At 70.9% G+C, this 226,258-nt stretch carries 217 protein-coding genes (1 of these 217 cut by a window edge); 56 read left to right on the plus strand and 161 right to left on the minus strand.

Annotated features, from left to right (window positions below; genetic code table 11):
* Positions 1–111: 111 nt before the first annotated feature.
* The 8 genes from ACIPJY_RS10015 to sucC all read right to left on the minus strand — a co-directional run bounded on the left by ACIPJY_RS10015 (position 112) and on the right by sucC (position 11,332).
* Positions 112–537 (minus strand): DUF805 domain-containing protein, encoded by a 426-nt coding sequence (locus ACIPJY_RS10015; protein WP_400465156.1) that lies wholly within the window; start codon positions 535–537, stop codon positions 112–114.
* 35 nt (positions 538–572) lie between these two features.
* Positions 573–2,492 (minus strand): ABC transporter ATP-binding protein, encoded by a 1,920-nt coding sequence (locus ACIPJY_RS10020; protein WP_400465153.1) that lies wholly within the window; start codon positions 2,490–2,492, stop codon positions 573–575.
* The gene (locus ACIPJY_RS10025) at positions 2,489–4,297 is read right to left on the minus strand and encodes an ABC transporter ATP-binding protein (RefSeq protein ID WP_400465150.1); all 1,809 of its coding nucleotides are present in this window, start codon (positions 4,295–4,297) and stop codon (positions 2,489–2,491) included. Before ACIPJY_RS10025 ends, ACIPJY_RS10020 begins: the two co-directional genes overlap by 4 nt.
* 505 nt (positions 4,298–4,802) lie before the next feature.
* On the minus strand, positions 4,803–6,437 hold the full coding sequence (gene purH, locus ACIPJY_RS10030; RefSeq protein ID WP_400465147.1) for a bifunctional phosphoribosylaminoimidazolecarboxamide formyltransferase/IMP cyclohydrolase: 1,635 nt from the start codon (positions 6,435–6,437) through the stop codon (positions 4,803–4,805).
* On the minus strand, positions 6,434–7,027 hold the full coding sequence (gene purN, locus ACIPJY_RS10035; RefSeq protein WP_400465144.1) for a phosphoribosylglycinamide formyltransferase: 594 nt from the start codon (positions 7,025–7,027) through the stop codon (positions 6,434–6,436). Before purN ends, purH begins: the two co-directional genes overlap by 4 nt.
* 38 nt (positions 7,028–7,065) lie before the next feature.
* On the minus strand, positions 7,066–9,093 hold the full coding sequence (locus ACIPJY_RS10040; RefSeq protein ID WP_400465141.1) for a DUF6350 family protein: 2,028 nt from the start codon (positions 9,091–9,093) through the stop codon (positions 7,066–7,068).
* 170 nt (positions 9,094–9,263) lie between these two features.
* Positions 9,264–10,151: a succinate--CoA ligase subunit alpha gene (sucD, locus tag ACIPJY_RS10045; RefSeq protein WP_400465138.1), complete on the minus strand. Its 888-nt coding sequence runs from the start codon at positions 10,149–10,151 to the stop codon at positions 9,264–9,266.
* 11 nt (positions 10,152–10,162) lie between these two features.
* Complete coding sequence (sucC, locus tag ACIPJY_RS10050; RefSeq protein ID WP_400465136.1) at positions 10,163–11,332, minus strand: ADP-forming succinate--CoA ligase subunit beta; 1,170 nt, start codon at positions 11,330–11,332, stop codon at positions 10,163–10,165.
* A gap of 237 nt (positions 11,333–11,569) precedes the next feature.
* Here sucC and ACIPJY_RS10055 point away from each other — a divergent pair, with 237 nt between their 5' ends.
* The 5 genes from ACIPJY_RS10055 (at position 11,570) to ACIPJY_RS10075 (ending at position 15,523) form a co-directional block, all read left to right on the plus strand.
* Positions 11,570–13,195 carry a RecQ family ATP-dependent DNA helicase gene (locus ACIPJY_RS10055; RefSeq protein ID WP_400465133.1) on the plus strand — a complete coding sequence of 542 codons (1,626 nt, stop codon included), beginning with the start codon at positions 11,570–11,572 and terminating at the stop codon, positions 13,193–13,195.
* Positions 13,196–13,265: 70 nt separating this feature from the next.
* On the plus strand, positions 13,266–13,700 hold the full coding sequence (locus tag ACIPJY_RS10060; protein WP_400465130.1) for an ester cyclase: 435 nt from the start codon (positions 13,266–13,268) through the stop codon (positions 13,698–13,700).
* A gap of 39 nt (positions 13,701–13,739) precedes the next feature.
* Positions 13,740–14,033: a hypothetical protein gene (locus tag ACIPJY_RS10065; protein ID WP_400465127.1), complete on the plus strand. Its 294-nt coding sequence runs from the start codon at positions 13,740–13,742 to the stop codon at positions 14,031–14,033.
* 29 nt (positions 14,034–14,062) lie between these two features.
* Positions 14,063–14,878 (plus strand): oxygenase MpaB family protein, encoded by an 816-nt coding sequence (locus ACIPJY_RS10070; protein WP_400465125.1) that lies wholly within the window; start codon positions 14,063–14,065, stop codon positions 14,876–14,878.
* A 15-nt stretch (positions 14,879–14,893) separates the two neighbouring features.
* Positions 14,894–15,523, plus strand: a complete 630-nt coding sequence (locus ACIPJY_RS10075; protein ID WP_400465122.1) for a pyridoxal 5'-phosphate synthase — start codon at positions 14,894–14,896, stop codon at positions 15,521–15,523.
* A gap of 19 nt (positions 15,524–15,542) precedes the next feature.
* On the opposite strand, the gene ACIPJY_RS10080 is transcribed toward ACIPJY_RS10075, so the two are convergent.
* The 3 genes from ACIPJY_RS10080 to ACIPJY_RS10090 are packed head-to-tail and all read right to left on the minus strand — an operon-like array spanning position 15,543 to position 20,682.
* Entirely contained in the window at positions 15,543–17,891 is a 2,349-nt protein-coding gene (locus tag ACIPJY_RS10080; protein WP_400465119.1) for a GNAT family N-acetyltransferase, read from the minus strand.
* Positions 17,888–19,270, minus strand: coding sequence for a lysine N(6)-hydroxylase/L-ornithine N(5)-oxygenase family protein (locus tag ACIPJY_RS10085; RefSeq protein WP_400465117.1), 1,383 nt, complete (start codon positions 19,268–19,270; stop codon positions 17,888–17,890). The genes ACIPJY_RS10080 and ACIPJY_RS10085 overlap by 4 nt, the downstream gene beginning before the upstream one ends.
* On the minus strand, positions 19,267–20,682 hold the full coding sequence (locus ACIPJY_RS10090) for a pyridoxal phosphate-dependent decarboxylase family protein (protein WP_400465114.1): 1,416 nt from the start codon (positions 20,680–20,682) through the stop codon (positions 19,267–19,269). The genes ACIPJY_RS10085 and ACIPJY_RS10090 overlap by 4 nt, the downstream gene beginning before the upstream one ends.
* 149 nt (positions 20,683–20,831) lie before the next feature.
* Between ACIPJY_RS10090 and ACIPJY_RS10095 the strand changes: the two genes are divergently transcribed.
* The gene (locus tag ACIPJY_RS10095; RefSeq protein ID WP_400465111.1) at positions 20,832–21,326 is read left to right on the plus strand and encodes a GNAT family N-acetyltransferase; all 495 of its coding nucleotides are present in this window, start codon (positions 20,832–20,834) and stop codon (positions 21,324–21,326) included.
* Between the two features lie 9 nt (positions 21,327–21,335).
* On the opposite strand, the gene ACIPJY_RS10100 is transcribed toward ACIPJY_RS10095, so the two are convergent.
* The 4 genes from ACIPJY_RS10100 to ACIPJY_RS10115 are packed head-to-tail and all read right to left on the minus strand — an operon-like array spanning position 21,336 to position 27,394.
* Entirely contained in the window at positions 21,336–23,789 is a 2,454-nt protein-coding gene (locus ACIPJY_RS10100; protein ID WP_400465108.1) for an ATP-dependent helicase, read from the minus strand.
* Positions 23,790–23,801: 12 nt separating this feature from the next.
* Complete coding sequence (locus tag ACIPJY_RS10105; protein ID WP_400465105.1) at positions 23,802–24,881, minus strand: glycerophosphodiester phosphodiesterase family protein; 1,080 nt, start codon at positions 24,879–24,881, stop codon at positions 23,802–23,804.
* Positions 24,882–24,891: 10 nt separating this feature from the next.
* Positions 24,892–26,142, minus strand: coding sequence for a LacI family DNA-binding transcriptional regulator (locus ACIPJY_RS10110; protein WP_400465102.1), 1,251 nt, complete (start codon positions 26,140–26,142; stop codon positions 24,892–24,894).
* Between the two features lie 7 nt (positions 26,143–26,149).
* Positions 26,150–27,394 (minus strand): Gfo/Idh/MocA family protein, encoded by a 1,245-nt coding sequence (locus tag ACIPJY_RS10115; RefSeq protein ID WP_400465100.1) that lies wholly within the window; start codon positions 27,392–27,394, stop codon positions 26,150–26,152.
* 160 nt (positions 27,395–27,554) lie between these two features.
* On the opposite strand from ACIPJY_RS10115, the gene ACIPJY_RS10120 reads away from it, so the two are divergent.
* Complete coding sequence (locus ACIPJY_RS10120) at positions 27,555–28,550, plus strand: DUF817 domain-containing protein (protein WP_400465097.1); 996 nt, start codon at positions 27,555–27,557, stop codon at positions 28,548–28,550.
* Positions 28,551–28,617: 67 nt separating this feature from the next.
* Positions 28,618–29,478, plus strand: a complete 861-nt coding sequence (locus ACIPJY_RS10125; protein ID WP_400465094.1) for a Bax inhibitor-1/YccA family protein — start codon at positions 28,618–28,620, stop codon at positions 29,476–29,478.
* 267 nt (positions 29,479–29,745) lie between these two features.
* On the opposite strand, the gene guaA is transcribed toward ACIPJY_RS10125, so the two are convergent.
* From guaA to ACIPJY_RS10185, 12 genes are all read right to left on the minus strand, one after another.
* Complete coding sequence (gene guaA / locus ACIPJY_RS10130; RefSeq protein WP_400465091.1) at positions 29,746–31,329, minus strand: glutamine-hydrolyzing GMP synthase; 1,584 nt, start codon at positions 31,327–31,329, stop codon at positions 29,746–29,748.
* Positions 31,326–31,772: a DUF3817 domain-containing protein gene (locus ACIPJY_RS10135; protein WP_400465088.1), complete on the minus strand. Its 447-nt coding sequence runs from the start codon at positions 31,770–31,772 to the stop codon at positions 31,326–31,328. Before ACIPJY_RS10135 ends, guaA begins: the two co-directional genes overlap by 4 nt.
* Before the next feature lie 10 nt (positions 31,773–31,782).
* Positions 31,783–32,538, minus strand: a complete 756-nt coding sequence (locus tag ACIPJY_RS10140) for an SURF1 family cytochrome oxidase biogenesis protein (protein WP_400468176.1) — start codon at positions 32,536–32,538, stop codon at positions 31,783–31,785.
* A 5-nt stretch (positions 32,539–32,543) separates the two neighbouring features.
* Positions 32,544–33,959, minus strand: a complete 1,416-nt coding sequence (locus ACIPJY_RS10145) for a cation:proton antiporter (RefSeq protein WP_400465082.1) — start codon at positions 33,957–33,959, stop codon at positions 32,544–32,546.
* A 5-nt stretch (positions 33,960–33,964) separates the two neighbouring features.
* Complete coding sequence (locus ACIPJY_RS10150; RefSeq protein WP_400465080.1) at positions 33,965–34,498, minus strand: cation:proton antiporter regulatory subunit; 534 nt, start codon at positions 34,496–34,498, stop codon at positions 33,965–33,967.
* Positions 34,499–34,557: 59 nt separating this feature from the next.
* A complete protein-coding gene (locus tag ACIPJY_RS10155; RefSeq protein WP_400465077.1) occupies positions 34,558–36,429 on the minus strand; it encodes a glycerol-3-phosphate dehydrogenase/oxidase in 1,872 nt (623 codons plus the stop codon).
* An 82-nt stretch (positions 36,430–36,511) separates the two neighbouring features.
* On the minus strand, positions 36,512–37,633 hold the full coding sequence (locus tag ACIPJY_RS10160) for a GuaB3 family IMP dehydrogenase-related protein (protein WP_123654776.1): 1,122 nt from the start codon (positions 37,631–37,633) through the stop codon (positions 36,512–36,514).
* Between the two features lie 58 nt (positions 37,634–37,691).
* Complete coding sequence (locus tag ACIPJY_RS10165) at positions 37,692–37,868, minus strand: hypothetical protein (protein ID WP_400465074.1); 177 nt, start codon at positions 37,866–37,868, stop codon at positions 37,692–37,694.
* 211 nt (positions 37,869–38,079) lie between these two features.
* Positions 38,080–38,901: an ABC transporter ATP-binding protein gene (locus ACIPJY_RS10170; protein WP_400465072.1), complete on the minus strand. Its 822-nt coding sequence runs from the start codon at positions 38,899–38,901 to the stop codon at positions 38,080–38,082.
* Positions 38,898–39,851 carry an ABC transporter ATP-binding protein gene (locus ACIPJY_RS10175; RefSeq protein WP_400465069.1) on the minus strand — a complete coding sequence of 318 codons (954 nt, stop codon included), beginning with the start codon at positions 39,849–39,851 and terminating at the stop codon, positions 38,898–38,900. Before ACIPJY_RS10175 ends, ACIPJY_RS10170 begins: the two co-directional genes overlap by 4 nt.
* Positions 39,844–40,830 carry a branched-chain amino acid ABC transporter permease gene (locus ACIPJY_RS10180; protein WP_400465066.1) on the minus strand — a complete coding sequence of 329 codons (987 nt, stop codon included), beginning with the start codon at positions 40,828–40,830 and terminating at the stop codon, positions 39,844–39,846. The genes ACIPJY_RS10175 and ACIPJY_RS10180 overlap by 8 nt, the downstream gene beginning before the upstream one ends.
* Before the next feature lie 9 nt (positions 40,831–40,839).
* Positions 40,840–42,273, minus strand: a complete 1,434-nt coding sequence (locus ACIPJY_RS10185) for a branched-chain amino acid ABC transporter permease (protein WP_400465064.1) — start codon at positions 42,271–42,273, stop codon at positions 40,840–40,842.
* Between the two features lie 276 nt (positions 42,274–42,549).
* On the opposite strand from ACIPJY_RS10185, the gene guaB reads away from it, so the two are divergent.
* From guaB to ACIPJY_RS10205, 4 genes are all read left to right on the plus strand, one after another.
* On the plus strand, positions 42,550–44,052 hold the full coding sequence (guaB, locus tag ACIPJY_RS10190; protein ID WP_400465061.1) for an IMP dehydrogenase: 1,503 nt from the start codon (positions 42,550–42,552) through the stop codon (positions 44,050–44,052).
* A 250-nt stretch (positions 44,053–44,302) separates the two neighbouring features.
* Positions 44,303–45,187, plus strand: a complete 885-nt coding sequence (locus ACIPJY_RS10195) for a hypothetical protein (RefSeq protein WP_400465058.1) — start codon at positions 44,303–44,305, stop codon at positions 45,185–45,187.
* A 36-nt stretch (positions 45,188–45,223) separates the two neighbouring features.
* Positions 45,224–45,616, plus strand: coding sequence for a VOC family protein (locus tag ACIPJY_RS10200; RefSeq protein ID WP_400465055.1), 393 nt, complete (start codon positions 45,224–45,226; stop codon positions 45,614–45,616).
* Between the two features lie 636 nt (positions 45,617–46,252).
* Positions 46,253–47,581 carry an ABC transporter substrate-binding protein gene (locus tag ACIPJY_RS10205; protein WP_400465052.1) on the plus strand — a complete coding sequence of 443 codons (1,329 nt, stop codon included), beginning with the start codon at positions 46,253–46,255 and terminating at the stop codon, positions 47,579–47,581.
* 107 nt (positions 47,582–47,688) lie between these two features.
* Here ACIPJY_RS10205 and rarD read toward each other — a convergent pair whose 3' ends face one another.
* The gene (rarD, locus tag ACIPJY_RS10210; RefSeq protein ID WP_400465049.1) at positions 47,689–48,630 is read right to left on the minus strand and encodes an EamA family transporter RarD; all 942 of its coding nucleotides are present in this window, start codon (positions 48,628–48,630) and stop codon (positions 47,689–47,691) included.
* 74 nt (positions 48,631–48,704) lie between these two features.
* Positions 48,705–49,001 (minus strand): co-chaperone GroES, encoded by a 297-nt coding sequence (gene groES / locus ACIPJY_RS10215; protein WP_056121496.1) that lies wholly within the window; start codon positions 48,999–49,001, stop codon positions 48,705–48,707.
* Between the two features lie 147 nt (positions 49,002–49,148).
* Here groES and ACIPJY_RS10220 point away from each other — a divergent pair, with 147 nt between their 5' ends.
* A complete protein-coding gene (locus ACIPJY_RS10220) occupies positions 49,149–50,342 on the plus strand; it encodes a methyltransferase domain-containing protein (protein ID WP_400465046.1) in 1,194 nt (397 codons plus the stop codon).
* Here ACIPJY_RS10220 and ACIPJY_RS10225 read toward each other — a convergent pair.
* From ACIPJY_RS10225 to tsaB, 4 genes are all read right to left on the minus strand, one after another.
* Positions 50,335–50,964, minus strand: a complete 630-nt coding sequence (locus ACIPJY_RS10225; protein WP_400465044.1) for a DUF4190 domain-containing protein — start codon at positions 50,962–50,964, stop codon at positions 50,335–50,337. The two genes, ACIPJY_RS10220 and ACIPJY_RS10225, sit on opposite strands and share 8 nt — an antisense overlap.
* 121 nt (positions 50,965–51,085) lie before the next feature.
* A complete protein-coding gene (tsaD, locus tag ACIPJY_RS10230; RefSeq protein ID WP_400465041.1) occupies positions 51,086–52,135 on the minus strand; it encodes a tRNA (adenosine(37)-N6)-threonylcarbamoyltransferase complex transferase subunit TsaD in 1,050 nt (349 codons plus the stop codon).
* Positions 52,128–52,655 carry a ribosomal protein S18-alanine N-acetyltransferase gene (rimI, locus tag ACIPJY_RS10235; RefSeq protein WP_400465039.1) on the minus strand — a complete coding sequence of 176 codons (528 nt, stop codon included), beginning with the start codon at positions 52,653–52,655 and terminating at the stop codon, positions 52,128–52,130. The genes tsaD and rimI overlap by 8 nt, the downstream gene beginning before the upstream one ends.
* Complete coding sequence (gene tsaB / locus ACIPJY_RS10240; RefSeq protein ID WP_400465036.1) at positions 52,652–53,260, minus strand: tRNA (adenosine(37)-N6)-threonylcarbamoyltransferase complex dimerization subunit type 1 TsaB; 609 nt, start codon at positions 53,258–53,260, stop codon at positions 52,652–52,654. Before tsaB ends, rimI begins: the two co-directional genes overlap by 4 nt.
* 139 nt (positions 53,261–53,399) lie before the next feature.
* Here tsaB and ACIPJY_RS10245 point away from each other — a divergent pair, with 139 nt between their 5' ends.
* From ACIPJY_RS10245 to arr, 3 genes are all read left to right on the plus strand, one after another.
* Positions 53,400–54,152: a glycoside hydrolase family 16 protein gene (locus ACIPJY_RS10245; RefSeq protein ID WP_400465033.1), complete on the plus strand. Its 753-nt coding sequence runs from the start codon at positions 53,400–53,402 to the stop codon at positions 54,150–54,152.
* Between the two features lie 147 nt (positions 54,153–54,299).
* On the plus strand, positions 54,300–55,049 hold the full coding sequence (locus tag ACIPJY_RS10250; protein ID WP_400465030.1) for a glycoside hydrolase family 16 protein: 750 nt from the start codon (positions 54,300–54,302) through the stop codon (positions 55,047–55,049).
* A gap of 4 nt (positions 55,050–55,053) precedes the next feature.
* Complete coding sequence (gene arr / locus ACIPJY_RS10255; protein WP_400465028.1) at positions 55,054–55,470, plus strand: NAD(+)--rifampin ADP-ribosyltransferase; 417 nt, start codon at positions 55,054–55,056, stop codon at positions 55,468–55,470.
* Positions 55,471–55,494: 24 nt separating this feature from the next.
* Here arr and tsaE read toward each other — a convergent pair whose 3' ends face one another.
* The 5 genes from tsaE to glmS form a co-directional block, all read right to left on the minus strand.
* On the minus strand, positions 55,495–55,953 hold the full coding sequence (tsaE, locus tag ACIPJY_RS10260) for a tRNA (adenosine(37)-N6)-threonylcarbamoyltransferase complex ATPase subunit type 1 TsaE (RefSeq protein WP_400465179.1): 459 nt from the start codon (positions 55,951–55,953) through the stop codon (positions 55,495–55,497).
* Positions 55,954–55,991: 38 nt separating this feature from the next.
* Positions 55,992–57,155: an alanine racemase gene (gene alr, locus ACIPJY_RS10265; RefSeq protein WP_400465025.1), complete on the minus strand. Its 1,164-nt coding sequence runs from the start codon at positions 57,153–57,155 to the stop codon at positions 55,992–55,994.
* Positions 57,152–58,255 carry an alanine racemase gene (gene alr / locus ACIPJY_RS10270; protein WP_400465022.1) on the minus strand — a complete coding sequence of 368 codons (1,104 nt, stop codon included), beginning with the start codon at positions 58,253–58,255 and terminating at the stop codon, positions 57,152–57,154. The genes alr (ACIPJY_RS10265) and alr (ACIPJY_RS10270) overlap by 4 nt, the downstream gene beginning before the upstream one ends.
* A gap of 61 nt (positions 58,256–58,316) precedes the next feature.
* Positions 58,317–58,691 (minus strand): holo-ACP synthase, encoded by a 375-nt coding sequence (locus tag ACIPJY_RS10275; RefSeq protein ID WP_400465019.1) that lies wholly within the window; start codon positions 58,689–58,691, stop codon positions 58,317–58,319.
* A gap of 6 nt (positions 58,692–58,697) precedes the next feature.
* Positions 58,698–60,545 carry a glutamine--fructose-6-phosphate transaminase (isomerizing) gene (gene glmS, locus ACIPJY_RS10280; RefSeq protein ID WP_400465017.1) on the minus strand — a complete coding sequence of 616 codons (1,848 nt, stop codon included), beginning with the start codon at positions 60,543–60,545 and terminating at the stop codon, positions 58,698–58,700.
* A 66-nt stretch (positions 60,546–60,611) separates the two neighbouring features.
* Between glmS and ACIPJY_RS10285 the strand changes: the two genes are divergently transcribed.
* Together ACIPJY_RS10285 and coaA are read left to right on the plus strand one after the other, a co-directional pair.
* A complete protein-coding gene (locus ACIPJY_RS10285; RefSeq protein WP_400465015.1) occupies positions 60,612–61,103 on the plus strand; it encodes a glutathione peroxidase in 492 nt (163 codons plus the stop codon).
* A 130-nt stretch (positions 61,104–61,233) separates the two neighbouring features.
* Positions 61,234–62,178, plus strand: coding sequence for a type I pantothenate kinase (coaA, locus tag ACIPJY_RS10290; RefSeq protein WP_400465012.1), 945 nt, complete (start codon positions 61,234–61,236; stop codon positions 62,176–62,178).
* 185 nt (positions 62,179–62,363) lie between these two features.
* Here coaA and glmM read toward each other — a convergent pair whose 3' ends face one another.
* The 7 genes from glmM to truA form a co-directional block, all read right to left on the minus strand.
* The gene (gene glmM / locus ACIPJY_RS10295) at positions 62,364–63,737 is read right to left on the minus strand and encodes a phosphoglucosamine mutase (RefSeq protein ID WP_400465009.1); all 1,374 of its coding nucleotides are present in this window, start codon (positions 63,735–63,737) and stop codon (positions 62,364–62,366) included.
* A gap of 22 nt (positions 63,738–63,759) precedes the next feature.
* Positions 63,760–64,245 (minus strand): 30S ribosomal protein S9, encoded by a 486-nt coding sequence (gene rpsI / locus ACIPJY_RS10300; protein WP_400465006.1) that lies wholly within the window; start codon positions 64,243–64,245, stop codon positions 63,760–63,762.
* 38 nt (positions 64,246–64,283) lie between these two features.
* On the minus strand, positions 64,284–64,730 hold the full coding sequence (gene rplM / locus ACIPJY_RS10305) for a 50S ribosomal protein L13 (RefSeq protein ID WP_071292521.1): 447 nt from the start codon (positions 64,728–64,730) through the stop codon (positions 64,284–64,286).
* Between the two features lie 354 nt (positions 64,731–65,084).
* Positions 65,085–68,123 carry an ExeM/NucH family extracellular endonuclease gene (locus tag ACIPJY_RS10310; protein ID WP_400465003.1) on the minus strand — a complete coding sequence of 1,013 codons (3,039 nt, stop codon included), beginning with the start codon at positions 68,121–68,123 and terminating at the stop codon, positions 65,085–65,087.
* 94 nt (positions 68,124–68,217) lie between these two features.
* Positions 68,218–68,406 carry a hypothetical protein gene (locus ACIPJY_RS10315; protein ID WP_400465000.1) on the minus strand — a complete coding sequence of 63 codons (189 nt, stop codon included), beginning with the start codon at positions 68,404–68,406 and terminating at the stop codon, positions 68,218–68,220.
* Between the two features lie 137 nt (positions 68,407–68,543).
* Positions 68,544–69,290, minus strand: a complete 747-nt coding sequence (locus ACIPJY_RS10320; RefSeq protein WP_400464997.1) for an MBL fold metallo-hydrolase — start codon at positions 69,288–69,290, stop codon at positions 68,544–68,546.
* Positions 69,287–70,189 carry a tRNA pseudouridine(38-40) synthase TruA gene (truA, locus tag ACIPJY_RS10325; protein WP_400464994.1) on the minus strand — a complete coding sequence of 301 codons (903 nt, stop codon included), beginning with the start codon at positions 70,187–70,189 and terminating at the stop codon, positions 69,287–69,289. The genes ACIPJY_RS10320 and truA overlap by 4 nt, the downstream gene beginning before the upstream one ends.
* A gap of 91 nt (positions 70,190–70,280) precedes the next feature.
* Between truA and ACIPJY_RS10330 the strand changes: the two genes are divergently transcribed.
* Together ACIPJY_RS10330 and ACIPJY_RS10335 are read left to right on the plus strand one after the other, a co-directional pair.
* A complete protein-coding gene (locus tag ACIPJY_RS10330) occupies positions 70,281–71,270 on the plus strand; it encodes an ATP-binding cassette domain-containing protein (protein ID WP_400464991.1) in 990 nt (329 codons plus the stop codon).
* Positions 71,267–72,097 (plus strand): ABC transporter permease, encoded by an 831-nt coding sequence (locus ACIPJY_RS10335; protein ID WP_400464988.1) that lies wholly within the window; start codon positions 71,267–71,269, stop codon positions 72,095–72,097. The genes ACIPJY_RS10330 and ACIPJY_RS10335 overlap by 4 nt, the downstream gene beginning before the upstream one ends.
* A gap of 6 nt (positions 72,098–72,103) precedes the next feature.
* Here the strand turns inward: ACIPJY_RS10335 and ACIPJY_RS10340 are convergent, their stop codons facing one another.
* Positions 72,104–74,881 carry an ATP-binding protein gene (locus ACIPJY_RS10340; protein WP_400464985.1) on the minus strand — a complete coding sequence of 926 codons (2,778 nt, stop codon included), beginning with the start codon at positions 74,879–74,881 and terminating at the stop codon, positions 72,104–72,106.
* 521 nt (positions 74,882–75,402) lie between these two features.
* On the opposite strand from ACIPJY_RS10340, the gene ACIPJY_RS10345 reads away from it, so the two are divergent.
* The gene (locus tag ACIPJY_RS10345) at positions 75,403–76,557 is read left to right on the plus strand and encodes a hypothetical protein (RefSeq protein WP_400464982.1); all 1,155 of its coding nucleotides are present in this window, start codon (positions 75,403–75,405) and stop codon (positions 76,555–76,557) included.
* On the opposite strand, the gene ACIPJY_RS10350 is transcribed toward ACIPJY_RS10345, so the two are convergent.
* From ACIPJY_RS10350 to infA, 7 genes are all read right to left on the minus strand, one after another.
* Positions 76,538–77,656, minus strand: a complete 1,119-nt coding sequence (locus ACIPJY_RS10350) for an aromatic acid exporter family protein (protein ID WP_400464979.1) — start codon at positions 77,654–77,656, stop codon at positions 76,538–76,540. The two genes, ACIPJY_RS10345 and ACIPJY_RS10350, sit on opposite strands and share 20 nt — an antisense overlap.
* A gap of 147 nt (positions 77,657–77,803) precedes the next feature.
* Complete coding sequence (gene rplQ, locus ACIPJY_RS10355; protein WP_400464976.1) at positions 77,804–78,370, minus strand: 50S ribosomal protein L17; 567 nt, start codon at positions 78,368–78,370, stop codon at positions 77,804–77,806.
* Positions 78,371–78,435: 65 nt separating this feature from the next.
* Positions 78,436–79,431 carry a DNA-directed RNA polymerase subunit alpha gene (locus ACIPJY_RS10360; protein WP_056121453.1) on the minus strand — a complete coding sequence of 332 codons (996 nt, stop codon included), beginning with the start codon at positions 79,429–79,431 and terminating at the stop codon, positions 78,436–78,438.
* A 207-nt stretch (positions 79,432–79,638) separates the two neighbouring features.
* Positions 79,639–80,037, minus strand: coding sequence for a 30S ribosomal protein S11 (rpsK, locus tag ACIPJY_RS10365; RefSeq protein WP_017885507.1), 399 nt, complete (start codon positions 80,035–80,037; stop codon positions 79,639–79,641).
* A gap of 9 nt (positions 80,038–80,046) precedes the next feature.
* Positions 80,047–80,421 carry a 30S ribosomal protein S13 gene (rpsM, locus tag ACIPJY_RS10370; RefSeq protein ID WP_071299484.1) on the minus strand — a complete coding sequence of 125 codons (375 nt, stop codon included), beginning with the start codon at positions 80,419–80,421 and terminating at the stop codon, positions 80,047–80,049.
* Between the two features lie 169 nt (positions 80,422–80,590).
* Positions 80,591–80,707, minus strand: a complete 117-nt coding sequence (gene rpmJ / locus ACIPJY_RS10375; RefSeq protein ID WP_022903266.1) for a 50S ribosomal protein L36 — start codon at positions 80,705–80,707, stop codon at positions 80,591–80,593.
* 70 nt (positions 80,708–80,777) lie between these two features.
* Positions 80,778–80,999 (minus strand): translation initiation factor IF-1, encoded by a 222-nt coding sequence (gene infA / locus ACIPJY_RS10380; protein WP_017885509.1) that lies wholly within the window; start codon positions 80,997–80,999, stop codon positions 80,778–80,780.
* A gap of 264 nt (positions 81,000–81,263) precedes the next feature.
* On the opposite strand from infA, the gene ACIPJY_RS10385 reads away from it, so the two are divergent.
* Positions 81,264–82,520 carry an LCP family protein gene (locus ACIPJY_RS10385; RefSeq protein WP_400464971.1) on the plus strand — a complete coding sequence of 419 codons (1,257 nt, stop codon included), beginning with the start codon at positions 81,264–81,266 and terminating at the stop codon, positions 82,518–82,520.
* A 104-nt stretch (positions 82,521–82,624) separates the two neighbouring features.
* Here the strand turns inward: ACIPJY_RS10385 and map are convergent, their stop codons facing one another.
* The 45 genes from map to ACIPJY_RS10610 all read right to left on the minus strand — a co-directional run bounded on the left by map (position 82,625) and on the right by ACIPJY_RS10610 (position 126,935).
* Positions 82,625–83,458 carry a type I methionyl aminopeptidase gene (map, locus tag ACIPJY_RS10390; protein ID WP_400464968.1) on the minus strand — a complete coding sequence of 278 codons (834 nt, stop codon included), beginning with the start codon at positions 83,456–83,458 and terminating at the stop codon, positions 82,625–82,627.
* Between the two features lie 5 nt (positions 83,459–83,463).
* Positions 83,464–84,054, minus strand: a complete 591-nt coding sequence (locus tag ACIPJY_RS10395) for an adenylate kinase (protein ID WP_400464965.1) — start codon at positions 84,052–84,054, stop codon at positions 83,464–83,466.
* Positions 84,051–85,373 (minus strand): preprotein translocase subunit SecY, encoded by a 1,323-nt coding sequence (gene secY / locus ACIPJY_RS10400; protein WP_123654814.1) that lies wholly within the window; start codon positions 85,371–85,373, stop codon positions 84,051–84,053. The genes ACIPJY_RS10395 and secY overlap by 4 nt, the downstream gene beginning before the upstream one ends.
* A gap of 176 nt (positions 85,374–85,549) precedes the next feature.
* Positions 85,550–86,014, minus strand: a complete 465-nt coding sequence (rplO, locus tag ACIPJY_RS10405) for a 50S ribosomal protein L15 (protein WP_071299488.1) — start codon at positions 86,012–86,014, stop codon at positions 85,550–85,552.
* The gene (rpmD, locus tag ACIPJY_RS10410) at positions 86,011–86,196 is read right to left on the minus strand and encodes a 50S ribosomal protein L30 (protein WP_082517835.1); all 186 of its coding nucleotides are present in this window, start codon (positions 86,194–86,196) and stop codon (positions 86,011–86,013) included. Before rpmD ends, rplO begins: the two co-directional genes overlap by 4 nt.
* Positions 86,196–86,990 carry a 30S ribosomal protein S5 gene (gene rpsE / locus ACIPJY_RS10415; RefSeq protein ID WP_400465177.1) on the minus strand — a complete coding sequence of 265 codons (795 nt, stop codon included), beginning with the start codon at positions 86,988–86,990 and terminating at the stop codon, positions 86,196–86,198. Before rpsE ends, rpmD begins: the two co-directional genes overlap by 1 nt.
* A 5-nt stretch (positions 86,991–86,995) precedes the next feature.
* Positions 86,996–87,367 (minus strand): 50S ribosomal protein L18, encoded by a 372-nt coding sequence (rplR, locus tag ACIPJY_RS10420; protein WP_123654816.1) that lies wholly within the window; start codon positions 87,365–87,367, stop codon positions 86,996–86,998.
* A 2-nt stretch (positions 87,368–87,369) separates the two neighbouring features.
* Positions 87,370–87,906, minus strand: coding sequence for a 50S ribosomal protein L6 (rplF, locus tag ACIPJY_RS10425; RefSeq protein WP_400464960.1), 537 nt, complete (start codon positions 87,904–87,906; stop codon positions 87,370–87,372).
* Positions 87,907–87,912: 6 nt separating this feature from the next.
* Entirely contained in the window at positions 87,913–88,311 is a 399-nt protein-coding gene (gene rpsH / locus ACIPJY_RS10430; protein ID WP_071276748.1) for a 30S ribosomal protein S8, read from the minus strand.
* A 153-nt stretch (positions 88,312–88,464) separates the two neighbouring features.
* On the minus strand, positions 88,465–89,055 hold the full coding sequence (rplE, locus tag ACIPJY_RS10435; protein ID WP_400464956.1) for a 50S ribosomal protein L5: 591 nt from the start codon (positions 89,053–89,055) through the stop codon (positions 88,465–88,467).
* Positions 89,055–89,414, minus strand: a complete 360-nt coding sequence (gene rplX / locus ACIPJY_RS10440) for a 50S ribosomal protein L24 (RefSeq protein ID WP_123654819.1) — start codon at positions 89,412–89,414, stop codon at positions 89,055–89,057. Before rplX ends, rplE begins: the two co-directional genes overlap by 1 nt.
* Before the next feature lie 3 nt (positions 89,415–89,417).
* Positions 89,418–89,786, minus strand: coding sequence for a 50S ribosomal protein L14 (gene rplN, locus ACIPJY_RS10445; protein ID WP_017885523.1), 369 nt, complete (start codon positions 89,784–89,786; stop codon positions 89,418–89,420).
* Positions 89,787–89,821: 35 nt separating this feature from the next.
* On the minus strand, positions 89,822–90,106 hold the full coding sequence (rpsQ, locus tag ACIPJY_RS10450; protein ID WP_071276754.1) for a 30S ribosomal protein S17: 285 nt from the start codon (positions 90,104–90,106) through the stop codon (positions 89,822–89,824).
* Entirely contained in the window at positions 90,106–90,426 is a 321-nt protein-coding gene (gene rpmC / locus ACIPJY_RS10455) for a 50S ribosomal protein L29 (protein WP_123654820.1), read from the minus strand. Before rpmC ends, rpsQ begins: the two co-directional genes overlap by 1 nt.
* Positions 90,426–90,845 (minus strand): 50S ribosomal protein L16, encoded by a 420-nt coding sequence (rplP, locus tag ACIPJY_RS10460; RefSeq protein ID WP_123654821.1) that lies wholly within the window; start codon positions 90,843–90,845, stop codon positions 90,426–90,428. Before rplP ends, rpmC begins: the two co-directional genes overlap by 1 nt.
* A 2-nt stretch (positions 90,846–90,847) precedes the next feature.
* Positions 90,848–91,654 carry a 30S ribosomal protein S3 gene (rpsC, locus tag ACIPJY_RS10465; RefSeq protein WP_400464951.1) on the minus strand — a complete coding sequence of 269 codons (807 nt, stop codon included), beginning with the start codon at positions 91,652–91,654 and terminating at the stop codon, positions 90,848–90,850.
* Entirely contained in the window at positions 91,654–92,049 is a 396-nt protein-coding gene (gene rplV / locus ACIPJY_RS10470; RefSeq protein WP_123654823.1) for a 50S ribosomal protein L22, read from the minus strand. The genes rpsC and rplV overlap by 1 nt, the downstream gene beginning before the upstream one ends.
* A gap of 25 nt (positions 92,050–92,074) precedes the next feature.
* Positions 92,075–92,356, minus strand: coding sequence for a 30S ribosomal protein S19 (gene rpsS / locus ACIPJY_RS10475; RefSeq protein WP_071276761.1), 282 nt, complete (start codon positions 92,354–92,356; stop codon positions 92,075–92,077).
* A gap of 11 nt (positions 92,357–92,367) precedes the next feature.
* Entirely contained in the window at positions 92,368–93,207 is an 840-nt protein-coding gene (gene rplB / locus ACIPJY_RS10480; RefSeq protein ID WP_144760612.1) for a 50S ribosomal protein L2, read from the minus strand.
* Between the two features lie 18 nt (positions 93,208–93,225).
* Positions 93,226–93,525, minus strand: a complete 300-nt coding sequence (rplW, locus tag ACIPJY_RS10485; RefSeq protein ID WP_056121415.1) for a 50S ribosomal protein L23 — start codon at positions 93,523–93,525, stop codon at positions 93,226–93,228.
* Positions 93,522–94,181 (minus strand): 50S ribosomal protein L4, encoded by a 660-nt coding sequence (gene rplD, locus ACIPJY_RS10490; RefSeq protein ID WP_400464946.1) that lies wholly within the window; start codon positions 94,179–94,181, stop codon positions 93,522–93,524. Before rplD ends, rplW begins: the two co-directional genes overlap by 4 nt.
* Positions 94,182–94,183: 2 nt before the next feature.
* On the minus strand, positions 94,184–94,840 hold the full coding sequence (gene rplC / locus ACIPJY_RS10495) for a 50S ribosomal protein L3 (RefSeq protein ID WP_123654826.1): 657 nt from the start codon (positions 94,838–94,840) through the stop codon (positions 94,184–94,186).
* A gap of 12 nt (positions 94,841–94,852) precedes the next feature.
* On the minus strand, positions 94,853–95,161 hold the full coding sequence (gene rpsJ, locus ACIPJY_RS10500) for a 30S ribosomal protein S10 (protein ID WP_017885534.1): 309 nt from the start codon (positions 95,159–95,161) through the stop codon (positions 94,853–94,855).
* 515 nt (positions 95,162–95,676) lie between these two features.
* On the minus strand, positions 95,677–96,504 hold the full coding sequence (locus ACIPJY_RS10505; protein WP_400468179.1) for a DarT ssDNA thymidine ADP-ribosyltransferase family protein: 828 nt from the start codon (positions 96,502–96,504) through the stop codon (positions 95,677–95,679).
* 91 nt (positions 96,505–96,595) lie between these two features.
* Positions 96,596–97,573 (minus strand): DNA topoisomerase IB, encoded by a 978-nt coding sequence (locus ACIPJY_RS10510; protein ID WP_400464940.1) that lies wholly within the window; start codon positions 97,571–97,573, stop codon positions 96,596–96,598.
* Between the two features lie 100 nt (positions 97,574–97,673).
* Complete coding sequence (locus ACIPJY_RS10515) at positions 97,674–106,193, minus strand: isopeptide-forming domain-containing fimbrial protein (protein ID WP_400464937.1); 8,520 nt, start codon at positions 106,191–106,193, stop codon at positions 97,674–97,676.
* A 209-nt stretch (positions 106,194–106,402) separates the two neighbouring features.
* Positions 106,403–106,654 carry an Rv0909 family putative TA system antitoxin gene (locus tag ACIPJY_RS10520; protein WP_400464934.1) on the minus strand — a complete coding sequence of 84 codons (252 nt, stop codon included), beginning with the start codon at positions 106,652–106,654 and terminating at the stop codon, positions 106,403–106,405.
* A 145-nt stretch (positions 106,655–106,799) separates the two neighbouring features.
* Positions 106,800–107,987 (minus strand): elongation factor Tu, encoded by a 1,188-nt coding sequence (gene tuf / locus ACIPJY_RS10525; protein ID WP_123700880.1) that lies wholly within the window; start codon positions 107,985–107,987, stop codon positions 106,800–106,802.
* Positions 107,988–108,143: 156 nt separating this feature from the next.
* Positions 108,144–110,261 (minus strand): elongation factor G, encoded by a 2,118-nt coding sequence (gene fusA / locus ACIPJY_RS10530; RefSeq protein ID WP_400464931.1) that lies wholly within the window; start codon positions 110,259–110,261, stop codon positions 108,144–108,146.
* Positions 110,262–110,348: 87 nt separating this feature from the next.
* Positions 110,349–110,819, minus strand: coding sequence for a 30S ribosomal protein S7 (gene rpsG / locus ACIPJY_RS10535; protein WP_144760634.1), 471 nt, complete (start codon positions 110,817–110,819; stop codon positions 110,349–110,351).
* 5 nt (positions 110,820–110,824) lie between these two features.
* Complete coding sequence (gene rpsL, locus ACIPJY_RS10540; protein ID WP_058728453.1) at positions 110,825–111,193, minus strand: 30S ribosomal protein S12; 369 nt, start codon at positions 111,191–111,193, stop codon at positions 110,825–110,827.
* 326 nt (positions 111,194–111,519) lie between these two features.
* Positions 111,520–112,764 carry a hypothetical protein gene (locus ACIPJY_RS10545; RefSeq protein ID WP_400464928.1) on the minus strand — a complete coding sequence of 415 codons (1,245 nt, stop codon included), beginning with the start codon at positions 112,762–112,764 and terminating at the stop codon, positions 111,520–111,522.
* A 265-nt stretch (positions 112,765–113,029) separates the two neighbouring features.
* Positions 113,030–113,452, minus strand: a complete 423-nt coding sequence (locus tag ACIPJY_RS10550) for a DUF6121 family protein (protein WP_400464925.1) — start codon at positions 113,450–113,452, stop codon at positions 113,030–113,032.
* Positions 113,453–113,489: 37 nt separating this feature from the next.
* Positions 113,490–114,104 carry a hypothetical protein gene (locus tag ACIPJY_RS10555; RefSeq protein ID WP_400464922.1) on the minus strand — a complete coding sequence of 205 codons (615 nt, stop codon included), beginning with the start codon at positions 114,102–114,104 and terminating at the stop codon, positions 113,490–113,492.
* Between the two features lie 174 nt (positions 114,105–114,278).
* Positions 114,279–114,998, minus strand: coding sequence for a hypothetical protein (locus ACIPJY_RS10560; RefSeq protein WP_400464920.1), 720 nt, complete (start codon positions 114,996–114,998; stop codon positions 114,279–114,281).
* Position 114,999: 1 nt separating this feature from the next.
* A complete protein-coding gene (locus ACIPJY_RS10565; RefSeq protein WP_400464917.1) occupies positions 115,000–115,773 on the minus strand; it encodes a hypothetical protein in 774 nt (257 codons plus the stop codon).
* Positions 115,770–116,822, minus strand: coding sequence for a type IV pilus assembly protein PilM (gene pilM, locus ACIPJY_RS10570; protein ID WP_400464914.1), 1,053 nt, complete (start codon positions 116,820–116,822; stop codon positions 115,770–115,772). The genes ACIPJY_RS10565 and pilM overlap by 4 nt, the downstream gene beginning before the upstream one ends.
* A gap of 97 nt (positions 116,823–116,919) precedes the next feature.
* Positions 116,920–117,777, minus strand: a complete 858-nt coding sequence (locus ACIPJY_RS10575; RefSeq protein WP_400464911.1) for a prepilin peptidase — start codon at positions 117,775–117,777, stop codon at positions 116,920–116,922.
* Positions 117,774–119,591 carry a hypothetical protein gene (locus tag ACIPJY_RS10580; RefSeq protein ID WP_400464908.1) on the minus strand — a complete coding sequence of 606 codons (1,818 nt, stop codon included), beginning with the start codon at positions 119,589–119,591 and terminating at the stop codon, positions 117,774–117,776. Before ACIPJY_RS10580 ends, ACIPJY_RS10575 begins: the two co-directional genes overlap by 4 nt.
* Before the next feature lie 17 nt (positions 119,592–119,608).
* A complete protein-coding gene (locus ACIPJY_RS10585; RefSeq protein ID WP_400464907.1) occupies positions 119,609–120,316 on the minus strand; it encodes a type II secretion system protein J in 708 nt (235 codons plus the stop codon).
* Entirely contained in the window at positions 120,313–121,683 is a 1,371-nt protein-coding gene (locus ACIPJY_RS10590) for a prepilin-type N-terminal cleavage/methylation domain-containing protein (RefSeq protein ID WP_400464904.1), read from the minus strand. The genes ACIPJY_RS10585 and ACIPJY_RS10590 overlap by 4 nt, the downstream gene beginning before the upstream one ends.
* A gap of 75 nt (positions 121,684–121,758) precedes the next feature.
* Positions 121,759–122,190, minus strand: coding sequence for a type II secretion system protein (locus ACIPJY_RS10595; protein WP_400464901.1), 432 nt, complete (start codon positions 122,188–122,190; stop codon positions 121,759–121,761).
* A 193-nt stretch (positions 122,191–122,383) separates the two neighbouring features.
* Positions 122,384–123,607, minus strand: a complete 1,224-nt coding sequence (locus tag ACIPJY_RS10600; RefSeq protein ID WP_400464898.1) for a type II secretion system F family protein — start codon at positions 123,605–123,607, stop codon at positions 122,384–122,386.
* Positions 123,607–125,247 carry a type IV pilus twitching motility protein PilT gene (locus tag ACIPJY_RS10605; RefSeq protein ID WP_400464895.1) on the minus strand — a complete coding sequence of 547 codons (1,641 nt, stop codon included), beginning with the start codon at positions 125,245–125,247 and terminating at the stop codon, positions 123,607–123,609. Before ACIPJY_RS10605 ends, ACIPJY_RS10600 begins: the two co-directional genes overlap by 1 nt.
* Before the next feature lie 17 nt (positions 125,248–125,264).
* Entirely contained in the window at positions 125,265–126,935 is a 1,671-nt protein-coding gene (locus tag ACIPJY_RS10610) for a GspE/PulE family protein (RefSeq protein ID WP_400464892.1), read from the minus strand.
* Positions 126,936–127,168: 233 nt separating this feature from the next.
* On the opposite strand from ACIPJY_RS10610, the gene ACIPJY_RS10615 reads away from it, so the two are divergent.
* Together ACIPJY_RS10615 and ACIPJY_RS10620 are read left to right on the plus strand one after the other, a co-directional pair.
* A complete protein-coding gene (locus tag ACIPJY_RS10615; RefSeq protein WP_400464889.1) occupies positions 127,169–127,567 on the plus strand; it encodes a VOC family protein in 399 nt (132 codons plus the stop codon).
* Positions 127,568–127,701: 134 nt separating this feature from the next.
* A complete protein-coding gene (locus ACIPJY_RS10620) occupies positions 127,702–128,853 on the plus strand; it encodes a hypothetical protein (RefSeq protein ID WP_400464886.1) in 1,152 nt (383 codons plus the stop codon).
* Positions 128,854–128,911: 58 nt separating this feature from the next.
* On the opposite strand, the gene ACIPJY_RS10625 is transcribed toward ACIPJY_RS10620, so the two are convergent.
* From ACIPJY_RS10625 to ACIPJY_RS10650, 6 genes are all read right to left on the minus strand, one after another.
* Complete coding sequence (locus tag ACIPJY_RS10625; protein ID WP_400464883.1) at positions 128,912–132,793, minus strand: DNA-directed RNA polymerase subunit beta'; 3,882 nt, start codon at positions 132,791–132,793, stop codon at positions 128,912–128,914.
* Between the two features lie 47 nt (positions 132,794–132,840).
* Entirely contained in the window at positions 132,841–136,329 is a 3,489-nt protein-coding gene (gene rpoB / locus ACIPJY_RS10630) for a DNA-directed RNA polymerase subunit beta (RefSeq protein ID WP_400464880.1), read from the minus strand.
* Between the two features lie 363 nt (positions 136,330–136,692).
* Complete coding sequence (locus tag ACIPJY_RS10635) at positions 136,693–137,274, minus strand: hypothetical protein (RefSeq protein ID WP_400464877.1); 582 nt, start codon at positions 137,272–137,274, stop codon at positions 136,693–136,695.
* Between the two features lie 423 nt (positions 137,275–137,697).
* The gene (locus ACIPJY_RS10640; RefSeq protein WP_400464875.1) at positions 137,698–138,327 is read right to left on the minus strand and encodes a response regulator; all 630 of its coding nucleotides are present in this window, start codon (positions 138,325–138,327) and stop codon (positions 137,698–137,700) included.
* A complete protein-coding gene (locus ACIPJY_RS10645; protein ID WP_400464872.1) occupies positions 138,324–139,550 on the minus strand; it encodes a sensor histidine kinase in 1,227 nt (408 codons plus the stop codon). The genes ACIPJY_RS10640 and ACIPJY_RS10645 overlap by 4 nt, the downstream gene beginning before the upstream one ends.
* Positions 139,547–140,047 (minus strand): hypothetical protein, encoded by a 501-nt coding sequence (locus ACIPJY_RS10650; protein WP_400464869.1) that lies wholly within the window; start codon positions 140,045–140,047, stop codon positions 139,547–139,549. Before ACIPJY_RS10650 ends, ACIPJY_RS10645 begins: the two co-directional genes overlap by 4 nt.
* Before the next feature lie 133 nt (positions 140,048–140,180).
* Here ACIPJY_RS10650 and ACIPJY_RS10655 point away from each other — a divergent pair, with 133 nt between their 5' ends.
* The 5 genes from ACIPJY_RS10655 (at position 140,181) to ACIPJY_RS10675 (ending at position 144,093) form a co-directional block, all read left to right on the plus strand.
* Positions 140,181–141,023, plus strand: coding sequence for a spermidine synthase (locus ACIPJY_RS10655; RefSeq protein ID WP_400464866.1), 843 nt, complete (start codon positions 140,181–140,183; stop codon positions 141,021–141,023).
* Positions 141,024–141,173: 150 nt separating this feature from the next.
* Complete coding sequence (locus tag ACIPJY_RS10660; protein WP_400464863.1) at positions 141,174–141,866, plus strand: DUF4064 domain-containing protein; 693 nt, start codon at positions 141,174–141,176, stop codon at positions 141,864–141,866.
* Between the two features lie 99 nt (positions 141,867–141,965).
* Positions 141,966–142,835, plus strand: a complete 870-nt coding sequence (locus ACIPJY_RS10665; RefSeq protein WP_400464860.1) for a hypothetical protein — start codon at positions 141,966–141,968, stop codon at positions 142,833–142,835.
* Positions 142,832–143,323: a SprT-like domain-containing protein gene (locus ACIPJY_RS10670; protein WP_400464857.1), complete on the plus strand. Its 492-nt coding sequence runs from the start codon at positions 142,832–142,834 to the stop codon at positions 143,321–143,323. Before ACIPJY_RS10665 ends, ACIPJY_RS10670 begins: the two co-directional genes overlap by 4 nt.
* 74 nt (positions 143,324–143,397) lie before the next feature.
* The gene (locus ACIPJY_RS10675) at positions 143,398–144,093 is read left to right on the plus strand and encodes a CGNR zinc finger domain-containing protein (RefSeq protein ID WP_400464854.1); all 696 of its coding nucleotides are present in this window, start codon (positions 143,398–143,400) and stop codon (positions 144,091–144,093) included.
* Here ACIPJY_RS10675 and ACIPJY_RS10680 read toward each other — a convergent pair.
* Positions 144,090–144,653 carry a hypothetical protein gene (locus ACIPJY_RS10680; protein ID WP_400464851.1) on the minus strand — a complete coding sequence of 188 codons (564 nt, stop codon included), beginning with the start codon at positions 144,651–144,653 and terminating at the stop codon, positions 144,090–144,092. The genes ACIPJY_RS10675 and ACIPJY_RS10680 overlap by 4 nt on opposite strands.
* Before the next feature lie 125 nt (positions 144,654–144,778).
* Between ACIPJY_RS10680 and ACIPJY_RS10685 the strand changes: the two genes are divergently transcribed.
* Positions 144,779–146,035: an Nramp family divalent metal transporter gene (locus ACIPJY_RS10685; RefSeq protein WP_400464848.1), complete on the plus strand. Its 1,257-nt coding sequence runs from the start codon at positions 144,779–144,781 to the stop codon at positions 146,033–146,035.
* A gap of 189 nt (positions 146,036–146,224) precedes the next feature.
* On the opposite strand, the gene ACIPJY_RS10690 is transcribed toward ACIPJY_RS10685, so the two are convergent.
* Together ACIPJY_RS10690 and ACIPJY_RS10695 are read right to left on the minus strand one after the other, a co-directional pair.
* Complete coding sequence (locus tag ACIPJY_RS10690) at positions 146,225–146,527, minus strand: DUF427 domain-containing protein (RefSeq protein ID WP_400464845.1); 303 nt, start codon at positions 146,525–146,527, stop codon at positions 146,225–146,227.
* Positions 146,528–146,573: 46 nt separating this feature from the next.
* Positions 146,574–147,182, minus strand: coding sequence for a hypothetical protein (locus ACIPJY_RS10695; protein WP_400464842.1), 609 nt, complete (start codon positions 147,180–147,182; stop codon positions 146,574–146,576).
* A 95-nt stretch (positions 147,183–147,277) separates the two neighbouring features.
* Here ACIPJY_RS10695 and ACIPJY_RS10700 point away from each other — a divergent pair, with 95 nt between their 5' ends.
* Positions 147,278–147,910, plus strand: a complete 633-nt coding sequence (locus tag ACIPJY_RS10700; RefSeq protein ID WP_400464840.1) for a GNAT family N-acetyltransferase — start codon at positions 147,278–147,280, stop codon at positions 147,908–147,910.
* Between the two features lies 1 nt (position 147,911).
* Here the strand turns inward: ACIPJY_RS10700 and ACIPJY_RS10705 are convergent, their stop codons facing one another.
* Together ACIPJY_RS10705 and ACIPJY_RS10710 are read right to left on the minus strand one after the other, a co-directional pair.
* On the minus strand, positions 147,912–148,718 hold the full coding sequence (locus ACIPJY_RS10705; RefSeq protein ID WP_400464837.1) for a carbonic anhydrase: 807 nt from the start codon (positions 148,716–148,718) through the stop codon (positions 147,912–147,914).
* Positions 148,719–148,784: 66 nt separating this feature from the next.
* Positions 148,785–149,564, minus strand: coding sequence for a carbonic anhydrase (locus ACIPJY_RS10710; RefSeq protein WP_400464834.1), 780 nt, complete (start codon positions 149,562–149,564; stop codon positions 148,785–148,787).
* A 64-nt stretch (positions 149,565–149,628) separates the two neighbouring features.
* On the opposite strand from ACIPJY_RS10710, the gene ACIPJY_RS10715 reads away from it, so the two are divergent.
* The 3 genes from ACIPJY_RS10715 (at position 149,629) to ACIPJY_RS10725 (ending at position 151,263) form a co-directional block, all read left to right on the plus strand.
* Complete coding sequence (locus ACIPJY_RS10715; protein ID WP_400464831.1) at positions 149,629–150,105, plus strand: hypothetical protein; 477 nt, start codon at positions 149,629–149,631, stop codon at positions 150,103–150,105.
* Positions 150,106–150,245: 140 nt separating this feature from the next.
* On the plus strand, positions 150,246–150,866 hold the full coding sequence (locus tag ACIPJY_RS10720) for a DUF1684 domain-containing protein (protein WP_400465174.1): 621 nt from the start codon (positions 150,246–150,248) through the stop codon (positions 150,864–150,866).
* 10 nt (positions 150,867–150,876) lie between these two features.
* Positions 150,877–151,263 carry a GntR family transcriptional regulator gene (locus tag ACIPJY_RS10725; protein WP_400464828.1) on the plus strand — a complete coding sequence of 129 codons (387 nt, stop codon included), beginning with the start codon at positions 150,877–150,879 and terminating at the stop codon, positions 151,261–151,263.
* Between the two features lie 19 nt (positions 151,264–151,282).
* On the opposite strand, the gene ACIPJY_RS10730 is transcribed toward ACIPJY_RS10725, so the two are convergent.
* A complete protein-coding gene (locus ACIPJY_RS10730; protein ID WP_400464825.1) occupies positions 151,283–152,116 on the minus strand; it encodes an endo alpha-1,4 polygalactosaminidase in 834 nt (277 codons plus the stop codon).
* A 342-nt stretch (positions 152,117–152,458) separates the two neighbouring features.
* On the opposite strand from ACIPJY_RS10730, the gene ACIPJY_RS10735 reads away from it, so the two are divergent.
* Positions 152,459–154,042, plus strand: coding sequence for a DEAD/DEAH box helicase (locus tag ACIPJY_RS10735; RefSeq protein WP_400464823.1), 1,584 nt, complete (start codon positions 152,459–152,461; stop codon positions 154,040–154,042).
* A 126-nt stretch (positions 154,043–154,168) separates the two neighbouring features.
* Positions 154,169–154,369, plus strand: a complete 201-nt coding sequence (locus ACIPJY_RS10740; RefSeq protein WP_111105972.1) for a CsbD family protein — start codon at positions 154,169–154,171, stop codon at positions 154,367–154,369.
* Between the two features lie 281 nt (positions 154,370–154,650).
* Here the strand turns inward: ACIPJY_RS10740 and ACIPJY_RS10745 are convergent, their stop codons facing one another.
* Positions 154,651–155,193: an NUDIX hydrolase family protein gene (locus tag ACIPJY_RS10745; RefSeq protein WP_123700908.1), complete on the minus strand. Its 543-nt coding sequence runs from the start codon at positions 155,191–155,193 to the stop codon at positions 154,651–154,653.
* 85 nt (positions 155,194–155,278) lie between these two features.
* Between ACIPJY_RS10745 and ACIPJY_RS10750 the strand changes: the two genes are divergently transcribed.
* Positions 155,279–155,896: an alpha/beta hydrolase gene (locus tag ACIPJY_RS10750; protein ID WP_400464818.1), complete on the plus strand. Its 618-nt coding sequence runs from the start codon at positions 155,279–155,281 to the stop codon at positions 155,894–155,896.
* Between the two features lie 92 nt (positions 155,897–155,988).
* On the opposite strand, the gene ACIPJY_RS10755 is transcribed toward ACIPJY_RS10750, so the two are convergent.
* Complete coding sequence (locus ACIPJY_RS10755) at positions 155,989–156,678, minus strand: PadR family transcriptional regulator (RefSeq protein ID WP_400464816.1); 690 nt, start codon at positions 156,676–156,678, stop codon at positions 155,989–155,991.
* A gap of 156 nt (positions 156,679–156,834) precedes the next feature.
* Here ACIPJY_RS10755 and ACIPJY_RS10760 point away from each other — a divergent pair, with 156 nt between their 5' ends.
* Together ACIPJY_RS10760 and ACIPJY_RS10765 are read left to right on the plus strand one after the other, a co-directional pair.
* Positions 156,835–161,514, plus strand: a complete 4,680-nt coding sequence (locus tag ACIPJY_RS10760) for an ATP-dependent helicase (RefSeq protein WP_400464814.1) — start codon at positions 156,835–156,837, stop codon at positions 161,512–161,514.
* Positions 161,507–162,286: a DNA-formamidopyrimidine glycosylase family protein gene (locus ACIPJY_RS10765; protein WP_400464811.1), complete on the plus strand. Its 780-nt coding sequence runs from the start codon at positions 161,507–161,509 to the stop codon at positions 162,284–162,286. Before ACIPJY_RS10760 ends, ACIPJY_RS10765 begins: the two co-directional genes overlap by 8 nt.
* 30 nt (positions 162,287–162,316) lie before the next feature.
* Here the strand turns inward: ACIPJY_RS10765 and ACIPJY_RS10770 are convergent, their stop codons facing one another.
* Positions 162,317–163,351, minus strand: coding sequence for an aldo/keto reductase (locus ACIPJY_RS10770; RefSeq protein WP_400464809.1), 1,035 nt, complete (start codon positions 163,349–163,351; stop codon positions 162,317–162,319).
* Positions 163,352–163,483: 132 nt separating this feature from the next.
* Here ACIPJY_RS10770 and ACIPJY_RS10775 point away from each other — a divergent pair, with 132 nt between their 5' ends.
* Positions 163,484–164,029, plus strand: a complete 546-nt coding sequence (locus ACIPJY_RS10775) for a TetR/AcrR family transcriptional regulator (RefSeq protein ID WP_400464806.1) — start codon at positions 163,484–163,486, stop codon at positions 164,027–164,029.
* Here ACIPJY_RS10775 and ACIPJY_RS10780 read toward each other — a convergent pair.
* A complete protein-coding gene (locus tag ACIPJY_RS10780; protein WP_400464803.1) occupies positions 164,011–164,955 on the minus strand; it encodes a LysR family transcriptional regulator ArgP in 945 nt (314 codons plus the stop codon). The two genes, ACIPJY_RS10775 and ACIPJY_RS10780, sit on opposite strands and share 19 nt — an antisense overlap.
* A gap of 69 nt (positions 164,956–165,024) precedes the next feature.
* Between ACIPJY_RS10780 and ACIPJY_RS10785 the strand changes: the two genes are divergently transcribed.
* Complete coding sequence (locus ACIPJY_RS10785; protein ID WP_400464800.1) at positions 165,025–165,858, plus strand: LysE/ArgO family amino acid transporter; 834 nt, start codon at positions 165,025–165,027, stop codon at positions 165,856–165,858.
* A gap of 136 nt (positions 165,859–165,994) precedes the next feature.
* Here ACIPJY_RS10785 and ACIPJY_RS10790 read toward each other — a convergent pair whose 3' ends face one another.
* The 5 genes from ACIPJY_RS10790 to ACIPJY_RS10810 all read right to left on the minus strand — a co-directional run bounded on the left by ACIPJY_RS10790 (position 165,995) and on the right by ACIPJY_RS10810 (position 171,555).
* The gene (locus ACIPJY_RS10790) at positions 165,995–167,470 is read right to left on the minus strand and encodes an APC family permease (RefSeq protein ID WP_400464798.1); all 1,476 of its coding nucleotides are present in this window, start codon (positions 167,468–167,470) and stop codon (positions 165,995–165,997) included.
* Between the two features lie 130 nt (positions 167,471–167,600).
* Complete coding sequence (locus ACIPJY_RS10795; RefSeq protein ID WP_400464795.1) at positions 167,601–168,476, minus strand: hypothetical protein; 876 nt, start codon at positions 168,474–168,476, stop codon at positions 167,601–167,603.
* Between the two features lie 12 nt (positions 168,477–168,488).
* Positions 168,489–169,298 carry an alpha/beta fold hydrolase gene (locus ACIPJY_RS10800; protein WP_400464792.1) on the minus strand — a complete coding sequence of 270 codons (810 nt, stop codon included), beginning with the start codon at positions 169,296–169,298 and terminating at the stop codon, positions 168,489–168,491.
* Between the two features lie 197 nt (positions 169,299–169,495).
* Complete coding sequence (locus ACIPJY_RS10805) at positions 169,496–170,008, minus strand: methylated-DNA--[protein]-cysteine S-methyltransferase (RefSeq protein WP_400464790.1); 513 nt, start codon at positions 170,006–170,008, stop codon at positions 169,496–169,498.
* Positions 170,005–171,555 (minus strand): AlkA N-terminal domain-containing protein, encoded by a 1,551-nt coding sequence (locus ACIPJY_RS10810; RefSeq protein ID WP_400464788.1) that lies wholly within the window; start codon positions 171,553–171,555, stop codon positions 170,005–170,007. Before ACIPJY_RS10810 ends, ACIPJY_RS10805 begins: the two co-directional genes overlap by 4 nt.
* Positions 171,556–171,769: 214 nt before the next feature.
* Between ACIPJY_RS10810 and ACIPJY_RS10815 the strand changes: the two genes are divergently transcribed.
* On the plus strand, positions 171,770–172,333 hold the full coding sequence (locus ACIPJY_RS10815; RefSeq protein ID WP_400464786.1) for a molybdenum cofactor biosysynthesis protein: 564 nt from the start codon (positions 171,770–171,772) through the stop codon (positions 172,331–172,333).
* A 101-nt stretch (positions 172,334–172,434) separates the two neighbouring features.
* Here the strand turns inward: ACIPJY_RS10815 and ACIPJY_RS10820 are convergent, their stop codons facing one another.
* From ACIPJY_RS10820 to folE, 6 genes are all read right to left on the minus strand, one after another.
* The gene (locus tag ACIPJY_RS10820; protein ID WP_400464783.1) at positions 172,435–172,995 is read right to left on the minus strand and encodes a type 1 glutamine amidotransferase domain-containing protein; all 561 of its coding nucleotides are present in this window, start codon (positions 172,993–172,995) and stop codon (positions 172,435–172,437) included.
* A 70-nt stretch (positions 172,996–173,065) separates the two neighbouring features.
* Positions 173,066–173,719 carry an HAD-IA family hydrolase gene (locus ACIPJY_RS10825; protein WP_400464780.1) on the minus strand — a complete coding sequence of 218 codons (654 nt, stop codon included), beginning with the start codon at positions 173,717–173,719 and terminating at the stop codon, positions 173,066–173,068.
* Positions 173,720–173,729: 10 nt separating this feature from the next.
* Positions 173,730–173,927 carry a hypothetical protein gene (locus ACIPJY_RS10830; protein WP_400464777.1) on the minus strand — a complete coding sequence of 66 codons (198 nt, stop codon included), beginning with the start codon at positions 173,925–173,927 and terminating at the stop codon, positions 173,730–173,732.
* Positions 173,928–173,967: 40 nt separating this feature from the next.
* Complete coding sequence (locus ACIPJY_RS10835; RefSeq protein ID WP_400464774.1) at positions 173,968–174,759, minus strand: pyrimidine reductase family protein; 792 nt, start codon at positions 174,757–174,759, stop codon at positions 173,968–173,970.
* Complete coding sequence (folP, locus tag ACIPJY_RS10840) at positions 174,756–175,667, minus strand: dihydropteroate synthase (protein WP_400464771.1); 912 nt, start codon at positions 175,665–175,667, stop codon at positions 174,756–174,758. Before folP ends, ACIPJY_RS10835 begins: the two co-directional genes overlap by 4 nt.
* On the minus strand, positions 175,664–176,245 hold the full coding sequence (folE, locus tag ACIPJY_RS10845; RefSeq protein ID WP_400464768.1) for a GTP cyclohydrolase I: 582 nt from the start codon (positions 176,243–176,245) through the stop codon (positions 175,664–175,666). Before folE ends, folP begins: the two co-directional genes overlap by 4 nt.
* A gap of 55 nt (positions 176,246–176,300) precedes the next feature.
* Between folE and ACIPJY_RS10850 the strand changes: the two genes are divergently transcribed.
* Positions 176,301–177,773, plus strand: a complete 1,473-nt coding sequence (locus ACIPJY_RS10850; RefSeq protein WP_123654891.1) for an NCS2 family permease — start codon at positions 176,301–176,303, stop codon at positions 177,771–177,773.
* A 201-nt stretch (positions 177,774–177,974) separates the two neighbouring features.
* Here ACIPJY_RS10850 and ACIPJY_RS10855 read toward each other — a convergent pair whose 3' ends face one another.
* A complete protein-coding gene (locus ACIPJY_RS10855; protein ID WP_400464766.1) occupies positions 177,975–178,451 on the minus strand; it encodes a hypothetical protein in 477 nt (158 codons plus the stop codon).
* 111 nt (positions 178,452–178,562) lie between these two features.
* Between ACIPJY_RS10855 and ACIPJY_RS10860 the strand changes: the two genes are divergently transcribed.
* Complete coding sequence (locus ACIPJY_RS10860) at positions 178,563–178,826, plus strand: hypothetical protein (protein ID WP_400464763.1); 264 nt, start codon at positions 178,563–178,565, stop codon at positions 178,824–178,826.
* Positions 178,827–178,838: 12 nt separating this feature from the next.
* Here the strand turns inward: ACIPJY_RS10860 and ACIPJY_RS10865 are convergent, their stop codons facing one another.
* Together ACIPJY_RS10865 and ACIPJY_RS10870 are read right to left on the minus strand one after the other, a co-directional pair.
* Complete coding sequence (locus ACIPJY_RS10865; RefSeq protein WP_400464761.1) at positions 178,839–180,104, minus strand: MFS transporter; 1,266 nt, start codon at positions 180,102–180,104, stop codon at positions 178,839–178,841.
* Positions 180,089–180,661 carry an ArsR/SmtB family transcription factor gene (locus ACIPJY_RS10870; RefSeq protein WP_400464758.1) on the minus strand — a complete coding sequence of 191 codons (573 nt, stop codon included), beginning with the start codon at positions 180,659–180,661 and terminating at the stop codon, positions 180,089–180,091. The genes ACIPJY_RS10865 and ACIPJY_RS10870 overlap by 16 nt, the downstream gene beginning before the upstream one ends.
* A 73-nt stretch (positions 180,662–180,734) precedes the next feature.
* Here ACIPJY_RS10870 and ACIPJY_RS10875 point away from each other — a divergent pair, with 73 nt between their 5' ends.
* Positions 180,735–181,250 (plus strand): DUF1697 domain-containing protein, encoded by a 516-nt coding sequence (locus tag ACIPJY_RS10875; RefSeq protein WP_400464755.1) that lies wholly within the window; start codon positions 180,735–180,737, stop codon positions 181,248–181,250.
* A gap of 193 nt (positions 181,251–181,443) precedes the next feature.
* Here ACIPJY_RS10875 and ACIPJY_RS10880 read toward each other — a convergent pair whose 3' ends face one another.
* Positions 181,444–183,954 carry a glycoside hydrolase family 65 protein gene (locus ACIPJY_RS10880; protein WP_400464752.1) on the minus strand — a complete coding sequence of 837 codons (2,511 nt, stop codon included), beginning with the start codon at positions 183,952–183,954 and terminating at the stop codon, positions 181,444–181,446.
* Positions 183,955–184,021: 67 nt separating this feature from the next.
* Positions 184,022–184,789 carry an HAD family hydrolase gene (locus ACIPJY_RS10885; protein WP_400464749.1) on the minus strand — a complete coding sequence of 256 codons (768 nt, stop codon included), beginning with the start codon at positions 184,787–184,789 and terminating at the stop codon, positions 184,022–184,024.
* A gap of 146 nt (positions 184,790–184,935) precedes the next feature.
* Here ACIPJY_RS10885 and ACIPJY_RS10890 point away from each other — a divergent pair, with 146 nt between their 5' ends.
* On the plus strand, positions 184,936–185,409 hold the full coding sequence (locus tag ACIPJY_RS10890; RefSeq protein WP_400464747.1) for an NUDIX domain-containing protein: 474 nt from the start codon (positions 184,936–184,938) through the stop codon (positions 185,407–185,409).
* Here the strand turns inward: ACIPJY_RS10890 and ACIPJY_RS10895 are convergent.
* From ACIPJY_RS10895 to hxlB, 4 genes are all read right to left on the minus strand, one after another.
* The gene (locus tag ACIPJY_RS10895; RefSeq protein ID WP_400464744.1) at positions 185,402–186,145 is read right to left on the minus strand and encodes an alpha/beta hydrolase; all 744 of its coding nucleotides are present in this window, start codon (positions 186,143–186,145) and stop codon (positions 185,402–185,404) included. The genes ACIPJY_RS10890 and ACIPJY_RS10895 overlap by 8 nt on opposite strands.
* Positions 186,142–187,218: a GNAT family N-acetyltransferase gene (locus tag ACIPJY_RS10900; RefSeq protein WP_400464741.1), complete on the minus strand. Its 1,077-nt coding sequence runs from the start codon at positions 187,216–187,218 to the stop codon at positions 186,142–186,144. Before ACIPJY_RS10900 ends, ACIPJY_RS10895 begins: the two co-directional genes overlap by 4 nt.
* Positions 187,219–187,348: 130 nt before the next feature.
* On the minus strand, positions 187,349–187,987 hold the full coding sequence (gene hxlA / locus ACIPJY_RS10905) for a 3-hexulose-6-phosphate synthase (protein WP_400464739.1): 639 nt from the start codon (positions 187,985–187,987) through the stop codon (positions 187,349–187,351).
* 11 nt (positions 187,988–187,998) lie between these two features.
* Positions 187,999–188,562 carry a 6-phospho-3-hexuloisomerase gene (hxlB, locus tag ACIPJY_RS10910; RefSeq protein ID WP_400464736.1) on the minus strand — a complete coding sequence of 188 codons (564 nt, stop codon included), beginning with the start codon at positions 188,560–188,562 and terminating at the stop codon, positions 187,999–188,001.
* A 111-nt stretch (positions 188,563–188,673) separates the two neighbouring features.
* Here hxlB and ACIPJY_RS10915 point away from each other — a divergent pair, with 111 nt between their 5' ends.
* Positions 188,674–189,531 carry a LuxR C-terminal-related transcriptional regulator gene (locus ACIPJY_RS10915; RefSeq protein WP_400464733.1) on the plus strand — a complete coding sequence of 286 codons (858 nt, stop codon included), beginning with the start codon at positions 188,674–188,676 and terminating at the stop codon, positions 189,529–189,531.
* On the opposite strand, the gene ACIPJY_RS10920 is transcribed toward ACIPJY_RS10915, so the two are convergent.
* From ACIPJY_RS10920 to kdpF, 6 genes are all read right to left on the minus strand, one after another.
* Positions 189,521–190,207, minus strand: a complete 687-nt coding sequence (locus ACIPJY_RS10920; RefSeq protein WP_400464730.1) for a response regulator — start codon at positions 190,205–190,207, stop codon at positions 189,521–189,523. The genes ACIPJY_RS10915 and ACIPJY_RS10920 overlap by 11 nt on opposite strands.
* On the minus strand, positions 190,204–192,696 hold the full coding sequence (locus tag ACIPJY_RS10925; RefSeq protein ID WP_400464727.1) for an ATP-binding protein: 2,493 nt from the start codon (positions 192,694–192,696) through the stop codon (positions 190,204–190,206). Before ACIPJY_RS10925 ends, ACIPJY_RS10920 begins: the two co-directional genes overlap by 4 nt.
* A 216-nt stretch (positions 192,697–192,912) precedes the next feature.
* Entirely contained in the window at positions 192,913–193,515 is a 603-nt protein-coding gene (gene kdpC / locus ACIPJY_RS10930; RefSeq protein WP_400464724.1) for a potassium-transporting ATPase subunit KdpC, read from the minus strand.
* A 3-nt stretch (positions 193,516–193,518) separates the two neighbouring features.
* Positions 193,519–195,615 carry a potassium-transporting ATPase subunit KdpB gene (gene kdpB, locus ACIPJY_RS10935; RefSeq protein WP_400464721.1) on the minus strand — a complete coding sequence of 699 codons (2,097 nt, stop codon included), beginning with the start codon at positions 195,613–195,615 and terminating at the stop codon, positions 193,519–193,521.
* Positions 195,612–197,294, minus strand: a complete 1,683-nt coding sequence (kdpA, locus tag ACIPJY_RS10940) for a potassium-transporting ATPase subunit KdpA (protein ID WP_400464718.1) — start codon at positions 197,292–197,294, stop codon at positions 195,612–195,614. The genes kdpB and kdpA overlap by 4 nt, the downstream gene beginning before the upstream one ends.
* Entirely contained in the window at positions 197,294–197,383 is a 90-nt protein-coding gene (gene kdpF, locus ACIPJY_RS10945; protein WP_123654910.1) for a K(+)-transporting ATPase subunit F, read from the minus strand. The genes kdpA and kdpF overlap by 1 nt, the downstream gene beginning before the upstream one ends.
* 271 nt (positions 197,384–197,654) lie before the next feature.
* Here kdpF and ACIPJY_RS10950 point away from each other — a divergent pair, with 271 nt between their 5' ends.
* The gene (locus ACIPJY_RS10950; RefSeq protein WP_400468186.1) at positions 197,655–198,500 is read left to right on the plus strand and encodes an Abi family protein; all 846 of its coding nucleotides are present in this window, start codon (positions 197,655–197,657) and stop codon (positions 198,498–198,500) included.
* On the opposite strand, the gene ACIPJY_RS10955 is transcribed toward ACIPJY_RS10950, so the two are convergent.
* Entirely contained in the window at positions 198,487–199,458 is a 972-nt protein-coding gene (locus ACIPJY_RS10955) for a helix-turn-helix transcriptional regulator (RefSeq protein ID WP_400464711.1), read from the minus strand. The two genes, ACIPJY_RS10950 and ACIPJY_RS10955, sit on opposite strands and share 14 nt — an antisense overlap.
* 62 nt (positions 199,459–199,520) lie before the next feature.
* Between ACIPJY_RS10955 and ACIPJY_RS10960 the strand changes: the two genes are divergently transcribed.
* Positions 199,521–199,946: a VOC family protein gene (locus ACIPJY_RS10960; protein WP_400464709.1), complete on the plus strand. Its 426-nt coding sequence runs from the start codon at positions 199,521–199,523 to the stop codon at positions 199,944–199,946.
* Positions 199,947–199,962: 16 nt separating this feature from the next.
* On the opposite strand, the gene ACIPJY_RS10965 is transcribed toward ACIPJY_RS10960, so the two are convergent.
* Positions 199,963–200,808: a putative RNA methyltransferase gene (locus tag ACIPJY_RS10965; protein ID WP_400464706.1), complete on the minus strand. Its 846-nt coding sequence runs from the start codon at positions 200,806–200,808 to the stop codon at positions 199,963–199,965.
* Between the two features lie 35 nt (positions 200,809–200,843).
* On the opposite strand from ACIPJY_RS10965, the gene ACIPJY_RS10970 reads away from it, so the two are divergent.
* From ACIPJY_RS10970 to ACIPJY_RS10980, 3 genes are all read left to right on the plus strand, one after another.
* Entirely contained in the window at positions 200,844–201,599 is a 756-nt protein-coding gene (locus tag ACIPJY_RS10970) for an SDR family NAD(P)-dependent oxidoreductase (RefSeq protein WP_400464704.1), read from the plus strand.
* A gap of 37 nt (positions 201,600–201,636) precedes the next feature.
* Positions 201,637–202,239, plus strand: a complete 603-nt coding sequence (locus ACIPJY_RS10975; RefSeq protein ID WP_400464701.1) for a hypothetical protein — start codon at positions 201,637–201,639, stop codon at positions 202,237–202,239.
* A 104-nt stretch (positions 202,240–202,343) separates the two neighbouring features.
* Positions 202,344–203,270, plus strand: a complete 927-nt coding sequence (locus tag ACIPJY_RS10980; RefSeq protein ID WP_400464698.1) for an aldo/keto reductase family oxidoreductase — start codon at positions 202,344–202,346, stop codon at positions 203,268–203,270.
* A 196-nt stretch (positions 203,271–203,466) separates the two neighbouring features.
* Here the strand turns inward: ACIPJY_RS10980 and ACIPJY_RS10985 are convergent, their stop codons facing one another.
* The 4 genes from ACIPJY_RS10985 to ACIPJY_RS11000 form a co-directional block, all read right to left on the minus strand.
* Entirely contained in the window at positions 203,467–204,030 is a 564-nt protein-coding gene (locus ACIPJY_RS10985) for a hypothetical protein (protein WP_400464696.1), read from the minus strand.
* Between the two features lie 46 nt (positions 204,031–204,076).
* Positions 204,077–204,931 carry a LamG domain-containing protein gene (locus ACIPJY_RS10990; protein ID WP_400464693.1) on the minus strand — a complete coding sequence of 285 codons (855 nt, stop codon included), beginning with the start codon at positions 204,929–204,931 and terminating at the stop codon, positions 204,077–204,079.
* Entirely contained in the window at positions 204,928–205,812 is an 885-nt protein-coding gene (locus ACIPJY_RS10995) for a S26 family signal peptidase (protein WP_400464691.1), read from the minus strand. The genes ACIPJY_RS10990 and ACIPJY_RS10995 overlap by 4 nt, the downstream gene beginning before the upstream one ends.
* Positions 205,813–205,925: 113 nt before the next feature.
* A complete protein-coding gene (locus ACIPJY_RS11000; RefSeq protein ID WP_400464688.1) occupies positions 205,926–206,579 on the minus strand; it encodes a hypothetical protein in 654 nt (217 codons plus the stop codon).
* 189 nt (positions 206,580–206,768) lie between these two features.
* Here ACIPJY_RS11000 and ACIPJY_RS11005 point away from each other — a divergent pair, with 189 nt between their 5' ends.
* Positions 206,769–207,239: a MarR family winged helix-turn-helix transcriptional regulator gene (locus ACIPJY_RS11005; protein ID WP_400464685.1), complete on the plus strand. Its 471-nt coding sequence runs from the start codon at positions 206,769–206,771 to the stop codon at positions 207,237–207,239.
* A gap of 3 nt (positions 207,240–207,242) precedes the next feature.
* Here ACIPJY_RS11005 and ACIPJY_RS11010 read toward each other — a convergent pair whose 3' ends face one another.
* From ACIPJY_RS11010 to ACIPJY_RS11025, 4 genes are all read right to left on the minus strand, one after another.
* A complete protein-coding gene (locus ACIPJY_RS11010; RefSeq protein ID WP_400464683.1) occupies positions 207,243–207,449 on the minus strand; it encodes a hypothetical protein in 207 nt (68 codons plus the stop codon).
* 33 nt (positions 207,450–207,482) lie between these two features.
* Positions 207,483–207,716 carry a hypothetical protein gene (locus ACIPJY_RS11015; RefSeq protein WP_400464681.1) on the minus strand — a complete coding sequence of 78 codons (234 nt, stop codon included), beginning with the start codon at positions 207,714–207,716 and terminating at the stop codon, positions 207,483–207,485.
* 34 nt (positions 207,717–207,750) lie between these two features.
* Positions 207,751–210,873: a GH92 family glycosyl hydrolase gene (locus tag ACIPJY_RS11020; protein ID WP_400464679.1), complete on the minus strand. Its 3,123-nt coding sequence runs from the start codon at positions 210,871–210,873 to the stop codon at positions 207,751–207,753.
* A 73-nt stretch (positions 210,874–210,946) separates the two neighbouring features.
* Positions 210,947–211,642, minus strand: coding sequence for a TetR/AcrR family transcriptional regulator (locus tag ACIPJY_RS11025; RefSeq protein ID WP_400464676.1), 696 nt, complete (start codon positions 211,640–211,642; stop codon positions 210,947–210,949).
* Positions 211,643–211,728: 86 nt separating this feature from the next.
* On the opposite strand from ACIPJY_RS11025, the gene ACIPJY_RS11030 reads away from it, so the two are divergent.
* The gene (locus tag ACIPJY_RS11030) at positions 211,729–212,598 is read left to right on the plus strand and encodes an NmrA family NAD(P)-binding protein (RefSeq protein ID WP_400464673.1); all 870 of its coding nucleotides are present in this window, start codon (positions 211,729–211,731) and stop codon (positions 212,596–212,598) included.
* On the opposite strand, the gene ACIPJY_RS11035 is transcribed toward ACIPJY_RS11030, so the two are convergent.
* The 11 genes from ACIPJY_RS11035 to ACIPJY_RS11085 form a co-directional block, all read right to left on the minus strand.
* A complete protein-coding gene (locus tag ACIPJY_RS11035; protein WP_400464671.1) occupies positions 212,583–214,106 on the minus strand; it encodes a protein kinase in 1,524 nt (507 codons plus the stop codon). The genes ACIPJY_RS11030 and ACIPJY_RS11035 overlap by 16 nt on opposite strands.
* 49 nt (positions 214,107–214,155) lie before the next feature.
* Positions 214,156–214,935, minus strand: a complete 780-nt coding sequence (locus ACIPJY_RS11040; RefSeq protein WP_400464668.1) for a phosphatase PAP2 family protein — start codon at positions 214,933–214,935, stop codon at positions 214,156–214,158.
* A 48-nt stretch (positions 214,936–214,983) separates the two neighbouring features.
* Positions 214,984–216,180, minus strand: a complete 1,197-nt coding sequence (locus tag ACIPJY_RS11045; protein WP_400464665.1) for a Fic family protein — start codon at positions 216,178–216,180, stop codon at positions 214,984–214,986.
* A 99-nt stretch (positions 216,181–216,279) separates the two neighbouring features.
* The gene (locus tag ACIPJY_RS11050; RefSeq protein ID WP_400464662.1) at positions 216,280–217,965 is read right to left on the minus strand and encodes a bifunctional 3'-5' exonuclease/DNA polymerase; all 1,686 of its coding nucleotides are present in this window, start codon (positions 217,963–217,965) and stop codon (positions 216,280–216,282) included.
* A gap of 40 nt (positions 217,966–218,005) precedes the next feature.
* Positions 218,006–218,245, minus strand: coding sequence for a hypothetical protein (locus ACIPJY_RS11055; protein WP_400464660.1), 240 nt, complete (start codon positions 218,243–218,245; stop codon positions 218,006–218,008).
* Between the two features lie 34 nt (positions 218,246–218,279).
* Positions 218,280–219,038 (minus strand): hypothetical protein, encoded by a 759-nt coding sequence (locus ACIPJY_RS11060; RefSeq protein WP_400464658.1) that lies wholly within the window; start codon positions 219,036–219,038, stop codon positions 218,280–218,282.
* Entirely contained in the window at positions 219,035–219,898 is an 864-nt protein-coding gene (locus ACIPJY_RS11065; RefSeq protein ID WP_400464656.1) for a carbohydrate ABC transporter permease, read from the minus strand. The genes ACIPJY_RS11060 and ACIPJY_RS11065 overlap by 4 nt, the downstream gene beginning before the upstream one ends.
* A complete protein-coding gene (locus ACIPJY_RS11070) occupies positions 219,895–220,893 on the minus strand; it encodes a carbohydrate ABC transporter permease (protein ID WP_400464654.1) in 999 nt (332 codons plus the stop codon). The genes ACIPJY_RS11065 and ACIPJY_RS11070 overlap by 4 nt, the downstream gene beginning before the upstream one ends.
* A gap of 25 nt (positions 220,894–220,918) precedes the next feature.
* Positions 220,919–222,238, minus strand: coding sequence for an ABC transporter substrate-binding protein (locus ACIPJY_RS11075; protein ID WP_400464653.1), 1,320 nt, complete (start codon positions 222,236–222,238; stop codon positions 220,919–220,921).
* A 23-nt stretch (positions 222,239–222,261) separates the two neighbouring features.
* Positions 222,262–223,467: a Gfo/Idh/MocA family protein gene (locus ACIPJY_RS11080; protein WP_400464651.1), complete on the minus strand. Its 1,206-nt coding sequence runs from the start codon at positions 223,465–223,467 to the stop codon at positions 222,262–222,264.
* Positions 223,468–223,672: 205 nt separating this feature from the next.
* On the minus strand, positions 223,673–224,461 hold the full coding sequence (locus tag ACIPJY_RS11085; protein ID WP_400464649.1) for a DeoR/GlpR family DNA-binding transcription regulator: 789 nt from the start codon (positions 224,459–224,461) through the stop codon (positions 223,673–223,675).
* Positions 224,462–224,594: 133 nt separating this feature from the next.
* On the opposite strand from ACIPJY_RS11085, the gene ACIPJY_RS11090 reads away from it, so the two are divergent.
* Both ACIPJY_RS11090 and ACIPJY_RS11095 read left to right on the plus strand, forming a co-directional pair.
* Positions 224,595–225,473: an SIS domain-containing protein gene (locus tag ACIPJY_RS11090; protein ID WP_400464648.1), complete on the plus strand. Its 879-nt coding sequence runs from the start codon at positions 224,595–224,597 to the stop codon at positions 225,471–225,473.
* Positions 225,473–226,258: the 5' portion of an ROK family protein gene (locus ACIPJY_RS11095; protein WP_400464645.1), read on the plus strand. The gene runs 138 nt beyond the window's last position; 786 of the gene's 924 nt are visible here — the first part of the coding sequence; its start codon is at positions 225,473–225,475; the stop codon falls past the right edge of the window. The genes ACIPJY_RS11090 and ACIPJY_RS11095 overlap by 1 nt, the downstream gene beginning before the upstream one ends.

Genomic DNA, 226,258 nt, shown 5'->3' on the forward strand with positions numbered 1-226,258 from the left:
CGGGACCGCCACCATCACCGCCCAGATCAAGTAACACCCCCGCACCACAGCACCACACACGAGAACGCCGCCCCCGACACGGGGGCGGCGTTCTCGTCGTTGCCGGGCGCCTCAGGCGTCGAAGCGCGTGCCCTTCGGGGTCGACGGCAGCAGGAACATCACGAACAGCACGAGCGACCCGATGCCGGCGAGCACGTGCAGGAACTGCCAGAAGCCGGACAGGTTCGCGTCGTGCAGCCGCCGGGCGCCGAGGGCGAGCGAACCGATCAGGGTCGCGAGTGCCCACAGCACGAACAGGTACGAGCCGACGGGGTTCTCGAGCATCGGGGTGTCCGGCGTGAAGACCTGCGGGACCAGCTGCAGCACGAGGCCGATCGCCAGCGACGTGATCCACCACCACCAGAACTCCGAGCGTGAGGCCCGGCCGGTGAACACCGTGTACTTCCGCCAGAACCGGCGGAGCGCCTCGGTGAAGGGGGCTCCGTAGAAGGGGTCCCGGAGGGCCACACCGCCAGGCTGGGGGCTGTCGTCTGTCATGCCGACAAGCCAACCACGCCCCAGCCCGGCGGTGCCTACACGAGCGAGTCGCGCCAGGCCGCGTGCAGCTGGGCGAACCGCCCGGTGCCCGCGATCAGGTCGTCCGGGGTGCCGTCCTCGACGATCTTGCCGTACTCCATCACGAGCACCCGGTGGGCGATCGCGACGGTGGACAGCCGGTGCGCGATGATCACGGCCGTGCGGTCGGCCAGCAGGGTCTCCAGGCCCTCCTGCACGAGTCGCTCGGACGGGATGTCCAGCGATGCCGTCGCCTCGTCGAGGATGAGCACCTTCGGGTCCGCGATGAACGCCCGCGCGAACGAGAGCAGCTGTCGCTGCCCGGCCGAGACACGGCCACCGCGCTTGTTCACGTCGGTGTCGTACCCGTCCGGCAGCGCCATGATGAACTCGTGCGCGCCGACCGCCTTCGCGGACGCCTCGATCTCGGCACGGGACGCCCCGGGCTTCCCGAGCGCGATGTTGTCCGCGACGGTGCCGGAGAACAGGTACGCCTCTTGCGTGACCATGACGATCGCGCGGCGCATGTCCTTCGTGTCGAGGTCCCGCAGGTCCACGCCGTCGAGCTTGACCGAACCGCGCGACGGGTCGTAGAAGCGCGCCATCAGCTTGGCGAGCGTCGACTTCCCCGCACCGGTCGACCCCACCAGGGCGATGGTCTGCCCCGCCGGGATGTGCAGGTCGAACGCCGGCAGCACGACCTTGCCCGCGTTGTACGCGAACTCGACGTCGTCGAAGTCCATCTTCCCGTGGGCGTCGGCGAGCTTGGTCGGCTTCACCGGGTCCGGCACGCTCGGCCGTTCCTCGAGGACGCCGGAGATCTTCTCCATCGCCGCCGAGGCCGACTGGTACCCGTTGTAGAACATCGCGAGCTCCTGCGCCGGGTCGAAGAAGCGCTTGGCGTACAGCGCGACCGCGAGCAGCGCGCCGACCTCGAGCGTCCCGCCGACGACCCGGAAGCCGCCCACGATCACGACCGCAGCGAGCGTCGCGTTGCCGATGAGCACGAGCACCGGGTCGAAGGTCCCGAACAGGTTGAACACCTTCGTGTTCGCCAGTCGGTAGTCCTCGACGTAGCCGCCGTACTCGTCCCGGTTGCGCGACTCCTTGCGGAACGCCTGCACCGCCCGGATGCCGGTCATGGTCTCCACGAAGTGCACGATCACGCGCGCCGAGGTGACACGGGTCGCCCGGAACAGGGTCTGCGAGTTCGTCTGGAACCAGCGGATCAGGAACCACAGCGGCACGAGCGACACCGCGAGCACCAGGCCCGACGTGGGGTCGAGCGACACGAGCGCCACCGCGGTGAAGCCCATGTACAGCACGCCCTGGATGAGCTGGTTCAGCCCGGAGTCGAGCAGCTCGCGGATCGAGTCGAGGTCACTCGTCTGGCGGGAGATGATCCGGCCGGACGTGTACGTCTCGTGGAACTCGAGCGACAGCCGCTGCGTGTGCAGGAACACGCGCTTGCGCAGGTCGAACAGGATCGCCTGGCTGATCCGCGCGGCGAGCACGGTGTACCAGGCGGTCAGGACGGCACCGAGCACCGCGACGACGATGTACGTCGCGACGACGCCGAACGCCGGCACCCAGTCGTTCTGGTCGAGCACCGCGGGCAGGGCGTTGTCGATGCCCCACGCGATCAGTGCCGGACCGGCGACCTGGCCGCCGGTCGAGACCACGACGACGATGCCGAGCAGGACGAGCCGGAGCTTCAGCGGGGCCGCGAGGGACCCGAGCAGGGCGAGCGAGCGGCGCCGCAGGCGCTTGCTCTCCGCCTTGGTGAAGTCCTCGCGTTCCTCCCCGCGCACGCCCAGCGTGGTGATCGAAGCGGTGACGGGCGCGGCAGACTGCGTGTCCGGAGCGTCGTCGTCCAGGCGATCCGGGCCTCCAGGCCGGTCGGTCGTCCCGACGGGACGGTTGTCCTGCTGGCTCATGCCATCGCCTCCTCTCGTGCAGTCGCGTCGTCGTCGTCGAGCGACGAGATGACGTAGCGGTAGTGGTCGTTCGTGGCCATCAGCTCCGAGTGGGTGCCGACGGCGGTGACGACGCCGTTCTCCATGAGCGCGACGCGGTCCGCGAGCGTCACCGTCGAGGGACGGTGCGCCACGATGAGCGACGTGGTCTCGGCGAGGACACGGCGGAGGCCCGCCTCGACCCGCGCCTCGGTGTCGACGTCGAGGGCCGACAGCGGGTCGTCGAGCACCAGCACCGACGGCCGTGCGGCGATCGCACGTGCCAGGGCCAGACGCTGCCGCTGCCCACCGGACAGCGAGAGCCCCTCTTCACCGACGCGGGTGTCGACGCCGTCGGGCAGGTCGTCCACGAAGGACGCCTGCGCGATGTCGAGCGCCTCGCGCATCAGCGCGTCCGCCTCGGCACCCGTGACGTCCGGGCGGCCGAGCAGCACGTTCTGCCGCACGGTCGTCGAGAACAGCGTGGCGTCCTCGAAGGCGACTCCGACGTGACGGCGGAGCTCCTCCCGGGTCAGCGAGCGGATGTCGACGCCGTCGATCGTCACCGAACCACCGGTGACGTCGTAGAGCCGCGGCACCAGGGACAGCAGCGTGGTCTTGCCGCAGCCGGTGAGCCCGACGAGTGCCATGGTCTCGCCCGGCTGGAGCTGCAGGTCGACCCCGTTGATCAGGTCCGGGAACTGCGGGGGCGAGTCCTGGTACCGGAAGTGCACGCCGTTGAAGGACAGCGCACCGTGCGGCTCCGCGATCGTCTCCGGGTGCTCGGGGTCCGTGATCGTGTTCTCCGAGTCCATCACCTCGAAGAAGCGGTCGACCGCCGTCCGGGTGTCGAAGGTCATCGAGAGCAGGAAGCCGATCGACTCGATCGGGAACCGCAGCACCGTCGCCGTGGCGAAGAACGCGAACAGCTGCCCGACGCTGAGCTGCCCCTGGCTCGCCAGGTAGATCCCGGCCAGCAGGCACAGCGCGAACGCGACGTCCGGCACGAGCAGCAGCCACAGCCAGATGCTCGCGATGGCCTTCGCCTTCTTGATCTCGGTGCCGCGGAGCGCTTCGGCCTGCTCGCTGAACTCCTCGAGCTTGTAGCCGCCGCGACCGAACGCCTTGAGCACGCGGATGCCGTGCACGGACTGCTCGACACTGGTCGCGAGGTCGCCGACCTGGTCCTGGCTGCGGCGCGCGACGACGGAGTACCGGCGTTCGAACAGCAGGCCGTTGATCCAGAGCGGGATCGACGCGATCAGGAAGATCAGCCCGAGCAGCCACCCGAAGGTGAACAGCACGACGAAGCCGACGACGATCGTGACGATGTTGACGACGAGCAGCACGACGCCGAATGCCAGCCACCGGCGGATCAACGACAGGTCGGAGACCGAACGGGACAGCAGCTGCCCCGACTCCCACCGGTCGTGGAACGCGACGGGCAGGTCCTGCAGCTTCGCGTAGAGCGAGTTGCGCATGCTCGCCTCGATCCGGGTCGACGGACGCATCACCATCCGGCGACGCGAGGCGATGAAGAACGCCTCGAGCACACCGAGGGCGAGCACGCCGAGGCCGGCCGGCCAGATCTGCGCATCGTCCTTGGACGACAGCGGGCCGTCGACGAGCCACTGCAGGACGTAGGGGATTGCGAGCGCCACCAGGGAGGCACCCATCGCCGCGGCCATGCCGGCGATGAGGCGGCCCTGGAAGGGCTTCACGTAGGGGTAGATCCGCGCGATCGCGCGGAAGGTGGACGGGCGCGCCGTTGTGGGCGACTTGGACATGCGTTGCGTCCTCATGCGTCTGCCGTGTCCCCGGGTCGCGTCACGCGGCGTGTGTCGCGCGTCGACGGCCTGGAGGCTCGGTGTTGCGTTGCGTGGTCATCATCAGCCGGGCGCGTGGTCGCGCGCCACCGCCGTCACTTCCGTGACGTCGGTCGGGCCGGTGGGCACCGAGGGACAGTGGTCCCCCGGGTTCTCAGCGGGTGGTTCGCGGTCGCCGTGGTGGTGCGACGCCGCGAGGCCGTGGGAGACGGCCTGGCTAGGCGGCGGCCGCGGCCCGGCGGGGTCGCGGAGCGGGAGCGGTCCCCACGAGGGACACGAGACCTGCACGGGCAGCCGTCGCCACGGTTCCGGTCATGTCGTCCATCGTCACTCCAGTCGTCGTCTTCGTCACCGTTGTGTCCGCGGTGCCGCCGGCTCCTGAGAGTCGTCGGCTGCCTGTCGCGGAGCCTTACAGACTATTCACAGCACACCGGAGGGCGCAACAGGTTTCCGGCAATTGCTCGAATCAGTGGAAGAAGTGCCGCTCGCCGGTGAAGTACATCGTGACGCCGGCGGCCTTCGCGGCGGCGATCACCTCGTCGTCGCGGACACTGCCACCGGGCTGCGCCACCGCGCGGACCCCGGCGTCGAGCAGGACCTGCAGGCCGTCGGCGAACGGGAAGAACGCGTCGGAGGCCGCGACCGAACCCGCAGCGCGGTCACCGGCGCGGTTCACGGCGAGGTGGCACGAGTCGACGCGGTTGACCTGCCCCATGCCGACACCGACGCTCGCACCGCCGTTCGCCAGCAGGATCGCGTTGGACTTCACGGCGCGGGACGCCTTCCACGCGAAGGCCAGGTCGGCGAGCGTGGCGTCGTCCGCGGGCTCGCCGGAGACCAGGCTCCACGTGGACTGGTCGAAGCCCGTGAAGCGGTCGGCGTCCTGCACGAGGAACCCGCCGGAGATCTGCTTGACCTCACGCGGGGCGAGCGCGAAGTCCGCGGGGAGCGTGAGCAGGCGGATGTTCTTCTTGCGGGAGAGGATCTCGAGCGCCTCGGGGTCGAAGCCGGGAGCGACGACGACCTCGGTGAAGATGTCCTTCACGGTCTCGGCCATCGCGACCGTGACCGGGCGGTTGGCGGCGATGACCCCACCGAACGCCGACAGCGGGTCGCAGGCGTGCGCGGCGGCGTGGGCGCTGGCGATCGGGTCGGCGGCGTCCGCTGCCCCGACGGCGATCCCGCACGGGTTGGCGTGCTTGATGATCGCGACGGCGGGCTCGGCGAAGTCGAACGCGGCACGGACGGCTGCGTCGGCGTCGACGTAGTTGTTGTAGGACATCTCCTTGCCGTGCAGCTGCGTCGCCTGCGCGATGCCGGTCCCGCCGGCGGTCGTGTACAGCGCCGCGGCCTGGTGCGCGTTCTCGCCGTACCGCAGGGTCGCGGCCAGGTCGGCGCCGAACGACAGGTGCTCGTCGAACGCGCCGGGGGTCTCGATGTCACCCGATGTGGTCGGTGCCGCGGCTGCCGCGACCACGTCGCTCGCGAAGTACGACGCCACCGCGGTGTCGTACGCGGCGGTGTGCGCGAAGGCCTGGGCGGCGAGACGCTTCCGGAGGTCGAGCGTGGTGCCGCCGGCACGGACGGCCTCGACGACCTCGGCGTAGGACGCCGGGGAGACGACGATCGCGACGTTCGGGTGGTTCTTCGCCGAGGCGCGGACCATCGCCGGCCCGCCGATGTCGACGTTCTCCACGACGGTCGCGGTGTCGGCACCAGAGGCCACGGTCTCGACGAACGGGTAGAGGTTCACGACGACGAGCTCGAACGGCTCGATCCCGAGGCCCGCGAGCTGCTGCTCGTGCGACTCGAGGCGGAGGTCGGCGAGCAGCCCCGCGTGCACGGACGGGTGCAGCGTCTTCACGCGGCCGTCGAGCGACTCCGGGAAGCCCGTGACGCTGGACACGTCGGTCACCGCGTACCCGGCGTCGCGGATGGTCTGGGCCGTGGAGCCGGTCGACACGATCTCGACACCGGCGTCGGCGAGGGCGCCGGCGAGCTCGAGCAGGCCGGACTTGTCGCTCACCGAGATGAGGGCGCGGCGCACGGGCACGACGTCCCGGTCGCGGTAGAGGCTGGGGTCGGCGGCGTGGACGCTCATGCGCTCGTGGTGCCCTTCAGGTCGATGTGTCCGTTGGCGATGTCGAGGATGGTCTGGATGAGCAGGCGTCGCTCGACCGGCTTGATGCGGTCGTGCAGCGTCGACTCGGAGTCACCGGGCAGGACCGGCACGCGCTCCTGCGCGAGGATCGGGCCGCTGTCGACGCCGTCGTCGACCTTGATGACGCTCGCGCCGGTCTGCTCGACCCCGGCGGCGATGGCGTCCCGGACACCGTGCGCCCCGGGGAACTCGGGCAGGTACGCGGGGTGGGTGTTGATGATCGTCGGGCCGAACTCGGACACCACGGCCGGCGGCAGCAGGCGCATCAGGCCGGAGAGCACCAGCAGGTCGGGCGACCAGGGCCGGATCTGTTCGGCGAGCGCCTGACCCCACTCAGCGCGGGAGTCGAAGCGCGAGAACGGGACCGTGAAGGTCGGGATCGAGTACTCCTCGCCGAGGCCGAGGCCCTCGGCGTCGCGGTCGGCCCCGATGGCGACGACGCGGGCGGGGTACTCGGCGTCACGGGTCGCTTCGAGCAGGGCCCGGAGGTTCGAGCCGGTACCGGAGATCAGGACGACCAGTTCGAGCACGGGACAAGCCTACCGGCGGTCGAGCCGTGCGACGCCCGTCACCGGTCGTCCTTGGGTCGGCGCCACCAGGGCAGCTCGTCGTCCGGGATCTGGTCGGTGGCGTCCCATCGCTTCCCGGCGGGCGCTGCCGGCGGTGCTGCGACCGGTTCGTCGTCCACGTCGTCGCGACCCGCCACGAACTCCTCGGTGCTCCAGGGGAAGGCCGGCTGCTCGTCGATCCGCGCTCCGGCGACTTCGGGGCGTTCCGGGCGGTGTCGGTCCGGGCGGTCGTCCGGCGCCGTGTCCGGCCGTTCGGCGTCCGACCCGGTGACCCGCTCACGGAGGCTCTCCGCGCGGCCCTTCAGCCCGTCGGCGCGGCTCTTCAGCCCGTCCGCCCGGTCACGCACGCCGTCGCGGACACCGTCGGCAGCGCCACGGAGACGGTCGCGGATGCTCCCGGCGCGGCCGACCCGCGCGGGGGTGCCAGGGGCGAGCCGCGTCGGGGTGGCGGGGGTGTCCGCCATCGCCGACGACACGGGAGCGCCGGTGCGCGCCCAGTCCGGCAGCGGCACGTCGTCGTCGGTCTCGACCGCGTCCGGCACGTGGTCGGTCTCGACCGCGTCCGGCCGGTGGTCGCTGTGGTCAGCGTCCGGCCGGTGGTCGGTGTCGGCAGCGTCCGACTCGTGGTCGTCGGCGCGCGTCACGGGGTGGTGCGCCTCGGTCACGACGAAACGGTGCACGTCGGTGGTGCGCCCGGCACCGGCACGGTCGAGCGCGTCGAGGAGGGACCCCTCGGGCTCGGCGGACGACACCGTCCCGGTCTCGGACTCCGACTCGTGCCAGCGCTCGCGGGTCCAGGACCGCTCCGGCATCCGCACGAGGTCCTGCCCGATCGCGAGGGCCACGACGGCGGGCACGCCGACCTCGAGCGCGGCGAGTGACCCGACGACCAGGGCGTGCGGTCCGACGTCCGCGAGCCGGCCGGGCCCGAACGACCCCGACGACAGCCACGCGATGCCGCCGGTGACCACACCGGCGACGACACCCGTGGCCAGTCCACCGGACGCCCGGAGCAGCGCACTGTCGGCGGCGCCGAGCGCTCGGACGAGCCGGGGGCGCATGAGCCCGCCGGCCGCGAAGCCCGCGAGCACCGGCACGAGGACCCAGAGCAGCCCGAAGCTGTGGCCCGATGACGGCAGCGCGCCGAACACCGGGATGCCGGGGATCGGGCCGAGCGTCGTGCCGATCGGCGAGACGCTCGAGCCCGTGCCGATCGCGAAGCCCGGACCGACGAGCCACGACGTCGCCCAGCCGACGAAGTCCGGCAGGAACGCCAGCTGCCCGATCGTCAGCGAGATCCCGCCGACGACCCCGGCGTGCGAGCGCTCGTAGAGGGTGATCACCTCGGCGAAGGACCCGAGCAGCAGGAACCCGACGACGATCCCTGCGACGGCGACGACCATCGCGGTGGCGGCCGTCCCGGCGCGGAGCCCGAAGCCGGCGACCGCGCGCCAGACCTCGGGGATGCGGTGTACCTGGTCGAGCACCCGACCGGTGACCGGGTCGGCGGGCATCGAGCGACGGCGTCGGCACACCTCCGCGGCGACGAGCGCGGGGATCCCGAACCAGAGCGCCGGGAACACGATCGCCTGCCACAGCGTGGGGTGCGACGCGGCGGACGTGGCGGACAGCCCGAGGCCGAGCCCGAGCAGTGCGACGACCGCCGTGCCGACCAGGATGCCGGTGACGCGGTGCTCCGTCTCGGCGAAGCGGCGTCCGGCTCGTGCGCCGAGCCAGGCGGTGACCACGGCGAACCCGAGGGCCGCGAGCGTGATCGAGATCGGGTCGGCGGCACCGCTGACGCCGGAGGCCTTCGCCGCGGCGGCGCTCAGCACGAACGTGACGTCGACGCCGTGGCCGACGAGCCAGACGCTGCCGGCGGCCTTCCAGAACACGTCCCAGTCGACCTGCAGGCCGTACTCGAAGCCCCAGAGGAGCGTCAGCGGGACCAGCACGAGGCCGACACCGACGCCGACCGTCACGACCGCTTCGATCGCGGCGAGCAGAGCGGTTCCCAGGCGGTTCATCGCAGCGAGGATACGTGCCGATCGCCCGGGACCGGCGTTGCCGCGCGGCTCCGGTGGAGAGTCACCGCCGTGAGTGCTCGCACAGACGACAACTGCGCACGCGGGCGCGTGCGCAGTTGTCGTCGAGCCGTGCAGGTACGGCGGAGCAGCTCAGCGAGCGGCGGAACCGCTCAGCGAGCGGCGACCACCTCGCGCAGCAGCGCGGCCGTCTCGGACGGCGTCTTGCCGACCTTGACGCCGGCGGCCTCGAGCGCCTGCTTCTTCGCCTCGGCGGTGCCGGCCGACCCGGACACGATCGCGCCGGCGTGCCCCATCGTCTTGCCCTCGGGCGCGGTGAACCCGGCGACGTACCCGACGACCGGCTTCGTGACGTGCGCCTTGATGTAGTCGGCGGCACGCTCCTCGGCGTCGCCACCGATCTCGCCGATCATCACGATCGCCTCGGTCTCGGGGTCGGCCTCGAACGCGGCGAGCGCGTCGATGTGCGTCGTGCCGATGACCGGGTCGCCGCCGATGCCGATGGCGGTCGAGAAGCCCAGGTCACGCAGCTCGTACATCATCTGGTAGGTCAGGGTGCCGGACTTCGACACGAGCCCGATCGGGCCCTTGCCGGTGATCGTCGCCGGGGTGATGCCGACGAGCGACTCCCCCGGGGTGATGATGCCGGGGCAGTTCGGCCCGATGATCCGGGTCTTCTCCCCGAGGGCCTTGGCGTGCGCCCAGAACTCCGCGGAGTCCTGCACCGGGATGCCCTCGGTGATGACGACGACGAGGGGGATCTCGGCGTCGATGGCCTCCATCACGGCGTCCTTCGCGAACGCCGGCGGGACGAAGACGATCGAGACGTCGGCACCGGTGGTGTCGATGGCCTCGCGGACGGAGCCGAACACCGGGAGCGACACGTCGCCGTGGGTGACGGTCGTGCCGGCCTTGCGGGCGTTCACGCCGCCGACGACCTGCGTGCCGGCCTTGAGCATGAGCGCGGTGTGCTTGGTGCCCTCGCCGCCGGTGATGCCCTGGACGATGACCTTGGAGTCCTTGTTGAGGAAGATCGACATGGTCAGTCCCTTCAGGCCGCTGCAGCGGCGAGTTCGGCGGCCTGCTCGGCCGCGTCGTCCATGGTCGCGGCGATCGTCACGAGCGGGTGTGCCGCCTCGCGCAGGATCCGGCGGCCTTCTTCCACGTTGTTGCCGTCCAGGCGCACGACGAGCGGCTTGGTGGCCGCGTCGCCGAGGATGCCGAGCGCGGCGACGATGCCGTTCGCGACGGCGTCGCAGGCGGTGATGCCGCCGAAGACGTTCACGAAGACGCTCTTGACCTGCGGGTCGCCCAGGATGACGTCGAGCCCGTTGGCCATGACCTCGGCCGACGCACCGCCGCCGATGTCCAGGAAGTTGGCGGGCTTGACGCCGCCGTGGCGCTCACCGGCGTAGGCGACGACGTCGAGCGTCGACATGACGAGCCCCGCGCCGTTGCCGATGACGCCGACCTGGCCGTCGAGCTTGACGTAGTTGAGGCCGTGGGCCTTCGCCTTCGCCTCGAGCGGGTCCTCGCTCGCGGTGTCCTCGAGCTGCTTGTGCTCCTCGTGGCGGAAGTCGGCGTTCTCGTCCAGGGAGACCTTGCCGTCGAGCGCCAGGATCTGGCCGTCGCCCGTGCGGACGAGGGGGTTGACCTCGACCAGGGTGGCGTCCTCGCCGGCGAAGACGTCGTAGAGCTTCACGAAGACGTCGGCGACCTGGTCCTGCAGCTCGGCGGGGAAGTCCGCCTGGCGGGCGATGTCGAGCGCGGCTTCCTTGTTGATCCCGGTCAGCGGGTTCACCTCGACGCGGGCGAGCGCCTCGGGCTTCTCCACCGCGAGCTGCTCGATCTCCATGCCGCCCTCGACGCTGACGAGCGACAGGTACGAGCGGTTGGCGCGGTCGAGCAGCACGGAGAAGTAGAACTCCTCGGCGATGTCGGCGCCCTGGGCGACCATCACGCGCTGGACGGTGTGGCCCTTGATGTCGAGGCCGAGGATCGCCTGCGCGTGCTCGAACGCCTCGTCCGGGGTCTTCGCGACCTTCACGCCGCCGGCCTTGCCGCGACCGCCGACCTTCACCTGCGCCTTGACGACGACCACTCCGCCGATCTTCTCGGCAGCGGCCTTCGCCTCCTCGGGGGTGTCGGCGATGATCCCCTGGAGGACGGGGACGCCGTAGGACTCGAAGAGGTCCCTGGCCTGATACTCGAAAAGATCCACGCTGTTCTTCTTCCCGCACGGTGTCGTGCGTCGGCATCGGTTTCGCAGGTCGCAGCACTCGACGTCGAGGGTCGCTCGATGTCGAGACAACGGCCGCGGACCACCCTAGCGCCGACACATGGACGGTTGATCCGCCGGGAGGCCCGGCTCACGCCCGGCGCGCAGCCGGCGGTCTCCGGGACGGCGGGGGACACGGCCCGGTGCGAGCCGCCAGGATCGGCTCGGCACTGTGGAGCGATGCGTGCCGCACTCCGCTCCCGAGCCGCCGAGGTCTTCGGCTGGCAGCTCCGCCCCGACCAGGAGACCGTGATCGACGCGGTCCTCGACGGGCGCGACGCCCTCGCCCTGATGCCGACGGGTTCCGGCAAGTCCGCGATCTACCAGGTGGCCGGCCTCGCGCTGGACGGCCTCGTCGTGGTCGTCTCACCGCTCGTCGCCCTGCAGGAGGACCAGGTCGTCGGACTCGAGCAGCACCCCGACGCGCCCCGCGCCGTGGCCGTGAACGCGACGAAGCGCTCCCGCGACCTGACCGAGGCGTGGGACGAGGTCGCCGCCGGCGAAGTCCGGTACGTGTTCCTCGCGCCGGAGCAGCTCGCCAAGGACGACGTCCAGGAGCGCCTGCAGCAGGTCGGCGTCGCGCTCGTCACCGTCGACGAGGCGCACTGCGTGTCGTCGTGGGGCCACGACTTCCGCCCGGACTACCTGGCACTCGGCGAGGTGATCGAGCGCCTGGGGCACCCGCCCGTGCTGGCGCTGACCGCCACGGGGTCCGCCCCGGTGCAGGAGGACGTGGTCGCACGCCTCGGGATGCGTGACCCGCTCGTGCTCGCAGCCGGGTTCGACCGTCCGGAGCTCCGGCTCGAGGTCCGCCGGCACGAGGACGACGATGGCAAGCGGGAGGCCGTCGTCGCGCAGGTCGCCGGACTCGACGGGACCGGGATCGTGTACGTCGCCACCCGTGCGGAGACCCTGGTGTACGCGGACGAGCTCGTCGAGCACGGGCGGCGGGCGCGGCCGTACCACGCGGGACTCCGGGTGCGGGACCGCGAGCAGGTCCTGGCGGGGTTCCACGACGGGTCCGTCGAGGTGGTCGTCGCCACGAGCGCCTTCGGCATGGGCATCGACAAGCCGGACGTGCGCTTCGTCGTACACGCGGACGTCCCCGAGTCCGTCGATGCCTACTACCAGGAGATCGGTCGGGCCGGACGGGACCGGGCGCCGGCCCTCGCGACGCTGCACTACCGGTCCGAGGACCTCGGGCTCCGGCGCTTCTTCGCGTCGGGCAGCCCGGCGCCGAAGTCCCTGCGGGCCGTGTTCGACGCCGTGCCGCCGCGTCGTGCGATCGGCCGCGCCGACCTCACGCAGGCCTCCGGTCTCGCCGAGCGCACCGCCGGCCGTGCCGTGAACGCGCTCATCGAGGCCACGGTCCTGACCGACGGCCGGGACGGGGTGCGTCGTGCGCGCGGCGGCCCGCGCTCGGCGTCCGACGCCGCCGCGGCCGCCCGGGTCCGCGCCGAACAGCGCGAACAGGTCGAGGAGTCCCGGATCGCGATGATGCGCCGGTTCGCGGAGACCCCGGGCTGCCGTCGGCAGTTCCTGCTCGGCTACTTCGGCGACGAGCTCCCCAAGCCGTGCGGGAACTGCGACACGTGCACGTCCGGGACCGCGTTCGAGACGCATGCCGACGACGGCACGCACGACGACGAGTGGCCGCCGGACACCGAGGTGGAGCACCCCGAGTGGGGTCACGGCACGGTGATGAGCACCGGCGCCGACCGGCTCACGGTGTTCTTCGCGTCGGCGGGGTACCGCACCCTGGCGCTCGCGGACGTCGAGCGGCACCACCTGCTGCGGCGGGCCTGACCCCGCGAGAGGCTGGGCGGCCACCCGCCGCCGCGGCGTACACAGGAACCACCCCACGGAAGGAGCGCACATGACGGCGTCAGAGAACCAGCAGGCACAGGAACGACTCGGGGAGATCCTCGAGCAGCGGGCGTTCGACCGCTTCGGCGAGGTGTGGGCCGAGGACGTGGTGGACCACGACCCGGCTCCGGACCAGGCTCCCGGCCTCCCCGGGATCGTCGACTTCTGGACGCAGTTCACCACCGCGTTCCCGGACCTCACGCTCGAGCCGGACCCGCTCGTCGTGACGGACGACTACGTCACCGCGGTCTTCACGATCAGCGGCACGCACACCGGCCCGTTCCAGGGGCACGAGCCGACCGGCCGGACGTTCACCGTCCGCGGCATCCAGGTCTCGAAGTTCCGCGACGGCAAGATCGCCGAGCGATGGGGCTCCACCGACGAGAAGGGCCTGGCCGAGCAACTCCGACTCGGTGAGTCCGACGTGCACTTCGTCAGCGCCTGAGCACTCCCGTCCCACACCACGACCAGCAGGAGGAACACCATGAGCGATCCCGGCATCAGCCCCGTCGACGACTTCGACTCCCAGGAGCGCCGCGACGACGACATCGACCGCGAGCACGTCGGACCCTACGAGGTCGACGAGTCCGAGGAGTCCCTCGAGACCGTCACGAACGACGCCGTCGCGGGTGAGACCGTCGAGCCGCAGGCCGGCGACGGCACGGACGACGGCCCCACCGGCGGCGCCCCGCGTGAGGGCAGCGCCGACCTCTGGGAGCACGACGACGACACCGAACGCCCCGACCTCGGCGGCGACCTCGGGACCAAGCCGCTCTGAGCGGCGGTCCGGTCCGGCACACTGGTGCCGTGACCAACGGACGGACTGGAGGCTCGGCGCCGGACGTGCGCCGAGCCTCCGGACCGTCACACGGCCGGGACCTGGCGCGCTTCCTGGCGGACAGCACACCGGTCGTCGCCGGTGGGCGCGCGATCCTGCTGCAGATCGCTGACCCGGTGGTCGCCGCCGGCGTCCGCCGGCACTCCGACTTCGCACGGCGGCCGCAGCAGCGGCTCGCGCACACGCTGATGTACGTGTACGCCGTCGTGGTCGGGACACCGTCGGACGCGGCGATCGCGACCTCGTTCGTGAACCGGGCGCACGCCGCCGTCGCCGGCGCCGACGACCAGGACCGACAGCTCTGGGTGGCGGCGACCCTGTACGACTCGGCCCTGTGCGCCCACGAGGCGTTCGGTGACCCCGTCCCGCCCGAGCTGGCCCAGCGGGTGCTCGACGCCTACGAGCCGCTCGGCGTCGCGCTGCGAGTCCCGGCGTCCCGGTGGCCGACGTCCGTCGCGGCGTTCCGGGCCTACTGGGACGGTGCGCTCGGATCACTCCGGGTCTCCGACGACGCCCGCGGGGTCGTCCGGGACCTGCTCCACCCCCGGTTCGCCCCGCTGTGGGTCCGGGCCGCGATGCCGCTCGTGCGGATCGTCACGGTCGGGATGCTGCCGGACGTCGTGCGCGCGCAGTACGGGTTCGCATGGGGGCCGCGCGAGCAGGCGCGGTACGCCCGCACCGTCCGGTTCGTGCGTCGGGTCCGGTCCGTCGTGCCGGGCGCGCTGCTCCGGCTGCCCGGTCCGCTGCTGCTCCGCGCGATGCGTCGGTACGCCACCAGGCGCTAGGGGTTGGCTGGGGGCATGGCTTCCGCTCCGCTCTCCGGCGATTCCTCGTTCGCGTTCCCCGAGCTCGACGACCCGCCCGCCTCGCCGTTCGACGTCGCCCGCACCTGGGTCGCCGACGCGCGGGACGGCGACGTGTCCGAGCCGCTGTCCATGACGCTCGCGACCGCGGCGGACGGTGTCGTGAGCGCCCGCACGGTCGACGTGAAGACCATCGACGACCGTGGGCTCGTGTTCGGGTCCTCGACGCACAGCCCGAAGGGCCGGCAGCTCGTCGCGAACCCGGCCGCCGCCCTGCAGGTGTACTGGCGCGAGACGATGCAGCAACTCCGGTTCGAGGGCCACGTCGTCCAGCTGTCCGAGCAGGAGTCCGACGACCTGTTCGCCGCCCGGTCGCCGAAGTCCCGCGCGGCGACGGCTGCCGCCGACCAGTCCGCGCCGCTCGAGGGGTCGTTGCAGGACCTCATCGACGACGCGAACGCGCTGCTCGAGACCTCGGAGGACGTCCCGCGACCGCCGTCGTGGGTGGCGTGGCGGCTGGAGCCGACCTCGGTGGAGTTCTGGCACGGGAGTCGCGATCGGATGCACCGACGGCTGCAGTACCGCCTGGGCCCGGACGGGTGGACCTCGGCGGTGCTGCAGCCGTAGCGGGTGCGTCCCGACGCGGTCAGGTGCGGGGCGAGCTCCGCGCGATCGGGTTCGGCATCGCGCCGGCCCGGATGAGCGAGGACGACTGGTCGGCCAGGTCGACCATCGACAGGGTGTTCCGCAGCTGCAGCCGGTTCAGGCAGGAGTGCTCGAACGTCGCCGCCCGCAGGTCGAGTGGGCGGCGACGGTCCGGATGGGCGTCGGCGTGCCGGTCGACGCACTCGCCGACGAGCTGCCAGAACCGGGCGGCCGGCAGGACCCCGTCGTCGTCGAGGATCGCCGCGACGAACCGCAGCACCCCGTCGAACACGTCCGTGAACACGGCGAGCGCCGCCTCGTCGTCGCCGACCGGGTGCACGATCCGCTCGATGCCCTCCGGCACGTCGGTGGGCGCGAGCACCGCGACCTCTTCCCCGATGTCCTTCATGATCGCCCGCACCACGGCGCCGTCCCGGAGCACCAGCACGAGGTTCTCCCCGTGCGGCATGAAGACCAGGTCGTGCACGGTCAGGCAGTGCACCACGGGCAGCAGGTAGGCGTCGAGGTACCGTCGGACCCACTCGTCCGCCGGCACCCCCGACGCCGCGATCAGCGCCGACACCACCGCACCGCCCGCGGCGTCACGGTGCAGCAGCGCTGCCATCGTCATCAGCTGCTCGCCCTCGGCCAGCCCCGGGACCGGGCTCTCCCGCCACAGCGCCGCGAGCATCTTCCGCTGCGGCGAGGCCACGTCGACCCGGTGGTACGCGTCACCGGTGTACCCGATCGCGGCGTGTTCCCGGAGCACGGAGAACCCGGCGTCCCGCAGCGTGGGGTCGGCCGCCACCAGCCCGGCGACCCAGTCGTTCACGGCGGGGGTGTTCCGCATGTACGCCGGCGACATCCCGCGCAGGAAGCCCATGTTCTGCACGGCCAGCGCGGTCTTCACGTACGAGCGCGTCGGGTCCGTCCGGTCGAACGCGGTGCGGATCGACTGCTGCGGCTGGAACTCGTCCGGCCCCTCGCCGAGGTCGACGAGGTCCTGCCGGCCCAGGTCCGGTGCGAACGTCACGGCGATGCGGTGCTGCCACTGCCAGGGGTGCACGGGCAGCCAGACGAAGTCGTCGGGGTCGAGCCCGCGGCGGCGCAGCCGGTCCTCGAAGTCGGCGACCGTGGCCGCGGGGAGCTCGGCGGCCCAGTGGTCGGCCTCGGTGCGGTCCGCCGCGAGCGCCAGGTGCGTGTGCGCGCGACGCGCGGCGAGCCAGCGGTACCGGAACGTCCGGCCGGACTCCGGCGCGAACGCCCGGTACTCGTCCAGCCCGAACCCGATCCGCCCGTTCGCCGCGACGAAGGCCGGGTGCCCCTCGGTCATCGCGGACTCGACCGCCTGGAACCCCGCAACGACGTCGGAGCGGCCGCGCGCGAGCTGTGCGGCGGCCGGTCCGCCGCGACGGTGCTTGGCGGCGGCGCTCGCGAGCGTCGACGCGATCTCCTCGAGGTACGTGCCGAGCAGCTCGTCCGGGATGCCGAGCACGTCGCGGAGCTCGAGCACCAGGTCCTGCGCCGACAGCGGCACCGCGGCACCGGCACGGGTCCTGGTCAGCGACGCCTCGTCGATCGACCAGTGCTCGAGCTCGTGGCGGCGGGCGCGGAAGCGGTAGGTCGAGTCGCCCGCGTCCACCTGCCACCCCTCGCCGTCACCGACGGGCGTGATGAGCCGCTCGTGCGTGAACTCCGCGATCGCCTTCGCGACCAGGTGCCGTTCGGCCACGTCGAGGTGCTCGGGCCGCAGGTGTGCCGCGGGACCGTCGTCGTCGGGCTCGCCGATCCGGTCGGTGTCGAGCACGGACAGCAGTGCGCGCTTGCCGTCGACGTCGACCTCGCGGAGCACCCGGAACCCGACCTCGGCGTTCTTCGCGTGCACGGCCGTGTTCCGCGCGTCCGGCTCGACGACCACCCGGCGCGCGCCGAGGGCGTCCCGGCAGTGCTCCACGACGACCCGCATCACGGCGCTCGTCAGTCCGTGCACCCGGCCGGCCGTGGGCGCCGGGGCGACGAGGAGGTGCATCCCGACGTCGCCCGGTTCCGCGGGCCACACGTCGGTCAGCAACACTGCAGCCGGGTCGTACGTCTCGGCGAGGAAGCACGGCTCGCCGTCGCGGCGGCCGAGCCAGGCGGCCTGCGCCGGGTCCGCCTGCACGCCGGCCAGGTACTCGCGGACGGCGTCGACGTCGAGGTGTCCCATCTCCCACCACGAGGACGCCGGGTCGGCGAGCCACGCCTGCACGACGGCGGCATCCCGATCCGGGTCCACGGGTTCGACGGACAGGAGGCCCGGGACCGCGTCAGGACCCGTCGCGTCCCGCAGGACGGTCACCTTCTCGGTCATGCGCGCACCCCCGTCGGCTCGGTCGCCCGCCGGGACGGCGCGCTCCTGGCGGAGCCGCCAGGTGTGGTGGCCGGCCCCGAGGCGGGCAGGCCGAACTCCTGGAAGGCGATCCGGTCCTCCAGTCCGTACGCTGCGCGACCCGTGACGGACCGGATGATCGACGCGTTCCGCCACGCGCCCATGCCGAGGTCGGGCGCGGTCAGCCCGTGCGTGTGCTCCTCGGCGTTCTGCACCCAGATCCGGCCGCCCAGGCGGTCGACGTGGTGGTCGCGGGCGACCGCGAACCGGCCACGCGCGTCCCGCTCAACCAGGTGCTCGACGGGGTCGAGGAACCGCGTCGGGCGCGGGGTGTAGCCGGTCGCCAGGACCAGCCGCTCCACCTCGTGCTCGTACGTCGCACCGAGCTGCTCGTGCCGGAGCGTCAGCCGGTACGTCCCGCGGTCCGCGAGCCACGTCGCGTCGACGACGCTCGTCTCGGTCCGCAGCGTCGTCGGGACCGGGCCGCGCGCGCTGATCCGGTAGAGGGTGTCGTACAGGTCGTCGACCAGGTCGGCGCTGATGCCCTTGTACAGCCCCCGCTGCTCGCGGCCGAGGCGGTCGCGGACGTCCTCCGGCAGCGCGTGGAAGTGGTCGGTGTACTCCGGGCTCGTCATCTCGAGCGTCAGCTTCGTGTCCTCCATCGGGAAGAACCGCGGCGACCGCGTGATCCAGTCGAGCCGGTACTCGTGCTGCCGGACGTCCTGGAGCAGGTCGCGGTAGACCTCGGCGGCGGACTGCCCGCTGCCGACCACCGCGATGCTGCCGGCCGTACGGAGGGCGTCACGGTTCGGCAGGTACTCGGCCGAGTGGATCACCGGACCGGGCAGGTTCCGGAGCGGCTCCGGGACGGACGGCTCGGTGCCGATGCCGATCACCACGTGGCGCGCGCGGTAGGTCTCCGGGCCGTGGTCGGTGTCGGCGTGCACGGTGAACAGGTCGGATGCCTCGTCGTACTCGACCACTGTGACCGTGCGTCCCCAGCGCAGGGTGTCGAGCCGGTCGGCTGCCCATCGGCAGTAGGCGTCGTACTCGCTCCGGAGCGGGTGGAAGTCCTCGCGGATGTAGAACGGGTAGAGCCGGTTCGTCTCCTTGAGCCAGGCCAGGAACGAGAACGGCGACGTCGGGTCGGCCATCGTGACGAGGTCCGCCATGAACGGCACCTGGATCGTGGCGTCGTCGAGCATCATGCCGTGGTGCCAGGCGAAGCCGTCGGCGGCGTCGAGGAACACCGCGTCGAGGTCGTCGATCGGGTCGGTCAGACACGCGAGCCCGAGGTTGAACGGGCCGATGCCGATGGCGACGAGGTCGTGGACGGTGCTGGTGCTGGTGCTCTCGCTCATCGTGTCGCTCCTGCCGTGGTGCGGGCTGCTGTCCGTGCTGCGGTCCGGGTGATGTGGTCGAGCGACGCGCGCATCTGGTCGGTCGTCGTCTCGGGGTTGAGCAGGGTGAGCTTGTTGCACGGCCGGCCGTCGATCACGGTCTTCGCGATGAGCACCCGTCCCTCGGCGAGGAGCGCAGCGCGGATCGGGGCCACGAGCGCATCGGCCTCGGCGTCGGTCACCCCCGCCGGCTGCCACCGGAACAGCACCGTGCTGAGCTGCGTCGGCGCCACGAGCTGCAGGTCGGGGTGCTCCCGGACGAGCGTGTGCGTCGCCTCCGCCAGGTCGATGAGCGCGTCGAACGCCTCGCCGATCGCGTCCGCGCCGCTCGCCCGCAGCGTCGCCCAGAGCTTCAGCGCGTCGAAGCGCCTGGTCGTCTGGAGCGACTTGTCGACCTGGTTGGGCTCGGCCGCGTCCTCGGGGTTCAGGTAGTCGGCGTGCCAGGCGATCCGGCGCAGGTCGTCGGGGTCGCGGACCAGCAGCGCGCTCGACGAGACCGGCTGGAAGAAGGACTTGTGCAGGTCAACGGTCACGCTCCGCGCGCGCTCGATGCCCGCGAGCAGGTGTCGGCGGGTGGGCGAGACGAGCAGGCCGCAGCCGTACGCCGCGTCGACGTGCAGCCAGACGTCCTCGAGGTCGCACACGTCGGCGACGGCTTCCAGCGGGTCGATCACGCCGCGGTCGGTCGTGCCGGCGGTCGCGACGACCGCCAGCGGGGTGTGGCCGGCGGCGCGGGCATCGGCGATCGCCGTGGCCAGGGCGGACGGGAGCATGCGGCCGGCGGGGTCGGTGGGGACCGTCACGACGGCGTCGAGGCCGAGGAGCCGGGCGGACTTGGCGATGCTGAAGTGGGTCTCCGCGGTGGTGAACACGGTTCCCGGTCCTCGTCGCTCCCGCGCGACGAGGAGCGCCTGGAGGTTGGACTGCGATCCACCCGAGGTGAAGATCCCGTCCCCGGCGGCGAACCCGGCGCGGCGCGCCAGCCAGTCGACCACGTGGCGCTCGATCTCGGTCCCGATGCGCGACTGATCCCACGTGTCGACCGAGGGGTTCACCGCGGCGAGCACCGACTCGGCGGCGACGGCGGGCAACGCCACCGGGCAGTTCAGGTGCGCGAGCGAACCGGGATGGTGGAACCACACGGCCTCCCGGACGAACAGGTCGTCGATCTCCTCGAGCGCGCGCTCGGTGCCGAGGGGCGCGCCGTCGAGGTCGATCGCCCGCACCCGCTCGCGGAGCGACGCGGCGTCCGTGTCGGTCGTCGGTGCGTCCACCTCGGCGACCCGGGTGGCGAGTCGGTCGACGGTCACTCCGACGAGTGCGCGGTAGCGCTCGGCGGTGGCGTTGGTCAGCGTTTCGATTGGAGCAGTCACGTTAGGTAAGGCTAACCTCACATGAATTTCGATGCCACCCGAACAGGGCGTCGGCGTGGCGCGGGTGGCGCGGGTGGTGCTTCCGGCGTCGACGTCGACGAAGGTGTCGGTGTCGGTGTCGGACCAACGAGACGCGAGAGGATGAGCGTGTGAACCGAGGGAACGGACCCGCAGTGCGTCGGGCGACCAGTGCCGATGCCGCGGCGATCGCCCACGTGCACGTCACCGCGTGGCGGGAGGCATACGCCCACTTGCTGCCCGCGTCGTTCCTGGCGGCCCTGGACGTCGACGCCCGGGCCGAACGGTGGCGGGGGATCATCGCGGACCCGCAGACCGACGTGCTCGTCGCCACGGTCGGCGACGCCGTCGTCGGGTGGGCATCCGCCGGCAACGGGCGCGACACGGCTGCACCCCGCGACCGCGAGCTCGAGGGCATCTACGTCCTGGCAGCGGCGTACGGCTCGGGCGCCGGCCAGGCACTGCTCGACGCGGCGGTCGGCGACGCTCCCGCGTACCTCTGGATGGCGGACGACAACCCCCGCGCCGAGGCGTTCTACCGACGCAACGGGTTCCGTCGCGACGGCGCGGCCAAGCGTGAGCAGCTCGGGCCGCACCCGCTCGAGGCGGTGCGGCTGGTGCGCTGAGCCGTCCGGCTAGAGCTTCTCGATCGGGGCGATCTTGATCAGGAGCTTCTTGCGGCCGGCGGAGTCGAACGCGATCTCCGCGATGCGCTTCGCGCCCTGCCCGGTCACCGCCGAGACCGTGCCCTCACCGAAGTCCACGTGCTTGATCCGGTCTCCCGACGCGAGTTCCATGTCGCCGTTGTCCCGGACCTGCCCGGACACCCGGTTCGCCCACTCGGTCTTCGGGCGGGTCTTCGCCGCAGCGGCCGCGCGGTCGTACGAGCCGCCGCCCCAGCCGCCACCTCCGCGGTAGCCACCGCCCCCGCCGCCGAACCCACCGGGACCGGCACCGTCGCGCTTGGCGTTGAGCGCCCGGGGCTGCGTGCCGCCGCGGCTGTTCGCCATGCCCGGGGACTGCTTCCACTCGATGAGCCCCTCGGGGATCTCCTGCAGGAAGCGTGAGGGCATCGCCACGTTGACGTCGCCGAACTGCGCGCGGGTCATCGCGAGCGACAGGAAGAGTGACTTCTTCGCACGGGTGATGCCGACGTAGAACAGCCGGCGTTCCTCTGCGGGGCCGCCCGGCTCGTTCGCGGACATCCGGTGCGGGAGCAGGTCTTCCTCGACGCCGGTGAGGAACACCGCGTCGTACTCCAGGCCCTTCGCCGTGTGCAGCGTCATGAGCGACACCGTGCCGGAGGAGTCGTCGAGCTCGTCCGCCGCGGCGACCAACGAGACCTCGGTCAGGAAGTCGCTGAGGGTGCCGTCCGGGTTGTTCTTCTGGAACTCGCGCGTCACCGCGACGAGCTCGTCGATGTTGTCCGCACGCGCGGCGTCCTGCGCGTCGGGCGACTTCCGGAGCTGCTCGAGGAGCCCGGAGCCGTCGAGCAGCTGCGTGAGGGTGTCCACGACCGGCTGGTCCGATGCCTTCGCGGCGACCTCGTCGAGGAGCGCCGCGAACGACGTGATCGCGTTCCGCACCTTCGGGCCGAAGCCGAGCTCGTCGGCGTGCCGCAGCGACTCGCGCATGGTGACGTCGTGGTCGTCCGCGTACCGCTGCAGCGTCGTCTCGGTGACGGCACCGATCCCCCGCTTCGGCACGTTCAGCACGCGACGGAGCGCCATCGGGTCAGCGGGGTTGGCGACGGTGATCAGGTACGCCATCGCGTCCTTGATCTCCGCACGCTCGTAGAACTTCGTGCCGCCGAGCACCCGGTACGGGATGGCCGCGCGGATGAAGATCTCCTCCAGCGCACGGGTCTGCGAGTTGGTCCGGTAGAACACCGCCATGTCGCGGTAGTCCATGCCGTCCTCGTGCAGGCGCTGGATCTCGTCCGCGACGAACTGGGCCTCGTCGTGGCCGGTGTAGCCCGTGAACCCGACGATCTTGTCGCCGGCGCCGACCTCGGTGAAGAGGTTCTTCACCTGCCGGTCGAAGTTGTTCGCGATGACGGCGTTCGCGGCGTCGAGGATGTTCTGCGTCGAGCGGTAGTTCTGTTCGAGCAGGACCACCTTCGAGTTCGGGAAGTCCCGCTCGAACTCGACGATGTTCCGGATGTCCGCACCGCGGAAGGCGTAGATCGACTGGTCCGAGTCACCGACGACGGTCAGCGAGGCACCGGCGATCGACCCGTCGGCCTCGCGCATGCGGGCGACGTGCTGTCCCTCGTCCTCGAGGCGGTCCACCTGCTCCACCGGCACCGGACGGGTGAGCTCGCGGATCAGGGAGTACTGCGCGTGGTTGGTGTCCTGGTACTCGTCCACCAGGATGAACCGGAACCGCCGCTGGTACAGCGCAGCGACCTCCGGGAAGGCACGGAAGAGGAACACCGTCTGACCGATGAGGTCGTCGAAGTCGAACGCGTTGGCCCGGCGGAGCTCGTTCGTGTAGCGCCGGAACACCTCGGTGAACATGACCTCCTGCGGGTCGTTCGCGTTGATGTTCCGCGCGTAGGAGTCGATGTCCTGCAGCTCGTTCTTGAGCTTCGAGATCTTCGACGCCGCAGCCCCGACGGTCAGCCCGAGGGTGTCTGCCTCGAGGTCCTTGATGATCCGCTTGAGGAGCGCTCGCGAGTCTGCGGAGTCGTAGATGGTGAACGACTGCGGGAACCCGAAGCGTTCGGCTTCGCGCCGGAGGATCCGCACGCACGCCGAGTGGAACGTGGAGATCCACATGCCCTCTGACGCCTGTCCGACCAGGGCGCGGACACGCTCGCGCATCTCCGCTGCGGCCTTGTTGGTGAACGTGATCGCGAGGATCTGCGACGGCCAGGCTTCGCGGTTCGCCAGCAGCAGGGCGATGCGGCGCGTGAGCACGCTCGTCTTGCCGGAACCGGCGCCGGCGACGATCAGCAGGGATTCGCCGCGGTACTCGACGGCTTCCTTCTGCTGGGGGTTCAGACCGGCGGTGAACGGGTCCTCGTAGGGGCGGTCCCCGGCACCCGGCTCGGGCGTCGAGTCGAATGGGTCGAGCACGATCGTCATGTCCGGAACAGTCTAGGCCGGGCCCCCGACACCGGCGATCCCGTCCTCGGCCCCGTCCCCGGCCTCGCGCTCGACCCCGTCCGCCGCGCCGTGCTCGACCAGTGAACGCGCGCGGACGGCGAGGTCGGTGTGATCGGCGAACACCCCGTCCACCCCCGTCCGGACGACCGACGTGAACCACCGCTCCCAGTCCCCGTGCCCGGCGACCTCGCCGCCCCGGCGGAGCGGTGCCGGCAGGAACCGGTTCTCGGGGCGGAGCGTCCACGTGAAGACGTCGAGCCCGGCCGCGTGCGCGCGGTCGACCACGTCCGACCGGACGGGCCGCGGATCGTCCACCCGGACCGGATCGGTCGCCGCCATCACGGTGCTCACGGCCAGGCTGATCCCGTCGAACTCCTCGGCGAGCGCCGCGAGCGCCGCGTCGGTGCGCTCGGTGGCGTAGCTCGGGGCGGCGGACCCGTGTGCGGCGACCTCGTCCGCGGCGCTGCCCCGGGCCTCCTGGAGGTAGACGAGCCGACCACCGGCACCCCGCTCGCGGAGGTCGCGGAGCACGCCCTTCTCGAAGCACTCGAACGTGAGCCGCTCGTCGCCGCGCCAGCCGGCGTTCGCCACGGCGGCGTCGACGAGCGCCCCCATCGGGTACCCGGAGCTGTCGAAGTAGGTCGCGTGCTTGACCTCGGCGACCAGGCCGACCGGGCGGGGAGCGGCGTCGAGGATCGCGAGCAGGTCCTCGAGCCGCAGGATCGGGTCCTCGCCGTCGTGGGCCGCGGATCGTGGACGGAGCTCCGGCAGTCGCTCGCGGGTGCGGAGCGTGCGGAGCTCGTCCCACGTGAAGTCCTCGGTGAACCAGCCCGTCAGCTGCTGGCCGTCGATGCGCTTGGTGGTGCGTCGGTCCTGGAACTCGGTGTGCTGGGCGACGTCGGTCGTGCCGGAGATCTCGTTCTCGTGCCGGAGCACGAGGACGCCGTCCTTCGTCGGGACCAGGTCCGGTTCGATCGCGTCGGCACCCAGGTCGATCGCGAGTTCGTACGCACTGCGCGAGTGCTCGGGGCGGTACCCGGAGGCACCTCGGTGGGCGATCACCAGGGTCATGCGGCCGACCCTACTGGGGTGCGGTGTCGTGCCGGCCGCACGAGGCCCGGACGACCAGCTCCGGAGGGAACTCGTCGTGGGTCGGTGCGGTGCCGTCGAGCACACGGCGGACCGCCGCTTCCGCCATGGACTCGATCGGCTGCCGGACGGTCGTCAGCGGTGGCCAGGTGTACTCGGCTTCCCACGAGCCGTCGAAGGCCGCCACGGCGACGTCCTCGGGGACGCGGACGCCGCGCTCGTGGAACGCCCGGAGCAGGCCGACCGCGGTGCGGTCGGAAGCGGCGAACACCGCGTCCGGCAGGCTCCGCGGGGCGATGCCGTCGCGCGCGTCGCGTTCGTCGCGCTCGTCGCGCTCGACGCGCGCGACGTGTTCGTCGCGCTCGTCGGCGATCTGCAGGCCCGCCACGTAGCCGCCTTCCCGGGTGTAGCCGCCGTCGTACACCCGGCCTGGAGGCACGTCCCGGCCTTCGCACGCATCTCGCCATCCACGGTGGCGTGGTTCTGTCACATCGGGCTGGCCGACGAAGGCGACCCTGGTCCGGCCGTGGTCGAGCAGGTGCCGCGTCGCCCGTTCCGCCCCGGCGCGGAGGTCGGTGCCGACGCTCGCGACGCCCGGCCGTGCTGCCGAGACGTTGAGGTCCACCCACGGCAGGCCGACCGGGTCGATCGCTGCCCCGTCGACCCCGCCGCTCGAGAGCACGAGCACCCCGTCCACCATCCGCGCGGCGAACTCCTCGAACCGGGCGCGGATCCGCTCGGGCTCGAAGCTCGTCGCCGTCGAGTAGAGGGCGTAGCCGCGCCGCCGCGCCGCCGACTCGATCTCCGCTGCGTACTCCGCGAAGAACGGGTTGGCGAACACCGGGTCCTCCCGGTCGGGAACGGCGAGCACGAGGGTGCGTGCCGACCCCGACCGGAGTGCCCGTGCGGCCTGGTTCGGGCGGTAGCCGAGTTCGGCAACGGCTGCCAGGACCCGCCGCCTGGTCTCCGGGGCGACGGGGGCGCCGCCGTTCAGTGCGTAGCTGACGACCGCGTCGGACACCCCGGCGAGCCGAGCGACGTCGCGCCGTGTGGGCTTGCGTGCTCGCTCGCCCGTCGGTCCGTCGTGCGCCGCCCCGTTCGGACGCTCTCCCGTCGGGCCGTCGTGCGCCCCCTCGTTCGGACGCTCTCCCGTCGGGCCATCGTCCGGCCCCTCGTTCGGACGCCCTCCCGTCGGGCCGTCGTCCGGACCCTCGTTCGGACGTGCGCTTGCTCGGTCGGTCACCGGTCGATCATGACACCCGGTCGGCGACGGGCAGGCGTTCGCCGACGGCCACGGGCGCGTCGCCCTGGTCGGGGATCGACAGGCGCTCCCCGTCGCGACGCGCGGATTCGAACGCGACGAGGCCCGGCAGCGTGTACCGGGCGGCCTGCCAGGCGTTGACCGGGGGCAGCACGCCGTCGTTCACCGCGGTGACGAAGTCGTCGACGAGCAGGTGGTGCGACCCCTCGTGCCCGTTCGGCGCGAAGTCGAACTCGGCCGGGAGCCGGTCCGTCAAGGAGTCGTGCACCGGCGCGTGCCCGGACACGAAGGAGCTGCGGAGCGCCGGCGAGACGTCGGCGAGGCGCGGGTCGTCCTCGTCCATGGTCGGCCGCGTGGCGATCTGGTCGGAGACGTCCGTGACACCGTCCCGGTCCTGCCAGACGGACGTGGTGACGAGCTGCTCGAAGCTGCCGTCGGTGCCGAACCAGCGGAAGCGACTCTCGCGGATGTAGGACGGGAACCCGACGCGACGGAACTCGTTGATGCGCATGGAACCGCCGCCGTCGAGCTCGAACAGCGCCGTCATGTTCGAGTAGTCGTTGTCGAACATGCTGACGTCGGTGTCGAACACCCCGTCACCGCGGTCGTCGTGGACGCCGATGCAGCTGACGCTCGTCGCGTGCCGCGGGACAGCACCGAGGACGCCACCGATCGCGTGCGTCGGGTACCACATCGGCGGGTAGCTCGCGGTGGCCTTCCAGTCGTCACCGCCGCTGTACTTGTACGCGTCGTAGAAGCCGAGGTCCATGTCGTGGACGTAGTCGCCCTCGGCGTAGAAGACCCGACCGAAGGCACCCTGCTCGGCCTTCTGCCGCGCGAAGACCGTCGCCGGGTTGTACTGGCTGGTCTCGCCCATCATGTAGGTGAGGCCCGTCTCCTGCACCGCCGCGATGATCGCCTCGATCTCGGTGAGGGCGACGGCCATCGGGACCGCCGAGTACACGTGCTTGCCCGCGCGCAGTGCCTGCAGCACGAGCGGCCCGTGGGTCCAGCGCTGGGTGAAGATCGCGACGGCGTCGACGTCCGGGCTGGCGAGCATGGCGTCGAAGCTCGGGAACGTCCCGGCGAGGGACAGTTCCTGCACGAGCTGGTCCGCGCGCTCGGGGATGACGTCCGTGGCGTACACGGCGGAGATGCCGGGGTGCTTGTCGAACAGGGTCGCGAAGTGGCTGGCGAACTGGCCGGCTCCGACCATGCCGAGGATGAACGTCATGCTGGCTCCTTCTGCCGTGGTGCGTCGTTGCTGTCCCATTGTGGTGACGCGGGTTTACTCGTGTCAACCCTGCGCCTGGGATGTGGACGCGTGTGTGTCCGGCGGCACATGTGGAGGACCGGGCGGCCCGTGTCCCAGGTCTCCCGGCGACGATCCCGTCATGGCCGACCGATCCCTGTCCACCGCCGTCGAGTACCGCATCGAGCGCACTGCTCGCCGGGTCCTCGACGCCGGTCGACAGCCACGCAGTCCGGTGCGTGTGTTCCTGACCGAGTTCCTCGTGTTCGGGGCGAAGCAGGCGTGGGCGTGCACGTTCGGCGCCGCACTCCTCGTCGTCATCGCCACCGCGCGCATCGCGTGGCCCGACGACGCACCGTTCGCGCGGAACGACGCCCTGACGATCGCGGCCGTCCTGATCCAGCTCGGGATGCTGGCATTCGGGCTCGAGACCGTCCGGGAGCTCCGCGTCGTGCTCCTCTTCCACGTGGTCGGCACCGTGATGGAGGTCTTCAAGACCGATGTCGGGTCGTGGTCCTACGACGGCGGCGGGGTGCTCCACATCGCCGGGGTGCCGCTCTTCTCCGGGTTCATGTACGGCGCCGTCGGCTCGTACATGGTCCGCGTGTACCGCCTGTTCGACCTGCGTTTCGAGCGGTACCCGCGGCAGTGGTGGACGGTCGTCGTCGCCTGCGGGATCTACCTGAACTTCTTCACGCACCACTTCGTGTGGGACGCGAGGTACCTGCTGCTCGGCGCCGTCGCGCTCCTCTTCGCCCGGACGACACTGCACGCCCGGGTGCACCGTGCCACGCTGCGCATGCCGATGCTGGTGGCGATGGCCCTCGTCGCGGTCTTCATCTGGATCGCCGAGAACGTCGCGACGTGGGCGGGTGCCTGGACCTACCCGGCCCAGCAGGCGGCATGGCACCCGGTCGCTCCGACGAAGATCGTGGCCTGGCTGCTCCTGATGACGATCTCGGTCGCACTCGTCACGTGGCTCCATCCTCCCCTGGCCCCCGGCGCGCCCTCGGCGAACTCCCGACGCCCGTCGATCCGCCGCGCAGCGGGTGCCCGTAGAGTGCAGAGACCGGTGGCGACACCGGCGTCCGCTCGCCGCGAATCCTCAGCCTTTCGGCGCGACGCACACCTAGGCTGAGAGGACGCGAAGGAACGGTCCACGTTCCCGCTCGACGACCCGAATCCAGAGGAATCACGAGGACACCATGGCTTTCAAGCCCGGTTTCGACCAGTCCCCCGCCTTCAACGACGCGGGCCGGAACGCTTGGGGCGCCGGCGCCAACTCGCAGCAGCGGTCCGGATGGGGCCAGACCCCGCAGCAGTCAGCGGGCATGACGCCCGAGCAGCTGCAGCACATGTACGACCGTCCGTCGGCGAACACCGTCGACACGGACCGCATGTCGTACGAAGACACCATCATCAAGACGCTCATGGCGTTCGGCGTGCTGGTCGTCGGTGCCGTGGCCGGCTGGAACCTCCCCCCGATCGTCTGGATCGCCGGCGCGCTCATCGGTTTCGTGCTGGCGCTCGTGAACACCTTCAAGAAGAAGCCGTCCGCAGGTCTCGTGCTGGCGTACGCCTTCTTCGAAGGGCTCTTCGTCGGCGGGATCTCCGGGTACTACAACAGCGCGTTCGAAGGCATCGTCACGCAGGCGGTGTTCGGCACCCTCGGCGTCTTCTTCGTGACGCTCCTGCTGTTCACCTCGGGCAAGGTCCGCGCGACCCCGAAGGCGACCAAGTTCTTCCTCGTCGCGATCGTCGGGTACATGGCGTTCTCGCTCGTGAACCTCATCCTGATGTGGACCGGCGTCACGAACACCGCGTTCGGGCTCCTCGGCTACGAGGTCTTCGGCATCCCGCTCGGCGTCGTGATCGGCATCTTCGTGGTCATCATGGCCGCGTACTCACTCATCCTCGACTTCGACCAGATCAAGACGGGTGTCCAGCGCGGCGCCCCGCGCATCTACGGGTGGACGGCGGCGTTCGGGCTCATCGTGACGCTCGTCTGGCTCTACCTGGAGATCCTGCGCATCCTCGCCATCATCGCGAGCAGCCAGCGCAACTAGCACGCGCAGCACCCGCACGAACGCGAAGGGCCCCGGCGAGTACGCCGGGGCCCTTCGTCATGCCCGGGCCCCGGAGGCGCCCGGAGCGCCACTCCACGTCTTCCCGAGGTTCCGCGACTCGCCGCTTCCGGGCGCCGCGGTTCCACGAGTCGCGCGTGTGGCGCGTCGAGATGCCGCAATTACGGCACCCCGAGCCGCCCGCCGCCCCCCCACACGCGAGAGGGCCCGCCGAGCGATGCTCGACGGGCCCCCGGGAGCGTCAGACGCTCACTCCCACTCGATCGTCCCCGGCGGCTTCGACGTGACGTCGAGCACGACGCGGTTGACGTCCGCGACCTCGTTCGTGATGCGGTTCGAGATCTTCGCGAGCACGTCGTACGGCAGACGCGTCCAGTCCGCGGTCATGGCGTCCTCGGACGAGACCGGACGGAGCACGATGGGGTGCCCGTAGGTGCGGCCGTCGCCCTGGACGCCCACGGAACGGACATCGGCGAGCAGGACGACCGGGCACTGCCAGATCTCCTGGTCGAGGCCCGCGGCGGTGAGTTCCTCACGGACGATCTTGTCGGCCTCACGCAGGAGTGACAGCCGCTCGGCAGTGACCTCACCCACGATGCGGATCCCGAGGCCCGGGCCGGGGAACGGCTGGCGTCCGACGATGACCTCGGGCAGCCCGAGCTCGCGGCCGACCGCGCGGACCTCGTCCTTGAACAGGGTGCGGAGCGGCTCGACGAGCTCGAACGTCATGTCCTCGGGGAGGCCGCCGACGTTGTGGTGCGACTTGATGTTCGCCGTGCCGGCACCACCGCCGGACTCGACGACGTCGGGGTAGAGCGTGCCCTGCACGAGGAACTTGACCTCGGAGTCGGAGTCGTCGGACGCGCGGGCCTCGAGGACGAGTGCCTCGGCCGCGGCTTCGAACGTGCGGATGAACTCGCGCCCGATGATCTTGCGCTTCTGCTCGGGGTCGCTCACGCCGGCGAGGGCGTCGAGGAACTGCTGCTCGGCGTCGACCGTGACGAGGCGCACACCGGTCGAGGCGACGTAGTCCTCTTCGACCTGCTTGCGCTCGTCAGCGCGGAGGAGCCCGTGGTCCACGAAGACACACGTGAGCTGGTCACCGACGGCCTTGTGCACGATCGCCGCGGCGACGGCGGAGTCGACACCGCCCGAGAGCCCGGCGATCACGCGGGAGGAACCGACCTGGGCCTGGATCCGGGCGACCTGCTCCTCGATCACGTTCGCCGAGTTCCAGTCGCCGGGGAGTCCGGCGGCACGGTGCAGGAAGTTCTCGAGCACGGCCTGGCCGAACGCGGAGTGCTTGACCTCGGGGTGCCACTGCACGCCGTAGAGCTTGCGCTCGTCGGAGGCGAAGGCGGCGACGGGGGTCGACGAGCTGGACGCCAGGACCTCGAAGCCCGCCGGGGCTTCCGACACGGAGTCGCCGTGCGACATCCACGTGGTCTGGGACGCCGGCTGTCCGCCGAGCAGGACACTGTCGGTCCCCGTGACGGAGACGTCGGTCGCGCCGTACTCGCGGAGCCCGGTGTTCGCGACGGTGCCGCCGAGTGCGGTGGCCATGGCCTGGAAGCCGTAGCAGATGCCGAGCACGGGCACGCCGAGCTCGAGGATCTCGCCGTCGAGGGACGGGGCGCCCTGCTCGTAGACCGACGACGGACCACCGGACAGCACGATGGCTGCCGGGTCCTTCGCGCGGATCTCCTCGGCGGAGATCGAGTGCGGGACGATCTCGCTGTAGACGTTCGCCTCACGCACGCGGCGAGCGATGAGCTGCGCGTACTGTGCTCCGAAGTCGACGACCAGGACGGGGCGCTGTTCGGTCTCGCTCACCGAGCGGCCTCCTTCTCACGCGCCTGTTGCGCGGTCAGCTCGTGGTAGGTGTCCATGGCGATCTTCTGCATGCGGTGCTCGACCACGAACGACATGAACGGGATGATGCCGCCGAGGGCGATGAGCAGGAAGCGGATGGGCTTCCAGCGCATGATGCTCCACAGGCGGAAGTCGGTGAACAGGTACAGCACGTACAGCCAGCCGTGGGCGATGAGGATGCCGATCGACAGGTTGAACGTGCCCGGGTCCTTGCCCGCCGTGCCCTCGGGCACGAAGAACGCGCCCGCGCCGAGCTGCATCTCGAGGTGCAGCGGCGTGTACTTGATGACCATCTCGATCACCAGGGCGAGCAGCAGCACACCGGTGATGTACGCCGAGACGCGGTACCACTTCACCGCCCCCGGGATCTTCGGGATGTCGCGGGTTCGGACGGTCAGAGCCATATCGGCCATCCTACCGTCGTGTGAGGAGGACCTCTTCGTCCTCGTTCTCGCGCTCCCAGGCGTCCTTCACGAAGCGCCACCACAGGAACACGGCGAACCCGGCGAAGACGACCCACTCGACCGCGTAGAAGAGGTTGAGCCAGTCGAACTGGACGTCCCTGGTGGGGGCGCGGTCGGCCACGGTGCCGAGGTCGGCGGCCGACGCGGTGGTGCCGTCGGCGACGACGTACCCGCCGTACATCCGGTCGTCGAAGGCCTTCCACGTGTTCACGAAACGGGCGGGCGCGACGGCCGAGTACTCGCTCTTCTGGAAGGCGTCCTGGTCCGGTGACTCCGACGGGTAGTACCGGCCCTGCACCGTGACGGTCGCGCCGTCCGCCAGTCGGTCACCGCCGGCGACGGCGGCCGAGCGCTGGTCGGACCACCCGATGACGACCGGGAGGCTCGCTCCGGTGACCGTGTCGACCATGTGTCCCACGGTCTGGTAGCGGCCGCCGCCGCTGCGGCCGGTCAGGACGGTCGTGTCACCTGCCACGAAGCGGCCGGTGACACTCACCTTCTGGCCGGCGAGGCTGTCGCCGACGCCCCGCTCGGGCTTCGAGACGTCCGACAGCACGTGTCGGGTCTCGGTGGTGGCCGGCAGTGGCTTGCCGTTCTCGATGCTCCGCTCGAGCTGCCACTTGCCGAGGAAGGCGAACACCGCAGCGAGGACCAGCGCCAGCAACAGCAGCGCGATCCACCTCGGTCGTCGGGCAACGGCCCACATGCGTTTCAGTACTCCGGATCGCGTTGGCGTGCCGGGCGTTCGGGGCGCTCGGCGGGGATCTCGACCGACGACGTCCCCGTGCTCACCGTCTCCGGCTCGGGCGTGGGAGTCGTCTCCGGTTCCTCATTCTCCCGCTCGTCCCTGCCAGCAGCCTCCACGAGGGCGATCTCCTCGGCGAACCGGGCGTCCCGTTCGGCCTTCCGCGCTGCCGCCGCCTCGGCGGCGGCGCGCTCCCGGCCGCGCAGCTTGCGCACCCGTGCCGGGCGCAGCACGAGGCGGCCGATCCGGTCCGAGTTCGACGCGAGCACGGGGCCGAGAACCGCCATGATCAGGACGTAGAGGCCCGCGAACGCGGTGATCCGAGCCTCCAGGCCGGCGGCAGCCGAGAGCGTCGCGAGGATCAGCGCGAACTCGCCACGGTTCACCAGGATGACGGCGGTGTTGATGCCCTGCTGGGCGTTGAAGCCGTTCATCCGGGCGACCAGCTGACCTGCGACGGCGTTCAGCACCACGGTCATGCCGATGGCCGCGAGGACGGGCCAGACGACCTCACCGAAGGTGGAGATGTCGAGCCCGAGGCCGAAGTTGACGAAGAAGAACGCCGCGAAGACGTCACGCATCGGGAGCGCGAGCTGCTCGATCCGGTCGCGGTACCGCGTGGCGCCGCAGAGGAGGCCGATGACGAAGGCGCCGATCGCGTCGGTCACGCCGAGCAGGTCGCCGATGCCACCGAACATCACCGCGAGGCCGAAGAACAGGATGGTGAAGAGCTCGTCGTCCCGGGTCGCGAAGATCCGCGAGACCTGTTTCCCGCCCCACCGCGCCAGGCTGAACATCACGATGAGGAAGCCGAACGCGAGCGCGAGCTTGCCGATCACGCCCCAGATGTTCGTGTCGCCGGACAGCACGACGGAGACGATCGCCAGGTAGATGGCGATGAAGACGTCCTCGATCACGGTGACGCCGAGGATCATCGGGGTCTCGTCGTTGGCGAGCCGGCGGAGCTCGATGAGGAGCTTCGTCACGATCGCACTCGACGACGTCGCGGTCATGCCCGCGATCACGAGCGCTTCGCGGGTGCCCCAGCCGAGTGAGAAGCCGAACGCGAACCCGGCGGCCATGTTGATCGCGACGTACGTGCCCCCGGAGACCAGGAGCTTGCCGGCGTTGCCGTAGAACTCCTCTTGGTCGAACTCCAGTCCGAGGTTGAAGAGCAGCAGGATCAACCCGAAGGTCGCGATCAGCTCGATCGTGTGGGACTCGACGCTCAGCCCGATCCAGGGCGTGTGCGGGCTCGCGATGAGCCCCACGATCATGTAGATCGGGATGGCGGGCAGGCCGATGAGCTTGCCGAGTCGTCCGAGGACGTAGGCGATGAGGAACAGGCCGCCGATGGTCAGCAGCTCACCACCGAGGTCCAAGCGCGTTACCTTCCGGGCGGGGCCGAGGCCTCAGCCGCCGCCGCGAGCTCACCGCTGCGGTAGAACGAGAAGGCCTTCGCGACCTTCTCGGGGGAGCCGGCCACGACGATGGTGTCGCCGGGGAAGACGACGAAGTCCGGTGAGGGCGCCGGGTTGGCACTGTCACCGCGGACGACGGCCACGACGGTCAGGCCGATGAAGCCGGAGTCGTGCAGGTCGCCGAGGGGCTTGCCCGCGATGGCGTCGTCGTAGTCGACGGAGAACCAGTCGATGGAGAGGCCGGGGATCTCGTCGAGCTTGTCGAGGCCCTCGGTGATGCGGGTGCCGCCGAGCAGCTCTGCGAGGGTGTGCGCTTCGTCCTCACTGAGGCGCAGCGACACCTTCTCGGACTTGTCCGCGCCGTCCGAGACGTCGGCGAACGAGATGAGGTCGGAGTGCCCCGACCGGTGCGTGATGACACCACACTTGCCACCGTCGTCGGTGTAGAAGCTGTGCAACACGCCGACTCCGGGGAGTTTGACGCGATGAACGTCGACCATGATGGCTCCCTTTTCGAGTACGCCAATGGTAACCACTGGCGGACCCGCTCCATTCCGGTCTACTCGGGTTCGGTGGTCTTCTCGCCGATGACCTGTTCATCGGATGCCTTGGCGCCGTCGGTGGTGCCCGATCCGGCGCCGGGGACCTTGACGTCGTCCTCCTCGAAGCCGAACGCGATGTCGGGTGCCTCCAGGCGAACGCGGTCCGCGGACTCGTCGTCGGGCTCCAGCTGCGACGCACGCTCGGCCGCGACGCGCTTGAGGTAGTTCGACACCTCGGCCTCGGTCTGCTCCTGGTCCCACCCGAGGACGTCGGCCATGAGCTTCGCTGCGACGGGGGCCGCCGACTCGCCGCGGTCCCAGGCCTCGATCGAGATGCGCGTGCGGCGGGCGAGGACGTCCTCCAGGTGCAGGGCACCCTCGTGCGATGCCGCGTACACGACCTCGGCGCCGATGTAGTCGTCCGCGCCGGGCAGGGCCTCGGCCAGCGCCGGGTCCTCCTTCACGAGCTGGAGCACCTCGGTCGTCAGCGTGCCGTACCGGTTCAGGAGGTGCTCGATCCGCACCTTGTGCACGCCGAAGGCCCGCGCGGTGCGGCCGCGCTTGTTCCAGGCGGCCGGGTAGCCCTCGGCGCCGAGCAGCGGGATGTCCTCGGTGGTCGAGCCCGGGATCTTGCCGTCCATCGCGGCGACGGCCTCGTCGATGGCGTCCTTGCCCATCACGCGGTACGTCGTCCACTTGCCGCCCGCGACGACGACCAGCCCGGGGGCGGTGTGCGCGACGACGTGTTCGCGGCTGAGCTTCGACGTCTGGTCGGACTCGCCGGCCAGCAGCGGCCGGAGTCCGGCGTAGACGCCCTCGACGTCCTCGCGGGTGAGCGGGACGCGGAGCACCTTGTTGACGTGCTCGAGGATGTAGTCGATGTCGGCAGCGGTCGCCGCCGGGTGCGCCTTGTCGAGGTACCAGTCGGTGTCGGTCGTGCCGACGAGCCAGTGCCGTCCCCACGGGATGACGAACAGCACGCTCTTCTCGGTGCGGAGGATCATGCCCATGTTCGACTGGAAGCGGTCGCGCGGGATGACCAGGTGCACGCCCTTGGACGCGCGGACCTTGAACTGCCCCCGGGTGCCGACCATCGCCTGGGTGTCGTCGGTCCACACACCGGTCGCGTTGACGACCTGCTTGGCGCGGATGTCGAACTTCTCGCCCGTCTGGATGTCGTGGGCGTGGGCCCCGACGACCCGCTCCCCGACCTTGATGAAGCCCTCGATGCGGACGCGCGCGGCAGCGTGTGCGCCGTACGACGCCGCCGTGCGGACCAGCGAGGACACGTAGCGCGCGTCGTCGACCTGCGCGTCGTAGTAGGTCATGCCGCCGACGAAGGCGTCCTTCTTGAGGGACGGCATCGAGCGGAGGACCTGCGTGCGACTGAGGTGCCGGTGGTGCGGCACTCCGGGCGGGCGGCCACCTGACCAGCTGAAGGCGTCGTACATCGCCATGCCGATCCCGATGTAGAACCGCTCCCACACGCGGTGGTTGAGCGGGTAGAGGAACCGGACGGGCTTCACCAGGTGCGGGGCGATGCGCTGCAGGAGCAGGCCGCGCTCGATGAGGGCCTCGCGGACGAGGGCGAAGTTGAGCTGCTCGAGGTACCGGATGCCGCCGTGCACGAGCTTCGACGACCGGCTCGAGGTCCCGGATCCCCAGTCCCGCGCCTCGACGATGCCGACGCTGAGGCCACGGGTCACCGCGTCGAGGGCACTGCCGCCGCCGACGATCCCGCCGCCGACGACCAGGACGTCGAGCTCCTTGGTCTTCAGCGCCTCGATCGCCGCCGCGCGTTCGTCGGGGCCGAGCTTCGCTCCGGGGTCGAACCCCGCCGTTCCGAACGCTCCGGTGGGTGCCTTCTTGCCCGAGACCGTCGCTGCCATGGTCGCCTCCGCGCTGCCGAGCACGTCATGCGTGCTTGTCGTCGAGCGCCGTGGCGTCACCCGCGCTGTACGGGTGCCACCGTCACTGCTGGTGGTACGGCGCCACGACCACTTCTACTCGCTGGAACTCCTTGGCGTCGGAGTATCCGGTGGTGGCCATCGACCGGCGGAGCGCGCCGACGATGTTCGCGCGGCCGTCCCACGTGGGGGTCGGGCCGTTCAGGACGTTCTCGAGCGGAGCGATCGTGCCGACCTCGACCCGACGGCCACGGGGCAGCTCCGGGTGGTGCGCCTCGGCACCCCAGTGGAAGCCGCCGCCGGGCGCTTCGGTCGCACGGGCGAGGGCGGTGCCGAGCATGACCGCGTCGGCGCCCATCGCGATCGCCTTGACGACGTCGCCGGCGGTGTCGAGACCGCCGTCCGCGATGACGTGCACGTACCGGCCGCCGGACTCGTCCATGTAGTCGCGGCGGGCACCGGCGATGTCGGCCACCGCGGTCGCCATCGGGGCGTGGATGCCGAGTGCGGCACGCGTGGTCGAAGCAGCGCCGCCACCGAACCCGACGAGGACACCGGCCGCACCGGTGCGCATCAGGTGCAGCGCCGCGGTGTAGGTCGAGGCGCCGCCGACGATCACCGGGACGTCGAGCTCGTAGATGAACTTCTTGAGGTTGAGCGGCTCGGTGCTCTGCGAGACGTGCTCGGCGGAGACCGTGGTGCCGCGGATGACGAAGAGGTCGACACCGGCGTCGACGACGGTCTGGGAGAACTCCTGCGTGCGCTGCGGGCTGAGGGACCCGGCGACGGGGACCCCGGCGGCACGGATCTCGGCGAGGCGCGCGGTGATCAGCTCGGCCTTGACGGGCTCGGCGTAGATCTCCTGCATGCGCTTCGTGACGTTGCCGTCAGTGAGCGCGCGGATCTCGGCGTAGTAGGGCTCCGGGTCCTCGTAGCGGGTCCAGAGGCCCTCGAGGTCGAGCACGCCGAGGATGCCGAGCCGGCCCATCTGGATGACCGTGGCGGGCGAGGACACCGAGTCCATCGGCGCCGCGAGGATCGGTGCCTCGAACGTGAAGGCGTCGATCGACCACTGGACGTTCACGTCACGCGGGTCACGGGTGCGCCGCGAGGGAACCACCGCGATGTCGTCGAACGCGTACGCCCGTCGTCCGCGCTTGCCTGCACCGATCTCGACTTCACTCACCCGGCAAGCCTACCGGGCGGGGTTCTCGCGCCGCACGGTCCAGCCGGACTGGTGACGGTCAGCGGGCGCGGCGTCGACGCAGCACGCGGAGCGTCAGCCCGAGGCCGAGCGCCAGGACGACGAGCACGACGAGCAGCGCGGCAGCGACCTTGACCAGGAGCGCGGCGCCGACGAAGAGCACAGCGAACACGATCCAGACCAGGACGTCCATCGCGATGTCCGACACTCTGTGCACGGCGGGAACCTACCAGTGCGACGCCGCTCAGCGCGCGAGACACCGCTCGGCTCCCGAGACGCCGCCGGATTCCGCGGCGCCTCGGGTGGACAGGGGCGCCTCGCGCACGTGGCGGCGCGTGGGAGAGGGGCCGTGCGGCGCTGACGCGTCTTCGCACGACCCCTCTCGGTGCCGGTACCACCCCCACAGTGGCACCGGCGGTCGACCCCGCTCAGCGAGCGGCGTCGACGTCCTTGGCGAGCGTCCCGAGGTAGAGCTCGATGACCTTGGGGTCGTCGGCGAGCTCGCGTCCGGTGCCCGAGTAGGCGTTCCTGCCCTGGTCCAGCACGTACCCACGATCGCAGATCTGCAGACAGCGTCGCGCGTTCTGCTCGACCATGATGATCGACACACCGGCCTTGTTGATCCGGCGTGTGCGGATGAAGGTCTCGTCCTGGCGCACCGGGGACAGCCCCGCGCTCGGCTCGTCGAGCAGCAGCACCTTCGGGTCCATCATCAGTGCGCGCGCCATCGCCACCGACTGCCGTTCACCACCGGAGAGCGAACCGGCACGCTGCCCCTTGCGCTGTCCGAGCACCGGGAAGAGGTCGTAGATGACCTCGAGGCGCTCGGCGAACTTCCCGGGCCGCAGGTACAGCCCCATCTGCAGGTTCTCCTCGATGGAGAGCGAGGGGAACACGTTGTTCGTCTGCGGCACGAAGCCGACGCCCGCCTGCACGAGCTTGTTCGCCTTCATGTTGGTGATGTCCTCGCCCTGCAGGGTGACCGAGCCCTCACGCACGGAGACCAGGCCGAACAGTGCCTTGAGGAGCGTGGACTTGCCGGCGCCGTTCGGGCCGATGATGCCGATCAGCTCGCCGGGGTAGCACTCCAGGTCGCAGCCGTTGAGGATGTTCACCCCGGGCAGGTACCCAGCGACCAGACCACTGGCGCGCATCACCGGTTCCAGCGTGGCCGTGGCGGTCCCGCCGGTGGGCGCTCCGACCGGCTTGGAGGCTGGGCTCGGCTCGAGCGGGTTCGTTGCGTCGGTCATCGGGTCGCCTTCCCGTCGTCGGCGGCGGTGTCCGCCGCGCTGTCTTCCGCCTGGTCTTCCTCAGCGACCTCTTCGGCGAGTTCCTCGTAGGTCTCCTCGGTGAGGAGCGAGTCGTCACCGAGGTCGGTGTCGTGGTGTGCACCGAGGTACGCGTCGATGACCGCCTGGTCGTCCATCACGGTGCCGGCCGGGCCCTCCGCGACGACGCGCCCTTCCGCCATGACGACGACCCAGTCCGAGATGTGCCGGACCATGTGCATGTCGTGCTCCACGAAGAGCACGGTCATGCCGTCGTCGCGCAGGGACTGGATGTGGCCGAGGAGCGACTGGGTCAGCGCGGGGTTCACGCCGGCCATCGGCTCGTCGAGCATGATCATCGTCGGGTCGGACATCAGCGCCCGTGCCATCTCGAGGAGCTTCCGCTGGCCGCCCGAGAGCGAACCGGCGTAGTCGTCCTTCTTCTCGAGCAGCTTGAAGCGGGCGAGCAGGTCCTCGGCCTTGGCGGTGATCTCCCGCTCGCGCTTCGACCACACCGGCTTGATCAGCGCGGCGAAGAAGTTCTCGCCGGGCTGGTCCTTCGCGCCGAGCAGCATGTTCTGCATCACGGTGAGGCGGGACAGCGCCTTGGTGAGCTGGAACGTGCGCACCATGCCGGCGCGGGCGACCTTCGCCGCTCCGGTGTTGCCGAGCGTCTTCCCGTTGAAGACCCAGCGGGCTTCCTTGCCGCTCGACGGCTTGTCGAAGCCGGTGAGCAGGTTGAAGAACGTGGTCTTGCCGGCACCGTTCGGGCCGATCAGGGCGGTGATCGAGCCCCGCTGGACCTCGAGGTGGTCCACGTCCACCGCCGTCATGCCGCCGAAGCGACGGGTGATTGCGTCGACCGTGAGGATCGGGTCCGGCTTCGCGGAGCCCGGGGTGTGCGCGACCGTGGTCGTCGATGGTTCAGACACTGAACGTCAGCTCCTTCTTGTTCCCGAGGAGACCCTGTGGGCGGAAGACGATGAGCAGCATGAGCGCGACGCCGACGAGCACGTAGGAGAACTGCTCGGCCTGCTGCGAGTTCATGATGGAGTCGGGGATGAAGTCCCCGGCGAGGGTGCGGATGAAGAGCCGCAGGACGAAGAACAGGATCGATCCGAGCACCGGCCCGAACACGGTCGCAGCGCCGCCGAGGATGAGCGCCGTCCAGATGAAGAACGTCATCGAGCGGCCCATCGCGTCCGGTTGCACCGAACTCGGCAGGACGTAGATGATGCCGGCCAGGGCTCCGAGCGCACCGCCGAACACGAGCGCCTGCATCTTGTACGAGTACACGCTCTTGCCGAGGGAGCGGACCGCGTCCTCGTCCTCGCGGATGGCCTTCACGACGCGGCCCCACGGGCTGCGCATCAGCAGGAACAGCACGAAGGTGAACAGGGCCACGAGCCCCCAACCGACGATGCGGATCCACCAGCCGTTGACGCCGTTGTTCGAGTACGTGAACCACAGGATGGTCGTCGTGCCGTCCGGCAGGAAGCTCAGCGCGTTGAAGGAGTCGCGGTAGCTCGACCCGGTGATGCCGTTCGATCCGCCGGTGGTCGTGGTCAGGAGACTCGACCTGCCGACCATGCGGATGATCTCCGCGCCGGAGATCGTCACGATCGCCAGGTAGTCACCGCGGAGCCGCAGCGTCGGGATGCCGAGGATGATCGCGAACACGATCGCGACGAGCAGCGCGACCAGGACGGCCATCCCGAGGGGCAGCCCGTTCGTGATCGAGATCGCGAAGCCGTAGGCGCCGAGCAGCAGGAACGCCGCCTGGCCCATGTTCACCAGTCCGGTGAGCCCGAAGTGCACGTTCAGCCCGATCGCGGCGAGCGCGAACGCCGCCGTGGTGGGCGCGAGGGCCTCCTGCGTCAGCGCGCTGAGGAGGTTGACGATGTAGTCCATGACTGCCCCTTAGCCGATCCGCTCGGCACGGCCGAAGATGCCCTGCGGCCGGAACAGCAGGATGAGGATGAGGATGACGAGTGCGGTGGCGTACTTGAAGTCGCCCGGCAGCACCAGGTTCGTGAGCTCGACGACGACGCCGATGATCATCGATCCGACCAGTGCGCCGTACGCGGTGCCGAGACCACCGAGGGTCACGGCCGCGAACATGAGCAGGAGCAGCTGCAGACCGGTCTGCCAGTTCACGCCGTTGAGCACGAGCCCGAGCATCACGCCCGAGAGCCCGGCCAGGCCGGCGGCGAGCGTCCACACGAACCGGATCACCCGGTCGACGTCGATGCCGGACGCCGACGCGAGTGCCGGGTTGTCCGAGACCGCTCGGGTCGCCCGGCCGAACCGGGTCTTGGCGAGGAAGAGCCCGGTGGCGATCAGGACGACGAGCGCGATGCCCATCGCCACGTAGGACTGCACCGTCAGCGTGACCCCGGCGAACGTGACCGTCGACGGGTTGCTCTGCTGGATGCGGACCGTCGACGCACCGAAGAAGTACTGGAACGCGTACTGCGCCGCGATCGACAGGCCGATGGTCACGATCATGAGCTGCGTGAGACTGATCCGACGGCGCCGCAGCGGTTTCCAGATGACCATGTCCTGGAAGTAGCCGCTCGCCGCACAGAGGACCACCACGACCACGCCCGCGAGCCAGATGTTCCAGCCGAGCTGGTTCGCGAAGACGTACGCGAGGAGGCCGCCGAGCGTGACCTGCTCACCGTGGGAGAAGCTCGACAGGCCCGTGGTGCCGTAGATCAACGACAGCCCGATCGACGCGAGGGCGATGAGCAGGCCGAGCCGGATCCCGGACACGAACTGCTGCCAGGCCCGTGCGGCGGTGACGCTCGTCGTGGCGTCGCTCGTCGTCGCGCCCTGCTGGTCGGACAGCTGGAAGATCTGGCCGGCGTTGGCGTTGAGGTTCGCCTGCACCGTGCGCTTCGCGTCGGCCGCGTTCGTCAGGTACTGGCCCTTCGGCAGGGTGTCCTGGTCCACGGTCACCGTGTACTGACCGGAGGCCGGGACGCTCACCGACCACCGGCCGGTGTCGGTCGTGGTCGACGTCGCCGTGAAGCCCGACGGGCCCGCGACGTCGACGTCGACGCCCGGAGCCGGCTTGCGCTCCGAGTCGAGGATCGTGCCCTGGATGCAGCCGTTCGTCGTGCTGACGGTGCAGGGCTGGGTGCTGGACGGCGCGGTGCTCGCGCTCGCGCTGGCGGTCGCCGTCGCGCTGGTGGTCGCTCCCTGGGCCGGGAGCGTCACCGCCCAGTCGATCAGGAAGGTCGCCAGGAACGCCGCGACGAGCACGACGACGAGCACCAGTCGGCGACGGCCTGGCGCACCGGGGCGGAATCGGCGCAGCAGCGCCGACCCCGCAGGAGTGATGGATCCCACGGAAGAGCCTCTCGTTCGGATGACGAGGAACCTATGGTGATTTTGTGTCACCCGTGTTTCCAAAAGATTCCCTGTGGAATTCGTGGCGTAACTGTGACGCTGTGGAGGAACCGTGCGTTGCGGAGGCGACCCCGGCCTCCCGGCCGGATCCGGAGCCCGTCCCCACCGGGCGCAGGCCGGAATGCGCGACCCGCCGCGCGCGTTAGCATGGTCTATCCGGAACCCGACGCTGCGTCCGGTGTCTCGACCGCTTCACCTCGCCCACGAAGGGGACCCATGGACCAGCCGGATCCGTTCGGATTCATCGGACTCACGTACGACGACGTCATGCTCCTGCCGGGGTACACCGACGTCATCCCGAGCGAGGCGTCGACGACGTCCCGGCTCACCAAGCGGATCACGGTCAACGTCCCGCTGCTCTCCGCGGCGATGGACACCGTCACCGAAGCCCGCATGGCGATCGCGATGGCGCGCCAGGGCGGCATCGGCATCCTGCACCGCAACATGTCCATCGCGGACCAGGCCGCAGCGGTCGACAAGGTCAAGCGCTCCGAGTCGGGCATGATCACGAACCCGGTGACCACCAACCCGGACGCCACCGTGGCCGAGGTCGACGCGCTCTGCGGACAGTTCCGCGTCTCCGGCCTGCCCGTGGTCGAGGGTGACGGCACGCTCGTCGGCATCATCACCAACCGCGACATGCGGTTCGTGGCGCCGTTCGAGCAGCAGACCACGTTCGTCCGCGACGTCATGACGAAGGCGCCGCTGATCACCGCGCCCGTCGGCATCGACCCGGACGACGCCGTCGCGATCTTCGCCGAGCACAAGATCGAGAAGCTGCCCCTCGTCGACGCGGACGGCAAGCTCCGCGGGCTCATCACCGTCAAGGACTTCGACAAGAGCGAGAAGTACCCGGACGCCACCAAGGACGACGCCGGACGCCTGCGCGTCGGTGCGGCGATCGGGTTCTTCGGTGACGCGTGGCAGCGTGCGACGGCCCTGCTCGAAGCGGGCGTCGACGTGCTCGTCGTGGACACCGCGAACGGCCACAGCGCCGGCGTGCTCGACATGGTCCGCCGTCTGAAGGCCGACCCGGCGTTCGACGGTGTCGACGTCATCGGCGGCCAGGCAGCCACCCGCGAAGGCGCCCAGGCGCTCATCGACGCCGGCGTGGACGCGGTCAAGGTCGGGGTCGGCCCCGGTTCGATCTGCACCACCCGCGTCGTCGCCGGTGTCGGCGTGCCGCAGGTCACCGCTGTCTACGAGGCCTCGCTCGCGGCGCGCGAAGCCGGCGTGCCGGTCATCGCCGACGGCGGCCTGCAGTACTCGGGCGACATCGCGAAGGCCCTCGTGGCCGGTGCCGACACCGTGATGCTCGGCTCGCTGCTCGCCGGCACCGACGAGTCCCCGGGTGACCTGGTCTTCGTCAACGGCAAGCAGTTCAAGGCGTACCGCGGGATGGGCTCCCTCGGCGCGCTGCAGACCCGTGGCAAGAAGACCTCGTACTCGAAGGACCGCTACTTCCAGGCGGACGTCCCCTCGGACGACAAGCTCGTCCCGGAGGGCATCGAGGGCCAGGTCCCGTACCGCGGCTCCGTCGCGAACGTCGTGTACCAGCTCGTCGGTGGGCTGCGGCAGTCGATGTTCTACGTCGGCGGTCGGACGATCCCGGAGCTCAAGGCGCGCGGCAAGTTCGTCCGGATCACCCCGGCGGGGTTGAAGGAGTCGCACCCGCACGACGTGCAGATGGTCGTCGAGGCGCCGAACTACAGCCGGTAGTCGGGCTGGCTGCTTGGCTGGCTGGCGGCCTGATCCGGCTGACTGACGGCTTGTTGGCGGCCTGATCCGGTCGAGACGCCCCTGTCCCCTCGAGACACCGCCGAATTCGGCGGCGTCTCGGGCGGACGGGGGCGTTTCGCGTTCCCAGGGGCGCCAGCCGGGTCCTCCACAGGGAGGCAGCGCGGCGGCGTTCTCCACGGACTCCAGCGCACCTGCCGTCCGGGATGTCGGGCACGGCCAGGCTGCGGGTATGGAAGCTCCTCCGCACGCGCTGCTCATCCGCACCCCGACCACGCTCGTGGACCCCGTCCGGCTGTTCCACGGCGCCGCCGTCGAACGGGGCCAGTGGGAGACGCTCGGGCATCTCGAGCGTCGGCGACTCCTAGTCCGCGGCCGGTACGCCGCGCTGCGGTCACCCGGTGTGGTCTCCCACCGCTCCGCCGCGGCGCTCTGGGGGCTGCCGGACGTCGACCGTCCAGATGCCCGCCTGCACCTGATCGACGCGCGGGTGCAACGGACGCACAGCGGCCGCGGCGTGGTCCGGCACGTCGCCCCGCTCGCTCCTGCCGAGACGACGACCGTGGACGGCGTGCCGGTGACGTCCCTCGTGCGCACGGCAGTCGACGTCGCACGGACGGGGTCCTCCGCGCAGGGCGTCGCGGTGTTCGACCACCTCCTGCACCGGCAACTCGTCACGCGGGACGAGCTGGAACAGGTCCTCGGCAGGCTCGGCGGACGTCGCGGCGTCGGCAGGGCCCGGGATGCGCTGGCGTTCGCCGATCCCCTGGCCGAGTCCCCCGGCGAGTCCATCAGCCGGGTGACCGCTCGGGAGCTCCGGGTGCGCGCGCCCGTCCTGCAGCAGGAGTTCGACACCGACGTCGGCCGGTTCCGCGTCGACTTCTGGTGGCCAGAGCACGGTGTCGTCGGGGAGTTCGACGGGCGTGTGAAGTACGCCGACCACGACGCGCTGTGGGACGAGAAGCTCCGGGAGGACGCGCTGCGCCGGCACCCGGAGGTCCGGGCGGTGGCACGGTGGACGATGCGCGAGGCCGTATCGCCCGCCGCACTCGCCCACGTGCTGCTGCGAGCCGGGGTCCCGGTACTCCGAGCGGCAGGGGGAACACCGCGGCGCTGAGGCGCTGAGCGCGGGCGCGCGGACTACGCTCCGGGCATGGTCAGCGCCGTCTCTCACACCTCGATCGACTGCCGCGACGCGTACACGCTCTCGGAGTGGTGGCGTCAGGTCCTCGGGTACCGCGACGACCCGGACGACCCGAACCAGCCAGGGCACGAGGAGTGCATGATCCTGGCAGCGGACGGCTCCCACCGCATCCTGTTCATCGAGGTACCCGAACCGAAGTCCGTGAAGAACCGGATCCACTTCGACCTGCGCCCGACCGATCGGACGCGTGACGCCGAGGTGGAGCGGCTCCGCGGGATCGGCGCGGTCGAGCTCGCGGACCGGAGGACCCCGGCCGGCGGCTGGGTCATCCTGGCCGACCCCGAGGGCAATGAGTTCTGCGTGCTCCGGTCCCAGGCCGAACTCGACGCCACCGACCGCTGACGCAGCCTCCCGCGCGCCGGCCACACTCGCCTGGCCGGCCGCCCCGCGCGCCGGCCACACTCGCCGCGCCCCCGCACCACCCGGCCGCGCCCGGCAGCCCCGCTCGCTGGCCCCGCGAACCCCAGCCCACCGCCGAGCTACACCGCCCAGCCACACCCCGCCGGCACCGCCTTCGTCCCGAGACACCGGGGACTCCTCGAAACGCCCCCGAACACCGCGGCGTCTCGAGAAGACCGCGGCGCCCCAAGGGCACCGCGGCGCCACCCGAACACCGCGGCGCCACCCAAACACCACGGCGCCCCAAGGGCACCGCGGCGCCACCCGAACACCGCAGCACCACCCGAACGCCGCGGCGCCCCAAGGACCCGACGGCACTCAGGAAACAGGCCCCCAGGAACCCGCCGCGCCAGCCAACCCACACACAACGCAACACGCACGCACAGCCGGACGACCTCCCCGCCGCTGATCCCGAACATCCGCACAGCTTTCGTCACGGCTCGGTAACGAAACACTTTCCGTACCGCCCCGTCACACGGGCGAAACACCCGGACCCTACTTTTGCTCGCATCCCCACACGGAGGCGTCGCACTCGACCCGATGCGACAACAGCCCCCGTGCCGAGAAAGGGTTCCACGGATGATCAGAACCACCCGCGCCACCACGGCGCTGGCACTGGCGGGAGTCGCGGCGGTGCTGCTCGCGGCATGCTCGACCTCCGGCAGCGCCGACCCGTCGTCGTCCGCCTCCGCGTCCAAGAAAGACCCGGCGGCCAGCTGCGAGGCCCCGTCGTCGCCCGGCACCGACGCACTGAAGATCGGCACGATCCTGCCCCTCACGGGCTCGCTCGCCTACCTGAACCCGCCGGCCGAGGCCGGTGTGGGCCTGGCGGTCGACGACATCAACGCGGCCGGCGGTGTGCTCGACAAGGACGTCACCATCGACCCGCAGACGGACTCCGGCGACAGCACGGACATGACGGTGTCGAGCTCGGCGGCGTCGAAGCTCGTGAACGCCAAGGTCCCGGTCGCGATCGGCGCCGAGTCCTCGTCCGTGACGCTCAACGTCATCGACCAGCTCACCAGCAACTGCATCGTGGAGATCTCCCCCGCGAACACCGCGTCCGACCTCTCGGGCTACTCGTCGTACTACTACCGGACCGCTCCGCCGGACTCGGTGCAGGGTTCGGCGCTCGGCCAGCTCGTCACGGGTGACGGCAACGCCAAGGTCGCGTTCCTCGTGTTCAACGACACGTACGGCACGGGTCTCCGCAACTCCGTCCAGGAGGCCGTCGAGTCCTCCGGTGGCCAGGTCGTCTACGGCGCCAAGGGCAAGGGCCAGGAGTTCCCGCCAGGGCAGACCACCTTCTCGTCCGAGGTGACCGCGGCCCTCGCCGCCAAGCCCGACGCGATCGTCGTGCTGGCGTTCGACGAGACCAAGTCGATCATCCCGGAGCTCGTCTCGCAGGGCTGGGACATGTCGAAGGTCTACATGTCGGACGGCAACACGGCCGACTACTCGAAGGACTTCGACAAGGGCACGCTGACCGGTGCGCAGGGCACGATCCCCGGCGCCTCGCCGAAGGACGACCTGAAGCAGCGCCTGGCCGCGTACTACAAGAAGTCGTCGGGCAAGGAGCTCGCGGACTACTCGTACGCTGCTGAGTCCTACGACGCCACCACCCTCGCCGCGCTGGCCGCGGTGAAGGGCAAGGGCACCGACTCCGGCACGATCCAGGCGAACATGGACAAGGTCTCCGGGGTCGACGGCGGCACCGAGTGCTCGACGTTCAAGGACTGCAAGGCCCTGCTGGACGACGGCAAGGACATCCACTACACGGGCCCGTCCGGCATCGGTCCGTTCGACTCGAACAACGACCCGTCGAGCGCCTACATCGGCATCTACAAGTTCGACGGTGACAACAAGCCGGTCTACCAGAGCGCCATCCAGGGCTCGGTCAAGAAGTAGCCGCACCGCACCACCACGAAGCGACAGTTCTCCGCGGACGATCCGCGGAGAACTGTCGTTTCCGCGTGGGGGCGCGAACGCCGGACGGGAGGCCCGGCTCGGCTCCGTCAGGCCGGCACCGCTGGTGCCGTGGTGCGGCGGGCACGGCGCGCGGCCAAGAACGAGTCCGTGGAGAGGATCACCAGGGCGACCCACACGATGCCGAAGCCGATCCACCGCGACGTCGACATCGCCTCGTGCTGGATCGTCACCCCCACGATCAGCTGCATCACCGGCGTCAGGTACTGGGTCAGCCCGAGCGTCGACAGCGACAGCCGCCGGGCCGACGATGCGAAGAGCAGCAGCGGGACGGCCGTCGCCGGACCCGCCCCGATCATGATGAGCGCGTGCACCCAGCCCGCGCCGCCGAACGTGACGCCGCCGCCGATGCCGGTCACGCCGAGCACCACGAGCGTCACCACCGCGACCGGTGTCAGCCACATCGTCTCGATCGTCAGCCCGGACAGGGCGTCGACGGTCCCGCCGACGCGCTTCTTCACCAGGCCGTAGAGCCCGAAGGAGAACGCCAGCACGAGCGAGATCCACGGCATCTGCCCGTAGCCGACCGCGATCACGACGACCGCCAGGATGCTGATGCCGACCGCGGTCCACTGCGCCGGACGGAGGCGTTCGCGCAGCAGCACGACCCCGAGGGCGATCGTGACGAGCGGGTTGATGAAGTACCCGAGCGCCGCCTCGACCGTGTGACCCGTCGTCGTCGCGATCACGTACACGGTCCAGTTCACGACGATGAGCACCGCGGCGATCGCCATCACGCCCATCACCCGACGCTGGACGATCAGGGAACGCGTGCGCAGCCACGAGCGCGTGACGAGGATCGCGATCGCGCAGAAGCCCAGCCCGAAGACGATCCGCCACGCGACGATCTCGAACGCGCCGCCGGGCGCCATCGCCGCGAACAGCAGCGGCATCAGCCCCCAGAGCCCGTAGGCGACCACGGCCTGCACGACGCCGACCGATGCTTCGCTCCTGGGCACGCGCTCCGTCACGGACCAATGCTACGGACACGGCGAACGCCCCGGCAGCACGAGGCTGCCGGGGCGTCCGACGGGTGGAACTGGTGTCAGTGCTCGATGACCGCGAGGACGTCGCGAGCCGAGAGGACCAGCAGGTCCTCGCCCGAGTACTTGACCTCGGTGCCGCCGTACTTCGAGTAGATGACCTTGTCGCCGACGGCGACGTCGAGCGGGACGCGGTTGCCGTTGTCGTCGATGCGACCCGGACCCACGGCCACGACCTCGCCCTCCTGCGGCTTCTCCTTCGCGGTGTCCGGGATGACGAGACCGGAAGCGGTGGTCTGCTCCGCCTCGACCTGACGGATGACGATGCGATCTTCGAGCGGCTTGATGGTGACGGCCACGGTGACCTCTTCTTTCTCGGTACTGACTCGGTACAGATGAAAACCGGTTGGCACTACGCACACGAGAGTGCCAGGTCCAACTGTAGGGGGCCTCTGGCACTCGGTCAATCCGAGTGCCAGTCCTCCTGGTGATGACAGGATCGTCTCATGGACGCCACCGAACTCGCTCAGCTCCTGACCCCGGACGGGATGGCGCTCCTCGACCGGACGCCCGCCGTGTCCGACGACGGCGAGATCGTCCGCGTGGTGTCCCGCCTCCGGGCCGAGGGACACGACCCCCGCCTGGTCGCCGCGGTGCTCACGCAGGCGAAGCTCCGGCTCAAGGCCCGTGGCAAGTTCGGGGACTTCGCGAGCCGGATGCTGTTCACCGAGGCCGGCCTCGAGCAGGCGACCCGGCTCTCCGTCGCCGCCCAGCACGCCGGGCGGTTCGCCGCGGCCGGTCTGCACCGGGTGGCGGACCTCGGCTGCGGGATCGGCGGTGACGCACTCGCGATGGCTGCCCTCGACCTCGACGTCACGGCGGTCGACCGGGACGAGGTGACGGCGGCGGTCGCGACGCACAACCTCGCACCGTGGCCGGACGCCCGCGTGGTGCTCGGCGACGCGGCGACCTTCGACGTGTCGAGCGTCGACGGCGTCTGGATGGACCCGGCTCGCCGCACGTCCGGACACACGAACACCCGCCGGCTCGCGGACCCGGACGACTGGTCGCCGTCGCTCGACACCGTGTTCGCGGCCGCGACGACCACCCCGACCGGCGTGAAGCTCGGTCCGGGCATCGACCGCGACCTGATCCCGGACACGGCAGAGGCACAGTGGACCTCCGTCGACCGGGAGGTCGTCGAGCTCGCGCTCTGGTTCGGCCCGCTCGCACGCCCGGGTGTCCGCCGCGCCGCGACCGTCATCGGCGCGCACGGCATCGCCGAGCTGACCGGGGCCACGGACGCCGAGGACGTCGAAGTCGGCGCGATCGGCGCGTACCTGTACGAGCCCGACGGTGCGGTCATCCGGGCGCGGCTGATCGGCGACCTGGCGCGCTCGATCGACGGCCGGATGCTGTCGGAGGGGATCGCCTACGTCACGTCCGAGCAGGCCGTGACGACGCCCTTCGCGCAGGGGTTCCGGGTGCTCGACACGATGCCGCTCGACGTCAAGCAGCTCGCTGCTCGCCTGGCCGCGGAGGGCGTCGGCACGGTCGAGATCAAGAAGCGCGGCGTCGACGTCGACCCCGCCCAGTTCCGGAAGCGCCTGCGACTGCGCGGTGGCACACGGCGGATGACCCTCGTCCTCACGCGGCTAGAGGGCCGGCACACCGCGGTGCTGTGCGAGCGACTCAGCTGACGAACGCGCCGGAGTCCGAGCCGTAGTCGGTGCCGTAGTCCGAGTACCCGCCGGAGTGGCCGATCGCGAACACCACGACGGCGATCCAGAGGATCCAGATGCCGGTCATCACCCAGCCGGCGATGATGCCGGTCAGCGCGAGGCCACGGCCCTGCTCACCGGTCTGACGGATCTTGCCGAGCGCCACGTGGCCGAGGATCGCGCCGGCGGGGCCGAGCAGGATCGCGATGAAGAAGAACGGCACGGCACCGAGGCCGAACACGATCGACAGGATGGCCAGGATGCTCGTCTTCGGACGCTGTCCGTACGGCTGGTACCCGGTGTTCGCGTAGTCGGCGGGACCGGCGTACGGGTTCTGCTGCGCGTAGGGGTTCTGCTGCTGCGCGTACGGGTTCGGCTGCGGCGCGCCGTAGGGGTTCGGTTGCTGCGGCGCGGCGTACGGGTTCTGCTGCTGCGGCCCGCCGTACGGGTTCTGCTGCTGCGGCCCGCCGTACGGGTTCTGCTGCTGCGGCGCGCCGTACCGGGGCGCCTGCGGCGCGCTGTACGGGTTCTGCTGCTGCGAGGCGTCCGGCCCGTTCGGCTGCTGCTCGTCCGGCTTCGGCCACTGGTTCTGATCGGACACGTTGCACCCCTCCCGACGGCCCGTGCGGTCGTCCGTTCGATCCTGCCACACGAGCGCACGAGCAGGACGCGAGCGCGCAGCAGGACGGGAGCACGCAGCAGGGCGCAAGCGCGCAGCAGCCTCAGACCTGGACGGTGGTGACCGGCAGCGTCGAGTCCGCCGCGATCCCGAGGTCGCTCGGCGCGTGTCCTCCGGCGACGAGCCGGGCTCCGACCGCCGCGATCATCGCACCGTTGTCCGTGCAGAGGTCGAGGGGCGGGATGCGGAGCTCGACCCCGGCCTCCTGGCAGCGGGCCTCGGCCACGGCGCGGAGCCGGGCGTTCGCGACGACCCCACCCCCGAGGAGCAGCCGGGGCACCCCGGTGTCGCGGCAGGCGTTCAGCGCCTTGGTGATCAGCACGTCGACCACGGCTTCCCGGAACGACGCGGCGACGTCGGCCACGGGGACCTCCCGGCCCTCGTCGCGGCAGCGTTCGACCCACCGCGCGACGGCGGTCTTCAGCCCGGAGAACGAGAAGTCGTAGCGGTGCGCCGCCATGTCCTTCGGCAGCGTCAGCCCGCGGGGGAAGCGGATCGCCGTCGGGTCGCCCTCAGCGGCGGCCCGGTCGATCTGCGGTCCGCCCGGGTACGGCAGCCCGAGCAGCCGCGCGACCTTGTCGAAGGCCTCTCCGGCGGCGTCGTCGATGGTCTCGCCGAGGAGCTCGACGTCGTCGACGAGATCACGGACGAGCAGCAGCGACGTGTGCCCACCCGACACCAGGAGCGCCACGGTCGGCAGCTCCAACGCGCTGCCGTCGGCACGGAGGACGTCCGCCCCGACGTGTCCGACCAGGTGGTTCACCCCGTAGAGCGGCTTGCCGGTGGCCACGGCGAGCGCCTTCGCCGCACCCACGCCCACCATGAGCGCCCCGGCGAGGCCCGGCCCGGCGGTGACGGCGACCGCGTCGAGCTCGTCGAGCGTCACGCCGGCCTGCTGCAGCGCCTGGGTCAGGGTCGGGGTCATCGCCTCGAGGTGTGCGCGCGCGGCGACCTCGGGCACGACACCGCCGTAGCGTGCGTGCTCCTCCATGCTGGACGCGATGACGTTCGCCAACAGGGTGTTCCCGCGCACGATGCCGACGCCGGTCTCGTCGCACGAGGTCTCGATGCCGAGCACGAGGGGTTCAGTCATCGAGGATCTCCTGTCCGATCGGACCGGTCCGGCGGGTGGCTGCGGGTGCGAGCGCTGCCCGCATCACCCATGCGTCCACGCCGTCCGGCTGGTAGTAGCGCGGCCGGGTGGCGATGTGCTCGAACCCGAACGCCGTGTACATGGCCTGGGCGACGGGGTTGTCGGCGCGGACCTCGAGGAAGACCTCGGCCACGCCGCGGCGACGGGCCTCGTCGAGCAGCTCGGTGAACAGCACCCGGCCGATGCCCTGCCCCCGGTGCTCCGCCGACACCGCGATGGTCTGCACGTCGGCGACGGGGTTCCCCGCGAGCGAGGACAGTCCCGCGTACCCGACGATCGTCGGCGCGCCGTCCTCGGTCGTCTCGACGACGACGTAGTACCCGTGCGGCGAGTACAGCTCGCCGGACATCTGGGACGCGGACCAGGCGTCGGTGGGGAACGAGGCGTGCTCGAGCCACATCACGTCGTCGAGGTCCTGCGGGTGGGCGCGCCGCAGGCGCAGCCCGTCGGGCAGGGTCACTGCTTCACCCGCTTGGGCGCACCCGGCACCGTGACGTCGGGGTCGCGGAGGTAGAGCGGCAGGTCCTCGGCGAAGGGACCACCGGAGGCGAGCCGGTCCGCGGCGAGCGACCCGAGCCTCCCGGCCGGGATCGTGGCGGCGGTGACCCGCCGTTCCGGACCGGAGGCTCCGAGCACGTCGTCGAGATCCGCCGGCTTCGCGAGTCCGGGACCCCCGACGCGTGTGCCGGTCTGGTCGTAGACGCTCCAGTAGACCTCGCGACGGCGGGCGTCCGTCAGGACGACCAGCGGTCCGGCTTCGTCGGCGGCGACGGCGTCGTGGCTGACGAGCGGCAGGAACGGGACGCCGCGTGCCGCGGCGAAGGTGCGTGCGGCGGCGATGCCGACGCGGAGTCCGGTGAACGGCCCCGGGCCCATGCCCGCGACGACTCCCGTGACGTCGGCCGGGGTGATGCCGGCGTCTTCGAGGACGCCCTGCAGGAACGGGCCGATGACCTCGGCGTGCCGTCGGGTGTCGTCCGTCGAGCGTTCGGCGAGCACCTGACGGGTCTCGGGGTCGACGACGGCGACGGAGGTCCCGGCGGAGGTGTCGATCGCGAGCAGCACCTGTCCATCGTAGGCGGACAGAACCGCTGGTTCGCCCTCGCTCTGGGGGCAGCACGGCGCTGTCGAGCGCGCCGATCCGGCCGACAGGGGGCTGTGCGAGCCGTTCGGGTCGGCTCGCACCTCCAGGGAGTGACAGCTCATGCAGAAGCGCTTCACCAGGGCGGCCGTCGCCGCCGTGATCCTCACCGCAGCCCTCGTCGCCGCGCCGATCGGGGACGGCGGGGCCGCGCAGGCCGCCGTGCCGGTCGGCAACATCGGGAAGTTCAAGCAGACCTTCCGCGAGGACTTCACCACCACCGCGGCCGCCAAGGGCAAGTTCGCCAAGACGTACGCGAAGTCGTGGCAGCCGTACCCGGACGGGATGGGCAACGGCATGTACTGGTCCGGCTCGCAGATCAGCGCGCACGGCGGGGTGATGGACGTCACGCTCGACGGCAAGCACGGCGCCGCCGGCACCTTCGGCACGCCCACCGGCGCATGGGGGCACGTCGGCGGGAAGTTCTCCGTCCGCGCCCGGGCGATCGGCGGCAAGGCGAACGGCGCGGCGTTCATGCTGTGGCCGACCTCGAACGTGTGGTCCGAGGGCGAGATCGACTACCCCGAGAGCAACTTCGAGGACAGCCCGATGCTCCACCACCACTCGATGGTGAGGGGCAAGGAGGTCAACGCCGTCAGCACCTCGACGCGCGTCAAGTGGACAGACTGGCACGTCTACTCCGTCGAGTGGATCCCCGGGAAGTCCGTGAAGTACATCGTCGACCGCAAGGTGGTCAACACCGTCACGAAGGACGTGCCGAAGACCGCGCACCGGTACATGTTCCAGGTCGGGAACTGGGGCGCGGCCGGCCACCTGTACATCGACTGGGTCACGACGTACGACTACAAGCCCTGACCGCGTGTCCCCTGGTCGGGGGACTTCCGAGCTGGCGAATCCTTGTGATACGTCATCGAATCTGCTTAGAGTGCACGCCGGGTCGAGATCCGACCGTGCGGCGCTCGTGGGGACGTCTGCCGCAGTCACGTCAGGGAAATGACATCCATGCAGACACGTACCAAGCGTGCGGCCCTCGTCGCCGCCGTCCTCGGCGCAACACTCGTCGCCGTCCCGTTCGGCGGGGCATCGACCGCGGTCGCCGCGACCACCTCCGTGACCGGAGCCCGGTTCGAACAGACGTACGGCGAGGACTTCGCGACCGACGCCGCGGCGGGTGGACAGTTCGCCCGGCAGTACGCGGACTCCTGGCAGCCGTACCCGGACGGGACCGGCGGGATGTGGTTCTCCGGCTCGCAGATCAGCGCGCACGACGGGTTCATGGACGTCGCGCTCGACGGCCGCCACGGTGCCGCCGGGACCTTCGGGACACCGGCCGGTGCCTGGGGCCACCAGGGCGGCAAGTTCACCGTGCGGGCGATGGCCACGGGCGGTGACCGCAACGGTGCCGCGTTCATCCTGTACCCGACCTCGAACCGCTGGGCCGACGGCGAGATCGACTTCCCGGAGAGCAACTTCGAGTCGACGCCGATGGCGTACCAGCACCTCATGATCCCGGGACTCGAGGGGCTGTCGTACAGCGCCAGCACCGGCGTCTCCTGGCGCGACTGGCACACCTACTCGGTCGAGTGGATCCCGGGGCAGTCCGTGACCTACCTCGTCGACGACCGGGTCGTCCAGCGGGTGACCTCGGACGTCCCGACCACGCCGCACCGCTACATGTTCCAGGTCGGCAACTGGGGCGCCTCCGGGCACCTCTACATCAACTGGGTCAGCATGGCCGAGTACGTGGGCTGATCTGGTGTCCGGGGAGCAGACGCTGGACGACGGCCCGTTCTTCCACGGGACGAAGGCCGACCTGCGGGTCGGCGACCTGCTGACGGCCGGGTTCCGGTCGAACTACCGGCCGGAGGTCGTCATGAACCACGTCTACTTCACGGCGGTCAGTGCCGGTGCCGGGCTCGCGGCGGAACTCGCCGCGGGCCCCGGCGAGCCCCGCGTCTACCAGGTCGAGCCGACCGGGCCGTTCGAGGACGACCCCAACGTGACCGACCGGAAGTTCCCGGGCAACCCGACCCGGTCCTACCGCAGCACGGCGCCGATCCGCATCGTCGGTGAGGTGACGGACTGGACGCGGCTGACGCCGGAGGCCCTGCAGACGTGGCGGGACCGGCTCGCGGTGCTCCGGACCGAGGAACGCGGCGCCATCATCAACTGACGTGACACCGGCCGACGGCGCCCGTCAGAGTGCGACGCCGGTCCAGCGTGGGCCGGTGGCCGTGACGATGACGCGGCGGGGTTCGTCGGGGACGTCGTCCGGATCGAGGTCACCGACGTCGGCGGCCGTCTCGGCACCGGTCGCGCGGACGATCTCGACGTCGAGCACGCTGTCGGTGATGCCGTCGACGAAACCGCGCCCCCACTCGACGACGACGATCGACGCGTCCCAGTCGAGGTCGAGGTCGTCGAGCTCCACCGGGTCGGACAGCCGGTAGGCGTCCACGTGCACGAGGTCCGGGCCGGACGTCGTGGGGTGGGTCCTGGCGAGCACGAACGTCGGGCTCGACACCTGACCCCTGGCCCCGAGCGCGGCCCCGAGCCCCCGGGTCAGGGTCGTCTTGCCGGCGCCGAGCGGCCCGGTCAGGACGACCAGGTCACCGGCTCGGAGCACCGCGGCGAGCCGGGCGCCGAGCGCGCCCATATCGTCGGTGCTCCCGACGGTGGTGTCGAGCAGGACGGTCACGGGTGGTCGCCCCGCAGGTACTCGCCCACCCGGCCCTCGACGGAGTGGCCTTCGTAGACGCGCGGGACCCTCGAACCGATGCGGCAGACGATCTCCTCGCCGATGGTGCCGAGGGCGTCGCCCCACTCCAGCACGGTCATCTCGTCGCGCTCCCCCGTGCCGAACAGCACCACGGTGTCGCCGACCCGGACGTCGTCGTCGCCGACGTCGACCAGGAACTGGTCCATCGCGACCCGGCCGGCGATCGGGTACCGCTTGCCGCCGATCGTCACCGCGAGCCGGCCCTGTGCGGCACGCGGGACGCCGTCCGCGTAGCCGACCGGCACGAGCGCCAGGGTGCTCTCGCGGTCGGTGCGGTACGTGTAGTCGTAGGAGACCCCGGTGTCGACGGGGACACGCTTGGTCTTCGCGACGGAGGCCGTCAGGGTCATCACGGGTTCCAGGCCGAGGTCCGCGGCCGAGACGCCGTCCGCACCGGGGATGCCGAACAAGTTCGCCCCCATCCGGACCATGTCCTTGCGGAACTCCTTGCGCTCGAGACCCGCGAGCGACGCCGCCACGTGCTCGATCGGGATGTCGAGCCCGAGGTCCTCCGCACGCTCGATCGCGTCCTCGAACAGCGACACGGCGGCACGGTCGTCGTCGTCCGAGGACTCCGCCAGGTGCGTGTACGCGGCGACGACCTCGATCCGCCCGGCGCGCTGGGCGTCCCGCGCGGCCTCGACCAGGGCGGGCCAGTCGTCGACGGCGGAACCGTCGCGGTGCAGGCCGGTGTCGATGCCGAGGTGCACCCGTGCCGGACGCTGGTCCACCGCGTCCACGACCCGCTGCAGCTCGGCGACGTTGGAGACGCCGAGGTCCACGGCGGAGTCGATCGCGTCGCGGAAGTCGAGGGCCGGGTCGTGCTGCCACGTGAAGAGGTGGACGTCCTCGCCGACGCCGATCGACCGGAGGCGGAGGGCGGCCGGGACCGTCAGGACCCCGATCCACCGGATGCCGGCGTCGACGGCCGCGAGGGCGATCGGCTCGAGGCCGTGCCCGTACGCGTCCGCCTTCATCACGGCCATCACCTCGACCGGGTCCATCCACTCCCGGACCCGCTCGACGTTGGCGCGGTAGGCGTCCAGGTCGATCTCGGCCTGGCGCAGGGGCGCGCTCACGTCGTCCTCCGTTCGATGCTCCGGCCGAGCCGGGCCACCACCTCGTAGTTGATCGTGCCGACGGCCGACGCCCAGTCCTCGACCGCGGGGTCGCCGTTCGCCGGGTCGCCCCAGAGGACCACCTCGTCACCGACCGCCACCTCGGCGTCGCCGATGTCGACGTGCATGGCGTTCATCGCGACCCGGCCGACGACCGGGAAGCGCCGGTCGCCGATGCGGACCGAGACGTGGTTGCCGAACGCGCGGTCGAAGCCGTCCGCGTAGCCGAGCCCGATCACCGCGAGCCGGGTGTCCGACTCCGCGCGCCACGTGTAGCCGTAACTGACGCCGTCACCCGCCGGCACGACGACCGTGCGGAGCACCGCGGCCGTCACGCGCATCGCCGGGCGCAGGCCGAGGTCGGCGGACGTGCGGCCCGCGAACGGGCTGAGCCCGTACAGCGCGATGCCGACCCGGGCCAGGTCGCGGCGGGTCTCCGGCACGGCGATGCTCGCGGCGCTGGCGGCGAGGTGCACCACGTCCGGCACGATCCCGCGCGCCGACAGCCCGTCGAGCGCCCGCTGCAGTGCGGCGTCCTGGTCGAGGTCGTCCGTGCGGGAGGCGTTCGCGAGGTGCGACATCAGCCCCTCGACCCGGGTCCTGCCACCGTTCCGCGCGAGGCGGCCGGCGGTCTCGAAGAGCTCGGGCCACTCGGACTCGACGGCGCCGTTCCGGCTGAGTCCGGTGTCGACGCAGATGTGCACCGCGGGCACCTCGGAGTCGGAGGCGGCGGCCAGCTGGGACACGCTCGACACCGCCGGGGTGATGCCGTACTGGGCGGCGCGGCGGAAGTCCTCGTCGGGGGCGTGCAACCACGCGAGGATGCGGACGCCCTCGTCGATGCCGGCCTGCCGGAGCGCGATGCCCTCGTCGATGTCGGCGACGCCGAGCCACTCCGCGCCGGCGTCCACGAACGCCTGGGCGGCATCGGCTGCGCCGTGGCCGTACGCGTTCGCCTTGACGACCGCGATGACGCCGGACGGGGCCACCTGTTCGGCGACCGTCGCGTAGTTGGCGATCAGGGCCTCCCGGTCGACCGTGATCCCGGTGAACGCACTCAACGCGACCTCCTGTCAGCGATCAGGGGCTGCGCAGTCCACCCCTGGTCGACGGTGAACGCACTCAACGAACTGTTCCTTCCAGCACCACGAAGGCCGTGGCGATCCCCCCATCATGGGAGAGCGACAGGTGCACCGCCGTGACGCCACGCGCGTCGGCCACCCGCCGGGCACCCTCGTGGAGCGTCAGCGACGGGTTCCGCTGGTCGTCGGAGACGACCTCGAGCTCCTGCCAGCTGAGCCCGGCACTCGACCCGAACGCCTTGATCAGGGCCTCTTTCGCGGCGAACCGCGCCGCGAGGGACGCGATCGGCCGCGGCTCGCCGTCACGGACGAGCTCCGACGTCGTGAACAGACGCGTCCGCATCGCGGGCGTCCGCGTCAGGACCCGCTCGAACCGCTCCAGGTCGACGACGTCGACCCCGATCCCGATGATCACGACCGACTACTCGACGGTGACCGACTTCGCGAGGTTGCGCGGCTGGTCCACGTCGAGGCCCTTGGCCGCGGCGAGCTCCATGCCGAACATGTGCAGCGGCGCGACGGCGAGCAGCGGCTCGAACAGCGGCGTCGCGAGCGGGATCCGCAGGACCTCGTCGGCGAACGGCAGGACCGCGGCGTCGCCCTCTTCGGCGATCGCGATCACCCGGGCGCCGCGGGCGCGGATCTCCTGGATGTTCGACACCACCTTCGGGTGCAGCGAGCGGGCATCACGCGGCGACGGGACGATGACGAAGACGATCTGCCCCGGCTCGATCAGGGCGATCGGACCGTGCTTCAGCTCACCGGCGGCGAAGCCCTCCGCGTGGATGTAGGCGAGCTCCTTGAGCTTGAGCGCACCCTCGAGCGCGATCGGGTACCCGACGTGGCGACCGAGGAACAGCACGCTGCGGGTGTCGGCCATCCACTTCGCCAGCTCGGCGACACCGGAGGCGTCCTCGATGGTCTGCTGCAGCTTCGCCGACAGCCCCTCGAGCTCGGCGACCTGCTCGGCGATCTGCTCGGCCGTCATCGTGCCGCGGAGCGTGGCGAGGTGCAGCCCGAGCAGGTACAGCGCGACGCCCTGCGCCAGGAAGGCCTTGGTCGACGCGACCGCGACCTCGGGGCCGGCGTGCGTGTAGATCACGGCGTCGGACTCGCGCGGGATCGTCGCGCCCTGGGTGTTGCAGATCGACAGGACCTGCGCGCCCTGCTCGCGGGCGTACTTGACCGCCATGAGCGTGTCCATGGTCTCGCCGGACTGGCTGATCGAGACCACGAGCGTGCGGTCGTTCAGCACCGGGTCGCGGTACCGGAACTCGTGGGCGAGCTCGACCTCGACCGGGACGCGGGCCCACTGCTCGATGGCGTACTTGCCGAGGATGCCGGCGTACGCGGCGGTCCCGCAGGCGATGACGATGACGCGGTCGACCTGCTGCAGGCGCTCCGCGATCGGGTCGAGGTCGTGCAGGGTGACTGCGCCGTCGTGCACGCGACCGAGGATCGTCTTCGCGACGGCCTCGGGCTCCTCGCTGATCTCCTTCGCCATGAACGAGGACCAGCCGCCCTTGTCCGCGGCCGACGCGTCCCAGTTCACCTCGAACTCGGTGGCCTCGGCGGGGGTGCCGTCGAAGTGGATGACGTCGACGCCGTCCGGGCGGATCGTGACGATCTCGTCCTGCCCGATCGACAGCGCGCGCTGCGTGTACGCGACGAACGCGGCGACGTCCGAGCCCATGAAGTTCTCGCCGTCGCCGAGCCCCACCACGAGCGGCGAGTTCCGGCGGGCACCGACCACGACACCCGGCTGGTCGGCGTGCACGACGAGGAGCGTGAAGGCGCCCTCGAGCCGCTGCACGGTCTGCTGCATCGCGCTCGTCAGGTCACCGGTGGCGCGGAACGCCCGGGCGACGAGGTGCGCCGCGACCTCGGAGTCGGTCTCGCTGAGGAACTCGACGCCCTCCGCGACGAGTTCCGCGCGCAGCTCGGAGAAGTTCTCGATGATGCCGTTGTGGATGAGCGCGAGCTTGCCACCGTCGGCGAGGTGCGGGTGCGCGTTCTCGTCGGTCGGGCCGCCGTGGGTCGCCCACCGGGTGTGACCGATGCCGGTGCCGCCGTCCGCGATCGGGTGCGTCTCGAGCTCGTCGACGAGGGCCTGGAGCTTGCCGGCCTTCTTCGCTGAGGTCAGGTCGCCGGACGGGTCGATGACCGCGATCCCGGCCGAGTCGTACCCGCGGTACTCGAGCCGACGGAGACCACCGAGGAGCACGTCCGTGCTGTTGTTGCTGCCGACGTAGCCGACGATTCCACACATGGGTCCGATCCTACGATGCGCCCGCGACCGCTCCCTGCGAGGTCGCGGATCGTGCGGGATACCGTGATGATCATGGGACGTTTCGACGAGATCGACATCACGACGCTGCACGGTGAACACACCACCTTCGGCGCCTTCGCGGACAAGGCGGTGCTCGTGGTGAACGTGGCGTCGCGCTGCGGCCTCGCGCCGCAGTACGAGCAGCTCGAGGAGCTGCAGAAAACCTACGGCCCGCGGGGCTTCACGGTCCTCGGGTTCCCGAGCAACCAGTTCCTGCAGGAGCTCGGCTCGTCCGAGGCGATCGACGAGTACTGCTCCACCACGTGGGGCGTGACCTTCCCGATGTCCGAAAAGGTCAAGGTGAACGGTGGTGGCGCGCACCCGCTCTACAAGGAGCTGAAGCAGACCCCGGACGCGGCCGGCAAGGCGGGCCGGGTGATCTGGAACTTCGAGAAGTTCCTCGTGGCGCCGGACGGCACCGTCTCGCGCTTCCGTCCGACGACGAAGCCGGACGCCCCCGAGGTCATCGCCGCCATCGAGGCGGCCCTGCCCGCCTGAGCCGTCGAGGCGGCCATGCCCGCCCGGGCCGTCGCGCCCGGCGCGACCACGGCTGCGGACGGGAGGCCCGGCTGACGTCCGCAGCGCGCGTCACGCGCCCACGGCCTCCCGGCTGGCTACGCTCGATCCCATGCCGATCCCGGAGACCGCCGTCGCGCACCCCACCCCCTTCGTGGAGATCCCGCGCGCGGAGTGGTCGCAGCTCGCACCCAAGGAGCACCTGTCCCTCACCGAGACGGAGATCGTCCAGCTCCGTGGGCTGGGTGACCGCCTCGACATGCAGGAGGTGCAGGAGGTCTACCTGCCGCTCTCCCGGCTGCTGACCCTGTACGCGGCGGGCGCGCGGAACCTGCACGCCGAGACCAGTCGCTTCCTCGGGGACCGTGCCGGGCGGACGCCGTTCGTGATCGGCGTCGCGGGCTCGGTCGCCGTGGGCAAGAGCACCGTCGCGCGCCTGCTCCGCGAGCTCACGAAGCGGTGGCCGGACACCCCCCGCGTGGAACTCGTCACGACCGACGGGTTCCTGTACCCGAACGCCGAGCTCGAGCGTCGCGGGATCATGGACCGCAAGGGCTTCCCGGAGTCCTACGACCGCCGATCCCTGCTGCGTTTCGTCAGCCAGGTGAAGAGCGGCGCGACCGAGGTCCGTGCGCCGTACTACTCGCACCTGGTCTACGACATCGTGCCGGACGCCGAGATCGTCGTGCGCCAGCCGGACATCCTCATCGTCGAGGGGCTCAACGTGCTCGCCCCGCCGATGCACGGACGCCTGGCGCTCTCCGACCTGTTCGACTTCACGATCTACGTCGACGCGAAGACCCGGGACATCGAGTCCTGGTACGTCGACCGCTTCCTGGCCCTGCAGGAAGAGGCGTTCTCCAGCCCCGACTCGTTCTTCCACCGGTTCGCGTCGTTGTCGCGCGAGGACGCGGTGGCGACGGCGACCCAGGTGTGGCGGGCGATCAACGAGCCGAACCTCGTCGAGAACGTGCTGCCGACGCGCTCCCGGGCGACCCTCGTGCTCAAGAAGGCCGCCGACCACAAGGTGAGCTCGGTGTTGCTCCGCAAGATCTGACGCGGAGCGCGCGCGCACGCTCCGCGGTGTGGACCGGCGGCGCGCAACGAAAACCCGTTCGAACCACGGACGGCCGTGGTTCGAACGGGTTTCGGTTGCGCAGAAACAGCCGGCACCGCGGGCAGGCGGGCGGCAGCGCCGCGGGCCGCAGCGCCGCGGGCGCCGCCGCGGGCGGCCGCCGCGCGCTACGCCGCGTCGAGCGCCAGGCGCTCCTCGACGACCGCCGCGAGCTCCTCCGCGATGCGCTGGGCGTCCTCCTGCGAGGCGGCCTCGACCATCACGCGCACGACGGGCTCGGTGCCCGACGGACGCAGCAGCACGCGGCCGGTGTCACCGAGCGCGGCCGATGCGGCAGCGACGGCGTCCTGCACGCCCTGGTCGGCCAGCCCGTGCCGGTCGACACCCCGGACGTTCAGCAGAACCTGCGGGAACACCGTCATGCACGAGGCCAGCTCGCCCAGGCTCTTGCCCGTGCGTGCCATCTCGGCGACGAGGTGCAGCCCCGTCAGGATGCCGTCGCCCGTGGTCGCGTACTCCTGGAAGATGATGTGGCCGGACTGCTCGCCGCCGAGCGAGTAGCCGCCCTCGTTCATCTTCTCGAGCACGTAGCGGTCGCCGACGCCGGCCTCGATCACGCTGATGCCCGCTTCGGCCATCGCGCGCTTGAGCCCGAGGTTCGACATCACCGTCGCGACGAGGGTGTCGGCCGCGAGGTGCCCGCGCTCCTGGAGCGACAGCGCGAGGATCGCCATGATCTGGTCGCCGTCGATCGCGTTGCCCGCGGCGTCGACCGCCAGGCACCGGTCGGCGTCACCGTCGTGGGCGATCCCGACGTCCGCGCCGGCCTCGAGCACGGCGCGCGCCAGGTTGTCGATGTGGGTGGACCCGACACCGTCGTTGATGTTCCAGCCATCCGGGTCCGCACCGATCAGGGTCACCCGGGCCCCGGCGTTCACGAACACCTCGGGCGAGACGCCGGCAGCGGCACCGTTCGCGCAGTCGAGCACGACGTGGATGCCGTCGAGCCGGTGCGGCAGCGTGCCGAGCAGGTGCACCACGTAGCGGTCCTCGGCATCGGCGAACCGGGTGATCCGACCGACGCCGATGCCCGTCGGGGTGGGAGCCGACTGGTCGTGCATGGCGGCCTCGATGCGGTCCTCGACCTCGTCGGGGAGCTTCTTGCCGCCGGTGGCGAAGAACTTGATCCCGTTGTCCGGGGCCGGGTTGTGCGAGGCGGAGATCATCACGCCGAAGTCGGCGTCGACGTCCGCCACCAGGAACGCGGCAGCGGGGGTCGGGATGACCCCGGCGTCGAGCACGTCGACGCCGGCGGAGGCGAGCCCGGCCGCGACCGCGGCACCCAGGAACTCACCGGAGACGCGCGGGTCGCGCGCCAGGACCGCGCGGGGGCGCGGTCGGCCGGACGCCCGACGGGCGTCCGCATGGTGTCCGTGCGTGAGCACGGCCGCGCTCGCCTGGGCAAGACCCAGTGCGAGCGCGGCCGTCAACTCGCCGTTGGCGAGGCCACGAACGCCGTCGGTACCGAACAGACGCGGCATTGCATCCTCCGCCGTCGGGCGATCAGCGCTTCGAGAACTGCGAAGCCTTGCGGGCCTTCTTGAGACCGGCCTTCTTGCGCTCGATGACGCGGGCGTCACGGGTGAGGAAGCCGGCCTTCTTCAGGATCGCGCGGTTGTTCTCGCGGTCGATCTCGTTCAGCGTGCGCGCGATGGCGAGGCGGAGTGCGCCGGCCTGGCCGGAGGGGCCACCACCCGTGATGCGGGCGGTCACGTCGTAGGAGCCGAGGAGCTCGAGCACCTTGAACGGGTCGTTGATGAGCTGCTGGTGCAGCTTGTTCGGGAAGTAGTCCTCGAGCGAACGGCCGTTCACCACGAACGAGCCGGAGCCCGGGACGAGGCGCACGCGCGCGATGGCCTCCTTGCGGCGCCCGACGGCACCGCCGGAGACGTTGAGGATCTGACGGGGAGCGGCCTCGGTAGCGGCGGGTGCGCTCTCCGTGGTGAAGCTCTCCGGGGTCTGGTCGAGGGAGTCAGCGATCTGAGCCATGAGTTTTCTCTAGTCCTTGGAAGTCGTCGTGGCCGCTGTTACTGCGAGACCTGGTCGAAGGTGTACGTCTTGGGCTGCTGCGCGGCGTGGGGGTGCTCGGCACCCGCGTACACCTTGAGCTTCTTGAGCTGCTCGCGGCCCAGCGTGTTCTTCGGGAGCATGCCGCGGATCGCCTTCTCGACGGCGCGGGTGGGGTGCTTCTCGAGCATCTCCGGGTAGGAGGTCGCCGTGAGGCCGCCCGGGTAGCCCGAGTGGCGGTAGTAGACCTTCTTCGCGAGCTTGGAGCCGGTCAGGGCGACCTTGTCCGCGTTCACGATGATGACGTAGTCACCCATGTCCATGTGCTGGGCGAAGGTGGCCTTGTGCTTACCGCGGAGGAGCGCGGCGACGTGCGAGGCGAGACGGCCGAGGACGACGTCGGTGGCGTCGATGACGATCCAGTCGTGCTGGACGTCTGCCGGCTTCGGTGAGAACGTGCGAGTCACAGGAGTGCTGCTTTCGTGTCGAGGTGAGGAGTCCGTGAATCCCACTCCGGTTCGGGTTCCGCACGGCGAGGCCGGTGGAACTCCGGGTTGGAGGGCTCATCTGACTGTCCGGCGCACGGGGCGCGCAGACCAAGGTGAGAGCCTACCGGACCGGACTCTCCCCGGTCAAACGCGGGCGTGGCCCGCGCGCCGCCCGCACCCGCAGGGACCCGCGCCGGAAAGTCGTTTCGCGCGTGGGAAGTGGGAACTTCCCACCCTCCACGCGCGATCGCACTTCCCAGCGCGGTCGCGATGGGAAGGAACAGACGGGAGGCCCGGTGCCAGCTGGCACCGAGCCTTCCGTCCGTCGTCTGCCTATGCGGCGCGACGACGGCGCACGACGAGCACACCGGCTCCGGCTGCGAGCAGCAGCAGGGCGGCGGCGATGCCGCCACCGAGGTCCGCACCCGTGAACGCGAGCGCGCCGACCGAGGCCGCACCCGTCGCCGGGTCGATCGTGACCCGCAGGGTCACGGTTCCGGTGGTCGGACCGGTCACGACGATCGTGTGCGTCCCGGCGGACACCGACGCCGGGATCGTCAGCCGGCCGGACAGGTCGCCGTCGGCGTCCGCGGCGATCGTGCCGAGGAGCACCGGGTCGGAGTGCAGCTCGACGCGGGTCCGCTCGTCGGCGGCGAAGCCCGAGCCGGTCAGCGTGAACGTGCCACCGACGCGGAGGTCACCCGAGACGGACAGGGTCGCCGGCGACGCACCGGGCTCCGACGGGTCGGTCGGGTCGGTGCCCGGCTCGGTCGGGTCGGTACCCGGCTCGGTCGGGTCGGTACCCGGCTCGGTCGGGTCGGTCCCCGGGTCCGTCGGCGCGTCGGCGACGTCGAAGCCGACCAGGATCGGGTCGTGGTCGCTCGCGCGGTAGACGTCGTCCGTGTAGAGGATCGACGCGTTGTAGTTGTAGCGGCTGTACTCCAGCGCCACCGACTCGGTCGAGTTGATGTTCCAGATGTCCACGCCCGTCACGGTCGCCAGTGCGGCCGGGGAGGCGAGCACGTGGTCGAGCGAACCGCTCAGACCGCTGAAGACGTACGACCACTCGGACGCGTCCAGGGCGGGGCCGAGGTCCGTGTAGCCGGCGTCGTGCAGGACGACCATCGGGTCCTCCTGGCTGTACGCGTTGAAGTCGCCGAGCATGAACACCTTGTCGGTGCCGTACTGCGTCTGCATCCTCGTCGAGAAGGCGGCGAGCGCCGTGGCCTGCCGCACGCGGTCCGCGTTCGACGCACCCTGACCGTCGCCCTGGTCGGCGTTCTCGCCGGTGCCGGAGCCCTTCGACTTGAAGTGGTTCGCGATCACCAGGAACTCGTCGTCCGCGCTGCCGCCGACCGGGCGGAAGGCGTCCGCGACCGGCTGCCGGGCGTTCGTGAACGCGTCGTCGAGCAGGATCGTCGACTCGCCGGTCGGCGCGACGCGGTCCTTCTTGTAGATGAGCGCGAGGCGGATGACGTCCTCGCTCGCCGGGACGACGGCGGGGGACTTCACGTACGCCCAGGTGTCGGCGCCCGTCGCGGCGTTCAGGGCACCCACCAGGGTGGCGACCGCGGCGTCACGGTCCTGGCCGAACCGGGCCGAGTTCTCGATCTCCTCGAGGGAGACGACGTCGGCGCCGAGGCCGTTGATCGCCTTCACGATCTTCGTCTGCTGGCGCTGGAAGTCCTCCTCCTCCGCGGCACCGCGGGCGTCGCAGCCGGACTCCACCGTGACGGGGTCGCCCGCACGGTCGGTGTAGTAGGTGCAGCCGGTGAGCTGGTCGCCGGTGGTCGGGAAGTAGTTCAGCACGTTGAACCCGGCGAGCTTCAGGTCGCCGCCGACGTCCGCGGGCTTCGCGGTGCGCACGTTCGAGAACGTGGCCGGCAGGTCGGCCTTCGCCGTGGCGCCGGTGATCGGGGCCGTGGGCTGGAAGCTCCACCCGCCGTTCCGGTAGTCCAGGACGACCGGCTTCGTGAAGGTGGTGGCGGCGCCGACCGTGACGGGGGCGTCGTTCGTCAGCCACGGCAGCGGGATGCTCCGCGCCGACTGGTCCGAGCCCGGGTACGGCAGGAAGTTCGTGCTCGCGCCGTCGTCGAGCGTCACCGTGCGGGCGGCGTTGTCGGCCTCGACGGCCTTCGCCGCGGCGCTGCCGGGGCGGGCGACCTCGGTCGGCTGCAGGAGCCGCTTCGTCCCCGAGGCCAGGACGACCTCGCCGTACTGGTTCGTCGTGTAGTTGTCCGCGACGGTGTAGTCGCCCTGCGGTGCCACGAGCATGCTCTCGAGGGACTCGCGCTGGACGTCGGTCGACGGGAACGCGACGACGGCGGGCTGCGGCGCCGGCACGGTGTCGGTGCGCTTCGTCACGTCGGCCGCGCTCGTGACGGTGAGCTCGGTGAGGCCCTTGTACTCGGAGACGGCGCCGGTGAGCTCGAGGTGGTCGCCCTCGTGCACGGAGGCCACGGTCGCCGGGGAGTACACGAAGACCGCGTCGGACGCGGTGTGCGCAGCGAGGTCGATCGCCCCGCCGGTACCGGGCGTCTGCACCGTGTAGCCGTTGAACCCGCCCGTGGCGTACACCGCGGTGACGACGCCGCTCGTGACGACGTTCTTCCCGGCGTACGGCGAGGTGTCCGTCGTGCCCTGCAGCTGCGCGATGGTGACGGGTTCGGCGGGGCCCGCGGGCTCGGTCGGCTCCGTCGGGGTGGTCTCGATCGGCGTCGCGGTCTCGCCAGCGGCGTTCGTCGGGGTGAGGTCCTGCGTCTTGGTGAAGTCCGCCTGGTTGTCGTCCGTGTCGGTCGAGCCCGCCCGGACGAAGGCGTCCGGCACCGAGTTCGCGGTGCCCGCGACGGCGACGTTCGACTCGAACGTGGTCGCGGTCCCCCAGCCGAGCAGGTCGACGACGCCCGCGGTGGTGTCCGTGACCGACCCGGCTGGGAGCGCGACCGCGGCCGTCTGGTCGGCGAGCACCAGGACACCCCCGCCACCGCCCGGGTTCAGGCCGAGCGTCGCGTCGGGTGTCGGCAGGTCGTAGCGCGCGTTCGTGCCGTTGCTGCCGAGCTGCACCAGGTACGTGCCGTGCGCCGGGACGGTCCCGGTCAGCGGCGCTGCCGAGACGTTCGAGCCGGTCGCCGGCGGGCGGTACTGCAGGGACCAGGAGCCGAGGTCGACCGGGGCGTCGGTGGGGTTGCCGATCTCGACGAACTTCTGCGCGGAGAAGGCGCCGGCGCTGCCGCCCTTGACGTAGGCCTCCTGGATGACGAGGCCGGTGCCGGTGGTGTTCGCGCTTGCGGCGGTGACGGAGACGAGTGGTGCTGCGAGGAACGTCGCGGCGACCGTGGCGCACAGCAGAGTGCGTCCGACGTGCTGGGGCATGCTGACCTTCGGTTCGAGAGCGGAAACCCTCAGACCGTACAGACCTGCAGAGTCGCTCAGGTTGCGGTCAGGTAAACCATTGCAGTCGGCACCGTCACGACCCCGACATCAACCGCAGCACCATCACACCCGCAGTGATCGCGTACCAGCCCACGAGATTTCCACGCTTCTTCGCGAACACGAGCGAGAGCGTCCCGGTGACCGCAGCGATCACGGCCCCGACCACGCGGATCGGCCCCGTTTGGTCGGCGACGCCGACCAAGAACAGCGCAAGGGTCGCCACGACGACGAGAGTCGCGACGGCGAACCGACGAGATCGTGGGTCTCGGGTCCGAGGGGGTGTGTTCGTCACGTTGCCATCATGCCAGACATGAAGTTTCAGACACCACGAGTCGGAGTCAGGCGGTGTCCTGTCCATCATCACGACCCGACGGGCAGCCACTCCCGCCCCACCCGGTGCACCGCTGGCCCGTGCCCGGGCAACACGATCTCGGGGATCGGCAGCGCACGGGCGGACTCGAGCGCCACCGCTGGGTCCGCCGTGAAGAACGGTGTGATCATCCGCGGACGCGGCGTCCACGACCCGGGCTGCGTGTCGTGGTGGGACACGACCGCGTCCCCGGTGACGATCGCGTCGGCCGCCGGCAGCAGGTACGCGGTGGATCCGGCGGTGTGCCCCGCGGCCGGGAACGGCGTGATCGCCCGCCCCTCGAAGTCCCGCGCGGTGAACGCCCGGACCGTGGGGACGGTGGTCGGCCGGAGCGCGTCGGAGCGGATCGCCCGCGCGAGCCAGCGCAGCACGCGCGGGGCGGCCAGCCGGCCTCCGATCTCGGCCGGGGTGACCTGCTCGCGGTCCGGCCCGCGGACGTTCCCCACCTCGGCGGCGTGCGCCAGCACCTCGACGTGCGGGTACTGCGCGAGGATCCCGGGGATGCCCCCGATGTGGTCGACGTGTCCGTGCGTCACGTACACCCGACGGAGGTCCCCGAGGTCGTGCCCGGCGTACCGGACGGTGTCGAGCACCAGGTCGCTGTCGGCCGGGTAGCCGGCGTCGATGAGCGCGACGCCGTCCTCCTCGGCGAGGACGACCCAGTTCGAGACGGGCCCCTCGACGAAGACCACCCCGGGAGCGACGGAGACGACGGACCGGGGTTCGCGGGAAGTCATCCCCCGACGGTAGCGGAGCCGCCGTCCGAGGAGCGTCGGGCGCGCGTCTGCACCGCCCGCGCGGCGAGCTCGTCGTCCGCCGGGTACCCGACCTCGGTCAGGGTGAGTCCCGTCGCCGGCGCGACCTTGAACGCGCTGGTCCGCTCCCCCGCCCGGCGCAGCTCCTCGAGACGGTCGGCGCCGAAGCGCCCCTCGCCGACCGCGATGGTCGCCCCCACCATCGCGCGCACCATGGAGTGGCAGAACGCATCGGCCTGGAGGCTCGCCACCAGCACGCCGTCCGGCTCACGGTCCCAGCGGAACTCCTGGAGCGTCCGGATGGTGGTCGCCCCCTCGCGCGGCTTGCAGAACGCCGCGAAGTCGTGCAGCCCGAGCAGCGTCAGCGCACCGCGTTCCATCGCTGCCGGGTCGAGACGCCCCGGGTACCAGAGCGTGTGCCCACGACGACGTGGGTCGCGGGGTGCGTCGCGGTCGGCGACCCGGTACTGGTAGCGCCGCCAGAGCGGGGAGAACCGGGCGTCGAAGCCGTCCGGTGCCACCGACGCCCGGGTGACGACGACGTCTCCCTCCGGCCCGGCGAGCCCGTTCAGCCGCTTCACGAGTCCGTCCAGCGGGTCTCGCCGCGACCCGTCCGCCGACGCCCGACGCGGCCGCGCCAGTGCGCCCCACTGCGCGTCGTCCAGGTCCAGGTGCGCGACCTGCCCGGTGGCGTGCACCCCGGCGTCGGTCCGCCCGGCCACGGTGAGCAGCGGCGGTGCGCCCCAGCGGGTGAAGACCGTGGCGAGCGCGGACTCGAGCGCACCCTGGACGGTCCGCAACCCGGGCTGCCTGGCCCACCCGGAGAACGCGGCCCCGTCGTACGCGACGTCCAGCCGGATCCGCACGGTTCCTTCGCTCACGCCCCAACGGTACCGATGTCAGCGCCACGTCAGCGCCGCGTGAGCGCTCGGCGGCACGATCGCCATCAGACATCGACGAAAGGACACGACGATGACCACGACACCACTCGCGGTGGAGGCCACCGGCCTCGTGAAGACCTTCGGGCAGAACCGCGCTGTGGACGGTGTCGACCTCCGCGTCGAGGCCGGCACCGTGTACGGCGTGCTCGGCCCGAACGGCGCCGGCAAGACCACCACGATCAGCATGCTCGCGACGCTCATGAAGCCGGACGCCGGCGAGGCCCGCGTCTTCGGCCACGACGTCCGCCGCGAGGCGCAGGAGGTCCGCCGGCTCATCGGCGTGACGGGCCAGTACGCCAGCGTCGACGAGACGCTCAGCGCGACCGAGAACCTGGTGGTCTTCTCCCGGCTGCTCGGGCTCTCCCGGGCCGAGTCGAAGCGGAAGTCCACGGAGCTCCTGGAGCGCTTCGGCCTGACCGAGGCGGCGACCCGCCCGCTCAAGAACTTCTCCGGCGGCATGCGCCGGCGCCTGGACCTGGCGGCGAGCCTCATCGCGCAGCCGCCGCTGATCTTCCTCGACGAGCCGACGACGGGCCTCGACCCGCGGACCCGCGCGCAGATGTGGGACACCATCCGGGAGCTCGTCGCGACCGGCTCGACGGTGCTCCTCACGACGCAGTACCTCGACGAGGCCGACCAGCTGGCCGACCGGATCGCCGTCATCGACCACGGCCGGGTCGTCGCGGAGGGCACCGGCGACGAGCTGAAGGCGTCGATCGGCACGGCGTCGTTGCAGCTGCGGCTGCAGGACGGCCTCCGGCTCGACGCCGCACGCACGCTCGTCCGGCAGACGCTCGGCGTCGACGCGGTCGCGAGCCCGGAGGGCACCCGCCTGACGGCCCCGATGGCGGACCCGAACCGCGTCACCGACCTCCTCGTGTCGTTCCGCGACGCGGGCATCTCCCTCGCCGAGATGAGCGTGCAGAAGCCCACGCTCGACGAGGTCTTCCTCACCATCACCGGCACGCCGACCGACGCGGCCGACGACGCCGACCGCGAGCTCGAACGGAGCAACGCATGACCACGATCGCCCCCACCCCGACCGCTGCACCCCGCATCACCCCGCGCCCCGGCGTCGGCAACACCGGCCTCGGTGCCACGATCCGGCAGTCCCTGACGATGGCCTACCGCGGCCTGATCAAGGTCCGGCGCACCCCGGAGCAGCTGTTCGACGTCACCCTGATGCCGATCATCTTCACCGTGATGTTCACGTACATCTTCGGTGGCGCGATCTCCGGGAACGTGGCGTCCTACCTGCCGATCATCATCCCGGGCATCCTCGTCCAGACGAACATCACGTCGTCGATCGTCACCGGCGTCCAGCTCCGCGAGGACATGGACAAGGGCGTGTTCGACCGCTTCAAGTCCCTGCCGATCGCCCGGATCGCTCCGCTCGCGGGTGCGCTCCTCGCCGACACGGTCCGGTACGCCATCGCGACGACGATCACCTTCATCACGGGCTTCGCGATGGGGCTCCGTCCCGACGGCGGCTTCGGTGCGGTGGTCCTCGCCGGTCTGCTCGTCATCGTCGTCGCGTGGGCGATCAGCTGGATCTTCGCCTACTTCGGCGTGATCGCCCGCACGGCGTCGAGCGTCTCCGGCATCTCGAACATGGTGCTGTTCCCGCTGACGTTCCTGTCGAACGCGTTCGTCCCGGCCGACACCCTGCCGGACTGGCTGCGCTGGTTCTCCGAGGTCAACCCGATCTCGCACCTGATCACCGCGGTCCGCGAGCTCGTGAACCACGGCCAGGTGGGCGGTGACCTGTGGATCTCCCTGGTCGGCGCGGCCGTCGTCGTCGCGGTGTTCGCACCGCTCACGGTCCGCGCGTACATGCGGAAGGCCTGATCCCGCTCAGCGTCCGACGCGCAGCTCCTCGAGCAGCAGGCGTGCCTCCGAGACGGCCTCGGCCCGGTCCCATCCGGCCGAGGCCGTCTCCGCGCCCACGACGTCCGGTTCGCCGAGCACGTCGACCAGGAGCGGTCGGATCCGGGCATGTGCGAGCACCGCGAAGTCCTGCCGTGACCCGAACCGGCTCGCCAGCCCCCAGCAGCGTGCCGCTCCGACGTGGTCGCCGAGGCGGGCCGCGGCGAGCGCCAGACCGAGCAGGGCGGTCCCGATGACGGGCAGGTCCAGCCACCAGGGGTGCAGGCGCAGCATCACGAGCGCCCCGACCCGCAGGCGGCGCGCGATGGCGATCGTGGTGGCCTCGGCCGGGAGGCCCGGCTCGCGTCCGTCGGGCCGGCCCGCCGCCGCCTCGTCCAGCGCTGCGAGCCGCGCGGCGCCCGCCATCATCGTCCAGTGCGGCGTCTGCTTCCGGCGCGGCAGCACGAAGTCCCAGGCGTCCCCGTAGCGGGCGGCCGCGGTGACGAGGTCGCCGAGGCTCCGGCTGCACTCGGCGTCGATCGCGATGGCGAGGACGCCGATCTGCGCGGCGTCGCCGTCGAACCCACCACGGTTCGCGACCGGCTGGTTCCCGAGGTCGGCGGCGATCGAGCGGGCGAGCGCGACGTCGCCGGTCGCCGCGGAGCAGAGCCCGACGGTCCAGCCGATCTCGTACAGGTCGTCCTCGGCCCCGAACACCTCGAGCCGTTCCCGCGCCGTGGCGGCCGCGGCGAGCGCGTCGGTGTACCGGCCGGTCTGCGCGAGGAGCTGTGTCATCGTCACCGCGCCGGACCCCATCGCCCACGCGTCGTCGACACCGATCGCGAGCGTCTCCCCGCGTTCGGCGTACCGCAGGGCCAGGGCGAACTCGCCGTCGTTCTCGGCGAGCGGTGCGCTGAGCATGTGCGCGAGGCAGGCGACGCCGTCATCCGGGTCCTCGCGGTAGGCGGCGAGCAGGGCCGTGCCCTCCGCCGGCCGGCCGACGGTGAGGAGCAGGGCGGCCTGGGCGTCGAGCACCGGGAAGCCGCTCCAGCCCGCACGCGTCACGTGCCGGAGCGTCGAGATCGCGCGGACCGCGGTCCGCCGGTCGGAGAACGCCGCCGATCCCCCGGTGAGCACGAGTCCGAGGACGGTGGCGGCACGGTCTTCGTCCTCCGGCGGCGCCTGCCGGAGGACCGCGACGACGTCCGCCGCGATGGCGACGACCTCGCCGTGTGCGCCACGCAGCGTCCAGTAGCCGCCGAGTGCCGAGAAGACCTGCGCGACCGCGGACCGGTCCTGGGCCTGCAGGCTCCACCGAAGCAGGGTGACCAGGTTGTCGGCCTCACGACCGATCTCGCGGAATGACCGTCGCTGCGGCTCGCCGGTGGCCGCGAACACGTTCCGGGCCGCGGAGAAGTCCCGGCCCCACCGGACCATGGCGGCGCGGACCTCGTCCGTCCGGCCACGCTCGTCCAGGCGGGCGGCGCCGAACTCCCGCACGGTCTCGAGCAGGCGGTACCGCACGGGGTCGCCCTCGCGCTCGACGAGCTGCACCAGGGACTGCTCGACGAGTTCGGCGAGGTCGTCGAGCGCGTCGTCCCGACGGCCGTCAGCGGCGACGGCCTCCACCGCGTCCACCGCGAGGCCGTCCGGGAACAGCGCCAGCCGGGTCAGCAGGTCCTGCGCGCCGTCGTCGAGGAGCCGCCAGCTCCACTCGATCACGGCCAGGAGCGTGCGGTGCCGCTCGGGGGCACTCCGGTCCCCGCCGCGGAGCAGGGCGAACCGGTCGTCGAGCCGGCGTTCGATCTCCTCGGCGCTCATGCCGCGGATCCGGGCGGCGGCGAGCTCGATCGCGAGCGGTGTGCCGTCCAGCCTGGTGCAGATCCGCCGGACGGTGTCCACGGGGAGCACGGCGCCGGGCCGTGCGGCACGCGCCCGCTCCGTGAACAGGCGCACGGCTGCACCCTCGGCCTCGACCGGCAGCGGTGCCAGCGGTGCCACGACCTCGCCGGCGATGGCGAGTGGTGCGCGCGAGGTCGTCAGGACCCGGAGCGCCGGCAGCACCGCGAGCAGCTCCGCGGTGAACGCGGCGACGTCCGTCACGAGGTGCTCGCAGTTGTCCAGCACGAGGACGGTCGGTTCGTCGCCGAGTGCGCGGACCACGCGCCCGCGCAGGTCCGCGACGACCGCGTCGCGGAGCGCCCGGGCGGAGCGGACCTCGGCGATGCCGAGCAAGGCGCCGAGGGCCGGGACGATGTCGTCGCCCGCAGCGAGCGGAGCGAGCTCGAGCACGACGACCCCGCGGTCCGCCGGGACGGACGCGGCGACCGCCTGCGCGAGCCGGGTCTTGCCGAGTCCGCCGGCACCGAGGATCGTGACCAGCCGTTCCCGGGACAGCAGGTCCGTGACCGAGGCGAGGTCGGCCTCCCGTCCGACCAGCGCGTTCGGCGATGCCCGCAGGCCGATCCGGCGGACCGCTCCCGAGGCGGACGCGGATCGCCGCAGCAGCTCCGCGTTGAGGCGGACGAGGTCCGCGGAGGGGTCGGCGCCGAGCCCGTCGGCCAGGCGTTCCCGGTGCGCCGCGAACGCGGCGAGCGCCTCGGAGGTCCGGCCGGCCGCGGCCAGGGCGCGCATCGACCCGGCGACCGCCACCTCGTCGAAGGGGTCCGCGTCGGCCTGCTCGCGCCACAGCTCGACCGCGGCGTCCGCGTCGCCGGAAGCAAGGAGTGCGGAGCCGAGCGCGCGGCGGAGACCGCGTCGTGCCACCGCTGCACGCTCACCGAGCGCGGCGCCGAGGTCGCCGTCGACGTCCGCACCGGGGCGCCGCGCCAGAGCTCGAGCACCGCCCGGACCTCGTCGTCGGCCACACCGGGTGTAGCCCCGGCGGTGCGCTCCGCACGCGTCAGGTCGACGTCGTCCGGCCCGACGGCGAGCGCGTAGCCGGTGCTGGTCGACACGACGAGGCCGTCCTCGGTGCTCCGTCGGAGGCGCGAGACCAGGGTCTGCAGCGCCGCGCGGGAGCCCTTCGACTGCGCCTCGCCCCAGAGCTCGTCGATGATGGCGTCGGCGGTCATCGCGTGCCCTCGTGCCAGGACGAGGGCCGTCACGAACGCCCGCGCCAGGGCTCCGGGGACGGGGGTCGGCGAACCCGTCGGGTCCGCCACGAGCACGGGTCCGAGGACGGCGATGCGGAGGTGTCCTGGCACGGTGCGAGTCTACGGTCGAGTGTTGCGCGATCGTGATGATGCCGCGGATCGAAGGGGATCCATCCTCTTTATCCTGAGCACATGCACAAGATCACGAGGGGGGTCGTGAGCGTCACGCTCCTGACCGCGGCGACCGTCCTGCTCGCCGGCTGCGCCACCACCGACGGCGGCGTCCGCGCCGACCCCGCTGCCACGTCCGGGCCGACGGCCACGTCCACCCCGTCGGCGACCGCGGCAGAGACCGCCACCGTCGACTTCGGGAAGGCTCCTGCCGGCTCCGGCGTGCCCTCGTGCGCGGCACTCCTGCCAGCGGACCTGGTGGACGCGCTCGTCCCGGGCACGACCACGACCGACCTGCTCACGACCGCGTCCCACGTCGTCGGGTCGTGGTCCGCACTCGGGGTCGCCGGCGGCGCGGACTGCTGGTCCACGAACGGGGTCTCCCCCGTGGACGACGTCGAGCCGGGGACACGCGACGACCCGAAGTACGAGGGCGTGCGCGTGTCGGTGCTCCCGCACGCCGCGAGCGCGTTCGACACCGCCACCAGCGTCGCGACGTCGCCCGCCGAGAGCACCACCGCCGTCGACTGCGCGGCCAGCGACTCCGCCCGCGTCTTCTGTCACGGCGGGGTCCTCGCCGGCTCCGCGTGGGTGTCGGTCCAGGTCACCCGGCTCCAGACCACCGCGGACGCGACACCCCAGGCCATGCTCCCGGTCTACCGCGACCTGCTCGACCAGGTGCGCGCGGCCGTCGCGGGCTCGCCCGCCGGTGCCGCATCGGGCGCCGACTCGGCCGACTGGGCCTTCACGCCGTGCAGCCCGGACCGCGTGAACGCCGTCACCTCGGTCACCCTCCGCGACGCCGTCTACGCGACGGACACCCCGCCGGCGATCGACGAGTTCGTGAACCAGCGCATCGGGTCCGCGACCTGCAGCTTCGTCGAGGGCGAGCGGTACAACGTGTCCGACGCCCTGTACAGCGCGACCCCGGACGCGGCGTGGGTCGTCGAGCAGCGACTCGCGGCCGGGCTGATCGACCGCGCGCACCGGATCGACCTGCCGGGCCTCGGCGACCGGGACGGCGCCTGGCGCACCTGCGACGAGACCGCGTGCTCCGTCGACATCGTCCACGACGGCACCTGGCTGCAGTACTTCCTGACCACCAGGGTCGCGCCGAACACGAGCTCGGCGGTCGAGCGCTGGGCGGAGGCCTCGTTCAGCGCCGTTGACGACTGAACGCCGACGGCCCCGTCGAGGTGTCGAGGTTCTCGGTTGCCCGTCGCTCCGACTCCACGATGCCCCGGAGCGAGACGAGTGCCGCGGCGGTGACCGCCACGTGCGAGGGGTTCTCCCGGCTGGCGTCGAGCGCTCGTTCGACCTCCTCGATCGCCTCCTCGCCGGCGGTCTCCGGGCACTCGCCGCGGATCATGCACGCGAGCTGGGTCATCGCCTTCGCCAAGGGTTCGGCGAAGGCGGGATCGGGACGACCGACGCCCTCCGAGATCGGGCCGGACCGCGCCACGAGCTCGGTGAGGTCGGTCGTGTACCAGGCGACCCGCTCCAGCGCGCGGAACCGGGCACCGTCCTGCTGCAGCCGCGCGCGTGATCCGCGGAGTGCCCCACGGGGGTTGATCTTCCGGCTCTCGTGCGCGATCGAGACCCGCGACCGGACGTCCGCGATGGCACGGTCCAGGCGGTCCTGCTGCCGGTCCCACGCCGGCTCGTCGCGCTTGCCCTCACGGAGCACCGCCGCGAGCCCTTCGAGGTGGTCGGCGAGGACGTCGTTCACCGCGTCGATCCGGTGCTCGGCGTCCCAGAAGTGCAGCGGCGGGAACACCAGGAAGTTCACGAGCAGCCCGACCACGACGCCGACAGCCATCTGCACGAGGTACCCGAGCGAGTAGCCCTCGGCGTGCGCTCCGCCGACGAGCAGCACGAACAGGGCCGCGGTGGACACCCACGAGCTGCCCTCCCCGAGGACCCGGAACCCGCCGACGAGCACCCCGATCCCGACGGCGAGCGCGATGGCGATGAACCCCGGGTCGCCGATCCACATCGTGAAGCCGGCGATGACGATGCCGAGGCCGATGCCCACGAGCGTCTGGATCCCGCTCCGGAGGCCGGCGAACACCGTCGTCTGCATCGCCACGACGGCCCCGAGCGGTGCGTAGTACGGGTAGTCGGACGCGACGCCCGGCACGTGGCGCGCGATGAACCACGCCAGGCAGGCGGCGAACGCGGCCTTCCCGGCGTGCAGCAGGCGTGGTTGTGTCCCCGAGGTCCGGCTCCATCGCCAGACCCTGGTCCCCACCCCCGCGACGTGTTCGAATCCCATGGTTCCTCCTGGTGCCGGCCCTCACCCGATGGGCCGACGCGTCACCCTACGGTGCGCCCGCTGTGCATCGCTCCCGTCGGGGCCGCGGAACGCCGAACGGCCCCCGCTGCATGCGCTGCGGGGGCCGTTCGTGGTGGTGCGTGCGAGCTACTTGTCGTCCGACTTCTCGGCGGCGTCTTCCTCGACCTCGGCGGCAGCCTCGGTCTCGGTCTCCGACTCGACCGGAGCCGACTCCTCGGTGGTCTCGGTCTCCTCGACCGGGGCCTCCTCGGTGGTCTCCTCCGCGGCGGGCTCCGACGCCGGCGCGGCAGCGGCCGGAGCCGAGTTGCGCGTGACGGGGGCCGGGGTGCCGGAAACGGGCTCGAGGACGAGCTCGATCGAGGCGAGCGGCGCGTTGTCACCCTTGCGGAAGCCGAGCTTCGTGATGCGGGTGTAGCCGCCCTGGCGGTCGGCCACCTGCGGCGCGATCTCCGTGAACAGCGTGTGCACGACGGTCTTGTCGCGGAGGGCCGCGATGACCCGACGACGAGCGTGCAGGTCGCCGCGCTTCGCGAACGTGATGAGACGCTCGGCCACCGGGCGGAGGCGCTTGGCCTTCGTCTCGGTGGTCGTGATGCGACCGTGCGTGAAGAGGGCGTTGGCGAGGTTGCTCAGGAGCAGGCGCTCGTGGGCGGGGCCGCCACCGAGGCGGGGGCCCTTGGTGGGCTTCGGCATGTCAGTTCTCCAGTGGTGAAAGAGTGGTGCGCGCCGTGACGACGCGCGTGCGCATCAGCGCGAGGTCAGTTGCTGGACTCGTCCTCGTCGTACCCGCTGTAGAAGTGGGCGCCGTCGAATCCGGGGACGGTGTCCTTGAGGGACAGGCCGAGCTCGGTGAGCTTGTCCTTGACCTCGTCCACCGACTTCTGACCGAAGTTGCGGATGTTCATGAGCTGCGTCTCCGACAGGGCGACGAGCTCGGACACCGTGTTGATGCCCTCCCGCTTGAGGCAGTTGTAGCTGCGGACCGAGAGATCGAGGTCCTCGATCGGGGTCTGCAGCTCGTTCGAGAGCACGGCGTCGACCGGCGCGGGGCCGATCTCGATGCCCTCGGCCGCCGTGTTGAGCTCACGGGCGAGCCCGAACAGCTCGACGAGCGTCCGACCAGCCGACGCGATGGCGTCGCGCGGCGTGATGGCCGGCTTCGACTCGACGTCGACGACCAGGCGGTCGAAGTCCGTGCGCTCACCGGCACGCGTCGCCTCGACGCGGTAGGTGACCTTGAGGACCGGGGAGTAGATCGAGTCGATCGGGATCTGACCGGCCTCGCTGAACTCCGAGCGGTTCTGCGTCGCCGAGACGTAGCCGCGGCCACGCTCGATGGTGAGCTCGAGCTCGAAGCGCGCGGTGTCGTTCAGGGTCGCGATGACGAGGTCCGGGTTGTGGATCTCGACGCCGGCCGGCGCGGAGATGTCCGCGGCGGTGACCTGACCGGCACCCTGCTTGCGCAGGTACGCCGTGATGGGCTCGTCGTGCTCGCTGGAGACGACCAGGCTCTTGATGTTGAGGATGATCTCCGTGACGTCTTCCTTGACACCGGGCACGGTGCTGAACTCGTGGAGGACGCCGTCGATGCGGATGCTGGTGACAGCCGCGCCGGGGATCGAGGAGAGGAGCGTGCGGCGCAGCGAGTTGCCGAGGGTGTAGCCGAAGCCAGGCTCGAGCGGCTCGATGACGAAGCGCGAGCGGTGCTCGGAGATCGACTCCTCGGTCAGGGTGGGGCGCTGTGCAATGAGCACTGTGGGATTCCTTTCGGCGAAGTGTCCGCTATATGACACTTGGCGGTACGACGGGGCCGACCGGGCCCCGACGGGTCTGTTGAGTTGTGATCACGCGCACCGTGGTGCGCGATCGAACGACCAGGAATGGCCGCCCCTGCTCGCTCCGATCAGGAAGCGGATCGCCCCGTCAGGGAACGAGCGGGGAACGGCCGGTTGCTCCTCGCGTCAGACGCGACGGCGCTTGGGCGGGCGGCACCCGTTGTGCGCCTGCGGCGTGACGTCGTTGATCGAACCGACCTCGAGGCCGGCGGCCTGGAGGGAACGGATCGCGGTCTCACGACCCGAACCCGGGCCCTTCACGAACACGTCGACCTTCTTGACGCCGTGCTCCTGCGCCTGACGCGCAGCGGACTCGGCGGCGAGCTGCGCCGCGAACGGGGTCGACTTGCGCGAGCCCTTGAAGCCGACGGCACCGGAGGACGCCCAGCTGAGGACGGCACCCGACGGGTCGGTGATGCTGACGATCGTGTTGTTGAACGTGCTCTTGATGTGGGCCTGGCCCACGGCGACGTTCTTCTTCTCCTTGCGGCGCGGCTTGCGCGCGGCAGTCTTGGGGGTAGCCATGATGATCTCCTATCGGGCCTTCTTCTTGCCTGCCACGGTGCGCTTCGGGCCCTTGCGGGTACGCGCGTTGGTCTTGGTGCGCTGACCGCGCACCGGGAGACCACGACGGTGACGAAGACCCTCGTAGCTGCCGATCTCGACCTTGCGGCGGATGTCGGCTGCGACCTCGCGGCGGAGATCACCCTCGACCTTGTAGTTGCCCTCGATGTAGTCGCGGAGGGCGACGAGCTGGTCGTCGGTGAGGTCCTTGACGCGGATGTCACCGGAGATCCCGGTGTCCGCGAGCGTCTTGACCGCGCGAGTGCGGCCGACGCCGTAGATGTACGTGAGTGCGATCTCCACGCGCTTCTCGCGCGGGATGTCGACGCCTGCTAGACGTGCCATGTGCTGGCTGCTCCTGTTGTCGATGGAGGTGTGGCGCAGTACCGGTGCTCGGGCCTCCGACCCGGGGTGTCCCCCGCTCGCGGACGAGCGGGATCTGGTACTGCGTTGTCGATGTTGAGTTGTGGGTCGTGCTCGAGCCGCCGTGCGCGGCCCCGGTCACGCGCTGGGACTAGCCCTGGCGCTGCTTGTGACGCGGGTTGCTCTTGCAGATCACCATGACGCGGCCCTTGCGGCGGATGACACGGCAGTGCTCGCAGATGGGCTTGACGCTGGGGTTGACCTTCATTGCTGATTCCTCGTGCTCGCTGGCTTCGTGCTCGGCGGGTTCGCCGAGTCGTTCCTTTCCAGCTCGCGGATCACTTGTAGCGGTAGACGATCCGGCCGCGGGTCAGGTCGTACGGGCTCAGCTCCACGATCACGCGGTCCTCTGGGAGGATGCGGATGTAGTGCTGGCGCATCTTCCCGGAGATGTGCGCGAGGACCTTGTGCCCATTGGTCAGCTCAACGCGGAACATCGCGTTGGGCAGAGCTTCGAGCACCGAGCCTTCGATCTCGATGACGCCGTCTTTCTTGGCCATAGCCTCACTGTCGCTTGGTTGGATTACCGGTGTGATCCCCGAGCCGGTCTGCGGGTCGGGCGCCACGCCCAGAAGGCATGGCACACCAAAGATCGATCTTATGGGATCAGTGGCCGATTGCCAAGTGCACGCGCCGTGCCCCCTCCTCTGGGGTGTTCCTGAACGGAGGGCCAGCGTCCCACAGTGGTTGCACGGCGCGCTCCTGGGGCCGGGCAGGACTCCGGCCCTACGGTGACAGTTGCAGCCCCCCGAACGGAGACCCCTGTGCCCGCCACCCGCAACCAGCGGACGATCGCCCGTCACGGCCGCCTCGCGCGCCGTCGGGGCTGGACCACACTCGTGTCCGTCGTCGCCTCCACGCTCGCCGTCGTTCTCGTCAGCGGGACCAGTGTCGCCGCCATCGCCGGCGCCCAGCTCGCGACCGCACCGACGAGCGTGCAGCTCAGCACGGACGACCAGAGCACGGCGAAGACCGCGGACATCACCGCGATCAAGGGCGGCGCGAACATCCTGCTCATCGGCAGCGACACCCGCGTCGGGCAGTTCGACTCCGCCGACGACGTCGACGGCGCGCGCAACGACGTCACGATGCTCGTCCACATCTCCGCTGACCACCAGCAGCTGACCGCGGTGAGCTTCCCCCGCGACCTGATGGTGCCGATCCCGGCGTGCACGAACCCGGAGACCGGTACCACCTACCCCGCAGCCGCGTCGGCGCAGTTCAACACGGCGCTCGGCAACGGCGGTGTCTCGTGCGTCGTGGACACGGTCGAGAACCTCACCGGCCTGAGCATCCCGTACGCCAGCCTCATCACGTTCGACGGCGTCATCGAGATGTCGAACGCGCTCGGCGGTGTCGACGTCTGCGTCGCGAAGGCCATCGACGACACGTACACCGGGCTGCACCTCACCGCCGGCGAGCACACGCTCGAGGGCTCGGACGCCCTCGCCTTCCTGCGCACCCGGCACGGCGTCGGCGACGGCAGTGACCTCGCCCGGATCAGCTCCCAGCAGGTGTTCCTCTCGGCGCTCCTCCGCAAGGTCACGTCGGACGGCACCCTGTCCAACCCGATCACGCTCTACAAACTCGCGGGCGCAGCGCTGAGCAACATGGTGCTCTCCGACGGTCTCGGCCAGACGAAGACGCTCGTCGGCCTCGCCGGGATGCTCCGCGGGATGAGCACGTCGAACATGCTGTTCGTCCAGTACCCCGCCGCGGACGACCCGGAGGACAGCGCCAGGGTGATCGTCGACCAGGACCCCGCCCACGCGCTCAACGTCGCACTGCAGACGGACGAGAAGACCACGCTCAGCGACTCCACGACGGGGCGTGCGTCCGAGGAGAGCACCGACGGCAGCTCGTCGAGCGCATCCCCGTCGGCGTCGGCGACGCCGTCGAGTGCCGCGTCCTCACCCGCGTCGAGCACGAGCACGAGCACCCCGAGCGCCTCGGCGACGCCGCTCCCCTCGTCCATCACCGGACAGAGCGCCGCAGAGGAGACCTGCACCGTCGGCAACTGATGCCGTCGGTCACCGACCACGTCGGTGACCGACGCCGACGGGGCGGGCCCGCACCGGGCCTCCAGGCGTGACGTTCCGCACCACGTGCGGACGGGAGGCCCGACCTACGGGATCGGGACGGGTGTCACACCCAGCGGGGTCAGGTCGGCAGCCCCGCCGTCGGCGGCGGTCAGCACCCAGATCCCGTCGGCGTGCACGGCCACGCTGTGCTCCCAGTGCGCGGCGTCCGAGCCGTCCAGGGTGCGGACGGTCCAGTCGTCGTCGTCGGTCGAGCTGTCGATCGTGCCGGCGGTGACCATCGGTTCGATCGCGACCACGAGCCCGGGACGCACCGCGGGCCCCGCGCCGCGGACGCGGTAGTTGAAGACGGGCGGTTCCTCGTGCATGGACCGACCGATGCCGTGACCGGTGAAGTCCTCGACGATGCCCCACGTGCCGGTCTCGTCGATGGCGTCCTCGACCGCGTCGCCGACCTCGTTCAGGTTCTTCGCCTGTGCGAGCGCGGCGATCCCGTGCCAGAGCGACCGCTCGGTCGTGTCGCAGAGCTGCTGCCGTGCCGACGTGATGGTCGCGTCCCCACCGGGGACCACCGTCGTGAACGCGCTGTCGCCGTTCCAGCCGTCGACCTCGGCGCCGGCGTCCACCGACACGATGTCACCCGGCTGCAGGACCCGGTCACCCGGGATCCCGTGCACGATCTCGTCGTTCACCGAGACGCACAGCGTGTGGCGGTAGCCCGGCACCAGCTGGAAGTTCGGGATCCCGCCACCGTCGCGGATGGTGCGCTCGGCGATCGCGTCGAGCTCACCGGTCGTGATGCCCGGCCGGACGGCCCCGCGGACCGCGTCGAGGGCAGCCGCCGTGAGCAGCCCCGGGCGCACCATGGCGCGGAGCTCCTCCGGCGACTTGTAGATCGAGGGCTTGCGGAACCGAGCCACGCGGGTCAGACGCCGGCGGTGAGCCCGCGCGACGCGAGCGCTGCCTGGATGCGGTCACCGACGGCGTCGATGGCGCCGAGGCCGTCGACCTCGACCACGAGACCGCGCTGCTCGTACGCCGCGACGATCGGGGCGGTCTGCTCGACGTAGACCTGCTGCCGACGACGGATCGTGTCCTCGTTGTCGTCGCTGCGGCCCTGCTGCTCGGCGCGCTTCAGGAGTCGCTCGACGAGCGCGTCCTGGTCGGCGACGAGCTGGATGACGGCGTCGATCCCGGCACCCTGCTCGGCGAGCAGACCGTCGAGGTACTCGACCTGGCCGACCGTGCGCGGGTAGCCGTCGAGCAGGAAGCCGCTCTCGGCGTCGGGCTCGGACAAGCGGGACTTCACGAGCTCGTTCGTCAGCGAGTCCGGGACGTAGTCGCCCGCGTCCATGATCGCCTTCGCCTGGACCCCGAGCGGCGTGCCCTCGGACACGTTCTTCCGGAAGATGTCCCCGGTCGAGACGGCCGGGATGCCGAAGGACTCGGCGATGCGGCCGGCCTGCGTGCCCTTCCCGGCTCCGGGAGGTCCGACGATGATGAGACGTGCGCTCAACGGAGAAGCCCTTCGTAGTGACGTTGCTGCAGCTGCGAGTCGATCTGCTTCACGGTCTCGAGACCGACACCCACGATGATGAGGATGCTCGCGCCACCGAACGGGAAGTTCTGGTTCGCACCGAACAGCGCCAGTGCTGCCAGTGGGATGAGCGCGATGAGACCGAGGTAGAGCGAGCCGGGCAGCGTCACCCGGGTCAGGACGTAGTCGAGGTACTCGGCGGTGGGACGACCGGCACGGATGCCGGGGATGAACCCGCCGTACTTCTTCATGTTGTCGGCGACCTCTTCGGGGTTGAAGGTGATCGCGACGTAGAAGTAGGTGAACCCGACGATGAGCAGGAAGTACAGGACCATGTAGAACCAGTTGTCACCCGAGGTCAGGTTGTTCTGGATCCAGGTCACCCACGCGGCCGGCTCGGAGCCGTCGGAGGGCTGGTTGAACTGCGCGACCAGGGCCGGCAGGTACAGCAGCGACGAGGCGAAGATGACGGGCACGACGCCGGCCATGTTCACCTTGATCGGGATGTAGGTGTTGTTGCCGCCGTAGGTCCGACGGCCGACCATGCGCTTGGCGTACTGCACGGGGATGCGCCGCTGCGACTGCTCGACGAACACGACGGCCATCATGATGACCAGGCCGACCAGGATGACGAACAGGAAGAGCTCGAAGGACTGCGACTGCTCGATCGCCCAGAGCGCGGAGGGGAACTGCGCTGCGATGGACGTGAAGATGAGGAGCGACATGCCGTTGCCGATGCCGCGCTCGGTGACGAGCTCGCCCATCCACATGATGAGGCCGGTGCCGGCGGTCAGGGTGACGACCATGAGCATGATCGCGTACCAACTGTCGTTCGAGATGATCGACGAGCAGGAGGAGCTGGCGTTCGTGCCGAAGAGCTGGCCGGAACGGGCGACCGTGATCAGCGTGGTGGACTGCAGCACACCGAGCGCGATCGTGAGGTAGCGCGTGTACTGGGTCAGCTTCGCCTGACCGGTCTGGCCCTCCTTGTAGAGGGCGTCGAAGTGCGGGATCACGACGCGCAGCAGCTGCACGATGATCGACGACGTGATGTACGGCATGATGCCGAGCGCGAAGACCGAGAGCTTCAGCAGCGCGCCACCGGAGAACAGGTTGATCAGGTCGTAGAGACCGCCGGAGGACGATGCGCTCGCCAGGCACGTCTGCACCGCGGCGTAGTCGACGTACGGTGCCGGGATGTACGACCCGAGGCGGAACAGCGCGATGATCGCGAGGGTGAAGCCGATCTTCTTCCGAAGATCGGGGGTGCGCATGATGCGCGCGACCGCTCTGAACACGAGAACTCCGAACTTCTGGGGACCGGCCTGGCCGATCGTGCCGGGCGGATCCGCCCGTGGCCGGAAGCGCCGACCGCGTGGCCCGGCGTCCGTCGTCGAACCGACGGGGGGATCCGGGCCTCCATCAAGGAAACCGTAACGGCGGCCCGTGCGCAATGCACGGGCCGCCGACGGGACTACTCGGTGACGGTGCCGCCCGCAGCCACGATCTTGTCCTGGGCGGAGCCCGAGACCTTGTCGACCGTGACGGTGAGCTTCACGCTGATGTCACCCTGACCGAGAACCTTGACCTTCTCGTTCTTGCGGACGGCGCCCTTGGCGACCAGGTCCGCAACGGTGACGTCGCCACCGTTCGGGTACAGCTCCGCGAGCTTGTCCAGGTTCACGACCTGGTACTCGACGCGGAACGGGTTCTTGAACCCGCGGAGCTTCGGGGTGCGCATGTGCAGCGGCATCTGCCCACCCTCGAAGCCGACGCGGACCTGGTAACGGGCCTTCGTGCCCTTGGTACCGCGGCCCGCGGTCTTGCCCTTCGAGCCCTCACCGCGACCCACACGGGTGCGGTCCTTCTTCGAGCCAGCGGCCGGACGAAGGTGGTGCACCTTCAGGATCTGGACGCGCTCGTTCTTCTCGTCGCTCATGCGTCGACCTCCTCGACCTTCACGAGGTGCGCCACCGTCGCGATGTAGCCGCGGTTCTGGGAGTTGTCCTCACGCAGGACCGTACGGCCGATGCGCTTGAGACCCAGGCTGCGGAGCGTGTCGCGCTGGTACTGCTTCTCGCTGATGACTGACTTCGTCTGCGTGATCTTCAGCATGGCCATCAGGCACCTGCCTTCTCGGTCGCTGCGGCACGCGCGGCCGCCTCGGCACGGAGCAGGCGGGCCGGCACGACGTGGTCGATGTCGAGGCCACGACGTGCTGCGACGGCGCGGGGCTCCTCGAGCTGCTTGAGGGCCTCGACCGTGGCGTGCACGATGTTGATGGTGTTCGACGAACCGAGCGACTTGCTCAGGACGTCGTGGATGCCGGCGCACTCGAGCACGGCGCGGACGGGACCACCGGCGATGACACCGGTACCCGGGCCGGCCGGACGCAGGAGGACGACACCGGCTGCGGCCTCACCCTGCACGGGGTGCGGGATGGTGTTGCCGACGCGCGGGACGCGGAAGAAGTTCTTCTTCGCCTCTTCGACACCCTTGGAGATCGCCGTGGGGACCTCCTTGGCCTTGCCGTAGCCGACGCCCACGAGGCCGTTGCCGTCACCCACGACGACGAGCGCCGTGAAGCTGAAGCGACGACCACCCTTGACGACCTTCGAGACGCGGTTGATGGTCACCACGCGCTCGAGGAACTGGCTGTCGCCACCGCGGTTGTTGCGGTCGCGGCCCTGCTGACGGTCACGACCGCCACCACGACGGCCACGGTTGTCGGCCGAGTCGCGGTTGTTCGACGCGGAGCCAGCGGCGGTCTCGACCGGGCGCTCGGCGACGGGGGCAGCTGCCTCCGCCTCCTTGCCCTTCGGGGTCTCCTCGGCGCTGGTGGCCTCGGTGGTCTCTTCGACGCTGGTCGTCTCCTCGACGGCCGGGGTCTCTTCGGCGTTGCTGTTGTTCGCGATGTCGCTCACAGGTTCAGCCCTCCTTCACGGGCACCATCGGCGATCGCGGCGACGCGACCGGCGTACTTGCTACCACCGCGGTCGAACACGACGGCTTCGACACCGGCGGTCTTCGCACGCTCGGCGAGGAGCTCGCCGACGCGGCGCGCCTTGGCGGTCTTGTCGCCGTCGAACGAACGGAGGTCGGCCTCCATCGTCGATGCGCTGGCGAGGGTGTGACCCTTCGAGTCGTCGATGACCTGCACGAACACGTGACGTGACGAGCGGGTGACGGCGAGACGGGGACGTGCCTCGGTGCCGGTGATCTTCTTGCGGAGACGGTTGTGGCGGCGGGCCTTGGCGGCCGCCTTGCTCTTGCCTCGAGTTCCGATAGCCATGATCACTTACCTGACTTTCCGGCCTTGCGGCGCACGTTCTCGCCGGCGTAGCGGACACCCTTGCCCTTGTAGGGCTCCGGCTTCCGCAGCTTCCGGATGTTGGCCGCGACCTCGCCGACGGCCTGCTTGTCGATGCCGTTGACGGTGACCTTGTTGTTGCCCTCGACGGCGAAGCTGATGCCCGCCGGCGGCTCGACCGTGATCGAGTGGGAGTAGCCGAGCGCGAACTCGAGGTTCGAGCCCTTCGCCTGGACGCGGTAACCGGTACCGACGACCTCGAGGCCCTTGGAGTAGCCCTGGGTGACGCCGATGATCTGGTTCGCGATGAGGGTCCGGGTCAGCCCGTGGAGCGAACGCGACGTGCGCTCGTCGTCCGGACGGGTGACGAGGACCTGGTTCTCCTCGACGTTGGCCTGGATGGGCTCCGCGACGACGAGCGAGAGCTCGCCCTTCGGGCCCTTGACCGCGACGTTCTGACCGTCGATGGAGACGGTCACGCCCGCGGGGATGTCAATGGGAAGACGTCCGATTCGAGACATGTTCGATCACCAAACGTAGGCGAGGACTTCCCCACCCACGCCCTTCTGCTCGGCTTCGCGGTCGGTCAGGAGACCCGAGGAGGTCGACAGGATCGCCACACCGAGGCCACCGAGGACCTGGGGGATCTCCGTCGACTTCGCGTAGACCCGGAGGCCGGGCTTCGACACGCGCTTGATGCCGGCGATCGAGCGCTCGCGCTCGGGGCCGTACTTGAGCTCGATGGTGAGGGTCTTGCCCACGCGGGCGTCCTCCACCTTCCACTCGCTGATGTAGCCCTCGCGCTTGAGGATGTCAGCGATGGTGGTCTTGAGCTTTGAGCTCGGAAGCGAGACGGCGTCGTGGTGCGCCGAGTTCGCGTTCCGCAATCTGGTCAGCATGTCTGCGACCGGATCGGTCATCGTCATGATGTGATTCCGTTTCTCACCTGGTTTCGACACCCGTTCCACGAATGCCGACCTGAGCGATCGAGTGACCCCAGGGCGATTCCCCGGAGTCCGTGTGTTCGTGCGGGCGGGCCGGAGGACTTGCATCCTCCGGCCCGCGTCGCTCGAAGTAGTTTAGACCGTCTGCTCGGCAGAGCGGAACGGGAAGCCCAGCTGCTTGAGCAGGGCACGTCCCTCGTCGTCCGTCTTCGCGGTGGTCACGACGGTGATGTCGAAGCCACGGACACGGTCGATGCGGTCCTGGTCGATCTCGTGGAACATGCTCTGCTCCGTGAGACCGAACGTGTAGTTGCCGTTGCCGTCGAACTGGCGGTCGGACAGACCACGGAAGTCGCGGATACGGGGAAGCGCGAGCGAGAGCAGGCGGTCCAGGAACTCCCACGCACGGTCACCGCGGAGGGTGACGTGTGCGCCGATGGCCTGGCCCTCGCGCAGCTTGAACTGCGCGATGGACTTGCGGGCCATCGTGACCTGCGGCTTCTGACCCGTGATCGCGGTGAGGTCCTTGATGGCCCCCTCCATGATCTTCGAGTCACGAGCTGCCTCGCCGACACCGGTGTTCACGACGACCTTGACCAGGCCGGGGACCTGGTTGACGTTGCCGTAGCCGAACTGCTCGGTCAGCGCCGACTTGATCTCGTTCTTGTACTTCTGCTTGAGGCGCGGCTGAACTTTCTCAGTCGTCGCGGCAGTCGTGTCAGTCATCAGAGCTTCTCACCAGACTTCTTGGCGTAGCGGACGCGGACGGTCTTCTTGACGCCGTCCTTCTCCACCTCTTCGGTGCGGAAGCCGACGCGGGTCGGCTTCTTCGTCTTGGGGTCGACGAGCGCGACGTTCGACACGTGGATCGATGCCTCGTGCTGCTCGATGCCGCCGGTCTTCGAACCACGCTGCGTCTGGCCGACGCGGACGTGCTTCGTGACGAAGTTCACGCCCTCGACGACGACACGGTTCTTGCCCGTGATGACCTCGATGACCTTGCCCTGCTTGCCACGGTCGCCGCCACGCTCCTGCGTCGCGCCCGTGATGACCTGGACGAGGTCACCCTTCTTGATGTTCGCCATGGCTTACAGCACCTCCGGCGCGAGCGAGATGATCTTCATGAACTTCTTGTCACGAAGCTCGCGACCGACCGGACCGAAGATGCGCGTGCCGCGCGGGTCGCCGTCAGCCTTGAGGATCACTGCCGCGTTCTCGTCGAACTTGATGTAGGAGCCGTCCTGACGACGGGTCTCCTTCTTGGTGCGAACGATGACCGCCTTGACGACGTCACCCTTCTTCACGTTGCCGCCGGGGATGGCGTCCTTCACCGTGGCGACGATGACGTCACCGAGGCCGGCGTAGCGACGACCCGAGCCACCGAGCACGCGGATGGTCAAGATCTCCTTGGCACCCGTGTTGTCGGCGACCTTCAGGCGGGATTCCTGCTGAATCACTGCTGTCTCCTATTTCCGCAAGCGGGCCGCGAGGCCTACTTGGCCTTCTCGAGGATCTCGACCAGGCGCCAGCGCTTGGAGGCACTGAGGGGACGGGTCTCGCTGATCACGACGAGGTCGCCGACACCGGCCGAACCGGCCTCGTCGTGCGCCTTCACCTTGGAGGTGCGGCGGATGACCTTGCCGTAGAGGGCGTGCTTCACGCGGTCCTCGACCTCGACGACGATGGTCTTGTCCATCTTGTCGCTGGTCACGTAACCGCGGCGCGTCTTGCGGTAGCCGCGGGTGAGGGCGGCGGAGTCCTTCTCTTCGTTCGCCATCAGTTCTCCTCGGCGGTCTCGGCCTCGGTCGACTCAGCCGGCTTCTCGGCCTTCTTCGTCGACTTCTTGGCCTTGGTTGCGGTCTCGACGGGAGCGGGAGTGGCACGGATGCCGAGCTCACGCTCGCGGAGGACGGTGTAGATCCGGGCGATGTCGCGCTTGACGGCACGGAGACGACCGTGGCTCTCCAGCTGGCCGGTGGCCGACTGGAAGCGGAGGTTGAAGAGCTCCTCCTTGGCCTTCTTCAGCTCGTCAGCGAGACGCTCGTTCTCGAACGTGTCGAGCTCCGTCGGACGGAGCTCCTTGGAACCGATCGCCATTATGCGTCGCCCTCCTCGCGCTTGATGATGCGTGCCTTGAGGGGCAGCTTGTGAATTGCACGGGTCAACGCCTCGCGGGCGATGTCCTCGCTGACGCCGGAGAGCTCGAAGAGCACGCGGCCGGGCTTGACGTTCGCGATCCACCACTCGGGCGAACCCTTACCGGAACCCATGCGGGTCTCGGCGGGCTTCTTGGTGAGCGGACGGTCCGGGTAGATGTTGATCCACACCTTGCCGCCACGCTTGATGTGACGCGTCATGGCGATACGAGCGGACTCGATCTGACGGTTGGTCACGTAAGCGGGCGTGAGGGCCTGGATGCCGTAGTCACCGAAGGAGACCTTGGTGCCACCGGTCGCCTGACCCGAACGCTTCGGGTGGTGCTGCTTGCGGTGCTTGACTCGACGGGGGATAAGCATGGTTACGCCTCAACTCCTGCGCCGGCCGGCGCTTCCTGCGGGGCCTGCTGCTCGCGACGGTCGCCACCGCGCTCGTTGCGGTCCCCACGGGGGCCGCCACCGCGACGGTCGCCACCACGACGCTCCGGGCGCGACGAACGCTGGTTCGCCTGCTCGCGAGCGAGCTCCTTGTTCGTGATGTCGCCCTTGTAGATCCAGACCTTCACACCGATGCGACCGAACGTCGTCCGGGCCTCGTAGAAGCCGTAGTCGATGTTGGCGCGGAGCGTGTGCAGGGGCACGCGGCCCTCGCGGTAGAACTCCGAGCGCGACATCTCGGCGCCGCCGAGACGGCCGGCGACCTGGATGCGGACACCCTTGGCACCGGCGCGCTGTGCACCCTGGAGGCCCTTGCGCATGGCGCGACGGAACGCGACACGAGCGGAGAGCTGCTCCGCGATGCCCTGCGCGACGAGCTGGGCCTCGGTCTCGGGGTTCTTGACCTCGAGGATGTTGAGCTGGATCTGCTTCTTGGTGAGCTTCTCGAGCTCACCGCGGATGCGCTCCGCCTCGGCGCCGCGGCGGCCGATGACGATGCCCGGACGCGCCGTGTGGATGTCCACGCGGACACGGTCACGGGTGCGCTCGAGCTCGATGCGGGCGACGCCGGCACGGTCGAGGGTCTTCTTCAGGTACTGACGCACCTTGATGTCCTCGGCGACGTAGTCGGCGTAGCGCTGACCCGGCTTCGTGCTGTCGGTGAACCAGTGCGAGACGTGGTCCGTCGTGATCCCGAGGCGGAAGCCGTACGGGTTGACCTTCTGGCCCATTACTTGCTCGCCTTCTTGCTCGTCGCGGCAGCAGCCTCGGCCTCGTCAGGGGTCGCGAGGACCACCGTGATGTGGCTGGTGCGCTTGTTGATCCGGAAGGCGCGGCCCTGGGCACGCGGCTGGAACCGCTTGAGGGTCGTGCCTTCGTCGACGAAGACGCGGCTCACGTAGAGGTCGCGCTCGTCCAGGAAGCTGTTCGTCGAGTCCGCCTTGACACGTGCGTTGGCGATCGCCGAGGCGACCAGCTTGTACACGGGCTCCGAAGCGCCCTGGGGGGCGAACTTCAGGATGGCGAGCGCCTCGTGGGCCTGCTTGCCGCGGATCAGCTCGATGACGCGACGGGCCTTCTGAGGCGTGACGCGGATGTGTCGCACGCGTGCGATCGACTCCACCATTTCGTTCCTCCTCTGCGTCGCCGCCTTAGCGGCGACGGCCCTTCTTGTCGTCCTTCACGTGACCGCGGAAGGTACGGGTCGGCGCGAACTCGCCGAGCTTGTGACCGACCATCGATTCGGTGACGAACACCGGGATGTGCTTGCGTCCGTCGTGCACCGCGATGGTGTGCCCGAGCATGTTCGGGACGATCATCGAGCGGCGCGACCACGTACGGATCACGTTCTTCGTGCTGGCCTCGTTCTGCGTGACGACCTTGCGGAGCAGGTGCTCGTCGACGAAGGGGCCCTTCTTCAGACTGCGTGGCATCTTCTGAACTCCTACTTGCGCTTCTTGCCGGCGTTACGGCGACGGACGATGAGCTTGTCGCTCGGCTTGTTCGGCTTGCGCGTACGACCCTCGGACTGGCCCCAGGGGCTGACCGGGTGACGGCCACCGGACGTCTTGCCCTCACCACCACCGTGCGGGTGGTCGATCGGGTTCATCGCGACACCGCGGACGGTCGGGCGGACGCCCTTCCAGCGCATGCGGCCGGCCTTGCCCCAGTTGATGTTCGACTGCTCGGCGTTGCCGACCTCGCCGATCGTGGCGCGGCAGCGGGCGTCGACGTTGCGGACTTCACCCGACGGCAGACGGAGCTGCGCGTAGGGTCCGTCCTTGGCGACGAGACGCACCGAGGCGCCGGCCGAACGCGCGAGCTTGGCGCCGCCACCGGGACGGAGCTCGATCGCGTGGATGACCGTACCCACGGGGATGTTGCGCAGCGGCAGGTTGTTGCCGGGCTTGATGTCGGCGCCGGGGCCCTGCTCGATGACGTCGCCCTGCTTGAGCTTGTTCGGAGCGAGGATGTAGCGCTTGGTGCCGTCCACGAAGTGCAGGAGCGCGATGCGCGCCGTGCGGTTCGGGTCGTACTCGATGTGCGCGACCTTGGCGTCCACGCCGTCCTTGTCGTGACGACGGAAGTCGATCACGCGGTACTGGCGCTTGTGGCCACCACCGATGTGACGGGTGGTGATGCGGCCCGAGCTGTTGCGGCCACCGGTCTTCGGCAGCGGACGAAGCAGGGACTTCTCCGGGGTCGAGCGGGTGATCTCGGCGAAGTCGGCGACCGAGGAGCCACGACGACCCGGGGTCGTCGGCTTGTAGTTACGAATAGCCATGATTTATCCCTCTGGTCCTCAGCCGACAGCCGTGAAGATGTCGATCGAACCGGACTTGAGCGTCACGATGGCACGCTTGGTGTCCTTGCGCTTGCCCAGACCGAACTTGGTGCGGCGGGTCTTGCCCGGACGGTTCAGCGTGTTGATGCCGGCGACCTTGACGTTGAAGATCTTCTCGATCGCGAGCTTGATCTCGGTCTTGTTCGCACGGGGGTCCACGATGAACGTGTACTTGCCCTGGTCGATGAGGCCGTAGCTCTTCTCCGACACGACCGGCGAGATGATGATGTCGCGCGGGTCCTTGTTGAAGCCGCTCATGCGGTGATCTCCTTCGCGGTCTTCGACGCGATGAAGGCGTCGAGGGCGCTCTTGCTGAAGACGATGGCGTCCGACACGAGGACGTCGTAGGCGTTCAGCTGGCCGTACGAGAGCGCGTGGACGTTCGGCAGGTTGCGGATCGACTTGAGCGTGAGCTCGTCGTCCGACTCGAGCACGACGAGCACGTTCTTGACGGGCGCGACCTTCTCGAGGAGCGTGCGGGCGGTCTTGGTCGACGGCACCTCGGCCGCGACGAAGCCCTCCACAGCGGAGATGCGGCCACCGCGTGCGCGGTCCGAGAGCGAGCCGAGCAGAGCCGCGGCGATCATCTTCTTCGGGGTGCGCTGCGAGTAGTCGCGCGGGGTCGGTCCGTGGACGACGCCACCGCCGGTGTGCTCCGGAGCACGGACGGAACCCTGACGGGCGCGGCCGGTGCCCTTCTGCTTGAACGGCTTGCGACCGGCACCGCGGACTTCGCCGCGGTTCTTGGTCTTGTGGGTGCCCTGACGCGAAGCGGCGCGCTGCGCGGTGACGACCTGGTGGATCAGCGGGACGTTGGTCTCGACGTCGAAGAGCTCACCGGGGAGCTCGACGGTGCCGGACTTGACACCCGATGCGTCGAGGACGTCGATCGTGGTTGCGGTCGTGGTGGCCATGATCACTTACCCTTCACGGCGGTGCGGACGAAGACGGAGCGACCGCGAGCACCGGGGACGGCGCCCTTGACGAGCAGCAGACCCTTCTCGGCGTCGACGGCGTGCACCGTGAGGTTGAGGACGGTGACGCGCTCGCCACCCATGCGACCGGCCATGCGCATGCCCTTGAAGACACGCGACGGGGTCGAGGAAGCACCGATCGAGCCGGGCTTGCGGTGGTTGCGGTGCGAACCGTGCGAGGCGGAGACGCCGGCGAAGCCGTGGCGCTTCATGACACCCGCGAAGCCCTTGCCCTTGCTCGTGCCGACGACGTCGACCTTCGCACCGGCCTCGAACGTGGCGTCCACGGTGAGCTCCTGGCCCAGCGTGTACTCGCCTGCGTCCGACGTGCGGATCTCGGTGAGGGTGCGGCGCGGGGTGACCCCGGCGGCCTCGAAGTGGCCAGCGGCCGGCTTGTTCACCTTGCGCGGGTCGATCTGGCCAGCGGCGATCTGGATCGCCTCGTAGCCGTCACGCTCGACGTTGCGGATCTGGGTGACCACGTTCGGGCCGACCTCGATCACGGTGACGGGGATGAACTTGTTGTTCTCGTCCCACACCTGGGTCATCCCGAGCTTCTTGCCGAGGAGGCCCTTGACGGACTTGGTTGAATTCGCCATCAGTCAGCCCCCTTACAGCTTGATCTCGATGTTGACGTCGGCCGGGAGGTCGAGACGCATGAGCGAGTCGACGGCCTTCGGCGTCGGGTCGACGATGTCGATGACCCGCTTGTGCGTGCGCTTCTCGAAGTGCTCGCGCGAGTCCTTGTACTTGTGAGGGGAACGGATCACTGCGATCACGTTCTTCTCGGTGGGGAGCGGCACCGGGCCGACCACGGTCGCACCGGCACGGGTCACCGTGTCGACGATCTTCCGGGCCGACGTGTCGATGACCTCGTGGTCGTACGACTTGAGCCGGATGCGGATCTTCTGTCCCGCCATGTGTTCTCTGTCCTCTCTGCGCCGCGCACCCTCGGGCCGCCTGACGCCGCCGGGTTCCGCCCTGTGCGGACCTGGCTGTTTGCGTGGATCACCGGACCCATCCGCTGGGGATGACCGCTGTTCTCCTGTCAACCGCGTGGGCGGGCATGCTGCTGGTGCTCACACCGGCCCACGTGGACGTGTCGCTTCCCACACACTCCGGCGGACCGGCGTGCTCACTGGGATTCGAGCTGTTCTGCTGCCTGCGGCCCAACCCAGCCCTGCTGAACAAGGGGGTTGTGCACTGCCAGAGCAGTGATCCTTGCGGGCGCGAACGCCCGTGGAATTTCGGAACCGGACAAGTCTCCCATAGGCACAGCATCCGTGCAACCCGGGCGTGTCGCGCTTCGCCGGGCGTGTCGCACCGGCGCCACTTCCGCGGTCTGCCGCGGATCCACCGGCCTGGAGGCCCGGGTCGCGCCCGCCCCGGATCGCACCTCCGGAAGGCACTCAGGGGCACCGCGACGCGGCTCGGACTAGTCCGTTTCGTCGATCACCGGCGGGACGAACCACGGCGGGAAGACGGCGACGCGAGGAGCGTGCCCGCCGTGCTCCGCGAGGATGTCCTTCACCGCGTGCCGCGCCCGGTCGTTCGGCACGCCGATGACCGCGACCGAGGTGAACGGGACGCTCGGCCCGGCGAGCACCTCGAGGCCGTGCATCTCCGGGTCGGTCAGGTCGGTGCGGCGCAGCATGCTCGCGGACGCCTCGGGGCCGACGGCGAATCGCGCGTCGTCCGCGTCGGCGTCGGTGTCCGCCAGGATCACGGAGGCGCCGAACGCCGCCGTCGGGACGACCAGCACGACGTAGTCGGTACCGCGGGTGTGCCGGGCGGCGTCCGACCAGCGCGTCTCGTCGAGGGCACCGCGACGGACCTCGTCCCAGCGGGCTCCGTCGGGCGAGAGCGAGAACGGCACATGCCCGGCGACGCTCGAGCCGTCAGGGGCGGTGGCGGCGGCGCGGGACTCGCGCAGCGCCGGGGAGCTGATGTCGTACGACGGGGTGACCCGGTCGGACGCCAGGATCGCCTGGTCGGCGACGATGCCGTCGAAGTTGTCGATGTGGGTGACGTGGTGCGCCCGCAGCGTGCCGAAGACCCGCGCAGCGGGCATCTCCGGCTCGGCGGTGCGCAGCGCGGTCGCCCGGGCACGCGCCGGCGAACCGCCCGGCGTCGACCGGAGGGAGGTGCTCACGCGGGTCCGCCGCGGGGCGGGGGTCTTGGGGACGTCCGGCAGCTCGCGCTGGCGCGGCGCGCAGATGTCGCAGAGTTCGGTGGGGAATCCGTGGATGCACTCGTCGGTCACGACTGGTGTGGGTCCTTCCGTGCCGCGTGGGGGTGGAACGGCACAAGGGACAACGCTACGTCATCGCGGCGGTTCTGCGGCACCGTTCAGCTCATTGGCGGTAGAGGAGCGCCCGGACCTCGGACTCGGCGGCGTGCACCCGGGCCGGGTCGATCGTCTCCCCGTGCTCGTACGCGTCGAGGAGCCGGGGGTCCACGTAGCTCTGCCTGGCGACCGTCGGGGTGTTCCCGAGGACCTCGCTCGCGGCCTTGACGGCGTGCGACACCGCCTTCTTGCGCCGGCTCTCGGCGGACTGCGGCCCCGTCTGGGCGAGGTCGATCGCGGCGGCCACCGTGCCGTGCAGCGTCCGGAAGTCCTTCGCGGTGAAGTCCTCCCCCGCGCGCTCCTTGACGTAGGCGTTGATGTCCTCCGCGGTGAGCGGCTCCCAGTCCGCACCGCGGGACTCGCGGTAGGACAGCAGCCGGGCGTTGGCCCCACGTCGCTTCATGCCGACGATCACGCGGGCCAGGTCGGCGTCGTGGATCGACGACGACCACTCCTGCCCGCTCTTGCCGGGGAAGTCGAGCTCGATGTCGTCGCCGGACACGTGGGCGTGTGCGCAGAGCAGCGTGGAGAGCCCGCGGCTGCCGTGCTCCGAGGCGTACCGCTCCGATCCCACCCGGAGCGAGCCCTGGTCGAGCATCCGGAAGGCCGCCGCGAGCGATCGCCGCTGGTCGGGCTCCGATCGCCGGAGGTCCTGCGTGACCATCCGACGTGCGGCCGGCAGCGACTCCGCGAGCGCGAGGGCCCGGTCGTACTTGATCTTGTCCATCCGGTCGCGCCAGGACGGGTGGTACATGTACTGCCGGCGTCCGGCGCCGTCGATCCCGGTCGCCAGGATGTGGCCGTTCTCGAACGGCGAGATCCAGACGTCGTCCCACGCGGGCGGGATGACGAAGTCCTCGAGCCGCTGCCGGACCGCGGGGTCGGTGACGGTGGCCCCGTCCGGGTCGCGGTACGTGAACCCGCGTCCGCTGCGGACCCGGTGGTAGCCACGACCGTTGGTCTTGGATCTGCGGAGACGTGTCACGTCTCCGAGGATGCACGCCGGGTCCTGAGCGCACGCACGTGACGGACGGGAGGCCCGGTGCCAGCTGGCACCGGGCCTCCCGTCCGTCAGGTGGTCACCGTCACGCGCGTCGGCGACGCAGCAGGAGCAGGACCAGTCCGGCCATCACGGCTGCCAGCGCGAGCAGCGCGCCCAGGCCGAGTCCGACGGCACCGGTGAAGGCGAGCTCGCTCGCCGGCTCCGGCGCGGCGCGCACCGCCGCCGGGTCGCTGGCGCGCAGCGGGTCGCCCGCCGTCACCGTGCTCGGGTCCCCCGGGACGACCTGCGTCGTCGAGGAGTGCACGGTCGCGACGTTCGTGATCCGGTCCGGCGCGTCCGCGGCGACGCGGACCGTCAGCTGGAACGCGACCTCGCCACCGCTCGCGAGCGGCTCGGACAGCGTGCAGGCCACGGTGGAACCGGTGGTGCAGGTCGCGCCCCGGTCGTCGATGCTCACGAACGACAGGCCCGTCGGCAGCTCGTCCGTGACGACGACGGGGCCCGGGTCCTCGGTCGGACCGTCGTTGCGCACCGTGATCGTGTACCCGACGGTCGCGCCACGGACGACGGCACCGGTGTGCGTCTTCGTGACGGACAGGCTGGACGCCGGCGCCACGGCGAGCTCGTCGTCGGCGTCGTTGTCCGCCAGCGTCGTCTCGGTCGTGGACGTGGTGACCGTCGCGGTCGGGGTCACGCCGGGGTAGGCGGCCGCCGTCGGCGTCTGGTGCACCGTGATCGCCGGGGCGAGCGCGCCGGCCGGCAGCGTGCCGGTGAGCGCGAACGACACCGTCGTGCTGCCGTCGCTGTTCCTGACGACACCGGTGACGGTCCAGGCCGGGTCGGCCTCGGTCGACACGTACGTCAGGCCCTTCGGCAGCGTGTACGTGGCGGTGACCGCGGCGGCGTCGGACAGACCGGCGTTGGTGACCTGGACCGTCTCCGGCAGGTCCTTCCCGATGACGGCGGTCCCGCTGTGCCCGATGGTGATCTGCACGTTCGCGACGGCGGCGACGGGCAGTTCGGCCTGCGCCTGGTCCCCGTTGGTGCCGTTCGGTGCGGGGGTGCCCTGGGACGTGATCGACGCACGGTTCTCGACCGAGTCGGCGGTGAAGCCGGACGCGACCTTCGTGGTGATCCAGAGGCCGGGGGCGTCGGCACCCGCGACGATCGTCGTCGGGAGCGTGCAGGTCACGAGCGTGGTGTCGGTGACGCCGTCGCAGGTCCACACCGCGCCGGCCGACGAGGCGGAGACGAACGTGATGCCCTTCGGCAGCTCGTCGGTGACGACCGTGTCGGGCTGCTCGTCCGACGGGCCCTCGTTCGCGACCTGCAGGTACCAGACCTGCTCGGCCCCGGCGGTGACCGCCGTGGACGCCGCCGTCGCCCCGGCCTTCGTCACCGGGGTCTTGGACAGCGTCAGTGCGGCGTGGGTGGTCACGTCGACGTCGTCACCGGAGGTGTCGTCGCCGGTGTCCGGGTCGTCGGTCGCCGAGGAGACCGTCGCGGTGTTCCGGAGCGTGCCGGCGGGCGACCCGGAGGCGATCGCCGCGGTGACGTGGAACGTCGTCGTGGCACCGCTCGCGAGCGTGTCCGTGGACCAGGTGGTGACGTCGTCGCCCTGCTCCCACGCGTCGTCGTCGGTGCTGACCGCGGTCACGGTCATGCCAGCCGGCGCGGTGTCCGTCCAGCGGACGCGCTGGGCGTCGGACGGACCGTCGTTCGTCACCGTCACGTCGTAGGTGACGTCCGTGCCGGCGTCGGCCGAGGCCGCACTCGTCCGGGTCTTCGTGATCGACAGGTCGGCGTGCGTGGTGACGTCCACGGTCGCGTCGTCGTGCGCGGTGGCGCCCTTGGCCGTCACCGGCGCGGCTGTCGCGGTGTTCACGACGGACGACCCGGCGAACGAGGCGGGCACGTGCACGACGATCCCGATCGTGTTCGAGTCCTCGGCACCGGCCGCGATGCCGTCGGAGCTGACGAACGTGAGCACGCCGCCCTGGTCGGACTCGAGCGTCCAGTGCGCCGCGGTGCCGTCCGTCAGGCGGACGTACTCGACACCGGCGGGCAGGGTGTCCTGCACCCGGACGCTGGGCGACGTGCCCGCGCCGGCGGGCAGGTCGGACGGGCCGTCCGGGTTCGCGACCCGGATCGTGTACGTGACGTCCCGTCCGGCGTCGACGCGCGTGACGTCGGCCGTCTTCGTGACGCTCAGGCCGACGGTCTGCGTCGCGGCGCTCGAGGTGCCGGCCTCCTGCGTCGCGGCGTTGTCAGCGGACACCTCGGCCGTGTTGGCCAGGGTGCCGGTGAGGTCGGCGGGGGTGGTCACCGTGATCGTGAAGGACGTGGTCGCGCCCGCCTGCAGCGTGCCGTCCAGCGCACAGGAGACGGTGTTCCCGGAGTCCGCCTCGCACGTCCAGTCGCCGTCGGTCTGGGATCCGCCCGGGAGGCTCGTCCCCGACTCGAGCGCGTCCGTCACCACGACGTTCCGCGCGTCGGCCGTACCGGTGTTCTCGACCGTGACCGTCCAGTCCGCCGTCTCCCCGGCGACGAGGGTGTCGCTGCTGAAGGCCTTCGCGATGGTCAGCGACGTCGTGTCGTCGACGGGCGTCGTGGTCGTGCTGGTGTCGTTCGACGACTTCGGGTCCGTGGTGGTGTCACCGACCGCGACCTCGGCGCTGTTGCGCACGGTCTGGTCCGCCGTGACGGACGACCGCACGAGCGCGGTGACCGTGATCGGCGGTGCGGTGGTGCCGTTCGCCAGACCGTCCCTGGTGCACGTGACGGTGTTGCCGTCCGTGTCGCAGGTCCAGCCACTGCCCGCGGCCGCGGTGGCGCTCTGCAGCGTCACGGTGTCGGGCAGGGTGTCGGTCACGGTGACGGTGCCACGCGCGTCCGAGACGCTCTGCTCGTCCGTGTCCCGCAGGTCCTGCACGGACAGCGTCCACGAGGTCGTGCGGCCGGCCGACGCCTGCGCGTCGAGGGCGGTCTTCGTGATCGCCAGGTCGGCGATCGCGACCGGGGTGACGCTCGCGCTGTCGGCGTCGTTCGCCGCGTTCGGGTCGAACGTCTGCCCGGTGCCCTGTGCGATGGTCGCGGTGTTGCGGATCGCGGTCAGCGGGGCGTTCGCCGGCAGGGTCAGCGTGACGTCGAGCTCGGGGAACGCCGCGCCCTTCGCCACGACCGCACCGTTGACGCAGGTCCACGACCCGTCCGCCTGGGAGCAGGTCCATCCGGTGCCCGACGGGGTGAGGGTCGCACCGGCGGGCAGCCCGGCGGTGGTGTCGACCACGGTGGTGCCGTGCGCGGTGTCACCGCCGTTGTTCGTCACGACGATGGTCCACGCCTTCGTCGTGGTCGCGCCGGCCACCACCTTCGCGGTCGTCGCCGTCTTCACGACGGAGAGGTCCGCCGCGGCGATCGAGGCGTCGGCGGTCGCGTCGGTGCCGCCCTTCGGGTAGGTCGTGAACGAGCCGTCACCGCCGTCGTACCCGGTGCCGCCGGAGGCGTCGGTGACCGTCGCCGTGACGTGGTTCGTGTGCGTGACGGTGGTGCCGGCAGCGCTGGCCGCCGAGGCCGTCGGAGCTGCCCGGTAGTGCAGCGTCAGGGTCTGGTTCGCGCCGAGCGGGCCGAGGTCGCTCCACGTGAGCGTCGTGCCGTCGACCGTCGGGTCCGGAGCCGTGGTGCTGGCTCCGCCGCCGAGGACGGTCGTCGCGCTGCCGGCGGTGTACCGCCAGCCGGCGGGCAGGACGTCCGTCGCGGCGATCTTCGCCGCGGCGCTGCCGGTGTTCGTGAACGTCACGGTGAAGTCGGACGGGACGCCGACGTAGGACAGCCCGCCGGCGGTGTCGTTCGACTTCGCGACGGCGACGTTCGGGAACGACGGCGTGACGGTGGCCTTCGCGGTCGCGGGACCGTAGCTGCCGCCGTTGCCGTTCGGGAGCGACGAGTAGGTGCCCGTCGACGCGGTGTTCGTCAGGACGTCACCGGTCAGGGTGGTGTCCTCGGCGAGGACCGCCCGGTAGGTGTGCTTCGCCGTGGTCGTGGTGCCGAACGTGGCGACCGGCCACGTGATGACACCGCCGGGGCAGTCCGCACTCGTGCGGATCGTGCCGCCGTCCGAGATCGAGGCGCCGTCGACGACGATGCCGTCCGGGACGCAGTCCGTGACGGTCGTGCCGTACGCGGGCGAACCGGTGCTCGTGACCGTCACCGTGTAGGTGATCTGCTGGCCCGGCTCGGCCTTCGCCGACGTGGTGGTCTGGCCGGCGACGGTCGCGGTCTTGGCGATGGCCAGCAACGGGGTCACCACCGTGGCGTTGGCGGCGTTCGACGTGATCGTCGCGTCCGTCGGCTCGGCCTTCTTCGCGGTGCGGTCGTACGCGAGCGTCGCCGTGTTCGCGAGCGCCGTGCCCGCGGCCTGGTCGGTCCCCACCCGGACCGGGATCGACACCGTGATCGTCAGCGCGCTGCTGAGGCCGACCGCGATGTCGTCGATCTTCGTGGTGACGACACCGGAGGACACGCTCGGGGTCACCGTCACCGCCGGGTCGCTCGCGGTCGCCGTGGGCGTGCCCGCCACGGTCAGGCCCTTCGGGAGCGTGTCCGTGACCCGGCCGTCGTACATGGCGACCTTCGCCGGGACGGTCGTCGTGACCGTGTACGTGGCGGAGTCACCCGCCCGCACGGAGAGGGCGTTCGCGTTCGACGGGTTCGTCGTCGCGTCCGCGGTCGCCGCACCGGTGGTCGCGTTCCACGTCGGCGCGGTGAGCGTCTTCACGATCGACGGGCCGGTGACCTTCACGTCGTCCGAGGCCGAGGCGACCTGCACGTACGAGGTGTTCGCGGTCGCGTAGTCCGTGTCGAGGCTCGAGGTGAGCACACGCGCGGTGTTCGTGTAGGTCTGGCCCGCGGGGGCGTCCTGCTTCACCGTCGCGGTGACGGTGATCGTCGAGCTGGCACCGGCGGCGATCGTGCCGACGTTCCAGGTGTGCAGCGTCGTGCCGGTCGGACACGTGCCGAGCGCGGCCTTCTGCGCGTCGGTCGGCGTGCTCTCGGTGGCGGAGCTGCTCGTCAGCGTGAGGGTGTTCGGGAAGCAGTCCGCGATCACCGTCGAGCGGGCACCGGCCGCGGTCGCCGAGTTCTTCGCCGTGAGCGTCCAGGTGACGGTGTCGCCGCCGGCGATCGTCTTGCCGGCGAGGTTGTCGGTCTTGGTGATCGCGACCTTCGGAGCCTGGACCGCGATGGTCTTCGACGCGGGGACGGACGACATGGTGCCACCGGCGGGGGTCGAGGTGAACGTCGCCGTGTTCTGGACCGTGCTCGCGGTGTACCCGGCCGCCGTGTAGTTCCCGACGCCCTTCGTGACGCGGAGGTCGGTGACCGTGACCGAGAACTTCGCGGTGTTCGCCCCGGCGTTGTCGAACGTGGTCGGGAAGAGCACCGCGCCGGCACCGCGGCTGTTGCCCGTCCCGGTGAGCGTGAACGTCTGGCCGAGGTACGTCCCCGTCACGTCGGTCGCCTGCGCCGTGGCCGGCACCGTGATCGTCGAGTCGTCCGGGAACGTGAGCGTCCATGCCGAGGCGGCGGTCGTGACGACGCCGGTGGGCAGCGGGTCGACGAGCGTGCCGTTGCCGACGCTCGTCGCGGCGGGGACGGTGGCCGAGTACGTGTACGTCAGCGTCTGGCCGGGGGCAGCCGTGTCACCGGAGAGGTTCGTCGTCGACGTGGCGACCGCGCTGCCGCTCTTCGCGACGGCCGCCGCCGGGATCGTGACCGTGCGGTTGGCGTCGGCGTTCGGCGCGGTGCCCTGGCCGGTGGTCGGCGTCGCGGCGAACGTGCTGTTCGCGCCGGTCGCCGGGATCCACGTCGTCGTCGTCCCCGAGTCGGTCGCCGTCGTGAAGCGCGTGACCGAGGCGAAGTTCTGGTAGGGCGTGCCGACGTAGCCGGGCGTCGGGGCGGTGAAGTCGTACGTCAGCTGCTTCGTGGCAGCGGCGGCGATCGACGGCACGGTCCAGGTGATGTACGAGTTCGTCGAGAACTTCGTGGCGGCTCCGGTCGGTGCCGTGTCGCACTTCCCGCCGTCGGAGATGTTCGAGACGACGCCGCAGGTGACGTTGGCGGGCAGGGCGTCCCAGACGGTGACGCTGCCGATGGCGGCGCTCGTGCCGGTGGCGGCCTTGTTGCCGACGGTCAGGCGGTAGTGGAGGGTCTGCCCCTCCGTGGTGGTCGTGGAACTCGTCACGGTGCCCGAGTCGTCGACGATGTCCTTCGCCAGGGTCGCCGTCGGCGCGCCCGCGACGTTGTAGCCGACGTCGGTGCGCAGGCTCGTGACGGCCCCGGCGGTGTTCTGCTGGGAGAACTTCATCAGGTTGTCTGCCAGGTCGACCGCCGTCGAGGACGTGGTCTGCGTCGCGATGTGGGCCGCGACGTAGAGGACGACGCTCGCTCCGGCGGTGTCGCCGTCGACGTAGGTGCCGGTCGCGCCGGACACCGTGTGGCCGATCGAGAACGCGCCCATCGTGGACGACGAGGACTTCAGCGCGACGTCGCTCTTCGGGACGCTGCTCTCGGTGCCGTACGACCAGTCGGTGCCCTCGGCCCAGCTCGCGCCGGCTGCCGCGGTGTGGACCGGGAGCATGTCGGTGATCGTGGCGTTGCGGCTCTGCACGCCGGCCGGGAAGTCCACCTGCAGCTTGAAGCAGACGACGTCGCCGAGCTGGAAGGCGTCGGTCGGCGTGCTGGTGACGTACGAGCCCGTGCGCGCGCTCGCGGTGCAGTCCGCGGAGCCGGTCACGCCGTCGCTGGCGCTGCGCGGCAGGACCGACTTCGTGATCTTCGGCGAGTTCGAGACGATCGACGCCTTCGAGTCGTCGACGACCTTCGTGTCGCCGGTGTCGCCGTGGACGCCGGTCGAGGTCCCGGCGATCGCGACGGTGTTGTCGAACGAGTCACCCGCGGCGGTGGGGCCGCCGGCACCGGTGACCGAGTACGCGTTCCGCATGAGCGCCTTGTACGTGACCGTCGTGGAAACGTCCACCGGCTGGTCGGCGAGCGAGAAGTGCACCACGAACTTGCCGCTGGCGGCGAGGTAGTCGACCGAGGTGACCGTCGCCCCGGACGGCTGGTCGGCGGCCGTCGCGCTCGACACCGGGGCGCAGTCCGCCGGGAACGTGCCGGTGGTCGGGGTGCCGGTCGGGAAGACCGGGCAGAGGCCGTCGCCGAGCGTGTCGGTGAGCGTGATGCCCTTCGAGGACTCGTACTCGCTCGTGCGGACGGCCAGCGTGTAGGTCGCGAGCTTGCCCGCCGCGAACATGTTCCCCGCCACCGGGGTCGTCACGGACTTCGCCACGGCGAGGTCCATGGCCTCGACCGTCAGCGCGGTGGAAACGGTCTGCGTGGACGTCGCCGTCCCGCCGACCTTGCCCGTGTACGTGCCCGTCGCGTCGACCGTGTTCTTCTGACCGCGGCCGTTGGACGTCGTGTCCGAGGTGTTCTGGCGGGTCGAGGGACCGTTGTTGTTGTCGAGGTTCGCCTCACTCGTGAACGAGGTGGCGGCCGGCGCGGCGACGGCGCCGGCGGGCTTGCCCGCACCCTGGCCGCTGAAGGTCATGGTGTTCTCGAACAGCGGCACCGCTGCGAGGTACTTGATCGTGACCGGGGTGTTCGTCAGCGTCGGGATCGTCCAGACGACCTTGGTGAAGACGGCTGAACCCTGCCCGGTGACGTTGTTCACGGTCGTCACGCTCTGCGGGGTCATGCAGGCGTTCTGGTCCCACGTCCCGGTGGCCTTCGCCGCGGTCGCCGTCTGCAGCGACTGGGCACCGGTGTACTCCGGGCCGGAGGTGGTGTTGTCGATCGCGCCGCAGCGGAGGAACTCGAGCCCGGCCGGCAGGTAGTCCGTGACCGTGACGTCCGTGCTCGGCGCCGTCGAGGTGTTCTGCACGGTGAGCGTGTACACGGTCGGGTGGTTGTGCACACCCCGGACGAGCTCGTTCTCGGAGCTGCCCTCGGCCTTGGTGACCTTGATCGCGGAGATCGCGGTCGAGTTCGCCGTCGCGGTCGCGGAGTTCGTGAAGTTGGTCGCCGGCTTCCCGGTGGCGTCGAACGTGGGGATGTTCCGCGCGTCGCTGTTCGCGGCGATCTGGGCCGTGCCCGCGAAGGCCGTCCCGACCGGCCAGGTGGCGTCGGCGGCCTTCACCTGGAACGTGATCGACTTCTGGTCGCCCGAGACCAGGTCGGAGACGTTCGAGAAGACCAGCAGTGTGCTGCCGTCCGCCAGCGTGGTGGTCACCGGGTCGGAGAGCGCCGTGCCGTCCGCCTTGGCCGAGCCGGCGTAGCTCACACCGGCCGGCAGCATGTACGAGTACCCGAGGTTGTAGAGGTCCGTCCCGCCGGAGGCGTCGGCGGTGTTCTTCGCTGTGAGCGTCACCGTCGCCGGGGCGCCGCTGAGCACCGTGTCGTCGGCCTTCGCCGTGACCGAGATGGTCGACGCGGCCGCTGCGGGCTGTGCCAGAGCGAACACCGCGAGGAGGCCGGTGACGAGTGCCACCACCACGATCATCGCCAGGGCGCGCGGACGGGCAGGGAGGAAGGACAGTCGCATCGGGGAGTGCTCTCGGGTCGGGCGACGGGCGACTCCGGGCACGCACGATCACGCCGACGACCAGGCGCGGTCGATCGACGTCAGAACAGGTGTCGGGTTCACCGAGGGGCCGGGCAGCCCCGCGACTCAACGGTATCGAAACTGCAACGTTCCTCGATGCACCCAGAGAGGGGTACATCCCGGTCGGCCATCACGCCGACGCATCCCCGTCACTCCTTGCCGAGGTGCTTGTCCACGTTCTCGGCGGCGCTGTCGATCTGCTCGTCGAACTTCCCACCGGTGACCTTCTTGATGCCGTCCGCGAGCCCGTGGACGATCTTGTCCGAGACCTCCTCGACCTTCTCGCTCTGCAGGGCCTCTTCGATCTTGTCCTTGTTCGCGTCGACGAAGGCCTTCGCCTGGTCGGTCACCGCCTGCGCCTTCGCGGAGACGTTCTTCTGGATGTCGTCGAAGCTGGCCACGGTTCCTCCTCGGGGGCCGGTCGGCGCTTCCGACCGCTTGGGCAACATCGTGCTCCGACCCCGGCGGGTTGTCCGCGAACTCCCCGTGAACGACGAAAGCGGGGCCGGACCCGAAGGTCCGACCCCGCTCACGCAGGAACCGGAGTTACTTGATGATCGACTCGACCGTGCCGGCGCCGACCGTGCGGCCACCCTCACGGATGGCGAAGCGCAGGCCCTCTTCCATGGCGATCGGCTGGATCAGCTCGACCGTCATCGAAACGGTGTCGCCGGGCATGACCATCTCGGTGCCCTCGGGCAGCGTGATGACGCCGGTGACGTCCGTGGTGCGGAAGTAGAACTGCGGGCGGTAGTTCGCGTAGAACGGGTTGTGACGGCCGCCCTCTTCCTTGTTCAGGATGTACGCGTTCGCCTTGAACTCGGTGTGCGGCGTGACCGAACCCGGCTTCACGACGACCTGGCCGCGCTCCACGTCCTCACGCTTGAGGCCACGGATGAGCAGACCGGTGTTGTCACCGGCGACTGCCTTGTCGAGCAGCTTGCGGAACATCTCGATGCCCGTGACCGTGGTCTTCTGGGTCGGCTTGATGCCGACGATCTCGACCTCGGAGTTGAGGTCCAGCTCGCCGCGCTCGACGCGACCGGTGACGACGGTGCCACGACCGGTGATCGTGAAGACGTCCTCGATCGGCATGAGGAAGGGCTGGTCCGTGGCACGCACGGGGTCCGGCACGAACTCGTCGACCTGGGCCATGAGGTCCTGGACCGACTTGACCCACTTCTCGTCGCCCTCGAGCGCCTTGAGCGCCGAGACCTGCACGACGGGGGCGTCCTCGTCGAACTCCTGCGAGCCGAGGAGCTCGCGGACCTCGAGCTCGACGAGCTCCAGGATCTCCTCGTCGTCCACCATGTCGGACTTGTTCAGCGCGACGACGATGTAGGGCACGCCGACCTGGCGGGCGAGCAGCACGTGCTCACGCGTCTGGGGCATGGGACCGTCGGTGGCGGCGACCACGAGGATCGCGCCGTCCATCTGGGCCGCACCGGTGATCATGTTCTTCACGTAGTCGGCGTGACCAGGAGCGTCGACGTGCGCGTAGTGGCGCTTCTCCGTCTGGTACTCGACGTGCGAGATGTTGATCGTGATGCCGCGCTGGCGCTCTTCGGGGGCGTTGTCGATCTGAGCGAAGTCACGGGCCTCGTTGAGGTCCGGGTACTGGTCGTGCAGAACCTTGGTGATCGCCGCCGTGAGCGTGGTCTTGCCGTGGTCGACGTGACCGATGGTTCCGATGTTGACGTGCGGCTTGGTGCGCTCGAACTTGGCCTTGGCCACTGTGGGTCCTCCTCAGGACTCGGATGCGACACCACCGGGAGCATCCCTGTCCGGGGTGCTGCACCGTTGGTCCGCGGTGTGTGTGTCTTTACTTTACTTGGTGGCGAGGGGCCCGTCGCCGGGCTCCCCCGCCTGTGGAGAACACGCTCGGAAGCGTTATTCGCCCTTGGCCTTCGCGACGATCTCCTCGGCGACGTTCGACGGGACCTGGTTGTAGGTCTCGAAGGTCATCGAGTAGACGGCACGACCGGAGGTCTTCGAACGAAGGTCCCCGACGTAGCCGAACATCTCGGACAGCGGCACGCTCGCGCGGACCACCTTGACGCCCGAGGCGTCCTCCATCGCGGCGATGTTGCCACGACGGGAGCTGAGGTCACCGATCACGTCGCCCATGTACTCCTCGGGCGTGCGCACCTCGACGGCCATGATCGGCTCGAGGATGACCGGACCGGCCTTGCGAGCCGCTTCCTTGTACGCGATCGAGCCGGCGATCTTGAACGCCATCTCGGACGAGTCGACGTCGTGCGCCGCGCCGTCCTTGAGGGTCGCCTTCACGCCCACCGTCGGGTACCCGGCCAGGATGCCGACCTGCATGGCGTCCTGGATGCCGGCGTCCACCGAGGGGATGTACTCGCGGGGCACGCGACCACCGGTGACGGCGTTCACGAACTCGTAGACCTTCTCGGAGGTGACCTCCATCGGCTCGAGCGCGATCTGCACCTTCGCGAACTGACCGGAACCACCGGTCTGCTTCTTGTGGGTGTAGTCGTAGCGCTCGACGACCTTGGTCAGGGTCTCGCGGTAGGCCACCTGCGGCTTGCCGACGTTCGCCTCGACCTTGAACTCGCGCTTCATGCGGTCGACCAGGATGTCGAGGTGGAGCTCGCCCATGCCCTTGATCGTGGTCTGACCGGTCTCGGCGTTGAGCTCGACGCGGAACGTCGGGTCCTCTTCGGCGAGCTTCTGGATGGCCGTGGAGAGCTTCTCCTGGTCAGCCTTCGTCTTCGGCTCGATCGCGACCTCGATGACGGGCTCCGGGAAGGTCATCGACTCGAGGACGACCTGGTCCTGCGGGTCGCAGAGCGTGTCGCCGGTGGTCGTGTCCTTGAGGCCGATGACCGCGTAGATGTGACCGGCGGTGACGGCGTCGACCGGGTTCTCCTTGTTGGAGTGCATCTGGAAGATCTTGCCGATGCGCTCCTTCTTGCCCTTGGTCGAGTTGATGACCTGTGCACCGGACTCGATGTGGCCGGAGTACACGCGGACGTAGGTGAGGCGACCGAAGAACGGGTGCACCGCGACCTTGAACGCGAGCGCCGAGAAGGGCTCGGAGGCATCCGGCTTGCGGATGATCTCCTTCTCCTCGTCCTTGACGTCGTGACCGATCATCGGCGGGACGTCGAGCGGCGACGGCAGGTAGTCGATGACCGCGTCGAGCATCGGCTGGACACCACGGTTCTTGAACGCAGAACCGCAGAGGACCGGGTAGAGCTCGGAGTTGACGGTGAGCGTGCGGATCGCGGCCTTGATCTCGGCGACCGAGAAGTCGGTGTCGCCCTCGAGGTAGCGCTCCATGAGCTCGTCGTTCGCCTCGGCCACGCGCTCGATGAGCTTCTCGCGGTACTCGGCAGCACGGTCGACGAGGTCCGCGGGGATCTCCTCGATCTCGTACTTCGCGCCCATCTGGACGTCACCCTTCGCGTCGCCGCGCCAGGTGAGTGCACGCATCTCGACCAGGTCGACGACGCCCTCGAAGGAGGACTCCGCACCGATCGGGAGCTGCAGCACGAGCGGCTCGGCACCGAGGCGCTTCACGATCGTGTCGACGGTGAAGTAGAAGTCCGCACCGAGCTTGTCCATCTTGTTGACGAAGCAGATGCGCGGGACGTTGTACTTGTCCGCCTGACGCCACACGGTCTCGGACTGGGGCTCGACGCCCTCTTTCCCGTCGAACACGGCGACCGCACCGTCGAGGACGCGGAGCGAACGCTCCACCTCGACCGTGAAGTCCACGTGACCCGGGGTGTCGATGATGTTGATCTGGTTGTTGTCCCAGAAGCAGGTCGTCGCGGCCGACGTGATCGTGATGCCGCGTTCCTGCTCCTGCGCCATCCAGTCCATCGTGGCAGCGCCGTCGTGGACCTCACCGATCTTGTGCGTGATGCCCGTGTAGAACAGGATGCGCTCGGTCGTCGTGGTCTTGCCAGCATCGATGTGCGCCATGATGCCGATGTTGCGGACCTTGTTCAGGTCGGTGAGCACGTCCTGTGCCACAGGGTTCCTCCGGAAGAGTTGTAGGAGAGATGGCGTCCGTCAGGGCGCCGGGGTTCTTGACCGCCGGCGCCCGGACGATGCCGGTGACTACCAGCGGTAGTGCGCGAAGGCCTTGTTCGACTCGGCCATCTTGTGGGTGTCTTCACGACGCTTGACAGCGGCGCCGAGACCGTTCGACGCGTCGAGGATCTCGTTCATGAGACGCTCGGTCATCGTCTTCTCGCGGCGAGCCTTGGCGTACGAGGTCAGCCAGCGCAGGGCCAGCGTGTTCGCACGGTGCGGCTTGACCTCGACCGGGACCTGGTAGGTCGAGCCACCGACGCGGCGGCTGCGGACCTCGAGGGTCGGTCGGACGTTGTCGAGCGCCTTCTTGAGCGTGACGACGGCGTCCTGGCCGTTCTTCGACGAGACACCTTCGAGCGCGTCGTAGACGATGCGCTCGGCGAGGCCCTTCTTGCCGTCGAGGAGGATCTTGTTGACGAGCTGGCTGACGATCGGTGCGCCGTAGACGGGGTCTGCGACGACGGGGCGCTTGGGGGCCGGACCCTTACGAGGCATCTAACTCAACCCTTCTTCGCGCCGTAGCGGCTACGCGCCTGCTTACGGTTCTTGACGGCCTGCGTGTCGAGGGCGCCACGGATGATCTTGTACCGCACACCGGGGAGGTCCTTCACACGACCGCCGCGGACGAGCACCATCGAGTGCTCCTGCAGGTTGTGGCCCTCACCGGGGATGTAGGCCGTGACCTCGGTGCCGTTGGAGAGCTTGACACGAGCGACCTTGCGCAGTGCCGAGTTCGGCTTCTTCGGGGTGGTGGTGTAGACGCGGGTGCACACACCACGCTGCTGGGGGTTCGCCTTGAGTGCCGGCGCCTTGGTCTTGACGACCTTGGGCGTACGACCCTTGCGAACCAGCTGCTGAATAGTAGGCAACTGTTCTCCTGGTTCTTCGCTCGTGTTCTCTGGCCGACGCGGTCCGTCGGCATCCTCGCCCACGCAGACGACCGCCGATGAGGGCGGGCCGTTGATTGGGGGCGGACAGTCCGGGCGTGGTCTCAGACCCGCCGGACTTTCAGGCGCGCCCGAGGGCGCACACCCAGAAGAGACTACCCGCGTAACCGTGCGAAATCAATCCCGGCCACCCCGCCGGGTGGGCGGTCCCGTGGGAGGGGTGTCGAGCCTCCAGGCCGGTGCCCGAGCCGACTCCGTCGGAACCGGACACGGATGCCGGACCGCTCCGTTCGGGACCCGACCCGGCGTCAGGAACCGGACTCGGTGGAGCCGTTGCCGATCGCGGAGACGAAGGTGGCGCCCGCGTCGGAGAAGCCGGTGATGTACCCGCTCGCGTTGACGTTGATCGGGCCGGCCTTCGCGGTGCCGGTGCCGGACGGGCCGGTGAAGTCGGCGGTGAAGGTCGCCGATCCGTAGGACGACGTCGACACGGCCCAGCCCTTCGACAGCCAGCCCGAGACCTTCACGGTCGGACGGGAGTCGAGCGTCCACTTCTGGTTCGTGTAGGTGTTCGCGGGGTTCTCGCCGTACGCGTAGAAGCTGCAGCCGTCCGGCGTCGTCGAGGTGGACGCGATGCAGGCGTCGACCCAGGCGTCGACCGCTGCGGTGGCGGCCTTGGTGCCGGCGTCTGTCAGCGACGTCGTCAGCGACACCGGCGTGGATGCCGTGGCGCCGAACCCGGTCACCTGCGCGGTCGTCGCGTCCGCGGAGAACCACTTGCCGCCGTCCACCGCGACGTCGTACGTGCCCGGGAGTGCGTGCAGCGAGATCGTCCCGGAGGCGTCGGTCGTCGCCGTCGCGCCGGCGATCTCGACCGTGGTCTTTGCCGGCCCCTGTACCGCGACCTCGACCGAGCCGAGCTCCGGCGCCTGGAGCTCCCACTTCGGGAACACGCCCCAGTCGGTGCCCGTCTTGTCGAGGGTGAAGGTCATCGGGACCTGCCGGCCGGCCTGGGTCAGGTAGGCGCCGACCTTCGCGGTGTCGCCGTCGGTCTGCGTCGCGGTGATGCGGTACGAGGTGACACGACCGGTCGCCTTGTCGTATGCGGCGTCGGTCAGGAGCACGTCGGTCTTGCTGTGCTGTACGCCGGCCTCCGTCAGCGCGGCGTCCACCTTGCCGGCCGTGAGGTCGTCGAGGAACGCCTGCACCGGACGGTCGGGCGAGTGCGTGCTCGAGCCGACCGAGTACCCGACGACACCGGCGACGAGCAGCAGGACCACGGCGGCGCTGCCGGCGACGAGGCCGATGAGCTGGCCGCGGCGGAGTCGGCGGCGGGGGCGGGGAGGGGCGGACGGGTGCGCGGAGTCGGCGGGCTGGACGGCGCGGTCCGGCTGGGGGGACTCGGCGGTGCCGGAGATGTCGGCGACGAGGGGGACGGCGTCCCAGCCGGCGGGCTGCTGCTGCTGGGGCGTGTGCTCCGTTTGCTTTGGTGCCGGCTGCTGCTGGGGATCCGGCTGCTGGGGCGTGTCCGGCGTCGTCGGCTGGTCGGTCATGGTCCCCCCGTTGCATCACTGCCGGGTCGGTCGTCCGGCAGTGTCGAGCCTACCGGCGAGCGGCGGAGGCGCCGCTCTTCGGGTGCGGCGCCGCTCTTCGAGTGCGGCGCCGCTCTTCGGGTGCGGCGCCGCTCTTGTGCCGAGGCGCCGCCGTTTCCGGCGGCGTCTCGCAAGGACGGCGGCGTCTCGGCCGTTCAGGGGTGCCGCGGCGGCGGCACGTCTCGGCAGGACGGCGGTGTCTCGGCGTTTCAGCGGCGCCGGTCGATCACTGCGGCTGCTTCGGCTGGTGCCGCGCGAGGGCGATCCCACCCACCACGGACACGAGCGCCACCACGACCGAGCCGACGACGAAGGGGCCGAGTGCGTACCCGGCCGGGAAGACCAGGAGCTCGGTGATGTCGCCGCGGATCAGCGTGTACCCGACCGCACCGACGCCGAGCATCACCAGGTAGGACGTCGCCGCTGCCACGAGCCCGGTGACGCCCGGGTTGCCCTCGGGGATCCCGAGCGCCGTCGCGACGAAGACGACGACCGCGCCGCTGACGACCATCGCCGGGCCGAGGTACGGGGTCGCGTCGGTCTGGGAGATCACCTCGACGTCGGCGAGGAGCGCTTCGAACCCCGTCACGGCGATCACGAGGGCGATGAAGAGGACTGACGTCATCGTCGCCACGAGCCATCGGGACATGGAGCGATCGTATCGCCGGTGACGGGTCCGGTGGGCGTCAGGTGACGGGCTGCTCGCGGTCGAGCTGCTCGTCGCGGCGCGCACGCTGCTCGCGCTGCTGCTCCTGCGCGGCGCTGACGAGCGCGAGCGCGATGGCGGCGGTGATGACGGGGACGCTCTCGGTCATCGGGGCGGCCGGTTCCGGCTCGGCCTGGAGGCTCGGGGTCGCGTCCGCCACGGCGCGTGCGTCCGCGACGTCGGTTGCGTCCGCGCTGGCGGTTGCGTCTGCGACGTCGGTTGCGTCCGCGCTGTCGGCTGCGTCCGTCTCGTGCTGGCGCACTGCGGGGCCGATCACCGGCAGCACCGCGGTCGTGGCCGGCGGCTCCGTGGTCAGCTCCGCCGGCACCACGAGACCAGCTCGCTTCGAGGTGCTGCGAGCGCGGGCCATGCGCACCAGGACGACGACCGCGACGACGGCCCAGATGCCGTTCACGATGGTCGACGGGATGGCGTGGTGGGCCGCGACGTTGACCGCCACCGCGAGGCCACCCACCAGATTGAAGAGCTGGTACACGGGGCCGTTCGGCAGCTTGCCCGTCGAGAAGAGAATGTAACCAGCAAGGACGGTTACGGCTCCGAACCAGCCGAGGAATTCGACGATTCCAGACAACACGCGCGACTCCGGCACGACGAGGAACGGCCGGTTCGAGCCGACCGTTCCGAGAGGGTGGGACGAGCCGCAGAACGCGGCATCGGGAGCATCGTAGGCACAGCGACAGGCGTCGCGGAAGAGGACTCGGCGTGGCGCGGGTTCCCCCAGTTGGCGGGGTGACGTGGAGCGGTGAGATCAGCCCTTGCTGGGGGCATCCGAGCCGGTGCGGAGGACGTACACGTAGCCGGAGAACGTCCAGGTCGTCGTGGATGCCGCCGTGGCGTCCGCAGAGCCGTCCGGAGCCGAGGACGAGATCGAGTCGATCAGGAACAGGCGAGCACCGTCCCTGGTACCCGACGCGAACGACAGGGCCTGTTCGAACGACCCGTCGACGGACACCGAGACCGGTATGACCGAGAAGTTCGAGCCGGTGATCGACGGGTTCGTGGTCACGTCGGGGGCGGTCGGCGCGGCCGACGCGCTGGCAGAGGCGGTCGGCTCGGGAGTCGCGGTTGTACCGGAGGCCGCCGCGTCGGAGGCGGCGGCAGTCGCGGTCGACGATGCAGGCGGCGCGTAGGCGAGCGCATCGGACGTCGTGATCGCCGACACCGTGACGCCGGACGTCGAGGCGATCCCGTCGATCTCGCTGTAGAACCTCGACATGCTCGCGGTCGAGGGGACCGAGGCTTCCAGACCGGTCAGCTCGGACTGCATCTCGGGGAGGGTCTTCGCCCGGTCCCGGAGTCGCGCGAGTTCCTTCGCGGTGGTGTTGTTCGTGGCCTCCACCGTGGTCTGCTGCGCACGGTTCGACGCAGCCTGCGCGAGCTGCGGTTGCACGCCGAGGAAGAAGCCGGCCGCTGCCACGATGACCATCGCCAGCACCGCGATCATCATGTTGAGTCTGTTCTTGCTCATGTCACTTCCCCCCGTCGAGGTCGTACTTGCCGTCGAAGGCCTGCTCGTTGACGTGGATCGTCATGTTGACCGTGTAGGTGCCTGACGTCTCGTCGAGGGTCACCGCGTTCGCGGTTGCGTCGACGAACCCGGCGATGGTCCTGACGGAATCGAGCCACTCCGGGACCGAGGGCAGCGTCGGACTCTCAGCGTCGAAGGTGAGGGTGGCGATGCGCTGGCCCTGGAGCGGGGCGTCGGCCTGGGCGTACGCCTCGAGCGGTGATGCCGAGTCGACCGTGACGCCGGTGATGTCCACCCCTCCGGGGAGCGAGCTCTTGACCGAACCGAGGTAGGTCCCCCAGTCGATCTCGGTCGCTCCTCCGACCGCCTGTGCAGCTCGGAGGAGCGAGGTCGAGGCCTCGGTGTCGCGGACGTCCTTGAACTGCGCCTGCTGCTGGAGCAGGGCGAGTGTCTGCGCCTGGGCGTCAGCCAGGTCGTTCGCGGACTCGGTCGCCAGGAGCGACGTCCCACCGATCGCGATCCCCGCGACGACGGCAACGACGACGACGCCGGCCCAGAAACGCCGGACGACCCGGCGTTCTCGTCGGTCCACCAGGACCTCGGTCGGGAGGAGGTCTGCGCGCGGCCGGCCGCCGATGGTCAGCAGTTGCGCGTTGGCGCGCCCCTGCCGCCTGATGCGCTCGGCGACCTCGGCGGACAGGCGGCCCTCGGCACTCTGGCTCGTCTTGGCCGGACGCCCGGTACGGGGCGGCCGGATCTTCGTCGCTTCGCTCATGCTGCCTTCCCCCCGGCTGCCAGACCCCAGGCTGTGGCGATCGACGCTCCGCGCGAGTACAGCACGTCGCGGCTGATCCCGCGGGAGAGCCCGGCGTTCGCGAACGGATCACCGTGGCGGACCGGGATCCGGGTGAACTCGGAGAGGGATTCACGGAAGCCGGGGAGAGCGGCAGCGCCGCCGACCAGCAGGATCTCCCCGACGGGTTCGTCGGGGTGGGTGCTCACGAAGTAGTTGACCGTGTTCCGCAGGCTCGCCAGCAGTTCACTGGTCGTCTCACGGATCGCCGCAACTGCGAGTGCATCGTCGGGGGTGTGCGCACCGAGCGCCTCCATCCCGAGGTAACGCTTCACGGCCTCTGCCTCGGCCTCCGGGATCCCCAGGCGGCCCGCGAGCATCCGCGTGACGTCGTCGCCGCCGGTCGGGATGATGCGGACGAACTTCGGGACGCCGTGCGTCACGATCATGACCGTCGTCGTGTTGCCACCGCACTCGACGATGGCCGACGTCGGGTGGGACGCGGTCGGAGCCACGGCCCGCGACAGCGCGAACGGGATCAGGTCGACGCCGACCGGGTTCAGTCCTGCGTGCTGGACCGCGCGGACGTTGGCGAGGACCGCGTCCTTCAGGGCAGCGACCAGCAGACCGTTGACGACCGGGCCGTGCTCGCTCATCGACTCGGAGGTCGGGTAGAAGTCGAGGATGGCGTCGCCGACGGGCACCGGGAGCATGTCCTGGACTTGGAACGGGAGCGATTCGCGGATCTGGGCGAGCGGCGCCTTCGGGACCGTGAGGTCGCGGGACAGCACGCGCTGGTTGCCCATCCCGAGCACGACGTCCTTCGAGCGGAACCTCCCGGCGGACCACAGCTGCTTGAGTGCTCCCGCCACCGTGTTCGGCTCGACGACCTCGCCCTGCCGGGTGGAACCGGGAGGAACCGGGACCTCAGCGAACCGCAGGATCATCGGCTGCGGCTTGTCGTGGTCGTGGACCTCGACCGCGCGGATGGCGGCGGAGCCGATGTCCAAGCCGACGATGCTCTTCGCCATGCTGTTGTCCTTCCGGGGCCGCAGGCTCGGGTGCGCTGCGGGTGGTCTGTTGGGCTGGCCGTGAGTGACGGCCACGTTCAGGGCGAGCGATCGGAGATCAACTGAGGCCGAGCACACCGAGGTAGGCCGACCAGATCGGCCCGCCGAGGGAGATGCCGAGCCAAGCACCGGCGAGCATCCAGGGACCGAACGGGATGCCGCTCCGACGTCCCGCCCGACGCACGACCACCATTGCGATCGCGAAGATACCGCCGAGGACGAAGGCGCCGAAAGAACCCACTGCGAGGGGTCCCCATCCGAGGTACGCCATCCCGAAGCCGAGGACTCCGGCGAGTTTCACGTCTCCGAGACCCATGCCACCGGGGACCGCGACCGCCAACGCGAGGTACACCCCGCCGAGCACGACGAGCCCGAGGAAGGCACGTGCCAGTGCACCCCAGTCGCCCGAGAGCGCCGACGCCGCTGCGAGCAGCAGCGGCACCACGGCGTACGCCGGGAGCACGATGCGGTTCGGGAGGGTGTGGGTGTCCAGGTCGATGAGCGTGAGCGCCACGCTGATCGCCATGACGTACAGATAGGCGATGAGGACGACCGCGCCGTGGGCCAGGGCCGCGCCCGTGCCGTCCGGCGCCGCGGTCCGCAGCGGACTCCACGGTGCGGTCACGAAGAACATGGTCACCAGGACGGCCAGGAGGCCCGTGGCGGCCTCCACGAGTGGGTAGCGCGCCGAGATGGGCGCGGCACAGTCGCGGCACCGGCCACGCAGGACGAGCCAAGAGAGCACGGGGACGTTGTCGTACCCGCGGATCGCGTGCGCGCACCGTGGGCAGGCGCTCGCGGGGCGGGACACCGAGAGCCCTGCGGGGACGCGGTACACGACCACGTTGAGGAACGATCCGACCGCGACTCCGAGTACCCCCGTGATCGTCGCCAGGAACGAGATCTCCGGATTCACGTCGCGCTCCCGTCGGCCCTGTACGCGGTCTTGGACTCGACCTGGGTCGACACCCGGTAGGTCGTGATCGTCGGCTGCGGGAACTTCGGCGGGGTGTACGTCGCGAGCGAGGAGTCGTACTCGTAGTCCTTCGCGTACCCGGTGCCGCCGGTCGTTGCAACGGCACCACGGAAGTTCTGCGCGATGGAGCCGTTCACCGTCAACGTCCCCCGGCTCGACCCGAGTGTGTAGTTCTGGACCGCGAAGGTGCCGTCGTTGGAGAGGATCGCCGCGTCGATGCGCCGGTTCTTCGCCTTGTACGTGCTGTTCGAGCTGTTGATCGGGTTCCAGACCCAGACGGCCTGCTGTCCGATGAGGCCGAGGACCGTCGACGCCGTGCGGTTGGCCGGGTAGGTGATGTCGCCGGTCACGTAGACGAAGTTCTCGGCGGCGATGGTGACCGCCTTGTCCACCGTGCCCTGGACGAACACGTCGCCGTTGTCGCACTTGTACGGGTTGGTCACAGCGTTCCCGAGGCCGGCTGTCGGGTTCGCCTCACTGTTGCTGGAGTTGGTGCCGACCTCGGGGAAGCCGACCCCGTTCGCCGGCAGCGTCGTGTACGCGCTCGCCCTGGTGGTGTTCGAGCAGGCGGTCGCCTGTGTCTTGTAGCTCGACGCGCTCCACAGGTTCGGGTCCTGCGACGACCCGGACCTCGAACCCGGCTCGTTCTGGACGTAGATCAGGTTGTTCTTCGGGATGTCGATGGTCGCGCCAGCCGAGGTGTGCAGCGCCGCGACGTCTCCACAGCGTGCCGGCGCCGCCCCGCCCGTGAGCAATCCACCCGACTGGTTCATCGTCCCGGTGACCGTCGTCACGACCGTCAACGGGGACACGATGTTCACTTTGCCGCCGCCCAGGAAAGTGATCTTGGTCGGACCCGTGTAGAGGCAGCCGGGGCCCTCGACCGTGTTGGTCGTCGTCGCGAGGTCGGTCCGCATGTAGTCACGGAGGTCCGAGATCGTGGCGGGCGGCGTGAGCGTCGAGCTCGTCGTCGGGTTGGACGCGAAGTTCGGCGTCGTGCCCGTGCACCCCGTCTTGGCCCAGCCGTAGACGCTCTGCACCGTGCTCTTGAACGTGGCGCCACAGATGCGGAACTGGTCGTTCGAGCGCACCGGACCCTCGAGCGTGTCCCCCGCGGCGAACTGGATGTACTGGCAGTTCGTGGAACCGGCCAGCGGTTGGTAGGCGCTCACACAGGGCGCCGTGCACGTCGACGAGCCGCACTTGTAGCTGTACGTCTCGCTGCTGACCGAGGGGTCCTGCGACTCGTAGTTCGTGAAGTACAGGTAGTTCGAGAATCCGTCCGGTTTCACGTTCGCGATGAACGTCCGGGTGGTCGATCCGGCCTTCCCGGTGGACTGGACGCGGATGACGCCCTGCGAGGTGAGCTTCGAGTTGTCGACGGCATACCGGTACGAACCGTCGCTCGCCGCACCGTTCGATCCCGGGACACTGACCCAGCGCCCACCGGCGGTGTAGTCGAACGCCGGGTTGTCGCCGGTGCCCTTCGTGAAGTTGCTGGACGTCGCCTGGCTGAACGGCGCGAGCTTCTGCCCGTAGTTCCCGTAGCTGTTGTCCGCGTTGAGGCGGGCCTGGTAGTCCGCGATGCCCGCGTAGGCCGCGGCCGCTGCCCGTGCCCAGTCCCGATCGCTCGTCGTCACCTTGGCGCCGTTCGTCGCGACGGCGACGAGCGTGGCGACGAGCATCATGACGACCATGCCGATCCCGACAACCGCCACGAGGGCGACGCCGCGTTCGTCATCGCGGGCGCGCATGGCACGCAGGATCCGGATCACGAGGATGCTCCCATCACGATGTTCGGCAGGTTGACGCTGTTGGTGATGGTCGTGGCGCGGGTGTCCGAGACGCTCTTGCCGGTCGTCACGGTGACGGTCACCCGGCGGACGTTCGGCAGATCGGTCGCGCTGACCGGGGTGGTGGACGAGCCGAGGACGACACCGCCCGCGTTGTAGTACGTGAACACCGCGGTGGACACGACCGAGTTCACGAGCGTGCGGGTGGACGTCGGTACGGCGCTCAGCGTCGCACCGGCGGACATCGGGAAGGTGAAGTAGTCGCTGTACGCCACGGCGGTACCCGACCACTTCGTCTCGGTGATCGTCCCCGTGGTCGTGTCGAGCGAGAGCTGGACCTGGACGGGCTGCGTCGCCGTCGACGACGTGTTGACGTAGGTGAAGAACCGCACGCTCGTCGGGCTGGCGTACTGGAAGGCGTACTGCGGGTCGTCACCGGTCGACACCGGGTTGTCCGTCGCCGACCGCATCACGCGGGTCATCTCGTTCATCGCCGCCGCAGCGGTGCGGGTGTTCTCGTTGACGGCGCTCGCCGTGACCGATGCACGCTGCGTCGAGATGAGGAAGGAGCCGGCGATCGCCAGCACGAGCACGCTCAGGGTCATCGCGACGATGAGCTCGACGAGGCTGATCCCGCGCTCGTCGCGCAGCAGCCGCTGCCAACGGGACCGCAGACAGGTGGTCACGATGCCGCCTTCGTGCGCGGGTCGAACAGCACCGTGCGCCCGGAGACCGACACGTTGACGTTCGTCGCGCCCGCGGACGCTGCGAACACCGGCGTGTTCGAGCCGAGCGACGTCGCCGACGTCCCCTCGCTGAACTTGAAGGTGCCGTAGGGCAGCGCGATGGTCGTCGCTGTCGTGGCGTTCAGTCCGGTGAACGTGTACGTCGTCGCGGGCGACGTCGTGCACCCGGGGTCGTTGGAACCCGTGGTGCCGGGTGTCGCGACTGCGGTGAGCACCGTGTCGGAACCGTTCAGCTTCACGTCGATGAGCGCCATCGGCACCTTCACCGAACTGGTGGTGCCCGGGACCGCGCCGATCCCGACCGGGGCGCTCGCACTGTCGACCATGAGGTTCGTGGTCGTCGGTGTCGTCCATGAGAGCGGGTTGACGTTCTTGCACGTGGACGCGTTGTAGTTGCCGGCCATGACGGCCCACCCGTCGGAGTACGGGAAGACGGTCGTCGTGGTGCCGGTCACCGGGGTGGCCGTGCTCCCCCGGAGGAAGGTCGTCGCGATGCCCGACGGGAGCTTCGGGCTGCTGCCCGCGCGCGCGTTCGCGGCGTACTGGACGTTCACGGTCGCGGGCTGGTCGAGGAGGAACGTCTTGCTGGCGACACTGCCGGCGGCGGCCGTGACGACGAAGGACGGGGAAGCGCTCAGGGTCTCGTCGGTGTTGCCGCTCTTCGTGGGCGCGACCTTGTACGACCCGGGCGTGACGTTGAGGGCATAGGTGCACCCGTTCGCATCGGTCACCGCCGGCTGCGCCGACAGCGACGTCGCACCGCCCGAGACGGGGGTGATGGCGACGCTGACGCCGGTGTTCGGACCGCCACTGGCGGTGTTGACCGCGACGACGATGGTCGAACTCGATGCGCTCGAGACCGAGGTCGACGGGGCCACCATCGTGTCCATCACGACGGAGCGCGCGTCGCTCGAGGTCCCGTTGGTCCAGCTCACCTTGACGCTGACGCGCTTGTAGGCGAGCTGGCCGTCACCCGCACCGCAGGCGTTGTCCGTGCCGGAGGAGGTGATCCAGTTCGACGTGCGCGTCACGGTGTAGGACTTCCCGCCCACCGTCGCCGGGGTGGAGGTGTTCGTGACGCTGAAGATGTCCTTCGTGCTGCGCACCTGGTCGATCTCCTGTGTCGCGAGGTTCAGCGCAGCCTCGCGGGAGCGGTTGTCCTGCGTGAGGTAGATGCTCGACACGATGCCCGCGGCTACCCCGGCCGCGATGATCGCGAAGATCGTCATGGCGACCATGACCTCGATGATCGTGAAGCCGTCCTCCTGCTCGCGCGCGTCGCGGAGCCGGTCGACCAGGCGGAGCATGGACGGTCCCTTCACGGAGTGGATCAGGATGCGACGAAGCGGGTCGCGCCGACGGCACGACCCGCTTCACGACGACTAGGAGCAGAGACCGCTGACGACGCCACCGTTCTGCGTCACGCTGAACGGCTTTCCGGCGTTGCTCGTGACCTGGATGCAGAACTTGCCGTCCGCAGCACCGGAACCGGACTTGAAGGCCGGCGTGACGCCGGGCGAGGTGTATGTCGACGCGGTGTAGCCCTGGTCCTCCAGGCCGGTGAGCGCCGTCGGGTTGGCGTTGTTCTGCGTGTAGTACGAGATCACGGCGGTCTTCGCGTTCGTCAGATCGGACTTCGCGGCCGAGTCCTTCGCGTTGTTCTGCACGCCGATGTACACCGGGATCGCGATCGCGGCGAGGATGCCGATGATGATGACGACGACGAGGAGCTCGATGAGCGTGAAGCCCTTTTCCTTGTCGGCGAGGAGACCCTTGCGGCGAGCGTCGAGCTTGCCCATGAGAGCGAAGTACATGGATTTTCCATTCATTCGGGAATGTCGATTGGGGATTTCGGGGCTTTGCTCGCCGCCGGTGATCAGCGTATTCGAGGAGGATTGTCGCGGTAATCCCGAGAACGGGGGTCACCAGGTAGCAAAATGCCCCCAGAAGCGGGGGCGCCAGCAAAGCAAACCACCCCCGTCCGAGTGACGGGGGTGGTGCCGACGATTACTTGATGAGGCTCGTGATCTGGAAGATCGGCAGGTACAGCGCGACGATCATGCCGCCGACGACCACGCCGAGGAACGCGATGAGCAGGGGCTCAATCAGGGAGGTGAGGGTTTCTGTCGTCGATTCGACCTCACTGTCGTAGAACTCAGAGATCTTCTCGAGCATGATCTCGAGCGATCCAGCGTCTTCACCGACAGCGACCATCTGCGAGACCATCGCGGGGAAGACCGATTCCTTCAACAACGGCTCGGCGATCGTGTCTCCCTTTCGCACCGCCTCTGCAACGCGGCTCACGGCACTTTCCACGACGTAGTTCCCGGAGACTTCACCGGCGATTTGCAATCCCTGCAGAATTGGCACACCGGCACCGATCATGTTCGAGAGATTGCGCGAGAAACGTGCGATGACGATCTTTCTGTTCAGCCCGCCGAAGACCGGCAGCTGGAGCTTGATCGGGTCGATCGCTGCCCGCACTCGCGGCGAGTTCTTGTTCGCCCGCCACCAGAAGAACCCCACGATGATCAGCACGGCCAGGATCGGCCCCACGTACACCATTGCGTGCGACATGTAGACGAGCATCATCGTCGGGAGCGGGAGCTTCCCGCCGAGGCTCGAGAACATGTCCTGGAAGATCGGGACGATGAAGACGAGCATGATGACGACCGCTGCCAGCGACATGCAGAGGACCACGACGGGGTAGGTCATCGCCGACTTGATCGTCGAGCGGAGCTTGTGCTCCTTCTCGAAGTTCGTGGCGATGGAGTCCATGGCCTGGTCGAGGAAGCCGCCGGTCTCGCCTGCGCGGATCATGTTGATCATGATCGGCGGGAAGTCGACCGGGTACTTGGCGACCGCGTCGGAGAACGCGACGCCTCGCTCGACCTGATCGCGGACGTCTTCGAGGATGCCCCTGAGCTTCTTGTTCTCGGTCTGGTCCGTGAGGATCGAGAGCGTCCGGAGCAGCGAGAGACCCGAGGAGAGCATGGTCGACGCTTGGCGCGACACGATGGCGAGGTCCTTGAGCCCGACGCCCTTCTCGAACCCAGGGATCTTGATCTCAGTCTGGAGCCCCGTGCCGGCCTTCGCCTCGGTGATGGCGATCGGTGAGACCCCCATCGTGCGCAGCCGCTGGACGACAGCCCCCTCGGAAGCGGCGTCGAGACGCCCCTTGACGAGCTTGCCGCCGCCGTCCCGGCCCCGGTAGTCGAACGCGAGTGACATCAGTGGCCTCCGGAGAACTTGTCGCCGAAGTCGATACCGCTTGCAGCGATCGCCGCGGCGGACGAGTCGGACGGTGATTCGACGCGCTGCACGAGCCGGTCGAATCCTTCGTGGTCGTGCACCTTCTCCATCGCCGCTCGCCGCGTGATGGTGCCGACGTTGACGAGCTCGGCGAGGTCCTGGTCCATCGTGTGCATGCCCGAATCGCGGCCCGCCTGCATGGCGGAGGTGATCTGGTAGGTCTTGCCCTCGCGGATGAGGTTGCCGATGGCGGGGGTGGTGGTCATGATCTCGGTTGCGACGACGCGGCCGACACCGCTCGCCTTCGGCACGAGCGTCTGGCAGACGACACCTTCGAGCGTTGAGGCGAGCTGCGTGCGGATCTGTCCCTGCTGGTGCGGCGGGAAGACGTCGATGACACGGTCGATGGTGCCCGGGGCGCTCTGCGTGTGCAGCGTCGCGAACACCAGGTGACCGGTCTCGGCGGCGGTGAGTGCGACGGAGATCGTCTCGAGGTCGCGGAGCTCGCCGATCAGGATGACGTCGGGGTCCTGCCGGAGGACGTGCTTCAGCGCCTTCGCGAAGGACTGCGTGTCCGCCCCGACCTCACGCTGGTTGATGATCGCCTTCTTGTGGTCGTGCATGAACTCGATCGGGTCCTCGACCGTCACGATGTGGTCGGCGCGGGTCTCGTTGACCAGGTCGATGAGTGCGGCGAGCGTGGTCGACTTGCCGGACCCGGTCGGTCCGGTGACGAGCACGAGGCCACGCGGTAGCTTGGCGAAGTCGCCGACGTGCTCGGGGATGCCGAGCTGCTTGAGCGTCTTGATCTTCGTGGGGATGATGCGGAAGGCCGCTCCCCAGTTGCCGCGCTGCTGGTAGTAGTTCACGCGGAAGCGGTACTCCGGTGACAGCGAGTACGCGAAGTCGAGTTCCTGCTCGTGGTCGAACTGGCCGGCCTGCTCGACGGTCATGAGCGTCTTGAGCGCGGCGATGACCTTGTTCCGCGCCCACGGGCCGCCGGGCACCGCGGGGCGGAGTCCGCCGTCGACACGGACGGTGGGCGGGGCGTCCGCGGTCACGTGGAGGTCGGAGGCGCCCTGGTAGACGACCTGGGCGAGTGCGGTGATGAGGTCGGGGTCCGCCACTTCACGCGCGTGGCGGGTGAATCCGATCTCCGGCGTGGACGGGTCGGCCGCAGCGGTGGCCTGCGCGAGGTGCGCCGGCTCCGCAGCGCCGTAGCCGGCGACGACCGGGAAGACCGTGGTCGGTTCCGCAGCCACGACCGGCAGGTGCTGGGTCGTCTGGTCCGCCCAGCCGACGGTACCGTCACCGGATCCGTACCCGTAGCTGGCCGTCGACGGCGGTACCGCCGCCGGAGGTGTCGCCGGAGCGGTGTGCGGCTGGGCGACCGGCACCGCGACGGGCGAGCCGGACGGTGCGGGCCATCCGGCGAGGTCGTCGGACAGGTCGTAGACCGGGACGACGGGGTCCGCCGGCGCCGGGACCTGAGGCTGCTGCCCAGTCTCGGCCATGCGGGCAGCGCGTCGGGATCCCATCTCAGCGCCGGGGCGAACGGGGTGCCAGCCGGCGACGGGCTCGTCGCCCGCCGCGGTGATGTCGTACACGGAGTCGGTCATCTCGTGCTCTCCTCGGCCTACGCCACCACGCGCAGGATCTCGTCGATGCTCGTCATGCCGAGCTTCACCTTCTCCCACCCGTCCTGACGGAGGGTGAGCATGCCCTGGTCCTGCGCGACGCGGCTGATCTCGGCGCTCGAGGCACGGGCGACGGCGAGCCGCTCGATCTCCTCGGACACGGTCATCACCTCGTGCAGGGCGATGCGGCCGCGGTACCCGGTGTTCGAGCACACGGCGCAGCCGATCGGCGCGAAGAACTCCGGGATCTCGGCATCCGCCCCCTGGACGAACCCGAGCGCCCGCAGCTGGGACGGTTCGTACACGGCGGGCGCCTTGCAGCGGTCGCAGAGCTTCCGCGCCAGGCGCTGCGCGACGACGCAGTCCAGCGCCGACCCGACCAGGAACGGCTCGATGTCCATCTCCGTCAGGCGGGTGACCGCGGACGGGGCGTCGTTCGTGTGCAGGGTCGAGAGGACCAGGTGGCCGGTGAGCGATGCCTCGATCGCGATCTGGGCGGTCTCGTGGTCACGGATCTCACCGAGGAGCACGACGTCGGGGTCGGACCGCAGGATGCTGCGGAGCGCGGAGGCGAACGTCAGTCCGGCCTTCGGGTTGACCTGCACCTGGTTGATGCCGGCCATCCGGTACTCGACCGGGTCCTCGACGGTGATCACGTTGATCTCCGGGCGGGCCACGGCGTTGAGCGTCGTGTACAGCGTGGTCGACTTGCCCGAGCCGGTGGGCCCGGTCACCAGGATCATGCCGTACGGCTTCGAGTAGGACCGCTGGTACGCGGCGGCGTTCCGCTCGAGCAGGTTGAGGTCCGAGAGGGTCATCGACGTGTTCGTGTTGTCGAGGATCCGCATGACGACCTTCTCGCCCCAGACGGTCGGCAGGGTCGCGACGCGGAGGTCGATCTGACGCCCGCCGTGGCGCACCGACATGCGGCCGTCCTGCGGCTTCCGTCGCTCGGCGATGTCGATGTCGCTCATGATCTTCAGGCGGCTGATCACGCCGTTCTGGATGTTCTTCGGTGCCGGCGCCATCTCGTGCAGGACACCGTCGATGCGGTAGCGCACCCGGACCTCGTGCTCGCCCGGCTCGATGTGGATGTCCGAGGCGTGGTCCTGGATGGCCTGCGAGACGAGCAGGTTCACGAAGCGCACGATCGGGACGTCGTCGAGGGAGCCCTCGGAGATGTCCGCCTGCTGCTGCGCCGTCGCCGAGGCCTCTTCTTCCAGCGAGGACGTCAGGTCGTTCAGCTCGTCGTCGGCGCGGAGGTAGCGGTCGAGCGCGCTGGCGAGGTCACGCTCCTCGACCTGGAGCGGTTTGATCGCCCGGCCGGACGCGGCGCGGGCGTCGTCGATCGCGAGGACGTTCGTCGGGTTCACCATCGCGAGCACGAGGACGTCGCCCTCGAACCCGACACCGAGCACGCCGTGGCGCCGGCAGAGTGCCGCCGGCAGGATCGACACCGCGGTGCCGTCGACCGGGTAGTCGGTGAGCGCGACCGTCTTGGAGTTGTTCGACGCCGCACGGGCGGTGATGAACTGCGCCTCGCTGACCACGCCCTGGCTCACCAGGGAGCGGATCGACCGTTCGTCGATCTCCTCGTCGCCGGTGAGCGAGTCGAGGTGCTCGATCGGGAGTGCTCCGTTGAGGATCAGGATCTCGGAGAGCGTCGCCATGGGCTCGGAGCCTCCTGGGTTGAGTGAACGCTGGTGTGGGGTGCAGGCGCTGCGCCGTTCGGGTTCGACGCCTGTCCACGCTATGTCCGGGACCGTGCCGCCCCGCAGTCCCAGAATGAGGGGGCGGAGGCCTCCTGGCACACCCAGAACGGGGGCTGTGGACAGCGGCTGCAGGATGCCTGCTGTGGGGAAAAACCCTCGACGCGCAGCGGGCCGCCGGGACATGATGAGTCATGGAGATCACGAGCGTGACCGTGGGGCTGCCCGTCACCGACCTCGAGGCGTCCTGCCTCTGGTACGGCGCGGTGTTCGAGCGCGTGGACCCCGACCTCGAACCCGCCGAGGGCGTCGCGGAGTACGAGATCGGCGGGATCTGGATCCAGCTCGTCGAAGACCCGGACGCCGAGGAGAACTCCGCGGTCGTCCGCTTCGGCGTGGACGACGTCGCCGCGCAGCACACCAGGATCGCCGCGCTCGGCATCGACGTCGGCCCGGTGGAACGCGTCGACGGCGCGATCGACTGGTTCGACGTGCGCGACCCCGACGGCAACGTCCTCAGCCTGTACTCCCTGGCGGACGAGACCGGCCGCGGATCCGACGGCAAGGACAGCGGGGCCGGCCGCGCGCTCTAGACGCGAGCAGCGGACGGACGGGAGGCACGGTGCGGGCCCGCACCGTGCCTCCCGTCCGTTCTGCGGTGCAGCAACTTCGTGAACGTCACGTTTCGGGTCTGGACGCGGCAGCCGCGCAGTGCCACGCTGTCGGCATGCAGAAGACACGTATTTCAGATGTGGTACGTCGGCGGCTGACCGCCGGCCTGGCCGTGGCTGCCCTGTCGGTCGGATCCGTCGCCGTCGCCGTCCCGGCGCACGCCGCGGAGTTCTCGGCCCGGGTCGGTTCCATCGCCCACAACGCCGGCGACGTCACGCTGACCGGCGGTGGCGATCCCGGCGGTCTCATCGAGGTGACCCCGTCGGACGGCGCCGCGGTGCAGACCCGCGTGCAGCCGAACGGCACCTGGCGCACCGTCGCGCACGTCGACGGCCCCGGCGACCACACCTTCCGGGTCACGGACTCGATCGGCTCCCCGCCACGGACGCTCTCGGCCACGACCCGCACCGTGAGCTACCAGCACATGGTGGTGGCCCGCGAGAACTGGCAGCGGTCGATCCGCGTGATCGGCGCGGGATTCGAGCCACGGGCCCACGTCGACCTGAGCGTGGACGGCATCCCGAGCGGGACCGCGACCGTCGACCGCGACGGCGCCGTCGCCCACCGGATCACCGGACTGGCGTTCGGTCCGCACACCGTCACTGCGAGCGAACGGTTCGACGGCACCGAGCAGCTCCGGATCACCGCCTCGGCCCTCCTCGAACCGGCGCTGCTCGTGGACGAGGTCCGCGTCGACCCGGGCAGTCGCCTGGTGCACGTGGCCGGTCGCGGTCCCGCCGGCACCGAGATGCGCTTCGTCGACGCGTCCGGCGCCCCGTGGCCCCTGGTCGACGGGACCGACTGGACCACGAACGCGGACGGGACCTGGAGCGCGGACCTCGCGTACCCGGACGCGGACACCCGCTTCATGGGCATCGTGGCCGAGGTGTACGACGGCGGCAAGCTGGTCGGATCGACGACGACCGGTGCCACGATCCCGTTCCCGGTGACCGCGAGCGTCGCGAAGTACACACCGAAGCAGCTCGTCCTCACCGGCGGCGCCGAGCCGGGCGCCCGACTGTCGTTCACCGACGCCGACGGCAGCCCGGTCACCGACGCCGACGGCAACCGCGTCGAGCCCCCGGTGCCCGGGTCCTCGAAGTGGACCGTCACGCTCGACCCGCGCCGGATGGCCGGCGGCACCGTCACCGTCACGGTCACCGGCGACGAGGGCCAGCACGGCAGCGTCACCCTCACCTACCGCTGAAACGCAGGAAGGGCCCCGCGTCCAGTGGATGCGGGGCCCTTCCTTCGGATCACTCGGTTCAGTTGTACGTACCCGGCGTGAAGTCGTCCGACGAGAAGCTGTCGAAGTCGACGAAGCTCAGGTCGGCGTCCGAGAACGACGAGTCGTCCGTGAAGATGCGGTTGGGGTACCGCTCGGCCTTCGCTTCTTCCGTCGCGTTCACGTCCACGTCGCGGTACCGGCTGAGGCCCGTCCCGGCGGGGATGAGCTTACCGATGATGACGTTCTCCTTGAGGCCGACGAGGTGGTCCTGCTTGCCCTCCATGGCCGCCTGCGTGAGGACGCGGGTGGTCTCCTGGAAGGACGCGGCGGACAGCCACGACTCGGTCGCGAGGGACGCCTTGGTGATGCCCATGACCTCCTGGCGAGCGGAAGCGGTCTTGCGACCCTCCTGCAGCGCCGCACGGTTGATCGCGTTGTAGCGCGACCGGTCGACGAGCTCGCCCGGCAGCAGGTCCGTGTCGGCGTGGTCGACGACCGTCACCTTGCGGAGCATCTGGCGGACGATGACCTCGATGTGCTTGTCGTGGATCGGCACACCCTGCGAGCCGTACACGTCCTGCACACCGTTGACCAGGTGCTTCTGGACCTCACGGACACCCTTGACGCGAAGGACTTCCTTCGGGTCGACGGTGCCGGCGATGAACTGCTCGCCGAGCTCGACGTGCTGGTTGTCCTCGATGAGGAGGGTCGCACGCTTGAGCACCGGGTAGATGAACGGCTCGTCGCCGTTGTCCGGCGTGAGGATGATGCGACGGCCCTTGTCCGTGTCCTCGATGACGACGCGGCCGGGGGCCTCGGCGATCGGGGACGCGCCCTTGGGGGTACGAGCCTCGAAGAGCTCGGTGACACGGGGCAGACCCTGGGTGATGTCGTCGGCCGAGGCCGAACCACCCGTGTGGAAGGTACGCATCGTCAGCTGGGTACCGGGCTCACCGATGGACTGGGCGGCGATGATGCCGACCGCCTCGCCGATGTCGACGAGGTTGCCCGTGGCGAGCGAACGGCCGTAGCACTTCGCGCAGACACCGACGGCCGACTCGCAGGTCAGGACCGAGCGCACCTTGATGCTCTCGACACCGGCCGCGACCAGCTTGTCGATGAGGACGTCACCGACGTCCTCGCCTGCCTCGGCGACGACCGTGCCCTTCGCGTCCGTCGCCGCGGTGGCGAGGGTGCGCGAGTACACGGTGTTCTCGACGCGGGCGTCGCGGACGAGCTTGCCGTCGGCGTCGACCGTGGCGATCGGCAGTTCCAGACCACGCGTCGTACCGCAGTCGTCCTCGCGGATGATGACGTCCTGCGAGACGTCCACGAGACGACGGGTGAGGTACCCGGAGTCCGCGGTACGGAGCGCGGTGTCGGCAAGACCCTTGCGAGCACCGTGGGTGGCGATGAAGTACTCCGCCACGGTCAGGCCCTCGCGGTACGAGTTGATGATCGGGCGGGCGATGATCTCGCCCTTCGGGTTGTTCACCAGACCACGCATACCGGCGATGTTGCGGACCTGCAGCCAGTTACCACGAGCACCGGACGACACCATGCGGTTGATGGTGTTGTCGACCGGGAAGTTGTCGCGCATCTCCTGCGCGATCTCGTTCGTGGCCTCGGTCCAGATCTTGATCAGGTCGGCGCGACGTTCCGCGTCGGTGATCAGACCCTTGTCGAACTCGCCCTGGACCTTGGCGGCCTGGACCTCGTAGCCCGCGATGATCTCCTTCTTGCGAGGAGGCGTCACGACGTCGGAGAGCGCCACGGTCACACCGGAGCGCGTGCCCCAGTAGAAGCCCGCGTCCTTGATCCGGTCGAGCGCAGCGGCCGTCTCGGTCTTGGAGTAGCGCTCGGCGAGGTCGTTGACGATCGCGGAGAGGGTGCCCTTGTCGGTGACCCGCTGGACGAACGGGTAGTCCGCCGGCAGGGTCTCGTTGAAGAGCGCGCGACCGAGGGTGGTCTCGAGGAGGATCGACTGACCGACCTCGTAGCCCTCGGGTGCTTCACCCTCGGCGAAGTGGACACCCGACATGCGGATCTTCACCTGCGCGTTGAGGTGCAGCGTGTTCTGGTCCTTCGCCATGATCGCCTCGGCGACCGAGGAGAACGAACGGCCCTCACCGACGGCGCCCTCGCGGACGGTCGTCAGGTGGTGCAGACCGATGATCATGTCCTGTGCGGGCAGGGTCACCGGGCGGCCGTCGGACGGCTTCAGGATGTTGTTCGAGGCGAGCATCAGGATGCGGGCCTCGGCCTGGGCCTCGACCGACAGCGGCAGGTGCACGGCCATCTGGTCACCGTCGAAGTCCGCGTTGAACGCAGCACACACGAGCGGGTGGAGCTGGATGGCCTTGCCCTCGACGAGCTGCGGCTCGAACGCCTGGATGCCCAGACGGTGCAGCGTCGGCGCACGGTTCAGCAGCACGGGGCGCTCGCGGATGATCTCCTCGAGCACGTCCCACACCTGCGGACGCGAACGCTCGACCATGCGCTTGGCCGACTTGATGTTCTGCGCGTGCGACAGGTCGATCAGGCGCTTGATGACGAACGGCTTGAACAGCTCGAGGGCCATCTGCTTGGGCAGACCGCACTGGTGGAGCTTGAGCTGCGGGCCGACGATGATGACCGAACGACCCGAGTAGTCGACGCGCTTGCCGAGCAGGTTCTGACGGAAACGACCCTGCTTGCCCTTGAGCATGTCGCTCAGGGACTTCAGGGCGCGGTTGCCGGTGCCCGTGACGGGGCGACCACGACGACCGTTGTCGAACAGCGCGTCGACCGCTTCCTGCAGCATGCGCTTCTCGTTGTTCACGATGATCTCGGGGGCACCGAGGTCGAGCAGGCGGCGGAGACGGTTGTTGCGGTTGATCACACGACGGTAGAGGTCGTTGAGGTCCGACGTGGCGAAGCGGCCACCGTCGAGCTGCACCATCGGGCGGAGCTCCGGCGGGATGACCGGCACGACGTCGAGCACCATCGCTGCCGGCGAGTTGCCGGTGGCGAGGAAGGAGCTGACGACGCGCAGACGCTTGATCGCGCGGATCTTCTTCTGGCCCTTGCCCTCGGCGATCTGCAGACGCAGTGCCTCGGCCTCGGCGGCCAGGTCGAACGCCTCGAGCCGCAGCTTGATCGCCTCGGCGCCCATGTAGGCGTCGAAGTAGATCCCGAAGCGGTCCTGGAGCTCGTGGAAGACGGCGTCCTCGGGCTTGAGGTCGCCCACCTTGAGGTTCCGGAAGTCCTCCCACACACGCTCGAGACGGGTGATGTCCTCGTCGAAGGACTTGCGGACCTGGGACATCTCCTTCTCGGCGGTGTCCTTGGTGCGGCGCTTGATGTCGGCCTTGGCGCCCTCTTCCTCAAGCGCGGCGAGGTCGTCCTCGAGCTTCTTGAGGCGGTCGGCGATGATCGAGTCGCGCTGGTTCTCGAGGTTCTTGATCTCGAGGCGCATCTCGTTCTCGAGACCCGGCATGTCAGCGTGCCGGCCCTCTTCGTCGATGCTGATGATCATGTACGCGGCGAAGTAGATGACCTTCTCGAGGTCCTTCGGCGCCATGTCCAGCAGGTAGCCCAGGCGCGACGGGACGCCCTTGAAGTACCAGATGTGCGTGACGGGTGCGGCGAGCTCGATGTGGCCCATGCGCTCACGACGGACCGAGGACTTGGTGACCTCGACGCCGCAGCGCTCGCAGACGATGCCCTTGAAGCGGACACGCTTGTACTTGCCGCAGGCGCACTCCCAGTCGCGGGAAGGACCGAAGATCTGTTCGCCGAACAGACCGTCCTTCTCGGGCTTCAGGGTGCGGTAGTTGATGGTCTCCGGCTTCTTGACCTCGCCGTACGACCACTGGCGGATGTCCTCGGCCGTGGCGAGGCCGATCCGCAGTGCGTCAAAGGAAGTTGCTTCGAGCAATGTTCTTCTCTCTTGCTGAATTCGAAACGTTGTCGGGCGGGGCGGGATCAGATGTCGTCGACGGAGGACGACTCGAACCGCGAGGAGATGTTGATGCCGAGCTCTTCAGCGGCACGGAAGACCTCGTCGTCCGTGTCGCGGAGGCTGACCGCCTGGCCGTCGGCCGAGAGGACCTCGACGTTCAGGCAGAGCGACTGCATCTCCTTCATGAGGACCTTGAAGCTCTCCGGGATGCCGGGCTCCTGGATGTTCTCGCCCTTGACGATCGCCTCGTAGACCTTCACGCGGCCGAGGATGTCGTCGGACTTGATCGTCAGGAGCTCCTGGAGGGCGTACGCGGCACCGTATGCCTCGAGTGCCCACACCTCCATCTCGCCGAAACGCTGTCCACCGAACTGCGCCTTACCACCCAGCGGCTGCTGCGTGATCATCGAGTACGGGCCGGTCGAACGGGCGTGGATCTTGTCGTCGACCAGGTGGTGGAGCTTCAGGATGTACATGTAGCCGACCGACACGGGCTCCGGGAACGGCTCGCCGGAGCGGCCGTCGAAGAGCTGGGCCTTGCCGGAGGAACCGATCAGGCGCTCGCCGTCGCGGTTCGGGAGCGTCGAGTCGAGGAGGCCCTCGATCTCACGCTCGTAGGCGCCGTCGAACACCGGGGTGGCGACCTTCGTGCCGGGCTCCGCGCTGCGCGCGGCTTCCGGCAGGGCCGAAGCCCACTCCTGGATGCCCTCGACGTTCCAGCCCTGCTTCGCGAGCCACCCGAGGTGGATCTCGAGGACCTGGCCGAAGTTCATGCGGCCGGGGACGCCGAGCGGGTTCAGCACGATGTCGACCGGGGTGCCGTCCGCGAGGAACGGCATGTCCTCGACCGGCAGGATCGTCGAGATGACGCCCTTGTTGCCGTGTCGACCGGCGAGCTTGTCGCCAGCGGTGATCTTGCGCTTCTGGGCGATGTAGACGACCACGCGCTGGTTGACGCCCGAGCCGAGCTCGTCGTCGCCGTCCTGCGCGTCGAACACCTTGACGCCGATGATCGTGCCCTCTTCACCGTGGGGCACCTTGAGCGAGGTGTCGCGGACTTCGCGCGACTTCTCGTTGAAGATGGCACGGAGGAGACGCTCTTCGGCGCTGAGCTCGGTCTCGCCCTTCGGCGTGACCTTGCCGACGAGGATGTCGCCGGGGCGGACCTCGGCACCGATGCGGATGATGCCGCGCTCGTCGAGGTCGGCCAGGAGGTCCGGGCTGACGTTCGGGAGGTCGCGGGTGATCTCTTCCTTGCCGAGCTTGGTGTCGCGGGCGTCGACCTCGTACTCCTCGATGTGGATCGAGGAGAGCGTGTCGTCCTTCACGAGGTTCTGCGACAGGATCATCGCGTCCTCGTAGTTGTAGCCCTCCCACGGCATGAACGCGACGAGGAGGTTCTTGCCGAGCGCGAGCTCGCCGTTCTCCGTCGCGGGGCCGTCGGCGATGACCTCGCCCTGCTCCACACGCTCACCGGCGCTGACGATCACGCGGTGGTTGTAGCTCGTGCCCTGGTTCGAGCGGTCGAACTTGCGGAGGTAGTAGGACTGCGTCCCGCCCTCGTCGAGCTGCAGGGTCACGGCGTCGGCCGAGACCTCGGAGACGACACCGGCCTTCTCGGCGGTGACGACGTCGCCGGCGTCGATGGCGGTGTAGCCCTCCATGCCGGTACCGACGAGCGGCGACTCGGAGCGGAGGAGCGGCACGGCCTGGCGCTGCATGTTCGCACCCATGAGGGCGCGGTTCGCGTCGTCGTGCTCGAGGAACGGGATGAGCGACGTCGCGACCGACACCATCTGGCGCGGGGAGACGTCCATGTAGTCGACCTCGCCGCGGGCGACGAGTTCGACCTCTCCGCCCTTCTTGCGGACGAGCACCTTGTCGTCGGCGAAGTGGAAGTCGTCGGTCAGCGGGGCGTTGGCCTGCGCGACGACGAACTCGTCTTCTTCCGAAGCGGTCAGGTAGTCGATCGTCTTCGTGACCTCGCCGTTGACGACGCGACGGTACGGGGTCTCGATGAAGCCGAACGAGTTGATCCGACCGAAGGACGCGAGCGAGCCGATCAGGCCGATGTTCGGGCCTTCCGGGGTCTCGATCGGGCACATGCGGCCGTAGTGCGACGGGTGGACGTCACGGACCTCGACGCCGGCACGCTCACGGGACAGACCACCCGGGCCGAGGGCCGAGAGACGACGCTTGTGCGTCAGGCCCGCGAGCGGGTTGTTCTGGTCCATGAACTGCGACAGCTGGGACGTCCCGAAGAACTCCTTGATCGCGGCGACGACGGGGCGCACGTTGATCAGGGTCTGCGGCGTGATCGCCTCGATGTCCTGCGTGGTCATGCGCTCGCGGACGACGCGCTCCATGCGGGAGAGACCGGTGCGGACCTGGTTCTGGATGAGCTCACCGACGGCACGGATGCGACGGTTGCCGAAGTGGTCGATGTCGTCCACGTCGAGGCGGAGCTGCACCGGCTCGCCGTCGCGGACGCCGTCGATCGTGGTGCGCTCGGCGTGCAGCGAGACCAGGTACTTGATCGTCGCGACGATGTCCTGCACCGAGAGCACGGAGTCGGACAGCGGCGCGTCGATGCCGAGCTTGCGGTCGAGCTTGTAGCGACCCACCTTGGCGAGGTCGTAGCGCTTCGGGTTGAAGTAGAAGTTGTCGAGGAGCGCACGCGCGGCCTCGGCAGCGACCTGCTCGCCCGGACGCAGCTTGCGGTAGATGTCCTTGAGCGCCTCTTCCTTCGTCAGGATGGCGTCCTTCTCGAGGGTCGACTCGATCGAGGCGAAGCCCTGGAACTCGTCGAGGATCTCCTCGCTCGTCAGGCCGAGGGCCTTGAGGAAGACCGTGACGGACTGCTTGCGCTTGCGGTCGATGCGCACGCCCACCTGGTCGCGCTTGTCGATCTCGAACTCGAGCCAGGCACCACGCGACGGGATGACGCGAGCCGAGTAGATGTCCTTGTCGGACGTCTTCTCCTGCTGACGCTCGAAGTACACGCCCGGCGAGCGGACGAGCTGCGAGACGACGACGCGCTCGGTGCCGTTGATGATGAACGTGCCGCGCTCGGTCATGAGCGGGAAGTCGCCCATGAAGACCGTCTGCGTCTTGATCTCACCGGTCATGTGGTTCATGAACTCGGCGTTGACGTACAGCGGGGCGGCGTAGGTCTTGCCGCGTTCCTTGCAGTCGTCGATCGAGTACTTCGGGTCCTCGAGCTCCGGGGACGTGAACGAGAGCTGCATCGTCTCGCCGAGGTCCTCGATCGGGGAGATCTCCTCGAAGATCTCCTCGAGGCCGGAGTGCAGCGCGAGGTCGGTACGACCCTGCTCCTGCCCCTCGGCCAGTCGGGCCTTCCAGACGTCGTTGCCGACGAGCCAGTCGAAGCTCTCCGTCTGGAGAGCGAGCAGATCCGGAACCGTGAGGGTGTCCGTGATCTTGGCGAACGAGAGTCGCGAGTGGTTGCGACCGTTCTTGGGGTTGGTGGATGCGTTGGGCGCAGCAGCCAAGGGTGTGACCTCCGTAGGCCCCGTCGGGCCGGTACTGACGAGCAGCATGTAGGTGAGTGGATTGACGCTCGGCGCAACCCCGAGACACGCAGTCATGCCCGTGTCACGTGGACGAAGGGCATGTGCGATGATCTGAGTGAGCGGCACCCGCCGACATATACGGGTCCGGCTGCACCAGGGCTTGTCCTCGAAGGGACCTTTGGGTCGACCGCAATATGACGACACGCAGCCAGGGAGCGCGAACTGCCATCATAGGCAGCGGCCGCGCATGATGTCCAGTCCTGGCTTGACCAAATTCGTGGACGACGTGTATAAGCACCGATCGCCCGCCGGCATTCCGCGGCCCTGGAGCCGGCCAGGCGCCTAACCGAGGCGTTCGCGCTCGACGCGAGCCGGGCCTCCGACCCGGTTCTCGAAGCCCGCCAGCGCGCGGAACGCGTCCTCCGGACGGCGGGTGCGCACGAAGGTGACGCGGCCGCGGTCGTCGGTCAGCTCGATCCCGAGCCCCGGCGTCAGCATCATCGCCCGGACGCCGCGTCCGAGTCGCAGGCCGATGCCGCCGTACGTCCGGGCGTCCGCCTCGACGAGCCGGGCGTCCGTGATCCGGGCGCGCGGGATGCGGCGCGGCGGGAGCGGGCGGAAGTGCAGGGTGACGTGCGTGTCGGTGACGGTGAAGCCGGAGCGGGCGAGCAGCAGGAGCAGCCCGACGACCATGCCGACGACGCCGGGGACGATGAGGGCGACCTCCGGCGCTTCGCCCGGCCAGCCGAGCACGGCGCCGGTCAGGCCGCCGCCGGCCGCCAGCAGCAGGCCGCCGACGACGCGCATCCAGACGGGTGCGTGCTCACGGTCCGCGTGGAACGGGCGGGAGGCCCGGGTCACCACGGCCGGTCGGCTCGCGGTGACGAATCGGTGCGTCGGGACGCTGAGGGTGTCGGCGGACAAGTGGGACTCCTGCGGTTCGGGGCCGTTCGGATGCTGCACTCGGTATTTTACATGCAGAACGACGGGTGTTCAACGGTCGACCGCGGTGGGGACGCGTCGACGGCGGGGGCGCTGCGGCGCGCTGGTGACGGCGGTGGGGCGCTCGTCACGGTCGGCCGGAGTGCGGACCCGCGGCAGGGTGGGGGCCCGGCGGGTCGACGCACCCGGCGCGACGACGGAAACCGACGGTACGTGACGACCCTTGGCGTCCACTGTCCGTCCATGTGTACGCATTCATCTGCCGAGCGCGGGCGCCGCCTGGTGCTCGAGACGCCGCCGAGTCGCCGAGACACCGCCGGAAGTCGCGGCGTCTCGGCCGACGTGCGGCGTCACGGCACGATGGAGGCGCCACGCGCCCCGCGTCGCCCGCCCGCCCGCCTCGCGTCAGCGCAGGACGAGGGCGACGGCCTCCGCGCGGGTGCGGACCCCGAGCTTCTGGAACAGCTGGTTCACGTAGGACTTCACGGTCGGCACGGTCAGGAACAGCTCAGCGGCGATCTCCGGGTTCGTCCGGCCCTCCGCGATGCGCTCGAGCACGTCGGCCTCCCGCGGGGTGAGGTCGGGGAACCGCTCGCGCAGGCCCGTCGGGGCCGCCGGCACCGCGAGCTGCGCGACGAGCCGGGCTCCGACGGCGGCGTCGAAGGTCGACTGCCCGGAGGCCACCGCACGGATCGCGGTCGCGATCTCCACCCGGCCGGCGTCCTTCGTCAGGTACCCGCGGGCCCCGGCCCGGAGCGCGGTGGTGATCGACTCGTCGTCGGCGAACGTCGTCAGCACCAGGACCGCGACGCCCGGGTGCTGCTCGGCGATGCGGGCCGTCGCGGTCGGGCCGTCCACGACCGGCATCCGGAGGTCCATCAGCACCACGTCCGGCGCGTGCTCAGCCACGGCGGCGAGGGCCTCGGCGCCGTCGGAGGCCTCGCCGACGACCTCGAGGTCCGGCACCAGGGACAGCACCGTCACCAGGCCGTCCCGCACGATCGCCTGGTCGTCGACGACCAGCACGCGGATCACCGGTCGCCGTCCACACGGTGGTGCGCGACACGGTGCCCCGCCGTCGGCAGGTGCATCGCGACGACGAACTCGTCACCGGCGCGGTCGGTGTGGATCGTCGCGCCGTCGGGCAGCTCCGCGAAGCGCTCGTGCATCCCGATCATGCCGTGGCCGTCGCCGGACAGCGGGTTCGCGATGACGACCTCCACGGCGGAGCCGTCCCGGATGACGGAGAGCGAGACGGGGCGGCCAGGGGCGTGTCTGCGGGCGTTGCTGAGGGCCTCCCGGCTGGCGGCGACCACGGCGGCACGGTGGGCGTCGTCGAGGTCCGCGAGTGCCAGGTCACCCTGGGTCAGCACCTCGCCGCCGAAGGAGCGGTGCGCCGCGACGAGCGCGGGCAGGCCGGTCACGGCCGTCGGGTCCGCCGGGTCCGGCTGGGAGGCCGTGGCCGACACCGGCGCGCCGGCCACGGCCTCGGGGTGGTCCCCGCCGACGTCCTCGCGCAGGGCGTGCACCGCGCGTCGGGCCTCCGCCAGGCCGTCCGCCGCGAGGGTCCGTGCGTCCGCGGCGCGTCGGGCGGCCTCGTCGACGCGGCCGGCCTCGAGGAGCGCCTCGACCGCGTCGAGCTGCAGCACGAGGCCGCCGAGCGAGTGCGCGAGGACGTCGTGGACGTCCCGGGCGGCACGGGAGCGGTCCGCCAGGAGCTCGGCACGCGCCTGGTCCCGCTCCGCCTGGCGCGCCTGGGCCTCGGCGAGCCGGAACTGACGACGGCTGAACCCCACGAGCACGCCGAGCACGAGCCCGCCGCACGACGCGAGCACGAACACCACGGCGGTGCCGACGGCCGCGGCGGTCACGGCGATCTCCACCAGCGCGACGAGGACGGCCACGGTGCCGGTCCACACGGGCAGGCGGTCGCTGGCCTGGAGCACCACGATGCCGACGATCACGGGCGCGAGCATGAGCGCGTCGGTGGACACCACGACCGCGGCACCGGCGACGACCATCACGGCAGCCGCGACGACGGTCGTCCTCGGCGTGCGGAGGAACTCGCGGACGGTCCACGCGGCGAGCGCGACCGTCCCGACGACCCAGGCCCACGCCGGCAGGTGCAGGGCAAGACCGTTCTTCACGAACCAGAACGTGACGGCGACGATGCCGACCGCGCTGAGGCCCCAGCCGAGACGCGACCGCGACCGGCCTCCGGAGAGGTCGGTCGGGTCGTCGCCGGACAGCAGGGTCACCGGACCATCATGCCGCTGGCACGGTTCGGGATCCGCTGGTCGAGGACGAGGGCACGGGCGGCCCGGTTGATCGCGAGCATCAGCAGGACGGCGCCGGTCGAGCTGAGCAGGTGGGCGCCGAGGTGCCCGCCGAGCACGTCGAGACCGATGCGGACGCCGATGAGGACGACCCACAGTCCGGCGCCGGACCAGCCCGTGCGGGACTGCAGGGTGCGGCCCTTGTCGTCGGGGGTCGACACCGTACGGAACTTCGTGATGGACCCCATCGACAGGCCGACGGCGACGGAGACGAGCGCCTCGATGCCGAGGAAGACGATGTCGGTCGTGGTGATCGACGCCTTCGTCTGGGCCAGGACGACCACGCCGACGACGGCCATGACCATCGGCATCCGCCAGACGCGCGCCGGGTCGAGGAACCGCCAGGTCGCCTGTCGGTACGCGAGGAACCCGACGAGGGCGAGCCCGATGAGGATGTTCGCGAGGAGCTGGACCGACATGGTGATGAGCCTTCCGTGGTGTCCGGCGGGGTGGTTCCCGGCCGGTGATCCCATCGTGGTTCGGCGACGTCCGCGGCCCCACCACCCTGGGGTGGGGACGTGGGTGGGGATCCGCGTGGTGTTCGATGGAGCCATGGCTGATGCGTTCGACGGATTCAAGCTCGGTGCCGGGTTCTCGGTCATCGAGCCGGACCGGCACCGCCCGGGGTCGTTCACGCTCGTCGTCGACGGGACGCCGCAGTCGCACGTCGACCTCGAGGACCCGACGCACCTGGCGTTCGAGTACATCCGGCGGATCGGGCACGCCATCGACCTGTTGCCGCCCGGCCCGATCACGGCGGTGCACCTCGGCGCCGGGGCCCTGACGCTCCCCCGCTACGTCGCCGTCACCCGGCCGGGGTCCCGGCAGCAGGTGATCGAGCTCGAGCGCGACCTGGTCGACCAGGTCCGCGACGTCCTGCCCTTCCCCCGCGGCGCGTCGATCCGGGTGCGGTACGGCGACGCGCGCGAGGTCCTGGGGAAGCTCCCGCACGGGTTGCGCGGCACCGTGGACCTGGCGGTCGTCGACGTGTTCGGCGGCTCGCGGATCCCCGCCCACGTCACGAGCGTGGAGTTCTACCGGGAGGTCGCTGCCTTCCTGTCGCCGACCGGGATCGTCGCGGTGAACGTCGCCGACGGTGCGGGGCTGGCGTTCGCGCGGGGGCAGGCGTCGACGCTGCAGTCGGTGCTGCCGTCGGTCGCGGCCGTCGCGGACACCGGGATGCTCAAGGGGCGGCGGTTCGGCAACATCGTGCTGCTGGGCTCGCCGACGGACCTGCCCGTGGCGGACATGCCGCGGCGGTACTCCTCGGACCCGATGCCGGCGAAGGTCGTGCACGGCGCCGAGCTCAAGGCCTTCATCGCGGGCGCGCCGATCGTCACGGACGCCACGGCGGTCGCGTCGCCGGAGCCGAACCGGTCGGTCTTCGGCGCGTAGGCGGCGGACGCCTGGCCGCCCGGTGTCCGGTGTCCGGTGTCCGGCGTCCGGGCGGGCCGTGCCGTGTCCGGGCACTGTCCGGGTGGCGCTGCCAGGATGGGTGCTGAACGACCGCGCAGGCGCGCGACCGAACGAGACGGGGATGCCCTCATGACGAACGACGACCGGAGCAACGACGACCGGACGGCCGACGGCCAGGCGCCGAGCTGGGGCGGGACGCCGCAGCAGCCGGCGCACGAGCAGGCGCCCCGCTACGGCGAGCGCATCACCCCGGCGTCGGCACCGCAGTACGGGGAGCAGGCACCGCAGTACGGCTCCGGGCAGTACGAGCAGCAGCAGCAGGGGCAGTACGGCCAGTCGCAGTACGGCCAGTCCCAGCCGTCCTACGCCGCGGCCCCGGCACCCTCTGGCGCCCCCGCGTGGCAGAGCCACGACGAGCCCCGGGCGAAGAAGAAGACCGTCGGTGTCATCGCGTTCGCCGCCTCGATCGTCGCGCTCATCGCCGGCATCGTCGGCGGGTACCTCCTCGGGACGGCGCTCGGCGCCAGCGGTGCGCTCCGCGACATCATCGACAGCGGCGGCACCTCGAGCGCCGACCAGCAGCAGCTCCAGGACTCGCTGATGAACGGCGCGAACGCCGGTCAGCTCGCCGCGGGCTCGGTGTTCATGTGGATCGGGACGCTCTTCGGCCTGTGGGGCATCGTGCAGGGCATCGTCGCGATCGCCACGAAGCGCGGCCGCGGCTGGGGCGTGTTCGCGCTCATCCTCGGCGTCGTCGCGGCCATCGTCGCGTTCTCCGTGTACATCGGCATCGCGGTGTCGTCCACCGGCGCAGCCTCCTGACACCGTGCTCGGCCTGACACCGGAGCTCGGCGGGCGAGGAACCGTGATCGGCGTGTGGCACCAGCCGCTCCCGGGTGACCGCGGTTACCCTCGACCCTGATGTCCCTCCCGCCCGACGACCGTCAGCACAACGACCGGGACGACCGCGCCCGGGAACCGCGCCATGCGGCTTCCGTCACCGCGGGCGTCAGCCCCGGCAGCACCTTCGCGCCGATCAGCCTGCGCCCCGCAGTCGACGTGCAGGTGATCCAGGACCGCCTCCGCGACCTCGGCCAGAGCCGCAGCACCGAGGCGCTCGCCGAGCGGGCCGAACTGCTGCGCCTGCTCGGACGACTCGACGAGGCGCTCGTCATCGCGGAAGAGGTCTTCCGGCTGACGATGTTCACCGGCGAACGCTCCGACAAGGTCGCAGCGCGGGTCCGTCGTGCGCACGTCCTGCACGACCTGGGTCGCTACGAGCGCGCCGCGACCGAGGCCGCGCTGGCCCGGGACACGGCGACCACCGAGGAGTGGCCGGAGCTCGAGGGCGCCGCCGCCGAGATCGAGGGCTGGTCGCTGTTCGAGCTCTCCCGCTTCGACGAGGCGCGTGAGGTCCTCGGCCGTTCCTACGAGGCGTTCCGCGCCGCCGGGGCCCCGGCCGAACGCACCGACGCGCTCCGCACCGCGGTGGAGGCAGCGATGCGCGCGTCGATCGCCCGGCCGTCCGCCGCTCCCGAGCGCGATCGTGCCGACGGTGCCCGGCGGGACGCGGCTCCCGCCGCCGAGGACCGTCCCCGCACCGCTCGCGAGGCCGCGATGCGCCGGGAGACCGACCCGGCCACCCGCGTCGCGGAGCCGGTCAAGGAGATCCCGCCCGTCCGACGCCGTGTGCTCGGGGCTCCCGACGCCGCCCGGACCGAGGCGGACACCCTGTGGGGCAAGCTGACCGACCGAGCCGATCGGACCCGTCCCACCGACCGCGACCGGTGACCTCGCTCGACCTGGTCCGGTCCCGAGCGGACGAACTCATGCGCGCCCACCTCGGCGCCGGCACGTGGACGTTCGCCTTCGACCACGCCAAGACCCGCGCCGGGCAGTGCGACTTCGCGAAGCGGCGGATCACGGTGAGCCGGCACCTCGCCGCACGGTTCTCGGACGAGGACGTCGACCAGGTCCTGCTGCACGAGATCGCACACGCGATGAGCGGGGCGCGTGCCGGGCACGGGCCGAAGTGGCGGCGGACCGCTGCGTCGATCGGGTACACCGGCTCGCGCCTGCACGACGGGCCGATCGCCAGCGAGCTCGCCCCGTGGGTGGGGGTCTGTCCCGCGGGCCACGAGCACTTCCGGTACCGGACCCCGACCAGGCCGCTGGCGTGCGCGATGTGCTCCCGGCGCTTCGACGAGCGGAACCTCATCGCGTGGAGTCGACGGACCGAGCCCGCTCGTCGCGAACCCGGGACCATGGCGGGCGTGTAACCCGTCAGCGTGGCCCGATGCGCCCCGTCCGGTTCCGGCAGCACGATGCGCATCCGACCCGTTAGCCTGGCCCGATGCACACGGGGCAGCACATCCGCACGGACTCGGGGTCGTCGTGGTTCTTCGACGCCGGTCGGATCGCCCTCGACTTCGCACACACCGGCGGCTTCGCCGACGACCCCGCCGGCGCTCGCCCACGGGCGCAGCTCGGCGAGCTCCTGATGACCCCGGCCGACCTGGACGAGTGGCTCAGCGACCACACGGAGCCGATCGACCTCGGTGCGACCGCCCGCGAACTGCAGGACGCCCGCGAGCTCCGTGCCGCGATCGGTCGCCTGGCCGTCGCTGCGGCACCGGCGCCGGCGTCGACCGCCGCGGAGCGCACGGCGGTGGCGGCGGGCCTCCGCGCGGGGACCGGTCGCACGCGCCCCGCGCCCGACGACATCGACACCGTCAACCTGTTCGCCGCCCTGCCGGACGTGCCCCCGAGCCTCCCGGGTGGCCGCCGCCGGGCCGGGGCGAACCGGGTGCGGCTCGCACAGGCGCTCTCGAGCGTCGCGCGCGACGCCGTCGCGCTCTTCACCGAGGTCGGCTTCGACGACGCCGAGGCCGACGGCCGCCCGACCCGGCTCAGCCGGTGCTCGGCGCCGGACTGCGGCCTGGTGTTCTACGACTCGTCCCGTGGTGGGACGCGTCGGTGGTGTGCGATGCAGCGGTGCGGGAACCGGGCGAAGGTCCGGGCGCACCGTGCGCGCCGTGCAGCCGCCTAGGACGAACGCCAGGTGATCGTCGAGTCGCCCTCGGGTGCCTCGTCGACGGGCGCGGCCCGCATGTAGCTGACGGCGTCGACCGTGCTGCCGGAGGGTGCGAGCAGCACCGCGCAGACCTCGGCGGTCCCGTCGTCGGTGAGCGCCTTCGCGATCGCCTTCCGGTCGAAGGGGCACGCGTCCTGCAGGACGTCGTTCCGGTCGCTCGTGTCGAGCGATGGTCCCGCCTGCAGCCGGTCGTCCGCCCGCAGCCCCCATGCATCGTTCGCCAGGTCCCCGACGGCGTCGGTGTCGAACGTGCCGCTGACCCGCTGCACGGTGAAGTGCGCCAGGTACGCGTCGTCGCCCTTGGCGCTGAGGCCGAACTGGTCCATGGCGCCCGAGGTCACCCGTTCGACCTTCTCGGCCCGGATCGCGAGCTGGCCGTGGAACGCCGAGCCGTTGAGCTTCGTCGTCACCCGGTCGCCCATGTCGTGTCCGCCCTGCGAGCACCCGGTGAGCACCGCGGCGGCGGCGACGGCGAGCACGCCCGCGCCGATCTGTCGTCGTCTGATCCCCTGCATGGCCGCAACGCTACGGACCCGTGCGGCCGAGGGCACGTCGTCGACACAACCTCGGATCGGGCGCGGTTCGACGCAAACCGAACTTCTGTGTTCGGCTCTCCGAATCCTCTGGCATGCTGGTCGACATGACCGACACCGCGACGCCGCGCCTGGCCCCCACCGGGGACGCCCCGCGGAAGCGTGCGGCGGGTCTCACGCTCCTCGGCCCCGCGTTCGTCGCGGCGATCGCCTACGTCGACCCCGGCAACGTCGCGGCGAACCTCACGGCCGGCGCGAAGTACGGCTACCTGCTGCTGTGGGTCCTCGTCGCCGCGAACGCCAGCGCCGTCGTGGTCCAGTACCTGTCGGCGAAGCTCGGGATCGTCACGGGCAAGTCCCTGCCGGAGCTCCTCGGGCTGCGGATGAAGCGCGCACCCCGGCTGCTGTTCTGGGCGCAGGCCGAGATCGTGGCGGCAGCGACCGACGTCGCCGAGGTGATCGGCGGTGCGCTTGCCCTGCACCTGCTGTTCGGCCTGCCCCTGGTGGCGGGCGGTCTCATCACGGGCGTGGTGTCGATGGCGATCCTGGTGCTGCAGAACCGGCGCGGTGCCCGCACGTTCGAGGTCGTCGTCACGGCGATGCTCGCGGTCCTGACCATCGGGTTCTGTGCGGGGCTGCTGTTCGCGCAGGTCTCCCCCGGCGAGCTCGTGTCGGGTCTGGTGCCGCGCTTCGCGGGCTCCGAGTCGGTGATGCTCGCGGCGTCGATGCTCGGCGCGACCGTGATGCCGCACGCCGTCTACCTGCACTCCGCACTGGCGCGGGACCGGCACGCGGGCGCCCCCGCCGGCCCGGAGCGACGCCGCGTGCTCGTGATGACGCGGTGGGACGTCGCCCTCGCGCTCGTCGTCGCGGGCGGGGTGAACATCTGCATGCTCGTCCTGGCGGCGGCCACCCTGCCCGGCGTGCCGGGGACCGACACCATCCCTGGGGCGCAGGCGGCGATCGCGACCCACGTCGGTCCGGTCGTCGGTGTGCTGTTCGCCGTCGGTCTGCTCGCGTCCGGGCTGGCCTCGACGTCGGTGGGGTGCATGGCCGGTGCCGAGATCATGCACGGCCTGCTGCACGTGCGGGTCCCGCTGCTGGTGCGGCGCATCGTGACGCTCGTGCCCGCGATCGTGCTCCTCGCCCTTGGCGCCGACGCCACGATGCTGCTCGTCGTGAGCCAGGTGGTGCTGAGCTTCGGGATCGCCTTCGCGATCATCCCGCTCGTGACCTACACGTCACGGCGGAGCGTGATGGGCGCGGACGTCAACGCCCGCGGCACGCGCGTGGTGGCGTGGGTGATCGCGACGGTCATCGTCGCGCTCAACGTCGCGCTGGTCGTGCTGACGATCACGAACTGAGCGCGCCGGAGCCCCCGCGCACGCCCGTCGGCGCACGCGTCCGCGCACCGGGCCCGTCGGCGCGTGTGGCGCGAACCGGCATCGCACAACGCGAACCGGCTCGCACCACGGAGATCCGCGGTTCGAGCCGGTTTCGGTTGTGCGACGCCACGAACGGCACGGCGTCAGGCGCGGGCGCGGGCGCCTCGACTACTCGACGACGCGGACGCCCTTCCAGAACGCGACGTAGCCGCTGTAGTCCTTGCCGACGCGGTCGAAGGACGACGGGATCGGCGTGGGGTACGACCACGCGTTGTCCTGCAGCGCCTGCCCGTCGACGTTCACGGTGTAGTACTGCGTGTCGCCCTTCCACGGGCAGTGGTACTGGGTGTCGGTCTCCGTGAAGTACTCGGTCTTCACGCTCGACGGCGGGAAGTACCAGTTGCCCTCGATCTTGATGAGGTCGTCCTCGGATGCCTCTGCGATGACGGTGTCGCCGACGACTGCCTTCATGGTGCGCTCCTTCGTTGGTGGGCGGTCTGCCCACCCGGTCGGAACGCTACGCGCGGGCGCTGTGTTCCCCGGCGCGGATCGTGACGAGCTCCGGCCCCGCGGCGAGCGCCGCGTGCACGCGCTCCGGACCGAGCTCGCGGGCCGCCTCCGAGGCCGTCACCAGGTGCTTCACGGCCCGCCGGAGCCCCGTGTAGGCAGCGCAGGCGGCCGCGGCCTCCGGGGAGGAGTGGTCGATCCCGACGGCGGAGAGCGCGTCCACGACGGCGCCGGCGCCGAGCAGGTCCTCGACGGCGAAGTCGGGTGCGTCCGGCACGTCGGCCGACTCGCCCGCGGCCTCGGCCGCGTCGCCACCGGAGGGCGCGTGGTGCGTCCCCGCGGCGATGACCGCGACCACGCACCGGTCGCCACGATCGGCCTGGAGGCTCGTCACCCGTTCCGCGATCGCCGCCGCGTTGGCCAGGTGGCCGGCCACGACCTCCGCGCCCGCCGGGAGCTGTCGGCCGACGGCCCGGTGGTCGGCCGTGCGACCGTCCCCCGGACCCGAGGGCAGGACGTCGACCCAGACGACCAGGTGCGCTCCGACGGCGACGCGGCGAGCGCCGGCGACGCCCCATCCGAAGCGGACCTGGTACTGCTGCTGGCCTCGTTCACGCACTCCGTCACGATAACCGCTGTGCAGGACCTGTCCCTTTCCACAGGGGCTCCGCTCCCCGGGGTTCGTCAGCGGGACCGCCAGTACGATCGACTCCCATGGAGATCGCCCCCGCACCGACCCTGACCGGTGACCGCGTCACGCTCGAGCCCCTCGGCCACGAGCACGCGGACGACCTCCGGGTAGCGGTCGCGGACGGGGATCTGTGGCGCACCTGGTACTCCTCGGTCCCGGCTCCGGCGCAGGTCGACGCCGAGATCGACCGCCGGCTCGCCGAACAGGAAGCCGGCCGGATGGTGCCGTTCGCGGTGCGCGACCGGCCGACCGGGCGCGTGGTGGGCTCGACGACGTTCATGGCGATCGACACGGCCAACCGTCGGGTCGAGATCGGGTCGACCTTCCTGGCGAAGTCGGCGCAGCGCTCGGGGATCAACACCGAGTCGAAGCTGCTGATGCTGTCGCAGGCGTTCGACGTCTGGCAGTGCATCGCGGTGGAGTTCCGGACGCACTGGCACAACCAGCAGTCCCGCGCGGCGATCGCCGGCCTCGGCGCGAAGCAGGACGGCGTCCTCCGCAGCCACCAGGTCGGGCGTGACGGCACCCTCCGCGACACCGTCGTCTTCTCGATCACGGCGGCCGAGTGGCCGACCGTCCGGCTCTCGCTGGCCGAGCGGCTGCGGCGCCACGACCGCGCCGAGGGCTCACGCCGCCGCTCCGCCCGGCACGCCTGACCTACTCGGCGCTGCTGTGCACGGTGCGGCCGTCGAACGGCTGCGTCGGGCGGTCGTTGTCGTGGTGGACCGCCGTCAGTGCGTCGATCTGGTCCCGACCGAGCTCGATCGGCGTCGCGAGGACGACCCAGTGCACGCCCTCCGTGCACGGCGGTGTGGTGAGGGACCCCTCGTAGCTCCAGTACGAGCGGTCCGCCGGCAGCATCGTCCCGATGTCGACCGCGTCCTTGTGCGCTGACGTCGTCCCTTCGACCGCCCCCGCGATGTAGGGGTCGAACGCGGGGTCGTGCGCTCCGACCCGTGCGAAGACGGCGACGACCGCGAGCTTCCCGTCGGCGTCGGCGTGCACGAAGTGCAACTCGACGGGGTGGCGCTCGCCTTCGACGGTGTGCTCCGACGGCGCGTGGAAGTGCATCTGCTGCAGGTGGTACTCGGTGCCGTCGATCACGGTCGTCTCACCCGAGCCGGCCGTGAGCTGCACGGTGTGGCCGTTGTCGGCAGTGGTCTCGTCGACGTCCCCCGAGGTCACGTCCAGGGAGAGCGGGGCGTCGTGACCGAGGGCCGGCAGGTCGATCGGCGACTGTGCCGTCCCGGCGGCGCACGTGCCGTACTCGCTGGACAGCGACGCCCAGTGCGCGGGGTCGTCGACGCCCTCGTACCCCCAGTGCGCCGGTGACGGGGTGGCACGGACGGATGCGGCCGGGGTGCGGGTGGACACCGGGGCCGACCCCGCGCCGCACGCGGTGAGGGCGACGACGGAGGTGGCCGCGAGCGCGACGACGAGCGGGATGCGGGAACGTGGATGCATGACAACATCTTGCATGTTGCATTCCGACCGATCGCCGGAGAGGCGACCTCCGTCCTGAGGCGCACCTCAGAGCGCGTGCACGACCTCCCGGTCTCCGAGCGGCTGCACGGGACGGGCGTTCTCGACGTGGGCCGCCTCGAGGTCGGCGAGCTGGTCCGCCCCGAGCTCGACCCGGTCCTCGAGCACGATCCACCGCACTCCCTCGGTGCAGGGCGGCGTCGTGAGTGACCCCGCGTACGTCGCGAACGAGCGACCCTCCGGCAGCATCCGGTCCACGTCGACGGTGCTCGCGCGACCGGCCCCGGCCGTGGCCCCGGCGACGTAGCTCTCGTACACGGGGTTGTGCCGGCCCTGGTCGGCGAGGACCCCGAGCACCGTGAGCGCCCCGTCGTCGTCGGCGTGGACGAAGTGGAACTCCGCAGCGGCGGCCTCGCCCGCGACTGTGTTTTCCGAACCCGCGTGGAAGTGCATCTGCACGAGGTGCAGGTCCGCCCCGGCCACGCGGGTCCGCGCGCCGTCGTCCGGGGTGAACTGCACCGTGTGGCCGTTGTCGGCCGTCAGTCCTGCGACCGCCCCGGCCGCCGTGATGTCGAGCGCGCAGCCACGCTTCGGCGCCGGGAGGTCGACCGGCGACCGCTCCGAGCCGGACGAGCAGGTGCCGTACTCGTCGGACAGCGCGCCCCAGTGCTCAGGAGCGCCGTCGCCCTCGTAGGACCAGGACGCGCCGGGATCGCCGCCGTGCGCATCGGCCGTGGTCGTGGAGTCGGCTGGTGCGCAACCGGCGAGGGCGAGGAGGGTCACCGGCAGGACGAGGAGTGCGGTGCGGATCCGCGGATTGCTGTACATGTCCACATACTGGAACATCACATGTCGGCAACGCCTGGGAACGGTGCCGCGTACCGTCCACCGCATGCACGTCGGTCTCCGTCTCGTCCTCGATGCCCCCGTGGACGCCGTCCGCGACGCCCTGATGGCGCCTGCCGTGATGGTGGGGGTGACGAAGCCGTTCCTGGTGTACCGGTCGCTCGACCCCGCGGGGTTCCCGCACCGCTGGACGCCGGGCGAGCCGCACCCGATCGCCGCGAGCGCGTTCGGCGTGGTCCCGAGCGGGACCAGCCACGTGGACATCGACCGCTACGAGGTCGACGGCGTCCCCGTGCAGCGCGACAACGGCGGCGGCACGAGCGGCCTCTTCGCCCGGATGGCGATGCGGCACCGGATGGCGGCGACGTCACTGCCGGACGGCACGACCCTGCTCGTCGACCGACTCGACTACCGGATGACCCCCGCGGTCCTCGGTGTCGCGCTCTGGCCGGGCATGTGGGTGATCTGGCAGTGGCGTGCGCTCCGGATGCGGCAGCAGGCGCCCACCTGGCCGCCGGCCTGACGCGTTCCCGTCGGCCTCTGCCGGTCCCTGCCGGGGACGCGCCGGGCCGGACACGCGCGATCGGGGTGAGATCAGCCTCCCGTCCGCCGCGCAGCGGGCGTAGCCTCGACCACGTGAGCCAGACGCGCCCCGAGGAGCCGATGACCGACGACCGTGTGCACCGCACGCTGGCGACCGTGGACTGGCGTCGGATGACGTTCGACCTCTACCGTCGCGTCCGGGCCACCCCCGACCCGGAGACCGCGCACGCGCTGTGGCGCGAGACCCGCGACGCGATGTTCGCCGAGCACCCGGCCAGCCCGCTCCTCGACGAGGACGCGGTCGACTTCGAGGAGCTCCCCGTCCCGCCGTACGACCCGGACTGGCGCTTCCGGGCGCGCATCGAACCCGCCGAGGACCAGGTGCTCGACGTCGAGACGGGCACCGACGGCACCGTGCACTTCGATCGGCTCGGGATCGTGCGCCTGCCGGGCATCGGCACCCTCGACGTGTGGTCGCACGGCGGCTACGCGGGCGGCGTGTTCGTCCCCGTGAAGGACGCCAGCGCGGGGAAGGCCCGCGGGACCTACGGCGGCGGGCGGTACCTGCTCGACACGATCAAGGGCGCGGACCTGGGCGGCGACGACGGGGAGGTCGTGCTCGACTTCAACTTCGCGTACAACCCCTCGTGCGCGTACGACCCGGCGTGGGCGTGCCCGCTCGCGCCTCCGGGCAACACCGTGCCGGTGGCGATCCCCGTCGGCGAGCAGTACGACTTCTAGGACGGGCACGATGTCTTCCAAGACCGGCACCGGGTCGACGACCCGGCTCGTGGCGATCGACGCCGGCGGGCGCATCCCCCCGTTCGAACAGGTGCGCTCGCAGATCGCGGCGCAGATCACAGCGGGGTACCTGGTGGACGGGCAGCGCCTGCCGAGCGTCCGCTCGCTCGCCGAGGAGCTCGGGCTGGCGGCCGGGACCGTCGCGAAGGCCTACGCGCTGCTCGAGGAGGCCGGGCTCGTGCACACGGCTCGCGGCGCCGGCACCCGGGTGGTGCGTCCGGGCGAGGTGCCGGACGCCGTGGCCGGGGCGGTGCGCGCGCTCGTCACCGAGGCGAAGGCCGCGGGACTGTCCGCCGACCAGACCGCGACGGCACTCCGGGACGCCTGGCCCGCGTAGCGCAGCTGGGGCCGCCGTCTCAGCAGTGCTCGAAGACGTACGACTCGTGCCCCCGCGCGACCAGGTCCCGGTCGCGCAGGATCGTCATCGCCGGACGGCTGTCCGACGCGCAGACGTCCGACCACGGGCCGTCGGTGTCGTCCGAGTACTCGACGTCGATCACCCGCGCCCCGTAGGCCTTCGTGTACGCGCCGCACTCGTCGTAGGTCACGCACTCCTCGGCCACGACGAAGTCGAACCCGGTGTCACGCCGGCCGGCAGACCCGAGCTGCGGGGTGTTCTTCTGCCCGGCGGCGAGTCCGTGCTCGTGCGCGACGTCCACGAGCTGCTCGGCGAGCGCGAGGTTCCCCGCACGCGTCAGCGCACCGTGCGAGCGCGTCCACGAGTCCAGGTTGTCGAACTCGACCGCGTCGAACCCGCGGTCGCTGCACCGTGCGATCGACTTCGTCAACACGTGCACGATCGACTGCCGCGCCCCCGCGCTCGCGGTGTCGAGGAGCATCTCGTCCGGCCACCCGGGGTCGGACACGGGCTTCCCGTCGTCGTCCCGCAGGAGCGCGTCCGGGTACCGGTCCTTCCACATCGCGGCGTCCTCGGGCTGGGTCTGGAAGCCGTTCACGTAGCAGATCGAGTACCTGCCGGCGGCCGGGTGCGCGGTGCTGTCCCGCTCGACGATCGTCACGTCGTCGGCCGGGCGGTACGCGCCGCCGAGCTGGTAGTCCGGGATGCCCGAGGTCGGGAGGTTCGTGTACCCGTCGTCCGCGCCGTCGCTGCCGGTGCCCGCCGCACACCCGGCCAGCAGCAGGGCCCCCACGACGAGCACGGAACCGAGGACCAGGGACCGAGCACGCATGACCGTGATCCTCCCACGGACCCCGCACTCTTCCGTGTGGAGTGGTCCAACCGCTATGATGGACGTACTCGAGGCGCCGATCGCCTCGTGCGTCGTACGGACGCCCCCGAAACCTCCCGGTCGAACTGACCGATGCGTATCGCGCACCACCGCTCCCCCGGAACCCGTCCGGGTCGGAACACCGGTGCCAGGCTCTCTGCTGCGGCGACAGTGCCCGCACCGCCGTGCCCTCTCCCGAGGGGGCTCGCCCGCTCCCCGGAGTGGACAACGGCCGCGGACACGATCCCGCCCGCGCGCTGATCCGAGCGCGCACCACGGCCGGCAACGGCCCGAAAGGTCATGATGACCAACCCCACTGAAGACATCCGCTTCGCCGATCTCGGCGTTCCCGCCCCGATGGTCGACGTCCTCGTCGGCCAGGGCAAGGAGAACGCCTTCCCGATCCAGGCGGACACCCTCCCCGACTCCCTCAAGGGCAAGGACGTGCTCGGCCGCGGCCGCACGGGCTCCGGCAAGACGATCGCGTTCGCGATCCCGCTCGCCGCACGCCTGGCCGCGAACCCGCGGAAGCGCCGTGCCGGCCGACCGCGCGCCCTCGTGCTCGCCCCGACCCGTGAGCTCGCGACCCAGATCGACGCGACGCTCGCCCCCCTCGCCAAGGCGATGGGCCTCAACACCACGACGATCTTCGGCGGCGTCTCGCAGGGCCGTCAGGTCGACGCGCTCCGCGGTGGCGTGGACGTCGTCGTGGCCTGCCCCGGTCGCCTCGCCGACCTCATGCAGCAGGGCCACGTGTCGCTCGACGCGATCGAGGTCACCGTCCTCGACGAGGCCGACCACATGGCCGACATGGGGTTCCTGCCCGGTGTCACGAAGATCATGCAGGCCACGCCCGAGCAGGGGCAGCGTCTGCTGTTCTCCGCCACGCTCGACAACGGCGTGGACAAGCTCGTGAAGAAGTTCCTGCACAACCCGGTGATGCACTCCGTCGACGACGAGTCCAGCCCCGTCGAGGCGATGACCCACCACGTGTTCGAGGTCGCCGACGCCGACGCGAAGAAGGACCTCGTCCGCACCCTCGCCTCCGGCACCGGTCGCCGCATCCTCTTCATGCGCACGAAGCACCACGCCAAGCGCCTCGCGAAGCAGCTCTCCTCGCAGGGCATCCCCGCGGTCGACCTGCAGGGCAACCTGTCGCAGGGCGCCCGTGAGCGCAACCTCGCCAAGTTCTCCGCCGGCGAGGCCCTGGTGCTCGTCGCCACCGACGTCGCCGCCCGCGGTGTGCACGTCGACAACGTCGAGCTCGTCGTGCACGTCGACCCGCCGACCGAGCACAAGGCGTACCTGCACCGTTCGGGCCGTACCGCCCGTGCCGGTTCGTCCGGTGACGTGGTCACCGTGGTCATGCCGGCCGAGCGTCGCGACGTCGCGCAGATGATGCGCAAGGCCGCGATCACGGTCACGCCGCAGCAGGTCTCCGCCTCGTCGGCTCCGGTCGCCGCGCTCGTCGGCGAGATCGCTCCGATCCGCCACGTGGCCGAGGCACCCGTCCAGCAGCAGCAGCCGCGTCGCCAGCAGTCCGCGTCGTCCGACGCCGCCGGTCAGGGTCGCGGTCGCGGCCGTGGTCGCGGCGGTCGCTCCGGAGGCTCGGCTCCGGCCGCGCAGTCCGGCTCGGCTCCCAGCGGTGCCGGTGCAGGGCGTCGTGGCGGTCGTGCCACCGAGGCCGGCTCCGCGTCGTCCGGTGGGCAGCGCCGTTCCGGCGGCAGCCGCCGCGCCTCGAGCGACGGCGTCCGCGGTGGCTCCGCTCCGGTCTGGTCCTCCGACGGTGGCTACGCCCCCGGTCGCAGCTCCGGTTCCGAGTCCGGTGGCAACCGCCGTGGTGGCGGTTCGCGTCGCGCATCGCGTCCGGCGGGTTCGGCACGCTGACGTCCCGCGGGGGACAACCTTGATGCGGCCTGCGAACGGCGGGCTCCTCGGCGGGTAGGTTCTGCTGCACCGGACGACGCGAGAGCGTCTCCCGGCAGATCTGTCCACTGACGGAAGGAGCCGCCTATGGCTGGCATCGATGACATCAAGAACGCTGCCGAGAAGGCAGCCGGCAAGGCCAAGGAAGCCGTCGGGAACGTGACGGACAACGACCGCCTCAAGGCCGAGGGTCAGACCGACCAGGCCAAGGCCTCGGCCAAGCAGGGCGCGACGGACGTCAAGGACGCCGCGCACGGCGTCGCCGACAGCTTCAAGGACAACAAGTAAGACCGAAGTCGGCCGTGCAGGCCGCACTGCGAAGCCCCCGGGTCCTGAGGGACCCGGGGGCTTCGTCGCGCGTAGCGCTCGCGGGGCTCGCGCCGTGGTGCCGCGTGGCGGCGCACAACGGAAACCGGCTCGCACCACGGACGTTCGTGGTGCGAGCCGGTTTGCGTTGTGCGGATCCTATTCGCGCCGGGCGCGGCGGGCGCGCGCGGCGCGCGCGGGCGCGGCGGGCGCGGCGAGCGCGCGGCGCGCGGCGGGCGGCGGGGGCTTCGGCGCGCGCAGCGCTAGAGCAGGGCGCCGACGGAGGCCAGGCCGGCGCGCATGAGTGCGCCGCGGCCGCCCTCCATCTCCTCGGAGACGGCGACCGAGGCGGCCTCCATCGGGCTCATCCACGTGAGCTCGAGGGCGTCCTGTCGGGGCTCGCACGTGCCCGTGACGGGGACGACGTACGCGAGGGAGATCGCGTGCTGCCGCTCGTCGGTGTACACCGAGGCGCCGGGCAGCGGGAAGTACTCCGCCACGGTGAACGGGGCCGGGTTCGAGGGCAGCTGCGGGAACGCCATCGGACCGAGGTCCTTCTCGAGGTGCCGGAACAGCGCGGTGCGGATGGACTCGCCGAACATCACGCGGCCGGAGACGAGCGTGCGGGCGATCGAGCCGCTCGGCGCGACGCGGAGCAGCACACCGACCTCGGTCACGACGCCGAGGCCGTCGGTGCGGACCGGGATCGCCTCGACGTAGCAGATCGGCAGGCGACGGCGGACCATCGCGAGCTCCTCGTCGGACAGCCAGCCGGAGTCGGGGTCAGGGGTGCGCAACGAGGCCATGCACCGTGTCTACCAGCCGCGCAGGCGAACGAGGTGGAAGGGCACGGGGTTGGGGATGGTTGATGCGTCAACTAATGTCGGCACCATGATCGATGCAGACGCCGTCCAGTGGACCCGCCCCGAGGCCGAGCGCGCCGGCACACCGCTGCTCGTCGCGCTGCACGGGGTGGGGTCGAACGAGCGGGACCTGCTCGGACTCGCCCCGGCGCTGCCCGCCGCGTGGACGATCGCCGCACTGCGGGCACCGATGCCGTGGGGCGGGGGCCACAGCTGGTACCCGCTCGGGACGCCCGGGTCCCCCGCGCTCGAGCCGGTCGACGCGAGCGTGGCCGCCGTCCTCGACTGGGTCGACTCCGTCGCCGCCGACCACCCGCGGATCGGCCTGCTCGGGTTCTCGCAGGGCGGGTCGATGGCACTGCAGCTGCTCCGTGCGCGCCCCTCGGGCTTCGCGTTCGCGGTGTCGCTCTCCGGGTTCGTGGTCCCCGGTGTGACGGATTCCCGCGACGAGGCCGTCGCGGCCGTGCGGCCCCGCGTGTTCCTCGGGCACGGCGACCTGGACGCGGTCATCCCCGGCGAGGCCACCGCGCGCACGGCCGCCTGGGCAGCGGCGAACACCGACGTGACCGACCGTACCTACGAGGGACTGCCGCACGCGGTGTCCGCCGCGGAGCTGGCAGACGTGACCGCCTTCATCGGCGGCTGACGGCCGCCGGGGACCCCACTGCGGACGGGAGGCCCGGTGCCAGCTGGCACCGGGCCTCCCGTCCGGGTCGTGGTCGCGACCCGCGATCGTCGTCAGTCGGCGAGGATCTGCAGCAGGTCCTTGCGGAGCTGGTCGACCTTGGCGGCTGCCGCCTTGGTCTGCTCCTCGGTCGCGCTGGTCCGGTACATGTGCAGGACGCCCATGGTCTTCCGGAGCGTCTCGAAGAACTCGCGCTGTGCGTCCGGGACGCCGGGCGTGGACTCCCACGCCGCGGCGATCTCGTCCGCCTTGGACTCCGCCTCGGCCTTGCCGGCGTCGGTGAGCTCGAAGAGCGTCTTGCGGCCGTCGCCGGTGGAGACGACGAGGTCCTCGTCGACGAGCTGCTGCAGCGTCGGGTAGACCGAGCCGGGGCTCGGCTTCCAGGCGCCACCGGTGCGCTCGGCGATCGTCTTGATGACGGCGTAGCCGTTCTGCGGGCCCTCTGCCAGCAGGCCGAGGATCGCGAGACGGACGTCGCCGCGACGGCGACGCTCGCGGCCGAACCCGGGGCCGCCGAAGCCGCCGCCGGGGCCGAAGCCCATGCCGGGGCCGAAGCCCCCGCGTCCGCCGAAGCCGGGGCCGAAGCCGCCGCGTCCGCCGTGGTCACCGCGGTCGCGGCCGGGGAAGCCGGTGCCGTGGTGCTGCCGCGCGCCGCCGAAGCGGGGGCCGCGCGGTCCGAAGCCGCGCTGGTCGCGTCGGCCGTGGTCGTGGTCGTTGGTGTCGTTGTCATCGATGGGGCGCATGATGACTCCTTCCTGAGGTGTTCGAAGTCGGCTCGCGGTACTGATCTGTCTCGTTCGTATCGCGATGTGTTTACGATAAATCGGTAACTATCGGTTTGTCAACCCTGGTCCCGGTTGGGCTCGTTGTCGGGGGTCGCGGGCAGGATGGGACGGACCATGACGGACGTCCTCGAGCGCTTCTCCCCTGCCACCGCGGAGTGGTTCCGTGGCGCCTTCTCCGCGCCCACCGCGGCGCAGTCCGGCGCCTGGGACGCGATCTCGACCGGACGGCACGCGCTCGTCGTCGCCCCGACCGGGTCCGGCAAGACCCTGGCCTCGTTCCTCTGGTCCATCGACCGGCTCATCAGCTCGACGGACCACCCACCTGCCAAGCAGCGGACGCGCGTGCTCTACGTCTCACCGCTGAAGGCGCTCGGCGTCGACGTCGAGCGGAACCTCCGGAGTCCGCTGGTCGGCATCACGCAGACCGCTCGTCGGCTCGGGCTCGAACCCCCGGACGTCACGGTGGGCGTCCGCAGTGGCGACACCCCGTCGTCCGACCGGCAGAAGCTGCTGCGCGTGCCGCCGGACATCCTCATCACGACGCCCGAGTCGCTCTACCTGATGCTCACGTCCCGGGCGCGGGAGACCCTGGTGAACGTCGACACGGTCATCATCGACGAGGTCCACGCCGTCGCGTCGACGAAGCGCGGGGCGCACCTCGCCGTGTCGCTCGAACGCCTCGACGACCTGCTCGAGAAGCCCGTCCAGCGCATCGGGCTCTCCGCGACCGTGCGTCCGGCAGAAGAAGTGGCGCGGTTCCTCGGCGGGCGGGCGCCGGTGGAGATCATCGCGCCGCCGGCACAGAAGACGTTCGACCTGCGCGTGGTCGTCCCCGTCGACGACATGTCCGAGCTCGGGGCACCGCCCGTCGGGGCCGACGCCTCCGATGCGCCGTCGAACGGGTCGATCTGGCCGCACGTCGAGGAACGCGTGGTCGACCTCATCGAGGAACACCGGTCGACGATCGTGTTCGCGAACTCCCGGCGGTTGGCCGAGCGCCTCACCGCCCGGCTCAACGAGATCCACGAGGAACGGGTGACGGCCGCGGCCGAGGGTGCCCTGGTGTCGGCCGGGGCTGCGACGGCGTCCCGTCCGCAGTCGCCCGCGCGGGCCTCGGCGCACGCGCCCGCCCCCACCCGTCCCCCGGCAGAGGTGATCGGCGCGTCCGGACAGACCGCCGGCGCCGTGCCGGTGCTGGCGCGGGCGCACCACGGGTCCGTCTCGAAGGACCAGCGCGCCATCATCGAGGACGACCTGAAGTCCGGGCGCCTGCGATGCGTCGTCGCGACGAGTTCCCTGGAGCTCGGCATCGACATGGGCGAGGTCGACCTGGTCGTCCAGGTCGAGGCACCGCCCTCGGTCGCCAGCGGTCTGCAGCGCGTCGGTCGCGCCGGCCACCAGGTCGGCGAAATCTCCCGCGGGGTGCTCTTCCCCAAGCACCGCGCCGACCTGGTGCACAGCGCCGTCACCGTCGAACGCATGGTGTCCGGGCAGATCGAGTCGATCTCGGTCCCCGCGAACCCGCTCGACGTCCTCGCGCAGCACACCGTCGCGGCCGGTGCCGTCGACACGCTCGACGTGGAGCACTGGTTCGAGCTCGTGCGGCGCAGCGCCCCGTTCAGCGGGCTGCCCCGCTCGGCGTTCGAGGCCACGCTCGACCTCATCACGGGCAGGTACCCGAGCGACGAGTTCGCCGAGCTCCGCCCGCGCCTGGTCTGGGACCGGGTGCACGGCACGCTGACCGGCCGCCCGGGGGCGCAGCGGCTCGCGGTGACCAGCGGCGGGACCATCCCCGACCGCGGCATGTTCGGCGTGTTCATGGTGGGCGAGCGGGCGTCCCGCGTCGGCGAGCTCGACGAGGAGATGGTCTACGAGTCCCGCGTCGGGGACGTCTTCGCGCTCGGCGCCACGAGTTGGCGCATCGAGGAGATCACCCACGACCGGGTCATCGTCAGCCCGGCGTTCGGGCAGCCCGGGCGGGTGCCGTTCTGGAAGGGCGACGGCATCGGCCGGCCCGCAGAGCTCGGCCGTGCCACGGGTGCCTTCATCCGGGAGGTCGAGGGCGCGTCCGACGCGGACGCCCGCGCACGGGTCGCTGCCGGTGGCCTCGACGAACGGGCCGTCACGAACCTGCTGACGTTCCTCCGCGAACAGCGCGAGACGACCGGGCACGTGCCGAACGACACCACGCTCGTCGTCGAGCGGTTCCGCGACGAGCTCGGCGACTGGCGGCTGATCCTGCACTCGCCGTACGGCATGCAGGTGCACGCGCCGTGGGCCCTCGCGGTCGCGGCCCGCCTCCGGGAGCGCCACGGCATCGACGGCGACGCCATGGCCGCGGACGACGGCATCGTGGTCCGCATCCCGGAGACCGACGCCGAACCACCGGGCGCAGACCTGTTCGTGTTCGAACGAGACGACCTCGAGGCGCTCGTCACCGACGAGGTCGGTGGTTCCGCCCTGTTCGCCGCACGCTTCCGGGAGTGCGCTGCGCGTGCACTCCTGCTGCCGCGGCGCGACCCGGGCCGGCGGTCCCCGCTCTGGCAGCAGCGGCAGCGCGCATCGCAGCTGCTCGAGGTCGCCCAGAAGTACCCGGCCTTCCCGATCGTGCTCGAGACCGTGCGCGAAGTGCTGCAGGACGTGTACGACGTGCCGTCCCTGCTCGGCATCGCGGACGAGATCGCACGGCGGAAGATCCGGCTCGTCGAGAGCGAGACCGAGCAGCCGTCGCCGTTCGCGCGGTCGCTGTTGTTCGGGTACGTCGCCGCGTTCATGTACGAGGGCGACTCCCCGCTGGCGGAACGCCGAGCCGCGGCACTGTCCCTCGACTCGACGCTGCTCGGCGAACTGCTGGGCCGTGCCGAACTCCGCGAGCTCCTCGACCCCGCCGTGATCGCGGCGACGGAGCAGGACCTGCAGCGACTCTCCCCCGACCGCCGGGCCCGCGACACCGAGGGGCTCGTCGACGTGTTCCGCCTGGTCGGTGCGCTCGACCTCGACGAGGCAGTCGACCGCAGCTGGCTGGCCGAGGCACCCGACCGCGCCGCCGCGCGCGACACCGTACGGACGACGCTCGAGTCGCTCGAACGCGATCGCCGGGTGCTCTCCTTCTCGCACGCCGGCGCCACCCGGTGGGCCGTGATCGAGGACGCCGCGCGGCTCCGTGACGCCCTCGGGGTCCCGCTGCCGATCGGTGTGCCGACCGCGTTCATCGAGCCCGTGGCCGATCCCCTCGGCGACCTGGTCGGCCGGTACGCCCGGTCGCACGGGCCGTTCGCCGCGCAGGACGCCGCATCGCGCCTGGGTCTCGGCATCGCCGTCGTGCAGGACACCCTGCGCCGGCTCGTCGCCGACCGGCGCCTGGTCGAGGGCGAGTTCCGCCCCGACCGCCAGGGCGCCGAGTGGTGCGACGCCGAGGTGCTCCGGCGCATCCGCACGCGATCGCTCGCGGCGTTGCGCCACGAGGTCGAACCGGTCTCGCCGGACACCCTCGCCCGGTTCCTGCCCGCATGGCAGCACGTCCAGGTGCCCGGCACCCGTGGCGGGCTCCGGGGCATCGACGGGGTGCTGCAGGTCATCGACCAGCTCGCCGGTGTCGCGCTTCCCGCCAGCGCCTGGGAGGCGCTCGTGCTGCCGGCGCGGGTGTCGGACTACGCGCCGAACATGCTCGACGAGCTCACCGCCACCGGGGAGGTCCTCTGGTCCGGCGGGGGCACCTTGCCCGGCAACGACGGCTGGATCCGGCTGCACCTGGCGGACACCGCGCCGACCACGCTCGCCGAGCCCGCCGGCGACGAGACCACCGAGCTCCAGCGGGACGTGCTCGGCGCCCTCGCCGGCGGCGGCGCGTACTTCTTCCGGCAGCTCGGGCAGGCCGTCGGGAGCACCGACGACCAGGCGCTGACGACGGCGCTGTGGGACCTCGTCTGGGCCGGCCAGATCACCAACGACACGTTCGCGCCGCTCCGTTCGATGCTCGGGGGCAAGGCCCGGTCGAGTGCAGCGCCACGGACCCGCGCCTACCGCGGACGTCGGCGTCCGACCCTCCCGACGCAGTCCGGGCCGCCGAGCGTCGGCGGCCGGTGGTCGCTCTTGCCGTTGGCCGAGGCCGACGCCACCGTCCGGGCCGCGGCCACCGCCGAGCAGCTGCTCGAGCGCTACGGCGTCGTCACCCGCGGCGCCGTGCAGGTCGAGGGCGTCCGGGGCGGGTTCGCCGGTGTGTACCGGGTGCTCGCCCGGTTCGAGGAATCGGGTCGTGCGCGCCGCGGGTACTTCATCGAGGGACTCGGGGCGGCGCAGTTCGCGACGAGCCCGACGATCGACCGGCTCCGGACGTACGCGAGGGACCTCGATGACGACGAGCGGGCGAACCCGGACCGTGCACGCGAGGTCCTGACGCTCGCGGCGACCGACCCGGCGAACCCGTACGGTGCGGCGCTGCCGTGGCCGACGGACGCCCCCGATCCCGACTCGGGCGACGCGCCCGCGGCCGTCGACGGACCCAAGTCGCGCGGGCACCGCCCGGGTCGCAAGGCCGGGGCGCTCGTGGTGCTGGTCGACGGTGCGCTCGGGGTCTACGTCGAGCGCGGCGGCAAGTCCGTGCTGACGTTCACCGACGACCCGGCCGACCTGGCCGCCGCCGCGACGTCGATCGCCGCGACGGTCCGGAGCGGCCTCGGGAAGCTGTCCGTCGAACGCGTGAACGGCGTCTTCGTGCTCGAGTCCCCGTTCGGTGACGCCCTGCGCACCGCCGGGTTCACCGCGACGCCGCAGGGGGTGCGGCTGCGTGCCTGAGGGCGACACCGTCTACCGGGCCGCGCACCGGCTGCACACGGCGCTGGCCGGCAAGGTCCTCACCCGGAGCGACTTCCGGGTGCCCACGTTCGCCACGCTCGACCTGGTCGGACGCACCGTCGACGAGGTCGTCCCCCGCGGCAAGCACATCCTGCACCGCATCGGCGACCTGACCGTGCACTCGCACCTCAAGATGGAGGGCCGGTGGGACGTCTACGGCCCCGGTGACCGGTGGCGTCGCCCGGCGCACCAGGCACGCGCCGTCCTCGACGCGTCGGACGTGTCGACGGTGGGCTTCGCACTCGGCGTGCTCGAGGTCGTCCCGCGCGACGCGGAGTCCGAGGTCGTCGGGTACCTCGGGCCCGACCTGCTCGGGCCCGACTGGGACGCCTCCGTGGCCGAGGCGAACCTGACGGCAGACCCCGAGCGGCCGGTCGGGCTGGCGCTGCTGGACCAACGGGTGCTCGCGGGCCTCGGCAACGTGTACCGGAACGAGCTCTGCTTCCTCCGCGGGGTGCTGCCGACGCGGCCGGTGGGCCAGGTCCAGGACGTCCCGCGGATGATCGCCCTCGCCCACCGGCTGATCCTGGCGAACCGGGACCGCAGCGCCCGGGTGACCACCGGCGTCGACCGGCCGGGCTCCCGCTTCTGGGTCTACAACCGGCGCGGGAAGCCCTGCCTGCGGTGCCGGACGCCGATCCGCGCGGGCGAGCTCGGCGACTCCGAGCTCACCCTGCGGGACACGTACTGGTGCCCGCGCTGCCAGTCCTGACCCGCGCGCGGTCTCGCAGGGTGCGCGGGGTCAGGCGGCGGGGCGCTCGGCGAGCGTGCGGCGGCGCAGACCCGGCTGCAGGACCGCCGGCGGGTTGTACTGCTGGTCGAGGCGTCCGACGTCGGTTCCGGGTGGCACGATCGCGTCGATGCGGTCGAGCACCTCGTCGGAGAGCGTGACCTCGGCCCCGGCGAGCAGGTCGTCGAGCTGCTCCATCGACCGCGGGCCGATGAGGGCGCTCGTGACGCCCGGGTGCGCGATCGCGAAGGCCATCGCGAGGTGCGTCATCGGGATGCCGGTTTCCTCGGACAACGCCACGACCTGCTCCACGGCGTCGATGCGTCGCTCGTCGGAGTTGTGTTGGAACATCCCGACGCGGGCGAGGTCGCTCTCCTGGCCCTTCCGGAACCGTCCGGTGAGCATGCCGCCTGCGAGCGGGCTCCAGACGAGCGTGCCCATGCCGTAGCGCTGGGCGGTCGGCAGGACCTCGCGCTCGATGCCGCGGTTGAGGATCGAGTACGTCGGCTGCTCGGTGCGGAAGCGCTCGAGCCCCCGACGCTCGGACGTCCACTGCGCCTCGACCTGCATCGACGCCGGGAAGTCGGAGCTGCCGATCGTGCGGACCTTGCCGCTGCGGACCAGGTCGGTCAGCGCGGACAGCGTCTCCTCGACGTCGACGGAGTCGTCCGGACGGTGCGCCTGGTACAGGTCGATGTGGTCGGTCCCGAGTCGTCGGAGCGACCCCTCGACCGCCTGCATGATCCAGCGGCGGGAGTTCCCCCGCTGGTTCGGGTCGTCGCCCATCGGGCCGTGGAACTTCGTGGCGAGCACCACCTGGTCGCGGCGCCCCGCGATGGCCTTGCCCACGAGTTCCTCCGAGCCGCCCTGCGAGTAGCGGTCGGCGGTGTCGATGAGGTTGATGCCGGCGTCGAGTGCGCGGTGCACGATGCGGATCGAGTCCTGCTCGTCGCCGTTGCCGATGCGGCCGTCGGTGCCGAGCATCATGGCGCCGAGCGCGAAGGGGCTGACCTGGATCCCGGTGCGGCCGAGGGTGCGGTACTGCATGGTGATGCCTCCTGTCGATGGCGTCCTGACCGTCGGTGCCGTATCGTGGACCGAACCGGAACGCCCTTCCGGAACTATACGGAACGCCTTTCCGTTTACGCAACCCTCGATCGACCCTTCCCAGGAGCAGCCGTGCGCGCCGATGCCCGACGCAACCTCGACGCGTTGACCGACGCCGCCAAGGCGGTGTTCGCGACCGATGGTGTCGACGCCCCCGCGAAGGTGATCGCCGACCGCGCCGGGGTCGGCGTCGGCACGCTCTACCGGCACTTCCCCCAGCGCTCAGACCTGGTGGTCGCGGTGTTCCAGCGCGCCGTCGACGCGTGTGCCGACGCTGCTCCGGCGCTCGCTGCGGAGTACGCACCCGATGAAGCGCTCGCCCGGTGGGTCCAGCGGTTCACCGAGTTCGTCGCGACGAAGCGCGGCCTGGCGTCGGCACTGCACTCCGGCGACACGGCCTTCGAGGCGCTCCACGACTACTTCCTCGGCCGGCTCGGCGACGCGCTCACCGGGCTCCTCGACGCGGCAGCGGCGGCGGGCACCATCCGCCCGGACGTCGACGCCGGGCAGCTGCTGCACGCCGTGGCGGACCTGTGCCACGGCGCGCCGACGCCGGAGCAGAGCCAGCTCATGGTCGGGCTCCTGGTCGACGGACTCCGCTACCGCGCGACCGTCTGAGCCGGAGTCCGACCGGCCGGGTGCAGTCGTTCGGCAGCGGTGGTGCGCACCGCGTCCGTGACCCGTTCGAGCAGCGGTGACGCGAGGTTCCAGCGCTGCCACCACAGCGCCACGTCAGCCCGACGCCCCGGCGTGAGCTCCACGAGTGTTCCTCGCTCGAGCGCTCCGAGACACTGGGCCTCCGGCAGCAGCCCCCACCCGAAGCCGAGCGACACCGCCCGCGCGAAGTCCGCCGAGGTCGGGACGAAGTGTCGTGGGCCACGGGGAGCGTGCCCGACCACCCGGCGCAGGAACCCCTGCTGCAGGTCGTCGTCGTGGTCGTAGTCCACGAGCGGCACCCGGTCGAGCCGCTGCAGCATCCGACGCTCGGTGTCGGCGCCGTCCAGGTACCGGGCGACGAACGCCGGCGACGCGACCGCGCGGTACCGGTCGATGCCGAGTGGCACCGAGGAGCAGCCCTGGACGGGATCGGACTCCGCCGTGACCGCGGCCATCACCGTGCCGGAGCGCAGCAGCTCGGCCGTGCGGTCCTGGTCCTCGCGGTGCAGGTCGAAGACCACCTCGGTGTCCGCGCGCACGAGTGCCAGCGCGTCGAGGAACCACGTGCCGAGGGAGTCCGCGTTCACCGCGAGCGGGATGGACGGGATGCTCGCCGCGGCGTCGACGCCGTCGCCGAGGGCCCGCGCGGTCTCGTCGTCGAGCAGCCGCACCTGTCGCGCATGGCGGAGGACCACCGCCCCGGCAGGCGTCGGGACGATCGGTGCCGTTCGTTGCAGCAGCACCCGACCGACGAGCTGCTCCATCGCCTTGATCCGCTGGGAGACGGCCGACGGGGTGATCGACAGCGCGCGGGCCGCGGCGTCGAAGGTGCCGAGGTCGACCGCGGCGAGGATCGTCTCGAGGTGTTCGCGCTGCAGACGGAGCATGAGCTGAGCTTACGGTGCGACAGGAACGTGAGCTGTACTGCACGGGGTCACTGCCCTACCGTCGAGTCCGTGACCGCCCTCCTCCCCGCACTGTCCGGCCTCGGTACCGGGCTCGCCCTCATCGTGGCGATCGGCGTACAGAACACGTACCTGCTCCGGCTCGCGGTCAGCGCGCGGCTGCGGGTCGTCGCCGCCGCGGTGCTCGTCTGCGCGGTGTCGGACGCGGTGCTCATCATCGCCGGGGTGCTCGGGGTCGGGGTCGTCGTCGAGCGGTTCCCGGTGGCGCTCGTGGTGGTCCGGCTCGTGGGGGCGGCGTTCCTGCTGACGTACGGGGTGCTGGCGGCGCGGCGGGCGCTGCGGCCCTCGGGCGATGCGATCCGGGTCGCCGCCGACGACGACGGGGTCGCCGTGGGGGCGCGGGCGGACGGGGACACTGCGGCGGACGTCGACTTCGCGCCCCGGGGCGGACACCGCGCCCCGGTGCACGGGGGCGCGACGGCCGTGGCGGGGCGCGACGCGACACCGGAGGCGACCACCGCGGGAGCCGGGGCGGCACGGACGACGCTCGCCCAGCCTCCCGGCCGAACCGGACGAACCGGAGGAACCGACCCGACCATGCGCGCCGCGGTCCTGACCATGCTCGTCTTCACGTGGGCGAACCCGCACGTCTACCAGGACACCCTGGTGTTCCTCGGCTCCGTCGCGAACCAGCAGGGCGTCGACGAGCGCTGGTGGTGGATCCTCGGGGCCGTCGCCGCGAGCTGCCTGTGGTTCGGCGCCCTCGGGTTCGGCGGGCGGCTGCTCCGGCCGCTGTTCGCGAAGCCGATCACCTGGCGCGTCTTCGACGGCTGCGTCGCCCTGGTCATGCTCGCGTTCGGCATCGCGCTGCTCGTCGGCGCCTGACGTCGGGCTCGCACAACCAAAAGCAGCTCGCACCGTGGAATCACGTGGTGCGAACTGCTTTCGGTTGTGCGAAGACAAGCCGCGCCACGCGCGGCCCGCCGGCGCGCGGCCGCGCCACGCGCGGCTCGCGGCGCCGCTACTGCAGCCCGCGCCCCACCCGGCTGTTGCGGCGGCTGTACCCGAAGTAGATCGCGAAGCCGATGACCAGCCAGATGACGAAGCGCAGCCACGTCTCGACCTCGAGGTTCAGCATCAGCCAGAAGCACAGCACCGCCGACAGGATCGGGATCACCGGCGACCACGGCACCCGGAACGAGCGGGGCGCGTCCGGACGGGTGCGCCGCAGCACGATGATGCCGATCGACACCAGGACGAACGCGGAGAGCGTCCCGATGTTGATCATGCCCTCGAGCTTGTCCACAGCGGTGAACCCGGCGAGCAGTGCCACCACGACACCCGCCACGACCTGCACCCGGACGGGCGTCTGCGTCTTCGGGTTCGTGACCGAGAACCAGCGGGGCAGCAGGCCGTCACGGCTCATCGAGAAGACGATGCGGGACAGGCCGAGCAGCAGCACCATGACGACCGTGGTGAGCCCGATGAGGGATCCGATCGCGATGATGCCGGCGGCCCACGGCAGTCCGACGAGGTCGAAGGCCGAGGCGAGGGACGGAGCGTCCTCCTGCGCGAGCTGCTTGTACGACACCATGCCGGTGATGACGATGCTCACGCCGACGTAGAGCAGGGTGACGATGCCGAGCCCGATGAAGATGCCGCGCGGCAGGGTCTTCTGCGGGTTCTCGGTCTCCTCCGCGCTGGTCGCGACGACGTCGAAGCCGATGAAGGCGAAGAAGACCAGCGACGCAGCGGCGAGCAGGCCGAAGACCCCGTACTGCGCGGGCTCGGAGCCGGTGAACCAGGACACGAGGGACTGCGTCCAGACACTGCCCTCGGCACCCTTCGACGGCTGGGCCGCGGGGATGAACGGCGTGAAGTTCGCGGCCTTGACGAAGAAGGCGCCGACGACGATGACGAAGACGACGATCGCGACCTTGATGATCGTGATGACCGCGGAGACCCGGGACGACAGCCGCGTCCCGAAGGCCAGCAGCACCGTGAAGATGCCGACGATGAGGACGGGTCCCCACGTGAAGCCGATCGGGCCGAGGGCGATCGTGCTGGGGAGCTTGACGCCGAAGACCTCGAACGCGGTGCTGAGGTAGATGCCCCAGTACTTCGCGATCACGGCGCTGGCGGTCAGGGTCTCGAGGATCAGGTCCCACCCGACGATCCACGCCAGCAGCTCGCCCATCGTGGCGTAGGTGAACGTGTACGCGGACCCCGCGACCGGGATCGTGGAGGCGAACTCGGCGTAGCACATGATCGCCAGGCCACACGTGACGGCGGCGAGCAGGAACGAGATGATCACGCCAGGGCCGGCGAAGTTCGCCGCGGCGTTCGCACCGACCGAGAAGATGCCGGCGCCGACCGCGACGGCGATGCCCATCGCGGCGATGTCGAACGTCTTCAGGGAGCGCTTGAGCGAGCGTCCCTGTTCGTCGGCGTCGGCGAGGGAGGCCTCGATCGACTTGGTGCGGAGCTTCGTTGCCATGGGGTGGTTCCCGTCATCGGCTGGCGTGGGACCCCGGAAGGGTACTGGTGTACCACCCCGGTACGCAAAGCGTCCGCACGGACGGTGCGGTCAGCAGACAGCAGGGGAGAACCGGACGGGAGGCCCGGTGTCAGTCCGCCGCGCGCCGCCAGTCCGCCAGGTAGCGGGCGCCCGCCTCGTCGTGGATCACGCCGTCGGGTGCGGTGAGCACCGGGTACGGCGTGACCGGGACACCGTCGGACGGACGGACGTCCACGTGCGCCACGTCGTGGCCGTTCGCGTGCAGCCAGTCGGCCATCGCGTAGTCGCTCCGGGAGTCGCCCATCGTGCGCCAGGCCAGCGGCAGCTCGCCGTCCTGGGCGAGGAGCTCGAGGGAGCGCTCGGCGCCCATGTCCTTGCCACTGCGGTCCGACTCGACGTCGGTGGAGATGATCGTCGGGTCGATCCGCCACGCGACGGAACCGTCGGCAGCGGGCCGGACGTCGTCGAGTCGACGGACGCCGAGGCCGCGGCGCTGGAGTGCGGCCATCGCCTGCTCGTCGAACTCCGGCTGCCGGGCCAGGTACGTGGCGTTCGGCACCTCGACGCGCTGCTCGACCGAGACCATCGCGTGCTTGGTCTCGTCGAAGAACACCAGGTCGGCGTACTCCGCACGGACGAGTTCGCGCATCTCGTCGGCGTAGTCGGTGGGGAGCGCGAGGTCCTCGGCGATCACGATGTCGCTCATGCCGTCCTCGTACTGCGGGCCGATCGAGCACCACACGGCGCCCTTCTCGCACACGGCGTGCACCCGGCCGCCGGGGGCCAGTCCGCCGGCGAGCAGCGGGCGCACGACCTGTTCGCGGATGAAGGCGTCGCTGCGGCCGGTGTTGAACACCACCGGGATGCCCTCGGCCGCGAGCGCGACGAGGTCTTCCACGATGCTCTGGATCGCGATGGTGCGGGAGACGGGACTGGCGATCGGGCCGTCGACGTCCAGCAGGAGTCCGAGTCGGGGTGCGCTCACCGCACCATCCTCTCAGTGTCGCGGGGTCCGGAGCGCGCCGAGCAGCCGGGCGAGGGTCGCGGCGTCGGGAACGTGCCCCTGGCCGTCGACCATCACGAGTTCCGAACCCGGGATCGCCTCGGCGGTGGCCCGCGCGGCGAGCCGGAGCCACCGGGGGCTGGCGGTGCCGGAACCGACGACGACCGGGACGCCCACGGCGGCGAGCACCCGCTCGGGGATCGCGAGCCCGTTGAGCATCCGGACGTCCCGCGCGAGCACGTGCGCGTCGGCCAGGAGTGTGCGCCACAGACCGGGACGCAGGCGGAACGCACTGACCTGGCTCATCGGCAGCCCGAGCACCTGCGCCAGGAACGCCCGGACGGCTGCGGCCCGGCGGCCGGCGGCGACCTGCTCGTCGAGGGTGTCCGCGAAGACGACGTCGTCCGCGTGCGGGTCGACGCTCGCGCGGTACGGCGGTTCCCACAGCACGGCGGACTCCACCGGGAGCCCGGCGGCGAGCGCGTGCAGGACGACCCCGGCGCCGACACAGACGGCGAGGACGGTGACCGGGCCGTCGACCTGGGCGACGACGGCGCCGAGGTCCTCGACCTCTCGTTCGATGGCCCAGGGGCCGGTGTCCCCGCTGTCGCCACGGCCGCGTCGGTCGTACGTGATCACCCGGTGGTGGTCGGCGAGGCCCTGGACGACGGCTTCGACGAAGGGTGTGCCGCGGTGGCCGAACGCACCGCCCACCACGAGGACCGCGGGGCCGCTGCCGGCGTCGGACACCGCGATGCGGGTGCCGTCGGCGGAGACGACCGTTCGGTCGGTGGAAGGGTGCATGTGATCCTCAGCGGTGGTTCGACGGCACTGCGTCGGGTCCTCGGGGAGGGGCCGTGCGGGTCGTCCTCTGAGTGTCGCAGTCCGGCGCCCTGCCGTCATCCCCCGCAACCAGGGGCAGACGCCCCTGATCGGGACGTGCAGACGCCCCTGATCGGGACGTGCAGACGCCCCCGATCGCCGCGAGCTGCGGGGTCTGCTCAGACCATCGCGCCCGAGCCCACCGACTCCCGTTCGAGCAGCGATCGCTTCACGTCGAGCCCCCACGCGAAGCCGCCGAGCGACCCGTCGGAGCGGAGCACGCGGTGGCACGGCACGAACAGCGCCGGGGCGTTCCGGGCACAGACGCTCGCCGCGGCCCGGACGGCGTCCGGTCGGCCCATCGCGGCCGCGAGCTCGGTGTACGTCAGGGTGGTGCCGGCCGGGATCTCACGGAGCTGCCGCCACCCGGCTTCGAAGAGCTCGGTGCCGACCTGTCGCACCGGGACCTGCATCGCGTGGTCGATCTCGCCAGCGTAGAAGGCGTCGACGGCGTCGGCCGAGGCGACGGTGCCCTCGGTCACGGTGGTCGGGCGGTGGCGTGCCGGCACCCTGGCCAGGATCCGGTCGAACGAGTCCGTCCAGCCGGACGCGAGCACCCGGCCCTGGTCGTCTTCGAGCACGGTGAACGCGCCGTCGGGGGTCTGGAGGGTGGAGATCAGTGCATCGGTCATGGGGTGTCCTTCCGGGACGTCGTGGAGGCTGCACGCGCGACTGCGGTCGCGCGGTCGACGATCGGCCGCCAGCAGTGCATCGTGAGGTAGCTCCGCCAGGGCGCCACCTGCTCCGACCATAGGGAGAGCTCGCGCGCCGAACCGGGCAGCCCGAGTTCCTGTGCACCGTTCCGCACGGCGAGGTCGCTGTGGAGGAACAGGTCCGGGTGATGCCGGACCCGCAACGCCACGTAGTCCGCGGTCCACGGGCCGATCCCCCGCACGGCCAGGAGTCCGTTCCGGAGCTCGTCGAGCGACTGTCCGCCGTCGACGACGAGCGATCCGTCGGCGAGCGCGGTCGCCACGCGGAGGATGGTCTGGATCCGGGCTGCGGGGCCGCGGAGCACCGACCCGCCGCGCTCCGCGACGACGGCGGCGGACGGGAAGAGCAGCGCGTCGGGGGCGATCGCGGTCGGCACGGGTGTCCCGAGGGCGGCGACGAGCCGGGTCTGGGCGGTCCGCGCCGCAGCCACCGAGACCTGCTGCCCGATGAGCGTGCGGAACACGACCTCGTGCGCGTCGACCGCCCCCGGCAGCCGGATCCCGGGCACCCGCGTGACGGCGGGCGCCAGGACCGGGACCGATCCGAGGACCGTGTCCACCGCGACCGGATCGGCATCGAGGTCGAACAGTGCCCGCACCCGCGCCACGAGCGTCGGCAGGTCGCTGAGGTCCGTGACCCGCACGACCAGGTCGATGCCGCTGCCCCGCCCGGCCGTGTCCGGGACCGCGGCCGATGCGCTGAACCAGCCGGGGCCTCCAGGCAGGTCGAGGAGCCGGCCGTAGGACCGGACCGTGCCGTCGTCGCCCCGCACCACCTGCTCCAGCCCGGCGAGCGCGTGCAGCGCGTGCCAGTCGAGGAGCCCCTGCGCGTCGAAGGGCGCGCGGGCCGGCAGGTGCACGTGCAGGCCACCGTCCGGGGTCGGCTGGACCCGCCGCCGGGCACGGAGTTCGGTCGGGGTGACGGCGAAGACCTCGCGCACGGTGTCGTTGAACTGGCGGACGCTCGCGAACCCCGCCGCGAAGGCGACGTCCGCGATCGGCAGGTCCGAGGACGTCAGCAGCGTCCGAGCGGTCTGCGCGCGGTGCGCGCGGCTGAGCGCCTTCGGGCCGGCGCCGAGCTCCTCGGTCATGATCCGGCCGAGGTGCCGTTCGGAGTAGCCGACGCGTGCGGCGAGCCCCGGGACGCCCTCGCGTTCGACGACGCCGTCGAGGACGAGGCGCATGGCGCGGCCGGCGACGTCCTCACGGAGGTCCCACTCGGGGCTGCCGGGGGTCGCTTCGGGCAGGCAGCGCTTGCACGCGCGGTACCCGGCGAGGTGTGCTGCGGCGCTCGTCCGGTAGAAGGTGACGCCCGTCGAGCGGGGCGTCCGGGCCGGGCAGCTCGGGCGGCAGTAGATGCCGGTGGAGTGCACGGCGGTGACGAACTGGCCGTCGAACCGGGCATCGCGCGATGCCGCGATGCGGTACCGCTCGTCGTGCAGCGCGTCGGCTCCTGAGGTGGTCACGGGGCAAGCCTGACACGCACCACCGTCATCGACTGGCGGAAATCGGACGGCGCAGCCGGGGTCCGCTCCGCGGCACGCGGCCGCGACGCCGCAGAGTCCACGAGACGCCTCCCGGTTGCTGAGACGCCGCCGGATTCCGCGGCGTCTCGCGGAGAGCGCGGCGTCTCGCGAAGCGCGCGAGCACCGGCCGGGAGGCTCGGCTAGCGTCGTGCGCATGGGTTCCGGTGCTGAGACGGTCGCGTCCGGCGCCCTGGACCACGTCACCCCGGTCGAGGTCGCGATGCTCCTGGTCTCCCGGCGGCACCGCTACGAGGGACGGCCCGCCGACGGGGCGCTCCCCGCGGACGAGGACGAGCTACGGGACCGGATCACCCTGCGCGCGGGGCTCGGGATCGTCGGTGACCGCTACTTCGCGTCGCGGGCACACGTGCACGCGTCCGTCACCGTGATCGGGCTCGAGGCGCTCGAGGACGTCGGTCGGACCCTCGGCGTCGCGCTGGACCCGGTCGCGACCCGTCGGAACGTCTTCCTGCGCGGCGTCGACGTCGAGGCGCTCCGGGGTGAGCCGTTCTCGCTCGACACCGGGGACGGCCCCGTGCTGTTCCACGGGTACCGGCCGGCGAACCCCTGCGCCTGGATGGACCACGAGATCGCTCCCGGCGCGTTCCGGGCGATGCGCGGACGGGGCGGGGTGCGGTGCGACCCGGAGTCCGACGGTGTGCTCACCCTCGGGCCCGCGGTGCTCCGCACGGCCCGCCCCGTGCCCGTGCCCGCGTAGCGCGCGGTTCCGCAGCGTGCGAGCTTGCGGACACCGTGCGGCGCGACGGGCCTACCACCGTGTCCGGAACCTCGCACGGTGCGTGCCGTGGCGTGGCGCGGCTAGACGGTCGCCGGGGCGAGCGCCGCCTGGATCGCGTCGACGAACGCGGGCAGGTCGCCCGGGTTCCGCGACGTGATGATCGTGCTGCCCGTCTCGTCCACCTGCACTTCGCGGTCGACCCACTCGGCACCGGCGTTCCGGACGTCGGTCTGGAGCGACGGGTAGGACGTGATCGTCCGACCGGTCAGCACGCCGGCCTCGACGAGGGTCCACGGTCCGTGGCAGATCGCGGCGACGGGCTTGCCGGCGGCGACGAACGCCTGCACCAGGTCGATCGCTGCAGACTCCTGCCGGATGGTGTCCGCGTTGATGGTGCCACCGGGGACGACGAGGGCGTCGAAGTCGCCCGCCGAGACGGTGCCGAAGGTGGTGTCGGGGTCGAGTGACTTCCCCGGGTCCTTGTCGCCGACGAGGGTCTGGACCGTGTCGGTCTCCTTCGCCGCGATCGTCACCGACGCACCGCGCTTGCGGAGTTCTTCCGTCGGGACGATGATCTCGTCCTGCTCCACGCCGTAGTTGGTCGTGATGACGAGGACGTTCGTTCCGTCGAGGGCTGCCATGGTCGCTCCTTCCACGTGCCGGGGTCTCCGGCCGCACCGACCACGGTGCTCGGTGGCGCTGGACGTCGGCTCAGCCGCGCAGCCGGAACGCGCCGTCCTCGGCGGTGACCTCGATGCCGTCGAACCCGTGCACGCGGGCGAGTCCCGCCGTGACGTCGGCGTCGAGCTCCCCCACGACGACGGTCGTCGCACCGGACGCGATCGCGGACTGCAAACCGGCTGGGGCGTCCTCGAACGCGACGCAGTCCTCGGCGCGGAGCCCGAGGAGCGCTGCGCCCCGGACGTACCCGTCCGGGTGCGGCTTGCCCTGCTCGACGTCCTCCGACGTGACGACCGACTCCGGGACGGTCACGCCCGCGGCGCGCATCCGGTTCAGGGCGAGGTCCCGCGGGGCGCTCGTGACGAGGGCGACGGGGACACCGGCGTCGACGAGCCGTCGGAGGAACGCCGCGGCGCCGGGGATCTCGATGATGCCGTGGGTGTTCTCGACCTCGTCCGCGACGAGCTCGTCCGCCAGGCGGCGCTGCTCGTCGTACGGCAGGTCGGGCAGGAAGTGCTGCACGGTGTCGATCGTCTGGCGGCCGTGCGAGAAGGCCAGGATCGTCGCGGGGGCGATGTCGTGCTGCGCACCGAAGCGGCTCCACGCCCCCTCGACGACCGACGTCGAGTCGACGAGCGTCCCGTCCATGTCGAAGAGGACCCCGGACGCCACGATGTCGATCACGAGCCCGACCCTACCTGTCGGTGCGTCCGCGTCGCCGTGCGCGTGCCGTCACCGCCGCGACGACGAGCGCGACGAGCAGGAGCACGAGCACGCCGGACCAGACGACCACCGGCCGCTGCTGGAGCGCGGGCAGGACCTGACCGAGCACCATCACGACAGCTGCCGCGCCGGACAGCGTGGCCACGATGCGACGTCTCGACCTCGTCATGGCGACCAGCCTAGTGATGTTCCACACTCCGGCCCAGCCCTCAGGAGCGGCGCAGGTACCTCGTCAGCAGGACGTCGCCCTCGCCGCGGAACACGTGCGCCAGGCGCATCCGGCGCAGTTCCGGCGACGATCCCCGGGCGATGCGGGGCCCCGCGCCGCCTTCGAGCGACGGGTCGATCGTCAGGCAGAGCTCGTCGACCAGGTCCGCCGCGATCAGCGAGCCGAGGAACGAGGGACCGCCCTCGCAGTGGATCCGCGCGAGGCCCCGGTCGACCAGGGCCGACCGCACGAGTGCCACGTCCACGCGGTCGTCCCCGCACGGGACGACGTCGGCGACCTCGGACAGGGCAGCGCGGCGGTCGGCCGGAGCAGCAGCTGACGTCAGCACGACCGGACGTACCGGCGCCTCGGTGAAGACGTTCGAGGTGGGGTCGAGCGACAGCGATCCGGACACGATCGCGAACACGGGGTGGTCGGGCATCCCGTGCGCCCGTCGCCACGCGACGTCCGACTCCCGCACGCGCATCGGTCCGTACGCCTCGTCGCGGACGGTCCCCGCGGCGACGAGGACGACGTCCGCGACCCGGCGCAGCAGGTCGAACACGCGCAGGTCGTCGGGGCCGCCGATGCCGGCCGTGACCCCGCCGGCCGACGCGGACCCGTCGATGGTGCTCACGAAGTTGACCCGCAGCCAGCCGCCGGCCGACGTGCCGGGGGTGACCCGGGCCTCCAGGCCGTCGCCCGGTCGAGCCGCGCCGGGCGGGACGGACCCGTAGAGCGCGACCACGTCGTCGTCCGTCAGGTCGCCGATGGACGGCGGCAGCACGCTCACGTGTTGTGCCGCGCTTCCACCGGTGCCCGCCAGCCGAGCGTCGCCTCGACCATGCGCATGGCGTCGACGGACTCCGCGACGTCGTGCATCCGGACGATCCGTGCGCCGAGCATCGCACTCACCGTGGCGACCGCGAGCGAGCCCGCGAGCCGGTCGCCCCGCGGGCGGCCGAGCGACTCCCCCACGAAGTCCTTGTTCGACACGGCCGCGAGCACCGGGTACCCGAGCGCGACCACCTCGGGGAGCCGACGGGTGAGCTCGAGCGTGTGCACGGTGTTCTTGTTGAGGTCGTGGCCGGGGTCGACGATGATCCGCGCATCCGGGATGCCGGCGGCGAGCGCCCGGTCCACCCGCTCGCGCAGGAACGCGACGACGGACGCCGCGACGTCGTCGTAGCGTGGTGGCTCCGGCAGTGCCGTACGGGGTGCGGCGAGGGAGTGCGTGATGACGATCGTCGCCTCGGAATCCGCCACGACCGATGCCATCCGCGGGTCCGAGAGCCCGGTCGTGTCGTTGACGACGCTCGCTCCGGCGGCGATCGCTGCCGCTGCGACCTCGGGTCGGAAGGTGTCGACGCTGATGGTGACGTCGGACTGCTCGGCGAGCTGGGCCACGACGGGGACGACGCGATCGATCTCCTGGGCGGCGGGGAGCTCGGGCCCCGGGGCGAACTTGACGCCGCCGATGTCGACCCAGTCGGCACCGAGCTCGGCTGCACGGACCGCTGCCGCGACCGCGCGGTCGAGTTCGAAGGTCGCGCCGCGGTCGTGGAAGGAGTCCGGGGTGCGGTTCACGATCGCCATCACGGCGATGCGGTGGTCGAAGTCGATGGTGCGACGACCGATCGTGCGGACCGGGTCGCGGAGGTCGGGGACGACCCACCCGAGACCGGCCTGGACGGGTGTCATGCGCCGGTCCCGATGAGCGCGATCGCCTCGGCGCGCCCCGCGGCGTCGGCGAGGGTCCCGGTGGCGGCCACGGTGACCGTCGAGGACGCGGTCTGGCGCTCTCCGCGGGTCGTGACGCACTGGTGGCGGGCGTCGAGCACCGCCAGGACGCCCCGTGCACCGAGTCCGTCCTGCACCGCGGCGACGATCTGCTCGCCGAGCCGTTCCTGCAGCTGCGGGCGGGACGCGAGTGCGTCCACGACCCGGGACAGCGTGCCGAGCCCGATGAGCCGCTCGCCCGGCGCGTACGCCAGGTGTGCGACCCCGGTGAAGGGCAGCAGGTGGTGCTCGCACACCGACCGGAAGCGGATGTCGCGCACGATCACGAGCTCGCCGCGCTCGTCGGGGTCGGTCGGCACGGTGCCGTCACGGGCGATTGCGACGGCGTCCACGTCGGTGCCGGAGAAGAACTCGGTGAACGCGTCGACGACCCGCTGAGGGGTGCGGTCGAGCTCGGGGCGATCCGGGTCCTGCCCGAGCGCCGCCAGGAGTTCCCGCACGGCGGACTCGGCACGGACACGGTCCAAGCGGGGGTTCACACCGTCCATCCAACACCAGGCCACCGACGTTGCCAGGTTCCTTTAAACTTGGGCGGTGAGCGCCCCGCAGACAACCGAAACGACGCCCCGGAACCGAGTCGCCTCCGGACTCGACCGCTTCTTCTCGATCACCCAGCGTGGCTCGAGCATCCCCCGCGAGGTCCGCGGTGGTCTCGTCTCCTTCGTGACCATGGCGTACATCGTCATCCTCAACCCGCTGATCCTCGGTGGCTTCAGCGCCGACCAGGCCGCCAAGGACGTCACCGGCGGCTGGCTCGAGAACGCCCAGGTCGCCGCGGCGACGGGGCTCGTCGCCGGGCTCATGACGATCGCGATGGGGGTGATCGCGAACCTGCCGTTCGGCATCGCGGCCGGCCTCGGGATCAACTCGTTCCTCGCCGTCAGCGTCGTGCACCAGGTCACGTGGGCAGAGGCGATGGGCCTCGTCGTCATCAACGGCGTGATCATCGTGATCCTGGCGTTGACGGGGATCCGGACGATGATCTTCACGGCCGTGCCAGCGCAGCTCAAGGCGGCGATCACGGTCGGCATCGGCCTGTTCATCGCGTTCATCGGGCTGGTGGACTCCGGGTTCGTGCGCTCCTCGGGTCTGGCGTCGCCGCCGCTGCAGCTCGGCGAGGACGGCTCCGTCGGGGCACTGCCCACGATCGTGTTCCTCATCGGCCTGGTGATCATCGGCACGCTGATGGCCCGCAAGGTGAAGGGTGCACTGCTCATCGGCATCATCGCGACGACCGTCATCGCGATCATCCTGCAGGCGATCTTCCACGTGCCGACCTCGGTCGACTCGAAGACCGGCTGGAACCTCAACGCACCCGGTCTGCCGAGCGCGCTGTTCGCCCTGCCCGACCTGTCGCTCGTCGGCCACTTCGACTTCGGCGCGTTCAGCCGCATCGGCCCGTTGGCCGCGTCGATGCTCGTCTTCACGCTCGTGTTCACGAACTTCTTCGACGCGATGGGCACGATGACCGGTCTGGCGAAGGCCGCCGGGGTCGCGAAGCCCGACGGCACGTTCCCCCGCCTCCGTTCGGCGCTCGTCGTCGAGGGTGCCGGTGCCATCGCCGGTGGTGGCGCCTCGGTGTCGTCGAACACCGTCTTCATCGACTCCGCGGCCGGCATCGGCGAGGGCGCCAGGACCGGCATGGCCTCGGTCATCACGGGGCTGCTGTTCCTGGCGTCGATGTTCCTCACGCCGCTGACGCAGGTCGTCCCGCTCGAGGTCGCGGCCGCCGGGCTGGTCGTCGTCGGCGCGCTCATGGTGGCGCAGGTGAAGGACATCGAGTGGAGCGACTTCGGGTCGGCGCTGCCCGCGTTCCTGACGATCGTCGTGATGCCGCTGACCTACTCGATCGCGAACGGCATCGGGGCGGGGTTCATCAGCTGGGTGCTGATCAAGGCACTGTCGGGCAAGGGCCGCGAGGTCTCGTGGCTGCTCTACGTGGTCGCCGCCGGGTTCCTGCTGTACTTCGCGCGCGGTCCGCTGGAGAGCGTGCTCGGCGTCGGGTGACGCGCGGGCGCGGGGGCGCGGCTGGCGCGGCTGCGCCGCTGGCGCCGCTGCGCCGCCGGCGGTTCGCTTCGGATTCGCACAACAGAAACCGGCTCGCACCACGGACGTCCGTCGTGCGAGCCGGTTCCCGTTGTGCGGGTCCGGTCCGCACCACGGCGCGGTGCGGCGCGGCGCGGCTCGGCACTGCCGGGAGGCTGGGGCTCAGTCTGGCAGGTCGGCCGGCGTCGCCTCGTGGTGGCGTCGACCGCCGGTGCGCCGGTCCTCCTTCATGCCTGCCTCGAGCAGGTGGCGGCGCCCCGCGGCGAGCTCGTCGCGCGCGGTGCGTTCGAGCTCCTTGGCGAGCGCGTAGTACCCGTCGTCGTAGTCCTCCACGACCTGGAACGTCCACCGTCCGGCGATGACGTTCCGCCCGATCAGCTCCGTGTCGATGCGGTCCGCGAGCTCGGTGTGGCCCGCGTCCCGGAGCTGCTCGACCGCCTCGCCGAGGTTCAGGTCCGCCATCCCGGTCAGCCGGTGGAAGCCGTAGAGCAGACCCCGCGCGTGCTCGATCACCTCGACCGCCGCGGACAGCGTCCCGAGCGCCTCGACCGTGGCATCGGACACACCCTCGGGGACCTGGTGCTGCTCGTCCGGACCCTGCGCATCGGTCGCATCGCTCGTCGTCACGTCGTTCGTCATGCCCCTCGTCTACTCGGCCGATCCGGGAACCGTTCCCGGACACGCGGTGCGGTTGCGAGCCTCCGGACGGCCGCCTACCATTCGAACACACGTTCGAACGAGGAGGACCCGATGATCGTCGTCGATGCAGCCGTCACGGTCTGGTGGCACCAGGGGACACCGTCGCGGATCGTGTGGCAGGGACGGCGCTGGTGGGTGTCAGACGTGCCCACACGGCTCACCGTCACCCCCAGCGACCTGCCCACCGCCATCACCCACGCACCCGAGCGGACCGCCGGGTGGCGCTTCCAGGTCACCGCCGAGGACCGCGAGACCCTGGTGGTCGACATCGTCCCCGACGACGGCGGGTGGAGGGTCGCGCGGACCTGGTCCTGACGGCGGGCCCGCTCACGCCGGGGCGAGCTCCGTCGGTGTCGGTACCGGCCGCTCCATCAGGCGCCACGACCCCCCGAGCAGCGGCGCCAGGGTCACCACGGTGTAGACCGCCGCGACGATGCCGAAGGTCACCGAGACCCCGATGCCGTCCGCCGCGACCCCGGCGAGCAGCCCGCCGAGCGGGATCCCCGCCCACGACCCGGCACCGAGCAGGCCGAACACCCTGGCCCGCATGTGCTCGGGGACGCGCTCGAGCTCCACGGCCCCGAGGATCGGGTTGAGCGCCCCGGCGGCGAGCCCGGACACGGCCGCGGCGCCGAGCACCCACGGCAGCCCGAGTCCGAGCGCCGGCGCGACGAGCGAGGGCCCGCCGGCGAGCACGAAGCACACCACGAACGTGATCCGCCGCGGGACCCGGTGCGCCACGTACCCGAACACGAGCGACCCCAGGAAGGCCGCGCCGCCGAACGTCCCGGTCATGAAGCCCAACGCCTGGGCGCCGCCGAGTCGTTCGTCCGCGTACAACGGCAGCAGCGTGGTCGACCGTGCCGCGTCGAGCAGGTTCGTCACGAGCACCAGCGCGATGATCAGCCGGAAGAACGGGTCCCGCGCACAGAACCGGAAGCCCTCCGCGATGTCCCGCCAGTACCCGCGAGACGGCGGTCCCGGTTCGGCGGCAGCACCCGCGGGCACGGCGGCCGGGCGGACGAAGAGCGCGGTCAACAGTGCCGCACCGCCGAACGCGAGCGCCGTGCACGCCAGCGCCGGCATCGGCCCGAGGACCGCGACGAGCACCCCGCCGACGGGTGCACCGATGAGCACCGACAGGCGCGCGGACGCCTCGAAGTGCCCGACGGCACGCTCGAGCGAGACCCCCGCCTCGGTCGCGAGCCCCGGCAGCAGCACCCGCCGCGCGGACTCGCCCGGCATGTCGAACAAGCCGCTGACGAAGACGAGCGCGAGCAGCGCCCAGAACGGCAGCCCGACGGTCCAGGCCAGCACCGGCATCGCGAGCAGCGTCACGCCGCTGACGAGGTCCGAGCCGATGCTCGACCGGACGAACCCGACCCGCTCGACCAGCGCGCCGCCGAGCGGACCCCCGAAGACGATCGGCACGGTCGCCATGAACGCCGCGATCCCGACGTCGGTGGCGGACCCGCCGCGCGCCAGGACCGCGAACGGCACGCTCACCGTCGTGACCACGTTGCCGATGCGCGAGGCGACCTGGACGGCGAGCAGCGCGCGGAGCCGCCCGCGCGGGCTCAGATGCGCGGCCACCGGTACGCCTGCTGGAGCACGACGACCTGCTCGGACCCGTCGCCCTCGACGTGCTCGGCCCCGACCGCACGCCACCGCTCGACGACCGCGCGCATCTCGGCGCCGAGCTGGGCGAGTTCCGCCGCCGTCAGCCGGATCACGCGGTCGGAGCTCGTCGCCGCCGCGACCCAGTCCCGACCGAAGGTGGCCGCGCGGTCGACGTACGCCTCGAAGTTGGCCGCGTAGGTGCGGGCCACGGCGCGGTCGAGTGCACTGGCGGCCAGCGCCCGCTCCGGGTCGTCGAGCGCGTCCTCCAGGCGCCACGACGACGACGCGTGCGCGGCTTGCCACCAGCGTTCGCGACGGTCGGCCCCTGGCACGTCCGCTGGCTCGATGAACCCCGCGCCGGCGAGCTTGCCGCAGTGGTAGCTGATCGTGCCGGGGGCCTCGTCGATGAGTTCGCCGAGCATCGCCGCCGTCTGCGGCCCGTCGGCGCGGAGGAGCCCGAGGATCCGCAGTCGCGTCGGGTGTGCGAGCGCGCGCATCTGGCCCGGGTCGTCGATCCGTCCGTCGTCCATGCCCTCACAATAGATCCACAAGAGTCGTTGCGCAACGTTCCTTGTGGATCGAGCTGCGCGGTACCGTCTCGACATGAGCAGGTGGATCGCGCTGCTGCGCGGCGTCAACGTGAACGGCATCACGATCCGGTCCGCCGACCTCCGTGCGCTCTTCGACGAGCACGGGTTCACGGACGTCCGCACGGTGCTGGCCTCCGGCAACGTCGTCTTCGGCAGCGGATCCGCCCGCGAGACGCTCAAGACCGAGGTGGAGCAGGCACTGCGGGAGCGGTTCGGGTACGACGCCTGGATCGTGCTGGTCCCGCACGACACGCTCGCCGCCGTCGTCGACGGGTTCCCGTTCGACTCTGCTCCGGACCGGCACGACTACGTGCTGTTCGGCTCCGACCACGCGGCGCTCGACGACCTGCTCACCGACCTCGACCTCGACCCGTCGGTCGAACGGGTCGCGCGCGGCGAGGGCGTCGTGTACTGGTCGTGCCCGAAGGGGTCGAGCACCGACACCGCGTTCGCCAAGCGTGCCGGAGCCGCCCGGTTCAAGCGCACGACGACGACGCGGAACGTGAACACGCTCCGGAAGCTGCTCTAGTACCGGCGGCCGACCGCCCCGGCCGACCGCGCCTGGCCGACCGGGTGCGCTCCCGCACAACCGAAACCGGGCCGAACCACGGACGTCCGTGGTGCGAGCCGGTTTCCGTTGTGCGGCGCCGATCCGCGCCGCGGACGCGCAGTCGCGCGCCGGCGTGCGCGCTGGCCTGCGCCGGCGCGCACCGCCGCGCGCGCTACGCCGTCGTGTCGTCGGGCTCGAGCTCCCGCTCGAGCGAGATCGTCGGGATCGACGCCGTGATCACGGAGCCATCGGCACGGAGCGTGCCCTGGATGTCGCTCGTCGTCGGTGCGTGCCCCGACATGCGCGGCCCGTGGTGCGGGATCGGCACGATCGTCGGCTCGCCGGCCTCGATGTCGTAGGGCTGGTTGTGCACCCACGCCGTGAAGCCCGAACCCGTCTCGACGGTGAACGTCATCTGCTCCTGCTCGAGGTCGACACGCACCCGTGAGCCGCGCACCGTCAGCCGGTAGGACAGCCGCTCCCACTCCTTCGGCAGGCGCGGGTTGAACGACATCTTGCCGCCGTGGTCGCGCATGCCGCCGAAGCCGTTGACCAGGGCACCCCAGATCCCGCCGGTGGACGCGACGTGCACGCCGTCGGTGGTGTTGCCGTGCAGGTCGGCGAGGTCGACGTACAGCGCCGTGTTGAAGTACTGCTCGGCGAGCTCGTGGTACCCGACCTCGGCCGCCATGATCGACTGGACGACCGCGGAGAGCGTCGAGTCCCCGGTCGTGAGTGCGTCGTAGTAGTCGAAGTCGCGGCGCTTCTCTGCCGGGGTGAACTCGTGCCCCTGCAGGAAGAGCGCGAGCACGACGTCCGCCTGCTTGAGCACCTGAAAGCGGTAGATGACCAGCGGGTGGTAGTGCAGCAGCAGCGGGCGCTTGGACTCCGGCGTGTTCTCCAGGTCCCAGAGCTCCTTGTCGAGGAACTGGGCGTCCTGCGGGTGGATCCCACGGTGCGGGTCGAAGGGGATCTCCATCGACTCCGCCGCACGCTCCCAGTCCACGACCTCGGTCTCGCTGAGACCGGTCCGGCGGACCATCCGGGCGTACTCCTCCGGGTCGTCCACCGCGAGCTCACGCGTGGCGTTGACCGCGAACCACAGGTTCGCCCGCGCCATCACGTTCGTGTACATGTTGTCGTCGACGACCGTCGTGTACTCGTCCGGGCCGGTGACGCCGTCGATGTGGAACTTCTGGTCGCCGTTCGACCGCCAGAAGCCGAGGTCCTCCCACAGGCGGGCGGTCTCGACCAGGATGTCGATCGCCCCGCGCTTCAGGAACTCCGTGTCCCCGGAGGCCCGCACGTACTGCATGAGGGCGTGCGCGATGTCCGCGTCGATGTGGTACTGCGCGGTGCCGGCGGCGTAGTAGGCGCTCGACTCCTCGCCGTTGATCGTCCGCCAGGGGAACAGGGCGCCGTGCTGGTTCAGCTCACGGGCACGCGCCCGCGCCGCGTCGAGCATGTTGTAGCGGAACCGCAGGGCGTTCCGCGCGACGATCGGCGCCGTGTAGCTCAGGAACGGCAGGACGTAGATCTCCATGTCCCAGAAGTAGTGGCCGCCGTAGCCCGACCCCGTGACGCCCTTCGCGGCGATGCCGTGTCCGTCGGTGCGGGCCGTGGCCTGCGCGAGCATGAACAGGTTCCAGCGCACTGCCTGCTGGATCTCCGGCTGCCCGGCGACCTCGACGTCGCTGCGGGCCCAGTAGTCGTCCATCCACGTGCGCTGCTTCGCGAACGTCTCCTCGACCGTCTCGGCACGCGCTCGGTCGAGCGTGCGGTCGCAGCGGTCCGCGAGCTCCCGCGCCGGCACCCCACGGGACGTGTGGTAGACGACGTTCTTGGTCAGGCGGATCGGGCGACCGGCCTTCGCCTGCACCCGGTAGACGTGCTTCGCGAGGTCGTCCTCGATGGAGGAGGACTCGTCCCACGTGTTGTCGGTCTCGATGCGGTGCTCGACGCCGACGCAGATCGTCATGCCCGAGGTCGCCGCCTGGTACCCGAGCAGGGACCGGCTGCCGGAGTTCCGCTTCAGCCGCGGCTCGAGCACCCGTTCGGTGAACGCCTCGGCCTTGCGCGGGTCGAACGCGTTCGCGGCGGCCCGCATGCCGGCGTGGTACTCGTCGACGACGTCCTGACGGTTGAGGATCTGGCTCGACAGCAGGATCGACGCGTCGTGGTCGAGCATCGTGACCTCGTAGTCGATGACGGCGAGGTGCCGGTCGGTGAACGAGACGAGCCGGCGTGAACGGATGAGCACGCGTTTGCCGGACGGCGTCGACCACTCGGTCTCCCGCAGCAGGTACCCGCCGCGGAAGTCGAGCCGACGCGTGTGTCGCAGGATGTCCGCCTCGGCGAGCACGAGCGGCTCGTCGTCGACGTACAGCCGGATCACCTTGGCGTCGGGCGCGTTGATGATCGTCTGCCCGGTCTTGGCGAACCCGAAGGCGTCCTCGGCGTGGCGGATCGGCCAGGTCTCGTGGAAGCCGTTGATGTACGAGCCGTACTGCACGCCGCCGCGACCTTCGTCGAGGTTGCCGCGCAGGCCGAGGTAGCCGTTGCCGACCGCGAAGTTCGTCTCCGCGACGCCCTGCTGGTCGGGCGCGTACTCGGTCTCGACGAGTGCCCACTCGTCGACCGGGTACCGGACACGGTCGAGGGGGTCCGAGGTGATGGGGTTCATGAGGCTCCGTGGGAAGGGAGAGCGGTCAGGGACGGCCTGGAGGCACGGGTCGCGCCGGGCGGGTCGCCTACGTCGTGCGCGTGGCCGGCTTGGGCAGGTCCGCGACGAGGTCGGCGAGGTCGGTCACGACCACGTCCGCCCCGTTCGCGAGGAGGTCGTCGGCACCCGCGCCGCGGTCGACGCCGATGACGAGCCCGAAGCCGCCGTTCCGGCCGGCGGCCACGCCGCTCGTCGCGTCCTCGACGACGACGCACTCGGCCGCGGTGAGGCCGAAGCGGCTGGCGGCGTCGAGGTAGGTGTCCGGTGCGGGTTTGCCCGCGAGGCCGTCTGCACGGGCGACGAGGCCGTCGACGACGACGGGGAAGCGTTCCAGGATCCCCGCGGTGCGGAGGACCTGCGTCGCGTTGGCGGAGCTCGACACGACCGCGACCGACAGGCCGGCGTCCGTGGCGGCCGTGAGGAACCGCAGCGACCCCGGGTAGGGCTCGACGCCGTGCTCGGTCAGTTCGGCGGTGAACTCGGCGTTCTTCCGGTTGCCGAGTCCGCACACGGTGTCCTGGTCGGGTCCGTCGTCGGGCGTGCCCTGCGGCAGCTCGATGCCGCGCGACTCGAGCAGCGAGCGGACGCCGTCGTAGCGGGGCTTGCCGTCGATGTACGCGAAGTAGTCCTGCTCCGTGTACGGATCGACGCCGTGCGCGGCGAGGTACGGCGTGAACAGCCGGCTCCACGCGCGCATGTGCACGTCGGCGGTCGGCGTGAGGACCCCGTCGAGGTCGAAGAGGAGGGCACGGGCATCCGCGAGGCGCGCAGGGGCCCGCCGGTCAGACGACGTCATGGACACACCTTCCAGGGAGTGGTGTCGTACGAGTGCTCCGCCCGAGTCTAGGACCGCTCCAGGCACCACGTCGCACCCCGACCCACCCCTGTGGAAGGAGTTCACCGAGGGCGATCGGCCCGTCCGGGGCGCGTAGCGTCGTCCTCGTGCCCGAAGCGATACGAGTCCGTGCCGTCGCCGTCGTCCTGCGCGGAACCGAGGTGCTGGTCGTCCGCCGGCACCGCGACGGCCGCGCGTACGCCGTCCTGCCCGGCGGCGGAGTGGAAGCCGGCGAGACGCCGCAGCAGGCGTGCGTCCGGGAACTCCGCGAGGAGACCGGGCTGACGGGCGTGCCCGAGCAGCTCCTGCCCGTCGGTGTCGACCGCGACGCCCCGGCCGTGTACTTCCGCGTCCGCGTCGACGGCGGCGCCCCAGGGCTGCCGACCGACTCTCCGGAGGCGCAGCGCGCCACCGAGCGGAACCGCTACGAACCGGCCTGGGTGCCGGTCGCCGACCTCGACCGCATCGGGCTGGTCCCCGAGCGTGCCCGCACGGCCGTCGACCTCGCGCGGAGCGGACCGACGACGCGCAGCGGACCGACGACGCGCAGCGGACCGACGACCGGGCGTTCCGTCAGCTGAGCCCGCCGGACCGCAGTTCCTCGGTCCACCGCTCGATGGCGGCGCTGATCCGTTCCCGCGCAGCGGCGCGGGAGATCGTCGCCGTGCCGTCACCGGGCTGCGCGCCGTAGGCACCGAAGTCGGCGTGGTTCGAGCCCTGCACCTCGGTCATCGTCGCGTCGGCTGGCAGCAGGTGCCGCGCGGCGTCGATCTTCTCGGGCGTGGACAGCCCGTCGCGCGAGCCCGAGACGCTCAGCACGTCGAGACCGCTGTCGGACAGGTCGTTCGCGCAGTAGCTGCCGAGCAGCAGGAGTCCGGCGACCCCGGGGTCGTCCGCGAGCTGGCACGCCCGGACCCCGCCGAGCGAGTGCCCGCCGACCGCCCAGGCCCGGACGCCCGGGGCATGCGCCTCGAACGTCGAGAGCGGCCGGAGGTCGAAGAACGCCAGGTGCAGCGTCGGCTTCGTGATGACGACCGTCGTCCCGCTCGCGACCACCTGCCGGAACGTGGCCATGTACGCGTACGGGTCGACCTTCGCGCCGGGGACGAACACGACCCCGACGCCGTTCGCGGTCCCGGTCGGGGTCATCACGACCGAGTCGCCCGCGTCCCGTACGGCCACCCGGTCGTCCCGCCACACCTGCAGTGCTGCGGACCGGGTGCCCTGCATCACGATGTTCGCCCAGACCAGGAACACGACCACGACGACGAGCAGCACCGCCACGATCCAGGCGGTCCAGCGCAGTGCTCGGTTCATCGGGTCTCCTCCGGTCGTCGTGCGGTGACGGTCAGCCACCGCTCATCGGCTCCTGGTGCGGTCGTCTCGCGGACGGCGACACCGGTCCACCCCGTCGCGGACACGACCGACGCGAGCGCCTCCTCGGTCCAGTAGGTGAAGTGCCGCGGCCGGTCGAGCTTCCTCGTGCTCCAGTCCTCGCCGTCACCGCGCTTCACGGTCGCGGCGAGCACACCGCCGGGCAAGACGGCTACGAACGCACGCCGGAGCACGCCGGACAGTTCCTCCCGCCGGACGTGGAGCAGCACCGCGTTCGCGAACACGGCGTCGTACCCGCTGCCGAACACCCCGGTGCGGACGTCGAGCACCCGCGCGACGTGCCCGTCCTCACGCAGCCGTTCCACGAAGGACCTGGCCCCGTCGGTCCGGTCCACGCGGAAGCCGGCGGCTTCCAGGGCGAGTGCGTCGCGTCCGGGCCCGGAACCGAGCTCGAGGACGTGCGCCCCTGCGGTGACGAGACCGATCAGGTCGTCGACGAGTCCCGAACGCCCGCGCTCGGTCCGGTCCGCGTACAGTCCGGCGGCCTGCTCGTACGTGTCGAGCGTCCGGTCGGCGTCGAGGTCCCGGCGCATGACGACCTCGTGGCGGCCGTCCGGGAGCAGGTCGCCGGGTTCGTCCGTGGTCGTGAAGGCGTGTCGCTCGTACGTCCGGCGGGCGACGTCGTTGTCGGGCATCACCGCGAGCTCGAGCGCGGTCGCCCCGGTGGCTGCGGCCCAGCGGGCGATCGCATCGATGAGCAGCCCGGCGACCCCGCGACCGCGAGCGGACGGGTCCACCCACATCGAGATCAGCTCGGCGCGGTCGCCGTCCCCCGGTGTCCCGCTCGCCATCCCGACCGCACGATCGCCGTCGAACGCGAGCAGGTCGAGGGCTCCCGGGATCGCGAGCCGGGTGCGCCACTGTTCTTCCGGCGCGTCGACCCAGTCGCGCAGCCGCGACCCGAACGCGTCGGGGGCGTCGGCGAGCGCCGCCAGCCGCACCGGCCGCCACACCCGCCAGTCGTCGGCGGTCAGGGCACGGAGCTCGATCGTCACGCCCCGACGCTACCGCCCGGACTCCGGACACGTCGGTCCCCCGGTCGCCGGTCGCAGCGTTCGCGCCCCGGGACGCACATCGCGCCCCGTGGTGACGGGGCGCGATGTGCACAGCGGGGCGCGAACGGGATCAGGACGCGACGGTCTCCGCGATGGCAGCGCGGATCTCGGCGGCGGCAGCCCCGACGTCGGACGCGCTGTAGATCGCGCTGCCGGCGACGGCGATCGTCGCACCGGCCGCCTGGACGTCGGCGACCGTGGCTGCCGAGACGCCACCGGCGACGGAGAACGGCACGCCGGAGGCCTTGCCCGCGTCGAGGAGCGTGGAGAACGTGAAGCCGTCCTCGGCCTGCTCGTCGAGTCCGGCGTGCATCTCGACGAACTCGGCGCCGAGGGCGATGACCTCGCGGGCACGCGCGGCCTTGTCGGCGACACCGATGAGGTCGACGACGACGCCCTTGCCGTGCTTCTTCGCGGCCGTCACCGCGCCGGCGATCGTGCTGTCACCGGCGACGCCGAGCACGGTGACCAGGTCGGCACCCGCGGCGAAGGCGATGTCGGCCTCGAGCTCGCCGGCGTCCATCGTCTTGAGGTCGGCGAACACGGTCTTGTCCGGGTGTGCTTCCTTGATCGCGGTGATCGCGGAGAGCCCGGCGCTCTTGATGAGCGGGGTGCCGAGCTCGAGGACGTCGACGTGCGGGGCTGCCGCGGCGGCGAGTTCGAGGGCGGCTTCGGTGGTGAGGGTGTCCATGGCGAACTGGAGCTGCATGGGAGTGCCTTTCATTCGAGGTTGGCGTGTCGGGGCCAGAGGTCGTCGGCGGACTGTCCGCCGCGGGCCCAGAGGGTGTGGAAGAGTGCGTCGCCGAGCAGCGCGACCGCCTGCTCGAACAGGCTGCCGGCGTACTGCGCGGAGGCCGCGCCGGAGCGGTCGGTCTTCGTCGCGGCGGGGAGCACGACGGTGACCGCCGCGACGGCGGACAGCGGGGAGTCGGAGGTCGTGGAGATCGCGACGACCGATGCGCCGACGTCCTCGGCGGTCGTCGCCGCGGCCACGATGCCGGCGGTGGTGCCGGAGCCGCTCGCGACGACGAGCACGTCACCGGAGCGGATCGCGGGTGTCGTGACCTCGCCGACCACGTGCACGTCGAGCCCGAGGTGCATCAGGCGCATCGCGGTCATCCGGAGCGCGAGCCCGGAGCGGCCGGCGCCGTGCACGAAGACGCGGTCGGCGCGCTCGATCAGGTCGACGGCGCGGTCGGCGGCGTCGTCGTGCACGCTCGCCACGAGGGTCTGGATCTCGTCCACGACCAGGGCGAGCGACCGGGAGACGGAGGGTGCCTGCATGACCACGAGCCTGACGCGGACCGGCGCGGCCCGCCGCTACCCGCGACGGCGGGTGTCCCACCCGATCGGGTGGCCCCGTCCACTCGGGTGGGACAGGTAGGTTCAGGACCCATGGACGGTGCAGTGGACGACGGCCTGGAGGCCCGGGTCGGTTCCGCCAGTCGGCTCGCCGCGACGGAGCACGCCAGGACCGTGGCGGACCAGGCCGACCGGCACGCGCTGACGCTGGAGTCGGTGCTCGCGGTGCTCCGCTCGCCGCGCGTCGGCGACGCCGCAGCCCGCGCCGAGGCCGTCGAGATCGCGTCGGCCGCCCTCGTCGAACTCCGGACCGTGACGGACCGGCAGCGGAGCACGCTCCTCGAACCGGTCACGGGGGCGTTCTCACGGCTCCGGGCCGACCTGCGCCCGCTCGTCCGGTTCGGCGACCTGGACGTGCAGTTCGTCGAGCCCCCGGCGACCGGACGTGCGCTCCCGGGCGACGTCGCACACGCCGCACGTGCGATCGTCCGGACCGCGGTCCTGGCGCTCGTGGACGCCGGCGACGCCCACCGGGTGCGGATCCAGTGGGACTGCGACGGACGGAACCTGCTCATGCAGCTCCGCGACGACGGTGCCGGCACGCTCGACGCGCACGACGACGCCGTGCGGCCCATCGCCGAGCGGGTGGTCGCGCTCGACGGTCGCATGGCGGTCGAGTCGACGCCGGCGTGGGGGTCCGTGCTGGACATCTCGCTGCCCCTCGACCCCGTCCCCGGTGCGGTCGACCTGCCCGACGACGCCGACCTGACCCCGCGCGAGCAGGACGTCCTGCGGCTCGTCGCGACCGGGGTCGGCAACCGGGAGATCGCCGACGGGCTCGGCATCACCGTGAACACCGTGAAGTACCACGTGGCGAACCTGCTCCGGAAGCGCGGTGCCCGGACCCGTGCGGAACTCGCCGCACTCGGGTCGCGGCCGGTCACGGGCTGAAGCGGTACCCCATCCCGGACTCGGTGACGATGTACCGCGGGCTCGACGGGTCCGGCTCGAGCTTCCGGCGGAGCTGCGCGACGTAGAGCCTGAGGTACCCGGAGTCGTTGCCGTGCGACGGTCCCCAGACCTCGGTGAGGAGCATCTCCCGCGTCATCAGCCGGTCCGGGTTCGCGACCAGCACCTCGAGCAGCCGCCACTCGGTCGGGGTCAGGCGGATGGCCGGACCGTCGCTCGGCAGGACCTGCTTGGCCACGAGGTCCACGACGAGGTCGCCGATCCGGACCGTCGGCGCGGCGTCCGCGGCCACGGCTGCCGCCGCCTGGCGTCGCCCGAGCGCCCGGAGCCGCGCGAGGAGCTCGTCCATCTGGAACGGCTTCGTCACGTAGTCGTCGGCCCCGGCGTCCAGCGCGTCGACCTTGTCGGACGAGTCGGTCCGGCCGGACAGCACCAGCACCGGGACCTGCGACCACGCGCGGATGCCCTCGAGGACACCGATGCCGTCGAGCCGTGGCATGCCCAGGTCGAGCATCACCAGGTCCGGGCGTTCGGTGATGACGGCGTCGATCGCGGCACGGCCGTCCCGCGCCGTGACGACCTGGTACCCGCGGGCGGACAGCGTCACCTCGAGGGCACGGACCAGCTGCGGGTCGTCGTCGGCGATCAGGATCCTCATCGTGTCTGCACCCCGACGTGTCCGGCGATCGGCAGCCGCACGACCATGGTGAGTCCGCCTCCGGGGGTGTCGTCGGCTTCGATGCTGCCGCCCATCCCCTCGGTGAAGCCGCGCGCCAGCGCGAGCCCGAGCCCGAGCCCGGTGTCGTTGTCGGTGTCGCCGAGCCGCTGGAACGGCTGGAACACGTCGTCCCGCTGCGCCTCCGGGATGCCCGGCCCGTGGTCGACGACCCGCAGCTCGACCGCGCCGTCGAACGCGCTCGCCGCGACCCGCACGCTCGTCCCGGACGGGGTGAACCGCACCGCGTTCGCGAGCAGGTTCACGAGGACGCGCTGCAGCAGCACCGGGTCGGCGAGCACCTGCGGGAGTTCGGCGGGCAGGTCCAGGTCGACGTCGTCCGGCCCGAGCTCCAGCTCGTCGAGTGCCGGCGCGACCACGGTCTCGACCGGGATGGCGACGGGGGTGGACGCGACCACCCCCGCCTGCACACGACTGACGTCGAGCAGGTCGCCCAGCAGCACCGCGAGACGACCGAGGCTCTCGTCGGCGGTCGCGAGCAGGGCCTCCCGGTCGGTCTCGGACAGGGCGATGTCGCTGGCACGGAGAGTCTGCACGGCCGCCGAGGCGGCCGCGATCGGCCGCCGGACGTCGTGGCCGACGGCCGCGAGGATCGCGCTCCGCACCCGGTCCGCCGCGGCGATCCGCTCCGCGTCGACCGCGGCACGCGTCAGGTCGCGGTGCTCGACCGCAGCGTCGATCTGCTGCTCGACGACCCGCAGCAACCGGCGCTGGGTCGGGTCGTCCGGTGCGCCGGCGAACTCCAGGACGGCGCCGGAAGGGAGGCTCGTGGTGGCGTCCGGCGTGTCGCCGAACGTGCCGGACGTGGCCGGCACCAGGTCCCCCTGCCGGACGCGCAGACCGGTGAAGCCGAACGCCTCGCGCGTGCGGTCGACGAGTGCCTGCAGCGCGTCGTCGCCGCGGAGCACGCTGCCCGCGATCCCGACCAGCAGCCCCGACTCGGCGGCTGCGCGCCGGGCGGCACGGGACCGACGGGCCGAGCGGTCCACGACGAAGCTCACGAGCACCGCGCTGATGACGTACATGACGAGGGCGACCAGGTGCCAGGGCTGCTGGACGGTGACCCGGTGCAGGGGCTGCACGAAGAAGAAGTCGAGGCTCAGCCCGGACAGCACCGCCGCGAAGACCGCTGGCCACATCCCGCCGACGAGTGCGACGACCAGGACGAGGAGCTGGTAGGCGAGGACGTCCACCGTGATGGCGTCCGGGGTGTCGCCGATCGAGAGCAGCAGCGTGAGCAGGGGCCCGGCGACGAGGGCGAGGACGAACGCGGCGACGATCCGGCCCCGGGACAGACTGCCGCCGAGCCGGGGCAGGGCGAACCCGCCGCCGGCCCGCTCGTGCGTGACGACGTGCACGTCGATGTCGCCGGACTCGCGGACGACGGTGTTGCCGATGCCCGGGCCGGTCAGCGCGGCGGCCGCGCGGCTGCGGCGGCTCACACCGACGACGATCTGCGTCGCGTCGATCGAGCGGGCGAACCGCACGAGCGTGCTCGGCACGTCGTCGCCGACCACCTGGTGGTACGTGCCGCCGAGCTGCTCGAGCAGCGCCCGCTGCGCGCCGAGCGCACCCGGGTGCCGTTCGCGGAGCCCGTCGTTCGTCGTGACGTGCACCGCTGCGAGCTCGCCGCCGGACGACCGCGCCGCGATCCGGGCGCCACGGCGCAGGAGCGTCTCCCCCTCCGGGCCGCCGGTGAGTGCCACGAGGACGCGCTCGCGGGCCTCCCACCGGTGCTCGATGCCGTGCTCGGCGCGGTAGCGCTTCAGGGCGTCGTCGACCTCGTCGGCGAGCCAGAGCAGGGCGATCTCGCGGAGGGCCGTGAGGTTGCCGAGGCGGAAGTAGTTCGACAGCGCGGCGTCGATCCGGGCCGCCGGGTACACGAGCCCGTCGGACAGCCGCTCGCGGAGGGCCTGCGGTGACAGGTCGACGACCTCGATCTGGTCGGCCCCGCGGACCACGGCGTCGGGCACGGTCTCGCGCTGGACCGTGCCGGTGATCTCGCGGACGACGTCGCCGAGGGACTGCATGTGCTGGATGTTCACCGTCGAGATGACGTCGATGCCCGCGTCGAGCAGTGCCTCGACGTCCTGCCAGCGCTTCTCGTTCGGGCCGCCGGGGGCGTTCGTGTGGGCGAGCTCGTCGACCAGGGCGACCTCGGGCGCCCGCTCCAGGACGGCGTCGAGGTCCAGGTCGTCGAGCTCGACCCCGCGGTGGGTCTCGATGCGCCGGGGCACGGTCTCGAGACCGTCCACGAGTGCTGCGGTCGCCGCCCTGCCGTGGGTCTCGACGACGGCGACGACCACGTCGCGGCCCTCGTCGCGGAGGCGGCGCCCCTCTTCGAGCATGGTGAAGGTCTTCCCGACGCCGGGCGCGGCACCGAGCAGCACCCGCAGCTTCCCTCGCTTCACGCGCTCATCCTCTCGCTGTTCGGTGGGTCCTGCGGCGCGGCGCCGCGCGCGTGGCGCGGCGGTTCGCGCGTGGCGCGGCGGCGCCGATCGGCGCCGCACAACCGATTCCCGTCCGAACCACGGTCGTCCGTGGTTCGGACGAGTTCCGGTGGTGCGACGCCGAACCGCACCACGCCCGGTTCGGCGTCGTGGCGGATTGCTCCGGCGCCCGGTCGGTCAGCCGGCGTTCGCCAGCGCCAGGTTCAGCTCGAGCACGTTCACCGCCGGAGCGCCGAGGACGCCGAGCTCCCGGCCCTCCGTGTGCTCGTCGACGAGCTTCCGCACGACGGACTCGCTCAGCCTGCGGGCTTCCGCGACCCGCGCGATCTGGAGTTGCGCGTACGCCGGGCTGATGTCCGGGTCGAGGCCGGAGCCCGAGGCCGTCACCGCGTCCGCGGGCACGTCGGCAGCCGAGACCCCGTCGGCCTTCGCGACCGCGGCCTTCCGCTCCTCGACGGCCTTCGTCAGGTCGGGGTTCGACGGGCCGAGGTTCGACCCGGACGAGGCGTTCGCGTCGTAGCCGTCCTCGCCCGCGGCGGACGGACGCGACTGGAACCACCGGTCCGCCTGCTTGCCGGCGAAGGACTGGCCGATGAGCGAGGAGCCGACGCGCTCGCCGTCCTGGGACACGATCGAGCCGTTCGCCTGGTCGTGGAACGCCGCCTGGCCGACCCCCCAGACGGCGACCGGGTACGCGACGCCGAGGACGACCGTCGCCAGCAGGGTGAGCCGGACCGCGACGCCGGTGCTGCGGAGGAAGGAACGAGAGCTGGTTGCCATGAGTCAGAACCCCGGGATGAGACCGACGACGAGGTCGATCAGTTTGATGCCGATGAAGGGGACGATCACGCCGCCGAGCCCGTAGACGAGCAGGTTGCGGCCGAGGATCGACGACGCCGAGGCTGCGCGGTACTTGACGCCACGCAGGGACAGCGGGATGAGCGCCACGATGACGAGCGCGTTGAACACGACGGCCGACAGGATCGCGGACGACGGGCTGTGCAGGCCCATGATGTTGAGTGCCGCCAGACCGGGGAACGCCAACTGGAACATCGCGGGGATGATCGCGAAGTACTTCGCGACGTCGTTGGCGATCGAGAACGTGGTGAGCGCCCCGCGGGTGATGAGCAGCTGCTTCCCGATCCGGACGACGTCGATGAGCTTGGTCGGGTCGGAGTCCAGGTCGACCATGTTGCCGGCCTCCTTCGCCGCGGTCGTCCCGGTGTTCATCGCGACGCCGACGTCCGCCTGCGCCAGGGCCGGGGCGTCGTTCGTGCCGTCGCCCGTCATCGCGACGAGGTTCCCGCCCTCCTGCTCCCGGCGGATGAGCGCGAGCTTGTCCTCCGGGGTGGCCTCGGCGAGGAAGTCGTCCACACCGGCCTCGGCGGCGATCGCCTTCGCGGTGCGCGGGTTGTCGCCGGTGATCATCACCGTGCGGATGCCCATGCTGCGGAGCTCGTCGAACCGCTCGGAGAGCCCGTCCTTGACGACGTCCTTGAGGTGGACGACGCCGAGCAGCGCGACCTGGCCCGACGGGGCACGACGGGCGACGACGAGCGGCGTCCCGCCCTGGTCGGAGATCTCGGCGACGGTGGCGTCGATCGCCGCGACCACACCGGCATCGGGGGTTCCAGCCCAGCTGAGCACTGCCGCAGCGGCGCCCTTCCGGACCTGCGAGCCGTCGGCCAGGTCGACGCCGGACATCCGGGTGTTCGCGGTGAACGGCACCTCGACGGCACCGGCCGGCAGGCCCGTGGTCACCCCGTCGGCGACCGCCAGGTCGACGATGGAGCGCCCCTCGGGGGTCCCGTCGGCTGCGCTCGACAGTGCCGCGGCGGCCATCAGGTCGGCCTGCGTCACCCCGGGCACGGGCACCACGCGGGAGGCCCGACGGTTGCCGTAGGTGATCGTCCCGGTCTTGTCGAGGAGCAGCGTCGTGATGTCGCCGGCTGCCTCGACCGCACGTCCGGACATCGCGAGCACGTTCCGCTGCACGAGCCGGTCCATCCCGGCGATGCCGATGGCCGACAGCAGCGCGCCGATGGTGGTCGGGATCAGGCAGACGAGCAGCGCGATGAGCACCGTGATGCTGACCGTCGCGCCGACCATGCCGGCGATCGGCTGCATGGTCAGGCACACGATCACGAACACGATCGACAGCGACGCGAGCAGGATGTTCAGCGCGATCTCGTTCGGCGTCTTCTGCCGGGCGGCGCCCTCGACCAGGCGGATCATCCGGTCGATGAAGGTCTCACCCGGTGTCGAGGTGATGCGCACCACGATCCGGTCGGAGAGCACGCGGGTTCCGCCCGTGACGGCGCTGCGGTCGCCGCCGGACTCGCGGATGACCGGAGCGGACTCACCGGTGACGGCGGACTCGTCGACCGAGGCGATGCCGTCGATGACGTCACCGTCGCCCGGCACCACCTCGCCGGCGACGACGACCACGACGTCCCCCTTCGCGAGGTCGACGGACGCGATGTCCTCGGTGGCGTTGGTGGCCGCGGACGGGTCCGCGGCGGCGTACCCGAGGACGCGGCGAGCGCTGGTGGTCGACCGGGTCTTCCGGAGTGTGTCCGCCTGGGCCTTGCCCCGCCCTTCGGCGACGGACTCCGCCAGGTTGGCGAAGACGACCGTCAGCCACAGCCAGATGGCGATCGCGATGGTGAACGCCGACGGGTCGACGAACGCGGCGGCCGTGGTGAGGGCTGCGCCCACCTCCACCAGGAACATGACCGGGTTCCGCCACATCAGTCGCGGATCGAGTTTCCGGAGGGCGCCCGGGAGGCCCGCCACCAGTTGACGGGGTCCGAAGGCGGACGAGCGGGTGGTCGGCTCCACCGCGGTGTGCGGTTCCGACTCGGAGGTCACGGTTGTCATGACAGTCCTTCTGCGAGGGGGCCCAGTGCGAGCACCGGGAAGTAGGTGAGTGCGGTGACGATGACGGCGACGGCGGCGAGCAGCCCGACGAACAGCGGCCGGTGCGTCGGCAGCGTTCCGGCGGTCGCCGGGACGCGGTCCTGCGCGGCGAGCGACCCGGCGAGCGCCAGCACGAAGGCGATCGGCACGAACCGGCCGAGCAGCATCGCGACGCCGAGCGCGGTGTTCATCCACGTCGTGTTCGCCGTGAGGCCACCGAACGCCGAGCCGTTGTTGTTGCCGGCGCTCGTGAACGCGTAGAGCAGTTCGGACAGGCCGTGGTTGCCGGGGTTGAACACCGAGGTGCCGAGGACCTGCTCCCGGACGCCGGGGATCGCCAGTGACAGCGCCGTGCCGAGCAGCACGACCGTGGGCGTCACGAGGATGTAGAGCGCCGCGAAGGTCATCTCGCGCGACCGGATCTTCTTGCCGAGGTACTCCGGCGTCCGGCCGACGAGCAGTCCGCCGATGAAGACCGTGATCACGGCGAGGACGAGCATGCCGTAGAGGCCGGACCCGACGCCGCCGGGCGTGACCTCGCCGAGCATCATGTTCAGCAGCGCCATCATCCCGCCGATCGGCGTGAAGCTGTCGAACATCCCGTTCACCGCACCGGTCGACGTGGCGGTGGACGTGGTGCCGAAGAGGGTGGTGCCGAGGACCCCGAAGCGGACCTCCTTGCCCTCCATCGCGGCCCCGGCGGCGTGCGTGGCCGCCCCGCCACCGGCGAGCTCGGCGATCGACATCGCCGCCAGGGAGACGAGGAAGACCACCCCCATCACGGCGAGGATCGCGTACCCCTGCCGACGGTCGCCCACCATCCGGCCGAAGGTGCGCGGCAGTGAGAACGGGATCGCGAGCATCAGGAAGACCTCGACGAGGTTCGTCCACGCCGACGGGTTCTCGAACGGGTGGGCCGAGTTCGCGTTGAAGTACCCGCCGCCGTTCGTGCCGAGGAGCTTGATCGCCTCCTGCGAGGCGACGAAGCCGTCCGGGATGTGCTGCGTCCCGCCGGTGAGCGTGGTCACGTCGGTGCCGCTCCCCCACGACTGGATGACACCGCCGGCGACGAGCACGATCGCGAACACGAAGGACAGCGGCAGGAGGAGCCGGCCCGTGCCCCGGACGACGTCGACCCAGACGTTGCCGATCGTCGACGAGCGTCGCCGGGCGAACCCGCGGACGAGTGCGACGGCGACCGCGAGCCCGACCGCAGCCGACAGGAAGTTCTGCACCGCGAGCCCGGCCAGCTGCACCGAGTACCCGACCGTGACCTCGGGCGAGTAGGACTGCCAGTTCGTGTTCGCCACGAACGACGCCGCCGTGTTGAACGCGAGCGACCAGCCGACGTTCGGCAACCCGAGGTCCCCGGGCAGCACGGTCTGGATGCGCTGCAGGAGGAACACGACCACGAGCCCGGCCGAACTGAACAGCAGCACGCCGCGGAGGTACGCGCCGGACGACTGCTCCGCGTCGGGGTCGACGCCGATCACCCGGTAGACGACCCGCTCGACGCGGCCGTGGTGGGTGGAGGAGAACACGCGCGCCATCCAGTCACCGAGCGGACGGTGCACGACGACGAGCAGCAGGACGAGGACCGCGACCTGGGCGATGCCGGCCCAGGTCGCCGCGGCCCCCATCAGAACCGCTCCGGGCGCACGAGCGCCCAGACGAGGTAGACGACCGCGGCGACGCCGAGGACGGCGGCTGCGATGGTGATGCCGAGCACGTGGACTCCTGGAGGTTCTTCGGGTCCGCGACGAGATGCCGTGGACGGCACCGTTCCTGGTGCCGGATCCGATCCTGGATCCGGCACCGGGCCTCCGGACCGCTCCTAACGCGCTCCTAACGCCCCGCTCCGCGACGCATGCGCGCCCCTAACACCGCTTGCCCCGCCTGGCATCATGTGATATGTTTCCGGTAATCGTTCCTGCCAAGGCTCAAGCCAGCGCTTCCTCAAATCGGTGGGACTTCTTCACCCCGCGCCGTCCCGGCGCGGGGTGCCTCTTTCTCCGCTCACGTTCGTTTCCTGCGCTGTAGTTGCTGCCGGCTCGCCCGAGATCGTTCGATCTCGACGCCTCGGAGCACTCTTGCCGCACTCAGTCGCCCTCTCGGCCTACCGCTCGGCCCAGTTCCGCCGCGCACTCTCAGAACACGACCACGAGGTGACCGAGGCATCGCTCATCCGAGTCAGAGAGTTCGACAGCTGCCTCCGCAGCCTCCTGCTGACACAGGTCGAGCGCATCGAGCTTGCCCTTCGAGGACGCGTCGACGCTTCCGCCTCAGCCGAGTTCGGCCAGCGATGGCATCTCGACCCAGCGGCCTTCCGACGCGGCACGGTGCTCGACGCCTTGCGCCAGCAGTACGCGGCAGCTCTGGACCGCAGCTACGACCCCGCCGTCCGCGCGATCTGGAGACGACGGAGGCTCGACCAGATCTCGTTCGGGATGTTGTCCGAAGAACTGAGCTTCGGGACACTCTCCCGCGTGACCGGAGCCCTCGACGCCGGATCGAGGAATGCCGTCGCCGCCTCGTTCAGGCTGCCTCCGTCCACCCTCAGGGGAACCATGCAGCACGTCGCGCACGTCCGGAACTGCTGCGCTCACCACACGCGGGTCTGGGGCCGTCAGTTCGGCGTCCCGACACCGCAGTATCGATCGCCGGATGACCTCGTTGCCCGTCTCGACGGCAGCCCCCTACGGAGCCCCTACCGATCGATCGTGGTCATCTGCCACCTGGCAGACACCGTCGATGCGAACAGGTCCGCCTCGCGGAGCTTCGCTCGGCTCCTGCGATGCCACCCCGACCTGCTCTCCGGCATCGGCGGTCCAGCTACGAGTCGATGACCGACGCCCGCAACCGGTCCGCCACCACGGCACAGGCATCGCGCAGCGCCGGTGGCTCGAGGACCTCGAACGACGCATCGAACCCCGCGATCCGTGCGGCGAGCGCCGTCCACGACCACGACCCGATGGTGAGCCGACACCGGTCCGGTCCGAGCTCGTCGAGCACCGCGCCGGCGTCGAGGTACGGCGCGATGGTCCGCGCCGCGACTCGCAGCTCGACGGTCCCGGTGCACGGCCAGGCGTCCCGGACGTCCGAGCCCTTGAACCGTGCGGCGACGAACGCCGCCGGATCCCCGCCGGGTACCTCGCGCGGCGTGAAGCGGAGACCCGTCGGCGTCCGCGGACGCATCCGGTCGACGCGGTAGGTGCGCCAGTCGTCCCGCTCGTCGTCCCACGCGAGCAGGTACCACCGCCCGTTCCGGGCGACGACGGCGTGCGGCTCGACACGACGAGGAGGCCGCTCGTCCCGCGCGTCACCGGCCCAGGCAGCATCGAGGTCGAAGCGGAGCACCTGCCGGGTCCGCACGGCGTCGCTGACGGCGACGAGCACCTCGGGATCGACCGTCGTCGTCCCCGGTGTCGCGACCACGTCCACCGCGTCGATGCGGTGCCGCAGCCGTGCGGGCATCACCTGCCGGACCGCAGCCAGCGCCCGCGCCGCGGACTCGGCGATGTCGGCACCCGACGCCGGGGCGACCGCCAGCGCCAGGGCGATCGCGACCGCCTGCTCGTCGTCGAAGAGCAGCGGCGGGAGCTCGGAGCCGGCGGAGAGCCGGTAGCCGCCGGCCGGGCCCTTGAGCGCCTCGACGCGGTAGTCGAGCTCACGGAGCCGGTCCACGTCACGACGGACGGTTCGGGGGCTGACCTCGAGGCGCTCGGCGAGGACGTCACCCGGCCAGTCGCGACGGACCTGCAGCAGGGAGAGGAGCGCGAGCATGCGCGAGGAGGGTCCGGACACGGATCCAGTATCCGTGGAGAAGCGGACACGATCTGACCGCTACCGTCGACAGACTCGTCCCCATGACGATCACGACGACTCCGCACCTCAACTTCGACGGCAACGCCCGGGAGGCCCTCGACTTCTACGCGAAGGCCCTCGGCACCGAGCCCGCGGCCATGACCTACGGCGCGATGGGCGCCACCGACGACCCCGCCTGGGCGGACCGCATCGTGTGGGGCCAGGTCGAGACGACCAGCGGCATCCGCGTGATGGCCTTCGACGTCTGGCCCGGACAGCCCTACGACCAGGGCACGAACGCGTTCTACGTGTACCTGAGCGGCACCGACGCCGACGAGATCACCGCCGCGTGGGAGGGACTCTCCGACGGCGCCGAGATCCGGCAGCCGTTCGGACCCGCCGCGTGGTCACCGCTCGCCGGGCAGCTGCGCGACAGGTTCGGCGTGGTCTGGGCCCTCGACGTGACCCCGGAGTCCACCGACCACTGACCACCGACCCGCTGCGTCACCGTGTCGGCGTCCACGTCGACACGGTGACCGCGGCGGTCACCGTGGCCGGCGCGAAGACCGTGTCGGCAGCGACGTGGTGGTGGCTCGGCCCCATGTGCACGACGTCGTGGACGTCCTCGGCGGAGAGGTCCATCGTCCACGTCAGGTCCTCGGACGACGTCTGGGCGAACGACGGCGTCAATGCGTCGTGGAGCCGCCGCTCCTTCTCCGGGTCGACGCTGATCGTCGCCTCGGCGAGTTCGGCCAGGTGCCCGGTGCGCGGGGTGACGACGACCAGGACACCGTCCTCGTGCAGCACCCGCGCGTACTCCCGCTGGTTCCGCGGAGCGAAGACGTCGAGGACGACGGCGGCAGCGCCGTCGACGACCGGCAGGCGCTCCGTGACGTCCCCGACGACCGCACCGGCCCGCACGTGTACCCGAGCCGCCCGTCTGATCGCGACGGCCGACAGGTCCAACGCGACCCCGAGCCTCCCGGCAGCTCCTGACGAGACGGACGCGCCGGACGCACCGGACGCGTCGAGCGCGTGCGCGAGGTACGTGCCGGGGCCGGAACCGACGTCGAGCACGACGCCAGGCGCACCGGCTGACGCGACCACCGCGGCGAGCGCCCGCTCGACGGGCGCGTAGTGCCCGCGTCCCAGGAAGCGGATGCGCGCGTCGACCATCTCCGGGGTGTCCGCGGTGAGCGCGCGTCGCTTCGCCGGCAGGAGGGTCAGGTGGCCCTGCTTGGCCTGGTCGAACCGGTGGCCGTTCGCGCACCCGGCCTGGCCGGCGCCGGTGCGACCGAGCGGCTCGCGGCACACGGGGCAGGCGAGCACGGGCAGCAGGTCGTCACGCACGCGGTCCAGCGTACGGGCGTCGGTAGCCTGGCCGGATGTCGCTCCAGCAGCTCTTCGGCCTCGACGGACGCACCGCACTCGTCACGGGCGGGAGCTCCGGCATCGGCCGGGCGATCGCGACGGCACTCGCGGACGCAGGCGCCCACGTGCTCGTCGCCGCTCGGACGACGGCGACCATCGCCGCCGCCGTCGAGGAGATCCGCGACGCCGGCGGGTCGGCCGACGGTGTCGTCGCCGACCTGTCCACCCGCGCCGGAGCGCACGCGCTCGCCGACACGGTGGGCCGGGTCGACGTCCTGGTGAACTCCGCGGGGATCAACTTGCGCCCGCCGATGCCGGAGCTCGACGAGTCGACGTGGGACGCCACGATGGCGGTGAACCTCGACGCGCCGTTCGTCCTCGGGCAGCGACTCGCGCCCGGGATGGCGCGGCGCGGGTTCGGGCGGCTGATCGCGATCAGCTCCCAGCAGGCCCACCGTCCGTTCGCCGCCAGCGGCGCGTACGGGGTCTCCAAGGCCGGACTGGAGGCCCTGGTCCGGTCCCAGGCGGAAGCCTGGTCCGCGCAGGGGGTCACCGCCAACGCGCTGGTCCCGGGGTTCGTGCAGACCCCGTTGAACCGGCGGCTCAGCTCGGACCCCGCGACCGTGGAGCGGCTGGCGGCGCGGACCCTGGTCGGGCGGAACGGCCTCGCGTCCGACTTCGCCGCGGCGGCGGTGTTCCTGGCGGGTCCGGGCTCGGCCTACGTCACGGGGCAGTCGATCGCGGTGGACGGCGGCTTCTCCGTCCACTGACGTCGCCGGGCCCGGCGGCGTGCCCTAGGTTCGCTGCATGGCCCTGATCCACCGCGCTGCACTCCGTCCGTCCAAGGCCGAGGCGCTCGCCGCCTGGTTGCCGTCGCAGCCGTGGAGCGGTGTCGCCCCCGACGCGACGGTGGAGGTGGTCGGGCGGTTCCGCTTCGAGGACCCCGCCGGCGAGGTCGGCGTCGAGACGATGCTCGTCCGCGTCGGCGACGGTCCGGTGCTGCACGCGCCACTGACCTACCGCGATGCACCGCTCGACGGCGCTGCGGCGTTCCTCGTCACCGAGATGGACCACTCCGTGCTCGGTCGCCGCTGGGTCTACGACGCCGCCGGGGACCCGGTGTACGCCGACGTCCTCCGGCACACGATCGCGACCGGCGGGCACGAGGCCGAGCTCGTGGGCGCGCCGGGAGTCGGGCTGCCGCCGTCGCACGGGTCGGCGCGCGGCAGCGGGTCCGTGGCGTCGTCGCCGGCCGTCACGACCGTGGACCCGTCGACGGACGGCGCGTTGACGACCATCGGGGACCTCACCATCCTGCGCGTCGTCGGGACGCCACTGCCCGCGGGCGAGACCCTCACCGCGACGTGGGCCGGTACCGAGGCCGCCGTGCTGGCCGTCCTCCGCGCCTGAGGACGTTCCGCGCCTGAGGACCCGTCCGCATCTGACGGCTCGTCCGCCCGACGGGTACCGGCAGGGCCTCGTTCGGTCGGGTCCGGCCTGGCAGGATCGAGGGCGTGAAGACACTGGAGTTGCCACAGACGGACCTCACCGCCTCCGACGTCATCGTCGGCCTGATGCGGATCAACGACATGAGCGACGAGGACATCCGTTCGCTCTACACGGCCTCGCGCGACGCGGGCGTGACCATGTTCGACCACGCCGCGATCTACGGCGGCTGGCACGGATGCGAGGAGCGCTTCGGCGCCGCGGTCACGCTGTCCCCATCGGAGCGCGCCGACATCCAGCTGCAGACGAAGGTCGGCATCCGTCAGGGCTACTTCGACTTCTCGTACGACCACATCATGTCGTCGGTCGAGGAGTCGCTCACGGCCCTCCGCACGGACTACATCGACGTCCTGCTGCTGCACCGCCCGGACGCGCTCGTCGAGCCGGAGGAAGTGGCGAAGGCGTTCGACGAACTGCACGCCGCGGGCAAGGTGCACCACTTCGGGGTGTCGAACCACACCCCCGGGCAGGTCGAGCTGCTGAAGAAGTCGGTCACGCGGCCCCTCGCGTTCAACCAGGTGCAGCTGAGCATCACGCACGCGAACGTCATCACGCAGGGCCTCGCCGCGAACATGGGCGGGCTCGACCAGTCGATCGACCGCGACAACGACATCCTCAACTACTCGCGCCTGCACGACATCACCCCGCAGGCCTGGTCGCCGTTCCAGAAGGGCTTCTTCGACGGCGTCTTCCTCGGTGACCGTGAGCACTACGCGGAGCTGAACGACGTGCTCGAGGAGCTGGCGTCGGCGCACGGGGTCACCCCGACGGGCATCGCCGTGGCGTGGATCACCCGGCACCCCGCGCACTTCCAGGTCGTCCTCGGTACGACGAACCCCCAGCGCGTAGGGGACTCGGCAGCCGGCTCGGACGTCGTGCTCTCGCGCGAGGAGTGGTACCGCGTGCTGACGGCAGCGGGGCACACCGTTCCCTGACACGCGTCGAGCCGGGCAGGGTCGCTTCGGCGTCCCTGCCCAGGGCGCTCGCACCGTCGAGCTCGGGTTGCCGGTGGAGAACTGTTGCCTTCCGAGCGGTGAAATGTCAGACTGGCCGGAGTCGCCCCATCGCGGTGGGAGCGGAAGTGATCCCTGGGAGATCCTGCGGTATAGCGGGGCCCGGGGATTCGCGCTGTCATCGGCACTCCTCGTGGACGACGAGCTTCGCCCCGACAGCAACCCGGTACTGCCCACTGTCCTGTCGGTCGGCCGCGATGACGCCGCACATCGCGTCGGCTGCCCAGAGCAATGGCTCGGCCGCCCCCGGCATGTGGTCCACTCGGACGTCCACGAGCAGTCGGCGCGACCGCAGCGCGTCGACGTGTTGACGGTCGAACCGATCCGCGGGTCCGCGGGACTCGAGGACGACCCGGTCGACACCGACCGCCGTCAGCTCGAGTAGCAGGCGCTCGAATGTGATGCGGCGTCGGCGCTCGCTCCGCGCGAGCACGTCGAGGACAGCGACCACTCCGATGAACGTGACCGGCGCGGCCGTGACCTCAGCCACGATGCGCTCTCGATGCCGCGCATCGCTCTCGGTCCAGTGCAGCTTCTTCGCCGACCTCGGCTTCAGCGCCACGAGAGCACTCCGAACATCATCCGCTGCAGCCTCCGCGACGAGCACGGCGGCGAGGATGTACGCGCCGGGGTCACGCGCGTCCCCCGGTTCGGATTCGTCGACGTAGGCCGTCGGTGTCATCCTGGAACACTACCGGTCACCGAACGGTTGCAGGGTCGACCACACGTCAGCGACTGGCGACGTAGTGGTTCGTGACCTGGGTCTGCGAGAGCACCGTGCTGTAGACCGCGGCGTAGCGCATCGAGCCGGTGAAGAAGTAGTTGCTCGCCGAGCCCGGCCAGCCGGTCGTCGTGTCGTACCCGACCCGCCAGTACCCGGTGGCGTTCTCCGGCAGCGTGTAGGCGGTGTTCGACGCGACGAGCACACCGTCGGCGTAGAGCCGCATCCCGGTGGCCGCGGACATCGTGGACACCACGTGGTGCCACGCCCCGTCGTTGTAGGACTGCGGTGAGGTCACGACCTGCACCCCGTTGTTGTAGGCGCCGAACACCAGTTGGCCGCTGGTGTTGAGGTAGATCTGCCGGTCGTGCTGGCCGGACACCGCGACCTGGTTGCTGCCGAAGCCGATCAGCAGGCCACCGGCGACGGTCGTCTTGAACCAGACCTCCTCGCTGAAGGTCGTCGGGTTCTTCACCGCGGTGGGGGTGGAGACGAACGACGTGCTGCCGTTGAGGACGTAGGAGCTCCCGGCGTCACGGGGGCAGGCGTTCGGGTTCGGGGTCGCGGCGGTCATCGTGCCCTGGTAGGTGCCGTTCGCGCCCTTGCCCGACCAGTCGACGGCCGTCTTCGCGCCGGTCGCCTCGCCGAGTTTGTAGGCGAAGACCGCGCCCGTCAGGTCGTCGTCGATCGCGCCGGAGCAGGTGAAGTCCTTCGCGGTCCCCGCGGTGTTGCTGCTGTCGGTGACCTTCGCACTGAAGGCGGACCGGGTCGGCGCGAACTGGGCGAGGAGCACCACCGCGACGAGGGCCAGCACGAGCACGAGTGCGACGACCCTGCCGTCGCGGAGCCGGACGCCGCTCACGAGGGGCGCACCGTGTGGACGCGGCCGACCACGAGGCACAGCACGAGCGGGACCAGGCACGCAGCGATGAGGAGCGCCCAGCCGAGCGGGTCGAGGTCGATGTTCGACGTGATCTGGTACTGCCCGTTGCTGCTGAGCTCGTGGACGACCACGCGCCCCACTTCCCCGTCGACGAGGTGGACGGTGCTGCCGCCGTGGGCGTCGACCCGCACCGGGAACATCCCCGAGGAGATGAGCGTCGCCTCGACGGAGTGCGGGTGCGCGGTGTTCGTGATGGTCGTCACGTTGACGAACGGCTTGAGCACGAACGCCGCGTACGAGACCGTGAGCGCCGATCCGGCGATGCGGAGCGAGCTCCGGGTGACCCGGTCGCTGAACGGACTCGTCAGTACCCAGATCAGGAGGGTGCCGATGAGCAGCAACGGGGCCGCCCGGAAGAGCCAGCCGAGGTTCGGGACGAGGAGCGCCGGTGCCCCGACGAGGTTCTCCTGCGTCAGCGTCCACGGGTCGGTCGCGCCGTTCACGTCGCCGCGGGTGTGGATGCCGCCGTCGCCGTCGATGCCGATGACCCGGTGCGTGTAGGTGGTGTCGGGTGCCTCGCTCACGCGGAACGAGACGATGTCACCCACCCGGAGCGACGATGCCTGCACGGGCAGGTCGAGCACGAGCGTGCCGACGGGGGCCGCCTCGCCCATGGAAGGGGTCTCGACGACGAACATCCGGCCGCCGCTCGAGAGGAACACGGCGGCCACGGTGAGGAGCACCGCGGCGACCGCGGCGACCGACCAGGCCAGGACGACCTCGAACCGGCTGGCGGTCGGGGCTCCGAGCAGCGGACGGGACAGGGTGCCGGTCAGCGGGACGGCCGTGGTCTGGCTCATGGTCGTCCTCCCTGTCGGTGCGTTCGTGGAGCGGTGCTGCGTGCGGTCGTACGGGTGGGTGACACCTCGGCCGTGTCGGGCTCGGTCGAGGTGTCACCCGGGGGTGGAGCCGATCAGGCCGTGAAGGTCCAGGTCATCGGGACGGATGCGGCGAGACCCTGGTAGGTGTTGCCGGCCGAGGAGTCGAGCGTCACCGCGAAGTTGAACGGGACGGTCCCACCGGCAGCCGGGGCCGCGGGCATCGTGAAGGCGGAGGCTGCGGCGCCCTTGAAGCTGGCGAGGGTGCCGGAGAACACCGTGGTCGACCCGGAGGTGATGACCAGGTTCATCTTCGCGCAGAGGTCGGTCGCGGTGCCGTTCGCCGAGCCGTTCGCGCTCTGCGTGCAGGTCGTCCCCGGGGTGAGCGTGAAGGTGCTCGCCGCGGCGGTGCCGGTGTTCTTGATGGTGATCGCCGTGTTCACGGTGTTGCCCGGCGTCATGGTCGTGCTGCCGCCGAACTTGTTGATCGTGGAGCAGGTCGCGGAGTTCGTCGACACCGAGCCGCCGTCGGTGCTGAGGCAGGTCACCGAGGCGCCGGCGTTCTGCTCCTGCATGACGAGCGTGCCGCTGCCGGCGGTGTTGCTGCTGTTGGTGATGCTCGCCGCGAACCCGGACAGGGTGCCGGTGAGCGAGAGGGAGAGCAGGACGGCGGCGAAGATGCCCGCGATGAGCGCAACAGGCGCAAAGCGGAGGCGCTTCACCGGGGAGATGCGGTGCGGGTTCGACACGGGATACCTCGATGATCAGGAGTGGATGGTCCGCCACCGGGAGTGGCGTTGTTGCTTGATCATCAAGATAGCCAGTCATTCACATAAGTGGCAACGCGTCAGCCGCCCCAGTGCGGGGGACAGCGCGGAAGCGGCCCCGGAGTCCGTGTCATCCTTGCGTCGGAACACGACAGGGAGAGGGCCGGACCGGTGGCAGGAACAGCAGACGGTGACGCAGCGGAGCTGCTCGGAGCGCTCGACGCCGTCATCCGGGCGGAGCGTGGCCTCGCCGGGCAGCTCAGCGATCGCGCCGGGATCCACGAGACCGGCCTCCGCGCGCTCGCGCAGATCAGCGACACCGGGTACGCGACCGCGACGGAGCTCTCCGGCTACCTCGGCCTGACGTCGGGCGCGGTGACGAACCTCGTCGACCGGCTCGCGGCCGCCGGCCTGGTCGAGCGTCGCCCGAACCCCTCCGACCGGCGCGGCTCGCTGATCACCCTCAGTGCGATCGGCGAGCGCGTCATCGCGGACGCCCGGGCGCGGTACGCCACGGTCCTGCGTTCGGTCCAGGCCGCGACGGGGGTGGACCTGACGAGCGTGCTCAACGACGTCGCGACGGGGCTGCTCCAGCAGGGTGCCGCCGTGGAGTCCGAGGACGACGACGCCGAGTCCGCCTGAGGGCTACTCCGGGCTGCTCGGGGAGGGGCTGGCGATCGGCGCGAGGAACAGCGACGGCGCCGCCGGATCGGCAGCGGCCCCGCTGACCACCTCGACCGCGATGTCCAGGCCGAGCGCCGGGTCCTGATCGAGTTCGAGGCCGTCCTCGGCCACCTGGTCCTCGGGGATCGCGCGGCCCTGGGACGGATCGAACGCGCTGCTCATCGACATGGGACGAGCATGCCCGTCCTCGATGAGCAGCGCCTATGAATCGAGCTCGGTGTCCGCCGAGAGCTCCTGCGCGGACAGACGGTCACCCGCCTGCGGTCGGCGGAAGACCGGTCCGCCGCCGGCCTCGTCCTGCTCCCGCAGTGGGGCCGCGGACGAGTCGGGCTCGGCGGACCGCGCTTCCTCCACCTCGAGTTCGTCCTCGTCCCGACCGTCCACGGGGACGGCGCTGCCCTGCTGTTCCGGATCGAACGGTGTGCTCATCGACATGGGGTGAGGATGCTCCGGCGAGGTGAACAGCGCGTCAACGCCGTCCGTCGGACGCGATGAGTTCGAGCTGCGTGAGGGACAGGTCCGACACGGCGGTGAACGCGAACGTGTCGCCGCCCCCGGAGATCCGGAACACCCGGGTCTGCCCCGCCCACTCGAACGCCGCGTCGGTGACGTCGACCGAGGACGACCCGAGCGCGACCTGCCACGAGTACGTCCCGGGCACTGCCGCCGTCACCGTGTAGAGCGACGCGGAGTCGATCGTCACCGGGAACGTCACCGAGGACCCGGCGGCCAGCGACGTCACGGTCCTGCCGGTGTCGTCCGTCAGCGCCGACGCCCCCACCGGGAGCACGTCCGCCGGGGTGTCCCGGTACCCGTGCACCGCGGACGCCGAGACCGGCCGCGTGTCCGACGCCCAGCCGGTGGGGGTCTCGGAGAGCTCGATGACGATCGTCGACGCGCCGACGACGACCGCGTGCGGGATGCTGATGGAGCTCCAGGGCGCGCCGTCGACGGTGACCGAGGCGATGAACCGACCAGCGCGAGTGGTCTCGATGGCCGTCACCGAGCCTCCCGGCTGGCGCAGCACCGCGCGCCGGACCGACGGCGGCACGATCACGTAGGACCCGCTCGCCGGGGCCAGCGGGTACAGGCCGATCGAGGCGAAGACGTACCAGGCGCTCATCTCGCCGTTGTCCTCGTCGCCCGGGTACCCCTGCCCGAGGTCGGACCCGACGAACAGCCGGTCCAGCGCGGAGCGCACGATGCGGTGCGCGTCGTCGTGGCGGCCCGTGAACATCGGGAAGAACGGGATGTGGTGCGCCGGCTGGTTCGACAGCCCGAGCATGCCGATGCGGACGTCGCGGGCGTCGGTCATCTCGTGGATCGGGGAGCCGTAGTGGCCGGCGCGGTCGGTGGAGCCGGTCTCCGGCGTCGCGAAGAACGTGTCGATCGCGGCGTCGAAGCCGGACGGGCCGCCGTGCAGGTCGACGATCCCGGCACCGTCGTGCGGCGCGGTGAACATCGTGCCCCACGCGTTGGTCTCGGTGTAGTCGCCGCCCCACTGGTCGGGGTCGTACCCCTCACCCTCGCGCCACTGCCCGTCCGGGGTCCGGCCGATGAAGAACCCACGGCGACGGTCGAACACGTTCCGGTACTGCAGGGACCGGCGGGCGAACCACTCGGCCTCTGCCCGGTACCGCTCGCGTCCGACGGGGTCGGTGGTGCGGTCCGCCAGTGCGGTGGCCATCACCGAGACGCTCCAGTCGTTGATCGCGGCGTCCAGGGTCCAGGACATCCCCTCCGACGTGTCGGTGTCGACGTGGCCGCGGAAGGCGCCCGGGAGGCTGCCCTTGCGTCCGACACGCTCGTCACGCGGCGGGACGGTCGCGTTCTTCACCGCGCTGCGGTACGCCTGCTCCAGGTCGAACCCGTCGACGCCCTTCGTGAGGAGGTCACCGAACACGGTGTCGCTCGTGGTGCCCGTCATGCAGTCCTCGGCGCCGGGGGCGCTCCAGCGCGGGGTCCACCCGCCGTCGTGGAAGTGCTGGACGAAGCCCTGCGCGAGGTCGGCAGCGGTGTCCGGGGTGAGCAGCCCGAGGAGCGGCCAGGCGGTGCGGTAGGTGTCCCAGAACCCGTTCGTGGTGGTCATCGCACCGTCGACGACCTCCGGCCCCGGCTCGTCGCGGATCGGCTCCGCCAGGACGTCGCCGTACGGGGATCGGTAGTGCGGCGCCCCCGTGAGCGCGGTCTCGCCGGCGCGGTTCGGGTAGAGGAACAGCCGGTAGAGGCCGGAGTAGACCGACGTCAGCTGGTCCTCGGTGGCGCCCTCGACCTCGAGCGTCGCGAGCTTCTCGGTCCACTCCCGTTCGGCACGGTCGCGCATCGCGTCGAAGGATCCGGCGGCGTCGAGGTTGGCGCGGGCGTCCGCGAACGACACCGTCGAGATGCCGAGCAGGACGTCGGTGTCGCCCTGGACCGCGAGCCACCCGCGCAGCTGCTGGTCGCTGGACGACGTGTGGTCGGCGGTCACGCCCGGGATCCGCAGGTGCACGAAGTGCGGCGGGGTCCCCGGTCGGTCGTCGAGGTGTGCCTCCACCACGGCGGTCCCGTCGGCGCCGATCGCGACCGTGCTCGCGAGCACGCGGCCGTGGTGGTCGAGCACGATGCTGCGGACGCCGGTGAAGCGGAACCCCAGGGCGAACTCCCCCGCGGTCATCTCGGCACTGACGCCGTGCTCGAGGGTCACGCGGTAGCGGTGCGGGCCGTCGAGCTCGTCGTCGTGGTCGAACGCCAGGGCCCTGGCGACGCGGTCGACGTCCGGTGACGCGAGCGGGGACGGCATCACCTGGAAGACCCCGCGGTCCCCCATCCACGGCGACGGGATGTGGCTGGTGGCGAAGGCCTGGATCGCGGGGCGGTTGTCGCTCGCGCGGTTGTGCTCCTGGTACGCGTACGGCCACCGGTTGCTCGCCGCGTCGGTCATCGGCAGTCCGAAGACACCGCCGTGCGGGAGCCCGACGAGCGGGGCGTTGTTGCCGCGGGAGAACCGGGACGAGGCCTGGGTACCACGGGTGGTGCGCACGTGGTCGAGAGGGCGGGACGCGGCGGGACGGCGGGGCGGCTCGATCCGGACGTCGTCGAGCCAGCCGCGGAGGGCCGGGGTCGTGGCCGCGTCGTCGGCCGGAGCCGGCGTGGCGGAGCCGAGCCGGGCCTCCAGGCGGTCGACGACCCGACCCGCGAACGACGCGAGGTCGACGTCGCGCCGGTTCCACTGGTCCACCCACTGCTTGCGGGCGGCGTCCTGCGCGTCCGGGGTCAGTGCGTCGCCGTACTGGTCCGTGGCGGCGTCGCTCAGGCGGGAGCCGTCGGTGAAGACGACGTCGAGCGTGAGGGCCGTGGCGTCCCAGAAGTGGTCGAGGTCCGCGACCTCGGGCTCGGTCCGGCCGGCCGGCAGGGTGCGCTCCGGGAACCAGACCCAGGACAGGCGGTCCCCGGACCCGATCGTGCGTCCGGCGAAGCCGGGGACGATCGCGGCGACGGTGCCGGTGCCCTCCGGCTGTTCGAGGAGGTACCCCTCGAGGGAGGTGAAGCCGACATGGTTCCTGGCGGCGACGGCCGTCGTCGGGCCACCGCTCCGTTGCAGTTCTCGCACGGCCTCCACCCTATTTGCTCCACCGGATGGACGAAACCCCACGTGCCACGGTGCCGCGTGGACCCACCGTGCGTCAGGACCCCGGCGCCCCCTCGGCGATCCGGCCGAGCCACTCCCGCAGCAGCGCCCGCTCCGCCGGACCGAGCACCGCCAGCGCCGCGTCGTCCGCGGCGAGACGGATCGCCGCGGCCCGCGGGCCGTCCTCGGAACCGGTGTCGGGCGCGGCGGGCTCGGTCAGGATCGCACTCGCGAGCGACTCCCACGCAGCATCGGCGAGCACCGGGTCCCGGTGCTCAGTCGGCGTCCCGATCAGGTCGAGCACGACACCGACCCCGATCGCGTGCACGAGGGACACGGCTCGCGGCTCCGGAACCCGCAGCCGTCCGGCGAGCGCCACGCGGTGGATCCGCTCACGGAGCACCGCGATGCCCCGGTCCTCGGTGCTCGAGTGCGCGCGCAACGGGTCCGAGAACAGCGCGGTCAGCCCGGGGTTCGCGAGCCCGAACGCGATGTGCGCGTGGAAGGAGTCCCGGAGGTGCTCGACGGGATCGACGTCGTCGGGCACGGTCTTGCCGGCGACGTAGCTCGCGAAGACCTGGTCCGCGACGGCCTCGAGCAGGCCGTCCTTGTCGCCGAACTGCCGGTAGATCGTCGGTGCCTGGACGCCGGCGGCCGCGGCGACGGCCCGGGTCGTTACCCCAGCGGGGCCCTGCTCGGCGAGCAGCTCGGCGGCCGCGTCGACGATGCGGGCGCGCGCGGAATCGATCATGGACCAACGATAACGAACTCTTGTTAGCGGCGTGTTTTCAGTGGTACGGTCATCGCGTTTCCACCGCTAACGAAAGGTCGATCACCATGCTCGTCGTCACCGGCGCCACCGGCGCTCTCGGATCCGCCACCGTCGAAGCGCTGCTCCAGCGCGTCCCCGCCGACCAGATCGGCGTCAGCGTGCGGGACACCGCGAAGGTGGCCGACCTCGCGGCCCGCGGTGTGCGCGTCCGCCGAGGTGACTTCGGCGACGCCGGATCGCTCGCGCACGCGTTCGAGGACGCGGACCGCGTGCTCGTCGTCTCCGGCACCACACTCGGGCCGGACGGGGTCGCGATGCACGCGGCCGCCGCCCGTGCCGCTGCGGACGCCGGTGCCGAGCGGGTCTTCTACACGGCGCACCAGAACACCCGGGCGGACTCCCCCGTGGCCTTCTCGGTGGACCACGCTGCCACCGAGGTCGCACTCGCCGGCCTGGGCACCCCGTGGACGTCGCTCCGGAACGGCTTCTACGCGCACACCGTCGGGTGGCTGATCGCCGGCGCCGCCGAGTCCGGGGAACTCCTGCTGCCCGAGGACGGCCCGATCTCCTGGACCGCGCGGGAGGACCTGGCACTCGCGGACGCGGTCCTGCTGGCGGACGGCCCGGTGTTCGACGGGCCGACCCCGGCGCTCACCGCGTCGGCCGCCGTGACGTTCGACGACGTCGCGCGGATCGTGTCCGACGTCACCGGGACGACCGTCCGCCGGACGGTCCTCGCCGACGACGAGTGGCTCGCACGCCAGCTCGACCACGGCGTGCCCGCCGCGGCGGCGCAGATGATGCTCGGCATGTTCCAGGGGTCCCGTGCCGGCGAGTTCGACGAGGTCGACCCGCTGCTCGCCGAGCTCCTGGGACGGGAGCCGCTCCCCGTGCGCGCCGCGATCGAGACGGCGCTGGCTCAGCCCTCGTCGTGACCCGGCGCGTTCTCCGAGTTGCCCGGGCCCGTGTCGGCCGAGGTCGCGCCGGCCGCGCCGCTGTCGAGCGGCGTCTGGACCGGCAGGGTCGGCTGGACGGAGGGCTCCGGGCCGTTGGACGGCTCCGCGGGCTGTGACGGCGCGGGTTCGACGGTCTGCGAGGGCTGCGGCGCGACCGTCTGCGACGGCTGGGTGGGCTCGGAGGGCTCGTCCGCGGGCTGGGACGGTTCGTCGCTCGGCTGGTCGTCGACGGGCGCGGACGGCGAGGTCGAGCTCGACTCGGTCGGGGCCGGCGTCCCACCGCCGTTGCCGAGCGCGAGCACCGCGACGACGATCCCGGCGAGCACGAGCACACCGATGACGACGAGCGTGATCACCAGGCCACGCCGGCGCTTCTTCTCCGGCTGCTCGTCCGGCTGCGCCGGCGCAGGTGCGACGGGAGCGCCACCACCCGTGCTGCCGCCGCCTCGCTGCGCACCCAGCACCGTGGTCGCGACGTCGTCCGATCCGGAGGCCCGGCTCGCGGGCATCACGCGCGTCGCGTCGTCGTCGGGTCGGCTCACGGGCATCGCGCGCGTCGTGTCGTCGGCCTGCGCCGGTCCCGCGGCGCCGAGCACGGCGGTGGCGGCGACCGCCCCGCCGGCCGCAGCCGCCGCGGTGAGCGTGCCAGGGCCTCCCGGCAGGAGCTGCGTGGCGGGCGCACCGTCGTCGTACGACAGGGCGCGGAGCCGCTCGGCGGCCTCGGCCGCCGACGGTCGCTCGGCCGGATCGGTCGCCGTCATGACGTGCAGGAGCACGCGCCAGGCCGTCGGCAGGGACGGGTCGATCTCCGGCGACCGGGTGAGCCGCGCGGTGGCGGACTCGACGGCGCTGCCGGGGAACGGCATGCGGCCGGTCAGGCACTCGAGCAGCACCAGGCCGAGCGAGTACACGTCGGACTTCCCGCTGATCCCCTGCGCGGTGACCTGTTCGGGCGCGAGGTACGCCGCCGTGCCCATCACGGTGCCCGTCCCGGTGACCCGGGCGGCGTCCCGGAGCAGGGCGATGCCGAAGTCGGCGAGCTTGACGTGCGAACCGTCCGCCTCGAGCAGCACGTTCGCGGGCTTCACGTCGCGGTGCACGATGCCCTGCGCGTGCACGGCGGCGAGGCCGTCCGCGACCTGGGCGCCGACGCGCGCGGTGGTCGAACGGTCGAGCGGGCCCTCGCGGAGCCGCGTGGCGAGGTCGCTGCCGGGGACGAGCTCCATCACGAGGTACGAATCGCCGTCGGCGTCGTCGAGTGCGGCGTCGTAGAGCGTCACGAGCGCCGGACTGCGCAGGCCCGCGAGGACCTGGATCTCCGCCTCGGCGCGGGCCCGCTCCCCGTGGTCGACCGCGCCCATGCGGAACACCTTGACCGCGACCTCGCGTCCGAGTTGCTCGTCGACCGCGCGGTACACGGACGCCATGCCCCCGTGACCGAGCGTGCCCGTGACGCGGTACCTGCCGCCGAAGACCCGTTCTTCCATGCCGGGCAACCTACCGGCTCAGCCTGACGGCCCCGCACGCCGCCGCGGGTCAGCGGGGCCGGATCGCGGTGAGGTAGAGCCGGTGCGCGGTGATCACGAGGGCCAGCCAGGCGAGCCCGAGCGCCCACGCCGCGAGGACGTCGGTCAGCCAGTGGTGCCCGAGGTACACGCGCGACAACCCGATCGAGACGACGAACACGCTCCCGACGACGACCGTCACCACGCGCGCCACCCGGCTCGACTGCCGGAGGAGCAGCAGGTACACGATCGTGCCGACGATCACGGTCGCGTTCAGCGTGTGGCCGGACGGGAACGACGGCGAGTGCTCGTACGGCGGCACGGCGTCCGCGAGCGGTGGTCGGGCGCGCCCGATGAGGTCCTTGCCCGTGACGGTCATCAGGAGCGACCCGGCACTCGCCGCGACGAGGAGCACCACGGGTGTCCGTGCCCGGCGGTGGATCGTGAACCCGACCAGGAACGCCACGGCGAGGACCGGCATCCCGATGGTGCCGGCGACGTTCGTCCACCACGTGACGACCGTGTCGAGCCCGGGCGTCCGCAGCGACAGGGCGACGTCGAGCGCCGGCCGGTCGAGGACCGCGACGTCGTCGGCCTCGCGGACGGCGTCGTAGACCTCGGACGCGATCCACGTGCACACGGCGGCGACCGCGATTCCGATCACCAGCGTGACGAGGAGCAGCGGCAGCGCACCGAACCGGTCACCGAGCCGCACCCACGCGGACGCCGAGGCCCGGCCGGCGCGGGTCCGCCACGTGGTGAGGTCGACGTCGCCGACGGTGCGGTGTTCGCGGCGTGCCTCGTCGTCCATCCGTCCAGCCTGCCCGGCGTCGGCCGTGCGCGCCCTGCGGACGCTGCCTCACGAACGTCGGACGATCATCGGCCGAGTCGTGACCCGGACGACGTCGGTGGCGCGGAAGATCCGCACTCCCTGTCGCTCGACCTCCACGAGGATGCCGAGCTCGGTCAGCTTCGAGACCGCGTTGCTCGCCGCTTGGTACGTCCGGCCCGTCGCCTTCGCGAGCATCGGCACCGTGACGAACGGCGACCCGATGAGCAGGTCGGCGATGTCGAGGACGATCCCTCGCCCGCCGCTCTCGCGGATGCGCTCCCGGTAGTCGCCCTGCACCGCGAGGAGCTCCCTCATCCTGGCGCCGGTGTCGATCGCGGATTGCTCGATGCCTTCCGCGAAGAAGCGCACCCATTGATCCCACGCGCCCGTCGCACTCACCTCGGCGAGCCCGTCCTGGTACCGCTCGCGACGCGCCTCGAACCAGGGCGAGACACTCAAGAGCGGTTGAGCCAACGTCCTCGATCGCATGAACTGCAGGACGATGAGCAGACGCCCGAGTCGCCCGTTCCCGTCGTTGAACGGATGAAGCGTCTCGAACTGGTAATGCGCCATCGCCGCCGCGAGCACCGGGTCGACTCCTCGGCGCTCCACGTCGTTCATCCAGCCGGTGAGGTCACCGAGTGCGCTCCGCAGGCCGAGTCCCGGCGGCATCGGGACGAATCTCGCTTCTTCGATCCCACCCCCTCTCGTCCCGATCGCGACAGGCACTTCCCTGACCTTGCCCGCCTGGACCGTGTCGGCGGTCGTCCCCCGTACCAGGACGCTCTGGAGCTGTTCCAGGATGCCGACCGTGAGACCGCGCTCCTCTGCCCAAGCGAAGCCGAGCTCCGCTGTCTCGACGTAGTTCAAGACCTCGGAGAGCGCGGCTGAACGCCCGCCGCCTCCGACGGCTTCTGCGGCGAGGACGTCATCGAGCGGTGCGAAGGTGCCTTCGAGTGCCGAGGTGCTCTGTGCCTCGCGGCTGAGTGTCGGTTGGCGCAGGATCCCGGGATTCGGGAGGAGCGACGCACCCTGGTCCAGTCCACCGAGCGCCCTGTTCGCTCGTCCGATCGCGGTCCACGTCGACCCGCTCAGCACCGGCTCGTCGCGGAGGGGGTCCGGGACGAACGCGAAGTGGTCGTACTCGAGTCCGGTCCGACCGTCCGTTCCGGAGATCGGGACGAGTTGCCCGATCGGGCTGTGCCGGAAGCGTTCGATCTTCATGATTCAACTCTAGGCCCATGGAATTGAATCGAGAATGCCGAGATTCCACTCGACACGAATCCACTTGAAGTCGTGATCGTCGGATTCAAGTATCCGGGTTCAGTCCTTCGCCTCGCCGTAGTCGTCGACGACGGCGACCGACAGCGGGAACGTCACGGGGAAGTCCCCGAACATGATGCGCCCGGCATCGGCGGCAGCGGCCTCGACCTGCTCGGCGACCCAGGCCGCGTCGGCCTCCGGCACGTGCAGGACGATCTCGTCGTGCACGAAGAAGACCAGGTGCGCCGTGTCCCGCACCGGCCCCCGGGCGCGCGCGGCGAGCCGGGTCCGGAGGGAGGCCATCCACGACAGTGCCCACTCCGCCGCGGTGCCCTGCACCACGAAGTTCCGGGTGAACCGCCCCCAGCTGCGGGCCCGCGACTCGACGGAGCGCTGCATCGCCGGGGTGCCCTCGACCGACCACGCGAGGTTCTTCGCCTCGAACCAGGCCTGCTCCGGGATCGGCGACGTCCGCCCGAGCCGCGTGGTCACCGGCTCGCCGTGCTCCCCCGCCCGCGCCGCGCGCTCGACCAGGTCCAGCGCCCGCGGGAACGCCCTGGCGAGCCGCGGGACCAGCCGGCCGCCCTCGCCCTGGGTGGCGCCGTACATCGCACCGAGCATCGCGCCCTTCGCCTGCTGCCGGGTCTCCACGGCGCCGGACGCGACGACCCCGTCGTAGAGGTCGCGCCCGTTGCCCGCCGACGCCATCGCGAGGTCGCCGGCCATCGCGGCGAGCACCCGGGGCTCGAGCTGTGCGGCATCGGCCACGACGAGCTTCCACCCGTCGTCGGCGACCACGGCGCTCCGGATCGCCTTCGGCAGCTGCATCGCCCCACCGCCGTTCGCCGCCCAGCGTCCGGTGACGACACCCCCGACGGCGTACTCCGGGTGGAACCGGCCGTCCTGCACCCACTCGTCGAGCCAGGACCAGCCGTTCGCGGTGAGCAGCCGGTACAGCCGCTTGTACTCGAGCAGCGGTTCGATCGCCGGGTGCTCCAGGCGCTGGAGCTCCCACTTCCGCGTGCTGTCCACCACGAGCCCGGCCCGCCGCAGGGACCGGAGCACGTCGGCGGGCGAGTCCGGGTTCAGGGACGGGTCGTCGAGCCGGTCGCGCAGGACCACGGCGATCTCCTCGAGCCGTCGTGGCCGGACCCCGTAGGGCACGCGCGGGCCGAGCGTGTCCTCGAGCAGCCGCTCGTGGACGTCCGCACGCCACGGCAACCCCGCGAAGCGCATCTCGGCGGCGACGAGCGCCCCGGCGGACTCCGCGGCGAGGAGCAGCCGGAGCGCTCCGGCGTCGGTCGATCCCGCCACGGCGGCGAGCTGCGCGCGGAGCTCGGCGACCGGGTCGGCCGCGCTGGCGGGTGCCGCCACGTCGAACAGCGCGTCGTCGAACAGCTGCGCCTGCGTCGCACGCTGGACCCGCTCCTGCGGTGCCGCGGCGTCCCACGGCCCGAGCGGGGCTGCCTGCAGGTCGGACCCGCGGGCGGCGAGCGCGCCGCGGAGGATCCGGTGGCACAGCCGCAGGTCGACGCAGCGGGCGACGCGGCCGCCCGCTGCGAGCACGGCCGGGTACCACCGCGCGGTGTCGTCCCACACCCAGCGCACGCCGGCGGACTCGCGGTCGGCGACGAAGGCCGGGAGGTCCGACTCCCGCAGGTGCACCGGCTCGCCCTCGGTGGTCCCCGCGTCGGTCAGCGGGGTGGCGAGGACGCCGCCGTCGACGCGGCTGAGGACGAGGTGCACGGAACGATCATGCCGTGCACCACCGTCCTCGCCGGACGGGTCAGCGGTCGCGGCGGCTCGGATCGGTCCCGCCCGGTCGGACCGCGGCAGTGTCTGCGACGTCGATGCGCACGGTGCCGTCGGACTCCTCGTGCACCTCGACGCGGGGGTCCTCGTCGTGGGCGTCGGAGCCGGACATCCGGCGCAGCGTGTCGTGCCGGCGCTCGTCGAACGTCATGTCGACCCCGTCGTCGAGGTGGTCGCGGTCCGGACCGTGCGGGTGCTTCGGTGCTTCGCTCATGCCCGCGACGGTACGCGTCCGCGGGTGCGCGGGCTCACCCGACCGGTGCGGTCCCGGTGCGCTCGGTCCAGTGTTCTCCGGCGTCCCACCTGGCCCGGACCGCTGCCTGGACACGACCGCGCGGCGCGATGGACCGTGCGCTCGCCAGGTCCGTGCCGAAGACGAACTTCGCAGCACTGTCGTCCCCCGCTGTCGCGTCGTGTGCGCCGGGCGGGAGCAGCGTGAAGCGCTCGGCGAAGCGCACGAGGTTCGCGTCCGGGCCGAGTTCGGCGGCCAGTCCGGGGTCGAGCGTCCACGACCGGCAGCTCCACACCGTCGCCGCGTGCTCCGGTGCGAGCCGGCGGAGGACGTCCGGAGCGGCGGTGAACGCACGGTCGCAGGCGACCGGGTCGAGCGGGCCGGTCTCCGGGACGTGCACGCCCCAGGACCGGGTGCCGTCCGCCAGACGCGCACCGAGTTCGAACTGGAGGCGACCCACGGCCACCACGCGTCCGGTCGCCACCGCGCAGAACCAGTCCAGCCCCGTGCCCCGCACCCCGTACCGGTCGCGTTTCCGGTCCACGTCCGCGATGCTCGCTGCGGCCTGCTCGTGGGTCGCACCGTGGGCGACGAGCCACGCCGCGGTGCGTGGCAGCACCGCGTCGACCGCGGCCATCGCGAGGTCCTCCCGCGCACCGGCCGGGGCGTCGGCGACGCTCGACGCGAGCTGCGCGGCGAGCGTCGCCGGGTCGTGCACGCGACCGATGGCGGCCGTGAGCAGCGCGACGGAGGTGGGCAGGGCCTCCTGGCTCACTTCAGCCCGGAGGACGCGAGCCCGTCGATCACGCGACGCTGCAGCACGATGAACATGATCAGCACCGGGGCCATCGCCATCAGACTCGCCGCCATCAGCACGGGGTAGTCAATCGTGCGGTCGCTGGACAGGGTCGCGAGCCCGGCAGCGAGGGGCATGTCCTCGGCGCGGGTCGAGACGACGAGCGGCCAGAGCAGCTCGTTCCACGACCACAGCACGGTGGTGATCGCCAGGACGCTGATCGAGGGACGCGCCAGCGGCAGCATGATCCGCCAGAACACCTGGAACGGGTTCGCGCCGTCCATGCGGGCGGCCTCTTCGAGCTCGGGCGGCAGGTTGAGGAACGCCGTCCGCATCAGGAACGTGCCGAAGGCGCTGAACAGACCGGGCGCGACGATCCCGGCGAGGGTGTCGAGCCAGCCGAGGCCCTGCACGATCTGGTACTGCGAGATCAGGTAGACCTGCGACGGGACCAGCAGGATCGACAGCACGATCGCGAGCAGGACCGCACGGCCGCGGAACCGCATCCGGGCGAACGCGTACCCGGCGAGCGTGCAGAGGACGATCTGCGCGACGGTCCGGATGATCGTGACGTACACCGACGTGCCGAGCTGGCTGAGGAACGGCAGGCGCTCGAACACCTCGGCGAAGTTGTGCCACTGGAGCTGACCCGGCCAGAACACCGGCGTGACGGACTGCACCTGCGCGTTCGTGGACAGCGACATGATGATCTGCCACAGGAACGGGAAGGCCATCGCGAACCCGCCGACGCCGAGGACGACGTGGATCCACCAGTGGCTCCCGCCGCGGCGGCCCGGCCGGCGGGCCGCTCGGGCGCGTGTGGTCGTGGTGGCGGTCATGACTGGACCCACTTCCGCTGGAACCGGAACTGCACGAGCGTGACGATGCCGATGAGCACGAAGATCACCATGGCGATCGCAGCCGCGAAGCCCTTGTCGTTGTCGATGAAGCCGGCGCTGTAGAAGTAGAAGACGAGGGACATCGTCTTCGGGATCACCGGGTTGGTGCTGCCGAGGATCGCGTAGAGCAGGTCGAACAGCTGGAAGCTCGAGATCGTCGTGACGATGACGACGAAGAAGATGCTCGGCGACAGGAGCGGCACCGTGACGGAGCGGAACTGGCGCCACCGGCTGGCACCGTCGAGCTCGGCGGCCTCGTAGAGCTCCGGCGGGATGTCCTTGAGGCCGGCACCGAGGATGATCATCGAGAAGCCGAGGGACGACCACAGCCCGACCAGGCTCACCGCGACCAGCGCGAAGCCGGGCGTGGAGATCCAGTACGGGCCGTCGATGCCGAACCACCCGAGGAACCAGTTCACGATGCCGTAGTCGCCGTTGAACATGATCCGCCACACCAGGGCGATCGCGGCCGGCATCGCCACGTAGGGCAGGAAGAACAGCACCCGGTAGAACTGCGCGAACCGCAGGCCCTGGGTGTTCAGCAGGCTGGCGAGCCACACCGCGATCGGGATCCCGACCAGGACGATCGCGGTGTAGACCACCGTGTTGAGCAGCGACTGGTAGAGCTGCGGGTCGGACAGCAGCCGGCCGTAGTTCGCCAGGCCGGAGAACGTCGCGCCACCGAAGACGCCCCAGGTCGTGAACGAGTACCAGAACGTCTGGATGATCGGCCAGATGTAGAACGTGCCGACGCCGATCAGGAGCGGCAGCACGAACAGCCAGGGCCAGGCACCGTCGGTGCGGATGATCGTGCGCTTCCGGTCGGCGCCGGGGGCGCCCCGCCCGGACGCGCGCTGCGCCCGGGCGGGGGTGGCGGCGGGGGTGCCCGCCGTGTCGGGGTGCGCCGCGCTGGTGGGCTCCGTGTGGATCGTCATCGGGTCTCTCCCTGACGCCGGGGCGTCACTTCTCCTTGCCGAGGGCGGTGTCCATCTTCTGGGCGAGCTCGGTCGCCACCTGGTCGACGGGCGTCGAGCCGTCGAACGCGCTCGGGAGCAGGTTCGTCTCGAGGGTGTTCCACGCGGCGGTGTTCTTCGACACCGGGAGCGGCTTGGCGTAGTCGACGGCGTCGAGGAAGACCTGCAGGTCGGCGTCGGGCATCGTCTTCGTGAAGGCGTCCTGCGTGCCGGTGTACGCGGGGATCACGGCGCCCATGTCGCCCTGCTGCTGCTGCGCGGTCTTGCCGGCGAGGTACACCTGCAGTGCCTGCGCGGCGGCCTTGTTCTTCGAGTTGGCGGCGACGACGTTCGAGACGCCGTGGATGACCGTCGCCTGCTCCTTGCCCTTCGGCAGCGGGTAGACGACGACGTCCTTCTCGAGGTCCGTTCCGGTCAGTGCCGACCGGAACCAGCTGCCGCCCTGGTACATCGCGAGCTTGCCCGAGGTGAACCACTGGTCGGCGGTCGTGTCCGTGAGCTGCTTGATCGAGGGCGAGGCACCCGACTTGATCAGGTCGGTCCAGAACTGCAGCCCGGCTTCCGAGGCCTTCGAGTCGTACCCGGACTTCGTGCCGGCCGCGTTCACGACCGAGCCGCCCGCCTGGAAGATCGTGTCGTAGTAGGTCGTCTGGCCGTCCATGCCACCGGCGGCGCCGTACGCGCCGTCGGCCTTGAGCTTCTCGGAGAGCTCCTTGCCGGTGGCCTGGAAGTCGTCCCAGGTCCAGTCCTTCGACGGCAGCGCGACCCCGGCCTTCTCGAACAGCGCCTTGTTCACCCAGACGCCGATGGTGTCGAAGTCCTTCGGCACGCCGTACTGGGTGCCGTCGTACGTGTAGAGCTCGTTCAACGCCTTCGAGTAGTTCGCCGGGTCGATGTCACCCGCCTTCACCTCGCCGGTGATCGGCGCGATCTTGCCGTTGGCCGCGTACAGCTGGAAGTTCGGGCCGTTCATCCAGAACAGGTCGGGCAGCGTGTTGCTCGAGCCCTGGGTCTGCAGCTTCGTCCAGTAGTTGGCGAAGGGCGTGACGTCGACGTTGACCTTGATGTCCGGGTACTCCTCGTTGAAGCCCTTGAGGTTCGCCTTGATCGCCTTGACCTGGTTCTCGTCCCAGACGGCGTAGTTCAGCGTCGCCTTGGTGTCCTTCGCGGCCTTGTCGTAGGCGCTGCCGGAGCTGGTCGCCCCCGAGGAGGTCGAGCAACCGGCGAGCAGGACCGCCGCGCCCAGGGCGGCGACGGCGCCGAGGAGGACGCGGCGCGCTCCTCGGTGCGTGGTGTGTGCGGTCATCGGGTGGTCCTTTCGCACGGCCGTCAGCGGCTGACGGTCTGGGTGGGGTGGGTGAAGTGGGTGCGTGTCTCGTCCGGCAGTGCCGGGACGTCGATGGGGACGGAGCCGTTCCGCAGCGAACGGGTCGCGAGGGCTCCGGCGGCGACCGCGGCGCGGGCCGCGAGCGGGGACAGCGAGGTCGGTTCGCCGAGGGCCACCAGCCGCAGGAACTCGGTCATGGTGAGGAGGTCGGCGTCCGCGTGCCCGGACTCGACGCCGTCGATCGGGTACTCGCGGTCGCCCTGCACGTCCCAGCCGCGACGGTGGTTCCAGACCTTCACGACGCCACCGCCGGTGTCGCCGATGTTCTCCAGGCGCCCCTCGGTCCCGATCACGGTGTAGTTCCGCCAGTAGTCCGGCGTGAAGTGGCACTGCTCGTAGCTCGCCTGGACGCCGTTGTCGAGCGTCATCATCACCATCGAGACGTCCTCGACGTCGACGACGGGGTTGAGCCCGGTCTGCTCGAGCGGGGGCCAGTTGTCCAGGGAGAACCAGTCGCCCATCAGCTCACCGGAGCGGTCACGCCGGTCGGTGACGTCGCCGTAGACCGACAGCGAGCCCATGCCGACGACCCGGCTGGTGTACCCGCCGGCCAGCGCGTGGATGACGTCGAGGTCGTGGCTGGCCTTCTGCAGGAGCAGCGAGTTCACCTTCGTGCGGTCGGCGTGCCAGTCCTTGAAGTAGTAGTCGCCGCCGTTGCCGACGAAGTGCCGGCACCAGACGGCCTTGACCTCGCCGATCTCGCCGCGTTCGACGATCTCGCGCATCAGCCGGACCACGGCCGCGTGCCGGAAGTTGTGCCCGACGTACAGCGGGGTACCGGTCTCGGCCGCGGTGTTCAGGACGGCGTCCGCGTCCTCCACCGTGATCGCGAGGGGCTTCTCGAGGTACACGGCGATGCCGGCGCGCAGCAGGTCGATCGCGATCTCGGCGTGGGTCCAGTCCGGCGTCGTGACGATCGCGGCGTCCACCGCACCGACGAGCTCCCGGTGGTGCTCCACCACCAGCGCGTCGGGGTACTCGGCGTGCCCGCGTGCCCGACCGTCGGCGGTGACGTCCGCGACGGCGGTGACCGACGCCTGCAGGTCGGGGTGCGAGGCGACCGCCTCGGCGACGTGCCGGGCGATGGCGGACCGCTGGCCCATCCCGATCACCGCGACGCGGAGGGGTTCGTTCGTGTCGACGCTCATCTCGCTCCCTTGCGTGATTGTGACGCCCATGATGCCCAATCGATCATGAATGCACAATAGGCGCTCACGGATCGCTCACGGAAGCGAGATGCAAGGGTTTTACACGCCGGTAACGTTCGCGGGCGGCCAGCAGGTCGGCCGGCAGCGCGGTCGGCAGGGCGACCCGCGGGACGGGTGGTGGTCCGCCGGCCGGGTGGTGCCCGACTCAGTCGGCGACGACGAGCTCCACCCCGGCCGAGGCCAGGTCGGCCGCGAAGGCCGGGGGCACGGGCTGGTCCGTGACCAGCACATCGATGCGGTCGAGCGGGCAGATGCGTGCGAAGGTCGAGCGCTCGATCTTCGTCGAGTCCGCGACGACGACGACCCGCCGACCGACGGACGCGAAGTGCCGGCTGACCTCGGCCTCTCCCTCGTGCATGGTGGTGGCGCCGTACTGCCCGGTGAGCCCGTCCACGCCGAGGACGACGACGTCCAGTGCGAACTCGTCGAGGGTGTCGCGGACCAGTGGCCCCACGAGCTCGTAGGACTGTCGGCGTGCGACCCCGCCGGTCACCACGATCTTGACGTTGGCGCGGACCGACAGCTCGTACCCGATGTTGAGCGCGTTCGTGACGATGGTCACGCCGTACTCGCCGTCCGCGCGGATGAACCGTTCGCTCTTGCCGAGTTCCCGTGCGACCTCGGTCGTGGTGGTGCCGCCGTTGAGGCCGACGGTCTCCCCCGGCCCGACGAGCGCCACCGCGGCACGGGCGATCGCGGTCTTCGCCTCGGCCTGGCGGGCGATCTTGTACTGCAGCGGCAGCTCGTACCCGGCCCCGAGCGCCGCGGCTCCGCCGTGCGTGCGCGTCACGAGCCGCTGGTCGGCGAGGGTCGCGAGGTCGCGGCGAGCCGTCGCCGGGGAGATCCCGAGCATCTCGCCGATCTCGGAGATCGACACGTTGCCCCGTTCGCTCACGAGTTCGAGCAGGGCGTTGAGCCGCTGTTGCGGAGTCATGGAGGCCATCCTACGGGCGCGCCGTGCTCGGTTGCTGATCGGAAATGACGTTTTCCTCTCGCATCGAGCACGATCGCTCGCTATGCTTCCGACCACATCGATCACCCGGATCGATCCGGACCGGAAGGCACCCATGACCGACACCTTCGTGAGCGCAGAGCTCACGTCGCAGCCGGAGACCTGGCGCGCCGCCGCCGCGCTCCTCCCCTCCTTCGCCGACGTCCTGCCCCAGCCCGGCGAGCGCGTCGCGGTCGTCGGCTGCGGCACCAGCTGGTTCATCGCGATGAGCTACGCCGTCGCCCGCGAGCAGGCCGGCCTCGGAGTCACGGACGCCTTCGCCGGGTCCGAGTACCCGACCGGGCGCGAGTACGACCGCATCGTCACGATCAGCCGCTCCGGCACGACGACCGAGATCATCTCGCTCCTCGCCGCGCTCCCGACCCAGCGCACCGTGCTGATCACCGCCGTGGCGGACAGCCCGGCGGCCGCCGTCGCGGACGCCGTCGTCGCACTCCCCTTCGCCGACGAGCGCTCGGTCGTGCAGACCCGGTTCGCGACCACCGCGCTCGCGCTCCTCCGTGCGTCCATCGGTGACGACGTCGACGCGCTGGCCGCCCAGGCCGAGGCGGCTCTCGCGCTGCCGATCGACGACCTGCTCGGCGCCGAGCAGGTGTCGTTCGTCGGGCGTGGTGCCGCCGTGGGCCTCACCTACGAAGCCGCGCTGAAGACCCGCGAAGCCGCGCAGTTCTGGGCGGAGTCGTACCCGGCGATGGACTACCGACACGGTCCGATCGCGATCGCGCAGCCCGGGCGCCTCGTGTGGTCGCTCGGTGCGGCCCCCGAGGGCCTCGCGGACGAGGTCGCTGCCACCGGTGCCCGGTTCGTCCACCACGACCTGGACCCGATCGCCGGGCTCGTCGTGGTGCACCGGTTCGCGGTCGCCCTGGCCGAAGCCCGCGGGCTCGACCCGGACCACCCGCGCTCGCTGACCCGCTCGGTCATCCTCACCTGATGCCCGGCAGTGGGGTCGTGCTCGGGGTCGACGTCGGCGGCACGGGCATCAAGGCCCGGCTGACCGACGCCGCAGGCACCGTGCTCGCCGAGCAACGGGTGCCGACCCCGCAGGGCGACCCCACCGCCGAGCAGCTCGCCACCACGGTCGCGCGGCTCGTCGTGAGCGCGGTGCGGACCGTGCAGGGCGACGGCGCTGCCGGCACGACCCTCGACGCCGTCGGTGTCGTCGTGCCCGGCGTCGTGGACGAGGCCGCCGGCCGGTCCGTGCTCGCCGTCAACCTCGGCTGGCAGGACGTCCCGGTCCGCGAGCACGTCCGGACGGCCCTCGCGGCGCACGGCGTCGACGTCCCCGTGGCGTTCGGCCACGACGTCCGTGCCGGTGCCCTCGCCGAGACGCGGTCCCCGGCGCTCGACGTCGGCTCCGTCGCCTTCGTCCCCGTCGGCACCGGGCTCGCGAGCGCACTCGTCGTCGACGGCACCGTAGTGTCCGGTGGCGGCTGGGCTGGAGAGGTCGGGCAGGTCCGGATCACACACGGCCCGCACGCCGGCCTCCGGGTCGAGGAGATCGCCTCGGCGAGCGCCGTCGCCCGTCGGACCGGCACGGCTTCCGCACACGCGGCGATGCTCCGCGTCCGCGCCGGCGATCCGGCCGCGGAGGCCGTCTGGACCGACTGCGTCGACGTCCTCGCCGACACCCTCGCCTGGATCAGCGCCGTCGCGGGCTGCCACACCGTGGTCGTCGGCGGTGGGCTCGCCGAGTCGGGCCCGCTGCTCTTCGACCCG

This window comes from Curtobacterium sp. NPDC090223, assembly GCF_044746585.1.
GTDB lineage: Bacteria > Actinomycetota > Actinomycetes > Actinomycetales > Microbacteriaceae > Curtobacterium.

Excerpts from the sequence above, each read along its gene's own strand:
- ACIPJY_RS10015 (WP_400465156.1), bottom strand. The coding sequence starts at position 537 with ATGACAGACGACAGCCCCCAGCCTGGCGGTGTGGCCCTCCGGGACCCC.
- ACIPJY_RS10020 (WP_400465153.1), bottom strand. The coding sequence starts at position 2,492 with ATGAGCCAGCAGGACAACCGTCCCGTCGGGACGACCGACCGGCCTGGA.
- ACIPJY_RS10025 (WP_400465150.1), bottom strand. The coding sequence starts at position 4,297 with ATGTCCAAGTCGCCCACAACGGCGCGCCCGTCCACCTTCCGCGCGATC.
- purH (WP_400465147.1), bottom strand. The coding sequence starts at position 6,437 with ATGAGCGTCCACGCCGCCGACCCCAGCCTCTACCGCGACCGGGACGTC.
- ACIPJY_RS10040 (WP_400465141.1), bottom strand. The coding sequence starts at position 9,093 with ATGAACCGCCTGGGAACCGCTCTGCTCGCCGCGATCGAAGCGGTCGTG.
- sucD (WP_400465138.1), bottom strand. The coding sequence starts at position 10,151 with ATGTCGATCTTCCTCAACAAGGACTCCAAGGTCATCGTCCAGGGCATC.
- ACIPJY_RS10055 (WP_400465133.1), top strand. The coding sequence starts at position 11,570 with ATGCGTGCCGCACTCCGCTCCCGAGCCGCCGAGGTCTTCGGCTGGCAG.
- ACIPJY_RS10060 (WP_400465130.1), top strand. The coding sequence starts at position 13,266 with ATGACGGCGTCAGAGAACCAGCAGGCACAGGAACGACTCGGGGAGATC.
- ACIPJY_RS10065 (WP_400465127.1), top strand. The coding sequence starts at position 13,740 with ATGAGCGATCCCGGCATCAGCCCCGTCGACGACTTCGACTCCCAGGAG.
- ACIPJY_RS10075 (WP_400465122.1), top strand. The coding sequence starts at position 14,894 with ATGGCTTCCGCTCCGCTCTCCGGCGATTCCTCGTTCGCGTTCCCCGAG.
- ACIPJY_RS10080 (WP_400465119.1), bottom strand. The coding sequence starts at position 17,891 with ATGACCGAGAAGGTGACCGTCCTGCGGGACGCGACGGGTCCTGACGCG.
- ACIPJY_RS10085 (WP_400465117.1), bottom strand. The coding sequence starts at position 19,270 with ATGAGCGAGAGCACCAGCACCAGCACCGTCCACGACCTCGTCGCCATC.
- ACIPJY_RS10100 (WP_400465108.1), bottom strand. The coding sequence starts at position 23,789 with ATGACGATCGTGCTCGACCCATTCGACTCGACGCCCGAGCCGGGTGCC.
- ACIPJY_RS10105 (WP_400465105.1), bottom strand. The coding sequence starts at position 24,881 with ATGACCCTGGTGATCGCCCACCGAGGTGCCTCCGGGTACCGCCCCGAG.
- ACIPJY_RS10115 (WP_400465100.1), bottom strand. The coding sequence starts at position 27,394 with ATGACGTTCATCCTCGGCATGGTCGGAGCCGGCCAGTTCGCCAGCCAC.
- ACIPJY_RS10120 (WP_400465097.1), top strand. The coding sequence starts at position 27,555 with ATGGCCGACCGATCCCTGTCCACCGCCGTCGAGTACCGCATCGAGCGC.
- ACIPJY_RS10125 (WP_400465094.1), top strand. The coding sequence starts at position 28,618 with ATGGCTTTCAAGCCCGGTTTCGACCAGTCCCCCGCCTTCAACGACGCG.
- ACIPJY_RS10135 (WP_400465088.1), bottom strand. The coding sequence starts at position 31,772 with ATGGCTCTGACCGTCCGAACCCGCGACATCCCGAAGATCCCGGGGGCG.
- ACIPJY_RS10140 (WP_400468176.1), bottom strand. The coding sequence starts at position 32,538 with ATGTGGGCCGTTGCCCGACGACCGAGGTGGATCGCGCTGCTGTTGCTG.
- ACIPJY_RS10150 (WP_400465080.1), bottom strand. The coding sequence starts at position 34,498 with ATGGTCGACGTTCATCGCGTCAAACTCCCCGGAGTCGGCGTGTTGCAC.
- ACIPJY_RS10155 (WP_400465077.1), bottom strand. The coding sequence starts at position 36,429 with ATGGCAGCGACGGTCTCGGGCAAGAAGGCACCCACCGGAGCGTTCGGA.
- ACIPJY_RS10170 (WP_400465072.1), bottom strand. The coding sequence starts at position 38,901 with ATGACCGACGCAACGAACCCGCTCGAGCCGAGCCCAGCCTCCAAGCCG.
- ACIPJY_RS10180 (WP_400465066.1), bottom strand. The coding sequence starts at position 40,830 with ATGGACTACATCGTCAACCTCCTCAGCGCGCTGACGCAGGAGGCCCTC.
- guaB (WP_400465061.1), top strand. The coding sequence starts at position 42,550 with ATGGACCAGCCGGATCCGTTCGGATTCATCGGACTCACGTACGACGAC.
- ACIPJY_RS10195 (WP_400465058.1), top strand. The coding sequence starts at position 44,303 with ATGGAAGCTCCTCCGCACGCGCTGCTCATCCGCACCCCGACCACGCTC.
- ACIPJY_RS10200 (WP_400465055.1), top strand. The coding sequence starts at position 45,224 with ATGGTCAGCGCCGTCTCTCACACCTCGATCGACTGCCGCGACGCGTAC.
- ACIPJY_RS10205 (WP_400465052.1), top strand. The coding sequence starts at position 46,253 with ATGATCAGAACCACCCGCGCCACCACGGCGCTGGCACTGGCGGGAGTC.
- ACIPJY_RS10220 (WP_400465046.1), top strand. The coding sequence starts at position 49,149 with ATGGACGCCACCGAACTCGCTCAGCTCCTGACCCCGGACGGGATGGCG.
- tsaD (WP_400465041.1), bottom strand. The coding sequence starts at position 52,135 with ATGACTGAACCCCTCGTGCTCGGCATCGAGACCTCGTGCGACGAGACC.
- ACIPJY_RS10245 (WP_400465033.1), top strand. The coding sequence starts at position 53,400 with ATGCAGAAGCGCTTCACCAGGGCGGCCGTCGCCGCCGTGATCCTCACC.
- ACIPJY_RS10250 (WP_400465030.1), top strand. The coding sequence starts at position 54,300 with ATGCAGACACGTACCAAGCGTGCGGCCCTCGTCGCCGCCGTCCTCGGC.
- tsaE (WP_400465179.1), bottom strand. The coding sequence starts at position 55,953 with ATGGGCGCGCTCGGCGCCCGGCTCGCCGCGGTGCTCCGAGCCGGTGAC.
- glmS (WP_400465017.1), bottom strand. The coding sequence starts at position 60,545 with ATGTGTGGAATCGTCGGCTACGTCGGCAGCAACAACAGCACGGACGTG.
- ACIPJY_RS10285 (WP_400465015.1), top strand. The coding sequence starts at position 60,612 with ATGATCATGGGACGTTTCGACGAGATCGACATCACGACGCTGCACGGT.
- coaA (WP_400465012.1), top strand. The coding sequence starts at position 61,234 with ATGCCGATCCCGGAGACCGCCGTCGCGCACCCCACCCCCTTCGTGGAG.
- glmM (WP_400465009.1), bottom strand. The coding sequence starts at position 63,737 with ATGCCGCGTCTGTTCGGTACCGACGGCGTTCGTGGCCTCGCCAACGGC.
- rpsI (WP_400465006.1), bottom strand. The coding sequence starts at position 64,245 with ATGGCTCAGATCGCTGACTCCCTCGACCAGACCCCGGAGAGCTTCACC.
- ACIPJY_RS10310 (WP_400465003.1), bottom strand. The coding sequence starts at position 68,123 with ATGCCCCAGCACGTCGGACGCACTCTGCTGTGCGCCACGGTCGCCGCG.
- ACIPJY_RS10320 (WP_400464997.1), bottom strand. The coding sequence starts at position 69,290 with ATGACTTCCCGCGAACCCCGGTCCGTCGTCTCCGTCGCTCCCGGGGTG.
- ACIPJY_RS10330 (WP_400464991.1), top strand. The coding sequence starts at position 70,281 with ATGACCACGACACCACTCGCGGTGGAGGCCACCGGCCTCGTGAAGACC.
- ACIPJY_RS10335 (WP_400464988.1), top strand. The coding sequence starts at position 71,267 with ATGACCACGATCGCCCCCACCCCGACCGCTGCACCCCGCATCACCCCG.
- ACIPJY_RS10345 (WP_400464982.1), top strand. The coding sequence starts at position 75,403 with ATGCACAAGATCACGAGGGGGGTCGTGAGCGTCACGCTCCTGACCGCG.
- ACIPJY_RS10350 (WP_400464979.1), bottom strand. The coding sequence starts at position 77,656 with ATGGGATTCGAACACGTCGCGGGGGTGGGGACCAGGGTCTGGCGATGG.
- rplQ (WP_400464976.1), bottom strand. The coding sequence starts at position 78,370 with ATGCCGAAGCCCACCAAGGGCCCCCGCCTCGGTGGCGGCCCCGCCCAC.
- rpsK (WP_017885507.1), bottom strand. The coding sequence starts at position 80,037 with ATGGCTACCCCCAAGACTGCCGCGCGCAAGCCGCGCCGCAAGGAGAAG.
- rpsM (WP_071299484.1), bottom strand. The coding sequence starts at position 80,421 with ATGGCACGTCTAGCAGGCGTCGACATCCCGCGCGAGAAGCGCGTGGAG.
- rpmJ (WP_022903266.1), bottom strand. The coding sequence starts at position 80,707 with ATGAAGGTCAACCCCAGCGTCAAGCCCATCTGCGAGCACTGCCGTGTC.
- infA (WP_017885509.1), bottom strand. The coding sequence starts at position 80,999 with ATGGCCAAGAAAGACGGCGTCATCGAGATCGAAGGCTCGGTGCTCGAA.
- rplO (WP_071299488.1), bottom strand. The coding sequence starts at position 86,014 with ATGAGCGACGAGAAGAACGAGCGCGTCCAGATCCTGAAGGTGCACCAC.
- rpmD (WP_082517835.1), bottom strand. The coding sequence starts at position 86,196 with ATGGCCATGCTGAAGATCACGCAGACGAAGTCAGTCATCAGCGAGAAG.
- rplR (WP_123654816.1), bottom strand. The coding sequence starts at position 87,367 with ATGGCTATCGGAACTCGAGGCAAGAGCAAGGCGGCCGCCAAGGCCCGC.
- rplF (WP_400464960.1), bottom strand. The coding sequence starts at position 87,906 with ATGTCTCGAATCGGACGTCTTCCCATTGACATCCCCGCGGGCGTGACC.
- rpsH (WP_071276748.1), bottom strand. The coding sequence starts at position 88,311 with ATGACGATGACCGATCCGGTCGCAGACATGCTGACCAGATTGCGGAAC.
- rplE (WP_400464956.1), bottom strand. The coding sequence starts at position 89,055 with ATGACTGACACGACTGCCGCGACGACTGAGAAAGTTCAGCCGCGCCTC.
- rplX (WP_123654819.1), bottom strand. The coding sequence starts at position 89,414 with ATGGCGAACATCAAGAAGGGTGACCTCGTCCAGGTCATCACGGGCGCG.
- rpsQ (WP_071276754.1), bottom strand. The coding sequence starts at position 90,106 with ATGGCGAACGAAGAGAAGGACTCCGCCGCCCTCACCCGCGGCTACCGC.
- rpmC (WP_123654820.1), bottom strand. The coding sequence starts at position 90,426 with ATGGCGATCGGTTCCAAGGAGCTCCGTCCGACGGAGCTCGACACGTTC.
- rplP (WP_123654821.1), bottom strand. The coding sequence starts at position 90,845 with ATGCTTATCCCCCGTCGAGTCAAGCACCGCAAGCAGCACCACCCGAAG.
- rpsC (WP_400464951.1), bottom strand. The coding sequence starts at position 91,654 with ATGGGCCAGAAGGTCAACCCGTACGGCTTCCGCCTCGGGATCACGACG.
- rplV (WP_123654823.1), bottom strand. The coding sequence starts at position 92,049 with ATGGTGGAGTCGATCGCACGCGTGCGACACATCCGCGTCACGCCTCAG.
- rpsS (WP_071276761.1), bottom strand. The coding sequence starts at position 92,356 with ATGCCACGCAGTCTGAAGAAGGGCCCCTTCGTCGACGAGCACCTGCTC.
- rplB (WP_144760612.1), bottom strand. The coding sequence starts at position 93,207 with ATGGCTATTCGTAACTACAAGCCGACGACCCCGGGTCGTCGTGGCTCC.
- rplW (WP_056121415.1), bottom strand. The coding sequence starts at position 93,525 with ATGAGCGGCTTCAACAAGGACCCGCGCGACATCATCATCTCGCCGGTC.
- rplD (WP_400464946.1), bottom strand. The coding sequence starts at position 94,181 with ATGGCCACCACGACCGCAACCACGATCGACGTCCTCGACGCATCGGGT.
- rplC (WP_123654826.1), bottom strand. The coding sequence starts at position 94,840 with ATGGCGAATTCAACCAAGTCCGTCAAGGGCCTCCTCGGCAAGAAGCTC.
- rpsJ (WP_017885534.1), bottom strand. The coding sequence starts at position 95,161 with ATGGCGGGACAGAAGATCCGCATCCGGCTCAAGTCGTACGACCACGAG.
- ACIPJY_RS10515 (WP_400464937.1), bottom strand. The coding sequence starts at position 106,193 with ATGCGACTGTCCTTCCTCCCTGCCCGTCCGCGCGCCCTGGCGATGATC.
- rpsG (WP_144760634.1), bottom strand. The coding sequence starts at position 110,819 with ATGCCTCGTAAGGGTCCGGCCCCCAAGCGCCCCGTCGTCGCAGACCCC.
- ACIPJY_RS10545 (WP_400464928.1), bottom strand. The coding sequence starts at position 112,764 with ATGACCGACCAGCCGACGACGCCGGACACGCCCCAGCAGCCGGATCCC.
- ACIPJY_RS10550 (WP_400464925.1), bottom strand. The coding sequence starts at position 113,452 with ATGTCCCGATGGCTCGTGGCGACGATGACGTCAGTCCTCTTCATCGCC.
- ACIPJY_RS10560 (WP_400464920.1), bottom strand. The coding sequence starts at position 114,998 with ATGAGCAAGAACAGACTCAACATGATGATCGCGGTGCTGGCGATGGTC.
- ACIPJY_RS10565 (WP_400464917.1), bottom strand. The coding sequence starts at position 115,773 with ATGAGCGAAGCGACGAAGATCCGGCCGCCCCGTACCGGGCGTCCGGCC.
- pilM (WP_400464914.1), bottom strand. The coding sequence starts at position 116,822 with ATGGCGAAGAGCATCGTCGGCTTGGACATCGGCTCCGCCGCCATCCGC.
- ACIPJY_RS10580 (WP_400464908.1), bottom strand. The coding sequence starts at position 119,591 with ATGCGCGCCCGCGATGACGAACGCGGCGTCGCCCTCGTGGCGGTTGTC.
- ACIPJY_RS10590 (WP_400464904.1), bottom strand. The coding sequence starts at position 121,683 with ATGCTCCGCCTGGTCGACCGGCTCCGCGACGCGCGCGAGCAGGAGGAC.
- ACIPJY_RS10595 (WP_400464901.1), bottom strand. The coding sequence starts at position 122,190 with ATGTACTTCGCTCTCATGGGCAAGCTCGACGCTCGCCGCAAGGGTCTC.
- ACIPJY_RS10600 (WP_400464898.1), bottom strand. The coding sequence starts at position 123,607 with ATGTCACTCGCGTTCGACTACCGGGGCCGGGACGGCGGCGGCAAGCTC.
- ACIPJY_RS10605 (WP_400464895.1), bottom strand. The coding sequence starts at position 125,247 with ATGACCGACTCCGTGTACGACATCACCGCGGCGGGCGACGAGCCCGTC.
- ACIPJY_RS10610 (WP_400464892.1), bottom strand. The coding sequence starts at position 126,935 with ATGGCGACGCTCTCCGAGATCCTGATCCTCAACGGAGCACTCCCGATC.
- ACIPJY_RS10615 (WP_400464889.1), top strand. The coding sequence starts at position 127,169 with ATGGAGATCACGAGCGTGACCGTGGGGCTGCCCGTCACCGACCTCGAG.
- ACIPJY_RS10620 (WP_400464886.1), top strand. The coding sequence starts at position 127,702 with ATGCAGAAGACACGTATTTCAGATGTGGTACGTCGGCGGCTGACCGCC.
- ACIPJY_RS10650 (WP_400464869.1), bottom strand. The coding sequence starts at position 140,047 with ATGTCGGTCCAGCTCCTCGCGAACATCCTCATCGGGCTCGCCCTCGTC.
- ACIPJY_RS10655 (WP_400464866.1), top strand. The coding sequence starts at position 140,181 with ATGGCTGATGCGTTCGACGGATTCAAGCTCGGTGCCGGGTTCTCGGTC.
- ACIPJY_RS10660 (WP_400464863.1), top strand. The coding sequence starts at position 141,174 with ATGACGAACGACGACCGGAGCAACGACGACCGGACGGCCGACGGCCAG.
- ACIPJY_RS10665 (WP_400464860.1), top strand. The coding sequence starts at position 141,966 with ATGTCCCTCCCGCCCGACGACCGTCAGCACAACGACCGGGACGACCGC.
- ACIPJY_RS10675 (WP_400464854.1), top strand. The coding sequence starts at position 143,398 with ATGCACACGGGGCAGCACATCCGCACGGACTCGGGGTCGTCGTGGTTC.
- ACIPJY_RS10680 (WP_400464851.1), bottom strand. The coding sequence starts at position 144,653 with ATGCAGGGGATCAGACGACGACAGATCGGCGCGGGCGTGCTCGCCGTC.
- ACIPJY_RS10685 (WP_400464848.1), top strand. The coding sequence starts at position 144,779 with ATGACCGACACCGCGACGCCGCGCCTGGCCCCCACCGGGGACGCCCCG.
- ACIPJY_RS10690 (WP_400464845.1), bottom strand. The coding sequence starts at position 146,527 with ATGAAGGCAGTCGTCGGCGACACCGTCATCGCAGAGGCATCCGAGGAC.
- ACIPJY_RS10700 (WP_400464840.1), top strand. The coding sequence starts at position 147,278 with ATGGAGATCGCCCCCGCACCGACCCTGACCGGTGACCGCGTCACGCTC.
- ACIPJY_RS10705 (WP_400464837.1), bottom strand. The coding sequence starts at position 148,718 with ATGCATCCACGTTCCCGCATCCCGCTCGTCGTCGCGCTCGCGGCCACC.
- ACIPJY_RS10710 (WP_400464834.1), bottom strand. The coding sequence starts at position 149,564 with ATGTACAGCAATCCGCGGATCCGCACCGCACTCCTCGTCCTGCCGGTG.
- ACIPJY_RS10715 (WP_400464831.1), top strand. The coding sequence starts at position 149,629 with ATGCACGTCGGTCTCCGTCTCGTCCTCGATGCCCCCGTGGACGCCGTC.
- ACIPJY_RS10720 (WP_400465174.1), top strand. The coding sequence starts at position 150,246 with ATGACCGACGACCGTGTGCACCGCACGCTGGCGACCGTGGACTGGCGT.
- ACIPJY_RS10725 (WP_400464828.1), top strand. The coding sequence starts at position 150,877 with ATGTCTTCCAAGACCGGCACCGGGTCGACGACCCGGCTCGTGGCGATC.
- ACIPJY_RS10730 (WP_400464825.1), bottom strand. The coding sequence starts at position 152,116 with ATGCGTGCTCGGTCCCTGGTCCTCGGTTCCGTGCTCGTCGTGGGGGCC.
- ACIPJY_RS10735 (WP_400464823.1), top strand. The coding sequence starts at position 152,459 with ATGACCAACCCCACTGAAGACATCCGCTTCGCCGATCTCGGCGTTCCC.
- ACIPJY_RS10740 (WP_111105972.1), top strand. The coding sequence starts at position 154,169 with ATGGCTGGCATCGATGACATCAAGAACGCTGCCGAGAAGGCAGCCGGC.
- ACIPJY_RS10745 (WP_123700908.1), bottom strand. The coding sequence starts at position 155,193 with ATGGCCTCGTTGCGCACCCCTGACCCCGACTCCGGCTGGCTGTCCGAC.
- ACIPJY_RS10750 (WP_400464818.1), top strand. The coding sequence starts at position 155,279 with ATGATCGATGCAGACGCCGTCCAGTGGACCCGCCCCGAGGCCGAGCGC.
- ACIPJY_RS10755 (WP_400464816.1), bottom strand. The coding sequence starts at position 156,678 with ATGCGCCCCATCGATGACAACGACACCAACGACCACGACCACGGCCGA.
- ACIPJY_RS10760 (WP_400464814.1), top strand. The coding sequence starts at position 156,835 with ATGACGGACGTCCTCGAGCGCTTCTCCCCTGCCACCGCGGAGTGGTTC.
- ACIPJY_RS10770 (WP_400464809.1), bottom strand. The coding sequence starts at position 163,351 with ATGCAGTACCGCACCCTCGGCCGCACCGGGATCCAGGTCAGCCCCTTC.
- ACIPJY_RS10780 (WP_400464803.1), bottom strand. The coding sequence starts at position 164,955 with ATGCTCCGTCTGCAGCGCGAACACCTCGAGACGATCCTCGCCGCGGTC.
- ACIPJY_RS10790 (WP_400464798.1), bottom strand. The coding sequence starts at position 167,470 with ATGGCAACGAAGCTCCGCACCAAGTCGATCGAGGCCTCCCTCGCCGAC.
- ACIPJY_RS10800 (WP_400464792.1), bottom strand. The coding sequence starts at position 169,298 with ATGCACCCTTCCACCGACCGAACGGTCGTCTCCGCCGACGGCACCCGC.
- ACIPJY_RS10805 (WP_400464790.1), bottom strand. The coding sequence starts at position 170,008 with ATGACCGATGCACTGATCTCCACCCTCCAGACCCCCGACGGCGCGTTC.
- ACIPJY_RS10815 (WP_400464786.1), top strand. The coding sequence starts at position 171,770 with ATGGGTTCCGGTGCTGAGACGGTCGCGTCCGGCGCCCTGGACCACGTC.
- ACIPJY_RS10820 (WP_400464783.1), bottom strand. The coding sequence starts at position 172,995 with ATGGCAGCCCTCGACGGAACGAACGTCCTCGTCATCACGACCAACTAC.
- ACIPJY_RS10830 (WP_400464777.1), bottom strand. The coding sequence starts at position 173,927 with ATGACGAGGTCGAGACGTCGCATCGTGGCCACGCTGTCCGGCGCGGCA.
- folP (WP_400464771.1), bottom strand. The coding sequence starts at position 175,667 with ATGACACCCGTCCAGGCCGGTCTCGGGTGGGTCGTCCCCGACCTCCGC.
- ACIPJY_RS10855 (WP_400464766.1), bottom strand. The coding sequence starts at position 178,451 with ATGACGAACGACGTGACGACGAGCGATGCGACCGATGCGCAGGGTCCG.
- ACIPJY_RS10860 (WP_400464763.1), top strand. The coding sequence starts at position 178,563 with ATGATCGTCGTCGATGCAGCCGTCACGGTCTGGTGGCACCAGGGGACA.
- ACIPJY_RS10870 (WP_400464758.1), bottom strand. The coding sequence starts at position 180,661 with ATGGACGACGGACGGATCGACGACCCGGGCCAGATGCGCGCGCTCGCA.
- ACIPJY_RS10875 (WP_400464755.1), top strand. The coding sequence starts at position 180,735 with ATGAGCAGGTGGATCGCGCTGCTGCGCGGCGTCAACGTGAACGGCATC.
- ACIPJY_RS10880 (WP_400464752.1), bottom strand. The coding sequence starts at position 183,954 with ATGAACCCCATCACCTCGGACCCCCTCGACCGTGTCCGGTACCCGGTC.
- ACIPJY_RS10885 (WP_400464749.1), bottom strand. The coding sequence starts at position 184,789 with ATGACGTCGTCTGACCGGCGGGCCCCTGCGCGCCTCGCGGATGCCCGT.
- ACIPJY_RS10895 (WP_400464744.1), bottom strand. The coding sequence starts at position 186,145 with ATGAACCGAGCACTGCGCTGGACCGCCTGGATCGTGGCGGTGCTGCTC.
- hxlA (WP_400464739.1), bottom strand. The coding sequence starts at position 187,987 with ATGCAGCTCCAGTTCGCCATGGACACCCTCACCACCGAAGCCGCCCTC.
- hxlB (WP_400464736.1), bottom strand. The coding sequence starts at position 188,562 with ATGCAGGCACCCTCCGTCTCCCGGTCGCTCGCCCTGGTCGTGGACGAG.
- ACIPJY_RS10915 (WP_400464733.1), top strand. The coding sequence starts at position 188,674 with ATGGACGGTGCAGTGGACGACGGCCTGGAGGCCCGGGTCGGTTCCGCC.
- ACIPJY_RS10920 (WP_400464730.1), bottom strand. The coding sequence starts at position 190,207 with ATGAGGATCCTGATCGCCGACGACGACCCGCAGCTGGTCCGTGCCCTC.
- kdpC (WP_400464724.1), bottom strand. The coding sequence starts at position 193,515 with ATGGCAACCAGCTCTCGTTCCTTCCTCCGCAGCACCGGCGTCGCGGTC.
- kdpB (WP_400464721.1), bottom strand. The coding sequence starts at position 195,615 with ATGACAACCGTGACCTCCGAGTCGGAACCGCACACCGCGGTGGAGCCG.
- kdpA (WP_400464718.1), bottom strand. The coding sequence starts at position 197,294 with ATGGGGGCCGCGGCGACCTGGGCCGGCATCGCCCAGGTCGCGGTCCTC.
- ACIPJY_RS10960 (WP_400464709.1), top strand. The coding sequence starts at position 199,521 with ATGACGATCACGACGACTCCGCACCTCAACTTCGACGGCAACGCCCGG.
- ACIPJY_RS10970 (WP_400464704.1), top strand. The coding sequence starts at position 200,844 with ATGTCGCTCCAGCAGCTCTTCGGCCTCGACGGACGCACCGCACTCGTC.
- ACIPJY_RS10975 (WP_400464701.1), top strand. The coding sequence starts at position 201,637 with ATGGCCCTGATCCACCGCGCTGCACTCCGTCCGTCCAAGGCCGAGGCG.
- ACIPJY_RS10985 (WP_400464696.1), bottom strand. The coding sequence starts at position 204,030 with ATGACACCGACGGCCTACGTCGACGAATCCGAACCGGGGGACGCGCGT.
- ACIPJY_RS10995 (WP_400464691.1), bottom strand. The coding sequence starts at position 205,812 with ATGAGCCAGACCACGGCCGTCCCGCTGACCGGCACCCTGTCCCGTCCG.
- ACIPJY_RS11010 (WP_400464683.1), bottom strand. The coding sequence starts at position 207,449 with ATGTCGATGAGCAGCGCGTTCGATCCGTCCCAGGGCCGCGCGATCCCC.
- ACIPJY_RS11015 (WP_400464681.1), bottom strand. The coding sequence starts at position 207,716 with ATGTCGATGAGCACACCGTTCGATCCGGAACAGCAGGGCAGCGCCGTC.
- ACIPJY_RS11025 (WP_400464676.1), bottom strand. The coding sequence starts at position 211,642 with ATGATCGATTCCGCGCGCGCCCGCATCGTCGACGCGGCCGCCGAGCTG.
- ACIPJY_RS11030 (WP_400464673.1), top strand. The coding sequence starts at position 211,729 with ATGCTCGTCGTCACCGGCGCCACCGGCGCTCTCGGATCCGCCACCGTC.
- ACIPJY_RS11035 (WP_400464671.1), bottom strand. The coding sequence starts at position 214,106 with ATGGAAGAACGGGTCTTCGGCGGCAGGTACCGCGTCACGGGCACGCTC.
- ACIPJY_RS11040 (WP_400464668.1), bottom strand. The coding sequence starts at position 214,935 with ATGGACGACGAGGCACGCCGCGAACACCGCACCGTCGGCGACGTCGAC.
- ACIPJY_RS11045 (WP_400464665.1), bottom strand. The coding sequence starts at position 216,180 with ATGAAGATCGAACGCTTCCGGCACAGCCCGATCGGGCAACTCGTCCCG.
- ACIPJY_RS11055 (WP_400464660.1), bottom strand. The coding sequence starts at position 218,245 with ATGAGCGAAGCACCGAAGCACCCGCACGGTCCGGACCGCGACCACCTC.
- ACIPJY_RS11065 (WP_400464656.1), bottom strand. The coding sequence starts at position 219,898 with ATGACCGCCACCACGACCACACGCGCCCGAGCGGCCCGCCGGCCGGGC.
- ACIPJY_RS11070 (WP_400464654.1), bottom strand. The coding sequence starts at position 220,893 with ATGACGATCCACACGGAGCCCACCAGCGCGGCGCACCCCGACACGGCG.
- ACIPJY_RS11075 (WP_400464653.1), bottom strand. The coding sequence starts at position 222,238 with ATGACCGCACACACCACGCACCGAGGAGCGCGCCGCGTCCTCCTCGGC.
- ACIPJY_RS11080 (WP_400464651.1), bottom strand. The coding sequence starts at position 223,467 with ATGAGCGTCGACACGAACGAACCCCTCCGCGTCGCGGTGATCGGGATG.
- ACIPJY_RS11085 (WP_400464649.1), bottom strand. The coding sequence starts at position 224,461 with ATGACTCCGCAACAGCGGCTCAACGCCCTGCTCGAACTCGTGAGCGAA.
- ACIPJY_RS11090 (WP_400464648.1), top strand. The coding sequence starts at position 224,595 with ATGACCGACACCTTCGTGAGCGCAGAGCTCACGTCGCAGCCGGAGACC.